Origin of the sequence: Actinopolymorpha rutila (assembly GCF_013407855.1) — a bacterium.
GTDB lineage: Bacteria > Actinomycetota > Actinomycetes > Propionibacteriales > Actinopolymorphaceae > Actinopolymorpha > Actinopolymorpha rutila.
Map to the genome: position 1 here is coordinate 2,061,621 of NZ_JACBZH010000001.1, position 229,240 is coordinate 2,290,860.

General features: G+C 71.9%; 205 protein-coding genes, 2 tRNA genes, 5 pseudogenes and 1 riboswitch (2 of these 213 only partly in view). Of the genes and pseudogenes, 149 read left to right on the plus strand and 63 right to left on the minus strand.

The features are described 5' to 3' along the window. The 4 genes from glgX to F4554_RS09275 form a co-directional block, all read right to left on the minus strand. Positions 1-390, minus strand: the beginning of a protein-coding gene (gene glgX, locus F4554_RS09260; protein ID WP_337795936.1) for a glycogen debranching protein GlgX. Its footprint begins 1,725 nt before the window's first position; the window shows 390 of its 2,115 coding nt (coding positions 1-390); its start codon is at positions 388-390; its stop codon lies beyond the left edge, outside the window. 111 nt (positions 391-501) lie between these two features. Continuing rightward, complete coding sequence (locus tag F4554_RS09265; protein WP_179787003.1) at positions 502-1,989, minus strand: GAF domain-containing protein; 1,488 nt, start codon at positions 1,987-1,989, stop codon at positions 502-504. A 34-nt stretch (positions 1,990-2,023) separates the two neighbouring features. Continuing rightward, a complete protein-coding gene (locus F4554_RS09270) occupies positions 2,024-3,583 on the minus strand; it encodes a GAF domain-containing protein (protein WP_179787004.1) in 1,560 nt (519 codons plus the stop codon). 35 nt (positions 3,584-3,618) lie between these two features. Continuing rightward, complete coding sequence (locus tag F4554_RS09275; RefSeq protein WP_179787005.1) at positions 3,619-4,887, minus strand: site-2 protease family protein; 1,269 nt, start codon at positions 4,885-4,887, stop codon at positions 3,619-3,621. A gap of 339 nt (positions 4,888-5,226) precedes the next feature. On the opposite strand from F4554_RS09275, the gene F4554_RS09280 reads away from it, so the two are divergent. The 3 genes from F4554_RS09280 to F4554_RS32030 are packed head-to-tail and all read left to right on the plus strand — an operon-like array spanning position 5,227 to position 7,633. Further along, positions 5,227-6,345, plus strand: coding sequence for a universal stress protein (locus tag F4554_RS09280; RefSeq protein WP_179787006.1), 1,119 nt, complete (start codon positions 5,227-5,229; stop codon positions 6,343-6,345). After that, positions 6,342-7,202 carry a universal stress protein gene (locus F4554_RS09285; protein ID WP_179787007.1) on the plus strand — a complete coding sequence of 287 codons (861 nt, stop codon included), beginning with the start codon at positions 6,342-6,344 and terminating at the stop codon, positions 7,200-7,202. Before F4554_RS09280 ends, F4554_RS09285 begins: the two co-directional genes overlap by 4 nt. Then, positions 7,199-7,633, plus strand: a complete 435-nt coding sequence (locus F4554_RS32030) for an OsmC family protein (RefSeq protein ID WP_179787008.1) — start codon at positions 7,199-7,201, stop codon at positions 7,631-7,633. The genes F4554_RS09285 and F4554_RS32030 overlap by 4 nt, the downstream gene beginning before the upstream one ends. A 32-nt stretch (positions 7,634-7,665) precedes the next feature. Here F4554_RS32030 and panB read toward each other — a convergent pair whose 3' ends face one another. The 3 genes from panB to panC are packed head-to-tail and all read right to left on the minus strand — an operon-like array spanning position 7,666 to position 10,732. Further along, positions 7,666-8,598 carry a 3-methyl-2-oxobutanoate hydroxymethyltransferase gene (gene panB / locus F4554_RS09295; RefSeq protein ID WP_179787009.1) on the minus strand — a complete coding sequence of 311 codons (933 nt, stop codon included), beginning with the start codon at positions 8,596-8,598 and terminating at the stop codon, positions 7,666-7,668. Next, positions 8,595-9,017, minus strand: coding sequence for an aspartate 1-decarboxylase (gene panD / locus F4554_RS09300; RefSeq protein ID WP_179787010.1), 423 nt, complete (start codon positions 9,015-9,017; stop codon positions 8,595-8,597). The genes panB and panD overlap by 4 nt, the downstream gene beginning before the upstream one ends. Positions 9,018-9,019: 2 nt before the next feature. After that, complete coding sequence (panC, locus tag F4554_RS09305; RefSeq protein WP_179787011.1) at positions 9,020-10,732, minus strand: pantoate--beta-alanine ligase; 1,713 nt, start codon at positions 10,730-10,732, stop codon at positions 9,020-9,022. A 400-nt stretch (positions 10,733-11,132) separates the two neighbouring features. On the opposite strand from panC, the gene F4554_RS09310 reads away from it, so the two are divergent. Continuing rightward, on the plus strand, positions 11,133-12,053 hold the full coding sequence (locus F4554_RS09310; protein WP_179787012.1) for an SMP-30/gluconolactonase/LRE family protein: 921 nt from the start codon (positions 11,133-11,135) through the stop codon (positions 12,051-12,053). A 149-nt stretch (positions 12,054-12,202) separates the two neighbouring features. Here F4554_RS09310 and F4554_RS09315 read toward each other — a convergent pair whose 3' ends face one another. From F4554_RS09315 to F4554_RS09325, 3 genes are all read right to left on the minus strand, one after another. Beyond that, positions 12,203-12,832, minus strand: coding sequence for an MBL fold metallo-hydrolase (locus F4554_RS09315; RefSeq protein WP_179787013.1), 630 nt, complete (start codon positions 12,830-12,832; stop codon positions 12,203-12,205). Further along, complete coding sequence (locus tag F4554_RS09320) at positions 12,829-13,914, minus strand: S-(hydroxymethyl)mycothiol dehydrogenase (protein ID WP_179787014.1); 1,086 nt, start codon at positions 13,912-13,914, stop codon at positions 12,829-12,831. Before F4554_RS09320 ends, F4554_RS09315 begins: the two co-directional genes overlap by 4 nt. 126 nt (positions 13,915-14,040) lie before the next feature. Then, positions 14,041-15,657, minus strand: a complete 1,617-nt coding sequence (locus F4554_RS09325) for an MFS transporter (protein WP_179787015.1) — start codon at positions 15,655-15,657, stop codon at positions 14,041-14,043. A 442-nt stretch (positions 15,658-16,099) separates the two neighbouring features. On the opposite strand from F4554_RS09325, the gene F4554_RS09330 reads away from it, so the two are divergent. The 4 genes from F4554_RS09330 to F4554_RS09345 all read left to right on the plus strand — a co-directional run bounded on the left by F4554_RS09330 (position 16,100) and on the right by F4554_RS09345 (position 19,453). Beyond that, on the plus strand, positions 16,100-16,882 hold the full coding sequence (locus tag F4554_RS09330; protein WP_337795937.1) for an enoyl-CoA hydratase/isomerase family protein: 783 nt from the start codon (positions 16,100-16,102) through the stop codon (positions 16,880-16,882). A gap of 55 nt (positions 16,883-16,937) precedes the next feature. Continuing rightward, positions 16,938-17,969: a class I SAM-dependent methyltransferase gene (locus F4554_RS09335; protein ID WP_179787016.1), complete on the plus strand. Its 1,032-nt coding sequence runs from the start codon at positions 16,938-16,940 to the stop codon at positions 17,967-17,969. 249 nt (positions 17,970-18,218) lie between these two features. Further along, positions 18,219-18,419, plus strand: a complete 201-nt coding sequence (locus F4554_RS09340) for a cold-shock protein (RefSeq protein ID WP_092656270.1) — start codon at positions 18,219-18,221, stop codon at positions 18,417-18,419. Between the two features lie 242 nt (positions 18,420-18,661). Next, a complete protein-coding gene (locus tag F4554_RS09345; RefSeq protein WP_337795938.1) occupies positions 18,662-19,453 on the plus strand; it encodes an acyltransferase in 792 nt (263 codons plus the stop codon). Here the strand turns inward: F4554_RS09345 and F4554_RS09350 are convergent. Further along, the gene (locus tag F4554_RS09350) at positions 19,429-19,914 is read right to left on the minus strand and encodes a BlaI/MecI/CopY family transcriptional regulator (protein WP_179787018.1); all 486 of its coding nucleotides are present in this window, start codon (positions 19,912-19,914) and stop codon (positions 19,429-19,431) included. The two genes, F4554_RS09345 and F4554_RS09350, sit on opposite strands and share 25 nt — an antisense overlap. A 563-nt stretch (positions 19,915-20,477) precedes the next feature. On the opposite strand from F4554_RS09350, the gene F4554_RS09355 reads away from it, so the two are divergent. The 3 genes from F4554_RS09355 (at position 20,478) to F4554_RS09365 (ending at position 23,408) form a co-directional block, all read left to right on the plus strand. After that, complete coding sequence (locus F4554_RS09355) at positions 20,478-21,425, plus strand: M23 family metallopeptidase (RefSeq protein WP_179787019.1); 948 nt, start codon at positions 20,478-20,480, stop codon at positions 21,423-21,425. 176 nt (positions 21,426-21,601) lie between these two features. Then, a complete protein-coding gene (locus F4554_RS09360; RefSeq protein WP_179787020.1) occupies positions 21,602-22,159 on the plus strand; it encodes a MarR family winged helix-turn-helix transcriptional regulator in 558 nt (185 codons plus the stop codon). Between the two features lie 43 nt (positions 22,160-22,202). Continuing rightward, entirely contained in the window at positions 22,203-23,408 is a 1,206-nt protein-coding gene (locus F4554_RS09365) for an MFS transporter (RefSeq protein ID WP_337795939.1), read from the plus strand. 38 nt (positions 23,409-23,446) lie between these two features. Here the strand turns inward: F4554_RS09365 and F4554_RS09370 are convergent, their stop codons facing one another. Then, positions 23,447-24,220, minus strand: coding sequence for a class I SAM-dependent methyltransferase (locus F4554_RS09370; protein WP_337795940.1), 774 nt, complete (start codon positions 24,218-24,220; stop codon positions 23,447-23,449). Between the two features lie 204 nt (positions 24,221-24,424). Between F4554_RS09370 and F4554_RS09375 the strand changes: the two genes are divergently transcribed. The 10 genes from F4554_RS09375 (at position 24,425) to F4554_RS09420 (ending at position 34,132) form a co-directional block, all read left to right on the plus strand. After that, positions 24,425-25,285 (plus strand): sugar phosphate isomerase/epimerase family protein, encoded by an 861-nt coding sequence (locus tag F4554_RS09375; RefSeq protein WP_179787021.1) that lies wholly within the window; start codon positions 24,425-24,427, stop codon positions 25,283-25,285. Between the two features lie 272 nt (positions 25,286-25,557). Continuing rightward, a complete protein-coding gene (locus F4554_RS09380) occupies positions 25,558-26,349 on the plus strand; it encodes an electron transfer flavoprotein subunit beta/FixA family protein (protein ID WP_179787022.1) in 792 nt (263 codons plus the stop codon). A 90-nt stretch (positions 26,350-26,439) separates the two neighbouring features. Continuing rightward, complete coding sequence (locus F4554_RS09385) at positions 26,440-27,402, plus strand: electron transfer flavoprotein subunit alpha/FixB family protein (protein WP_179787023.1); 963 nt, start codon at positions 26,440-26,442, stop codon at positions 27,400-27,402. A 104-nt stretch (positions 27,403-27,506) separates the two neighbouring features. Then, positions 27,507-27,603: riboswitch (TPP riboswitch) on the plus strand. Next, the gene (thiM, locus tag F4554_RS09390; RefSeq protein WP_179787024.1) at positions 27,596-28,405 is read left to right on the plus strand and encodes a hydroxyethylthiazole kinase; all 810 of its coding nucleotides are present in this window, start codon (positions 27,596-27,598) and stop codon (positions 28,403-28,405) included. It overlaps the preceding riboswitch by 8 nt. 2 nt (positions 28,406-28,407) lie before the next feature. Continuing rightward, positions 28,408-29,079, plus strand: a complete 672-nt coding sequence (gene thiE, locus F4554_RS09395) for a thiamine phosphate synthase (protein WP_179791403.1) — start codon at positions 28,408-28,410, stop codon at positions 29,077-29,079. Beyond that, entirely contained in the window at positions 29,076-29,924 is an 849-nt protein-coding gene (gene thiD, locus F4554_RS09400; RefSeq protein WP_179787025.1) for a bifunctional hydroxymethylpyrimidine kinase/phosphomethylpyrimidine kinase, read from the plus strand. Before thiE ends, thiD begins: the two co-directional genes overlap by 4 nt. Next, entirely contained in the window at positions 29,921-30,604 is a 684-nt protein-coding gene (locus F4554_RS09405) for a TenA family protein (protein WP_179787026.1), read from the plus strand. Before thiD ends, F4554_RS09405 begins: the two co-directional genes overlap by 4 nt. Positions 30,605-30,700: 96 nt before the next feature. Then, complete coding sequence (locus F4554_RS09410) at positions 30,701-31,918, plus strand: cysteine desulfurase family protein (protein WP_179787027.1); 1,218 nt, start codon at positions 30,701-30,703, stop codon at positions 31,916-31,918. Then, positions 31,918-33,003 (plus strand): tRNA 2-thiouridine(34) synthase MnmA, encoded by a 1,086-nt coding sequence (mnmA, locus tag F4554_RS09415; RefSeq protein WP_179787028.1) that lies wholly within the window; start codon positions 31,918-31,920, stop codon positions 33,001-33,003. The genes F4554_RS09410 and mnmA overlap by 1 nt, the downstream gene beginning before the upstream one ends. Before the next feature lie 46 nt (positions 33,004-33,049). Continuing rightward, positions 33,050-34,132, plus strand: a complete 1,083-nt coding sequence (locus tag F4554_RS09420) for a methionine synthase (protein ID WP_337795941.1) — start codon at positions 33,050-33,052, stop codon at positions 34,130-34,132. Between the two features lie 47 nt (positions 34,133-34,179). Here F4554_RS09420 and F4554_RS09425 read toward each other — a convergent pair whose 3' ends face one another. After that, positions 34,180-35,382 (minus strand): M20/M25/M40 family metallo-hydrolase, encoded by a 1,203-nt coding sequence (locus F4554_RS09425; protein ID WP_179787029.1) that lies wholly within the window; start codon positions 35,380-35,382, stop codon positions 34,180-34,182. 328 nt (positions 35,383-35,710) lie between these two features. On the opposite strand from F4554_RS09425, the gene F4554_RS09430 reads away from it, so the two are divergent. From F4554_RS09430 to ligA, 6 genes are all read left to right on the plus strand, one after another. Then, entirely contained in the window at positions 35,711-36,526 is an 816-nt protein-coding gene (locus F4554_RS09430) for a GNAT family N-acetyltransferase (RefSeq protein ID WP_179787030.1), read from the plus strand. Next, positions 36,523-37,203 carry a MurR/RpiR family transcriptional regulator gene (locus tag F4554_RS09435; protein WP_179787031.1) on the plus strand — a complete coding sequence of 227 codons (681 nt, stop codon included), beginning with the start codon at positions 36,523-36,525 and terminating at the stop codon, positions 37,201-37,203. The genes F4554_RS09430 and F4554_RS09435 overlap by 4 nt, the downstream gene beginning before the upstream one ends. Positions 37,204-37,205: 2 nt before the next feature. Beyond that, on the plus strand, positions 37,206-38,327 hold the full coding sequence (menC, locus tag F4554_RS09440; RefSeq protein ID WP_179787032.1) for an o-succinylbenzoate synthase: 1,122 nt from the start codon (positions 37,206-37,208) through the stop codon (positions 38,325-38,327). An 82-nt stretch (positions 38,328-38,409) separates the two neighbouring features. Then, on the plus strand, positions 38,410-39,969 hold the full coding sequence (locus tag F4554_RS09445) for a Na+/H+ antiporter NhaC family protein (protein ID WP_179787033.1): 1,560 nt from the start codon (positions 38,410-38,412) through the stop codon (positions 39,967-39,969). 120 nt (positions 39,970-40,089) lie between these two features. Beyond that, positions 40,090-41,661: an N-acyl-D-amino-acid deacylase family protein gene (locus F4554_RS09450; RefSeq protein WP_179787034.1), complete on the plus strand. Its 1,572-nt coding sequence runs from the start codon at positions 40,090-40,092 to the stop codon at positions 41,659-41,661. A 53-nt stretch (positions 41,662-41,714) separates the two neighbouring features. Further along, a complete protein-coding gene (gene ligA, locus F4554_RS09455; protein ID WP_179787035.1) occupies positions 41,715-43,832 on the plus strand; it encodes an NAD-dependent DNA ligase LigA in 2,118 nt (705 codons plus the stop codon). Positions 43,833-43,835: 3 nt separating this feature from the next. Here ligA and F4554_RS09460 read toward each other — a convergent pair whose 3' ends face one another. Then, positions 43,836-44,510, minus strand: coding sequence for an ACT domain-containing protein (locus F4554_RS09460; RefSeq protein ID WP_202889225.1), 675 nt, complete (start codon positions 44,508-44,510; stop codon positions 43,836-43,838). A gap of 320 nt (positions 44,511-44,830) precedes the next feature. On the opposite strand from F4554_RS09460, the gene gatC reads away from it, so the two are divergent. The 3 genes from gatC to gatB all read left to right on the plus strand — a co-directional run bounded on the left by gatC (position 44,831) and on the right by gatB (position 48,211). Continuing rightward, positions 44,831-45,148 carry an Asp-tRNA(Asn)/Glu-tRNA(Gln) amidotransferase subunit GatC gene (gene gatC / locus F4554_RS32035; RefSeq protein ID WP_179787036.1) on the plus strand — a complete coding sequence of 106 codons (318 nt, stop codon included), beginning with the start codon at positions 44,831-44,833 and terminating at the stop codon, positions 45,146-45,148. Further along, positions 45,148-46,647 (plus strand): Asp-tRNA(Asn)/Glu-tRNA(Gln) amidotransferase subunit GatA, encoded by a 1,500-nt coding sequence (gatA, locus tag F4554_RS09470; protein ID WP_179787037.1) that lies wholly within the window; start codon positions 45,148-45,150, stop codon positions 46,645-46,647. The genes gatC and gatA overlap by 1 nt, the downstream gene beginning before the upstream one ends. Positions 46,648-46,711: 64 nt before the next feature. Further along, a complete protein-coding gene (gene gatB, locus F4554_RS09475) occupies positions 46,712-48,211 on the plus strand; it encodes an Asp-tRNA(Asn)/Glu-tRNA(Gln) amidotransferase subunit GatB (RefSeq protein ID WP_179787038.1) in 1,500 nt (499 codons plus the stop codon). A gap of 69 nt (positions 48,212-48,280) precedes the next feature. Here the strand turns inward: gatB and F4554_RS09480 are convergent, their stop codons facing one another. Together F4554_RS09480 and F4554_RS09485 are read right to left on the minus strand one after the other, a co-directional pair. Then, positions 48,281-49,573, minus strand: coding sequence for a PQQ-dependent sugar dehydrogenase (locus F4554_RS09480; RefSeq protein ID WP_179787039.1), 1,293 nt, complete (start codon positions 49,571-49,573; stop codon positions 48,281-48,283). Continuing rightward, positions 49,570-50,748, minus strand: a complete 1,179-nt coding sequence (locus F4554_RS09485; RefSeq protein ID WP_179787040.1) for a PQQ-dependent sugar dehydrogenase — start codon at positions 50,746-50,748, stop codon at positions 49,570-49,572. Before F4554_RS09485 ends, F4554_RS09480 begins: the two co-directional genes overlap by 4 nt. Positions 50,749-50,858: 110 nt before the next feature. On the opposite strand from F4554_RS09485, the gene F4554_RS09490 reads away from it, so the two are divergent. The 10 genes and pseudogenes from F4554_RS09490 (at position 50,859) to F4554_RS09535 (ending at position 63,333) form a co-directional block, all read left to right on the plus strand. Continuing rightward, the gene (locus F4554_RS09490; protein WP_179787041.1) at positions 50,859-51,995 is read left to right on the plus strand and encodes a patatin-like phospholipase family protein; all 1,137 of its coding nucleotides are present in this window, start codon (positions 50,859-50,861) and stop codon (positions 51,993-51,995) included. Next, on the plus strand, positions 51,995-52,960 hold the full coding sequence (locus F4554_RS09495; protein WP_337795942.1) for a 2-hydroxyacid dehydrogenase: 966 nt from the start codon (positions 51,995-51,997) through the stop codon (positions 52,958-52,960). The genes F4554_RS09490 and F4554_RS09495 overlap by 1 nt, the downstream gene beginning before the upstream one ends. Before the next feature lies 1 nt (position 52,961). Next, positions 52,962-54,257, plus strand: coding sequence for a glycosyltransferase 87 family protein (locus F4554_RS09500; RefSeq protein WP_179787042.1), 1,296 nt, complete (start codon positions 52,962-52,964; stop codon positions 54,255-54,257). A gap of 145 nt (positions 54,258-54,402) precedes the next feature. Continuing rightward, positions 54,403-56,079 carry a dihydroxy-acid dehydratase gene (ilvD, locus tag F4554_RS09505; protein WP_179787043.1) on the plus strand — a complete coding sequence of 559 codons (1,677 nt, stop codon included), beginning with the start codon at positions 54,403-54,405 and terminating at the stop codon, positions 56,077-56,079. An 83-nt stretch (positions 56,080-56,162) separates the two neighbouring features. Beyond that, positions 56,163-56,762 (plus strand): pyridoxamine 5'-phosphate oxidase family protein, encoded by a 600-nt coding sequence (locus tag F4554_RS09510; RefSeq protein ID WP_179787044.1) that lies wholly within the window; start codon positions 56,163-56,165, stop codon positions 56,760-56,762. 284 nt (positions 56,763-57,046) lie between these two features. Then, positions 57,047-58,804: pseudogene (locus F4554_RS09515) on the plus strand (acetolactate synthase large subunit); the annotation flags it as partial. A gap of 86 nt (positions 58,805-58,890) precedes the next feature. Next, positions 58,891-59,427 (plus strand): acetolactate synthase small subunit, encoded by a 537-nt coding sequence (ilvN, locus tag F4554_RS09520; RefSeq protein ID WP_092656242.1) that lies wholly within the window; start codon positions 58,891-58,893, stop codon positions 59,425-59,427. 117 nt (positions 59,428-59,544) lie between these two features. Beyond that, positions 59,545-60,576 (plus strand): ketol-acid reductoisomerase, encoded by a 1,032-nt coding sequence (gene ilvC, locus F4554_RS09525; RefSeq protein WP_179787046.1) that lies wholly within the window; start codon positions 59,545-59,547, stop codon positions 60,574-60,576. Between the two features lie 426 nt (positions 60,577-61,002). Next, positions 61,003-62,631: a phosphoglycerate dehydrogenase gene (serA, locus tag F4554_RS09530; RefSeq protein WP_337795943.1), complete on the plus strand. Its 1,629-nt coding sequence runs from the start codon at positions 61,003-61,005 to the stop codon at positions 62,629-62,631. A gap of 198 nt (positions 62,632-62,829) precedes the next feature. Continuing rightward, on the plus strand, positions 62,830-63,333 hold the full coding sequence (locus tag F4554_RS09535; RefSeq protein ID WP_179787048.1) for a hypothetical protein: 504 nt from the start codon (positions 62,830-62,832) through the stop codon (positions 63,331-63,333). 80 nt (positions 63,334-63,413) lie between these two features. On the opposite strand, the gene F4554_RS09540 is transcribed toward F4554_RS09535, so the two are convergent. Further along, positions 63,414-64,415 carry an ArsR/SmtB family transcription factor gene (locus tag F4554_RS09540; RefSeq protein WP_179787049.1) on the minus strand — a complete coding sequence of 334 codons (1,002 nt, stop codon included), beginning with the start codon at positions 64,413-64,415 and terminating at the stop codon, positions 63,414-63,416. A gap of 241 nt (positions 64,416-64,656) precedes the next feature. On the opposite strand from F4554_RS09540, the gene F4554_RS09545 reads away from it, so the two are divergent. Continuing rightward, positions 64,657-64,806 (plus strand): hypothetical protein, encoded by a 150-nt coding sequence (locus F4554_RS09545; RefSeq protein WP_179787050.1) that lies wholly within the window; start codon positions 64,657-64,659, stop codon positions 64,804-64,806. Between the two features lie 118 nt (positions 64,807-64,924). On the opposite strand, the gene F4554_RS09550 is transcribed toward F4554_RS09545, so the two are convergent. Beyond that, on the minus strand, positions 64,925-65,491 hold the full coding sequence (locus F4554_RS09550; protein ID WP_179787051.1) for an O-methyltransferase: 567 nt from the start codon (positions 65,489-65,491) through the stop codon (positions 64,925-64,927). A gap of 147 nt (positions 65,492-65,638) precedes the next feature. Between F4554_RS09550 and F4554_RS09555 the strand changes: the two genes are divergently transcribed. From F4554_RS09555 to F4554_RS09575, 5 genes are all read left to right on the plus strand, one after another. Continuing rightward, positions 65,639-65,782, plus strand: coding sequence for a hypothetical protein (locus F4554_RS09555; RefSeq protein ID WP_179787052.1), 144 nt, complete (start codon positions 65,639-65,641; stop codon positions 65,780-65,782). A 107-nt stretch (positions 65,783-65,889) separates the two neighbouring features. Next, complete coding sequence (locus F4554_RS09560; RefSeq protein WP_179787053.1) at positions 65,890-66,945, plus strand: 3-isopropylmalate dehydrogenase; 1,056 nt, start codon at positions 65,890-65,892, stop codon at positions 66,943-66,945. Between the two features lie 190 nt (positions 66,946-67,135). Further along, entirely contained in the window at positions 67,136-68,224 is a 1,089-nt protein-coding gene (locus F4554_RS09565) for a branched-chain amino acid aminotransferase (protein ID WP_179787054.1), read from the plus strand. Between the two features lie 164 nt (positions 68,225-68,388). Then, positions 68,389-68,652, plus strand: a complete 264-nt coding sequence (locus tag F4554_RS09570; protein ID WP_179787055.1) for a DUF397 domain-containing protein — start codon at positions 68,389-68,391, stop codon at positions 68,650-68,652. 85 nt (positions 68,653-68,737) lie between these two features. After that, entirely contained in the window at positions 68,738-68,992 is a 255-nt protein-coding gene (locus F4554_RS09575) for a hypothetical protein (protein WP_179787056.1), read from the plus strand. Here the strand turns inward: F4554_RS09575 and F4554_RS09580 are convergent. Then, positions 68,977-70,233 carry an alpha/beta hydrolase gene (locus tag F4554_RS09580; RefSeq protein WP_179787057.1) on the minus strand — a complete coding sequence of 419 codons (1,257 nt, stop codon included), beginning with the start codon at positions 70,231-70,233 and terminating at the stop codon, positions 68,977-68,979. The genes F4554_RS09575 and F4554_RS09580 overlap by 16 nt on opposite strands. An 80-nt stretch (positions 70,234-70,313) precedes the next feature. Between F4554_RS09580 and F4554_RS09585 the strand changes: the two genes are divergently transcribed. Next, positions 70,314-71,342, plus strand: coding sequence for a helix-turn-helix domain-containing protein (locus F4554_RS09585; protein ID WP_179787058.1), 1,029 nt, complete (start codon positions 70,314-70,316; stop codon positions 71,340-71,342). A 205-nt stretch (positions 71,343-71,547) separates the two neighbouring features. Here the strand turns inward: F4554_RS09585 and F4554_RS09590 are convergent, their stop codons facing one another. Then, positions 71,548-73,323 carry an ABC-F family ATP-binding cassette domain-containing protein gene (locus tag F4554_RS09590; RefSeq protein WP_179787059.1) on the minus strand — a complete coding sequence of 592 codons (1,776 nt, stop codon included), beginning with the start codon at positions 73,321-73,323 and terminating at the stop codon, positions 71,548-71,550. 715 nt (positions 73,324-74,038) lie between these two features. Here F4554_RS09590 and cimA point away from each other — a divergent pair. Further along, a complete protein-coding gene (cimA, locus tag F4554_RS09595; protein ID WP_179787060.1) occupies positions 74,039-75,637 on the plus strand; it encodes a citramalate synthase in 1,599 nt (532 codons plus the stop codon). On the opposite strand, the gene F4554_RS09600 is transcribed toward cimA, so the two are convergent. Further along, positions 75,625-76,650 carry a 3-methyladenine DNA glycosylase gene (locus tag F4554_RS09600; RefSeq protein WP_337795944.1) on the minus strand — a complete coding sequence of 342 codons (1,026 nt, stop codon included), beginning with the start codon at positions 76,648-76,650 and terminating at the stop codon, positions 75,625-75,627. The two genes, cimA and F4554_RS09600, sit on opposite strands and share 13 nt — an antisense overlap. Positions 76,651-76,765: 115 nt before the next feature. Between F4554_RS09600 and F4554_RS09605 the strand changes: the two genes are divergently transcribed. Both F4554_RS09605 and gltX read left to right on the plus strand, forming a co-directional pair. After that, the gene (locus F4554_RS09605) at positions 76,766-77,545 is read left to right on the plus strand and encodes a fumarylacetoacetate hydrolase family protein (RefSeq protein WP_179787061.1); all 780 of its coding nucleotides are present in this window, start codon (positions 76,766-76,768) and stop codon (positions 77,543-77,545) included. Continuing rightward, complete coding sequence (gltX, locus tag F4554_RS09610; protein WP_179787062.1) at positions 77,538-79,043, plus strand: glutamate--tRNA ligase; 1,506 nt, start codon at positions 77,538-77,540, stop codon at positions 79,041-79,043. Before F4554_RS09605 ends, gltX begins: the two co-directional genes overlap by 8 nt. A 44-nt stretch (positions 79,044-79,087) precedes the next feature. On the opposite strand, the gene sigJ is transcribed toward gltX, so the two are convergent. Beyond that, positions 79,088-79,987 carry an RNA polymerase sigma factor SigJ gene (gene sigJ, locus F4554_RS09615; RefSeq protein WP_238341254.1) on the minus strand — a complete coding sequence of 300 codons (900 nt, stop codon included), beginning with the start codon at positions 79,985-79,987 and terminating at the stop codon, positions 79,088-79,090. Between the two features lie 202 nt (positions 79,988-80,189). Here sigJ and F4554_RS09620 point away from each other — a divergent pair, with 202 nt between their 5' ends. Then, positions 80,190-80,708 carry a carboxymuconolactone decarboxylase family protein gene (locus tag F4554_RS09620; RefSeq protein WP_179787064.1) on the plus strand — a complete coding sequence of 173 codons (519 nt, stop codon included), beginning with the start codon at positions 80,190-80,192 and terminating at the stop codon, positions 80,706-80,708. An 80-nt stretch (positions 80,709-80,788) separates the two neighbouring features. Here F4554_RS09620 and F4554_RS09625 read toward each other — a convergent pair whose 3' ends face one another. After that, positions 80,789-81,580 (minus strand): VC0807 family protein, encoded by a 792-nt coding sequence (locus F4554_RS09625; protein ID WP_179787065.1) that lies wholly within the window; start codon positions 81,578-81,580, stop codon positions 80,789-80,791. After that, positions 81,577-83,058, minus strand: a complete 1,482-nt coding sequence (locus F4554_RS09630; RefSeq protein ID WP_202889227.1) for a carotenoid oxygenase family protein — start codon at positions 83,056-83,058, stop codon at positions 81,577-81,579. The genes F4554_RS09625 and F4554_RS09630 overlap by 4 nt, the downstream gene beginning before the upstream one ends. 185 nt (positions 83,059-83,243) lie before the next feature. Here F4554_RS09630 and F4554_RS09635 point away from each other — a divergent pair, with 185 nt between their 5' ends. The 4 genes from F4554_RS09635 to F4554_RS09650 all read left to right on the plus strand — a co-directional run bounded on the left by F4554_RS09635 (position 83,244) and on the right by F4554_RS09650 (position 85,254). Further along, on the plus strand, positions 83,244-83,825 hold the full coding sequence (locus F4554_RS09635) for a PadR family transcriptional regulator (protein ID WP_179787066.1): 582 nt from the start codon (positions 83,244-83,246) through the stop codon (positions 83,823-83,825). A 127-nt stretch (positions 83,826-83,952) separates the two neighbouring features. Then, on the plus strand, positions 83,953-84,966 hold the full coding sequence (locus F4554_RS09640) for a VanW family protein (RefSeq protein ID WP_179787067.1): 1,014 nt from the start codon (positions 83,953-83,955) through the stop codon (positions 84,964-84,966). 95 nt (positions 84,967-85,061) lie between these two features. Then, a tRNA-Gln gene (locus F4554_RS09645) sits at positions 85,062-85,133 on the plus strand. Between the two features lie 48 nt (positions 85,134-85,181). Beyond that, positions 85,182-85,254, plus strand: a tRNA-Glu gene (locus F4554_RS09650). Positions 85,255-85,338: 84 nt separating this feature from the next. Here F4554_RS09650 and F4554_RS09655 read toward each other — a convergent pair. Beyond that, positions 85,339-86,058: an IclR family transcriptional regulator gene (locus F4554_RS09655; protein ID WP_092656227.1), complete on the minus strand. Its 720-nt coding sequence runs from the start codon at positions 86,056-86,058 to the stop codon at positions 85,339-85,341. 145 nt (positions 86,059-86,203) lie between these two features. Here F4554_RS09655 and leuC point away from each other — a divergent pair, with 145 nt between their 5' ends. From leuC to F4554_RS33980, 3 genes and pseudogenes are all read left to right on the plus strand, one after another. Then, on the plus strand, positions 86,204-87,616 hold the full coding sequence (gene leuC / locus F4554_RS09660) for a 3-isopropylmalate dehydratase large subunit (RefSeq protein ID WP_179787068.1): 1,413 nt from the start codon (positions 86,204-86,206) through the stop codon (positions 87,614-87,616). 15 nt (positions 87,617-87,631) lie between these two features. Next, on the plus strand, positions 87,632-88,243 hold the full coding sequence (gene leuD, locus F4554_RS09665; RefSeq protein ID WP_179787069.1) for a 3-isopropylmalate dehydratase small subunit: 612 nt from the start codon (positions 87,632-87,634) through the stop codon (positions 88,241-88,243). Between the two features lie 640 nt (positions 88,244-88,883). Next, positions 88,884-89,222, plus strand: a pseudogene (locus F4554_RS33980) (HU family DNA-binding protein); the annotation flags it as partial. A gap of 419 nt (positions 89,223-89,641) precedes the next feature. Here the strand turns inward: F4554_RS33980 and F4554_RS09675 are convergent. Both F4554_RS09675 and cofC read right to left on the minus strand, forming a co-directional pair. Continuing rightward, the gene (locus tag F4554_RS09675; protein WP_179787070.1) at positions 89,642-89,878 is read right to left on the minus strand and encodes a cold-shock protein; all 237 of its coding nucleotides are present in this window, start codon (positions 89,876-89,878) and stop codon (positions 89,642-89,644) included. 42 nt (positions 89,879-89,920) lie between these two features. Further along, positions 89,921-90,619, minus strand: a complete 699-nt coding sequence (gene cofC / locus F4554_RS09680) for a 2-phospho-L-lactate guanylyltransferase (protein WP_179787071.1) — start codon at positions 90,617-90,619, stop codon at positions 89,921-89,923. Positions 90,620-90,750: 131 nt separating this feature from the next. On the opposite strand from cofC, the gene F4554_RS09685 reads away from it, so the two are divergent. Further along, the gene (locus tag F4554_RS09685; protein ID WP_337795945.1) at positions 90,751-91,518 is read left to right on the plus strand and encodes a lysophospholipid acyltransferase family protein; all 768 of its coding nucleotides are present in this window, start codon (positions 90,751-90,753) and stop codon (positions 91,516-91,518) included. A 12-nt stretch (positions 91,519-91,530) separates the two neighbouring features. Beyond that, on the plus strand, positions 91,531-92,538 hold the full coding sequence (locus tag F4554_RS09690; RefSeq protein WP_179787072.1) for an NAD(P)H-dependent glycerol-3-phosphate dehydrogenase: 1,008 nt from the start codon (positions 91,531-91,533) through the stop codon (positions 92,536-92,538). A gap of 20 nt (positions 92,539-92,558) precedes the next feature. Here the strand turns inward: F4554_RS09690 and F4554_RS09695 are convergent, their stop codons facing one another. Further along, the gene (locus F4554_RS09695; RefSeq protein ID WP_179787073.1) at positions 92,559-93,797 is read right to left on the minus strand and encodes a trans-sulfuration enzyme family protein; all 1,239 of its coding nucleotides are present in this window, start codon (positions 93,795-93,797) and stop codon (positions 92,559-92,561) included. Positions 93,798-93,871: 74 nt separating this feature from the next. Here F4554_RS09695 and F4554_RS09700 point away from each other — a divergent pair, with 74 nt between their 5' ends. Continuing rightward, a complete protein-coding gene (locus F4554_RS09700; RefSeq protein WP_420360719.1) occupies positions 93,872-95,035 on the plus strand; it encodes a D-alanine--D-alanine ligase family protein in 1,164 nt (387 codons plus the stop codon). Positions 95,036-95,215: 180 nt separating this feature from the next. Here the strand turns inward: F4554_RS09700 and F4554_RS09705 are convergent, their stop codons facing one another. Both F4554_RS09705 and F4554_RS09710 read right to left on the minus strand, forming a co-directional pair. After that, positions 95,216-95,686 carry a DUF3515 domain-containing protein gene (locus tag F4554_RS09705; RefSeq protein ID WP_179787075.1) on the minus strand — a complete coding sequence of 157 codons (471 nt, stop codon included), beginning with the start codon at positions 95,684-95,686 and terminating at the stop codon, positions 95,216-95,218. Positions 95,687-95,694: 8 nt separating this feature from the next. Beyond that, complete coding sequence (locus tag F4554_RS09710; protein ID WP_179787076.1) at positions 95,695-95,928, minus strand: Lrp/AsnC ligand binding domain-containing protein; 234 nt, start codon at positions 95,926-95,928, stop codon at positions 95,695-95,697. 495 nt (positions 95,929-96,423) lie between these two features. Here F4554_RS09710 and F4554_RS09715 point away from each other — a divergent pair, with 495 nt between their 5' ends. Beyond that, positions 96,424-97,365, plus strand: a complete 942-nt coding sequence (locus F4554_RS09715; protein ID WP_238341778.1) for a thiamine-phosphate kinase — start codon at positions 96,424-96,426, stop codon at positions 97,363-97,365. Positions 97,366-97,508: 143 nt separating this feature from the next. On the opposite strand, the gene rpmB is transcribed toward F4554_RS09715, so the two are convergent. Beyond that, positions 97,509-97,694 carry a 50S ribosomal protein L28 gene (gene rpmB / locus F4554_RS09720; RefSeq protein WP_092656217.1) on the minus strand — a complete coding sequence of 62 codons (186 nt, stop codon included), beginning with the start codon at positions 97,692-97,694 and terminating at the stop codon, positions 97,509-97,511. 161 nt (positions 97,695-97,855) lie between these two features. Between rpmB and recG the strand changes: the two genes are divergently transcribed. The 12 genes from recG to F4554_RS09780 all read left to right on the plus strand — a co-directional run bounded on the left by recG (position 97,856) and on the right by F4554_RS09780 (position 110,771). After that, complete coding sequence (gene recG / locus F4554_RS09725) at positions 97,856-100,090, plus strand: ATP-dependent DNA helicase RecG (RefSeq protein ID WP_202889228.1); 2,235 nt, start codon at positions 97,856-97,858, stop codon at positions 100,088-100,090. A 97-nt stretch (positions 100,091-100,187) separates the two neighbouring features. Continuing rightward, the gene (gene rsmD, locus F4554_RS09730) at positions 100,188-100,778 is read left to right on the plus strand and encodes a 16S rRNA (guanine(966)-N(2))-methyltransferase RsmD (protein WP_179787078.1); all 591 of its coding nucleotides are present in this window, start codon (positions 100,188-100,190) and stop codon (positions 100,776-100,778) included. Positions 100,779-100,881: 103 nt separating this feature from the next. Next, positions 100,882-101,367, plus strand: coding sequence for a pantetheine-phosphate adenylyltransferase (gene coaD, locus F4554_RS09735; RefSeq protein WP_179787079.1), 486 nt, complete (start codon positions 100,882-100,884; stop codon positions 101,365-101,367). Positions 101,368-101,446: 79 nt separating this feature from the next. Continuing rightward, on the plus strand, positions 101,447-102,094 hold the full coding sequence (locus F4554_RS09740; protein WP_179787080.1) for a hypothetical protein: 648 nt from the start codon (positions 101,447-101,449) through the stop codon (positions 102,092-102,094). A gap of 240 nt (positions 102,095-102,334) precedes the next feature. Further along, positions 102,335-102,892 (plus strand): YceD family protein, encoded by a 558-nt coding sequence (locus F4554_RS09745; RefSeq protein WP_337796296.1) that lies wholly within the window; start codon positions 102,335-102,337, stop codon positions 102,890-102,892. A 4-nt stretch (positions 102,893-102,896) separates the two neighbouring features. After that, positions 102,897-103,088 (plus strand): 50S ribosomal protein L32, encoded by a 192-nt coding sequence (gene rpmF, locus F4554_RS09750; protein ID WP_179787082.1) that lies wholly within the window; start codon positions 102,897-102,899, stop codon positions 103,086-103,088. A gap of 16 nt (positions 103,089-103,104) precedes the next feature. Further along, on the plus strand, positions 103,105-103,893 hold the full coding sequence (gene rnc, locus F4554_RS09755; protein WP_179787083.1) for a ribonuclease III: 789 nt from the start codon (positions 103,105-103,107) through the stop codon (positions 103,891-103,893). Positions 103,894-103,908: 15 nt separating this feature from the next. Next, entirely contained in the window at positions 103,909-104,766 is an 858-nt protein-coding gene (gene mutM, locus F4554_RS09760; protein WP_179787084.1) for a bifunctional DNA-formamidopyrimidine glycosylase/DNA-(apurinic or apyrimidinic site) lyase, read from the plus strand. A 319-nt stretch (positions 104,767-105,085) separates the two neighbouring features. Next, positions 105,086-105,283, plus strand: a complete 198-nt coding sequence (locus F4554_RS09765; protein WP_179787085.1) for a hypothetical protein — start codon at positions 105,086-105,088, stop codon at positions 105,281-105,283. A 287-nt stretch (positions 105,284-105,570) separates the two neighbouring features. Next, positions 105,571-109,131 (plus strand): chromosome segregation protein SMC, encoded by a 3,561-nt coding sequence (gene smc, locus F4554_RS09770; protein WP_179787086.1) that lies wholly within the window; start codon positions 105,571-105,573, stop codon positions 109,129-109,131. A gap of 78 nt (positions 109,132-109,209) precedes the next feature. Beyond that, positions 109,210-110,280, plus strand: a complete 1,071-nt coding sequence (locus F4554_RS09775; RefSeq protein WP_179787087.1) for an ABC transporter substrate-binding protein — start codon at positions 109,210-109,212, stop codon at positions 110,278-110,280. A gap of 302 nt (positions 110,281-110,582) precedes the next feature. After that, positions 110,583-110,771 carry a hypothetical protein gene (locus F4554_RS09780; RefSeq protein ID WP_179787088.1) on the plus strand — a complete coding sequence of 63 codons (189 nt, stop codon included), beginning with the start codon at positions 110,583-110,585 and terminating at the stop codon, positions 110,769-110,771. 31 nt (positions 110,772-110,802) lie between these two features. On the opposite strand, the gene F4554_RS09785 is transcribed toward F4554_RS09780, so the two are convergent. Next, positions 110,803-111,735, minus strand: a complete 933-nt coding sequence (locus F4554_RS09785) for a M56 family metallopeptidase (RefSeq protein ID WP_179787089.1) — start codon at positions 111,733-111,735, stop codon at positions 110,803-110,805. Between the two features lie 2 nt (positions 111,736-111,737). Further along, the gene (locus tag F4554_RS09790; protein ID WP_179787090.1) at positions 111,738-112,136 is read right to left on the minus strand and encodes a BlaI/MecI/CopY family transcriptional regulator; all 399 of its coding nucleotides are present in this window, start codon (positions 112,134-112,136) and stop codon (positions 111,738-111,740) included. A 279-nt stretch (positions 112,137-112,415) separates the two neighbouring features. Here F4554_RS09790 and F4554_RS09795 point away from each other — a divergent pair, with 279 nt between their 5' ends. From F4554_RS09795 to cydC, 5 genes are all read left to right on the plus strand, one after another. After that, positions 112,416-113,510: an acyltransferase family protein gene (locus F4554_RS09795; protein ID WP_179787091.1), complete on the plus strand. Its 1,095-nt coding sequence runs from the start codon at positions 112,416-112,418 to the stop codon at positions 113,508-113,510. An 84-nt stretch (positions 113,511-113,594) separates the two neighbouring features. Beyond that, entirely contained in the window at positions 113,595-115,055 is a 1,461-nt protein-coding gene (locus tag F4554_RS09800) for a cytochrome ubiquinol oxidase subunit I (RefSeq protein WP_179787092.1), read from the plus strand. Positions 115,056-115,072: 17 nt separating this feature from the next. Further along, the gene (gene cydB, locus F4554_RS09805) at positions 115,073-116,059 is read left to right on the plus strand and encodes a cytochrome d ubiquinol oxidase subunit II (protein WP_179787093.1); all 987 of its coding nucleotides are present in this window, start codon (positions 115,073-115,075) and stop codon (positions 116,057-116,059) included. Continuing rightward, the gene (gene cydD, locus F4554_RS09810; protein ID WP_202889230.1) at positions 116,056-117,795 is read left to right on the plus strand and encodes a thiol reductant ABC exporter subunit CydD; all 1,740 of its coding nucleotides are present in this window, start codon (positions 116,056-116,058) and stop codon (positions 117,793-117,795) included. Before cydB ends, cydD begins: the two co-directional genes overlap by 4 nt. 14 nt (positions 117,796-117,809) lie before the next feature. Then, positions 117,810-119,546 carry a thiol reductant ABC exporter subunit CydC gene (gene cydC / locus F4554_RS09815; protein ID WP_179787094.1) on the plus strand — a complete coding sequence of 579 codons (1,737 nt, stop codon included), beginning with the start codon at positions 117,810-117,812 and terminating at the stop codon, positions 119,544-119,546. Here the strand turns inward: cydC and F4554_RS09820 are convergent. Beyond that, positions 119,506-120,456 carry a dihydrodipicolinate synthase family protein gene (locus tag F4554_RS09820; protein WP_179787095.1) on the minus strand — a complete coding sequence of 317 codons (951 nt, stop codon included), beginning with the start codon at positions 120,454-120,456 and terminating at the stop codon, positions 119,506-119,508. The two genes, cydC and F4554_RS09820, sit on opposite strands and share 41 nt — an antisense overlap. A 198-nt stretch (positions 120,457-120,654) precedes the next feature. On the opposite strand from F4554_RS09820, the gene F4554_RS09825 reads away from it, so the two are divergent. From F4554_RS09825 to F4554_RS09840, 4 genes are all read left to right on the plus strand, one after another. After that, complete coding sequence (locus F4554_RS09825; RefSeq protein WP_179787096.1) at positions 120,655-121,620, plus strand: LLM class F420-dependent oxidoreductase; 966 nt, start codon at positions 120,655-120,657, stop codon at positions 121,618-121,620. Between the two features lie 167 nt (positions 121,621-121,787). Continuing rightward, the gene (locus F4554_RS09830) at positions 121,788-122,357 is read left to right on the plus strand and encodes a methylated-DNA--[protein]-cysteine S-methyltransferase (protein ID WP_179787097.1); all 570 of its coding nucleotides are present in this window, start codon (positions 121,788-121,790) and stop codon (positions 122,355-122,357) included. A gap of 77 nt (positions 122,358-122,434) precedes the next feature. After that, a complete protein-coding gene (locus tag F4554_RS09835) occupies positions 122,435-123,283 on the plus strand; it encodes a TrmB family transcriptional regulator (RefSeq protein WP_179787098.1) in 849 nt (282 codons plus the stop codon). A 111-nt stretch (positions 123,284-123,394) separates the two neighbouring features. Further along, on the plus strand, positions 123,395-124,402 hold the full coding sequence (locus F4554_RS09840; protein WP_179787099.1) for an adenylosuccinate synthetase: 1,008 nt from the start codon (positions 123,395-123,397) through the stop codon (positions 124,400-124,402). A gap of 25 nt (positions 124,403-124,427) precedes the next feature. On the opposite strand, the gene F4554_RS09845 is transcribed toward F4554_RS09840, so the two are convergent. After that, the gene (locus F4554_RS09845) at positions 124,428-125,159 is read right to left on the minus strand and encodes an alpha/beta fold hydrolase (RefSeq protein WP_179787100.1); all 732 of its coding nucleotides are present in this window, start codon (positions 125,157-125,159) and stop codon (positions 124,428-124,430) included. A gap of 172 nt (positions 125,160-125,331) precedes the next feature. On the opposite strand from F4554_RS09845, the gene F4554_RS09850 reads away from it, so the two are divergent. Then, complete coding sequence (locus tag F4554_RS09850) at positions 125,332-127,203, plus strand: HNH endonuclease signature motif containing protein (protein ID WP_179787101.1); 1,872 nt, start codon at positions 125,332-125,334, stop codon at positions 127,201-127,203. 29 nt (positions 127,204-127,232) lie between these two features. Here the strand turns inward: F4554_RS09850 and F4554_RS09855 are convergent, their stop codons facing one another. From F4554_RS09855 to F4554_RS09865, 3 genes are read right to left on the minus strand one after another with little or no spacing between them, the layout of a single operon-like run. Then, positions 127,233-128,111 (minus strand): ABC transporter permease, encoded by an 879-nt coding sequence (locus F4554_RS09855; protein WP_179787102.1) that lies wholly within the window; start codon positions 128,109-128,111, stop codon positions 127,233-127,235. Beyond that, a complete protein-coding gene (locus F4554_RS09860) occupies positions 128,098-129,087 on the minus strand; it encodes an ABC transporter ATP-binding protein (RefSeq protein WP_337795946.1) in 990 nt (329 codons plus the stop codon). Before F4554_RS09860 ends, F4554_RS09855 begins: the two co-directional genes overlap by 14 nt. A 31-nt stretch (positions 129,088-129,118) precedes the next feature. Next, positions 129,119-130,333 carry a LolA family protein gene (locus F4554_RS09865; protein WP_179787103.1) on the minus strand — a complete coding sequence of 405 codons (1,215 nt, stop codon included), beginning with the start codon at positions 130,331-130,333 and terminating at the stop codon, positions 129,119-129,121. Positions 130,334-130,484: 151 nt separating this feature from the next. Between F4554_RS09865 and F4554_RS09870 the strand changes: the two genes are divergently transcribed. The 4 genes from F4554_RS09870 to F4554_RS09885 all read left to right on the plus strand — a co-directional run bounded on the left by F4554_RS09870 (position 130,485) and on the right by F4554_RS09885 (position 134,679). Further along, entirely contained in the window at positions 130,485-131,156 is a 672-nt protein-coding gene (locus F4554_RS09870) for a response regulator (protein ID WP_179787104.1), read from the plus strand. A gap of 4 nt (positions 131,157-131,160) precedes the next feature. Beyond that, positions 131,161-132,597 carry a sensor histidine kinase gene (locus F4554_RS09875; RefSeq protein ID WP_337795947.1) on the plus strand — a complete coding sequence of 479 codons (1,437 nt, stop codon included), beginning with the start codon at positions 131,161-131,163 and terminating at the stop codon, positions 132,595-132,597. An 81-nt stretch (positions 132,598-132,678) separates the two neighbouring features. After that, on the plus strand, positions 132,679-133,866 hold the full coding sequence (gene ftsY / locus F4554_RS09880) for a signal recognition particle-docking protein FtsY (RefSeq protein WP_179787105.1): 1,188 nt from the start codon (positions 132,679-132,681) through the stop codon (positions 133,864-133,866). A 30-nt stretch (positions 133,867-133,896) separates the two neighbouring features. Further along, positions 133,897-134,679, plus strand: coding sequence for a GNAT family N-acetyltransferase (locus F4554_RS09885; protein WP_179787106.1), 783 nt, complete (start codon positions 133,897-133,899; stop codon positions 134,677-134,679). Between the two features lie 20 nt (positions 134,680-134,699). Here the strand turns inward: F4554_RS09885 and F4554_RS09890 are convergent, their stop codons facing one another. Continuing rightward, positions 134,700-135,272, minus strand: coding sequence for a TetR/AcrR family transcriptional regulator (locus F4554_RS09890; RefSeq protein WP_179787107.1), 573 nt, complete (start codon positions 135,270-135,272; stop codon positions 134,700-134,702). Between the two features lie 63 nt (positions 135,273-135,335). Here F4554_RS09890 and F4554_RS09895 point away from each other — a divergent pair, with 63 nt between their 5' ends. From F4554_RS09895 to trxA, 8 genes are all read left to right on the plus strand, one after another. Continuing rightward, positions 135,336-136,307, plus strand: coding sequence for an SDR family NAD(P)-dependent oxidoreductase (locus tag F4554_RS09895; protein ID WP_179787108.1), 972 nt, complete (start codon positions 135,336-135,338; stop codon positions 136,305-136,307). Between the two features lie 450 nt (positions 136,308-136,757). After that, positions 136,758-137,132 carry a hypothetical protein gene (locus F4554_RS09900; protein WP_179787109.1) on the plus strand — a complete coding sequence of 125 codons (375 nt, stop codon included), beginning with the start codon at positions 136,758-136,760 and terminating at the stop codon, positions 137,130-137,132. Between the two features lie 122 nt (positions 137,133-137,254). Beyond that, positions 137,255-138,118 (plus strand): hypothetical protein, encoded by an 864-nt coding sequence (locus F4554_RS09905; protein WP_179787110.1) that lies wholly within the window; start codon positions 137,255-137,257, stop codon positions 138,116-138,118. 68 nt (positions 138,119-138,186) lie between these two features. Beyond that, on the plus strand, positions 138,187-139,545 hold the full coding sequence (locus F4554_RS09910; RefSeq protein WP_179787111.1) for an aspartate aminotransferase family protein: 1,359 nt from the start codon (positions 138,187-138,189) through the stop codon (positions 139,543-139,545). 101 nt (positions 139,546-139,646) lie between these two features. Next, positions 139,647-141,473, plus strand: coding sequence for an ABC transporter substrate-binding protein (locus tag F4554_RS09915; protein ID WP_202889231.1), 1,827 nt, complete (start codon positions 139,647-139,649; stop codon positions 141,471-141,473). After that, positions 141,470-143,116, plus strand: a complete 1,647-nt coding sequence (gene ggt, locus F4554_RS09920; RefSeq protein WP_179787112.1) for a gamma-glutamyltransferase — start codon at positions 141,470-141,472, stop codon at positions 143,114-143,116. The genes F4554_RS09915 and ggt overlap by 4 nt, the downstream gene beginning before the upstream one ends. Positions 143,117-143,221: 105 nt before the next feature. After that, positions 143,222-143,623: a MerR family transcriptional regulator gene (locus tag F4554_RS09925; protein WP_179787113.1), complete on the plus strand. Its 402-nt coding sequence runs from the start codon at positions 143,222-143,224 to the stop codon at positions 143,621-143,623. Continuing rightward, complete coding sequence (trxA, locus tag F4554_RS09930; protein WP_179787114.1) at positions 143,614-143,997, plus strand: thioredoxin; 384 nt, start codon at positions 143,614-143,616, stop codon at positions 143,995-143,997. Before F4554_RS09925 ends, trxA begins: the two co-directional genes overlap by 10 nt. Positions 143,998-144,011: 14 nt before the next feature. On the opposite strand, the gene F4554_RS09935 is transcribed toward trxA, so the two are convergent. The 3 genes from F4554_RS09935 to F4554_RS09945 all read right to left on the minus strand — a co-directional run bounded on the left by F4554_RS09935 (position 144,012) and on the right by F4554_RS09945 (position 146,393). After that, positions 144,012-144,731, minus strand: a complete 720-nt coding sequence (locus F4554_RS09935; RefSeq protein WP_179787115.1) for a GAF and ANTAR domain-containing protein — start codon at positions 144,729-144,731, stop codon at positions 144,012-144,014. Between the two features lie 73 nt (positions 144,732-144,804). Then, positions 144,805-145,548: a GAF and ANTAR domain-containing protein gene (locus F4554_RS09940; RefSeq protein WP_179787116.1), complete on the minus strand. Its 744-nt coding sequence runs from the start codon at positions 145,546-145,548 to the stop codon at positions 144,805-144,807. Positions 145,549-145,559: 11 nt separating this feature from the next. Further along, entirely contained in the window at positions 145,560-146,393 is an 834-nt protein-coding gene (locus F4554_RS09945; RefSeq protein ID WP_179787117.1) for a GAF and ANTAR domain-containing protein, read from the minus strand. 202 nt (positions 146,394-146,595) lie between these two features. On the opposite strand from F4554_RS09945, the gene pabB reads away from it, so the two are divergent. From pabB to F4554_RS10025, 16 genes and pseudogenes are all read left to right on the plus strand, one after another. After that, positions 146,596-148,005 (plus strand): aminodeoxychorismate synthase component I, encoded by a 1,410-nt coding sequence (pabB, locus tag F4554_RS09950; protein WP_179787118.1) that lies wholly within the window; start codon positions 146,596-146,598, stop codon positions 148,003-148,005. A 220-nt stretch (positions 148,006-148,225) separates the two neighbouring features. Further along, complete coding sequence (locus F4554_RS09955) at positions 148,226-149,698, plus strand: ammonium transporter (RefSeq protein ID WP_238341256.1); 1,473 nt, start codon at positions 148,226-148,228, stop codon at positions 149,696-149,698. Continuing rightward, on the plus strand, positions 149,695-150,033 hold the full coding sequence (locus tag F4554_RS09960; protein WP_092883188.1) for a P-II family nitrogen regulator: 339 nt from the start codon (positions 149,695-149,697) through the stop codon (positions 150,031-150,033). The genes F4554_RS09955 and F4554_RS09960 overlap by 4 nt, the downstream gene beginning before the upstream one ends. 6 nt (positions 150,034-150,039) lie before the next feature. Beyond that, positions 150,040-152,442 (plus strand): [protein-PII] uridylyltransferase, encoded by a 2,403-nt coding sequence (locus F4554_RS09965; RefSeq protein ID WP_179787119.1) that lies wholly within the window; start codon positions 150,040-150,042, stop codon positions 152,440-152,442. Between the two features lie 156 nt (positions 152,443-152,598). Next, positions 152,599-154,212 carry a signal recognition particle protein gene (gene ffh, locus F4554_RS09970; RefSeq protein WP_179787120.1) on the plus strand — a complete coding sequence of 538 codons (1,614 nt, stop codon included), beginning with the start codon at positions 152,599-152,601 and terminating at the stop codon, positions 154,210-154,212. Continuing rightward, positions 154,209-155,303 (plus strand): amidohydrolase family protein, encoded by a 1,095-nt coding sequence (locus F4554_RS09975; protein ID WP_179787121.1) that lies wholly within the window; start codon positions 154,209-154,211, stop codon positions 155,301-155,303. Before ffh ends, F4554_RS09975 begins: the two co-directional genes overlap by 4 nt. A gap of 245 nt (positions 155,304-155,548) precedes the next feature. Further along, a complete protein-coding gene (gene rpsP / locus F4554_RS09980) occupies positions 155,549-156,025 on the plus strand; it encodes a 30S ribosomal protein S16 (protein ID WP_179787122.1) in 477 nt (158 codons plus the stop codon). Positions 156,026-156,028: 3 nt separating this feature from the next. Next, complete coding sequence (locus F4554_RS09985) at positions 156,029-156,283, plus strand: RNA-binding protein (protein WP_092656180.1); 255 nt, start codon at positions 156,029-156,031, stop codon at positions 156,281-156,283. A 129-nt stretch (positions 156,284-156,412) separates the two neighbouring features. Next, complete coding sequence (rimM, locus tag F4554_RS09990) at positions 156,413-156,958, plus strand: ribosome maturation factor RimM (RefSeq protein WP_179787123.1); 546 nt, start codon at positions 156,413-156,415, stop codon at positions 156,956-156,958. Further along, complete coding sequence (trmD, locus tag F4554_RS09995) at positions 156,955-157,707, plus strand: tRNA (guanosine(37)-N1)-methyltransferase TrmD (protein ID WP_179787124.1); 753 nt, start codon at positions 156,955-156,957, stop codon at positions 157,705-157,707. The genes rimM and trmD overlap by 4 nt, the downstream gene beginning before the upstream one ends. A gap of 243 nt (positions 157,708-157,950) precedes the next feature. Then, positions 157,951-158,310 (plus strand): 50S ribosomal protein L19, encoded by a 360-nt coding sequence (gene rplS / locus F4554_RS10000; RefSeq protein ID WP_179787125.1) that lies wholly within the window; start codon positions 157,951-157,953, stop codon positions 158,308-158,310. Positions 158,311-158,333: 23 nt separating this feature from the next. Further along, positions 158,334-159,266, plus strand: a complete 933-nt coding sequence (lepB, locus tag F4554_RS10005) for a signal peptidase I (protein WP_337795948.1) — start codon at positions 158,334-158,336, stop codon at positions 159,264-159,266. A 15-nt stretch (positions 159,267-159,281) separates the two neighbouring features. Next, positions 159,282-159,930, plus strand: a pseudogene (locus F4554_RS10010) (ribonuclease HII); the annotation flags it as partial. Between the two features lie 235 nt (positions 159,931-160,165). Continuing rightward, positions 160,166-160,498: a DUF2469 domain-containing protein gene (locus F4554_RS10015; protein WP_092656175.1), complete on the plus strand. Its 333-nt coding sequence runs from the start codon at positions 160,166-160,168 to the stop codon at positions 160,496-160,498. Then, the gene (locus F4554_RS10020; RefSeq protein WP_337795949.1) at positions 160,495-161,070 is read left to right on the plus strand and encodes an LURP-one-related family protein; all 576 of its coding nucleotides are present in this window, start codon (positions 160,495-160,497) and stop codon (positions 161,068-161,070) included. The genes F4554_RS10015 and F4554_RS10020 overlap by 4 nt, the downstream gene beginning before the upstream one ends. Before the next feature lie 66 nt (positions 161,071-161,136). After that, positions 161,137-161,892: a ribonuclease activity regulator RraA gene (locus F4554_RS10025; protein WP_179787127.1), complete on the plus strand. Its 756-nt coding sequence runs from the start codon at positions 161,137-161,139 to the stop codon at positions 161,890-161,892. Between the two features lie 5 nt (positions 161,893-161,897). Here the strand turns inward: F4554_RS10025 and araD are convergent, their stop codons facing one another. Beyond that, a complete protein-coding gene (araD, locus tag F4554_RS10030; protein WP_179787128.1) occupies positions 161,898-163,622 on the minus strand; it encodes an L-arabinonate dehydratase in 1,725 nt (574 codons plus the stop codon). A gap of 74 nt (positions 163,623-163,696) precedes the next feature. Next, on the minus strand, positions 163,697-165,436 hold the full coding sequence (locus F4554_RS10035; RefSeq protein WP_179787129.1) for a thiamine pyrophosphate-dependent enzyme: 1,740 nt from the start codon (positions 165,434-165,436) through the stop codon (positions 163,697-163,699). Between the two features lie 172 nt (positions 165,437-165,608). On the opposite strand from F4554_RS10035, the gene F4554_RS10040 reads away from it, so the two are divergent. The 5 genes from F4554_RS10040 to F4554_RS10060 all read left to right on the plus strand — a co-directional run bounded on the left by F4554_RS10040 (position 165,609) and on the right by F4554_RS10060 (position 171,667). Then, positions 165,609-165,968 (plus strand): YraN family protein, encoded by a 360-nt coding sequence (locus F4554_RS10040; protein WP_179787130.1) that lies wholly within the window; start codon positions 165,609-165,611, stop codon positions 165,966-165,968. Further along, positions 165,965-167,620 carry a YifB family Mg chelatase-like AAA ATPase gene (locus F4554_RS10045; protein ID WP_179787131.1) on the plus strand — a complete coding sequence of 552 codons (1,656 nt, stop codon included), beginning with the start codon at positions 165,965-165,967 and terminating at the stop codon, positions 167,618-167,620. The genes F4554_RS10040 and F4554_RS10045 overlap by 4 nt, the downstream gene beginning before the upstream one ends. Then, positions 167,617-168,975, plus strand: a complete 1,359-nt coding sequence (gene dprA / locus F4554_RS10050) for a DNA-processing protein DprA (RefSeq protein WP_179787132.1) — start codon at positions 167,617-167,619, stop codon at positions 168,973-168,975. Before F4554_RS10045 ends, dprA begins: the two co-directional genes overlap by 4 nt. Before the next feature lie 278 nt (positions 168,976-169,253). Then, entirely contained in the window at positions 169,254-170,318 is a 1,065-nt protein-coding gene (locus F4554_RS10055; RefSeq protein ID WP_179787133.1) for a tyrosine-type recombinase/integrase, read from the plus strand. A gap of 137 nt (positions 170,319-170,455) precedes the next feature. Then, positions 170,456-171,667 carry an aminotransferase class V-fold PLP-dependent enzyme gene (locus F4554_RS10060; RefSeq protein WP_202889232.1) on the plus strand — a complete coding sequence of 404 codons (1,212 nt, stop codon included), beginning with the start codon at positions 170,456-170,458 and terminating at the stop codon, positions 171,665-171,667. A 22-nt stretch (positions 171,668-171,689) separates the two neighbouring features. Here F4554_RS10060 and F4554_RS10065 read toward each other — a convergent pair whose 3' ends face one another. Further along, entirely contained in the window at positions 171,690-172,841 is a 1,152-nt protein-coding gene (locus F4554_RS10065; RefSeq protein ID WP_179787134.1) for a M23 family metallopeptidase, read from the minus strand. 473 nt (positions 172,842-173,314) lie between these two features. Between F4554_RS10065 and rpsB the strand changes: the two genes are divergently transcribed. From rpsB to F4554_RS10095, 6 genes are all read left to right on the plus strand, one after another. Then, positions 173,315-174,331 (plus strand): 30S ribosomal protein S2, encoded by a 1,017-nt coding sequence (gene rpsB, locus F4554_RS10070; protein ID WP_179787135.1) that lies wholly within the window; start codon positions 173,315-173,317, stop codon positions 174,329-174,331. Positions 174,332-174,409: 78 nt separating this feature from the next. Next, positions 174,410-175,231, plus strand: coding sequence for a translation elongation factor Ts (gene tsf / locus F4554_RS10075; RefSeq protein WP_179787136.1), 822 nt, complete (start codon positions 174,410-174,412; stop codon positions 175,229-175,231). Between the two features lie 114 nt (positions 175,232-175,345). Beyond that, positions 175,346-176,095 (plus strand): UMP kinase, encoded by a 750-nt coding sequence (pyrH, locus tag F4554_RS10080; RefSeq protein WP_179787137.1) that lies wholly within the window; start codon positions 175,346-175,348, stop codon positions 176,093-176,095. 191 nt (positions 176,096-176,286) lie between these two features. Continuing rightward, positions 176,287-176,841: a ribosome recycling factor gene (gene frr / locus F4554_RS10085; RefSeq protein WP_337796297.1), complete on the plus strand. Its 555-nt coding sequence runs from the start codon at positions 176,287-176,289 to the stop codon at positions 176,839-176,841. A 40-nt stretch (positions 176,842-176,881) separates the two neighbouring features. Beyond that, positions 176,882-177,781, plus strand: coding sequence for a phosphatidate cytidylyltransferase (locus F4554_RS10090; RefSeq protein WP_179787138.1), 900 nt, complete (start codon positions 176,882-176,884; stop codon positions 177,779-177,781). Positions 177,782-177,792: 11 nt separating this feature from the next. Then, positions 177,793-178,374 (plus strand): histidine phosphatase family protein, encoded by a 582-nt coding sequence (locus F4554_RS10095; RefSeq protein ID WP_179787139.1) that lies wholly within the window; start codon positions 177,793-177,795, stop codon positions 178,372-178,374. Between the two features lie 51 nt (positions 178,375-178,425). On the opposite strand, the gene F4554_RS10100 is transcribed toward F4554_RS10095, so the two are convergent. From F4554_RS10100 to F4554_RS33530, 5 genes and pseudogenes are all read right to left on the minus strand, one after another. Beyond that, positions 178,426-180,234, minus strand: coding sequence for an ABC transporter ATP-binding protein (locus F4554_RS10100; RefSeq protein ID WP_238341257.1), 1,809 nt, complete (start codon positions 180,232-180,234; stop codon positions 178,426-178,428). 11 nt (positions 180,235-180,245) lie between these two features. Beyond that, positions 180,246-182,282, minus strand: a complete 2,037-nt coding sequence (locus tag F4554_RS10105) for an ABC transporter ATP-binding protein (RefSeq protein WP_337795950.1) — start codon at positions 182,280-182,282, stop codon at positions 180,246-180,248. A 354-nt stretch (positions 182,283-182,636) separates the two neighbouring features. After that, entirely contained in the window at positions 182,637-183,059 is a 423-nt protein-coding gene (locus tag F4554_RS10110) for a TIGR03668 family PPOX class F420-dependent oxidoreductase (protein ID WP_179787141.1), read from the minus strand. Between the two features lie 227 nt (positions 183,060-183,286). Next, positions 183,287-183,613 carry a hypothetical protein gene (locus F4554_RS33525; RefSeq protein ID WP_337796317.1) on the minus strand — a complete coding sequence of 109 codons (327 nt, stop codon included), beginning with the start codon at positions 183,611-183,613 and terminating at the stop codon, positions 183,287-183,289. Between the two features lie 50 nt (positions 183,614-183,663). Beyond that, a pseudogene (locus F4554_RS33530) lies at positions 183,664-184,023 on the minus strand (MMPL family transporter); the annotation flags it as partial. Here F4554_RS33530 and rlmN point away from each other — a divergent pair. The 4 genes from rlmN to F4554_RS10135 all read left to right on the plus strand — a co-directional run bounded on the left by rlmN (position 183,964) and on the right by F4554_RS10135 (position 186,427). Further along, positions 183,964-185,067, plus strand: a complete 1,104-nt coding sequence (gene rlmN, locus F4554_RS10120) for a dual-specificity RNA methyltransferase RlmN (RefSeq protein ID WP_179787142.1) — start codon at positions 183,964-183,966, stop codon at positions 185,065-185,067. The pseudogene F4554_RS33530 and the gene rlmN overlap by 60 nt on opposite strands. Before the next feature lie 81 nt (positions 185,068-185,148). Beyond that, the gene (locus F4554_RS10125) at positions 185,149-185,790 is read left to right on the plus strand and encodes a TetR/AcrR family transcriptional regulator (RefSeq protein ID WP_179787143.1); all 642 of its coding nucleotides are present in this window, start codon (positions 185,149-185,151) and stop codon (positions 185,788-185,790) included. Positions 185,791-185,801: 11 nt separating this feature from the next. Beyond that, positions 185,802-186,218: a protein kinase family protein gene (locus F4554_RS10130; protein WP_179787144.1), complete on the plus strand. Its 417-nt coding sequence runs from the start codon at positions 185,802-185,804 to the stop codon at positions 186,216-186,218. Then, positions 186,215-186,427: a hypothetical protein gene (locus F4554_RS10135; RefSeq protein ID WP_179787145.1), complete on the plus strand. Its 213-nt coding sequence runs from the start codon at positions 186,215-186,217 to the stop codon at positions 186,425-186,427. Before F4554_RS10130 ends, F4554_RS10135 begins: the two co-directional genes overlap by 4 nt. Before the next feature lie 56 nt (positions 186,428-186,483). On the opposite strand, the gene F4554_RS10140 is transcribed toward F4554_RS10135, so the two are convergent. From F4554_RS10140 to F4554_RS10155, 4 genes are all read right to left on the minus strand, one after another. After that, on the minus strand, positions 186,484-188,733 hold the full coding sequence (locus F4554_RS10140) for an outer membrane protein assembly factor BamB family protein (protein WP_179787146.1): 2,250 nt from the start codon (positions 188,731-188,733) through the stop codon (positions 186,484-186,486). A gap of 149 nt (positions 188,734-188,882) precedes the next feature. Continuing rightward, complete coding sequence (gene pdxA, locus F4554_RS10145) at positions 188,883-189,884, minus strand: 4-hydroxythreonine-4-phosphate dehydrogenase PdxA (RefSeq protein ID WP_179787147.1); 1,002 nt, start codon at positions 189,882-189,884, stop codon at positions 188,883-188,885. Beyond that, a complete protein-coding gene (locus F4554_RS10150) occupies positions 189,881-191,269 on the minus strand; it encodes a four-carbon acid sugar kinase family protein (RefSeq protein WP_179787148.1) in 1,389 nt (462 codons plus the stop codon). The genes pdxA and F4554_RS10150 overlap by 4 nt, the downstream gene beginning before the upstream one ends. Then, complete coding sequence (locus F4554_RS10155; RefSeq protein WP_179787149.1) at positions 191,259-191,816, minus strand: DUF6328 family protein; 558 nt, start codon at positions 191,814-191,816, stop codon at positions 191,259-191,261. The genes F4554_RS10150 and F4554_RS10155 overlap by 11 nt, the downstream gene beginning before the upstream one ends. A 213-nt stretch (positions 191,817-192,029) precedes the next feature. On the opposite strand from F4554_RS10155, the gene F4554_RS10160 reads away from it, so the two are divergent. From F4554_RS10160 to F4554_RS10170, 3 genes are all read left to right on the plus strand, one after another. Continuing rightward, positions 192,030-192,962 carry a C1 family peptidase gene (locus F4554_RS10160; RefSeq protein ID WP_179787150.1) on the plus strand — a complete coding sequence of 311 codons (933 nt, stop codon included), beginning with the start codon at positions 192,030-192,032 and terminating at the stop codon, positions 192,960-192,962. A 285-nt stretch (positions 192,963-193,247) separates the two neighbouring features. Beyond that, positions 193,248-194,117 carry a formyltetrahydrofolate deformylase gene (gene purU, locus F4554_RS10165; RefSeq protein WP_179787151.1) on the plus strand — a complete coding sequence of 290 codons (870 nt, stop codon included), beginning with the start codon at positions 193,248-193,250 and terminating at the stop codon, positions 194,115-194,117. Between the two features lie 91 nt (positions 194,118-194,208). Next, complete coding sequence (locus tag F4554_RS10170) at positions 194,209-195,066, plus strand: bifunctional methylenetetrahydrofolate dehydrogenase/methenyltetrahydrofolate cyclohydrolase (protein WP_179787152.1); 858 nt, start codon at positions 194,209-194,211, stop codon at positions 195,064-195,066. Positions 195,067-195,118: 52 nt separating this feature from the next. Here the strand turns inward: F4554_RS10170 and F4554_RS10175 are convergent, their stop codons facing one another. Continuing rightward, a complete protein-coding gene (locus F4554_RS10175; protein WP_179787153.1) occupies positions 195,119-196,045 on the minus strand; it encodes a TIGR03620 family F420-dependent LLM class oxidoreductase in 927 nt (308 codons plus the stop codon). 40 nt (positions 196,046-196,085) lie between these two features. After that, on the minus strand, positions 196,086-196,817 hold the full coding sequence (locus F4554_RS10180; RefSeq protein ID WP_179787154.1) for a TetR family transcriptional regulator: 732 nt from the start codon (positions 196,815-196,817) through the stop codon (positions 196,086-196,088). An 88-nt stretch (positions 196,818-196,905) separates the two neighbouring features. Between F4554_RS10180 and dxr the strand changes: the two genes are divergently transcribed. The 6 genes from dxr to F4554_RS10210 all read left to right on the plus strand — a co-directional run bounded on the left by dxr (position 196,906) and on the right by F4554_RS10210 (position 206,461). Then, complete coding sequence (gene dxr / locus F4554_RS10185; protein WP_202889233.1) at positions 196,906-198,144, plus strand: 1-deoxy-D-xylulose-5-phosphate reductoisomerase; 1,239 nt, start codon at positions 196,906-196,908, stop codon at positions 198,142-198,144. 40 nt (positions 198,145-198,184) lie between these two features. Beyond that, a complete protein-coding gene (locus F4554_RS10190; protein WP_179787155.1) occupies positions 198,185-199,474 on the plus strand; it encodes a M50 family metallopeptidase in 1,290 nt (429 codons plus the stop codon). Positions 199,475-199,621: 147 nt separating this feature from the next. Continuing rightward, the gene (gene ispG / locus F4554_RS10195; RefSeq protein WP_179791421.1) at positions 199,622-200,758 is read left to right on the plus strand and encodes a flavodoxin-dependent (E)-4-hydroxy-3-methylbut-2-enyl-diphosphate synthase; all 1,137 of its coding nucleotides are present in this window, start codon (positions 199,622-199,624) and stop codon (positions 200,756-200,758) included. Between the two features lie 90 nt (positions 200,759-200,848). After that, positions 200,849-201,694, plus strand: coding sequence for a GNAT family N-acetyltransferase (locus F4554_RS10200; RefSeq protein ID WP_179787156.1), 846 nt, complete (start codon positions 200,849-200,851; stop codon positions 201,692-201,694). Positions 201,695-201,759: 65 nt separating this feature from the next. Continuing rightward, positions 201,760-205,455 (plus strand): hydantoinase B/oxoprolinase family protein, encoded by a 3,696-nt coding sequence (locus F4554_RS10205; RefSeq protein ID WP_179787157.1) that lies wholly within the window; start codon positions 201,760-201,762, stop codon positions 205,453-205,455. Between the two features lie 73 nt (positions 205,456-205,528). Next, a complete protein-coding gene (locus tag F4554_RS10210; RefSeq protein WP_179787158.1) occupies positions 205,529-206,461 on the plus strand; it encodes a DUF389 domain-containing protein in 933 nt (310 codons plus the stop codon). Between the two features lie 182 nt (positions 206,462-206,643). On the opposite strand, the gene F4554_RS10215 is transcribed toward F4554_RS10210, so the two are convergent. Further along, on the minus strand, positions 206,644-208,227 hold the full coding sequence (locus tag F4554_RS10215; protein ID WP_179787159.1) for an HNH endonuclease signature motif containing protein: 1,584 nt from the start codon (positions 208,225-208,227) through the stop codon (positions 206,644-206,646). Further along, a complete protein-coding gene (locus F4554_RS10220) occupies positions 208,161-208,511 on the minus strand; it encodes a hypothetical protein (protein WP_179787160.1) in 351 nt (116 codons plus the stop codon). The genes F4554_RS10215 and F4554_RS10220 overlap by 67 nt, the downstream gene beginning before the upstream one ends. Before the next feature lie 356 nt (positions 208,512-208,867). On the opposite strand from F4554_RS10220, the gene F4554_RS10225 reads away from it, so the two are divergent. Then, positions 208,868-210,637, plus strand: a complete 1,770-nt coding sequence (locus tag F4554_RS10225; protein ID WP_179787161.1) for a proline--tRNA ligase — start codon at positions 208,868-208,870, stop codon at positions 210,635-210,637. A gap of 40 nt (positions 210,638-210,677) precedes the next feature. Here F4554_RS10225 and F4554_RS10230 read toward each other — a convergent pair whose 3' ends face one another. The 3 genes from F4554_RS10230 to F4554_RS10240 all read right to left on the minus strand — a co-directional run bounded on the left by F4554_RS10230 (position 210,678) and on the right by F4554_RS10240 (position 214,729). Further along, positions 210,678-211,490, minus strand: a complete 813-nt coding sequence (locus tag F4554_RS10230) for a helix-turn-helix transcriptional regulator (protein WP_179787162.1) — start codon at positions 211,488-211,490, stop codon at positions 210,678-210,680. A 70-nt stretch (positions 211,491-211,560) separates the two neighbouring features. Beyond that, the gene (locus tag F4554_RS10235) at positions 211,561-212,724 is read right to left on the minus strand and encodes a hypothetical protein (RefSeq protein ID WP_202889235.1); all 1,164 of its coding nucleotides are present in this window, start codon (positions 212,722-212,724) and stop codon (positions 211,561-211,563) included. 190 nt (positions 212,725-212,914) lie between these two features. Continuing rightward, positions 212,915-214,729, minus strand: a complete 1,815-nt coding sequence (locus F4554_RS10240) for a gamma-glutamyltransferase family protein (protein WP_179787163.1) — start codon at positions 214,727-214,729, stop codon at positions 212,915-212,917. Positions 214,730-214,967: 238 nt separating this feature from the next. Here F4554_RS10240 and F4554_RS10245 point away from each other — a divergent pair, with 238 nt between their 5' ends. Together F4554_RS10245 and F4554_RS10250 are read left to right on the plus strand one after the other, a co-directional pair. Next, complete coding sequence (locus tag F4554_RS10245; RefSeq protein WP_179787164.1) at positions 214,968-215,762, plus strand: HAD family hydrolase; 795 nt, start codon at positions 214,968-214,970, stop codon at positions 215,760-215,762. 116 nt (positions 215,763-215,878) lie between these two features. Further along, positions 215,879-217,819, plus strand: a complete 1,941-nt coding sequence (locus F4554_RS10250; RefSeq protein WP_179787165.1) for a GxGYxYP domain-containing protein — start codon at positions 215,879-215,881, stop codon at positions 217,817-217,819. Between the two features lie 27 nt (positions 217,820-217,846). Here the strand turns inward: F4554_RS10250 and F4554_RS10255 are convergent, their stop codons facing one another. Both F4554_RS10255 and F4554_RS10260 read right to left on the minus strand, forming a co-directional pair. Then, positions 217,847-218,347 carry a ferritin-like domain-containing protein gene (locus F4554_RS10255; RefSeq protein WP_179787166.1) on the minus strand — a complete coding sequence of 167 codons (501 nt, stop codon included), beginning with the start codon at positions 218,345-218,347 and terminating at the stop codon, positions 217,847-217,849. A gap of 58 nt (positions 218,348-218,405) precedes the next feature. Continuing rightward, a complete protein-coding gene (locus F4554_RS10260) occupies positions 218,406-219,023 on the minus strand; it encodes a ferritin-like domain-containing protein (protein WP_179787167.1) in 618 nt (205 codons plus the stop codon). A 363-nt stretch (positions 219,024-219,386) separates the two neighbouring features. Between F4554_RS10260 and rimP the strand changes: the two genes are divergently transcribed. From rimP to F4554_RS10310, 10 genes and pseudogenes are all read left to right on the plus strand, one after another. Next, complete coding sequence (gene rimP / locus F4554_RS10265) at positions 219,387-219,971, plus strand: ribosome maturation factor RimP (RefSeq protein ID WP_179787168.1); 585 nt, start codon at positions 219,387-219,389, stop codon at positions 219,969-219,971. Between the two features lie 4 nt (positions 219,972-219,975). Then, positions 219,976-221,049 carry a transcription termination factor NusA gene (gene nusA, locus F4554_RS10270; protein ID WP_238341258.1) on the plus strand — a complete coding sequence of 358 codons (1,074 nt, stop codon included), beginning with the start codon at positions 219,976-219,978 and terminating at the stop codon, positions 221,047-221,049. Positions 221,050-221,317: 268 nt separating this feature from the next. After that, on the plus strand, positions 221,318-221,677 hold the full coding sequence (locus tag F4554_RS32965) for a DUF448 domain-containing protein (RefSeq protein WP_179787169.1): 360 nt from the start codon (positions 221,318-221,320) through the stop codon (positions 221,675-221,677). 84 nt (positions 221,678-221,761) lie between these two features. After that, on the plus strand, positions 221,762-224,911 hold the full coding sequence (gene infB, locus F4554_RS10280) for a translation initiation factor IF-2 (RefSeq protein ID WP_179787170.1): 3,150 nt from the start codon (positions 221,762-221,764) through the stop codon (positions 224,909-224,911). 340 nt (positions 224,912-225,251) lie between these two features. After that, on the plus strand, positions 225,252-225,548 hold the full coding sequence (locus F4554_RS10285; RefSeq protein WP_179787171.1) for a DUF503 domain-containing protein: 297 nt from the start codon (positions 225,252-225,254) through the stop codon (positions 225,546-225,548). Between the two features lie 147 nt (positions 225,549-225,695). Continuing rightward, positions 225,696-226,106: pseudogene (gene rbfA / locus F4554_RS10290) on the plus strand (30S ribosome-binding factor RbfA); the annotation flags it as partial. Positions 226,107-226,251: 145 nt separating this feature from the next. After that, positions 226,252-227,163, plus strand: a complete 912-nt coding sequence (gene truB, locus F4554_RS10295; RefSeq protein ID WP_337795951.1) for a tRNA pseudouridine(55) synthase TruB — start codon at positions 226,252-226,254, stop codon at positions 227,161-227,163. Between the two features lie 219 nt (positions 227,164-227,382). Next, a complete protein-coding gene (locus F4554_RS10300) occupies positions 227,383-228,417 on the plus strand; it encodes a bifunctional riboflavin kinase/FAD synthetase (protein WP_179787174.1) in 1,035 nt (344 codons plus the stop codon). 116 nt (positions 228,418-228,533) lie between these two features. Further along, positions 228,534-228,803, plus strand: a complete 270-nt coding sequence (gene rpsO / locus F4554_RS10305; protein ID WP_179787175.1) for a 30S ribosomal protein S15 — start codon at positions 228,534-228,536, stop codon at positions 228,801-228,803. Positions 228,804-229,052: 249 nt separating this feature from the next. Next, positions 229,053-229,240 carry the 5' portion of a polyribonucleotide nucleotidyltransferase gene (locus F4554_RS10310; protein ID WP_179787176.1) on the plus strand. It continues 2,020 nt past the right edge of the window, so 188 of the gene's 2,208 nt are visible here — the first part of the coding sequence; its start codon is at positions 229,053-229,055; its stop codon lies off the right edge, out of view.

Here is a 229,240-nt window from a genome sequence, read left to right on the forward strand (position 1 = left end):
CCGGTCGTCGCGCACAGTGTCGTCGCCGCCGGCCACGTGGCCGAACACCGCCGCGTGGTCGTCGGCCTCACCGGTGATCGCCCGGGCGTACGGGTCGACGAGCAGCTTCGCGCCGTTGAACCGGTGACCGGTGTAGGGGTCCCACGGCCCGTGCACGCGGTAGCCGTACCGCTGCCCCGGGCGCAGGCCGGGAACCCGGCCCGACCACACCCCGAACAACAGGTCGGTGAGCGGAACCCGGCGCTCGGTGGCGTGGTCGTCGAACAGGCAGACCTCGACGCGTTCGGCCATCGGCGCCCAGAGGGCGAACGTCACGCCGGAGCCGTCATAGGTCGCCCCGCGCGGCGGGCCACCGTCGGGCCACCACTGGGTCTGGAATGGTGTGCTCACGCGCTCATCCTCGCCGGTCCGCCCGCCTGACGGGAACAGATCATCCAGACCGCCCCGCTCGGTGCCGTTCCGTGACTGTTCCGGTGTCGTTCGGTGCAGATTTGCTGCCGTTCAGGGCTGATCCCGCTCGCCGAGAGGGGCGCGCCAGTCGGCCGCGGTGTGCTCGTACGCCAGCCCGCCCGGCTGCTCGTCGACGGCGGAGTGGGTCACCCGCAGCCGTACCTCGTCGTGGGAGGCCCGCACCTCGACCTGCAGGCGGCTCGGCGGCCCCGCGTCCTCGATCCGGTCGAACGCGGCCCCCGCGGCCGCGAGGAGATCGGCTCGCACCGGTTGCGGAACGGACTCCAGCGGGCCGTGCACCACCAGCCGGGGAACGATGCCGAAGCGTTCGCGGGCCCGGTCGATCGCCGCCAGCAACTCCGCGTGCAGGGACTGGCCGCCGGTCGGGGGTTCGGTGAGCGCGAAGATGGCGCCGCGCACCTCGCGGGTGGCTGCGTCCAGGTCGCCGATCGCCCGCTCGACCCGGGTGCCGACCTCGGGGCGGTCCCGAAGGCTGGCGACCAGGTGCAGCTTCGCGCTGACGTCGAACAGCCGGCGGATCACCCGTTCGTGCAGGTCCGCGGCGATCCGGTCGCGGTCCTCCAGCACCCGCCGCTCGACGCGCTCCTCCTGTGCGCGCTGGTGCCGCAGCGCCAGCGCCGCCTGGTTGGCGAACATCTCCACCGGAGCGATGTCGGGGAGGGGCAGTCGTCCGGAACCGGATTCCCGCCGCCACCCGGCGAACAGCACGCCCAGCACCTCGCCGTCCGCGGTGAGCGGCGTCAGCATGCCCGGTCCGACGTTCGCCAGCGCCGCGTGCCAGGCGGGCGGCGGGTTGTAGCCCGGAACGGCACGGATGTCCTCGCTCACCACACTCTGCCCGGAGGCGACGACCTGGGCGGTCAACCCCCGCAGCGGTGCCCTGCCGCCCGCGGTCTCTGCGATCCCGCCGCCCTGTGCGGCCTCCAGAAGGACGGTGCCGGGGTTGGCCGGGTCCAGGAGCAGCAGCGCGCCGAAGTCGGCGCCGGACACCTGGCGCAGCCGGGTGATCAGCAGGTTCAGAGCATCTCGCCGGTCGATCTCGCCGAGGAGTTGGTAGGTGAGTTCGGCGGTGGAACGCAGCCACCGCTGGTGTCGGCGTTCGGTCTCGTACCGCTCGGCGTTGTGCAGCGCGGTCGCCGCCGCGGTGCTCAGGACGGTGACGGCTGCCTCGTCGTCGGCGGTGAAGGAGGTGTCCCGCCGGTCCAGGAGGTACAGCTCGCCGGTGGAGGTGCCGTCGTACGGCAGCGGCAGGGCGAGCAGCCCGGGCCGGAGTACGGGTTCGCCGGACTTGACCAGCTGTCCGCGGGCGGCGGTGAGTTCGGGCCCGGCGAGCAGGCGCGCCGCGTCGTCGGCGCCGACACCGTGCCGGAAGGTTCGTACCGCGTTGGGACCAGAGGGGAGCCGTACGATCGCGGTCCGGGCGCCGGCCAGCCGGGCGGCCGCGTCGGCCACCCGGGTCCCCACGGTCTCGACGTCGACCTCCGAACCGACGTCGACGATCGCCTCGACCAGGCGCACGAGGGCGCTCCGGTCCGCGTGCCGTGACCACCGGTCAACCAAGCCGCACCGCCCACTCGGTCACCTGCTCACCCGCAGCCGTCGCGGTGCTGAGCACAAGGCTGGTTGCCGGGCTGGAATCCGGGGTGGTCGCCGGGGTGTCGTGGGCGCCGGCGACGATCAACCGGAGCCGGCCCTCCTCGATGTCGAGCACAAGGTCGACCCGGCTCGGCGAGTCGTACTCCGCCGCGCGGTCCAGCGCCTGCCGCACGCGGGCGGCCAGCCCGCACTGGGTGGCCTCGGACAAGGCGTCCAGGGCACCGTGCACCTCCAGGCCCGGGACGAAACCGAACCGGTCCCGCGCTTCGGCCACCTCCGCCTGCAACCGCAGCCAGCACCGCGAGGCGACCGGGGCGGCTTCGGCAGGGTTGCGCAGGTCGCCGCTGACGCCGTGGATCCGGGTGATGGTCTCGGCCACCTCCCGCGCGGCCACGGCGAGCCGTTGGCGTACCTCCGAACGCCGGCTGTGCCCGGCCGCGACGCCCAGGTCCGAGGCGACCCGGTTCAGGCGGTGGGCGACCACGGTGTCGAGGTCCTGCGCGATCCGCTCCCGGTCGGCGAGCACCGAGAGTTCGGTACGGCTGGTCTGGGCGCGGGCCTGCCGCAGCGCCAGCGCCGCCTGGTGGGCGAACATCTCCACCAGCTGCACCTCCCGGGCGGCCAGATGGGCCACCGGAGACCCCCTGCGCCAGCCGGCGAACAGAACGCCCAGCACCTCGCCGTCGGTACGCAGCGGCAGCAGCATCCCCAGCCCGAGTTCGGCGAGCGCGGTCCGCCACTCCGGAGGTGGACCGTATCCGTACACCTTGTCCAGCTCGGAGCTGACCACGCTGCGCCGGGTGCGCACGACGCGGGCGGTGAGGCCGCGCAGCGGGGTACGGCGACCGCTCTGGTGCTCCAGCGACAGCCCGGTGACCGCGTGCAGGGTGCCGGTCTCCGGGTCGGCGGGGTCCAGCAGGAGCAGCGCGCTGTAGTCCGCGCCGGAGACCTCCCGCAGCCGGGCCGTGAGCGTGTCCAGGGCCTTTCCCCTGTCGACCTGGCCGAGCAGCAGCTCGGTGAGCTCGGCCACCGCGTACAGCCAGCGCTGCTGCCGGCGTTCGCGTTCGTGCAGGTCGGCCCGGTGCATCACCATCGCCGCCGCCGCGCCGTAGGCCGCCAGCAGATCCTCGTCGTCCCTGGTGAACTCGCCCCCTTCGGGATCGCCGACGAGAAGCTGGCCGGAATGGTGGTCACGCGGGCGCATGGGTACGCCCAGCAGGGCCGGGGTGCGCACCGGCCGACCGGACAGCGTGAGTTGCTCGACCAACCGGGCGAAGTCCGGGCGATCGGCGCGTTCTGCGTACTCGGCCCGGCTCAGGCCGTGCAGGAAGAGCTCGACCATGCCGTCCGGCGGGGTCGCCTGCCGCAGAACGGCATACCCGCCCCGGACGAGCTCGCTCGCCGACCGCAGGATCCGCTCGGCCGCCTGTTCGCCTTCGAGGTCGGTGCCGAGGGTGAGAAGAGAACTGACCAGGGAGCGCAGGCGCTCGCGCGGAGGGGAACCGTTCCCGACCACACCTCGATGGTAGGCCGGGTGGTGCGGGCGGGCGATCAACCGCCGGGCCGCTGCCCCGGTACGTACGGACTCGGGGTGCTCTGCCCCTCCTGGCCCGGTGGACGTGACCGGCCCGGTTGACCCGACTGGCCGGCCTGACTCGGTTCTTCGCCGGACGATCCGTCCCCGGCGCGGGGCAGGTGCCCGAGCCTGGCGAGTTCGACGGCGCGGTTCACGTCGTGGGTGTTCACGATGCCGACCACGTGGCCACCCTCGACGACCAGCAGCATCCCGCGGCCGGACAGCTGCCACGTGCCCGCCGGAAGTTCGGTCAGCAGGTCCTCGGGGCCGGCGGTCCCGTCCGGTCGCAGCGGCCGGCCGAGGTCGGCGAGCTTGGTGGTGCCCCGCGTCTGCTCGGGCACCCGGACGAGGTCGGTGAGGCTGAGCACGCGTACCGGCCGGCCCTCCATGTCCACGACGGGGAACGTCCGGTGGTGGTCGTGTTCGGCGACCCTCTCCAGGAACGTGTCCACGGTCCACCACGACGGGGCCGTCACCGGGGCGGGGCTCATCACGTCCCGCAGCCGCACACCGGTCAGGCGTCCCCGCAGTCCGGTCACCGACTCCTCCGACATCGCCGACATGACCAGGAACCAGCCGATCAGGGCCAGCCACAGGCCGCTGACCAGTTGGCCGGCCACGAGCTGGAACACGCCGAGCGCGATCAGCGCCATGCCGAGGAACCGGCCGGCCCGCGCCGCCGAGACCGCCGCCCGGTCCCGGTCACCGGACCGCTTCCACAGCCCGGCCTGGAGTAGCCGCCCACCGTCCAGCGGTGCGCCGGGCAGCAGGTTGAAGATGCCGAGCACCGCGTTCACGAACCCCAGCCAGGTCAGCACCTCCCGGAGCACGATCGGCAGCGAGAGCAGGGCGGCGCCCGCGGCCAGGCCGCCGAACGCCGCGCCGAGGACCAGACTGGTGGCCGGGCCCGCGCCCGCGACCAGGAAGGCGGCGCGGGGGGTGGGCGGGTTGGTGCCGAGTTCGGTGAACCCGCCGAGCAGCCACAGGGTGATCCGGTCGGCCGGCATGCCGTACCGCCGGGCGACGACGGCGTGCGCGAGTTCGTGCGCCAGCAGGGACGCGAGGAACGTGACCGCCGCGAGCACCCCGGCCACCCAGTCGACCGCCGCACTGGTCGTGGGTGCCTGCACCGGCAGGATGGCCACCGCCACGATCTCGGTGACCAGCAGCATCATCACCAGGACCGACCAGTGCACGCCGATCGAGATCCCGGCGACGCGGCCCAGCGTGAACGTCGGTTTCATGAGTCGGCCATGTGTCGTCGGCGGGCCGTCCGGTGACAGGCCCGCACCCCCGGTCCAAGCGTCCGCGCGCCGGTCCGGGTCCTACAGAGGATTAGGGCCCGTTCCCAGTGCTCGCGTGGGGCTCGGCGCGGGGTTCCTGCGTCCGAGCGCGGCCCGGTGGGTATGAACCCGGCGGCACGGACCTCTTGACCATGGCGGGTTCTCGCGTCCGCTCTCGCAACCGGCGAGGGCCAAGGACCCGCCTGAACAGGACCTTCGTCTCTACGTCGATCCGTAGGGGCCGGACGAGTCTGACGCCTGGGTCGCCACCAGGGGCGGGGACAGATCGGGGGACGTTCGATGACCGGTCGACAGCCGCGTCCCGCGCGGGCGGTCGTGGTGACGTTCGACGGGGTGGCGCTGGCCAGCCCCGCGTTGCACTGGGCCGCTCGCGAGGCCGTCCTCCGCCAGCTGCCACTGGTGGTGGTGCAGGCGTACGGCGAACGTCCCCGTACCGACCGGCGACCCGCCGACGGACCGGTGATGGGTGAACCCGGTCCGGACGACGGTCAGGGGGCCGTCGACAACGACGAGGGCGGGACGCCGACGAACCGGGAACGGGCCTGGCGCCTGGCCGACGCCGCGGTGGCGACGGCGGTGGCGGTGCAACCCACGCTCCAGGCGTACGCCTGGGCCGCCGCCGGCCCGCTGCCCGACGTACTCGGCCAGGCGGTCGCCGATCCCGCCCTCGTCGTCGTGGGCACCCGGGGACGGGGCGTCCTGCTCGCGTTCCTGCGCGGTGCGCACCGAGCCGGCCGGGAGGGACGGCCGGTGCCGCCGGTGGTCCTCGCCCGGCAGGACAGCAGGGCGGCCCAGTTGCTGCCGGCGGGGCCGTCCGGGCTGGGACTGTCGGAGCCGCCGGTCCTGTCCGGTCTGCCGGTGGGGGACGGGCACCTGCTGGACGGCCTGGACGGCCACGTGGTGGTCGGCGTGGACGGCGGTGCGTCGACGCGGGCCGTGGTCGGGTTCGGGTTCGACATCGCCGCCCGGCGCGATGCGCGGCTGCTCGCCGTGCCCGTGCCGCCGCGGGGTGACAAGTGGTGGACCCGCGGCGCCCTGGACACCCACGTGCACGGGGTGAGCGCGCCGGGCATGGATGCGGTCGAGGCGCTGCTGGCGCCGCACCGGTCGGCGTACCCCGGCGTGGAGGCCACGGTCGCGAACGGCGACGGCACGGTGGCCGGACCGCTGCGCATCGCCCGGCCACCCGACCTGCTGGTGGTCGGCAGCCGCGACGCGGGCGTCAGTGGGCTCCTCGGTTCCACCCTCGGCTGTACGGCGATCAACCGGGCCCGGTGCCCGGTCGCGCTGGTGCCCGTCCCGGCGGAGGAGCGAAGGGGCGGCCGGATCCGGGTGCCCCAGGCCCGCCGCCCGGCCCACCAGCCGCCGGCCCGTCCACGGGAGGAGGCGCTGCGATGACCGAGCGGAACCGGCGCCCGGTGGTGGTCGGCGTCGACGGCACGGCGGAGAGCCGGCTGGCCCTGCAGTGGGCCATCGACGAGGCCCGTAACCGGATGCTCCCGCTGCGCATCGTCGTCTCCCACGAGCTTCCCGCAACGATGCGTGGCATGGACGAACTCGGGACCGACGTCGAGAACGCCGACGTGAACGCGGCGGTGAGCATCGCCCGTGACCAGCTCGACCCGGACTCGGTGTCGAGAGCCGTATCCGACGAGCGGCCGGCACCGGCGATCCTCCGCCAGGCCGAGGACGCCGAACTGGTCGTGGTGGGTTCTCGGTCCCGGTCGGCGGTGGCCTCGGTGGTGCTCGGGTCGGTGAGCTCGGCGGTCGCCCACCACGCACGCTGCCCGGTGATCGTCGCCCGGGCGACGAAGGAGCATTCGCCGGCCGGTCCGCGGGTGATCGTGGGGGTGGACGGGTCGGAGTGCTCCGAACGCGCGGTCGCGTTCGCCTTCGAGGAGGCCGCCGGTCGCGGCCTGCCGCTGGTGGCCGTCCACTGCTGGCGGCTGGAGCATCCCGACGAGGCGCAGTGGGACGCGGACGCCTTCTCCCGCCGCCGCGACGAGCACATGCTGTGGCTCGCGGAGTCCCTCGCCGGCTTCGGGTCCAAGTTCCCCGACGTGCCGGTGACCACCAGCGTGCTGGAGGGGCGCCCGGCGGTGCTGCTGTCGGAGTCGTCCCGGGGCGCGGAGCTGGTCGTGGTGGGATCGCGTGGACGCGGCGGGCTGGAACGCATGCTGCTCGGTTCGGTGGCCGAGTCGCTGCTGCACCACGCGCACTGCTCGGTCGCGGTCGTACGGGCGGCCCACCGGTGACCAGGCACGAACCGGCACCGGTCGAGGTGCGCCCGCTGGAGGGTGACGCGTACGTCGTGGAGGTACGCGGGCACCAACTGCACGTCGACCAGCCGCGCGAGGACGGTGGGACCGACACCGCGCCGACCCCGGTGGAGCTGCTGGTCGGTGCGCTGGCCGCCTGCGTCGCCTACTTCGCCGGACGGTTCCTCACCCGGCACGGCGTCGGCACGGAGGGGCTGGCGGTCCGCGCGACGTTCACCATGGCGGCGGAGGGGCCGGCCCGGGTGGACTCGGTGCACGTGCGGATCGTGGTGCCGCCGGACCTGCCGCCCGAACGCGTACCCGCTCTGCGGGCGGTGCTCGGCACCTGCACCGTCAAGAACACCTTGACGCACGCGGTCGAGCTGGACCTGGAGATCGACGGCTTCCCGAGCCTCGCACCGGGCTGATCGCCGCCGGGAAGGGCAAAGCGTGCGAACGCTCAGACCGTCCGGTCCGCCAGAGTCTCCCTGAACGCCGCCAGCTCGTCGGGGGCGATGCCGTAGGTGTGCTCGGGTCCGGGGTACTTCCCGGTCCGCACCTCCTCGGCGTACGTCCCGACCGCGCGCACCATCTGCTCGTGCAGGTCGGCGTACCGCTTCACGAACCTCGCCGGTGTGCCGGCCGACATCCCCAGCAGGTCGTGGAACACCAGTACCTGCCCGTCGGTGGCGGGGCCGGCGCCGATGCCGATCACCGGGATGTGGAGGTACGGCATCAGCTGCTCGGTGACCGCCGCCGGGATCGCCTCCAGCACCAGGGCGAAGCAGCCCGCCTCCTGCAGGGCAAGGGCTTCCTCGGCGATGCGCGTGGCCCCCGCGGCGGTGCGGCCCTGGGCGCGGAAGCCGCCGAGCTGGCCGGCCGTCTGCGGGGTGAGCCCGACGTGACCCATCACGGGTACGCCGGCGGCGACGATCGCCCGGGCCCGGTCGGCGGAGGTGCCGCCGCGTTCCAGCTTCACCGCGTCCGCGCCGGCCTCCTTGACGAACCGCTGGGCGTTGCCGATCGCGTCCTCGTCGGAACGTTCGTACGACCCGAACGGCAGGTCGGCGACCAGCAGCGGCGTACGCAGACCCCGGCGGACCGCGGCCGCGAGCACCAGCATCTCGGTCATCCCGACCGGCAGCGTCGAGTCGTGCCCCAGCACGGTCATCGCGGCGGAGTCGCCGACCAGCACCACGTCGACGTCGGCGTCCTGCGCGACCCGGGCGGACGGGAAGTCGTACGCCGTCACCATCGTGATCGGCTGGCCCGTCGCCTTCAGCTGGGCGAGGGCGCCGACGGTGAGCCGCGCCCGTGTCGGACCGGCGCCGCCGGGGCCGTCGGGGCCGGAAGCGGGTGCGGAACCAGCGGTGGGCGCGGGCCGGGTGCTCACGGTCCGGTCCGTTCGAAGCCGGCCGCCGAGGCGAGCGGGGAGTCCATCAGCACGCCGGCGTCGGAGCCGACCAGGGCGATCGCGTTGCCGGCGTCCACGTGCACGACTGCGGGGTCGTGCGTGGCGAGCTCGGCGGCGTCGTAGGTCGCGAACGACGCCACGATCACCTTGTGGCCACGCTCCACGAGCAGTGCGGCCGCGCCGTTGACCTGCATGGAGCCCGAGCCCGGCGCGCCCTCCAGCACGTACGTGACGAAGCGCGCGCCGTTGTCGATGTCCCACACGTGCACCTGTTCGTTGGGCAGCAGGTCGGCGGCGCGCATGAGGTCGGTGTCGATGGTGATGCTGCCCACGTAGTCCACGTCGCAGGCGGTCACCGTGGCGCGGTGGATCTTGGACTTCAGCATGGTTCGCTGCATGGTCATGCTCCTTGGACGACTTGAACGACCTGGACGACGACGTTGTCGATCAGCCGGGCGCGGCCCACCCTGGCGGCGACCGCGATCAGGACGGGGCGGTCGCCGAACCGCTCCGCCACGGTGAGGTTCTCCGCGTCACGGGCCTCGAGGTACTCCGGTTCGATTCCGGCGTCGGCGAGTACCTTCCCGGCCGCGGCCAGCGCGTCCCGGATTGCCGACCCCTCGCCGGCGGTACGGGCGGTGTCGGCGGCGACGGTCAGGGCCTGGTTCAGGGCCCGGGCCCGGATGCGTTCCTCGGCGGTCAGGTAGACGTTGCGCGAACTCATCGCCAGGCCGTCCGGCTCGCGCACCGTGGGCAGGACCGCGATCTCCACGGGGAGTTCGAGGTCCCGCGCCATCGCCCGGACGACGATCGCCTGCTGGGCGTCCTTCTGGCCGAAGAACGCCACGTCGGGGCCGACGGCGTTGAGCAGCTTCGCCACCACGGTGGTGACGCCGCGGAAGTGGGCGGCACCCCGGCGTGCGGGGTCGCCGCAGAGCACGTTGGTGAGCTCGCCGCCGACCTCGACGGTGGTGGCGAACCCGGGCGGATAGACGTGGTCGGCGGCTGGTGCGTACACCAGGTCGACGCCCGCCGCGGCGGCCATGGCGAGGTCGGCCGCCTCGTCGCGCGGGTAGGCCGCGAGGTCCTCGTTCGGGCCGAACTGCGTGGGGTTGACGAACAGGCTCATCACCACGACGTCGCAGCGCTCCCTGGCGGCGCGCAGCAGACTGGCGTGCCCCTCGTGCAGGAAGCCCATGGTGGGTACGAGGCCGATCCGGGTGCCGGCCCGGCGGGCGGGTGCCAGCGCCGCCCGCAACTCCTCCCGGGTCCGGACGATCTTCGGGGTGGACACCGGCGTACCTCCTTGGTTCTTGTACGCGGCGACCGCGGCGACCGCCCGGGTGCGGTCGGCGAGCGCGGTGTAGGCCGGCAGTAGTTCGGGGGCGAGGCCGGCCAGCGCGGCCTGGTGGGCGCGCACGGTCTCCTCGTCACCCCGGGCGATGGGTCCGGTGAGCGCGGCCGGGCCCGCACCGGCCCAGTTCGCCGCGGTGCTCAGCAGCAACGGTGTGAGAGCCGCCCGGGCGTCCTTCACACCGGCGCGGGTGAGCAGGTCGGCCGCCGTCTCCGCCAGGGTCAGAACGAAGTTGGAGGCGAGCACGGCGCCCGCGTGGTAGGCGGCGCGGTGTTCCTCGGCCAGGTCGAACGGCACCATCCCGAGCCGGCGGGCGAGGGTGCGGGCGACCTCGGCCGCGGCCGGGCTGGACCCGGTGACCGCCGCCGGAACCCCGGCCAGGCTGGTCCCCGGTGCCGGGATGGTCTGCAGCGGGTGCAGCCGGAAAATCTGCGCTCCCCGGCGGGCGGCGGGCTCCAGCGCGTCCAGGCCGGTGGCACCGCTGACGTGGCCGACGTACGCGGGAAGGTCCGTCGCGGTGGCGACCTCGGCACAGACGGCGGAGATCGACTCGTCGGGGACGCACAGCAGGGTGATGTCGGAGCCACCGGCGGTGACGGCGGCGGTGCCCCGGGTGCCGACGCGGACGTCGAGCCCGGCGGCGCGGGCGGCGGGTGTGACAGAACCTCCGGTGCGGCCGGCGCCGATCACGGCGAGGCTGCGCAGCCCGGTCGACGCGCCGGTGTCCGGGGCGTCTCGGTTCCGTTCCAGTTCTCGCATCGGAGATACCAGACGGCTTTCGGTGTGGGGTGCGTGGTTGCGTACTTTGGTGCTTCTTGGACCTTCTTGGAACCTTCCACGTCCACGCCCGGGTCCCCCGGTGGAGCGGGTGTCCGGGTCGCGGCGCAGCAAAAGTATAGGTGCCCCCGGGGCCTGCCGAAGCCGGCCGAACCGGCGACCGAACCGACGGGCGGACCAATGGGCGGGCCTGCCGCGAACCGTGGCCGCGCGGCGACCGACGGCCAAGGTCGGCACCCTGGTGCCCGCCGGTCGCGCCGGCGGCGTCCGGGTCGCTACGTTCGCACCAGCGCATCCCTCGCCCGCGGGCGGGAGGTGAGGACCGCCGCGATCGGCACCTGCGCCGACGCGGCTGTGCGGACGAGGAGATCAGGAGGCTCGGATGGCCGGCGTGACCGAGAGGTTCGAGATCATCGACGAGCGGTTCTCGACCCTCGTCAAGACCAGCGCCCAGGTGGAGCAGCTGTACCAGGGCTGCCGCTGGGCGGAGGGGCCGGCGTACTTCCCGGCGGGCCGCTACCTCGTGTGGAGCGACATCCCCAACGACCGGATGCTGCGCTGGGACGAGACCACCGGGGCGGTGGGGGTGTTCCGGGAGCCGGCGGGGTTCACCAACGGCAACACGGTCGACCGGCAGGGGCGCCTGGTCACCTGCGAACACGGCAACCGGCGGGTCACCCGGACCGAGCACGACGGCTCGCTGACCGTGCTCACCGACAACTTCGGCGGGAAGCGCTACAACAGCCCGAACGACGTGGTGGTGAAGTCCGACGGGTCGGTGTGGTTCACCGATCCGGCGTACGGCATCGACAGCGACTACGAGGGCCACCAGGCCGACAGCGAGATCGGCGCCTGCCACGTCTACCGCTGGGACGCGACGACGGGGGAGGTGCGCATCGTCGCCGACGACTTCGTACGCCCCAACGGCCTCGCGTTCTCACCCGACGAGACCCGGCTGTACGTCTCCGACACCGGCTCGACGCACCACCGGGGCGGACCGCGGCACATGCGTGTCTTCGACGTCGCCGCCGACGGCACGCTGAGCGGCGGGAAGGAGTTCGCCACCTGTACGTCCGGGCTGTTCGACGGCTTCCGGCTGGACACCGCCGGCCGGATCTGGGCCAGTGCCGCCGACGGCGTGCACTGCTACCACCCCGACGGCACGCTGCTCGGGAAGATCCTGGTGCCGGAGACGGTGGCCAACGTGGAGTTCGGCGGCCCGCGCCGCAACCGGCTGTTCATCGCCGCCACCACGTCGTTGTACAGCGTGCTGCTGCCTGTCAACGGCGCGTTGCGCCGGTAGGAACCACCGGTACTGTCAACGCGGCCGGAACACCGTCAACCGTTCCTTGCGGCGAAGGCAGGATCCTGACCGCGCATCCATGAACGCCGATGCCGGCGACGGTGCGAACCGTCGCCGGCATCGGCGTTCGTACAGCCAGGAGTGGCCGGTCAGTGGCCGCGGCCGATCCACTCCTGCAGGTGCGGTCGCTCCGCGCCGACCGTGGTGGTGTCGCCGTGCCCGGTGTGCACCACCGTCTCCGGCGGCAGCGTCAGCAGCCGGTCCCGGATCGAGTCGATGATCGTGCCGAAGTCGGAGAACGAACGCCCGGTGGCGCCCGGCCCGCCGGCGAACAACGTGTCGCCGCTGAACACAGCGCCCAGGTCGGGCGCGGACAGGCAGACCCCTCCGGGTGAGTGACCCGGTGTGTGCACGGCGGTCAGCGTGACGTCGCCCACCGGGAACTCCTGCCCGTCGGCGAGATCGGCGTCCGGTGCGGCGTCGGGGTGTACGACGTCCCACAGCATCCGGTCCGCCGGGTGCAGCCAGACCGGCGCCTTCGTCGACTCGGCCAGGTCGCGGGCGGCGCCGATGTGGTCGTCGTGCCCGTGCGTGCACACGATCGCGGTGACCCGGCGATCGCCCACCGCGTCCCGGATCGGCCCGGCGTCGTGGGCGGGGTCGATCACCAGCACCTCGTTGTCGTCGCCCACCAGCCAGACGTTGTTGTCGACGTCCCAGGTGCCACCGTCCAGGCTGAACGTGCCGGAGGTGACCACCCTCTCGATCCGCGCGCTCACTTCATCACCACCACGGACCGCAGCACGTCACCGGCGTGCATCTTGGTGAACGCCTCCTCGACGTCACCGATGCCGATCTCCTCGGTGACGAAGGCCTCCAGCGGCAGCCGGCCCTGGCGGTAGAGGTCGATCAGCATCGGGAAGTCGCGCTCGGGCAGGCAGTCGCCGTACCACGACGACTTCAGCGATCCGCCTCGGGCGAAGAAGTCGATGAACGGGAGTTCGAGCTTCTGCTCCGGGGTGGGTACGCCGACCAGGACGACCGTACCGGCGAGGTCGCGGGCGTAGAAGGCCTGCTTGTACGTCTCGGGCAGGCCGATCGCCTCGATAGCGAGGTCGACGCCGAACCCGCCGGTCAGCTCCTGGATGCGCTCCACGGCGTTCTCGTTGCGGGCGTTCACCGTGTGGGTGGCGCCGAACTGCCGCGCCCACGCGAGCTTGCGGTCGTCCACGTCCACCGCGATCACGGTGGTCGCGCCGCCGAGGCTGGCGCCGGCGACCGCGGCGTCACCCACGCCGCCGCAGCCGAACACCGCAACCGAGTCGCCGCGCTGGACGTTGCCGGTGTTGAGGGCCGCACCCAGGCCGGCCATCACGCCGCAGCCGAGCAGGCCGGCGACCGTGGCCGGGGTGCCAGGGTCGACCTTCGTGCACTGGCCGGCCGCCACCAGCGTCTTCTCCGCGAACGCGCCGATGCCGAGGGCGGGGGAGAGCTCGGTGCCGTCTGCGAGCGTCATCTTCTGCTTGGCGTTGTGGGTGTCGAAGCAGTACCACGGCCGGCCACGCCTGCAGGCCCGGCACTTGCCGCACACCGCGCGCCAGTTGAGGATCACGAAGTCGCCGGGGGCCACGTCGTCGACGCCCTCACCGACCGACTCCACGACGCCGGCCGCCTCGTGCCCGAGGAGGTACGGATAGTCGTCGCCGATCCCGCCCTGCTTGTAGTGCAGGTCGGTGTGGCAGACGCCGCACGCCTGCACCTTGACCAGCGCCTCACCGGGTCCCGGGTCGGGCACGTGGATCGTCTCCACGCTGACCGGCTCGTTCTTGGCTCGGGCCACGACAGCCTGTACGTCCGGCATCGGCGTACTTCCCTTCGGATCGTTCGGTGGTTCGGTTGATTCGATCGGGTGGTTCGCTTCGCGGTTCGATCCTTCCAGGACGCGCGCCCGGTTGGGAACCCGGGCACGCGCCCTGTCGGCCGGGCCTCAGCGCCGGTGCCGGCCCCGCGCCGTTGCCTCGTGGGCTGCGTCGGAACCGGCGTCGGGTCCGCGCCCGCGCAGCGGGATCTCGCGTACGGCGAGAACCGCGAGGAACGCCAGCACCACCAACGGCACCGCCATCAGGTAGATCCGGTCCAGGCCGAGGGTGAAGCCCTCCCGTACGACCGACCGCAGCGGCTCCGACAGCCGGGCGATCTCCGCGGGCGTACCCAGGTGCGGTGCCAGGGAGCCTCCCGACGGCCGCACCCGCACACCGTGCTCGGCGAGGAGTTCGGGGATGGCGGAGGTGAGCCGGGAGCTGAGCACCGCGCCGAAGACCGCGACGCCGACCGCTCCGCCCATGGAACGGAAGAACGTCGAGGCGGAGGTGGCGATCCCGAGGTCGCGCCGCTCGGAGGTGTTCTGCACCGCGAGAATCAGCACCTGCATGGTGAAGCCCAGGCCGGCGCCGAAGATGAGCATGTAGCCGCAGACGGCGACCATCGGGGTGTCCACCCGCAGCGTGGCCAGCAGGGCGGTGCCGATGCCGACCAGGGCCAGGCCCACCAGTGGGAACACCTTCCAGCGTCCCCACTTCGTGATCGCCCGGCCGCTCAGCACAGACACCGACAGCATCCCGACGACCAGCGGGAACGTCAGCAGCCCGGACGCGGTGGGGCTCTGGCCCCGCACGACCTGGAGGTACTGCGGCAGGTAGATCATCGCGCCGAACATCGCGAAGCCGGTGAAGAACGCCGCGGTGCCGGTGAGGTTGAACGTCGGGTTGCGGAACAGCCGGGGCGGCAGGATGGGTTCGGCTGCCCGGCGTTCGACCAGTACGGCCGCGACCAGACCGCCGAGGGCGAGCGCGGCCAGCAGCAGCGACCAGCCCGACACCCAGCCGAACTCCTTGCCGCCGAGCGAGGCCAGCAGCAGCAGCGAGGTCACCGCACCTGTGATGACGGTGGCGCCGAGCCAGTCGATCCGGGTCTCGCGGTGTTCCCGCGGCAGGTTCAGGGTCTTCTGGAGTACGACCGAGGCGACCACGGCGATCGGAATGCCGACGTAGAAGCACCAGCGCCAGCCGGGCCCGTCGACGAGGAAACCGCCGATCAGCGGGCCCGCGACGGTGGCCACGCCGAACGACGCGCCGAGGTAGCCGGAGTAACGGCCCCGCTCGCGGGGGCTCACGATGTCGGCCATGATCGCCTGGGACAGCGCCATCAGGCCGCCGGCGCCGATGCCCTGCCCGGCCCGGGCGGCGATCATCTCGCCCATCGACTGGGACAGCCCGGCGAGCGCCGAGGTCACCACGAAGACGGCGATGGCGACCTGCATCAGCGGCTTGCGGCCGTACAGGTCGGAGATCTTGCCCCACAGCGGTGTGGAGACGGTGGTGGTGAGGAGGGTGGCGCTGGCCACCCACGCGAGCTGGTCCTGGCCGCCGAGGTCACCCACGATCGTGGGGAGGGCGGTGCCGACGACGGTGCCGGACAACGAGGAGACGAACAGGCACAGCAGCAGCGCCCAGACGATCTCGAGGATCTGCTTGTGGGTGAACGCCGGCGGGTTCGAGGTCGTCGCGGCGGTCGCCGCCGCTCCGGGCTGGGCCGCGCTGGACACGGCGGCCGGGCTGACCGCGCTGGGGGCGGCGGCCGGGACGGGCGAGGGAGAGGTGCTCGAGGGACTCGGCTCGCTCTCCGGGCTGGCGGTGGGGCTGGGTACCGCCCTGGCGGCCGGGCTGGTGGCTGCCCTGGGAGCCGGGGCGGTGGACTGACGGTTGGCGGAACGGCTGGTCGGATCCGTGACGCTGGTATGTGAGCCGGACGCGGACATCGCGGGGTGAGCACTCCGATTTCTGTGAGGGGTACGGTCGACTTTCACAGGATATGGTTGCTTTCTGCAACTGTGTTTCGAACGTTGGAATGTCCTGGCCCGCTGACCGTCATCGGCCGCGCCGGTGCTGCGGCCGCACGCCCTCGGAGAAACCCGGCATCCCGGCCGATGCGCGGCACCTCGTGCCCTAGGGTGGCGACGACTCCGAACGGCGTGAGGGGAGGCCCGCGTGGACACCTGGGTGCGGCTGGAGGTGGCGGACGGCGTCGGCACGATCCGGCTCGACCGGCCGCCGATGAACGCGCTGGACACCGCCATGCAGGAGCAGATCCGGGCGGCGGCGCGGGAGGCGACCGACCGGGACGACGTGGCCGCGGTGGTGCTCTACGGCGGTGAGCGGGTGTTCGCCGCGGGCGCGGACATCAAGGAGATGCTGGACATGTCCTACGCCGACATGGAGGTCCGGTCGCGCGGACTCACCTCGGCGTTCGACAGCGTGGCCCGCATCCCCAAGCCGGTGGTGGCCGCGATCACCGGGTATGCCCTCGGCGGCGGCTGCGAGCTGGCGCTGACCGCCGACCGGCGGGTCGGCGCCGCGACCGCTCGCCTGGGCCAGCCCGAGATCAAGCTCGGCGTGATTCCTGGTGCGGGCGGCACCCAGCGGCTGGCGAGGCTGGTCGGCCCGTCGGTGGCCAAGGACCTGATCTTCACCGGGCGCATGGTCGACGCCGCCGAGGCGCGCGCGGTCGGGCTGCTGGACGAGGTGGTCGAGGACGAGGCGCCGGACGCGGTCTACGCCGCGGCCCGGGCCTGGGCGGCACAGTTCGTCGGCGGGCCGGCGGTGGCCCTGCGGGCGGCCAAGTCCGCGATCGACCGGGGGCTCGACGTCGACCTCGGCACCGGCCTGGAGATCGAACGCCAGAGCTTCGCCGCGTTGTTCGCCACGCAGGACCGCACGATCGGAATGCGGGCGTTCGTGGACAAGCAGCCGCCCCGCTTCGAGGGATGCTGACCCCGGGTTGCCGCCGCCCCACCGCACCGCCGATCCACCGAGCGCAAGGAGCCCGATGTCTTCGCCCGTCGAGGAGTTCGCACCGAACCCGAACGCACCGAGCGCACCGGACGGGTCGTCGCCGGCCGACCCGGCACCGCACCCGGTGGCGAGCGCGGAGGAGGTGGAGGCGGCCTGGGGTGACCCCAAGCTCGCCAACGTGCTCTACCACGACTGGGAGGCGCAGAGCTACGACTCCAAGTGGTCCATCTCCTTCGACGACCGCTGCATCGCCTACGCCCGGGACCGGTTCGTGGCTGCCGCCGGAGCGGCCGGCTGGCCGTACGCGAAGTCGCTGGAAGTGGGCTGCGGCACCGGCTTCTTCAGCCTCAACCTCCGCCAGGCCGGCGTCGTCGACGAGGTGCACGTGACCGACCTGTCGCCGGGCATGGTGGAGGCCGCCCGGCAGAACGCCCGCCGGCTGGGGTTCGAGGCGCAGGGCCGGGTGGCCGACGCCGAACGACTGCCCTACCCCGACGAGACCTTCGACCTGGTCGTCGGGCACGCGGTCATCCACCACATCCCCGACGTCGAACTCGCGTTCGCGGAGATGCTGCGGGTGCTTCGCCCGGGCGGGCGGTTCGTGATCTGCGGCGAGCCGACGAGGTACGGCGACCTGGTGGCGCGCAAGCTCTCCCAGGCGACGTGGTGGCTGGCCACCCGGGCAACCCACACACCTCCGCTGCGCAGGCGGTGGGCCCGCTCGAAGGAGGAGCTGAACGAGTCCTCCCGAGCCGCGGCCCTGGAGTCGGTGGTCGACCTGCACACCTTCGACCCGGACGCGCTCGCCAGGACCGCCGAGCGCGCGGGCGCCGCGGACGTGCGGACCGTCACCGAGGAGCTGACCGCCGCGTGGTTCGGCTGGCCGGTCCGGACGTTCGAGTACGCCGTCAACCCTGACCGCCTCGGCTGGGGATGGGCCAACTTCGCCTACCGGAGCTGGCAGCGGCTGAGCGCGGTCGACCGGATGCTGAAGCCCCTGGTGCCCGCCGAGCTGTACTACAACGTCTCGATTACCGGAATCCGGCACCCTTCGCATCCCGCGTGACCGACACCGGAGGACAAAGCGGTCGAGGCGTGGTCAGACGAGCACGAAAGTGATACGTTCCTGCGCGGTCGTTCGTCGTTTCGACAAGACGCGCGGGAGCGTGTGCCGCAGGCCGTCCGAGCATTCGGTGGTCTGCGCACGTGGCTCTCGGCCCGCGGGATTCGACACGCGGGCAGTGCCCCGTGGCGACTCGGTGCTCGTGAGGTTCGAGTGCTGCACCAACGTCTCCGCGAGGGGAAACAGAGAAACATGGCGCAGGGAACCGTCAAGTGGTTCAACGCTGACAAGGGCTTCGGCTTCATCTCCGTCGACGGCGGTCAGGACGTGTTCGTCCACTTCTCCGCGATCGTCGCCGACGGCTACCGCTCCCTGGACGAGGACCAGCGCGTCGAGTTCGACGTCGTGCAGGGTCCGAAGGGCCCGCAGGCGGAGAACGTCCGCACGGTGTGACCCTTGTCCGGGTGTGGTCGCACACATCACGGTGAGAAACGCGTTGGCCCGCAGGCTCCCTGCGGGCCAACGTTGTGTTCGGTGGTGCGCCCGCAGGCTCCCTGCGGGCCAACGTTGTGTTCGGTGGTGCGCCCGCAGGCTCCCTGCGGGCCAACGTTGTGTTCGGTGGTGCGCCCGCAGGCTCCCTGCGGGCCAACGTTGTGTTCGGGGCAGCACCGTTGCATGCCCTAGGGTCTGGTGCCGTGGTACGTCGTTCCCGGGATCCGCGGCAGGCCCGCTTCCTCACTCTGGCCAGCCTGCGCTGGGTCGTCCGGCACCAGGCGTGGACGCCCTACCACCTCCTGCGCTACTGGCGCTTCTGGCTGTTCCGGTTGCGGAATCCGCACGTCGTCACCGAGGGGTTCGTCTTCCTCGGCCGACGCGTCGAGGTGCGCGCCCGGCGCGGCTACGGCCGGGTGGTGCTGGGCCGGTGGGTGCACCTGGGCGACGGCACCCGGCTACACGCGCACGAGGGCACGCTCCGGATCGGCGACAAGTGCGTGCTGGGCCGGGACGTGACCGTCAACTGCTACCTGGACGTGGAGATCGGCCGGTCCTGCCTGTTCGCCGACTGGGTCTACGTCTGCGACTTCGACCACGTGACCACCGACCTCGCCGTACCCATCAAGGACCAGGGGCTGGTCAAGTCACCGGTGCGGATCGGTCCGGACTGCTGGCTGGGCACGAAGGTCACCGTGGTCCGCGGTACGACGGTCGGCACCGGTGCGGTCCTGGCCGCGCACGCTGTGGTTCGCGGCGAGGTGCCCGACTTCGGCGTGGCGGCGGGGGTGCCGGCCCGGGTCGTGAAGAACCGCCGGGACGCCTATGCGGCGGACGCGGGCAGGCGGGCCTACCTCGAGGGTCTGGCCCGGGGCGCCGAGGAGGCCGCCGGCAAGGCCCGGGGAAGCGCGGCGCGGAACGATGCCGACGGCGGCGCCGAGGATGGCGCGGCGCGGGAAGCCCGGCCGGGTCAACCGGCGCGGGGCTCGTCCTGACCGACGGGTTCCGGTTCGGCGTGGCCTTCGGGCCGGGCTTCGAGCCGATCGTCGGACCGGTCGTGGAGCCGGTCCTCGGCGTGGTCGCCGTCGCCTGACCCCCGGCCGAGGGAGACGACACGGAGCGCGTCCCGGAGCGCGGCCTGCTGCTCGGGGTTCATCGCCTCGATGAAGTACACCAGAGCCGTGGCCGGTCCGGCGGCGGCCGACCAGGCGTCGTGCATGAGGGCGGCAGTGTAGGAGTCGCGGGACATCACCGGCGTGTAGACGTACGCCCGGCCGGCGGCCTCCCGGCGCAGCCAGCCCTTGCGGTACAGCTTGTCCAGCACTGTCATCACGGTGGTGTGCGCCAAGGTTCGCTCCGGCGCCAGCATCCGGCGGACATCGCGCACCTGGAGAGGTCGGTCGGCGGCCCACAGCTGGAACATCACCCGTTCCTCGAGCTCACCGAACGATCGCATCCGACCTCCCGTCGCGTCCGGGGCGAATCCCGGTCGGCACCTGGCCGATGTGAACTGCGTCACACGTCAAGGTCGGATTGCTATCGATCATCGTAGATGTCTCCGGCCGGCCCGTCGTGATTGCGTCAAACGAACAAATCGGCATTCTCGGCACTCTTCGTCGAAGGGATGACCTTTCCTGAAAGCTCACGTCAAAGCGGCTTTCCTGCCGTTGTGAAACCGCTCGGCGGCAGTCCGTGCCCATGAAGTCGCGACTATATCCGGGCGCTGTCTTCTTCACCACTACGACCTCGGATCGTAGCGAGCTGCCGAACGCAGGCTGGAAAGTGGCGAAGGTCCTCTGTTAGACCTGTCCCGGAGCCGATGACCTGGGGATTCGTGAAGAGTTCACCACTGGTCAGCTGCTTCGGTAAATGTCCGTAAAGACACCCAGTCCTTTCTCGGGGGGGCGGCAGTTTCGCCGCCACGCCTGGGTGACTCACGCCCGCACCAGGGCACGGTACGCACATTTCCGCGCACGTCCGCGCGGTGGTGAGAGCTGCCGTCGAACGAGCGAGGAAGCGTTGGATTCTTTCCTGAGACGCCTACGCGCCCTGTGGGGCATCCGCTGGCGCAACATTCCCTTGACAGCAGCGGCCGGAATTGTCGCTGTCGGCCTGGTCGCCGGCGGTCTCGCCCTGGCGTTCGGGCCGGGTTCGAAGCCGGAGAACGCGGCACTGACCACGGCCGCCGGTGAGCACAAGCCCACCTCCGGCGCGGTGGAACGCATCGACGCCGCGGCCGCGATCGCGAAGGACTCCGCCGCGAAGAAGGCGGCGCAGGAGAAGGCCGCGGCCGAGCAGGCCGAGCGCGCCCGGGTCGCCAAGCAGCGGGCCGCACGGTCCGAGCAGCGGCGCGCGGCGCTCGAGCAGGCCGCCGCCAAGAAGGCCGCCGAGAAGAAGGCTGCCGCCAAGAAGGCCGCGGCGGAGAAAGTCGCGGCGAAGCGGGCTGCCGCGAAGGCCGAAAGGGCCGCCGAGAAGCGAGCAGCCGAGAAGAAGGCCGCCGAGAAGAAGCTCGCGCTGAAGAAGGCCGCCGCGAAGAAGGCCGCGCTGGCCGCCAAGAAGGCGCGGGAGTGGGTGCTTCCGGTGGCGTCGTACCACCTCACCGGCCGGTTCGGGCAGAGCGGCAGCAACTGGGCGATGTTCCACCACGGACTCGACTTCGCCGCCGACACCGGTACCCCGATCCACGCGGTCGGAAATGGCGAGATCATCAGCGCCGGTTGGCAGAACGCCTACGGCAACGCGATCGAGATCCGGCACCCGGGCGGCACGGTCACGCTGTACGGCCACATGTCCCGGTTCGCGAAGACCGGCGGCAGCGTCAAGGCCGGCGACGTGATCGGCTACGTCGGCGCGACCGGGAACGTCACCGGACCGCACTGCCACCTCGAGGTCCGTCCGCACGGCGGCGGTCTCGACGACGCGGTGGACCCGCTTCCATGGCTGAAGAGCAAGGGCCTGAACCCCTGAGCGACGGGGCCACCCGAGACACCCCATAGCGACACCACCTCGGGCGTCGCGACCACGCACGCTGCCCCAGGACCGCCTCGGCGGACCTGGGGCAGCGTCGTGTCCGCCTCTGGAGCCGCCTGCAGGGCAGCCCCCGGTTTGATTACTTAGCAAAGCTAAGTTAGCCTGGCTAAGCAATGGCCGGACAGTACGAATCTCGCTCCGAAGCTCCCCTCGAATCCCGCACCGCCGTCGGTGCCGTCAGCGTCGTCGGCGTCGGGCCGCTCGCCCGGGAGCTTCGCCCCCTGGTGTACCGCCTGTACGACGTCGTCCGGCGGCACTCACCGGACCTCGGCGTCACCCTCACCCAGGGCTCGGTCCTCAGCGTCCTGGTCCACGACGGCCCCCAGACGATGAGCGCCCTCGCCGCCCGCGAAGGTGTCCGCCAGCCGTCGATGACCAACGTCGTGAGCCGGCTCGAACGCGCGGGCTACGTACGCCGCCGACCGGCCGAGCACGACCGGCGGATGGTGGTCGTGACCGCGACCGACAAGGCCCGTACCGACCTGGCCCGGGTCGTCGTGGCGCGCGAGGAGTTTCTCCGCAAGCGGCTGACCCGGCTCGGCCCCGGCGACCGGGAGGCGGTCGAGTCCGCGCTGCCCGCGCTGGCCCGGCTGGTCGCCGCCGACCCGATCCCCACCGGTTCGGTCTCCACCGACGCGGCGAACGCCGGCCCGGTGAGCGCCGACCAGTGAGACGTACCCCGACATCCGTTCCAGCGAAGGAAGGTTCGCTCCCGTGCCCCACCAGGTGAAGTTGCTCGATGCCGTCCGCGGCCAGCCGCGTTCGGTGTGGGTGGTCGCGTTCGCGGCGGTCATCGCGTTCATGGGAATCGGGCTCGTCGACCCGATCCTGCTCTCCATCGCGAAGGGCCTGAACGCCACTCCGAGCCAGGTCACACTGCTGTTCGCGTCGTACCTCGTCGTGCAGGTCCTCGCGATGCTCGTCACCGGCGTCTTCGCCGCGAGGTACGGCGGCAAGCGCACCATGCTCGCCGGGCTGGCACTGATCGTGGTGTTCGCCGGCATGTGTGCTCTGGCCGGCTCGATCGGTCAGCTCGTCGCGCTGCGGGCGTTCTGGGGACTCGGGAACGCGTTGTTCATCGCCACCGCGCTGTCCACCATCGTGGCCGCCGCCTCCGGCGGGCAGACGGCGGCGATCCTTCTCTACGAGGCGGCGCTCGGTCTCGGCATCTCCGCCGGGCCGCTGGTCGGCGCGCTGCTCGGCAGCATCTCCTGGCGCGGCCCGTTCCTCGGCACGTCCGTGCTGATGCTGGTCGCCCTGGTGCTCACCGCGACGATGCTCGTCCGGGACCGGCCGAGCACGCAGCGGGTCTCGGTGGCCGCGCCGTTCAGGGCGTTGCGGGACCGCCGGCTGTTGCTGGTGGCGCTGTCGGCGCTGCTCTACACGTACGCCTTCTTCACCGTGCTGGCCTGGACGCCGTTCGTCCTCGGGTACGGCGCGTTCGCGGTCGGCGGGATCTTCTTCGGCTGGGGCCTGATGGTCGCGGTCTGCGGCGTCGTCGTCGGCCCGCGGCTGGCCGCGAAGATCGGCGAGCGCAACGCGACCATGCTGGCGCTGGCGATGTACGGCCTGCTCATGCTGGCGTTCGTCTGGGGTTCGGTGCCGGTCGTCGTGGTGGCGACCATCGCCTCCGGTATCGCGTCCGGCTGCCTGAACACCTTCCTCACCGGGATGGCGATGTCGGTCTCGCAGGCGCCGCGCCCGATCGCCAGCGCGGGCTACAACTTCCTGCGCTGGATGGGTGGCGCGGCCGCGGCGATCCTGGTCGGCCACATCGCCGAGTGGGGAGGCTCCCAGCGGGCGCCGTTCGTCGTGGCGGCCGTGCTGTGCGCCGGTGCGGTGGGCCTGATGTACGCCGGTCGCGAGCCGAACCCGCACGAGGTGCCGGCCGAGGCCGTGGTGGTCGGCGAACAGGTCTGACAACCACAAGCTGACAGTGACAGGCGGCCTCGGCCTGCTCAGCCACGCACCCGTGCGTGCACGAGCAGGTCGAGGCTGTTGTCCAGATCGTCCGGGGACAACACGAAGTCGGCCGCCGTCAGGGACGTGACGAACGCCGCCAGGTCCGCCGGCCAGGCGGCCGGTTCGTCGGCCAGCTGCGCCTTCACCAGGTCGCCGTGCCGGCGTTCCCACTCCTCGATGCGCGGGCCGTGCCGCAGTCCGGTCATCGTGACCAGGTCGAGGTCCAGCCCGGGCCGGTCGACCAGCGCGCGGAGCTCGGGTGCGGTGAGCTCGTGGGCGTGGCAGATGTTGCCGGGCGGGAACGTCAGGTGGTTCGGGGTGGTCCAGGCCAGCATGCCGCCGGGTTCGGTCACCCGGGTGCACTCGGCGGCGAACGCGGGCTGGTTCCACAGGTGCTCGATCGTCTGCAGGCTGACCACCGCACCGAAGGAGTGGTCGGCGAACGGCAGCTGGACGAGGTTGCCGCGCACCACCCGAACGTCGTGGTACGCCGTGGCGGCATGTGCGGCGGTGGCCGCGTCGTAGTCGACGCCCACCACGGTCGCCGCGGCGCCCGTCGAGCACATCGAGTTGTACAGGCGTTGCGCGCCGTACCCCTCGCCGCAGCCGGCGTCCAGCACCCGCGGCGGCTGCGCGGTGCCGGTCGCCCTGGCCTGGTCGGCCAGCAGGCCGGTCGCCCAGTCGTAGCCCACGACGTGCCGGGCGAACCAGTAGGTCTCGTGCCAGATGCCGGGCATGGTGCGCTCACCGGTGAGGGGCAGGTCCGGCACGTTGGCTCCTCCGCTTGTCCGGGCGCTTGTCCGGGTCGGCTCCCGGGTGACCGTCAGGCTACTGGCGCTCTCCGGCGAAGCTGCGCCGGTCGGCGGGTCCTGTTTCGGCCCCGTGTGCGGAGCCCTCGGCTCCCGCCCGGAGGGTGTCCTCCAGCAGACTGGACGGCGAACGTGTACCCGGGACAAGACGGAGAGCCGGAACTCATGGCAGACCAGACCACCGACGGTTTCTATACCAACCTCAGCTGCGGCGCGCTCGGGATCAAGCCGGGCTTCGAGGCCGCCGTCGACCTCGCGATCGAGTTCGGCTTCGGCGCGCTCGAGCCGGACGTCGGCTACCTCACCTCCCAGCCGGCCGAGCAGGTCGAGGCTCTGCGGTCGCGGCTGGCCGAGCACGGCGTGAAGTGGGGGAACGCGGGCCTGCCGGTCGACCTGAACGCCGACGCCGCGACGTTCGCCTCCCAGGTGGCCGCGCTGAGTGACCACGCCGTCCGGCTGACGTCGTACGGTGTCGACCGGGTGGGCACCTGGATCCGGCCGATGAGCAACTCGCTGACCTACCGGCGCAACTTCCGCCGGCACGCGGAGCGGATCGCGCTCGTCGACGAGATCCTGGCCGCCGCGGGCGTGCGGTTCGGGCTGGAGTACGTCGGACCGAAGTCGTTCTGGAGCACCGAGCTGTACCCCTTCGTGCACACGCTGGCCGAGGCGCGCGAGCTCATCGACGCGGTGGGCAGCCCCAACGTGGGCCTCATCCTGGACACCTTCCACTGGTACACCTCCGGTGAGTCCGCGGCCGACATCGCCGAACTGTCGGCGGAGGAGGTGGTGGCCGTAGACCTCAACGACGCGCCCACCGGCCTGGAACGCGACCAGCAGCAGGATGGTCAGCGCACGCTGCCCGGCGCGACCGGCGTGATCGACGTGGCCGGCTTCGTCGAGGCGCTCCGCAAGATCGGGTACGTCGGCCCGGTCAAGGTCGAGCCGTTCAACGCCGAGCTGCGGGCGATGCCCGCCCGCGACGTGGTGGCCAAGACCGCCGAGTCGCTGAACGCCGTTCTGTAGGACAGCCACACAGGCACCCGCCGGGCCCCGGGGGAGTCCGCGAGGACTACCCCGGGCGCACCCTCGGCTCCACGGGGAGCCTGCCCGCACCCCCGACCACCGGTGCTTGCTCGCGAAGCTACTCACGGGTAACCTCGCGCCAGTCGGGTCGGTCCCGTCTACGGTTGGGGGCGGACCCCCTGGCCGGTGAACCCTGGCGGGTGGGCCGTCGAGGGCGCCGGGTCCGACCGACGCGGCGAGCCAAGGACGCGAGTGAGGAGCCGGACGCGAGCATGAACATCGTGGTGTGTGTGAAGTACGTCCCGGACGCGACCGCGGAACGCGGCTTCGACCCGGGCGACCGGACCGTCGACCGGTCCGGCGTGCCCGGCCTGTTGTCGGAGCTGGACGAGTACGCCGTCGAGGCCGCCCTCAAGCTCGCCGACGCCGGCGACGCCGAGGTGACCGTCCTCACCGTCGGTCCCGCCGACGCCGCCGACGCGCTGAAGAAGAGCCTGCAGATGGGCGCGGGCAAGGCCGTCCACGTGCTCGACGACGCCATTCACGGCTCGGACTCGGTGGGCACGTCGCTGGTGCTGGCCGAGGCGGTCCGCAAGCTGGGCGGCGAGCAGCCGGTCGACCTCGTGCTGTGCGGGATGGCGTCCACCGACGGCAGCATGTCGGTGGTCCCGGCCATGCTCGCCGAGCGCCTGGACCTGCCGCAGGTCACCTTCGCCAGCGAGCTCGAGGTCGGCGACGGCACGGTGCGGATCCGCCGCGACGGCGAGGCCGCCACCGAGACGGTCGAGGCCGCCCTGCCCGCCGTGGTCTCGGTCACCGACCAGGCCAACGAGCCCCGCTACCCCTCGTTCAAGGGAATCATGGCGGCGAAGAAGAAGCCGGTGCAGACCTGGAGCCTCACCGACCTCGGCGTCGACGCCGGTGCGGTCGGACTGGCCGCCGCGTGGACCGCGGTCGACTCGTTCGAGGCGCGCCCGCCCCGGCAGAAGGGCACGGTCGTCACCGACGAGGGCGACGGCGGGCAGCGGCTCGTCGCCTACCTCGCCGAGCAGCGGTTCGTCTAGGCCTCAGAGACGCGCAGAGACCTGCCAACTTCGACCACCGATCCGGGTACGGGCGACCGACCGCGGGCGACTGCAAGGAAGCGTGCCGAAATGAGCGAGATCCTGGTTCTCGTCGACCACGTCGACGGAGTCGTACGCAAGACCACCACCGAACTGCTGACCATCGCGCGGGGGCTCGGCGAACCCTCCGCGGTGTTCGTCGGCCCCGGCTACGAGCAGGCCAAGGACACCCTGGCGACGTACGGCGCCCAGAAGGTCTACCTGCTGGAGCAGCCGGAGCTGACCGACCACCTCGTCGCGCCCAAGGCGGAGGCGCTGGCCCAGATCGCCGAGCGGAGCACACCGGCCGCGATCATGCTGACCTCCGGCGCCGAGGGCAAGGAGATCGCCGGCCGGCTGGCGATCAAGCTCGGCTCCGGCGTCCTCACCGACGTCGTGGACGTCGAGCCCGCCGACGGCACGGTCGTGGCCACCCAGGCGGTGTTCGCCGGCAACTACACCGTCCGGTCCCGGGTCACCCACGGCACGCCGATCCTGACGGTCAAGCCCAACTCCGCGACGCCCGAGCCCGCCCCGGCACAGCCGGTGGAGGAGAAGACCGACGTCACGGTGTCGGACCGGGCCCGCGCCGCGCGGGTGGTGGAGCGTTCGCCGCGCACCCAGACCGGGCGCCCGGAGCTGACCGAGGCGGCGATCGTCGTGTCCGGTGGCCGCGGGGTCGGCTCGGCGGACAACTTCGCCGTCGTCGAAGGGCTCGCGGACGCGCTCGGCGGCGCGGTCGGCGCGTCCCGCGCGGCGGTGGACGCCGGGTGGTATCCCCACGCGTACCAGGTCGGCCAGACGGGCAAGACCGTCTCGCCGCAGCTGTATCTCGCCGCCGGAATCTCCGGCGCGATCCAGCACCGGGCAGGCATGCAGACCTCGAGGACGATCGCGGTGGTCAACAAGGACCCTGAGGCGCCGATCTTCGAGATGGCCGACTTCGGGGTCGTCGGCGACCTGCACGCGGTGCTGCCGCAGGCGACCGAGGAGATCAACCGCCGCAAGGGCTGAACGCCGAGAGAGGTACGGCAGTGCCTTGTGACGAACGCCGGCCCACGCGGGCAGACCGCGCGGGCCGGCGTTCGCATGCGGCACGTCCAGCCGGTACGGTCGGACGCAGTGACGCGGGGTGTCCCGGAGCCGGGACTGAGATCACACCCGTCGAACCTGATCCAGATCATGCTGGCGAAGGGACTGTCGCACGATGGTCACGACCACGTCCGTCACCGCGGACGCCGTAGCCGAGGTACGAGAGAACCTCCGCGACCAGGCGCCGCTGGTGCACTGCCTCACCAATCTCGTCGTCGCCAACTTCACCGCCAACGCGCTGCTCGCGGCGGGTGCGTCCCCGGCGATGACCGACACCCCGGAGGACGCGCGGGTCCTCGCCGCCGGTGCCGGTGCGGTGCTGGTCAACCTCGGTACGGTCACCCACGCCTCGGCCGAGGGAATGCGGGCGTCGGTGACGTCGGCGGCCCGGGCCGGTCGTCCGTGGGTGCTCGACCCCGTGGCCGCCGGACCGCTGCCGTGGCGTACGGCCCTGGCCGGTGACCTGCTCGCGCTCGCGCCGCCGGCAGTCGTACGGGGAAACGCCTCGGAGGTGCTCGCCCTGACCGGCGGCACCGGTGGCCGAGGCGTGGAGTCCACCGCCGACCCGGAGCAGGCGTGGCCGGCCGCGAGGTCGCTGGCCGGGACGTACGCCCTGACGGTGGCGGTGAGCGGACCGGTCGACCTGCTCACCGACGGCGAACGCACCGTACGGGTCGCCAACGGCCATCCGCTGATGACCCGGGTCACGGGGGTCGGCTGCGTGCTCGGCGCGCTCACCGCCGGCTGCCTCGCGGTGACCGAGGACGCGCTGCTGGCCGCGACCGCGGCGACCGTCCTGCTCACCCTCGCCGGGGAGGCGGCGGCCGCGCGGGCGCCGCTGCCCGGGGCGTTCGCGACCGCGCTGCTGGACGAGCTGGACGCCACCGACGCCGACCGCATCCGTACCGGCGCAAGGCTGGGTTGACGATGGTGCGGGACAACCCGGACCGGGCGTCCGGCCGCTCGCTGGACCTCTCGCTCTACCTCGTCACCGACACCGCGCTGTGCGGGCCGCAGGGGGTGGCCGCGACGGTGCGGGACGCGGTGGCCGGCGGGGTGAGCGCCGTCCAGCTCCGCGACCCGGGCGCGACCACCCGGGACCTGCTCCGGACCGGAGCGGAGGTACGCGAGGTGCTCGCCGGCACCGGCGTACCCCTGTTCGTCAACGACCGTGCCGACGTCGCGCACGCGCTGGGCGCGGACGGCGTGCACCTGGGCCAGTCCGACCTGCCGCCCGAGCACGCGCGCGACCTGCTCGGGCCGGACGTGTGGCTCGGCCTGTCCGCGCACACCTCCGGCCAGACCGACCGGGCGCTCGCCCTGCCACCGGGGACGGTGGACTACCTCGGAGTCGGCCCGGTCTTCGCCCAGGCGACCAAGCCGGACGCGGCGTCCCCGCTCGGGCTGGACTTCCTCGCCGAACTCGTCGCCACCGCCGCCGCGGGTGGCCTGCCCGGCGTGGCGATCGGCGGCATCGGCCCGGACAACGCCGCCGCCGTACGCGCCACCGGCGTGGCCGGGATCGCGGTGGTCAGCGCCGTCTGCGGCCGGCCCGATCCGGCCGCGGCCGCCCGAGCCCTGCGTACGGAGGTTCGATGACCAGTCACCTTCCCGGCCCCGTGCCCGGCCCCGTGCCCGTCGCCCTGACCATCGCCACCAGCGATCCCTCCGGCGGGGCGGGCGTCCAGGCCGACCTGAAGACGTTCTCGGCACTCGGCGCCTACGGCACCGCGGTCCTGGTGGCGCTGACCGCGCAGAACACCCGCGGCGTCACGGGTATCCACGTCATCCCGGCGGCGTTCATCGCCGGGCAGGTGGACACCCTCGTCGCCGACGTACGCGTGGACGCGGTGAAGATCGGCATGCTCGCCGACGCCACCGTCGTGCACACCGTCGCCGAGGCACTGCGCCGGCACCGGCACCGGCTGCCGTCGGTGGTGCTCGACCCGGTGATGGTCGCCTCCAGCGGGGACCGGCTGCTCACCGAGGACGCGGTCGCGCTGGTGCGGACCGAACTGCTCCCGCTGGCCGACCTGGTGACCCCGAACCTCCCCGAGGCGGCCGCACTGCTGGACACCTCGCCGGCGCGGACGCCTGCCGAGGTCGAACGCCAGGCCGCCGACCTGCTCGCGCTCGGCGTGCCCCGGGTGCTGCTGAAGGGCGGGCACGGCGACGACCCGGACGAGTCCGCCGACCTGTACGCCGACGCCGACGGCGCCGAGTGGCTGCGGGCACCGCGGATCCACACCCGGCACACCCACGGCACCGGCTGCACGCTCTCCTCGGCGATCGCCGCGCTGCGACCCCAGCGGCCGGACTGGCGTACCGCCGTCGGCGACGCCAAGGACTACCTCACCGGCGCGCTGGCCGCGGCCGACTCCCTCGACGTCGGCGGGGGACACGGGCCGGTGCACCACTTCCACGCCTGGTGGGGATCGCGATGACGGTGGGGATCACGGCGACGGGATCGACGGGATTCTGCACGGACGCCTGGGCGGCCACCGCGACCACCCGGGCCGCGATCGACGCGCTGCCGTTCGTGGTGACCCTCGGCGACGGCAGCCTGGACCACGGCCGGTTCGCGTACTACCTCGCCCAGGACACCTTCTACCTCGACGACTACGCCCGGGCGCTCGCGGCCGCCGCGGTGAAGGCGCCGAACGGCGCGGACCTCGCGTTCTTCGCGAAGTCCGCGCACACCGCGATCGAGGTCGAACAGGAGCTGCACCGCACGCACGTCCAGGACCTGGCGGGGTACCAGCGGTCGCCGACCTGTGTCGGCTACACGTCGTACCTCCTCGGTGTAGCGCACACCCGCGGCTACGCCGAGCTCGTCGCCGCCCTGCTGCCGTGCTTCTGGATCTATCAGGACGTGGGTACGCGGCTGCTGGCCGCGGCCGGCGACCTCACCGGCCATCCGTACGGCGACTGGATCGGCACCTACGCCGACGAGGAGTTCGCCCGGTCCACCGTGCGGGTGTGCCGGATCGCGGACCGGGTGGCCGACGGCGCCGACCCGGCCACGCTGGAACGCATGCACGAGGCGTTCGCGCGGGCGACGGCGTGGGAGTGGATGTTCTGGGACGCGGCGTGGCGGCAGGAGGGGTGGCCGGCGCAGGGCTGACCGGCGGCCGGGGCCGGTGGCTGGGGTGGCCGGTGGCCTGGGGCCGACCGGCGGGTGGGGCGGCTGTCGGTGGCGGTCATTACGCTGAAGCCTGAGATGACGGCACCACGCACTTACCTCGATCACGCCGCGACCACCCCGATGCTTCCGGAGGCGGTGGCGGCGATGACCGCTCAGCTCTCCCGGCTGGGCAACGCGTCGTCCCTGCACGCCTCCGGACGGGCCGCCCGGCGGCTGGTGGAGGAGTCCCGGGAGTCGGTGGCCGCGGCACTGCGGGCCCGGCCGTCGGAGATCGTCTTCACCGGCGGCGGCACCGAGGCGGACAACCTCGCCGTCAAGGGCCTGTTCTGGGCGCGCCGGGCCGCCGACCCACGCCGTCGCCGGGTGCTGGCGAGCGCCGTGGAGCACCACGCGGTGCTCGACTCGGTCCGCTGGCTGGGTTCGTTCGCCGGGGCCGAGGTCGAGTGGCTGCCGGTCGACGAGTACGGCCGGGTCGACGTCGCCGCCCTGCGCGCGAGCGTCGAGGCCGACCCCGAGTCGGTGGCGCTGGTCACCGTGATGTGGGCCAACAACGAGGTGGGCACCGTCCAGCCGATCGCCGAGGTCGCCGAGCTGGCCCGGCGCCACGACATCCCCGTGCACTCCGACGCCGTGCAGGCGGTCGGCCAGCTCCCGGTCGACTTCGCGGCCTCCGGACTCGACGCGATGACGGTGAGCGGGCACAAGCTGGGCGGCCCGGTCGGCGTGGGCGCGCTGGTGGTTCGGCGGCAGGCCGACCTGGTGCCGTTGCTGCACGGCGGGGGACAGGAACGCGACATCCGCTCCGGCACCCTCGACGTGGCCGCGATCGCGGCGTTCGCCGTCGCCGTCGAGGCCGCCGCGGCCGGGCGTGAGCGGCTCGCCGTCCGGCTGGGAGAGCTGCGGGCCGAGCTGGTCGACCGGATCATCGCCGCGGTGCCCGACGCCGAGCTCAACGGCGACCCCGGCATCGCTCACCCCGACCCGGGTGGCCGGCTTCCGGGCAACGCACACTTCTCCTTCCCCGGCTGCGAGGGCGACTCGCTGTTGCTGCTGCTCGACGCGCGCGGCATCGAGTGCTCCACCGGCTCGGCGTGCTCGGCGGGTGTGGCCGAGCCGAGCCACGTGCTGCTGGCGATGGGCCGCGACGAGGAACGCGCCCGCGGGTCGCTGCGGTTCAGCCTGGGGCACACCTCCACCCGCGCCGACGTCGACGCGCTCGGTGCGGCGATCGGCCCGGTGGTGGAGCGCGCCCGCAGCGCGGGTCTGGTCAACGTGAGCGGAGGCAGGAACTGATGCGGGTGCTGGCGGCGATGTCCGGCGGAGTCGACTCCGCGGTGGCGGCCGCGCGGGCGGTGGACGCCGGCCACGAGGTCACCGGTGTGCACCTCGCGCTGTCGCGCAACCCGTCGTCCTACCGCACCGGCGCGCGCGGCTGCTGCACGCTGGAGGACGCCCGCGACGCCCGCCGGGCTGCCGACGTGCTCGGCATCCCGTTCTACGTCTGGGATCTCGCCGAGCGGTTCCACGCCGACGTGGTGACCGACTTCGTGGAGGAGTACGCGGCCGGCCGCACGCCCAACCCCTGCCTGCGCTGCAACGAGAAGATCAAGTTCGCCGCGGTGCTCGACCGGGCGCTGGCCCTCGGCTTCGACGCCGTCTGCACCGGCCACTACGCCCAGCTCGAGGACGGCCCCGGCGGGCGTGAGCTGCACCGGTCGGTCGACCCCGGCAAGGACCAGTCGTACGTCCTCGGCGTCCTCACCGCGGAGCAGCTGGCGCACGCCTACTTCCCGCTCGGCGGGTCGCCGAAGTCGGCGGTGCGGGCCGAGGCCGCCGAGCGCGGGCTCGCGGTCGCCGACAAGCCCGACAGCCACGACATCTGCTTCGTCGCCGACGGCGACACCGCGGGCTTCCTGGCCCGCGAGCTCGGCGAGCAGCCCGGACAGGTGGTCGACGAGGACGGCACCGTGCTGGCCGAACACGACGCGGCGTACTCCTTCACCGTCGGGCAGCGCCGCGGGCTGCGACTGGGCCGGCCGGCCGCCGACGGCAAGCCCCGCTACGTCCTGTCGATCGAACCCGTCAGCCGCACGGTGACTGTCGGCCCCCGCGACCGGCTGACGGTCGCCCACCTCGAGGGCACCCAGCCGCGCTGGTGCGGACCCGCGCCCACCGGTCCGGTGGAGTGCCGGGCGCAGATCCGCGCGCACGGCGAGACGCTGCCCGCGCGGGCGTGGGTCGAGGACGACGTGCTCCGGGTCGAGCTCGCCGAGCCGGCCACCGGCGTGGCACCCGGGCAGGCGGTCGTGCTCTATGACGGCACCCGGGTGATCGGGTCGGCCACCATCGCCAACACTGTCGCCGCCGCCGCGCACTGAGGTCGCCGCCGACCCGCATCCGAAGGACAGACCCTAGGCTTTGCCCGTGCCGATCCCCATCGAGATGCCCTGGCGCCCGGGAGCCGCGACCGGCGTCGGTTCGCTGCCGTACGACCACCCGCTGGAGGCCACCCGGGTCGTGCTGGGTGAGCTGCCCGACCTGCCGCACCTGCCTGAGCTGCCCGGCCGGGGCCCCGGTGCGGACATGATCGGCCGGACGTGCGCTCTGCTGGTCGAACTCGGCGTCGACCTGCAGCCGGCCGGCTGGCGACTGGTCGCCGGAGAGGGGCTCGACCAGCGCCGCGCCCGGTCGACACTCGCCCGGGACCTGGACGCGCTGGAGGAGCTGACGCAGGGCTACACCGGTCCGCTGAAGGTCCAGTTCACCGGGCCGATCACGCTCGCCGCCGCGGTCGAACGCCCGCGCGGTGGCCGGGTGGTGGGCGACAGCGGTGCCCGGCGCGACCTCGCGCAGTCACTGGCCGAGGGCCTGACGGTCCACCTGCGCGACCTGCGTCGCCGGGTGCCTGGTGCGTCGCTCGTGGTGCAACTCGACGAACCCTCGATGCCCGCGGTCCTGCGCGGATCGGTGCCGACGGCCTCCGGGTTCTCCCGCTACCGCCCGGTCGAGGAGTACGAGGTGACCGATCTGCTGGGCGGGGTGATCGGGTCGATCGTGGCCGCCGACGCGGTGCCGGTCGTGCACAGCTGCGCGGCCGGAACGCCGTTCCCGCTGCTGGTACGCGCCGGGGCCCGCGGTCTGTCGTTCGACCTGAAGAAGCTCGGCCAGGCCGACGCGGACCCGCTGTCGGAGGCGGTCGAGGGCGGGGTGGCGTTGTTCGCCGGTGCCGTGCCCGCGCTGCGGCCCGAACGCCCGGCTCCCTCCGCGCCGGGCGCCGCGCCTGCCGCCGACGGTGCCGTGCCCCGCCCCACGGGCCCGCCGGGACCCACCGACGTGGACGTGACCCGGACGGTCCAGGCATTCTGGCGGCGGCTGGGGTTCGCCGCGGACGAGGTCGCCCGCGGGGTCGTGGTCACGCCCGCGTGCGGGCTCGCCGGCGCCGACCCGGCATGGGCACGTACGGCGATGAGGCTGGCCCGGGAGGCGGCCGCGCACCTGGCGAGCTAGGACAGGTCTGGACCCGTCGGGACCTGGGCGTCCGGTACGCCGGTACGTCAGGGCCTCGGGGTGAGCGGGGAGGCGAGCACGGAGGCGATCAGCGCCGCGCGCTCCACCAGCGACTCGGCCACGATCTCCTCGTGCACCGCGTGCGCTCCGCGTCCGCGCGGGCCGAACCCGTCCAGCGCCGGCACCCCGGCCGCGCCGGCGAAGTTGGTGTCGGCCGCGCCGAGCGCGTGTGACCCCCGGACCTGTTGCCCGACCCGTTCACCGGCCGCGACCACGGCGGCGAACAGGTCCTCGTTGCCGGCGCCGGCCCAGGCCGGGCGGCTGGTGAGAATCCGGGCCTGCACCCCGGCGTTCTCGCGGACGGGTTCGAGCCGGGTCAGCTGGTCCAGCACCCGGCGTTCGACCTCGGCGTCCCCGAACCGGAACCCGAGCTCGGCGCCGGCCTTCCCGGCGGTCACGTTGGTGCGGCTGCCGCCGTGCACGGTGCCGACGTTGTAGAGCACGTGCTCCTCGGCGGCCGCGACGCCCCGCAGCCGGACCAGCTGGTCGACGAGCTCGTCGATGGCGGACACTCCGCGGGTGCGGTCCAGGGCCGCGTGCGCCTCCACGCCGGTGACCTCCAGGCGTACCCGCGTACTCCCGTGCCGGCCGGTCTTCAGCCCGCCCTTGGGGTGCGGCGGCTCCAGCCCGAGGGCGGCGGCCGCACCGGTGAGCTCGCGTTCGACCAGCGCCCGGCCGGTGGGCGTACCGATCTCCTCGTCCGCGGTGACCACCAGCCGCACCGGCTGGGCCGGCGGGACGTCGCAGTCGCGCAGCACCGCGATCGCCGTCTCGAACGCGACCAGGCCCCCCTTCATGTCGAACACACCCGGGCCGCGGATCAGCGTTCCGTCGTCGACGTAGGGCATCTGCTCGGCGAGCCGGCCCACCGGCCAGACCGTGTCGTGGTGGCCGAGCACCACGACGTGCGGGCGCTCGGCCTTGCTGCCCGCTGTCCCGTCGGTGCCGGCCGCGTCGCCGTCCGCGTCGCCTGCTGGCCAGGTGGCCAGCAGGTGGTCGCCGGTGTCGCAGGGGACCGCGGTCACGGTGGCGCCGAGCTCTGCGTAGTGGCCGCCGAGCACCTCACCGAGGCGGTTCAGCGCGTCCGCGTCTCCGGTGGGCGTCTCGTGGTGGACGTACGCGGAGAGCCGCTCCCGCATCCGCGGCTCGAGCTCGCGGGCACGGCGCACGAGCCGTTCGAGGGAATCCATGCACCGCAGGATATGACTCGTATCTTCGTCCGTCCGTCACCGACCCGCAGGTGAGGTGAGCCCCCCGACCTCGGTCACGACCTTGTACAGGGCATGGATTCCAGGGGAGGGCATTGACCCAGGTACCGTACCCCTGCTAAACATCTCGCGGTTATCTGTCGCGTATCTTCGGTCCCGTGGTGGTCGCCTCGCCAGTGTCGGCGGGCGTCCCAAACCACGTCCGACAGATCTACGCATCGTGTGACGCCCGGCTCGGCCGGTCGTCGTCTTCGCTGGGGGTGCCATGCAGGCCATACGGCCCACGCAGCCCGTGCAGCCTGGGCGGCCTGTGCCGACAGGCCCGGACCTCACCGTCACCGCCCGGCCGCTGCGCACCCAGGGCGAACGCGAGGACGCTGTGGGCCTGTACCGCCAGGTGTTCGGCCTCGGCTCCGGCGACCCGGCGATGACCCCGAAGCTCCTGGTCGCGCTGCAGCGCAACGGCGGCTCCGCGCTCGGCGCGTTCGACCCGTCCGGACGCCTGGTGGGGTTCACCTACGGTTTCGTCGGTACGCAGGACGGCGCGACCTACCACTACTCCCAGGCGGCCGTGGTCGACGCGGCCGCGCAGGGCAGGGGCGTCGGCCGGGTGCTCAAGCGGGCCCAGGCCGCGGAGGCCTCGCGGGCCGGCGTCCGGGCGATGCGCTGGGCGTACGACCCGATGCTCTCCCGCAACGCGCACTTCAACCTCGACGTCCTCGGCGCCCATGGCCGGTGGTTCGTCCGGGACTACTACGGCCTCACCGACGCCGCCGGTCGCAGCGACCGGGTGATCGTGGAGTGGCGTACCGACTCCGAGGTGTCCGATGCGACCCGCAAGGTGGCCGGCCCGGCCGAGCAGTTCGGTGACGACCTCGACCTGGAGTGGGGAACGATCCGTACGGTCCCGTCCGGCGCCGGCGCCGGCGACGGTCGGCTGCTGGCCGTCCCGGCCCGATGGGGCGCGCGCGACGGGCTGGATCCTGCCCTGGCCGGGGACGTCCGCGACCGGGTCGCCGACGCGCTGGAGGGCGCCCTGGACGCGGGGTACGTCCTCACCTCGTGCCGCCGGGTCACCCCGGACACCGCGGTCTACCTGCTCGCTCACGCGGGGGACGTTCGATGAGCGCAGAGCCGAGCAGTCCTGATCCGGGCAGTCCTGATCAGGGCGGCCCCGACCCGAGCAGTCCCGACCAGCGGTACGGCGCCCGGCTGCGCCGGCGTTCGTCGTCCTCGATCCTGCTCGACCGGCTGCTCGACCACGAGACCGCCAACCTGGCCGAGACCGCCCGGCGAATCCGCGTGGACGGCACCCTGGAGCAGGCCGCCGCCCGGATCGTCGCCGCCCGCCGCAGGTTCGTGATCGGCGGCTCGAAGTCGTCCGCGTACGCCGCCCTGCTGGCCATCGACCTGTCCGCCAGCCTGGCCAACGTCACCCTCGTCGACGGCATCGCCGCCCGTCCCGTGGACGTCCTGTGCGACGTACGTTCCGACGACGTGCTGGTGGCCTTCTCCTTCCGCCGCTACACGCGCCAGACCATCGCGGTGGCCCGGGAGTTCGCCGCCGCCGGGGGCACGGTGGTGGGTATCACCGACGACCCGGACAGTTCACTGGCCCGGATGGCGGAGGTGGCCGTGGTGGTGGGCACCCGCAGCGCGTCGTACGTCGACTCACCGACCGCGGTCGCGGCGGTGACCCACATCCTCGCCACGCTCACCGCGGCCAGCGCCAAGGGAGCCCGGCGGCGCCTGCGCCGGCGCGAGGAGGTCACCCGCGACCTCGAACTCTACGAAGGGGCCTGAGCATGCAGATCTCCGCCGCCGAGCTCTTCGCCGCCCGGCTGCCGCTGGTGCACGAGTTCGAGACCAGCTCGCACCGCAAGGCCTACCTGGAGCACATCCTGGTCCGGGTGACCGACGTCGACGGTGCGGTGGGCTGGGGCGAGATCGCCTCGCCGTCCGGGCCGTACTACTGCGCGGAGACCGTGCAGAGCTGCTGGCACGTCGCCGAGCAGCACCTGCTGCCGGCCGTGGTCGGCGCCGACTGGTCCCACCCGGGAGATGTGCCCGCGCTGTGGTCGAAGGTACGCGGGAACGAGTTCGCCAAGGCCGGGGTGGACATGGCGTGCTGGGACCTGTGGTCCACCGCGACCGGCGTGCCGCTGGCCGGTGCGCTCGGCGGCTCCCGGGACCGCGTGGTGGCCGGGGTGAGCCTCGGCATCGAGCCGACGCCCGCGGACCTGGTCGCGCAGGTGGCCCGCCAGGTCGAGGCGGGATACCCGCGGGTGAAGCTGAAGATCGCACCGGGATGGGACGTCGAGCCCGTCCGCGCCGTGCGTGCGGCGTTCCCCGACCTGGACCTGCACGTCGACGCCAACGGCGCCTACACCGAGGACCCGGACCACCTGGCCGCGCTGCGCGGGCTGGACGGATTCGGCCTCACGATGGTCGAGCAGCCGTTCGCTCCGCGCGACCTGCTCGCGCACGCCCGGCTGCGCCGCGTCCTGCGTACCCCCGTCTGCCTGGACGAGTCGGTCGCCGACCTGCACGACCTGCGCACCGCGCTCGCCCTGGAAGCGGTCGCGATCCTCAACATCAAGGTGTCCCGCATGGGCGGGCTGACCGCCGCGGTCGCGGCACACGACCTCGCCCGCGAACACGACGTCCCGGTGTGGTGCGGCGGCATGCACGAGTTCGGGATCGGCCGTGCGGCCAACGTCGCGCTGTCCAGCCTGCCCGGCTTCACCCTGCCCTCCGACGTGTCCGCGTCGGACAAGTACTACGCCCGTGACGTCGTGCGCCCGCCGATCACCGCCGACCACGGTCTGGTCGACGTGCCGTGGAAGCAGGTGGGCAGCGGGCATCGGGTCGACGAGGAGTTCGTACGGGAGATCTCCTCGCGCACGGCTCGCGTGTCCGCGGACTGACTCCCGCGCACGACCCCCGACCAGGGCCCTACGGCCCTCGCGTACCAACCGGGAAAGCTCAGCTCCACCGAGAAGGAGTGCCATGTCCCAGTCCCGACCTGGCCCGTCGGCGCGGTCCGCCGAGCCGGACCAACCCGCCGAGGTCGACCAACCCGCCGAGACCGACCAGCCCGCCGAGGCTCAACGCGGCTCGAGCGACGCCGCCACCAAGCCGGGCGGCGAGGCAGCGGAGTCCAACGCGTACGCGGTGGGGCTGCCACCGATACGCCGCCGGATCTGCACCGTGATCGCGCTCGCCGGCCTGCTGGCCTCGCTGGTCATCGGCCAGGTGGTGCAGGCGCCGACGTTGTGGGGCCTGCTCCCGATCCTGCTGTACGCCGCGCTGTGCCTGCTCGGCCTGGACATCGTGGTCGCCACCGTCGTCGCCGTACTCTCCGGCATCCTGATCGCGGCCCGGCCACCGACGGAGGTGGGCGAACTCCTCGGCACCTCCCTCGGCGACCTGGTGACGATGATCGGCCTGATCATCGTGCTGGGGGCCGGGGTCGGTGAGGTTCTGCGCGTCACCGGGGTGGCCGACACCATCGTCAGCGCGATCATGCGCACGGTCGGCGAACGCAGCCGGCACGCGGTGACCTTCGGCGTGATGTTCGCCTGCCTGGTCCTGGTCGCGAGCCTGGGCACTCTCGCCGGTGCGCTGGCCATCGCCGCGCCGATCCTGATCCCCATCACGGCCCGGATGGGTTTCACCCGCTCGGCCACCGCGTCGATGATGTTCGTCGGCGGGTGCGCGGGTCTCGCCCTGGCGCCGTTCGCCGGCTCCAACGTCGCCATCCTCACCGCGGCGAACGTCGACTACCTCACCTACCTGCGGGTGGGTGCCGGGCCGCTGGCCGTCCTGTCGATCGCGCTGGCCATGCTGATCGTGCCGTGGATGCAGCGACGTACGGCGGCCCGCGGCAACGACTTCTACACCGCGGAGGAGGCCTCGGACGACGTTGCGGGCACCGACCGCAACCCGAAGGCCGGCCGGGCCACCGCGGCGTTCCTCGTCCTGCTGGTCGCGAGCGTGGTCTACGCCACGGTGACCAACGCGGGTACGACGTTCCCGCTGCTGGCCCTGCCGTTGCTCGGCATCGTCACCGGCTTCGCCGGCGGGCTGTCCAGCGTCGAGATCGCGGGCAGGATGTACCGCGGCGGCGCCCGGCTGCTCAGCATCTTCATCCTGTTCTGGTTGCTGGCCGCGTTGTTCGGGATCATCGACCAGTGGCTGAAGCCGTACGACGTCATCCTGGACACGTTCGGCTCCCAGCTGTCCCACCTCGGTGCGTTCCCGTTCGCGGTGGCTATCGGGCTGCTCGGCTGGGTGGGCGTCCCGGGGGCGACGGCGGCCCAGGTCGTCCTGCTGGACAAGGTGTTCGGCGGGCTGGGCGCGACCCTCGGGGTGTCGGCGAGCGCCTGGGTCATCGTGTTGCTGTGGGCGTCCAAGGGCGACACGTACGGACCGTTCCCGAACGCCAACATGATCGGCGCCATGGGCCTGGCCCGCTCGCAGAACCTCCGCAACGTGCTGTTGACAGGCTGGCTGGTGATGATCCCGGCCTGTGTGATGTACGCGATCCTGCTCGCGCTCATGACCTGAGCAACCTCGCGTGGACGCTCGGACCTCCCGGTCTGAGCTGTCCGCCCCGAGCTGTCCGACCCGAGCTGCCCGACTCGGACCCGACCAGACCCGACCCGACCGCGATCCGGAGGTCAGCAGATGTACGACGTGGTACTCGCCGGCGGAACCGTCCTCGACGGGACCGGTGCGCCCGGCGTCGTGGCGGACGTGGCGGTCGAGAACGGACGGATCGCCTTCGTGGGCGAGGTTTCCAGGACGCGGGCGAGGCGCCACCTCGACGTGACCGGCGCGGTGGTCTGCCCGGGCTTCGTGGACCTGCACTCCCACGCGGACTTCACCGTGTTCGGCGCCCCGGGCGCGCTCACCCAGATCGCCCAGGGCGTCACCACCCTGGTCACCGGCAACTGCGGCTTCTCGCCGTTCCCGGTGGTGCCCGAGCACGAGGACGAGCTGCGTGCGCACGCCGGTTTCCTGGACGCGGACCTGCCGTGGGACTGGTCGGGGGCGGGGGAGTACGCCGAGGCCGTGGAGCGCCTTCCGCTCGGTGTCAACCTCGCCTTGCAGGTAGGGCATGGCGCCGTCCGCATCGGCGCGATGGGCGTGGCCGACCGGGCACCCACGCCCGCCGAGCTGGACCGGATGCGGGCGCTGGTGTCGGCGGCGGTGGACGACGGTGTGGTGGGACTGTCCAGCGGGCTGATCTACGCCCCCGCTTCGTACGCACGGGCGGAGGAGCTGGCCGCGGTGGCCGAGCCGGTGGCCGCCGCGGGGCGGGTCTACTCCACCCACATCCGCGACGAGGGCGACGGGCTGGACGCCGCGGTGAAGGAGGCGCTGGAGGTCGGCCGGCGTACCGGCGTACGCGTGCAGGTCTCGCACCTGAAGGCCGTCGGCCCGGCGAACTGGGGCCGGGTGGGCAGGGTCCTGGAAACCCTCGCCCGGGCCCGGCGCGAGGGCGTGGACGCGCACGGCGACCAGTACCCCTACGCCGCGTCGAGCACCACGCTCACCGCCCGGCTACCAGGCTGGGCGATGGACGGCGGGGTGGCGGCGCTGCGCGAGCGGCTGGAGCGCGCGGAGGACCGCGACCGGCTGGTCGCCGACCTCACCGCACGGACGGGAACGACCTTCCTGCCCGAGCGGATCGTGTTGTCCGACACCCCGGACGGCCCGTACCGCGCACACCTCGGCAGCGACCTCGCCACCATCGCCCGGGTGGTCGGCCGGACGCCGGCGGAGACCGCCGTCGACCTGCTGCGGCGCCAGCGCGGGGTGGCCTCGATCATCAGCCACGGGATGGCCGAGGACGACGTGCGCACGATCCTCGCCGACCCGACCGTCGCGGTCGCCAGCGACGGCTGGATTCTCGACTGCCCGGGCGTCGGCACAACGCACCCGCGCAGCTTCGGGACCTTCGCGCGGGTGCTCGGCCACTACGTGCGGGAGGGTGTGCTCGACCTGCCGACCGCCGTGGCGAAGATGACCTCGCTGCCGGCCGCCCGGCTGGGCCGGCGCGACCGCGGCGTGGTGCGGCCCGGCGCGGTCGCCGACCTCGCGGTGTTCGACCCCGCGGAGGTGGCCGATCCCTCCTCCTACGACGCACCGTGGCAGCTCGCGCGCGGAGTGTCGTACACCCTCGTGGCCGGTACGCCGGTGTGGGAGAACGGCGCCGCGACCGGTGCCGCGCCCGGCCGGGTGGTGCGCGGCTGACCGACCCGATTGTCGGTGCGAGATTGTCGGTGGGCGGCGGTAGCGTTCGGGCTATGGCGAAGAGCGCGTCGAAGTCGGCGAAGACCAAGGTCGCGGGCGTCCCCACCGAGGCGCTGGAGCGGCACTCGGTGCTGTCCCAGGAGATCGAGGAGCACAACTACCGCTACTACGTGCTCGACCGGCCGACCGCCTCCGACGCGGAGTACGACTCGCTCATGCGGGAGCTGAAGGAGCTCGAGGAGGCCCATCCGGAGCTGCGCACTCCGGAGTCGCCGACGCAGCGGGTCAGCGGCACCTGGTCGACCGAGTTCGAGCCCGTCGAGCACCTCGAACGCCTGCTGTCGCTGGACAACGCGTTCGTGCTGGAGGAGCTGCGGGCCTGGGCCGCGCGGGTCGAGCGCGAGATCGGCACCGAGGCCGAATACCTCTGCGAGCTGAAGATCGACGGCCTCGCCATCGACCTGGTCTACGAGCGGGGCCGGCTGGTGCGGGCGGCCACCCGCGGCGACGGCCGGGTCGGGGAGGACGTCACGCTCAACGTCCGCACCATCGACGGCATACCGCACCGGCTGGCCAAGGCCGACGCACCCACACCCGAGGTGCTCGAGGTGCGCGGCGAGGTCTACTTCCGGGTGCGCGACTTCGAGGAGCTCAACGCCGCGCTGGTGGAGGCGGGCAAGCCGCCGTTCGCCAACCCGCGCAACTCCGCGGCCGGATCGCTGCGCCAGAAGGACCCCCGGGTTACCGCGCGCCGCCGGCTGCACTTCACCGCCCACGGAATCGGCCGTGCCCAGGGCTGGCAGCCGCAGCGGCTGTCGGAGGCCTACGCCACCCTCGCCGCCTGGGGCGTCCCGGTCAGCGACCACGTGGGAGTCCGCCGCACCCTGGAGGAGGTGGACGCCTACGCCCGCGACTACGGCGAGCGCCGGCACTCCCTCGACCACGAGATCGACGGCGTGGTGGTGAAGGTCGACCAGATCTCGCTGCAGCGCCAGCTCGGCTCCACCTCGCGCGCGCCGCGGTGGGCGATCGCGTTCAAGTTCCCGCCGGAGGAGGTCAACGCCAAGCTGATCGACATCCGGGTCAACGTCGGCCGCACCGGCCGGGTCACCCCCTACGGCGTGATGGAGCCGACGAAGGTCGCCGGGTCGACGGTGGAGTACGCCACGCTGCACAACGGTTCGGAGGTACGCCGCAAGGGCGTCCTGATCGGGGACACCGTGGTGCTGCGCAAGGCCGGCGACGTGATCCCGGAGATCGTCGGCCCGGTCGCCGACCTGCGCGACGGCTCCGAGCGGGAGTTCGAGATGCCCGTCCGGTGCCCGGAGTGCGGCACCGAGCTGCGGCCGGAGAAGGAGAGCGACGCCGACCTGCGCTGCCCCAACACCAGACACTGCCCGGCCCAGCTGCGGGAGCGGCTGTTCCATCTGGGCGGCCGGGGCGCGTTCGACATCGAGGTGCTCGGCTACCAGTCCGGCACCGCGTTGCTGGACGGCGGCCTGATCGCCGACGAGGGTGACCTGTTCGCGCTGACCGCGGAGCAGTTGAAGGGCGCGGACTTCTTCACCACCAAGGCCGGCGCGCTGTCGGCCAACGCCAAGCGGCTGCTGGACAACCTGGAGGCGGCCCGCACCCGGCCGCTGTGGCGGGTGCTGGTCGCCCTGTCCATCCGGCACGTCGGTCCCACCGCCGCGCAGGCCCTGGCCCGCACGTTCGGCGACCTCGACCGGATCGCGGCCGCCGACGAGGAGGAGCTGGCCGCCGTCGAGGGCGTGGGGCCGACCATCGCCGCGTCGGTGGTCGAGTGGTTCTCCGTCGACTGGCACCGCGAGATCGTGGAGAAGTGGCGGGCGGCCGGCGTGCGGTTCCGGGAAGAGATCGTCGACCAGGGCCCGCGTCCGCTGGACGGTGTGACGGTCGTGGTCACCGGCAGCCTGGACGGCTACTCCCGCGACGAGGCCTCCGAGGCGATCCAGGCCCAGGGCGGCAAGGCGTCCGGTTCGGTGTCGAAGAAGACCGGCTTCGTGGTGGCCGGTGACAACCCCGGCTCGAAGTTCGACAAGGCCCGCGACCTCGGCGTGCCGATCCTCGACGAGGAGGGCTTCCGGGTGCTGCTGGCCGAGGGGCCGGACGCCGCGCGGGAGCGAGCCCTGCCCGCCCAGGAGGAATGACGGTCAGGCCTGCGAGAGCGCCTGCCGAACGGTCTGGGTGAGCGCGGCCAGGTGGGCCAGCCGGGCGAGCTCGGAGTCGAGGATCTCCGGCCCGCCGGACCGACCGATCACCAGCGCCCGGTTGGCGTTGCCCATCGGCGTGGCCGCCGCGGTGATGTGCCGCCACCCTCGGTTGTCCCAGTCGGCGGGCACCGCCAGCCGCAGGGGACGTTCCAGCGGCAGCCAGGGCGCCTCGTCGCCGGGCAGGTCGGGTGCGGCCGGGGTGGACTCCTCCACCACCGCCTGCCCGGAGTTTCCGTCCCGGCACACCAGGAACGCCCAGTCGGCGCGGAACACCACCGGGGCGTGCCGGACGAGTACCCGCTCGGCCTCGGCCGGCTGCTCGGTCATCGACTCGACCACCTCGAGGTCGTGGCGCAGCGTTCCGCCGGCGGCGTACCGGGACAACCAGATCACCCGGACGCCAGGCACAGACAGGCAGGCCGACACCAGGGAGTCGGCCCGGCCGCCGAGGGGAAGCTCCATCACGAAGTCGTCGATCGCGGTGCCGTCGGCGCCCCGGGACACCACGTCCACGGCGACGATGTCGGCGCCGACCTTGCCCAGGGCCGAGGCGACTTCGCCGAGGCCGCCGGGCTGGTCGGGGAGCGCGATGCGCAGCAGGTACACGCTGCTCATTGTGGCGCGATCGACGCCTTCGCGCGGTTGCGCGGACGTAACCGATCGACCTGGCGCGACCAGACCCGGCCAAGCCGGGACCATCCCTCCCGACCCGGCCACGCCCGCGTCGTGCTCTCTTCATTGTCGCGCCGTGATCGCGCCGCGGTCCGGACCGCGGCGGGTTCGGCTCGCGGCGGTCGCGGGCGCTGCCGCGTAGGCTCCTAGGATTGCCCTACGGCCGACGTCTGCCGCCCTCCGGCGGCGGCCGTACCCCACCAGCCAGAGGCACTCCGCGACCCGCCGGAGTGCTCCACGAACGAGGTAAAGGAAGCACTCCAGTGCCTGCGATCACCCGCGAGGAGGTCGCGCACCTAGCGCGCCTCGCTCGGATCGAGCTGACCGACGACGAACTCGACCACTACGCCGGCCAGCTGGGCGTCATCCTCGAGTCGGTCGCCCAGGTCGGCGAGGTGGCCGCCCAGGACATTCCGCCCACTTCCCACCCGGTGCCGCTCACCAACGTCTTCCGCGCCGACGAGGTGCGCCCGGGGCTGACGGCCGAGGAGGCGCTGGCCGGCGCCCCCGTCGTCGACGGTGAGCCCGCGGTCGAGGAGAGCCGCTTCCGCGTTCCCCGCATTCTCGGTGAGGAGGCCTGATGAGCGACAGCGACCTGACCAGGCTCACCGCCGCCCGCCTCGCCGGGCTGATCAGCACCGGCGAGGCCTCCGCGGTGGAGGTCACGCAGGCACACCTGGACCGGATCGGCAAGGTCGACGACCGGATCCACGCTTTCCTCCACCTCGACACAGAGGGCGCGCTCGGCGCCGCCCGTCAGGTGGACGACCGGCGCGCGGCCGGCGACACGCTCGGCCCGCTGGCCGGTGTCCCGCTCGCGCTCAAGGACGTCCTCACCATGAAGGACGTGCCGACCACCTGCGGCTCGCGGATCCTGCAGGGCTGGCGGCCGCCGTACGACTCGACCGTCGTCCGACGGCTGCGCGAGGCCGGCGTGGTCGTCCTGGGCAAGACCAACATGGACGAGTTCGCGATGGGCTCCTCCACGGAGAACTCCGCCTTCGGGCCGACCCGCAACCCGTGGGACACCGACCGGATTCCCGGCGGTTCCGGCGGCGGTTCGTCGGCCTCGCTGGCGGCGTTCGAGGCGCCGCTGGCGATCGGCACCGACACCGGCGGTTCGATCCGCCAGCCCGGCTCGGTGACCGGCACGGTCGGGGTGAAGCCCACCTACGGCGGGGTGTCCCGCTACGGCCTGGTGGCGTTCTCCTCCAGCCTGGACCAGGCCGGCCCGTGTGCCCGGACGGTGCTCGACGCCGCGCTGCTGCACAGTGTGATCGCCGGCCACGACCCGCTGGACTCCACCTCGATCGACCGTCCCGTCCCGCCGGTGGTGGACGCCGCCCGCAACCCCGACGTGCGCGGACTGCGGGTCGGCGTGGTGAAGGAGCTCGGCGGCGCCGGCTTCCAGCCCGGGGTGGAGCAGCGCTTCCGCGAGGCGGTCGACCTGCTCTCCGACCTGGGGGCCGAGGTGGTGGAGGTGTCCTGCCCGCACTTCACCTACGGCCTGGCCGCCTACTACCTCATCGCGCCGAGCGAGGCGTCCAGCAACCTCGCCCGCTTCGACGGGATGCGGTACGGCCTGCGCGCCGGCGACGACGGCCGGCACAGCGCCGAGGAGGTGATGGCGCTGACCCGCGAGGCGGGGTTCGGCGACGAGGTCAAGCGGCGCATCATGATCGGCACGTACGCCCTGTCCAGCGGTTACTACGACGCCTACTACGGCCAGGCGCAGAAGGTGCGCACGCTCATCACCCGCGACTTCGAGCGGGCGTACGAGCAGGTCGACGTGCTGGTGTCGCCGACCACGCCCACGACGGCGTTCCGGATCGGCGAGCGGGTGGACGACCCACTGGCGATGTACGCCGCCGACCTGTGCACCATCCCCGCTAACCTGGCCGGCAACGCCGCCGCGTCCTTCCCGGCCGGCCGCTCGCCCGAGGACGGGCTGCCGGTGGGGCTGCACGTGATGGCGCCGGCGATGGCCGACGACCGGCTCTACCGCGTGGGCGCCGCCGTGGAGCAGGAGTTCGAGCGTCGCTGGGGTCACCCGCTGCTGGCGGAGGTGCCGGAGCTGTGAGACCAGCCACCCAACCAACGCCGGCCACGCACGCAACGCCCGCAGGCGAGGAGAACGACGCATCATGACCGTCACCACCGACCTGATGTCCTACGACGAGGCTCTGGAGCTCTTCGACCCGGTGATGGGTCTGGAGGTGCACGTCGAGCTGAACACCGCCACCAAGATGTTCTGCGGGTGCCCGACGGAGTTCGGTGCGGCCCCCAACACCCAGGTGTGCCCGGTCTGCCTCGGCCTGCCGGGCTCGCTGCCGGCGGTGAACGGCCGTGCGGTCGAGTCGGCGATCCGGATCGGGCTGGCCCTGGGCTGCGACATCGCGCCGTGGTGCCGGTTCGCGCGGAAGAACTACTTCTACCCGGACATGCCGAAGGACTTCCAGACCAGTCAGTACGACGAGCCGATCGCCGTCAACGGCGTGGTCGAGGTGGAGGTCGAGGGCCAGACCTTCCGGGTGGAGATCGAGCGCGCCCACATGGAGGAGGACACCGGCAAGTCCTCCCACGTCGGGGTCAGCGGCCGCATCCAGGGCGCCGACTACTCCATCGTCGACTACAACCGCGCCGGCATCCCCCTGATCGAGATCGTCACCAAGCCGATCGAGGGCGCCGGCCGGCTGGCACCGCAGGTGGCCCGGGCCTACGTCGCGCAGCTGCGGGACCTGCTCCGGGCGCTCGGCGTGTCCGACGTGCGGATGGAGCAGGGGTCGCTGCGCTGCGACGCGAACATCTCCCTGCGCCGGCAGGGCGAGACCGCGTACGGCCTGCGTACCGAGACCAAGAACGTCAACTCGCTGCGGTCGGTCGAACGCGCCCTGACGTACGAGATCTGCCGGCAGGCCGCGATCCTCGCCGACGGCGGCAAGGTCACCCAGGAGACCCGGCACTGGCACGAGGACACCGGCGTCACCACGTCCGGTAGGTCCAAGGAGGAGGCGGAGGACTACCGATACTTCCCCGAGCCCGACCTGGTGCCGATCGCCCCCTCCGCGGAGTGGGTGGAGGAGCTGAGGGCGACCCTGCCGGAGCCGCCGAGCCGGCACCGGCGCCGGCTGTTCGAGGCGTGGGGCTTCACCGAGATGGAGTTCCGCGACGTCCTCGGCGCGGGTGCGCTGCTCCTGGTCGAGGCGACGGTGGAGGCCGGCACCACGCCGGCGGCGGCCCGCAAGTGGTGGCTGGGCGAGCTGGCCCGACGGGCCAAGGACACCGAGGTCGAACTCGAGGCGCTACCCATCACGCCCGCTCAGGTCGCGGGAGTGCAGGCCCTGGTCGACGCCGGCACCGTCAACGACAAGTTGGCACGGGAGGTCATCGACGGCGTACTCGCCGGCGAGGGCACCCCGGAGGAGGTCGTCGAGAAGCGTGGGCTCGCGGTCGTCAGCGACGACTCCGCGCTCGGCGCGGCGGTCGACCGGGCGATCGAGGCCAACCCCGGCGTCGCGGACAAGATCCGTGGCGGGAAGGTGGCCGCGGCCGGTGCGCTGATCGGCGCGGTGATGAAGGAGATGCGCGGACAGGCCGACGCGGGCCGCGTCCGCGAGCTGATCCTGCAGCGCCTCGGGCAGTGACCGCAGGCGCGGCGACCGTCGGGCGGTGACCCGGACCCGGGCCTATGCGCAAGGTGCGGTTGACGCGGGCTACCGGGTCAACCGCACCCGCAGGATCCGGTCGTCGCCCGGTCGCGGGGAGACCCGGCCGTCGGTGTTGTTCGTGAGCAGCCACAGCGATCCGTCCGGTGCCCGGGCGACGTGCCGCAGCCGTCCGTACGTACCGACGAAGAACGCCTTCGACGGTCCCGTCACGCGGCCGCCGGCGACCGGCACCCGCCACAGGCGTTCACCGCGCAGCGAGGCCAGCCACATCGACCCGTCGGCGTAGGCGAGCCCGGACGGTGAGGCGTCGTCGGTGGGCCACTGCGCCAGTGGGTCGACGTACCCGCGCCCCGCACCGCCGCGCCCCTCCAGCACCGGCCAGCCGTAGTTGCCGCCGGCCCGGATCCGGTTCAGCTCGTCCGCCGCCTTGTCGCCGAACTCGCTCGCCCACAGCCTGCCCTGCGGGTCGAAGACCAGACCCTCGACGTTGCGGTGACCGTAGGTCCACACCGCGGTGCCGAACGGGTTGCCCGGCGCGGGTTTCCCGCTCGCGGTGAGGCGGAGGATCTTGCCGCCGAGCGAGGAGCGGTTCTGCGCCCGGGCGCGCTGTTCGCCGTCACCGGTGGGTACGTAGAGGTAGCCGTCCGGCCCGAACCGCAGCCGCCCGCCGTTGTGGTGCTGCGGCCCGCGCGGGATCCCGGTGAAGACCGCCTTCGGCGCGCCGAGCCGGGAGCCGTCGTAGGTCATGCGTACGACCCGGTTGTCGGTACGAGTGGTGATGTACGCGTACAGCAGACGGTCCCGGGAGTAGTGCGGCGACAGGGCCAGGCCGAGCAGTCCACCCTCGCCCTCGTGCACGACGCCGGGCACCCGGCCGACGGTGCCGACCCGCCCGCCCGGGGTCACCCGGTCGATGCGCGCGGTGTCGCGTTCGGACAGCAGGGCGGACCCGTCGGGCAGGAACGCGAGGTCCCACGGTGTGGTGAGCCCCTTCGCGATGGTGCCGGCGACGACGGGACGGGCGGGACCGGCAGGGCGCGCGGCCGGCGCCTTCCGGGATGCGGTGGGCCGCGGAGTGGGCCGCCGGGTGGGCGCGGGCGAGGTGGCCCGGGCGGACGGCTTTGGTGACCTCGTGGTGGCCGACGGCGTGGGGCCGGCCGTGCTCGGCGTCGGCCGGGCGCTCTTCGTCGGTGTGGCCCGACGGTCCGGCCCGGCGGCGCCGTCGGAGTTACCGGAGCCGGTGAGCCCACAGGCGGTGGCCGTGCACAGCGCCACGGTCACCAGGACCGCACGCAGGACCACACGCGGGGCCGGGTGCGGGGTTCGGGAGTTGGTCATGGAAGCCTCAATCGCAGGACCCGGTCGTCGCCGGGCTCGGGTGCTCCCCGTCCGTCGGTGTTGCTGGTGCTCAGCCACAGGCTGCCGTCCGGCGCGACCGCGACGGTGCGCAGTCGGCCGTAGGTGCCGGTGAAGTATGCCTGCGGTTCGCCGGCCCGGCGGCCGTCCCGTACCGGGATCCGCCACAGCCGGCGCCCGCGCAGGCCGGCCATCCACAGCGCGCCGTCGGCGTAGGCGAGACCGGACGGCGAGGCGTCGCTGGTCGGCCACTGCGCCACCGGGTCAAGCGACCTGCGGTCCTGCGAGATCCCCTCCGCCTGCGGCCAGCCGTAGTTGCCGCCTCTGCGGATGAGGTTGAGCTCGTCCCAGGTGTCCTGGCCGAACTCGCCGGCCCACAACCGGCCGTCGGGGTCGAACGCGAGGCCCTGGACGTTTCGGTGCCCGTAGCTCCACACCGGCGAGCCCCCGAACGGGTTGCCGGGCGCGGGTTTGCCGTCCGGGGTCAGCCGGAGGATCTTGCCGCCCAGGGAGCGCCGGTCCTGGGCGTTGTCGCCGTCGGTGGCGTCACCGGTCCCGACGTACAACATGCCGTCCGGTCCGAACACCATCCGCCCGCCGTTGTGCACGCCCGCCGAAGGGATGCCGGTCAGGAGCACCTCCGGGCTGCCGAGCCGCCCGTCGGCGTACCGCATCCGCACGATCCGGTTGTCCTTCGCGGTGGTGAGGTACGCGTAGACGTACGGCTGGTCCTGAAACGTCGAGGCCACCGCGAGCCCGAGCAGCCCGCCCTCGCCGCCGGCCTGGACACCGGGCACCCGGCCCACCTCGGCGGGCCGGCCACTCCCGGGGGTGTCGGCCCCGGAGCTCCCCGCGGGGATCCGGCGTACCCGGCCGGAGTCGCGTTCGGCGACCAGAGCGCTGCGGTCGGGCAGGAACGCGAGCCCCCACGGCGCGGCCAGCCCGGTGGCGACGACCCCGGTCACCCGCGGCCGGTGCGCGGCGTCCCCGGTCGAGCCGGTGCCCGTGGGCGACGGCCGGGTGTCGTCCTCGCCCGGTCCGGACGAGGGCGAACAGCCGACGGCGCCGGCGACCAGCGCGGCGGCGACGGTACCGGTGACAGCCCTGCCGACCGACCTGCCGACCGGCCGGGCGAGCAGTAGCCTGGCGCGACGCATGGGCCCAGTCTGCACGGCGACCGGCGCGGCCACCCACCGCGCCATCGGACGGCGTTGCGCTCGGCCACGAACCAGTCGCTCAGGGTCGCAGGATCGGACTACCTTCAGGTATGAGCACCACGCGAAAGAGTCCGGGCGCGGAAGGCCGCGCCGGGCGGACGGGAAAGCGGACGGAGAAGGCCGCCGGGACACTTCCCGCGGACCTCGTCCTGGAAGGCGGCGGCGTCAAGGGGATCGGGCTGGTCGGCGCGGTCGGGACGTTCGCCAAGAGCGGGTACGACTTCCGGCGGATCGCCGGGACGTCGGCCGGCGCCCTCGTCGGTGCGGTCCTCGCCGGCCTGCAGGTGGCCGGTGAGCCGCTGGACCGGCTGGAGGAGATCGCCCGCACCCTCGACTACCGGAAGTTCCGCGACCGGGGCCGCGTCGGCGGTGTCGTGGGCGGAGTCGCCGACCGGGTGGGCCTCGGGCTCCTGGTCGACGGGATGTCGCTGGCGGTGGAGTCCGGCCTGTTCGAGGGGAAGTATCTCCACGACTGGATCGCCGGCGTCCTGGCGGACCTCGGCGTGAGGACGTTCGGCGATCTGCGGCTGCCGCCCGACCCCGGCAGCGACCTGCCGACCGGCCACCGCTACCGCCTGGTCGTGCTGGCCAGCGACGTGTCCCGGCAATGTGCGGCCCGGCTGCCGTGGGACTACCCGGAGTACGGCCTCGACCCCGACGAGCAGTCGGTCGCCGATGCCGTCCGGGCCTCCGCGTCCATCCCGTACTTCTTCGAGCCCTACACGCTGCGGGCCGGCCGGGCGAACGCGGCCAGGGCGGCGGTCGCCGGCAGGGGCGCCGGGGCGGGCGACGCCACGCTGGTCGACGGCGGCCTGCTGTGGAACTTCCCGATCACCATCTTCGACCGCACCGACGGCAGACCGCCCCGGTGGCCGACATTCGGCGTCCGTCTTTCCACCCAGCCCGGACCTGTGGCACGCTCCCATCCGGTACGCGGGCCGGTCGCGCTGACCGCCGCGCTGGTCGAGACGTTGCTGCAGGCGCACAACGTCGAGCTCGCCCAGCAGCCGTGCAGCCTGATCCGGACGACGTTCGTGGACTCCTCGGCGGTGTCCGCGGTCGACTTCGACGTCACCGCCGAACAACAGGACGCGCTGCTGGCCGAGGGGTCACAGGCGGCCCGGGAGTTCCTGCGCACGTGGGACTTCGACCAGTACGTCACGAAGTGCCGAGGAGGACCTCAGTAGTGGGAGCAGCAGCGAGCGGGACGGGCGAGCCGGGCGGTCCCGGCGAGACGGGCACCGCGCGGCGGGTGTGGCTGCCGGAGCCGCCGGAGGTGTACGACGACCTGCCCGCCGGGCTGGCGATCGACGTGTACGACGGGCTGGCCGAGCCGCCGGACACGATCGGTGACGTGGCGTTCTACGTTCCGCCGTACATGGGCGCGCCGCACACCGTCGAGATCATCGCCGACATGCCCAGGCTGGAGGTCGTACAGACCCTCACCGCCGGCGTGGAGAACGTCCGCCCGTTCGTCGGCCCCGACGTCACGTTGTGCAACGCCCGCGGCGTGCACGACGCGAGCACCGCCGAACTCGGCGTCGGGCTGATCATCGCCTCGCTGCGCGGATTCCCCGACTTCGTGCGTGCCCAGGACGAGCATCGCTGGGCCGCCGGCCGGCGGCCGGCCCTGGCAGACCGGCGGGTGCTCCTCGTGGGGTACGGCGCGATCGGCCGGGCGCTCGAACGCCGACTGGAGCCGTTCGAGTGCGAGATCGTCAGGGTCAGCCGTACGCCGGCGGAGGGTGTGGCCGGCATGGACCGGCTGCCGGAGCTCCTGCCCACCGCCGACGTGGTGGTGCTGCTGGTCCCGCTGACCGAGCAGACGCACGGCCTGGTGGACGCGAAGTTCCTGTCCCAGCTCGGTGACGGCGCCCTCGTGGTCAACCTCGCCCGCGGCCCGGTCGTCGACACCGACGCCCTGCTGGCCGAGCTGACCGCCCGTCGGCTGCGGGCGGCGCTGGACGTGACCGACCCCGAGCCGCTACCGGCCGGCCACCCGCTGTGGGACGCGCCCGGGCTGCTGCTGAGCCCGCACGTGGGCGGCAACACCTCCGCGTTCGTCCCGCGCGGGCGGCGGCTGGTGAGCGCCCAGCTTCGCCGGTACGCCGCGGGGGAGCCGCTGGTCAACACCGTCGCCGGAGCGTACTGACGTGGCGACCAGTACCAACAGCACGGACAGCAGGGGCGAGACGACCGGGACCGTCGAGGCGACCGGGACGCCCCGCGCGGGCATCGCGGGCGTCGTCGCCCGGGTCGCGCTGCCGATCGTCGCACTGCTCGCGATGCTGCCCTTCGCACAGTCGTACGGTGAGTTCTGGCCCTGGCAGCCGAACACCGTCGACCTGGACGTGTACATCTACACGGGCCACGTCGTGCTCGGCGGCGGGGACATCCTCACCGCCCGTACGCCGGACACCGCGCTCGCGTTCATCTACCCGCCGGTCGCGGCGCTGCTCAGCGTTCCGCTGGTGTTCGTACCGCAGACGCTCCTGCAGCTGGTCTGGACGGTCCTGAACGGTCTCGCGCTGCTGTTCGTCCTGCACCGGGCGGGCCTGCGCGGCTGGCGGCTGTCGCTGCTGGCCACGGCCTTTGCGCTGGTGGTGGAGCCGGTGCGCGCCACCGTCAGCTTCGGCCAGATCAACGTGTTCCTGATGGCGCTGGTGGTCGCCGACCTGGTGCCCGGGCGCCGATGGCTGCCGCGGCTCGGCCGGGCCGGCGGACGGTTGCTGCCCACTGGCGTACTCACCGGCGTCTCGGCGGCGATCAAGGTCACGCCCGCGTTGTTCGTGGTGATGCTGCTGTTCGTCAGGCGGTGGAAGGAGGCGCGCACCGTCGTCGTCACCGCCGCGGTGATCACCGTCGCCACCGCCGTGGTGATGCCGCGGGAGACCATTGGGTTCGCGAAGCTGCTGCTGTCCGGCGACACCCGCACCGGGCCCGCGCACTTCCTGATGAACCAGTCGATGCTGGGTGTCGTCGTCCGGCTCTTCGGTTACGGCGGCTGGCAGCACTACGCCGGACTCGCGCTCGGAGCGGCGGCGGGCATCGCCGGTGCGTACGTCGCGTCGGTGTGGTGGCGGCGTGGCGAGCCGATGCTGGCGGTCTCGCTCTGCGGCCTGGCCACCCTGCTCGCGTCCCCGCTGTCGTGGACGCACCACTACGTCTGGGTGGTGCCGCTCGGCGCCACGGTGCTGGTCGGCTCGCACCTGCCGCGTTCGCTGCGCTGGACCGGTGCGGTGTTCGTGGTGTGGGTGGCGGCCGCGATCTTCAAGTACGTCCTGCCGTGGGGCGGCGACGTCGAACTCTCCTACGCGCCGTGGCAACAACTGCTCAGCGTGCTCGGCCCGGTGCTCGGGCTGGCCGTGCTCGCGGTGGCGTACGCGACCGGCCGGCAGGTCACCCGCGAGCCCGACCGTCGGCCCCTCGCGGACGCCGCCGTAAAGTGAGGGTGCGGTGACCCCGCCCCCCATACCGCGGCCCGGGTGCACGTTCCCGCGATTTGCTGCGCATCCGCAGCCGACCGCTCGGCGTACCGGCGCCACGCCCCAGCAAGCCCCACCACCGCCACGGTGAACGAGGAGCCCAACGCACATGAGTAGCGACATCAAGCCGCGCAGCCGGGAGGTCACCGACGGACTGGAGCGGGCCGCCGCCCGCGGCATGCTCCGCGCGGTCGGGATGGGCGACGAGGACTGGGAGAAGCCCCAGATCGGCGTCGCCTCGTCGTGGAACGAGATCACCCCCTGCAACCTCTCCCTCGACCGGCTGGCCAAGGCCGCCAAGGACGGCGTGCACGCCGCCGGCGGTTACCCGATGGAGTTCGGCACCATCTCGGTGTCCGACGGCATCTCGATGGGCCACGTCGGCATGCACTTCTCCCTGGTGTCCCGGGAGATCATCGCCGACTCGGTGGAGACGGTCATGGAGGCCGAACGCCTGGACGGCTCGGTGCTGCTGGCCGGCTGCGACAAGAGCCTGCCCGGCATGCTGATGGCCGCCGCCCGGCTCGACCTCGCGTCGGTGTTCGTCTACGCCGGCTCGATCCTGCCCGGCAAGGTCGACGGCCGCGACGTCACCATCATCGACGCGTTCGAGGCGGTCGGCGCGTGCGCGCGCGGGCTGATCCCGCGCGAGGAGGTCGACCGGATCGAGAAGGCGATCTGCCCCGGCGAGGGCGCCTGCGGCGGCATGTACACCGCCAACACGATGGCCAGCGCGGCCGAGGCGCTCGGCATGGCACTGCCCGGGTCGGCGGCCCCGCCGGCGGTCGACCGTCGCCGTGACGGCATCGCCCGGCGTTCCGGCGAAGCCGTGGTGGAGATGCTGCGCCGCGGCCTTACCGCCCGCCAGATCCTCAGCAAGGAGGCGTTCGAGAACGCCATCGCGGTGGTGATGGCGCTCGGCGGCTCCACGAACGCCGTACTCCACCTGCTCGCCATCGCCCGCGAGGCCGAGGTCGACCTCACCCTCGACGACTTCAACCGGATCGGCGACCAGGTGCCGCACCTCGGCGACCTCAAGCCGTTCGGCCGGTACGTCATGAGCGACGTCGACCGGGTGGGCGGGATCCCGGTGGTGATGCGCGCGCTGCTCGACGCCGGTCTGCTGCACGGTGAGCCGATGACGGTGACCGGCAAGACCGTGGCGGAGAACCTCGCCGACATCGACCCGCCCGACCTGGACGGCACGATCATCCGCGCGATCAAGGACCCGATCCACCGCACCGGCGGCCTGACGATCCTGCGCGGCTCGCTGGCCGAGGACGGCGCCGTGGTCAAGAGCGCGGGCCTGGAGGCCGCGGTGTTCGAGGGCCCGGCCCGGGTCTTCGAACGCGAGCGCGGTGCCCTGGACGCCCTCGAGGACGGCACCATCCAGGCCGGCGACGTGGTCGTCATCCGGTACGAAGGACCCAAGGGCGGACCGGGGATGCGGGAGATGCTCGCCATCACCGGCGCGATCAAGGGCGCGGGCCTGGGCAAGGACGTCCTGCTGCTCACCGACGGCCGGTTCTCCGGCGGGACGACCGGCCTGTGCGTCGGCCACGTCGCGCCCGAGGCGGTCGACGGCGGCCCGATCGCGCTGATCCGCGACGGCGACGTGGTCCGGCTGGACATGACCAACCGGACGCTCGACCTGCTCGTCGACGCCGACGAGCTCGAGCGCCGTCGCGGCGACTGGACGCCGCTGCCGCCGACGTACACCCGCGGTGTGCTCGGCAAGTACGCCCGGCTGGTGACGTCCGCGGCGCACGGCGCCGTGTGCGGCTGACGACTCCACGACTGGGCGGCGGTACGACCGGCTTCACGCACGACCGGCCTCACGGCACGACCGACGGCGAAGGGGGAACACCGATGGGCAAGGTGCACGAGCGCATCGACGGGCGGCTGCGGCAGTTCGTCGAGGCACAACGGGTGTTCTTCGTCGCCACGGCGCCGAGCGGGTCCGACGGGCACGTGAACGTCTCGCCGAAGGGCATCGGCGGGACGTTCGCGGTGCTCGACGAGCACACCGTCGCCTACCTCGACATCACCGCGAGCGGGGCGGAGACGATCGCCCACCTGCGGCAGAACGGCCGGATCACGCTGATGTTCTGCGCGTTCGAGGGGCCCCCGAACGTCGTCCGGCTGCACGGGCGGGGCCGGGTGGTGTCGATGTACGACGAGGAGTTCGCCGGGCTGGCCGCGCTGTTCACCGAGCGGCGCGGCGCCCGGGCGGTGATCGTCGTGGACGTCACCCGGATCTCCGACTCCTGTGGCTACGGCGTACCCCTGATGGACTACGTGGGGGAGCGGGACCTGCTGCCCCAGCACATGGGCCGCAAGGGCGAGGAGGGGCTGCGCGACTACCGCCGGCAGAAGAACCAGCGCAGCGTGGACGGCCTGCCCGCGTTCGATGACGACGCCATGTGGACGGATCGTCCGCATGGCGAGACTGCCAAGGGTTTGGCTTGACGTGAAGGCGGCCGGTCGGAAAACCTGCATGGGTGCGTCCGCAGATTCTCGTACTCCACTCGCGCGCCGGCTGACCGCTCTCGAAGCTCCCAGCCAGCGCGCTCCCCTCGTTGCCCACACGGGCCGAGGGGTTTTTGTTTCCCAGGGGACTCTTCTGACGGCGCACACCACCACGACGACGACACCCGCAGCACCGGCAGGACCCGCAACACCAGCACCACCCGCACAGGCAGCACCGGCAGGAACGCCGGCGGTTCCAGCAGCGGGACACCCGGCACGACAGCGAGAGGACGCTCATGAGTGAGCAGATGACGGGGGCGCAGAGCCTGATCAGATCGCTGGAGGAAGCCGGCGTCGACACGGTATTCGGCATCCCCGGCGGGGCGATCCTCCCCGCGTACGACCCGCTCCTGGACTCCCGCAAGATCCGGCACGTGCTGGTCCGCCACGAGCAGGGCGCCGGCCACGCCGCCGAGGGCTACGCCCTGGCCACCGGCAAGGTCGGCGTGTGCATGGCGACTTCCGGGCCGGGCGCCACCAACCTCGTCACCCCGATCGCCGACGCCTACATGGACTCCGTGCCGATGGTCGCGGTCACCGGCCAGGTCGCCGCCAGCTCGATCGGGACCGACGCCTTCCAGGAAGCCGACATCCAGGGCATCACGCTCCCGATCACCAAGCACAACTACCTCGTCACCGACCCGGCGGAGATCCCGCGCACGATCGCCGAGGCGTTCCACATCGCCTCCACCGGCCGCCCCGGCCCGGTCCTGGTCGACGTGTCCAAGGACGCGATGCAGGCGATGACCACGTTCGAGTGGCCGGCAGGTGTCGACCTGCCCGGCTACCGCCCGGTGAGCCGCCCGCACGCCAAGCAGGTCCGCGAGGCGGCCCGGCTGATCAGCGAGGCCCGGCGCCCGGTGCTCTACGTCGGCGGCGGGGTGCTGCGTGCCCGGGCCGCGCGGGAGCTGCGGGTGCTCGCGGAGATGACCGGGATCCCGGTGGTCACCACGCTGATGGCCCGCGGCGCGTTCCCCGACAACCACCAGCTGCACCTCGGCATGCCCGGGATGCACGGCACCGTCGCGGCGGTCGGCGCGCTGCAGAAGGCAGACCTGCTGATCAGCCTGGGCGCGAGGTTCGACGACCGGGTGACCGGGAAGCTGGACACGTTCGCGCCGCGGGCGAAGATCGTGCACGCCGACATCGACCCGGCCGAGATCTCCAAGAACCGCACCGCCGACGTGCCGATCGTCGGTGACTGCCGGGAGGTCATCGCCGACCTGGTGGTCGCGCTGCAGGCCGAGCACGCCGCGGGCCGCACGGGCGACTACACCGGCTGGTGGCGGCTGCTGGAGGAGTGGCGTTCCCGCTACCCGCTGGGCTACGACAAGCCCGACGACGGCTCGCTGTCGCCGCAGCAGGTGATCGAGCGGATCGGCCAGGTCGCGGGGCCGGAGGCGATCTACGTCCCGGGTGTGGGCCAGCACCAGATGTGGACCGCGCAGTTCGTCTCGTACGAGAATCCCGGCACGTTCCTCAGCTCCGGCGGACTCGGCACGATGGGCTTCTCGGTGCCGGCCGCGATGGGCGCCAAGGCGGGCCGGCCCGACGCCACCGTCTGGGCGATCGACGGCGACGGCTGCTTCCAGATGACCAACCAGGAGCTGGCCACCTGCGCGCTGGACAACATCCCGATCAAGGTCGCGGTGATCAACAACTCCAGCCTCGGCATGGTCCGGCAGTGGCAGACCCTCTTCTACGAGGGCCGCTACTCCAACACCGACCTGCACTCCAGCCGGATCCCCGACTTCGCCAAGCTTGCCGAGGCGTACGGCTGTGTGGGGCTGCGCTGCGACAAGGCCGAGGACATCGACGACGTGCTGGCCAAGGCGATGGCGATCAACGACGTCCCGGTGGTGATCGACTTCGTGGTCCACCGCGACGCCATGGTGTGGCCGATGGTGGCGGCCGGCACCAGCAACGACGACATCAAGATCGCGCGCGACCTGGCGCCGGTCTGGGAGAACGACGACCTCTGAGACTCCGCAGCGTCGCCGACCCAAAGGACCCAGGCGTCCCTCAGTCGTCGTAGCCGGCGCCCCTCGAAAGGACAAGGACGAGGCACATGTCCCGACACACCCTCTCCGTGCTGGTCGAGAACAAACCCAGTGTCCTGGCTCGCATAGCCGGACTCTTCTCCCGGCGCGGGTTCAACATCGACTCCCTCGCGGTCGGCCCGACCGAGCACCCGGAGATCTCCCGGATGACGATCGTGGTCAACGTCGAGGAGCTCCCGCTGGAGCAGGTGACCAAGCAGCTCAACAAGCTGGTCAACGTCATCAAGATCGTCGAGCTCGAACCCTCCACCTCGGTCCAGCGCGAGCTGCTGCTGGTCAAGGTGAAGGCCGACGGTCAGGCCCGGGGCAGCGTGCTGGAGACGGTCCAGCTGTTCCGGGCGAAGGTGGTCGACGTCGGGACCGATACCGTGACGATCGAGGCGACCGGCAGCCCGGACAAGCTCGACGCGATGCTGCGGGTCCTCGAGCCGTACGGCATCCGCGAGCTGGTGCAGTCGGGCATGGTCGCCGTCGGGCGCGGCGGCCGTTCCATCACAGACCGGACGCTTCGTTCCCTGGACCGGGTGGGCGAGCGGAGCGCCTGAGGGCAGGGCGTGGGCGGACTCCCGCGAGGAGCCGGACCGCGCGTTCAGCCACCGAAACACACCGGGGCCGTACCCGTCGTACGACCCGCACACAATGAATTGGTCAAAGGAGAAGTTGTGGCAGAGCTGTTCTACGACGACGATGCCGATCTCGCGGTCATCCAGGGTCGTACCGTCGCCGTTCTCGGATACGGCAGTCAGGGCCACGCCCACGCGCTGTCGCTGCGGGACTCTGGTGTCGACGTCCGCGTCGGCCTGCCCGAGGGCTCGAAGAGCCGTGCCAAGGCCGAGGCGGAGGGCCTTCGGGTCCTCACGCCGGCGGAGGCGGTGGAGGAGTCCAACCTGATCGTCATCCTGGCGCCGGACCCGGTGCAGCGGAAGCTGTACGCCGAGGCGGTCGAGCCCAACCTCGCCGACGGCGACGCGTTGTTCTTCGGCCACGGGTTCAACATCCGGTTCGGCTACATCAAGCCGCCGGCCGGGGTGGACGTGGCGATGGTCGCACCGAAGGGCCCCGGTCACCTGGTGCGCCGCGAGTACACCGAGGGGCGCGGTGTCCCGGTGCTCGTCGCGGTCGAGCAGGACGCCACCGGCGGGGCCTGGCCGCTCACCCTGGCGTACGCGAAGGCCATCGGCGGACTGCGCGCCGGCGGCATCAAGACGACGTTCACCGAGGAGACCGAGACCGACCTGTTCGGCGAGCAGGCCGTGCTGTGCGGCGGTGCCTCGGCGCTGATCCAGGCGGGCTTCGAGACGCTCATCGAGGCCGGCTACCAGCCCGAGGTCGCCTACTTCGAGTGCCTGCACGAGCTGAAGCTGATCGTCGACCTGATGTACGAGGGCGGAATCGCCAAGCAGCGTTGGTCGATCTCCGACACCGCCGAGTACGGCGACTACGTGTCCGGCCCGCGGATCATCGACGAGTCGGTGAAGGCCCGGATGCGCGACGTCCTCGCCGACATCAAGGACGGCACGTTCGCGCAGCGCTTCATCGACGACCAGGATGCCGGTGGCCCGGAGTTCAAGAAGTTCCGCGAGCAGTCGGAGAAGCACCCGATCGAGACCGTCGGCCGTGACCTGCGCAAGCTGATGGCCTGGGTGAAGAGCCACGACGACGACTACGTCGAGGGCACGGCCTCCCGCAGCTGACGTTTCGCGGCGGCAGTACCGCGATTCCGCACGAGGTGGGAAGACCTGTGGGGCCCATAGCACCCACAGCTCTTCCCACCTCGTCGCTTCCGCGGGAGGGTACGCCGGTGACCAGCGAATCCGCCCTCGCCGAGGCGGCGGCCCAGGACCGGTGAGGGTGAGGGTTCAGCCATCCCCGACCGGACCCGGCGCCGGGACTGCGCCGGGCGGCCGGCCCTGGCTATCCTGACCGCAAGTGCCGGGCCCAACGTCGTGCTCCGGGGACCGCCCCTCGCCCTCGCGACGTGCTGGAGGCCTGCAGCCGTGATTCCCCCCATTTCGGCAGGATCCGCCACCCCAGCGGCAACATCCGCCACCGCAGCAACACCTGTCACCGCAGCAACACCCGTCACCGCAGCAACACCCGTCACCGCGGCCATGCCCGCCGTGTCCGCGACCTCGGCGACGTCAGCCACGTCTGCCACCGCGCGCAGGCCGGTCGTCCTCATCGCGGAGGAACTCTCCGACGCCACCCTGGACGTCCTCGGCGACGACTTCGAGATCCGGCACTGCGACGGTGCCGACCGATCCGTCCTCCTGCCCGCGCTCGCCGACGTCGACGCGCTTCTCGTTCGCAGCGCCACCAAGGTCGACGCGGAGGCGCTGGCCGCCGCCCCCCGGCTGAAGGTCGTCGCCCGTGCCGGCGTCGGTCTGGACAACGTGGACGTCCGGGCCGCCACCCAGGCCGGCGTCATGGTGGTCAACGCGCCGCAGTCCAACATCATCTCCGCTGCCGAGCACGCGATCGCGCTGCTGCTCGCGGTTGCCCGGCACGTTCCGGCGGCCGACGCGTCGCTGCGCGCGGGGGAGTGGAAGCGGAGCAGGTTCGGCGGAGTCGAGCTGTACGACAAGACGCTCGGCGTACTCGGCCTGGGCCGGATCGGCGTCCTCGTCGCGCAGCGGCTGGCGGCGTTCGGGATGAAGGTGGTGGCGTACGACCCCTACGTTCAGCCCGGCCGGGCTGCCCAGATGGGCGTCCGGCTGGCTCCGCTGGAAGAGTTGCTCGAGGTCGCCGACGCGATCACCGTCCACCTGCCCAAGACCGCGGAGACGCTCGGGCTGGTCGGCGAGGCCCAGCTGGCCACGATGAAGCCGGGTGCGCTGATCGTCAATGCCGCCCGCGGCGGGATCATCGACGAGCACGCGTTGTACGTCGCGTTGAAGGAGGGCCGGCTGGGCGGCGCCGGCATCGACGTGTTCACCACCGAGCCGTGCACCGACTCACCGCTCCTGGAGCTGCCCAACGTCGTGGCGACTCCACACCTCGGCGCGAGCACCGCGGAGGCGCAGGAGAAGGCCGGTGTCGCGGTGGCCCGTTCGGTCCGGCTGGCGCTGGCCGGTGAGCTCGTACCCGACGCGGTCAACGTGCAGGGCGGCGTGATCGCCGAGGACGTCCGGCCCGGCATCCCGCTGGCGGAGAAGCTCGGCCGCATCTTCACCGCACTGGCCGGCGAGGTCGCTGTCCAGATGGACGTGGAGGTACGCGGCGAGATCACCGACCACGACGTCAAGGTGCTCGAACTCGCTGCTCTCAAAGGGGTTTTCGCCTCTGTCGTGGAGGAGCAGGTCTCCTACGTCAACGTCCCCTTGCTCGCGGCCGAGCGCGGTCTGGAGGTACGCCTGCGCACCGACCCCGAGAGCCCCGACTTCCGCAACCTCGTCACGTTGAGGGGCACGCTCGCCGACGGCCGGCAGGTGTCGGTCGGCGGCACCCTAGTCGGCCCGCGGCACATCGAGCGGCTGGTCGAGGTGGAGGGGTTCGACATCGAGATCGAGCTCACCTCGCACATGGCGGTGCTGCGGTACGTCGACCGGCCCGGCGTGGTCGGCGTCGTCGGCCGGATCCTCGGCGCGGCCGGGGTCAACATCGCCGGCATGCAGGTGAGCCGGGACCGCCGTGGTGGACAGGCGCTGGCCGCGATGACGGTCGACTCGACCATCCCGCAAGCTGCCCTTGACGAGATCGCCCGGGAGATCAGCGCCGAGGGCGTTCGCGCCATCGACCTGGACGACTGACCCACGCGGTCCGGCGTCCTTCGTAGCAACGAGAAGAGTTCCAGCAGCGACGGCCGACGCACCGATCGATCCACGGTCGGTGCGTCGGTTTGCGTTGTCGTCGAATCCGTTTCCGAGGTGGTGTTCTGCCACCAATGATGAGTTCCGGCAGAACGAAACCCCAACGGGCCAAGGGCCCGGAAACGGAGACAGCTGCAGATGCGCATGCCACGAAGGATCGCGGGACTCATCGCGGGGGCGAGTCTGGCGGCCGGAGCCGTGCTGGCCATGGGAGCACCGGCCCAGGCGTACTCCCCGAACCCGAGCACCACGGCGCACTACCGGAACACGACCTACTGCCCCTGCTCGATCCCCGACGTCATCGACGGCACGTACTTCAAGTACGACCCTGGGGGCCGTGCGATCAAGATCGACATCTGGAATCCCAGCCACACCCGCTACCTCGGCAAGCTGGAGTTCCACCCGTACGGCGAGCAGGTGTGGCTGTACGACAACGCGAAGGACGGCGACAGCTTCTACTACCAGGTTCGCTACCGGCTCCCAGGGCAACCCGAATACAACGGCCCTATTCTCGGGGGACTGCCCGGGGGTACGCACACCGTGAAGTCCTACCCGCTGCCTGAGGGGCAGGCCTTGACGATCTTCCTGTACGACGACGCTGCGGGTCACGACTACATCGGCAACTGGTCCGGGATCGCCTGATCAGGGTCACGCGTCCAGCAGCACGACAGCGGCGGGTCGGCAACAGCCGGCCCGCCGCAGTCCTGTCCGGCTGTCCTACGTCAAAAGGCCTTGTACGGAACGCCGTTCAGCATCGCGTCGCCCAGCGGAGTACGCCGGTGCAGCATCTCCCGCTGCTGTCGTTGCGACGTGAGCAGGCCCGCCTCGCGCAGCACGGTCGCGTGCCGGCTGGCGCTCGCCGGGGCCAGGTGCAGCTCGACCGCGATCCGGCCGGTCGACATGGGTACGTCGAGAAGGTCCAGTACCTGCGCGCGGGTGTGCCCGAGCAGCTGAGCCAGGGCGTCGAGAGTGCCGGAAGGGTCGATCGGGCGGTCCAGCCAGCCAGGAGCCGGCCGCAGCGGATGCACGAGCACCGGCGGCAGGTCCGGGTCGGCCAGGGTCACCGGCCGGCGGGCACAGAAGAACGACGGGACGAGGCTCAGCGGGCGGCCGTTCAGGGCCAGCTCCTGGTCGACGGGGTACGCACACTCCAGCGCATCCTCGCGCCAGGCCAGCTCGTTCTGGTAGGTCTCCAGCAGACCCACGGCACCGCCGGTGAGCGCCGCCTCGGAACGGCTCGGGCGGTCGGCCGCCACCGCGGCGCGGATCGCGTGCAGGTACGGCGCGACCGCGACGTCGTAGTAGCGCCGCAGTGACTCGCCCAGCCAGCGCAGGGCCGCCGGCTCCCCCTGGGCGAGCCGGCGGATCACAGGCGGCACGGGGCGCTGGGGAGCAAGCCGCGCGAGTTCCTGTCCCAGTCGACCTCTCGGCGTCGAGAGCACCGCGTCGAGCCCGTCGTCCAGGCTCGCGCAGCCGTTCTCCGGCGTGAGGAAGTCCGGGAAGTACTCCGCGTGCGGGCAGACGAGCATCAGCGCGCTCGTGGTGCACGCGAGGCCGCTGCGGGCCAGTGCGGTGCGCACCCGGCGGCGCCACGGGTCGAAGGTCAGTGCGGCGTGCCGGTTCTGCAACAGCTGCAGGCTCAGCACGGTCTCCCACAGCGGATGGACGTCGCCCGCCACCCGGAGCCGGTTGAGATCCTGCGTGGTGAACTCGATGCGGAGCATCTATCCCCCGATGTACTCCCGCTCACGTCGCCCGAACTCCGGGTGGTTCGTCCCTGAACACCCTTATCGGGAGAGTACGCGCGCGCCGCCGGCCGGTCGGCTGATTTTCGCGGCGCCTGTGGATATCCGGTGAAGATCGGAAACCGAGGTCCGGACAGACGCAGCGGTCAGGACCGGCCGCGGCGCCTGGCCTCCGACGTGTCGGCGTGGCGCTGCGACCGGTCCGGGTCCGCGCGCCGCCATGGTCAAGTCGCTCCGGAACTACCTCAAGGACGTACGCGCCGCGCCGCGCGAACAGCTCTCGCTCTCCGGCTACTGGGCGTACGGCAGGACCGAGAACCGGTTCCAGGCCGAGAAGCGCGAACCCGTCGGGCGGATCTCCCTGGACTAGTGGAACGTGCGGGGCGCGGCGACGTCGCGGTCAGTTCCTGTTCCAGGCCGAGAAGCGCGAACCCGTCGGGCGGATCTCCCTGGACTAGTGGAACGTGCGGGGCGCGGCGACGTCGCGGTCAGTTCCTGGTCGCGATCAGCACGCTGGCGTCGACGGCCACCATCACCTCGACGGTGGTGAAGCGCGGGTCGGTGAGCCACTGCTGCCGGGTGGTGTCGACCCGTCCCTGGTACATTGGCGGCCAGGTGGCGCAGGGCGTGAAGTCGTCGAGCACGACCAGGCCGCCGGGCTCGACGAGTTCGGCCGCCAGATCGGGGCCGGCCCGCTTGGCCTCGCGTACGTCGAGGAACAGCAGAGTGAACGGCGCCCGTGCCGCGAGTTCCTTCCAGTCGGCCTCCAGGACGTCGACCGCCTCGTCGCCGGCGAACATCTCCCGGACCGCCTCGACCAGGCCGGAGTCGTGCTCGGCGGTGACGAGCCGGGAGCCGGCGCGCATCCCGCTGCGCAGCCAGGCCGAGCCGACGCCGCAGCCGGTGCCCGACTCGGCGAGTGTGCCCTCGCGCGAGGCGGCCAGCGAGGCGAGCAGCCAGCCGGTCTCGTTGCGACAGGAGGACACGAAGCCGCGCCGGCGGGAGAGCTGGTGGGCGCGGGTGACCACCTCGGGGATCAGGGGCGGAGCACTCATGCGGCCAGAGTTTGGCACAAGGTCCGACCGGATCTCGTAATCCGAGACAACAGGCCGTCTGGCGAGACAACTACTAGGGCGCCCTACTATTGTCGGCCAGGTGATGTGGGTATACGTCCTTTGTTGTCCAGAAGGGAGATTCACCCCATGACCGAGGCTCAGCAGCTGGCCTACCGCGCCCTGCAGGAAGCCATGGACCGCCGCGACAACGGCGGCCGGAGCGAGGTGGAGTCGCCGGAGTCGTTCGCGACCGACCGGCGCGACGCCGACGCGCACGTACCCGTCCGGTAGCTCGGTACCCCTCGGCGCGATCTTCCGCGTTTCCAGCACCCAAGACGACCGTCCGCATCCCAAGACCCGCGTGTCGAGATGTGGACACGACGAAGTACGGTGAGCCCATGGCGCAGAGCATTCGTCTCGCGGTGATCCCCGGCGACTACATCGGCCCCGAGGTCACCGAGGAGGCGCTGAAGGTCCTGTCGGCGGTCTGCCCGGCGTACGACATCAAGGTCGACCCGACGCACTACGACCTCGGCGCACAGCGTTACCTCGCCACCGGCGAGGTGCTCCCCGACACCGTGCTGGCCGAGCTTCGCGAGCACGACGCGATCCTGCTCGGCGCGGTCGGCGGCCGTCCCGGGGACCCCAACCTCCCGGCGGGCATCCTCGAGCGCGGCCTGTTGCTCAGGCTGCGGTTCGAGCTCGACCACTACGTCAACCTCCGACCGTCGCGCAGCTTCCCGGGCGTGCCGACGCCGCTCGCCTCCGACGCCCCGATCGACTTCGTGGTCGTTCGCGAGGGCACCGAGGGGCTGTACGTCGGCAACGGCGGTGTGGTCCGCAAGGGCACGCCGCAGGAGCTGGCCACCGAGGTCAGCGTCAACACCGCCTTCGGAGTCGAACGCGTGGTGCGCGACGCGTTCGTCCGGGCACAGGGCCGGCGGGGCAGGCTGACCCTCGTGCACAAGACCAACGTCCTGGTGCACGCCGGCGGCGTCTGGTCGCGGATCGTGGCCGAGGTGGCGCCGGAGTTCCCCGACGTGACCGTCGACTATCTCCACGTGGACGCGGCGACCATTTTCCTGGTGACCGAGCCGGAGCGGTTCGACGTGATCGTCACCGACAACCTCTTCGGCGACATCATCACCGACCTGGCCGCCGCCGTCACCGGTGGAATCGGCCTGGCCGCCAGCGGCAACGTCAACCCCGACCGCACCGCCCCGTCGATGTTCGAGCCGGTGCACGGCTCCGCGCCGTCGATCGCCGGACAGGGCAAGGCCGACCCGACGGCGGCGATCCTGTCCGCCGCGCTGCTGCTGGACCATGTCGGCGAGCAGGCCGCGGCCCGCCGCGTCGAGGATGCTGTCACCACCGACATCGCCGCCCGGGTGGACGCACCCGCCCGCACGACCAGCCAGATCGGCGACGACATCGCCGAGCGAGTATCGAACTAGGGCTCCGACGCGTTCTCCGCCTCGGAGCCAGCCGCCGCCCGCGATCCGCGTGGGCGGCGGTTCTCGTTTGCGTTCCGGTTGTCCTTTCGCCGGTTTTCGTACGTCATCTCCCTCCCTCGCGTGGGCGCCGGAGGGCCGCTGAGAGGATCATGCCTCCGCGGGTCGAGCAATGATTGGGTACGGTGCAGCCATGACCGCAAGCCTCGAGTTCCGCCAGCAGCTCTCCGACTCCCCGGTGCCCTCCGCGCGCCGGGAGGAGATCCTCGCCGCACCGGGGTTCGGCAAACATTTCTCCGACCACATGGTCACGGTCACGTGGACTCCTGAGCAGGGATGGCACGACGCGGTGGTCAAGCCATACGGCCCGATCGCGCTCGACCCCGCCACGGCGGTTCTCCACTACGCGCAGGAGATCTTCGAGGGACTCAAGGCCTACCGTCACGCCGACGGCTCGGTGTGGACGTTCCGGCCGGGTGCCAACGCGGCCCGGTTCCAGCGTTCGGCCGCCCGGATGGCGCTGCCGCAACTCCCGGTCGACGACTTCGTGGCCGCGCTCGACACCCTCGTCACGGTGGACGAGGCGTGGGTGCCCAGCGGCGGCGAGACGAGCCTGTACCTCCGCCCGTTCATGTTCGCCTCCGAGGTCTTCCTCGGGGTGCGGCCGGCCCAGCAGGTGAGCTTCGTGGTGATCGCGTCCCCGGCCGGGGCGTACTTCTCCCAGGGAGTGAAGCCGGTCTCGATCTGGCTGTCGGAGGACTACACCCGGGCGGCCATCGGTGGCACCGGCGCGGCCAAGTGCGGCGGCAACTACGCCGCCAGCCTGATCGCGCAGCAGGAGGCGATCGCGAACGGCTGCGACCAGGTGGCGTTCCTGGACGCGGTCGACCGCCGCTGGGTGGAGGAGCTCGGCGGGATGAACCTCTACTTCGTGTACGACGACGGGCAGATCGTCACCCCCGAGCTGGGCACGATTCTGGAGGGCATCACCCGCGAGGCGATCATCACCCTGGCCACCGAGGCCGGGCACAAGGTCGAGGAGCGCCGGATCGGCATCGACGAGTGGCGCGAGGGCGCGGCCTCCGGGCGGATCACCGAGGTCTTCGCCTGCGGCACCGCCGCCGTGCTCACCCCGGTCGGAACGCTGCGCTCGCGCGAGGGTGAGCTGGTGATGGGTGACGGCGGCGCCGGCCCGGTCACCACCCGGATCCGTCAGCAGCTGCTGGACATCCAGTACGGCCGGACCGAGGACACCTACGACTGGCTGCACCGGGTCTGCTGACCGGTCCTTCGTACGCCTACTCAGCGAGTACGACTTAGAACTCTGTGTACATGCGGGCGGCTGGGGGAGTACCTTGGCTGCTGCGCAGCGGGATCGCGGCGGCGCCCGGTCTTCCTCCGGCGTCCCGCGCGGGCCGATCCTCACACAGGGAGTACGCACCACACATGACCGAACGACCGACCCACGACAGCGCCGGCGTCAACCATCCACTCAAGGGGACCTTCGATCTGGAGCGGGCCGAGTGGCGGTCCTCCGTCGGCGGCAGTGACATCGAGGTCGCCTTCGTGGACGAACTCATCGGCATGCGCAACGCCCAGGACCCCGACGGCCCGGTGCTCGTGTTCACCGAGGACGAGTGGGAGGCGTTCCTGGCCGGGGCCAAGGACGGCGAGTTCGATCCGGCGGAACTGGAGCTACCGCTGACCTGAGCGCGGACCGGCGGGGCCGGCCGAGATCCTTTGCGTACAACGGGATTCGGCCGGTCCGCCCGGACCTGCCAAGGTGCGGTGAACCATGATCATGTACGACCTGATGCTCAACGACCTCGCCCATGCCCGGATCGCGGACCTGCACCGCGCCGCCAGGGCCCGGCAGTTGGCCCGGCTCGCCCGCAAGCCCCGGCCCCGCGACCCGTACCGCACTCCTGTCCGCATCCCACGACAACGTGGACAGGCGCGGCAGCCCACCGCGCACCGGCCCGCTCCGGGCCGGCGACGCGCCGTGCGTCTGCTGTCGTTCCTTCGGATGCGCCGCTACGCGCCCAGGTGACGGGCGAAGAACTCCCGTACGCCGGTTCGTACGATCGGCACTGCCCTGGCCGGCTCGATCCCGCCGACCAGGGCAGTGCGCGCGTCCGCGGTCATCAGCCCGGCCGCCTGCAGTTGCGGTGCGAACGCGGCGAAGTCGGTGAACGCCCAGTGCGCGGCGTCGCGTAGCTCCCGCCGCCGGGTCCACCCACCCGGGTGCGCGAGCATTGCCTGCCAGGAACGCTCCATCCCCGCCCGGTCGGGGAAACCGTCGGTTCCCCACAGGAGCAAGGGCCGGTTGACGCCGTACTCCGCGACCGGGAAGAACGGTCCCGGCTCGCCGGGCGGCTCGCCCGGATGGTCCAGGTAGCCCTCCAGGTCGATCGCCGCGTTGACCCTTCGGTCGTCGTACGTCGTCTGTGCCGCCGTGGTACCGCCCGCCGAATGTCCGTACACACCGATCCGGCGCGGATCGACCGTGCGGGCAAGTCCCGTCGGAAGCGCTCGCCCGGCGGCGTCCGGGTTGCCGCCCTCGGCCAGAACCTCCATCTGGTCGAGCACGTACCGCAGGTCCGCGATCCGGGTGCCGATCATGGTGTCGAAGGTCGCGGGGTTCGAACGCGGGTCCTCCCGGAACGCCGTGGTGCGGACCACGTCGGCCCGGTACTCGGTCGTACCGGGGAACTCCACCACCAGCGCGTCGCCGGGATGGTCGACGGTCACCACCACGAAGCCGTGGCTGGCGAGGTCCTGGGCAAGTCCGGCCCCGAATCCGCGTGGGTCACCGCCGCCCGGGCTGTAGAGCAGCACCGGACTGCGGGCGGGCGACGCCGGCGCGCCCTGGTGGGCATGCGTCATCGTCGCCGCCCAATCCACTCCGGCGGGTGGCAACCCCGGATGCTGGTAAGGAGCCAGCGCGCCGAACACCGCGGCCGTGGCCGCGCCCAGCTGCGGCGCGGGCGGATGGCGTCGGACGCTGCGGGCGGGATAGAAGACCGTCGCCATGAGTTCGCGCACCGGGATGGTGTCGTCCCACGGGTCGCACCGGGAACGGTCGACGAGATACCAGGTGGTCAGCCCGACCGGGTGCGGTCCGGTCGGTGCCGGCAGCCGCAGCCGTACGTCTGCCGAGGCGGTGCGCGCCGCCGCGACGTCGATGCCGGACGAGACCAGCAAGGCACCGAGGACGGCCGAGACGGTGACGGCTCGCCGGGTGGGGTGAGCGGGTCCGGGACCATCGGAATACGCGTGTACGTGGGACATGCCTCGCATGGTGTCCCGCGCCCGGAACGGCGACCATGGTTTCGACCTGGCCCTAAAGGCTCGCGAGACCGGGGGACCTGATGATCCGAATCCGCCTCACCGCCGACGACCTGGCCGGGGTCCGGTTCGCGCCCCGCCCGGCGCCGTTGCAGGAGCTGAACACCGCGTTCCTGATGATGGGGCGGCCCGACGACGGGTTGCTGTTCGGTGCCTGGCGACGGCGGTTGGCGCGGTCCCTGCCCGCGACCGTGCGGCCGCTCGCCGACCTGGTACCGGCCGGGGTGGCGCCGGGTTTCCTGGACGTGTTCGACGACTCGTTGTCGGCCGCGCTGGACCGTCCGCGGGCGTGGCGGCGAGACCTCGTCCGCGCAGAGCTGGAGCGCGTGTACGCATGTGCCCCGGCGACGACGCCTGTGCCGGTGTGGATTCGCGCGCTGCACCGGGGGGACGCGGACGCGTGGCGAGTGCTGCGCCGCGGCCAGCGCGCGGCGTTCGAGGTTGCAGTCCGGCCCGTGTGGGGTGTGGTGCAGGACCTACACCAGGCGGAGTTCACCAGGTACGCGGTGACCGCCGCCGAGTTCGGAATCGGCGCCGCACTTGGTGGGCTGGTTGCAGGTGCGCGGCTGCTGGGCCAGGTGTGGGAACTCGACGCTCCGGTCGAGCAACAGGTTGACGTGGCCGGCCGCGGCCTGGTCCTGGCGCCGACGTTCCACTGGACCGGACACCCGCTGGTCTGCGACCTGCCGGCGCTGCCGGACCTGCCGGTCGTCGTCACCTATCCGGCCGGCCCGGGGACGCCGCTTCCGGCGGACGGTGTGGGACGCGCCGGTCGCCCGGGTGATCCCCGCGCCGGGCTGGCCGGGGTGCTCGGCCGGACCCGCTTCGAGTTGCTGCTTCTGCTCGCCGACGAGCACACGACCAGCGACCTCGCCCGGCTGGTCGGGGTCAGCAACGCCACCGCGTCCGCCCACACCGCGGCGCTGCGTGGCGCCGGGCTGATCACCACCGTGCGAGCGGGACGGTCGGTTCTCCACCGGCGCTCCGCCCTCGGCGACCTGCTGGTCCGCGGCTCCGGTCACCAGGAGTGTGAAGAGGTACGGGGCCTATAGGCCTCGCGCGTCTTCACACTCCGGGCCGGGTGGGCCAGGTCTGACGGAAGCGTGAAGGGCTGCGGTTGTCCCAGCCCCCATCAGTTTTCACACTTCTGCTTGCCGCCCAGCCAGTCAGCCGGCGGGTCGTAGCAGCGGCTGCCGCGCGACGGGATTCTTCCGCGGAAGAACCCTCGGCGACTCGGTTCGGTTGAGGTGGGAAGACTTACGGGGCTTGTTCCGAGGTCACCTGCCAGTACGCCGGACCGTCCGCCTGCCGGTGCAACCGCCAGCGCTGGGTGGGCCGGAAGCTCTCGGCGAAGCGTTCGTCGTGGCTGACCGCGAGCACCGTTCCGCCGTAGCCGGCGAGAGCCTCGTCCAGCACGTCCAGTGACTCGAAGTCCAGGTAGTTCGTCGGCTCGTCCAGAAACAGCAGGTCCGAACCTCCGTTGACCAGACAGGCCAGCAGCAACCGGCGGATCTCGCCGGCCGACATCGTGCCCAGCGGACGGCGGATCTGGTCGGCGTCGAAGAGATAGGAGTCCAGCAGGCGCTCGGCGTCCTCCTCGTAGATCGGCACCTGCCTGCGCAGGTAGTCCAGCGCGGGCACTGTCAACGGCAGGTTGTCATGCACCTGTGGTAGGACGCCGGGGGCACGGGAGAGCCGCACCGCGCCGTGGGCCGGGGTGAGCGTACCGCTGAGCGTCGAGAGCAAGGTGGACTTGCCGGTGCCGTTCTCCCCGGAGACGAGCACGCGCTCGCCACCTCGTACGGCTGCGGAGAACGCCCGCCACAGTGGCCCGTTTCCGCGGTCGGCGACCAGGTCGTCGACGGCCACTTCCACCTGGTCCGGTGACGCCTGACCCGAAAGCTCCAGCACCAGCGGCGGGCGTTCCTCCGGCCGCTCCAGCCAGCGCGCCGAGGTCATCTCCCGTGCCAACCTGCGCTGGCGCGCCTTCGCCTTGCGGGCCACCTTCTTGGCGTAGCGGCGGGCCTTGTCGTTGTGAGTGCCGAGTTCGGTACGCAAGGCCTGGTTGGCGGTGCGTTCGATGTCCTGCGCCAGCCGGCGGCGGAACTTCTCCTGCGCCTCCAGGTCGGCGAGCAACCGGGCCCGGCGCCTGCGTTTCTCCTCGCGGTAGGCGGTGTACCCGCCGACGTAGAACTCCGCCCGGTCGGTGAGCAGGTCGAGTTCGACGATCCGGTGCACCAGGCCGTCGAGGAACGCCCGGTCGTGGGTGACGACGACGACCACCCCGCGGTAGCCGCTGAGGTACTCGGTCAGCCAGGCGAGGCCGGTGGCGTCGAGGTGGTTGGTGGGCTCGTCCAACAGCAGGATGCCGGGTTCCTCCAGTAGCAGCCGGGCGAGCAGGACGCGGGCCTGTTCGCCGCCGCTGACGTCACCCAGGCGCCGGTCCAGGTCGAGGTCGGCGACACCCAGCCGATGGCGTACCTCGTCAGCCCGGGCCTGCGCCTGCCAGCCACCCAGGAGGGCGAACCTGTCCTGCGCTTCTGCGTACTCCGCGAGCACGTCCTCGTCGGCATCCCCGGCACCCCCGGCATCGGTGTCGCCGCCGGCACCCGCGGCGCCGGCAGACATCGCCGCTTCCAGCACCCCCATCCGGGCCGCGAGTTCGGCGATCTCACCGAGGCCGGCGTCCAGGAACGCCCCGATCGTCGTGGTGGTGTCGGCGATCTGGGCATCGAGATAGCCGACCCGGTCCTGGGGGCCGTACCGTACCGACCCGCGGTCGGCATGGTCGCGGCCGGCGAGGATGCGGAGCAAGGTGGACTTGCCGGCGCCGTTCTGGCCCACCAGGCCGATGCGTTCGCCCGCGTGGGCGACCAGGCTCACGTCGGCGAACAACGGCTCACCGTCGTACGTCTTCGTCAGACCGGAGGCCGTGAGGACGGGCGCGCCGGACGCGGAGGGGCTCGCGGTGGTCGCGCCGGCGGGCGCGACAGAAGGTACGGAACAAACAGAAGAAGCAGTGGAAGCAGGCATGGGATCCCGGGAACTCGAAGGGAGCCGCGGGTGGATCACCACGCGGCACAGGAATCGATGAGTTCCGCTCAGCTGCCCACGAAACAGACCATAGCCAACGCCCGGCGTTCGGCTCAACCGGTATCCACTCCGCACTCGCGCCGTCGGCGTGACCGTGGCCGGCCGATGTCGGGAGGGCGCAGCCATCCCCAGCCGCCTGCCGTCGTTGCCCGGCGGGCTGAAGGGTGGAGACCTCGGGTGGCCAGAAACCCCGTACCGCTTCACACTTCGGCAAGGAGGGGCTCGCCTTTGGCGAAGTGTGAAGATCCACGGTGGCCATGGGCCCCGTAGGTCTTCACGCTTGACCGCTGGAGCGCCGGAGGGATTCTTCCGCGGAAGAACCGGGACCAGACGGGCATCCGGGGTGTGGTGCGAACACACCCCGGGCCTGGACCGGTGACTCTCCGACGGCCCGGAACCGGCCGGGAACGGTGGGTCACGTGACCGGACGTACGTCGGTGTGCCACACTGGCCCACATGGTCGCCTCGTACACCGTGATCATTACCTAGGCGCGCCGGACACCACCCCGTCCCGCGCGCAGACCTCTCGCACCCCGCGAGAGGTTTTTTGTTTGTCTGCTCCGGTCCCACCCCTCGACCGAGGCCGCAGGCACACTGACCCCCACCCGAACCCGCAACCAGACTTCGATTTCCGGTTCGCAAGGAGCGTCCCCCGATGAGCGACTTCCACGTGTACGACACGACGTTGCGCGACGGGGCCCAGCAAGAGGGCCTCAGCCTGTCGGTCGAGGACAAGCTGGCGATTGCCCGCCACCTCGACGAGCTCGGGGTCGGCTACATCGAGGGCGGGTGGCCCGGCGCCAACCCGAAGGACACGGAGTTCTTCCGCCGGGCGGGGGAGGAGCTCCGGCTCGGCCGGGCCACGCTCGCGGCGTTCGGCGCCACCCGCCGCGCCGGGGTGAAGGCCGCCGACGACCCGCTGGTCCGCGCGCTGCGCGACTCCGGCGCCGGCGTGGTCACGTTGGTGGCCAAGAGCCATGACCGGCACGTCGAGCACGCGCTGCGCACCACGCTGGCGGAGAACCTCGCGATGGTCCGCGACACCGTGGGGTTCCTGCGCGCCGGCGGTCAGCGCGTCTTCCTGGACGCCGAACACTTCTTCGACGGCTACCGTGACAACCCGGCGTACGCGCTGGAGGTGGTGCGGGTGGCCGCCGAGGCGGGCGCGGACGTCGTGGCGCTGTGCGACACCAACGGCGGCATGCTGCCCGACCAGGTGGGTGAGGTGGTGACGAACGTGCTCGCCGGCACCGGTGCGCGGGTGGGCATCCACTGCCACAACGACGCGGGCTGTGCGGTGGCCAACACCATCGCCGCGGTCGACGCCGGCGCCACCCACGTGCAGGGAACGCTCAACGGCTACGGCGAACGCACCGGCAACGCCGACCTGGTGACCATCGTGGCCAACCTCCAGCTCAAGCGGGGCATGAGTCTGGTGCCCACGGACGCGTTGCGGGAGGCGACCCGGATCTCCCACGCGGTCGCCGAGCTCACCAACATCCCGCCGTACTCCCGTCAGCCCTACGTCGGCGCGTCCGCCTTTGCGCACAAGGCGGGGCTGCACGCCAGCGCGATCAAGGTGGACCCGAACCTCTACCAGCACGCCGATCCCGCCGACGTCGGCAACGACATGCGGCTGCTGGTGTCGGACATGGCCGGCCGGGCGAGCATCGAGCTGAAGGGCCGCGAGCTGGGTTACGACCTCGCCGGTGACCGTGAGCTGGTGACCCGGATCACCGACCGGGTGAAGGAGATGGAGGCGCGCGGCTACACGTTCGAGGCGGCCGACGCGTCGTTCGAGCTGTTGTTGATGGAGGAGGTCGAGGGAGTACGCCCGACGTTCTTCGAGGTGGAGTCCTGGCGGGTGCTGACCGACTCCCGGCCGGGTGAGGAGGCGCTGTCGGAGGCGACGGTCAAGCTGCGCGCCGGCGGCGAACGCACGATCGTCACCGGTGAGGGCAACGGTCCGGTCAACGCGCTGGACGCCGCTCTGCGCGGGGCGATCGGGCAGGCGCACCCGGTGGTGGACAAGCTCGACCTGATCGACTACCGCGTGCGCATCCTCGACACCGGTCACGGGACCGACGCGGTGATCAGAGTTCTGATCCAGCTGTCCGACGGTGAGGAGTCGTGGGAGACCGTCGGGGTCGGGCACAACATCATCGAGGCGTCGTGGGAGGCGCTGGTGGACGGTGTGACGTACGCCCTGGTGCGGGCCGGGGTCGAGCCGACCTCCGCGGCTCAGCAGGCCTGACCCGGGTCCGGACCGGCGAGCGCGAGCAGGCCGTCGCACGCGCGGACCAGGTCGTCGCGCAGCACCCCGGCGCGTTCGGCGAAGCCTCGCTGGGCGGCGGCGTACTCCGACCGTCCCTCCGGGGTCTCGATCGGGACCGGCCGGTAGCCCAGCGCGGACAGGTCGTACGGCGAGGCCCGCATGTCCAGCTCACGGATCTCCCGGGCGAGCTCGAAACAGTCCGCGACCAGCTCCGAACGCACGTGCGGGGACAGCTTGTACGCCCACTTGTAGAGGTCCATGTTGGCGTGCAGGCACCCGGGCTGTTCGAGGTCACGCTGGGTCTCGCGGTCCGGGCGCAGGGTGTTGCGGGGCCGCGCCGGTCCGGTGAAGAAGCGGTACGCGTCGAAGTGCGAGCAGCGGATCCGGTGCGACTCCACCAGTTGGTCGGTGCCCTCGGCACCCAGGCGCAGCGGCCACGTGGAGTGCCGGACCTGCTCCTGGGACAGCCGGTAGACCATGGCCCACTCGTGCAGGCCGAAGCAGCCGAGGAACGCCGGCCGCGCACGGGTCGCGGCGAGGAGATCCCGGATCCAGCGAATCGTGTCCACCCGGGCCGCGAGCGTGGCCGGGTCGACCACCATGCCCGCGGGTACGGCGATGTAGTCGCGGTTGTCGCCGTACGCCGACGCCGCCCGGGCCGCGTCGCCGGCCAGCACCACGCCGGCACCGGGATGCCAGCGGCGCAGCCGGGCCGGGCGGTGGGAGTAGTAGGTGAACAGGAAGTCCTCGACCGGATGAGCGCGGCGTTCCCCTCGCCGGTGCAGGTGGGGCCCCAGCCAGGCGTCCACCCGGAGAACGTGGGCGTCGCGGCGCGCCTGCCATACCTGCTCGCAGAGCACCTCGGTGGCCGGGACCGACTCGGCGACCGACCCGGCGGCCGACCCGGTGACCGAGCCGGTGACCGACTCGGCGACCGACCCGGTGACGGACCTCGAGGAGCCGCCTGGACGGGTGGGACCGGGTGCGCTCACGGGAGCCACCGTACCCGCGGCCAACCCGGGCCCGACCCACGCCGACCCGCGCCTACCGGCCGCGCCCGGTAGGCTGCGCACGCCGGTAGGTTCGACAGATGGAGGCCAGAGCCCCTTGCGCATCGCCCGCTTTAGTGCCGGCGACGACCCCAGATACGCCGCGGTCGAAGGTGAACCGGGCGCGGAGGTCCTCGCCGTCCTCGACGGAGATCCGCTCTACCGCCAGGTGCAGTTGACCGGCGAACGCCTGCCGCTCGCCGACGTGCGACTGCTCGCCCCGGTCATCCCCCGCAGCAAGGTGATCGGCATCGGCCGCAACTACGCCGAGCACGCCGCCGAGCTGGGCAACGAGGTGCCGGAGGAGCCGCTGGTCTTCCTCAAGCCGAACACCTCGGTGATCGGCCCCGGCGACGGCATCGTCCACCCACCGCAGACCAGCGACCTGCATTACGAAGGCGAGCTGGCCGCGGTGATCGGCCGGATCTGCCGGCACGTGCCGGTCGAACGCGCTGCCGAGGTCGTCTTCGGCTACACCATCGGCAACGACGTCACCGCCCGCGACCTGCAGCGGTCGGACAAGCAGTGGGCGCGGGCCAAGGGGTTCGACACGTTCTGCCCGCTCGGCCCGTGGATCGACACCAGCCTGGACGTGTCCGACCTCGCGGTGACCACGACCGTCGGCGGGGAGGTACGCCAGTCCGGGCGTACGTCCCAGATGATCCACGACGTCGCCTCGCTGATCTCCTACGTCAGCAGCTTCATGACGCTGCTGCCGGGCGACGTCATCCTCACCGGTACGCCCGCGGGTGTCGGCCCGATGCGGGTGGGTGAGGAGGTGTCGGTGACCGTGGAAGGCCTCGGCACCCTCACCAACCGGGTGATCGGGCATGGCTAGGGAGGGTTCAAGTAGGGGCTCGACCCCTACCCGAACCAGGTTCGCGCCCTCACCGAGCGGTGACCTCCACGTCGGCAACGTCCGAACCGCGTTGTACTCCTGGGCCTGGGCGCGCCACTGTGGCGGCAGCTTCGTGGTCCGGATCGAGGACACCGACCGGTCCCGGGTGTCACCGGAGGCGGTGAGCGGGGCGATCGACGCGCTGCGCTGGCTGGGCCTGGACTGGGACGAGGGACCCGACGTCGGCGGGGAGTTCGGGCCGTACCGCCAGAGCGAGCGGCTGTCGCTGTACCGCGAGTGGGTCGACAAGTTCCTCGCCGACGGTACGGCGTACCACTGCTACTGCTCGCAGGAGGAACTCGACGGCGAGCGGGACGAGCAACGCACCCAGGGGTTGCCCTCGGGATACGCCGGGCACTGCCGCGAACTCACCACCGCACAGGTCACCGCGTACCGCCGGGAGGGCAGGCGGCCGCTGGTCCGCTTCCGGATGCCGGAAGGCGCCACGGTCGTACGCGACACCATCCGCGGCGAGATCGTCTTCGACCACGCGAACGTGCCCGACTTCGTGGTGCAGCGCTCCGACGGGTATCCGCTCTACAACCTCGCGGTGTCGGTGGACGACGCCATGATGAGGATCACCCACATCGTCCGCGGCGACGACCTGCTGGCCTCCACGCCTCGCCAGATCGCCATCCACGCGGCGATGGGGGTGGCCGAGGCCGACCTGCCCGTCTACACGCACACCCCGGACATCCTGGCCGCGGACGGTCTGCCGCTGTCGTCGTGGCGCCAGGCGGCGGGCATCTCGTGGTACCGCGACCACGGCTACCTCCCGGAGGCGGTGGTCAACTACCTCGCGCTGCTGGGCTGGTCGCCGGGCGGTGACCGGGAGGAGCTGACGCTGGATGCGCTGGTGGAGTCGTTCGACCTCGAACGCGTGGGCGCGACGGCCGGCCGGCTCGACCCACGCAAGCTGGACGCCATCAACGGCGACAAGATCCGCGCCCTCCCGCCGGATGAACTCGTCGGGCGGACCATGCCGTTCCTCGCCCGGGCCGGTCTGGTGAGCGAGCCGCCGACACCGGAGCAGGCTCGTACGGTCGCGGCCGCCGCCCCGCTGATCCAGGAGCGCCTCGTCCACCTCACCGAGGCGGCCGACCTGCTGGCGTTTCTGCTGGTGCCCGAGTACGCCTTCGACGTCGACCCGGAGGCGGCCGCCCGGATCCTCACCGAGGACGCCAAGGCGGTGCTGGAGGCCGCCGAGGCGGCGTTGCGGGCGTTGCCGGACTGGACCGACGAGTCGATCGAACGCGCGTTGCGGCGCACTCTCGTCGACGAACTCGGCCGCCGGCCCAAGCGGGCGTTCGGGCCGGTGCGCGTGGCGGTGACGGGGAACAGAGTGTCGCCCCCGCTGTTCGAGTCGCTGACCCTGCTGGGCCGCGCACGCACGCTGGCCAGGATCCGCCGTGCGCTCGACCATCACGTTGGCGTCTGACGAGCGGGACCGGCCCGTCGTACGGACGTGCTGGTCGGCGGTCGTCACAGCGAAGGTTCGTGGCCGGGATGGCCCGCCGTCCACTGCCGGAGCTTCTCGGGGTTGCGTACGGCCCACACATGTGTGATCCGGTCGCCCGCGATGTCGAACGCGTACACGGTCACGACGACGCCGTCGTGCTCGGCGACCAGGCCGGGCTGACCGTTGACGGTACGCTCCAGGATCGTCAGATCGGTCAGCCTGCCGGCGAGATCGACGAGGCCACGCGCGATCTGGACGGCGCCTTCGACCGGGCGGCGGGCGGTGGTGGCGAGGCCGCCGCCGTCACCGGTCGCCGTGACATCGGGGTCGAGGAGGCCGATGAGGGCGCCGATGTCCTTGGCTTCCCAGGCCTGCCTGAAGTTCCTGACGATGGCGGCCTGCCGGGCAATCGGGGTCGCGGGTGCCCGCGACGTGCGGATGCGCCGGCGGGCCGATGACGCCAGTTGGCGACAGGCCGTCGGTGTGCGGCCGACGATGTCGGCGACTTCGGCGAAGGGATAGCCGAAGACGTCGTGGAGAACGAAGGCGACGCGTTCGGCCGGGGTCATCGATTCGAGTACGACGAGGAAGGCCATGCTGATCGACTCGTCGAGGGTGACACGGTCGGCTGGGTCGCTGGTGGTGCCCGTTCGACCGCCTGACCACTCCGCCGGTTCGGGAAGGGGCTCGGGGATCCAGTCCCCGACGTACTGCTCCCGTCGGGCTCGTGCCGAGCCGAGCACGTTGAGGCAGATGCGTCCGGCGACCTTGGTCAGCCATGCGCCGGGGGATTCGATGGCTTGCCGCTGCTGTGCGGGCAGGGCGTACCAGCGGACGTAGGTTTCCTGCACGGCGTCCTCGGCTTCGGCGAGTGAGCCGAGGAGCCGGTAGGCGAGGTTGATCAGCCGACGCTGCTCGCTCATGATCGCCATCGGGCTCGGGTCGGGTCGGCCGTCTCCCGGTTCGGATGGGGTGGTCATGGTGTCACCGGCTCCCTCGGTCGCGTGTCCTCACCGGTTCGACAAGGCAGCGCCCCCGAACGTGACGTAGGTGCCTCGCTCACATATCGAGCGGCTGTGTTGTCGGGCTCGTAGACACCATTCAGCGCAGGAAGGACACCTCGCCATGTCCACGTCAAGCACGATCGACGCGACGACGGAGCAGGACGGCATCCAGTCGCGTCTGCCCAACCTCATCCATCTCTTCCCCGAGATGGCAAAACTCTCCGGAGCCGTGCGTAACGCCGTCCGGAACGGCCCGGTTCCGCAGGCCACCATCGGCCTGATGCTGCTCCGCGCCGCGCAGGTCGTCGGCTCCACCTACCACGCCGTCTCCTTGACCGACAACCTCCGCAAAGCCGGGGAAACCGAGAAGCGCATCACCGCTGTGGCGACCTGGCAGGGCGCCCCCTACTTCACCGAGGCCGAACGGGTCGCACTGGAACTCGTGGAGGCCGTCCTCGCCCCGAATCCGTTCGGGGAACGCGTCTGCGACGAAGTGTTCGCCAGGGCGTCCGCGCTCTACGACGAAGAGGCGCTGTGGACGCTCACCATGGCGATGGGCCACTTCTGTTTGTTCGTCCCGGTCGCTCTCATCGGCAAGCCGATCCCCGGTCGGCCCATCGGGAAGAACTACAGCGAGTAGGTGGCGGACGTACGAGTGTGTCCGGTTGCCGTCCATGCGCGGCCCTCGGACGCACTCGTACGTTGCTCGAAGCAGATGACCTACGCATTGGCGCTCTGCGCGACTTCGCCGCCGGTGGCGGTGGCCGCCGGGCGGGGTTGCGCGGTCAGGCCCGCCGCACGCCGGGCCCTTACCCGCTTGATGTACCACATGTTCCAGGTGAGCAGGACGGCGAAGCCCGCGATCCCCAGCACCGACGACAGTCCGGCCATCACGTCGACCGGAAGCAGGTAGACGAGGATCACCCGCAGGGTCGCCTCCACCAGCAGGCCGACACCCCAGCCCGCCGACAGAACGACGAACGTACGCCGGAAACCGGGGGAGGAGTGCCACATGTCCTCCCAGCCGGCCCGGGCGGCCTCGGTGCGCGCCGAGAACCTGCGGGCGGCGTAGAAGATCAGCGGCCGGCCGACGAAACAACTGCCCAGAAAGGCCAGCCCGGCCGCGCCGGTGCCGAAGGACTCCTTCGCCAGCAGGAAGCGTTCGTCGCCGGTGACGAACGACATGACCAGGCCGAAACCGAAGATCGCCACCATGAACGCCGCGAACGCGTCGAACGTGCGCGCCCTGATCGCGACGTAGGCCACCCGGATGCCGGCGACCAGGGTGCCGGCGAGCAGCGAGGCGTACGGACTGGCGCCGAGGGCCCGGCAGGCGTAGTAGGCGGCGATCGAGGGAACGACGTCCCACACCATTCCCAGCAGGATCTCGCGGAACGGCGGTCGTCCACCGGGCTGCGCGGCGAGGGCATCGGCCTCGGAGGTGTGCTCGGTGCGGTCGGTGCGGTCGGTGCGCTGGCTGCTGTCGCTGCTGCTGTGGTCAGGCGCGGTCATGCGCGGAGGCCCTTCTCGTCGGTCCGGTCGGTGTCGCTGGTGTTGCTGCTTTCGTCAGCGTGGTCGGGGATCCAGCTTCCGTGGAAGCCCCCGGGAACCCGCCTGGGCAGGTGGACCGCGGCGACCGGCGGACCGGTCACGTCGGAGGCGTCGAGCACCAGCAGGTCCGAGCCGCGCCCTGCCCTGTCGGTGACGACCGTGAGCAGCCAGCCGTCGTCCTCCCGGCGTGCGCCCTCGGCGGGAACGAAGATCGCCTCGCCGGGCACGATATCCGGGCCGAGGTCGTGGTGTTGCCTGTTTCCGGACTCCACGTCGTACTTCACGATCGCGCCGGTCCCCGGACGTCCGGTGTGCGAGCCGTCCTCGTCGGCGCCGACGGTGTAGAGGTAGCGGTTGTCCAGCCCGGTGCGGGTCTCGTCGTGGGTGGGAAACTCCACCCCGAAGTCGTCCAGCGGCTGCTCGCTCACCGAGCCGCTTCGAGGGTCGAGAACCCAACGATACAAGGCGCTCACGCCGGTCTCGGCGGCCGCGCTCGCCAGTCCGGCGGTGCCGCCCCCGATCTCGGTCCACACGGAGTCCCACGCGGTGCGGCTGTAGCGAACGACGTCCAGCACGATCCGCCCGTCGGCCTTCTCGTGGGCGTTGCCGACGTGGAACACGTAGCAGGGCTCGACGTCGAACCACCGCACCCCGCCGGTGCCGTCGCGGCGCATCACGCCGAGCCGGGCGCCGTAGTCGTCGTCCCACTGGAACGGCATGCCCCGGCCGGCCATCGCCAGGTCGAAGGTGATCGGCAGGTCCAGCCAGACGACGTGGTTCGCGGTGATCGCGAAGTCGTGCATCATCGTCGGCCCGGGGACGTCGATCGCAACGCTGTCGCGAAGTTGCCCGTCCGCGGACATCCGGTGGTAGGTGACGTACGGCCGGCGGGTCACGCTGTAGCCGAAGAAGAACAGCTCACCGGTCACCGGGTCCGCCTTGGGGTGCGCGGTCATCGCGGTGGTCAGCCGGCCGCCGAAGTCGCACGGGCCGAGCGTGTCCAGGTCGGGCGTCACCTCGTACGGCAGGCCGCTCTCGCACAGGGCGAGCAGCCGCCCGCCGTGCTCGATGACGTGGGTGTTGGCGTGGGTCGCCGCGAGGTCACGGGTGCCGTCGGAGCCGTAGGGCTTCGCGCCCTCCAGCAGCCGGGTGCGCACCCAGCGGTTGCGGTACCACTCCGCACGACCGTCGCGGATGCGGACGCCGTGCAGCATGCCGGAGCCGGCGAACCAGTGCGGCGACTGCTCGCCCGGCAGGGGGTTGGGGCCGTTGCGGAGATACCGGCCGGACAGCTCCGGAGGTAGGTTGCCGGTCACCGGCAGGTCGGCCGCGGTGATCTCGTCCTGCACCGGCGCGAGGTGGCCCAGCATGTGCGCGGGCTGCGGTTCGGACCGGTCGGCCGCGATCTCGGATGCGTTCGTGGAGCGGAGCGCTGACATGTCGTTCCCCCGTGAGGTGTCAGGTGGCGTGCGGCGAGCTATCAGAACTATGACCAGCCAGACTCGACATGTCAATGTCAACATGTCATTTCTGACGGTAGGCTCGGCGGCGCGAGGGGAAGGACGGAACCCCGAGACGCCGAGACGACCGGCCCGTGGCCGGACAGGCCCGAGGAGATCGCCAGATGTCGCTGAAGTACGCCCTGCTCGGACTGCTCGCCGAACGACCCGACAGTGGGTACGCACTGACCCAGCGGTTCGAGCAGTCGCTGCAGAAGTACGCCTGGCACGCCAACCACAGCCAGATCTATCCCGAGCTCGCGAAGCTCGCGGCCGACAACCTGGCCACCGTGGTCGAGGAGGGTGCCCGCGGCCGGCGTACTTACGCGATCACCGACGCCGGCCGGGAGGCACTGCGCGAGTGGCTGCTCACGTCCGGCGCCGGACCACGGCGGGTCCGCAACGAGGCCGTCCTGCGGACGTTCCTGCTGTCCACGCTCGAGCCCGACGACGCGGCGCAACTCCTGCGCAGGTACGTCGACCGGGCCGCGCAGGACCTGGCCGAACTCCGCGCCGTGGTGGCCGACCTGGACGCGGCCGAGGAGGCCGGCGAACCCCAGCGGTTCGGCCGGTTCGCAGCGGAGTTCGGCCTGCGTCAGTACGCCGCGTTCCACGACTGGGCGCGGTGGGCACTGGCACGGGTGGAGTCCGCCGCCCCTCGGCAGCAGAGTCGGGAGCAGGGCCGGGAGCAGGACCTTCAGGAGTAGGCCGCGTCCGGGTCGAGAACTTCGTCGTCATGAGGATTTGCCTGCGCATGGTGTTCGAAAAGCCCGTAAACGGTGCATGATCTGCGCACACACGACGACCAGCCGTGCTTGACGGGGGAAAACACTGATGGCGTACGCACCTGAGCAGGTCCAGCCCGACCGGCCCCAGCTCGCCGACCAACCAGGGCCGAACTCCGGTCCCGAGCAGGCCGCCGGTCCAGGGGAGGTCGGGCCGCTGTCGCCGGAGGAGCAGGCGTTGCTGCGTTCCCTGGTCGAGGACGGCTGGGAGCTTCCGGCGGCGTTGACCGGACGTCGCCGCCGGGTCGCGCAGGTGGCGCCCGCGCTGTATCCGCTCGCGGTCGCCGCGCACCGCGCCCGCCGGCGGGTGCGCTGGCATACCTCCGGCACGCGCTGGGCGCACGAACGCGCCGCCGAGCCACTGCCGGTACGCGTGAAGCGGCACAACTCGTTGTTGCTGCGGCAGTTGGGCGAGAGCGAGATGTGGCTGCAGCACAACAAGGTCGCCAACCTCCGGTTGGCGGCGCCACGGGTGTCGGGGCTGCTGATCGGGCCGGGGGAGACGCTGTCGTTCTGCCGTACGGTCGGCAGGGCGACCAGGCGGCGCGGCTACGTCGACGGGATGCTGTTGTCCAACGGCAAGGCGCGGGCCGGGCTCGGCGGCGGGATCTGCCAGCTCGCGAACCTCCTGCACTGGATGTTCCTGCACAGCCCGCTGACCGTCGTCGAACGCTCCGCGCACGGCTGGGACCCGTTCCCCGACAACGGCCGGGTGATCCCCTGGGGCACCGGCTGCGCGGTCTTCTACAACTACGTCGACCTGCAGGTACGCAACGACACCGACGCGACGTTCCAGGTGCTGGCGGGGGTCGGCGACCGCTACCTCGAGGGCGAGCTGCGCGCCGACCGGGAGCTTCCGTACTCCTACTCGGTGTACGCCCACGACGAGCAGTTCCTGACCCTCGGCGGCCGGCACTTCCGGCGCAACGAGATCTGGCGGTCGGTGATCGACCGGCGTACCGGCAACCGCGTACGCGAGGAACGCCTCAAGCGGAACTTCGCGCTCGCGACCTACGTGCCAAAGGGATCCGAGGAGGGACAGGCCGGGGCGAAGCGTGGGTGACCCGGTCGCTTTGGGATCCGCGACCGGTCTCCGGTATTGTGCTTCGCGGCTCACCACCCCGGCGCTTTCGCCGGCTCGGGGAGAGAGCCGTCCCATGGGGTATGGGGTAATTGGCAGCCCGACTGGTTCTGGTCCAGTTAGTCTAGGTTCGAGTCCTAGTACCCCAGCGAGTGAGCTGGTAAGGCTCTTGCTAGAGTTCAGCTCGCTTCGTCAGGGGCCCCGTTGTGTAGCGGCCTAGCACGCCGCCCTCTCAAGGCGGTAGCGCCGGTTCGAATCCGGTCGGGGCTACAACGAGAGAAGGCCCCCTTCCCGGCGTGGGAAGGGGGCCTTCGCCGTTCCTGGCCCGGTGTCGCGGGCGTCCCGCCGGCGCGGTCACTCAGCCGCGCGCCTCAAGGCCTCCGAGAGGCGTTCCGCAGCCGCCATCACCGCGGGGGCGTGCATCCGGCCGGGCTGACGGGAAAGGCGCTCCAGCGGGCCGGAAACCGACACGGCCGCGACCACCTTGCCCGAGGGCGAACGGATCCCCGACGACACCGACGCGACGCCGGTCTCTCGTTCTCCCACGCTCTGTGCCCAGCCCCGGCGGCGGACGGCGGCCAGTGTGGCGGCGGTGAACTTCGCGCCCTGCAGGCCGCGGTGCATCCGCTCCGGTTCCTCCCAGGCCAGCAGGATCTGTGCCGCCGAGCCGGCCTGCATGGTCAGCTGGGTGCCCACCGGGATGCTGTCGCGCAGCCCCGTCGGCCGGTCGGCCGCGGCGACGCAGACGCGCCCCTCGCCCTGCCGGCGGAACAACTGTGCGGACTCCCCGGTGATGTCGCGGAGCCGCGCCAGGACGGGCCCGGCGGCCGCCAGCAGGCGGTCCTCGCCGGCGGCCGCGGCGAGTTCGCCGAGCCGTGGGCCGAGGATGAACCGGCCCTGCATGTCCCGGGCGACCAGCCGGTGGTGCTCCAGGGCGACCGCCAGGCGGTGCGCGGTGGGCCTGGCCAGCCCGGTGACCTGGACGAGGCCGGCCAGGGTCGCGGGACCGGCTTCCAGGGCCCCGAGTACGAGCGCCGCCTTGTCAAGTACGCCGACTCCGCTAGAGTTGTCCATGACTCGATATTGCAGTCTCGAATTCCGAGACGCAAGTCCAGGGGTCCAAAATGGCCGTCGCTCCGGCCCGGTGACCGAGGAGACGGACCGCGGAGTGTCCGCGACATCACTTCACGAGAGCATTCACACACCAGGAGGCACCAGCATGGGGACCACCCTTGCGGAGAAGTTGTGGGAGGAGCACGTCGTACGTCGTGGCGAGGGTGAGCCCGACCTCCTCTACATCGACCTCCACCTGGTCCACGAGGTCACCAGCCCGCAGGCGTTCGACGGGCTGCGCCTCGCGGGCCGGCCGGTCCGGCGTCCCGACCTCACGATCGCCACCGAGGACCACAACGTACCCACCGTCGACGTCGACCAGCCGATCGCCGACCCGGTTTCGCGTACACAGGTGGAGACGCTGCGGCGCAACTGCGAGGAGTTCGGCATCCGGCTGCACCCGCTCGGCGACGCCGACCAGGGCATCGTGCACGTCGTCGGCCCCCAGTTGGGGCTCACCCAGCCCGGCACCACGGTGGTGTGCGGCGACTCGCACACCTCGACCCACGGCGCGTTCGGCGCGCTGGCGTTCGGGATCGGCACCAGCGAGGTCGAGCACGTGCTCGCCACCCAGACGCTGCCGCAGAGCCGGCCGAAGACGATGGCGGTCACCGTCGACGGACAGCTGCCCGATGGAGTCACGCCCAAGGACCTCGTGCTCGCGCTGATCGCTAAGGTCGGCACCGGCGGCGGCCAGGGCCACGTCGTGGAGTACCGCGGCGAGGCGTTCCGCACGATGTCGATGGAAGGCCGGATGACGGTCTGCAACATGTCCATCGAGTGGGGCGCCAAGGCCGGCCTGGTGGCTCCCGACGAGACCACCTTCGCCTACCTGGAAGGGCGCCCGCACGCACCGCAGGGCGCCGACTGGGACGCCGCAGTGGCGCACTGGCAGACGTTGCGTACCGACGACGACGCGGTCTTCGACCGCGAGGTGACCCTGGACGCCGCGTCCATCACGCCGTTCGTGACCTGGGGCACCAACCCCGGCCAGGGCGTCCCGCTGGGCGCGAGCGTCCCGCACCCCACCGACTTCGACGACCCCGACGCACGGGGTTCGGCCGAGCGCGCCCTGGAGTACATGGGCCTGCAGGCCGGCACGCCGATGCGCGACATCGCCGTGGACACGGTGTTCCTCGGCTCGTGCACCAACGGCCGGATCGAGGACCTGCGCGCGGCCGCGGCCGTGGTGCGCGGACGCTCGGTGGCCAAGGGCGTACGCATGTTGGTGGTTCCGGGCTCGGGCCGGGTTCGCCTGCAGGCCGAGGGCGAGGGCCTGGACGTGATCTTCAAGGAGGCCGGGGCCGAGTGGCGCGGCGCCGGATGCTCGATGTGTCTCGGTATGAACCCCGACCAGCTGACGCCGGGGGAGCGCAGCGCCTCGACCTCCAACCGCAACTTCGAAGGCAGGCAGGGCAAGGGCGGTCGTACGCACCTCGTGTCTCCGCTGGTGGCCGCCGCGACCGCGGTGGCCGGCCACCTCGCCGCACCCGCCGACCTGCCGTCCGTCACCGCCTGAACCCGGGAGCACACCATGGACAAGTTCACCTTGCACAGCGGCAAGGCGCTGCCCCTGCGCCGGGCCAACGTGGACACCGACCAGATCATCCCCGCCGTCTACCTCAAGCGGGTCACCCGCACCGGCTTCGGCGACGGGCTGTTCGCTGCCTGGCGTGGCGATCCCGACTTTGTACTCAACCGGCCCGAACACCAGGGCGCCTCGATCCTGGTCGCCGGACCCGACTTCGGCACCGGATCCTCGCGTGAGCACGCTGTCTGGGCACTGCAGGACGCGGGCTTCCAGGTCGTCCTCTCCTCCCGCTTCGGTGACATCTTCCGTGGCAACTCGGGCAAGGCCGGCCTGCTGGCGGCCCTGGTGGACCAGAAGGTGATCGAACGCCTGTGGGCGTTGCTGGAGGAGGCGCCGGAGACCAAGGTGTCGGTCGACCTGGAGCACCGGCTGGTGCTCGCGGGTTCGGGTCCGGACGCGATCCGGGAGACCTTCGACATCGACGACTACACCCGCTGGCGGTTGCTGGAGGGCCTGGACGACATCGGCCTCACCCTCTCGCACGCCACCGAGATCGACACCTACGAAGCCGGTCGGCCCACCTACAAGCCGACCACGCTGCCGGTGCGTACGTGACGGCGAACCCCCATCCGGGGGTGTGAAACAGGCCCGGACGGCGGTGCCGGAACCCGTCTGGGAACGCTTCCAGCCCGGTGCGGAGGCCAGCGAGACTGGCTCCGCACCGGGCTTCTTCGTGCAGTCGTGCGCGACATGCCGGGTGCGACACGCCGAAGTGACGTAAGTCATTGCTGACTTTTTTTCAGATTTTCCCGACGTTCCGGCCGACCGCCGTGAACCGGCACCGGTGCCCTTGCACGGTGGGGATCCCTGGCCCCGCGAGCCGGTTGATGATCTTGCCGGCCGGAGCCGCGACCCGGGCGACGACGGCCGTCGAGGTGGCGCTCCGGCCGGCCCGGCCTCCGGCCGGCGTCCTGCCGCCGGCACTCGGTGAGTACGCCAGATCCCAACTAAGCAAGGGGTTTTCGGTACGTCTTCGGTTGCGACGCTCGCACCGGCCGATGCCCCGGCCACCGGGCCGGGATGCCGTCGCGGGGCCGGGCGAGGGTCCGCGAACGAGGCCGCATCCCCAACCAGAGCAGGGGAGCGGCGGCCCGCCGGGACGGTGCCCAACTCCTCCGGACGGTGCGTCCGGACAGGCCTGAAGTGCGTGCGAACGGGGCAGAATCCCCGTCGACGTTGAGAACCGGTGGCGACGATGCTTGGGGAACGGCGCTACATTCCTCAACGTGCGCATGAACCGAGCGCAGGCACGTATCAATCCCGTTCACGGAGGGAAACAGTGAACAAGTCCCAGCTGGTCGAGGTGCTCGCTTCGCGCTTCGACGACAACAAGAAGGATGCGCAGCACGCGCTCGAGTCCGTGATCGACACGATCACTCGTGCTGTTGCGTCCGGAGAAAAGGTGGCGATCACCGGCTTCGGCGCGTTCGAGAAGATCGACCGCCCGGCCCGGATGGTCCGCAACCCCCGCACGGGCGAGCGTAAGCGCGCCAAGAAGACGTCGGTGCCGAAGTTCCGCGCAGGTGCGGAGCTGAAGGCCGTCGTCTCCGGCGCCAAGAAGCTGCCGAAGCTCGCCGCGGCGAAGAAGACCACGACGACCGGTCGCGCCGCCACGAAGACCGCCGCCACGAAGACCGCGGCGACCAAGACCGCAGCGAGCAAGGTCGCCGCCACCAAGGCGCCGGCCAAGAAGGCCGCGGCGAAGAAGACCACGACGACCGGTCGCGCCGCCACCAAGGCCACGACCGCCAAGAAGACCGCGGCCAAGAAGGCCACGGGCACGGCGGCCAAGAAGGCCACGGCCACGAAGAAGGCCACCACCAAGCGGACCCCGGCAAAGCGCACCGCCAAGCGCTGACCGGCGTTCCACCGGTCATAGACCGGGATGCACGCAGACAAAGCGAAGGGCCGAGCCCCGTGGGGACTCGGCCCTTCGCTTGCGTCCGCCCATGATCAGGTACGGCTGTCAGTACTGCTGCGCCAGTGCGGCAGCGTGTAGATGTGCAGAGAGCGCACCCTGGTCGCGGGCTCGTCCGGGGTCGTCAACTCCACCTGGACTCGCTGCCCGATCCGAAGATGGCGAAGACCGCCGGGAAGGGCGGTCGCGTCGTACGGCAACTCGACGCCGTCGTCGGCCAGCACCGTGCCCGCGCGAGTGCCGGGGTCGAAGGTTCGCACCGTCGCCTGCATGAGTCGCAGCCTAGTCCTCGCCGCGTCCCGATCCTGCGTACGTCAGGAGGTTCCGGTCTCCGCCACCGGATCGCCGCGCCGCGCCATCGCCGCCAGCGCTGCCCGGGTCCGCGGCCCGACGCCCAGATCCCTGGCCTGGTGGAGATCCGCGCCGGTGTCGACGTCGCGGCGTACGGACGTGATCGGCACCGGCGTCAGCTCGACCGCTCCGGCGTCCAGGTGTGCCCGGCGGGACGGTCCGCCGAACCTCGGCGCGAAGTCCACGCCCGGCGCAGCGCAGTACAGCGTCGTGCCCACACCCGCGGCGTCCGGGACGAACGACGTCGGCCACGCCGACGCGGCGTCGAGCGCCGTCGTCAGCTCGTTCGGCCGCAGGGCAGGAAGATCGGCCAGCATGGCCGCCACGGCTCCGTCGGGACGGCGCGAGCGGGACAGCCGGGCACCGTGCAGCAGTGCGGCGTTCAGTCCGGCGGCGGGTTCGTCCGTGACGGCGACCGCACCCAGCCGGGCCAGAACGTCGGCGAACTCCGGATCGGGAGTGATCGCCAGCAGTTCGACCACGCGTGGGGACGCGAGCGCCGCGGTGATGGTGTCGATCGCCATCGCCCGGGCGAGGTCGGCGCGATGGCCACCGGCGAACGGTGCGAGCCGGGACTTTCCGACGGCCGCGGGTTTCACGGGCACCACCAGGCTCCAGCCGATGGAACCGGCCGGTGCCACGGGACGTTCATGCGTTGACATCGCCCCGATCCTCTCAGCCTCGGGCAAGCGACCTCCGACCCACCGGTCGACACCGGTTGCCACGTACTTCACACTTTGGCGAGCGGCACGGCCATCGCGACGGCCGGCGTCAGCTCAGCTACCTCACGTTGGTGAGGATCGACGAGGAGGACAGCGTGCCCCTGCCCCGCACCGGTCGGGCCTACGACATCGCCGTCGGCGCCATTCGGCCCGCCATGGTGGCCTTCACCAGGCGTGACTGGCGAGGTGGTGAGCACGTTCCACGCGAGGGCGGCTTCATCGCGGTCACCAACCATCTGTCCTACTTCGACCCGATCGCGCTCGGGCACTTCCTGCACGAACAGGGGCGCGCGGTTCGCTTCCTGGCCAAGGCAAGCCTGTTCGACGTTCCGGTGCTGGGCAGGTTCCTGCGCTCGGCGGGACAGATCCCGGTGCACCGGGAGAAGCGCACCGCGGGCGACGCGCTCAAGGAAGCCTGCCAGGCGGTCGATCGGGGCGAGTGCGTCGTCGTCTACCCCGAGGGAACGATCACCCGCGACCCCGACCTGTGGCCGATGATCGGCAAGACGGGTGCGGTGCGGATCGCCTTGCGTACTGGATGTGAGATCGTTCCCATCGCCCAGTGGGGAGCGCAGGACGTGTTGCTGCCGTACGCCAAGGTGCCTCGGTTGCTGCCCCGCAAGACGATGCGGATGCAGGCCGGACCGGCGTTCGACCTGTCCGCCTACCGCGACGTCCCGTTCACGCCCACGCTGTTGAAGAAGGCGACGAACGAACTCATGGACGTGCTCACCCGGATGGTGGCGGGTCTGCGGCACGAAGCCCCGCCGGCGGTGCGGTTCGATCCGGGCAAGACTGGCCTGCCCAGCATCGGCAACCCCTACAAGCGGCGTATCTAGGACGTGCTCGGCATGACCAGGGCCGCGGTTCTCGGCGCCGGTTCCTGGGGCACGGCGTTCGCGTTGGTGCTCGCCGACGCGGGCGCGACCGTCGGCCTGTGGGCCCGGCGGCGGGCGCTCGCGGAGACGATGACGACCCTGCGGGAGAACCCCGACTACCTGCCGGGGATTCGGTTGCCCGCGGCGGTGAGCCCGACCGCGGAGGTCGAAGCGGCGCTGGCCGGAACGCACTACGTGTTCCTCGCCGTACCCGCACAGGAGTTGCGGTCGCACCTCACCCGGTGGGCGCCGCTCGTCCCCGCCGACGCTGTGCTGGTCAGTCTCGCCAAGGGTGTCGAACTCCACTCCGGTAAGCGGATGAGCGAGGTGATCGGCGAGGCCGCCGGGATCGGGCCGGAGCGGGTCGCCGTCGTCACCGGCCCCAACCTCGCCCGTGAGGTGGCCGAACGACAGCCGGCGGCGAGCGTCGTCGCGTCCGTGGACGCCGACGTGGTGAGGCGCCTGCAACGGGCGTGCCACTCGCCGGCGTTCCGGCCGTACACCAACACCGACGTGGTGGGGTGCGAACTCGCGGGTGCGGCGAAGAACGTCATCGCGCTCGCGGTGGGGGTCGCGGTGGGGCTGGGATTCGGCGACAACACCCGGGCGTCGCTCATCACCCGCGGACTGGCCGAGGTCACCAGGCTCGGTGTGGCGCTGGGCGCGGACCCACACACGTTCGCGGGGCTGGCCGGGCTGGGCGACGTGGTGGCCACCTGCTCGTCCCCGCTGTCGCGCAACCGTCAGCTCGGCACGGCCCTGGGGGAGGGGCGTACGGTCGCCGAGGCCCGTGCGGGCAGCCGTCAGGTCGCCGAGGGCGTACGCACCTGCGCGGCGATCCTGGAGCTCGCCGGCCGGCACCGGGTGGACATGCCGGTCGCCCAGCACGTGACCCAGGTCGTACGCGGCGAGCTGTCACCCTCGGAACTGATCGCCAGTCTGGTCAGTCGCAGCGCGAAGCCCGAGCGCCACGGCTGGTGATTCCCGGCGTCGGGCCGGCCTCAGCCGGCGTCGGCGTCGGGACCGACTGCCGACAGGGCCCCGGACAGGTCGGCCCACAGGTCCTCGACGTCCTCCACGCCGACACTGAGCCGCACCAGGTTGTCGGGAATCGTGGCGCTCTCACCCGACCACCGGCGCCGGCGCTCCAGCGTCGACTCGACCCCGCCGAGGCTGGTCGCCCGCACCCACAGCCTGGTCGCCGTCGTGAGGGCCTCGGCGGCCCCGGCGCCGCCGCGTACCTCCACGGCCACGATCGCGCCGTACGCGGTCATCTGGGCGGTCGCACGGGTGTACCCGGGATCGTCGCGCAGTCCGGGGTACCGCACCCGCTCCACGGCCGGGTGCTGGGCCAGCCGGTGCGCGAGGACGGCGGCGTTGGCGCAGGCGCGCTCGACCCGCAGGGGCAGGGTGCGCAGGCCCCGCAGTGCCAGCCAGGTCTCGAACGCACCCGGTGTCGCGCCGAGCTTCCGGCGCCGGGAGTCCAGCAGGTCGTGCAGCTCCTTGCCGCGTTCGGTCGGGGCGGTCACCAGCGCACCGAGTACGAGGTCGCTGTGGCCGGCGAGGTACTTCGTCGCGGAGTGGAGTACGACGTCCGCGCCGTACTCCAGCGGGCGCTGCAGCATCGGCGTCGCGAACGTGTTGTCGACCACCACCGCCGCACCGGCCTCCCGCGCGCCCGCACACAGGGCAGGCAGGTCGGCGACCTCCAGGGCGGGGTTGGTGGGTGACTCCAGGATCACCAGGTCGGCGCCGGGCAGCAGGGCCAGCGTGCCCTCGGTGTCGGCGACGTCGACCAGCGGCGCCGCGCTCAGCCGGCCGGACTCCACCAGATCGGCCAGCTGCCCGAGGGTGCCGAGGTAGGCGTGCCGGGGCGCGACCACGATGCCGCCGACCGGAACCAGGTCGAGCACCGTGGCCACCGCCGCCAGGCCCGAGGGGAACGCCAGTGCCCGGCCGCCCTCCAGGGCGCCCAGCACCTCCTCGAACGCCGACCAGGTGGGGTTGGCGTACCGGCCGTACTCCAGGTCCCCGCCGGCGACGTAGGTGGAGGCGAGCACCAGCGGTGGGTTCAGCGGCTGGTCCGGGTCGTGCGGGGGCCGGCCGGCGGTGACCGCCACCGTGTCCAGCCCGAGCGCGGGGGGCTGATCAGGCGACGGTGCCAGCGACTGGGCGGGCGAAGTGGACTGCGACTGAGCCGGAGGCTGCTCCGGCGCGGCGTGCTCCTCGAAGTCGGACATACGCCGATTCTTCCCGAGTCCTGCCCGGGCTGACCGGTCAGCGGCCGATGTCGGCGACCGGTAGGGTCAGCCCGGTGAGCGAGTACGAGCGGGGCCCGCAGTCGGGTGGAGACCCGTCCGCGCGGGCCGGACGCAAGCCCCGGGTGGCCGTCGTCTTCGGTGGCCGCAGCTCCGAGCATGCCGTGTCGTGCGCGACCGCCGGCAGCGTGTTGCAGGCGCTGGACCGGGAGCGCTACGACGTCATCCCCGTCGGCATCAGCGTCGACGGCCGCTGGGTGCTGGAGAAGGACGATCCGGAGCGGCTCGCGATCGGGGCGGGCAAGCTTCCGGAGGTCGACGAGAAGGGCACCGCGGTGGTGCTCGCCAACGACCGCGGCGGTGAGCTGGTCTCGCTCGACCCGGCCACGGTGCCCGGCACCCTCGGCGAGGTCGACGTCGTCTTTCCCCTGCTGCACGGGCCGTTCGGTGAGGACGGCACGCTCCAGGGCCTGCTGGAGATGGCCGACGTCCGCTACGTCGGCGCCGGCGTGCTGGCCAGCGCGGTCGCCATGGACAAGCACTTCGCCAAGCTCGTCTTCTCCGGTCAGGGCTTCCCGGTGGTGCCCTACACCCTGCTGAAGCCGGGTGCGTGGGAGGCCGACCGGTCCGCGTGCGAGGAGGCGGTCGCGTCCCTCGGCTACCCCGTCTTCGTCAAACCCACCCGCGGTGGCTCGAGCATCGGCATCACCAAGGTGAGTCGGCCGCAGGACCTCGGCGAGGCGGTGGAGAAGGCCGCAGCGCACGATCCCAAGGTGCTCGTGGAGGCCTCGGTCGAGGGTGCCCGGGAGATCGAGTGCGGCGTGCTGGAGAGCCTCGACGGCGGGCCGCCGCGGGCCAGCGCGGTCGCGGAGATCCGGTACGGCACGGAGTACGAGTTCTACGACTTCGAGGCGAAGTACCTCGACGACGAGCGGCACGTCGACCTGGCGCTGCCGGCGCCCCTGGACGAGAAGGCCACGCGGCAGGTGCAGGACGTCGCGGTGCGGGCGTTCGAGGCGCTGGGCGCCGAGGGACTGGCCCGGGTCGACTTCTTCCTCCGCAACGACGGCACGCTGCTGCTGAACGAGATCAACACGATGCCGGGGTTCACGCCGTACTCCATGTTCCCGCGGATGTGGGCCGCCAGCGGAGTCGACTACGCCGCCCTGTGCGACCACCTGATCCAGCTCGCGCTGCGCAGGCCGACCGGCCTGCGCTGACCCCGACCGCCGACCCGACGGCTCGCGATGGACCCGGTTTCGCCCGGGACGTACGCAACGCCTCGGGCGGGCTGTGGACGAGGGGTCCCCTGACGCACGGCCACCGCGTCGGGGGACCCCTGCGGTGCGTTCGGGGGAGCAGGCTCGCGACGTTCCCCGGGGTATGCGCCGGGCGCCTGGTCAGACGCAGGGCGTACGGACGGGGACGGCCTTCCGGACGGCCGCGGCGACGTCCACCAGCGCGTTCGACGGCGGTTGGTACGCCGACGGCACCGACACCTCGACGTAGGCGTCCCGGCCGACGGTGGTGAAGATGTACCCGCGGGTGGCGCGTTCGGAGAACCACCCCACACCGTCGATCATCAGGCACTCCGAGGATGCCCGCAGCTTCGCCGGCCGGTCCACGCCGCAGCGCAGCAGGATGGGCGGGTCGCCCCACGCCGCGGCGTAGGGGGTGGACGGCTGCACCACCCGTGCCGACCCGTCGAGCACCTTCGTGGGCAGTGCGGACGAAAGCGCTTGGCAGACCGCGGCGGCGGCACCGGTCGGGTGTGGCGGCTCGACGCGCACGGTCGGCTCGCCGCAGCCCGCCGCGAGCAGACCGAGCGCGACGGACGTGGCGAGCGCGACGAACGCGGCGAGCGGTCGCAACGACCGGATCAGATGTGGACCACCGGGCAGGTGAGGGTTCGGGTGATGCCGCTGATTCCCTGCACCTGGGCGACGACGAGCCGGCCGAGCTCGTCGACGTTGTGGGCCTCGGCCCGGACGATCACGTCATAGGGACCGGTGACGTCCTCCGCGAGGGTGACGCCGGTGATGTGCGAGATCTCCTCGGCGACCTCGGCCGCCCTGCCGACCTCGGTCTGGATGAGGATGTAGGCCTGAACCATCGATACGTCCTCTCGGGCTGGAGGGCCTCACCTCGCGGTCGTTCGCACGATCGTCTCGGTGGTGATGCTCCAAGGTCGGTCAAGTGAGTGAGCACGGTATCGCGAGCCGGCCCCTTCGCGCGCCCCCACCCTGCCGGCCGCAGGCCCGTGATCCTCGCCGCGACGCGGCCCGGTCGGCAAACCTGAGGGATGTTTCAGACGCTACCCCGAACGGGGCCGTCGACAAGGGCGCCCGGCGAGGTGCCCGACGGGACCCGGCAGGTGCCCAGGAGGGCCCGAAAGGTGCCCAGTGAAAGGGCTCTGTGGTGCACCGTGCCGGTTCCCGCCGGGGCGGGACACGGCACGATGAGGGCTGACATCAACGACGCGAGGTCAGGAGCGGCGCAGGTGACGCAGATCAGGGGAACTCAGGCGGGCTCTGGACGGCCGGCCGGCGGTGCCGAGGGCGCCGGCGGCACCGTGGCGGAGTTGGGGGAGTTCGGGCTCATCGCGGCGATGAGCGCACGTCTCCCGACCGGCCCGGACGTCCTGCTCGGTCCAGGCGACGACGCGGCGGTGATCTCGGCGCCGGACAGCCGCGTGGTCGCCACCACCGACATGCTGGTCGAGGGACGCCACTTCCGCCGCGACTGGTCGCCGGCGTACGACGTGGGCCGCAAGGCGGCGGCGCAGAATCTCGCCGACGTCGCGGCTATGGGCGCGGTCCCCACCGCGTTGCTGGTGAGCTTCGGAGCGCCGCCGGACCTGCCGGCGCAGTGGGCGCTGGAGTTCACCGAAGGGCTACGGGACGAGACCGCGGAGGCGGGGGCGTCGGTGGCCGGCGGCGACGTGGTGGCGTCGGGGCCGATCGTCGTCTCGATCACCGCGCTCGGCACTCTGCGGGGACGGCCGGCGGTGACCCGGTCCGGCGCCCGGCCAGGCGACGTGGTCGCCGTGTGCGGGCGGCTCGGCTGGTCCGCGGCGGGGCTCACCGTCCTGGGCCGGGGCTTCCGGTCCCCGCGGGTGGTCGTGGAGGCGCACCGCCGGCCAGAACCTCCGTACGACGCGGGCCCGGAGGCGGCCGAACTGGGGGCGAGCGCCCTGATCGACGTGAGCGACGGGCTGCTCGCCGACCTCGGGCACGTGGCCCGGGCGAGCGGGGTACGCATCGACGTGGACACCGGCACCTTGGATGTCGCCGACCCGCTGCGCGCCGTGGCGGCGGCGATCAATGCCGACCCGCTGCGGTTCGTGCTCACCGGCGGCGAGGACCATGCGCTGGCCGCGACGTTCGGGCCGGACGTCGAACTCCCCGAGCGGTGGCGGGTCGTCGGGCGGGTGCTCGCGGCGAAGGAGCATGGCCAGACCGGGGGTGAGCCCCACGCAGGCGCTGAGCCGGCGGTGACGGTGGACGGCGAGGAGTACGAAGGCCCGGCCGGGCACGACCACTTCCGCTGAGCCGGGGCCCGCGGGCACGGGCTGACACGCCACGTGGCCGGCCACCCCCGAGAGGGTGACCGGCCACGAGGGTCAGTCGATCTTCGTTCGATTCAGGTTTGTGGTACGGCGTTCGGCGCGGCCCCACGCGGGTGGGGACCGGGTCAGCGAGTGACCTTGCCCGCCTTCAGGCAGGAAGTGCAGACATTGACCCGCTTCGGGGTGCCGTGGACGGTCGCACGAACCCGCTGGATGTTGGGGTCGAAGCGTCGACGGGTGCGCCGCTTCGAGTGCGACACGTTGTTGCCGAAGCCGGGCCCCTTGCCACAAACGTCGCAGACGGCAGCCACCGGAGACTCTCCCGAGCAAGATGAGGATATGGACCGCTGCCCAGCGCACGCCAAGCGCACGGGGCAACCGGTCGAGAGTATCCGACGTCCACACGAAAGCGCCAACCGGCCCGGCGGGGGTGCTGCCCGCTAGCCTCGACGGCAACGACCGTGGAGGTGTGATGGCAAAGCTCCTGCGGCTTCCCGCGGAGGCCGATCTGGGCATGCCGTTGTCGGGGTTCGCGAAGGCCGAGCTGCTCAAGGCGATGCGCGATCGGCTGGAGCTGGTGACCCTCGGCGACCTGCTGCGACATTACCCCCGGCGCTACGTCCAGCGTGGCGAGCTCACCGACATCCGCTCCCTCAGGGTCGGTGAGGAAGTCACCGTGCAGGCGGAGATCAAGTCGGTCAAGACCCGGGCGATGCGCAACCGCCGGGGAAACCTCCTCGAGGTCGTGGTGACCGACGGCCACGGCGAGCTGAAGCTGACGTTCTTCAACCAGAAGTGGCGGGCCAACCAGCTGCAGCAGGGCATGCGCGGGCTCTTCGCCGGCAAGATCGACTCCTACCGCGACACCAAGCAGCTCACCCACCCGCACTTCGTGCTGTTCGGCCGGCGGGACGACGCCGACGCCGACTCGATCGTCGAGGAGTTCGCCGGTGCGCTGATGCCCATCTACCCCTCCACCGCGAAGGCCGCGACCTGGAGCATCGCCCGGGTCGTGCGCACGGTGCTGGACGCCTTGGGCGAGGTGCCCGACCCGATTCCCGCGCCGGTACGGCAGCGCCGGGGCCTGCTCGGGCTGCGGGAGGCGTTCGAGGCCGTGCACCGGCCCGAGTCCTTCGCCGACGTCCAGGCCGCCCGCGAGCGATTCCGGTTCGAGGAGGCGTTCGTCCTGCAGACCGAGCTGGCCCGCCGCCGGTCGGCCGCCCGCGAGCTGGCCGCGCGTCCCCGGGTCGCCGGCGAGGGCGGCCTGCTCGCCGCGTTCGAGGCCAGGCTGCCGTTCGCGCTCACCGACGGCCAGCGCTCGGTGGGTGACGACATCGCGGCCGACCTGGCCCGCGACCACCCGATGCAGCGGCTCCTGCAGGGCGAGGTGGGCAGCGGCAAGACGGTCTGCGCGCTGCGGGCGATGCTCACCGTGGTCGACGCCGGTGGCCAGGCGGCGCTGCTCGCGCCCACCGAGGTGCTCGCCCAGCAGCACTACCGTTCGATCACCGCCCTGCTCGGCCCGCTCGCCGAGCGCGGCTTCATCGGAGGCGCCGAGGACGGCACCCGGGTGGCGCTGCTGACCGGCGGGCAGGGCATCGCGGCCCGGCGCAAGGCGCTCCTCGAGTCCGCCTCCGGCGAGGCGGGTCTGGTCGTGGGCACCCACGCCCTGCTGGAGGACAAGGTGCAGTTCGCCGACCTCGGGCTGGTGGTGGTCGACGAGCAGCACCGGTTCGGCGTCGAGCAGCGGGCCGCGCTCACCGGCAAGGCCGGCGGCGTCCCTCCACACGTGCTGGTGATGACGGCCACCCCGATCCCGCGCACGGTCGCCATGACCGTGTTCGGCGACCTGGAGGTCTCCACCCTCAGCGAGCTGCCGAGCGGACGTGCGCCGATCCAGACCAACGTCGTTCCGCTGGCGGAGAAGCCCGACTGGATCGACCACGTGTGGCGCCGGGTGCGCCAGGAGGTCGACGCCGGACGGCAGGTGTACGTCGTCTGCCCGCGGATCGGCGACGACGGCGACGACAAGCCCGGCGGCGAGGACGCCGACACCTCCGACCTCCCGGCCGACGTCGAGGCAGAGGGCTCGCGGGAGATGACGGCGGTGGTCGCACTCGCCGCCGAGTTGGCCGACGAGCCGCTCGCCGGGTTGCGGGTCGACCTGCTGCACGGCCGGCTGGCCTCCGACGCCAAGGACGCGGTGATGCTCAGGTTCGCCGCGGGCGAGATCGACGTCCTCGTCGCGACCACGGTGATCGAGGTCGGTGTCGACGTACCCAACGCCTCCACGATGGTGGTGATGGACGCCGACTGGTTCGGGGTGTCCCAGCTGCACCAGTTGCGGGGCCGGGTCGGCCGCGGCGGCCATCCCGGGTTGTGCCTGCTGGTGACCGGTGCCGCCGAGGGGTCACCGGCACGGGCCCGGATGGACGCGGTGGCCTCGACAACCGACGGGTTCGAGCTCAGCCGGATCGACCTCGAACACCGCCGGGAGGGTGACGTCCTCGGCGCCGACCAGTCCGGGCGCCGGTCGAGCCTGCGGATGCTCGCGGTGATCCGGGACGAGAAGGTGATCGCCCAGGCCCGCACGGACGCCGCGGAGGTGGTCGGCGCCGACCCCGGCCTGCGCGGTGAGCCCGCGCTGGCGGTGGCGGTGGCGGCGCTGTACGACGACGACCGGGCCGACTACCTCGAGAAGACCTGAGCCCCGCGCCTGACGACCCGGCCTCACCGGACGGCCCGGCTCCCCGGGTGGCGGCCTGATCCCGGCGCCCCGCCCCGCGTGCGAGAGGATGGCGGCGATGAGCCGCATCGTCGCAGGAGAGGCCCGCGGGCGCCGGCTGAGCGTGCCCGACGGGAAGGACACCCGGCCGACCTCGGACCGCGTACGCGAGTCGCTGTTCGCCTCGCTCAGCTCCGAGCTGGGCTCACTGGAGGGCCTGCGGTTCCTCGACCTGTACGCCGGCAGCGGCGCCGTCGGGATCGAGGCGCTCTCGCGCGGTGCGTCCGCCGTCGTGCTGGTCGAGGTGGCCCGCCGGGCCGTCGGGGTGATCCGGGACAACCTCCGCACGGTGGGCCTGCCCGGCGGCAACCTGCTGGCCGGCCGGGTCGAGCGCGTCGTCGGCGGCCCGCCACCGCAGCCGGGCGGCTTCGACGTGGTCTACGTCGACCCGCCGTACTCCCTGCCCGACGCCTCCGTGGCCGCCGTCCTGCGCGGCCTCGCCGGCAACGGCTGGCTGGCCCCTGACGCGGTGGTCGTGGTCGAGCGGTCCGCGCGGTCGGCGGAGTTCCCGTGGCCTCCCGGCTTCACCGCCGACCGCATGCGGAAGTACGGCGACACGGCTCTTTGGTACGGTCACGCCGCGGGTGGGGAGGGCACCATCGAGGGGTAACACCCCTCACCGATGGTGACCGGCGCGCGGTCGACAGGACAGCGCAGCAGGGACTCGCAGCAGGGCAGTACGACAGGACCGCAACAGGGCAGGGGAGGCGCCAGTGCACCGCGCGGTGTGTCCGGGGTCGTTCGATCCGGTGACCAACGGTCACCTGGACATCATCGTGCGCGCGGCTCGGCTCTTCGACGACCTGGTGGTCGCGGTCGGTGCCAACCCGCGCAAGGCGGGGCTGTTCAGCGTGGACGAGCGGGTCGAGCTGATCCGTGAGGTCACCAAGGACCTCGCCGAGGTACGCGTCGCGACGTTCGACGGGCTGCTGGTCGACTTCTGCCGCGAGCACGGCATCCAGGCGATCGTGAAGGGGCTGCGGGCGGTCGGCGACTTCGACTACGAGCTGCAGATGGCGCAGATGAACCTTCGCCTCACCGGTGTCGAGACCGTCTTCGTACCGACCAGCCCCGAGTACTCTTTCCTGTCGTCGAGTCTGGTCAAGGAGGTCGCGACGTACGGTGGCGACGTCTCGGGTCTGGTGCCCGAGCACGTCCTGAGCCGGCTCACCGCACGGCTCGATGACACCCCGGCCTAACCGGCCCGGCCGGCCCGGGGACGACGTCGTGACAACCTCGGCCGACTCGGCAAGGGGCCGCATTCGGAAAGGACAGATCGTGGACGTGCAGCACAAGCTCGACGAGCTCCGCCGGATGGTGCAGAGCGCCCGGTCGGTGCCGCTGTCCGCGTCGTGCCTGGTCAACCGGACCGAGTTGCTCGCCGGGTTCGACGAGGCGCAGCGGATGTTGCCGCAGGAGTTCGAGACGGCTCGCAAGGTGGCCGCCGATCGGGACGCGGTCGTCGCCGGAGGGCGGGCCGAGGCCGACCGGCTGGTCGAGGAGGCCCGCCGCCAGCGCGCCGAGCTCGTCGAACGCACAGACATCCATCGCGAGGCCCGCACCGCCGCCGACGAGCTCACCTCCAAGGCTCAGGAGGAGGCCGACGGGCTGCGCCGTGAGGTCGACGACTACGTGGACGGCAAGCTGGCGGGCTTCGAGATCGCCCTGCAGAAGACGCTGACCTCGGTGTCCCGCGGCCGGGAGGAGCTGCGCAGCCGCGGCCCGAACGCCGGCCGGGGCGGCGGCCCGAAGTCGCCGGCGGAGGTCGACGAGTACGTCGAGACCAAGCTCGGGAAGTTCGAGGAGTCCCTGCGCAGGACCCTGGACTCGGTGACCCGCGGCAGGGAACGCCTGCGCGACCGCAGCAGCCTGGACGACACCTTCGCCGGCGGCGACCCGGACGGACCGCCCCTGCCCGGAGAGTGACCCGGCGGCTGACCCGCCGGTTTCGGGTGGTGGGTCCGCATGTGCCCGGGTTCGCCCGGGTCGGCGTCCGGTGTCCCGTACGCTCCACGAACGGACACGGGGAGCGAGCGACCGGGCCGCGTTGAGTGCACCGCAGCCCCTCGGGTACTCTCGATAGCCGGTCTCGATCGAGGCCGAATCCAGCCCTGCGACACAGAAAGCAAGGACGCCTTGAGCACCGTCGACCCTCAGGCGCCGCTCGTGTTCGACACTCGCGAGCTCGGCCGCCGCCCGGGGGCACAACGTAAGCTCCGGCGTTCGGTGCCCGCACCGGCTGGACTCGGCATCGACGTCCTCGGCGTTCCCGAAGGCACCGACATCGAGCTCGCTCTGCGGCTGGAGTCGGTGATGGAGGGGGTGCTCGCGTCAGGCACGGCGCGGGTGCTGCTGACCGGTGAGTGCGTGCGCTGCCTGGAGCCGCTCGAGCAACCGCTCGACGTCGACTTCCAGGAGTTGTACGCCTTCCCGGAGAGCGAGATCGAGGACGACGAGGCCAGTCGGCTCGAGGGCGACCTGCTCGACCTCGAGCCGGTGGTGCGTGACGCGGTTGTGCTCGCGTTGCCGTACCAACCGGTGTGCAGTGACGACTGCCCGGGGCTGTGTCCGCAGTGCGGCGCGCGCCTGGCAGACGACCCTGACCACCAGCACGAGGCGGCGATCGACCCTCGATGGGCGGCGTTGGCCACGATCGTGCCGGACGACCAGAACGACACGGACGAGGTCGCGGGTTCGCCCCGACGGCCCGATGTAAAGGAGTAGTGGCGTGGCCGTTCCCAAGCGGAGGGTTTCGCGGAGCAACACCCGCAGCCGGCGGGCGCAGTGGAAGGCGTCGGCCCCGCAGCTGGTCATCTGTGCCAACCCCGCGTGCCGGTCCTCGCACCTGCCGCACCGTGCGTGCCCGCAGTGTGGCCAGTACGGTCCTCGCGCCGGGCGCCGCCAGGTTCTCGACGTCTGAGTTTCGGTCTGAGTCAGTGGATCGCCTCGGGGGGACAGTGGCGTACGCCGAGCTGAACGCCAAGCTCGGGCTGGTGCTTGACGACGCGTTGCTCGAACGCGCGCTGACACACCGGTCGTACGCCTACGAAAACGGCGGCCTGCCGACCAACGAGCGCCTGGAGTTCCTGGGCGACGCGGTGCTCGGCCTGGTGATCACCGACGCGTTGTTCCGCACGCATCCCGACCTGTCCGAGGGGCAGCTCGCGAAGCTGCGGGCGGCGGTGGTCAACATGCGGGCGCTCGCCGACGTCGCCCGGCGACTGGACCTGGGCAAGTACCTCCGTCTCGGCCGCGGTGAGGAGACCACCGGCGGCCGGGACAAGTCGTCGATCCTCGGCGACGCGGTCGAGGCGGTCATCGGTGCGGTCTACCTCGCCGGCGGGTTCCCGCTGTCGCAGGAGTTCGTGCACCGGTTGTTCGACCCGCTGCTGGAGGCGTCGGCCCGGCTGGGCGCGGGTCTGGACTGGAAGACCAGCCTGCAGGAGCTCACGGCACGTGCCTCGCTGGGCGTGCCGGAGTACGTCGTGGAGGAGCGCGGCCCCGACCACGAGAAGGTGTTCACCGCCCACGTCGTTGTCGGTGGCACCGACCACGGCGTCGGCACCGGCCGCAGCAAGAAGGAAGCCGAGCAGCAGGCCGCCGAGGCGGCCTGGACGGCGATCCGCACCATGCTGGGCGAGAGCACCGACGGCTCGGCCGGCCAGCAGGTCGGTGGTTCCGCCGACCGGTCCACCGGCGGTGCCGCGGGTGCGGCCCCGGCCTGAGCGAGGGGACCGGGCATGCCGGAGTTGCCCGAGGTCGAGGTCGTCCGTGCGGGCATCGAGAAGCTGGTCGTCGGGCATGCAATCGCCACGGTCGTGGTCGGTCATCCCCGCCCGGTCCGCCGCCACCTGGCCGGCCCGCAGGACTTCGCCGACCAGTTGGCCGGGCACCGCGTCGTGGGAGCCCGGCGGCGCGGAAAGTATCTGTGGTTGCCGCTGGACAGCGGTGACGCCCTTCTCGCCCATCTGGGGATGAGCGGCCAGTTCGTCGTCGTACCCACCGAACACCCCGACGAACCCCATCTGCGGGTCCGGTTCACGTTCACCGACCAGCCGACCTGGGAGCTGCGGTTCGTCGACCAGCGGATGTTCGGTGGCCTGTCGATCAGTCCCGGCGGCGCCGAACTGCCGGCCGAGATCGCGCACATCGCCCGGGACCCGATCGATCCCGCGTTCGACGACGACGAGTTCGTGGCCGCGCTGCGCCGCCGTCGTACCGGTGTCAAGCGCGCCTTGCTCGACCAGCGGCTGATTTCCGGGGTGGGCAACATCTACGCCGACGAGGCGTTGTGGCGGGCCCGGCTGCACTACGCCCGGGCCACCGACACGTTGCGGCGGACCGAGGCGCGGACGCTGTTGACAGAGGTCCGCAACGTGATGAACGCCGCTCTGGCCGCCGGCGGAACGTCGTTCGACAGTCTGTACATCAACGTCAACGGCGAAAGTGGTTACTTCGCGCGTTCGCTTTCGGTGTACGGCAGGGAAGACGAGCCGTGTGAACGTTGCGGAAACGCCGTGCGGCGGGATCCCTTCATGAATCGGTCATCGTTCACCTGCCCGAGGTGTCAGCCTCGTCCGCGTCGCGGTCGATGGTGACTTCTACCACGTTGGCAAACGTTTTCGACGTACGTCGGACAACTACGCACGGCGAGCTGAACGGACGTTTTCCCTTGTGTACAAGGGATCTGAGTCGTTCCGAATATCGAGGTGTCGCTTCGTCCATCTCGCGTTCCGGTGGCGATATTGCCGGACAAGTGGGGAGTGCGATCACTTGACTACGGTGGGTCGTGGTGCGGTCACCTTGACGGCATGGCGCTGTGGTGAGACTCTAGAAACACCGCCGCACTCCCTGCCCCACATGAGTGCTGCGATGTAGCGACCAAAACCTCAGGTCACTCAGCGTGGAGGACCCCCTATGGCGAAAGCGCTCCTCGGCCACGTCGGTGGCCCCGACCCCCGTCTGGTCTCCGAGGTGCGACGTCTGCAAAAGCGAGTATCGGAGCTGGAGGCGCATGTGACGCGTCTTCAGGCAGAAAACGACTCCCTCTCCGCAGTGGTGCACGAAGACCAACTGCTCACCATCGACGCCCGGCACGAGCCCGCGTTGACCTGAGGGAGATCCGGTCTCACTGAGTGGACCAGCCTCGAAAGACCGAGATGGAACGGGACGCCTCATCTGAGGCGTCCCGTTTTGTTGTGCCCGGAACGTTTCGGAGGGCGTTTTCCCCGCCGCGTCGCGAGCGGCTCCGGCGCTCACCCCCGGTATCGTCGGGCACAGGTCCGCACCGGCCCGCGTAGGGTCGTGCCCCCGCACCCGGACCAGTGCCCAGACCACGCCCAGGCCGGCGCCCCGGACCATCGAGTCCCGGCCGGCCCCGGAAGCACCGAGGAGAGCGCGCGTTGTACCTCAAGAGCCTGACGCTCCGTGGGTTCAAGTCGTTCGCGTCCTCGACGACCCTGCACTTCGAGCCGGGCATCACCTGTGTGGTCGGCCCGAACGGCTCGGGCAAGAGCAACGTCGTCGACGCGATCGCCTGGGTGATGGGTGAGCAGGGGGTCAAGAGCCTGCGCGGCGGCAAGATGGAGGACGTCATCTTCGCCGGCACGTCCGGGCGGGCCCCGCTGGGCCGGGCCGAGGTGATCCTCACCATCGACAACAGCGACGGCGCCCTGCCGATCGACTACGCCGAGGTCACCATCAGCCGGATGATGTTCCGCAACGGTGGCTCGGAGTACAGCATCAACGGCCGTACGTCCCGGCTCCTCGACGTCCAGGAACTCCTCTCCGACTCCGGTATCGGCCGGGAGATGCACGTCATCGTCGGACAGGGCCGGCTCGACTCCATCCTGCACGCGACCCCGGAGGACCGGCGCGGCTTCGTGGAGGAGGCGGCGGGTGTCCTCAAGCACCGCAAGCGCAAGGAGAAGGCGCTCCGCAAGCTGGACTCCACCGAGGGAAACCTCACCCGCCTGCAGGACCTCCTGACCGAGATCCGGCGTGCGCTGCGGCCGCTGGGCAAGCAGGCCGAGGCCGCCCGCAAGGCGGCGGTGATCCAGGCCGACGCCCGCGACGCCCGGTTGCGGCTGCTCGCCGACGATCTCGTCCAGCTCACCACCACGCTGGCCCAGGAGGTGGCCGACGAGTCCGCCGTCCGCGAGCGCCGCGCCGTCGTGGAGCGCGAACTGAGTGTCGTCCAGGCGCAGGAGACCGAGCTGGAGGAGAGCCTGCGGGCCGACGCGCCGCGGGTGGCCCGGGCACAGGAGACGTGGTACCGCCTGTCCAGCCTCAAGGAGCGGCTGGGCGGCACCGCCGGACTGGCCGTCGAGCGCAGCCGCCATCTCGCCGAGGCGCGGGAGGAGGAACGCCCCGGCCGCGACCCCGACCAGCTGGACGAGGAGGCGCGCCGGGTGCGGGCCGAGGAGGAGGCGATCGCCGCCGAGACCGAGTCCCACCGCGAGGCGCTGGACCAGGCGGTCGGGCACCGGCAGGCCTCCGAGCGCGCGCTGGCGGAGGAGGAACGCCGGATCGCCGCGCTGTCCCGCGCCGCCGCCGACCGGCGCGAGGGGCTGGCCCGGCTCACCGGCCAGGTCAACTCCGTGCGCAGCCGGCTGGAGGCCCGCGAGGCCGAGGTGGAGCGCCTCACCGCCGCCCGGGCCGAGGCGAGCGACCGCGCGGAGCAGGCGCAGGAGGAGTTCGTCGCGGTGGAGAGCCAGGTGGCGAGCCTGGACGCCGGCGAACGCGGCCTGGACGCGCAGTACGAGTCCGCCCAGGGCGCCCTGGAGGCGCTCGAGGAACAGCTGGTGACGCTGCGCCAGGACCAGGAGGAGGCCGAACGCGAGCGCGCCGCGCTGGCCGCCCGCAAGGAGGCACTGGAGCTGGGGCTGGCCCGCAAGGACGGCGCCGCCGAGCTGCTCGCCGCCACCGAACGCGTGTCCGGCCAGCTCGGCTCGGTCGCCGCCCTGCTGTCGGTGGAGCCGGGCTACGAGGCGGCCGTCGCCGGCGCGCTGGGCCGGGCCGCCGACGCGGTGGCGGTGGAGTCGGTCGACTCGGCCGTGGCCGCGCTGCACCACCTGCGTACCGAGGACCTTGGCCGGGCGGGGCTGCTGGTCGGCGGTGCCGGCCCGGGCGCCGAGGGTGCTCCGTCGGACTGGCCCGCGCTGCCTCCGGGCGCCCGCTACGCCGTCGACGTGGCCAGCGCCCCGGCCGAGGTACTGCCCGCGCTGGTCCGGCTGCTGGCCAGGGTCGCCGTGGTCGACGACCTCGCCGCCGCCCGGGCGCTGGTCACCGACCAGCCGGACGTGATGGCCGTGACCCGCGAGGGCGACCTGCTGGGCGCACACACCGCGTACGGCGGTTCGGCCGCCCAGCCCAGCCTGCTGGAGGTCCAGGCCGCCGTCGACGACGCCGCCGAGCGGTTGCGCGAGGCGAGCACCCGGGCCGAACGCCTGCGCGCCGAACGCGCCGAGGCGGAGGAGCGCCGCAAGGCCGCCGCGGCCGGTGCGGAGCAGGCGCTCAACCGGCTGCACGAGTCCGACGCCGAGCTCGCCGCCGTCGCCGAACGCCTGGGCCAGCTGGGCTCGGCGGCACGGTCGGCGCAGGCGGAGGCCGAGCGCCTCGGCACCGCCATCGAGGAGGCCCGGCAGGCGGTCGTCCGCGACCAGAGCGGCCTGGGCGAGCTGCAGGAGCGGCTGTCCACCGCCGAGGACAGCCCCGACGAGGAGCCGTCCACCGACGAGCGCGACCGGCTCGCCGAGGTGTGCCGCGACGGCCGCCAGCGCGAGATGGAGGCCCGGCTCGGGCTGCGTACCGCCGAGGAACGCGGCCGGGCGATGTCCGGCCGGGCCGACTCCCTGGAGCGGGCGGCCCGCGAGGAGCGCGCGGCCCGCGAACGCGCCCGGGTACGCCGGGAACGCCGCGCCCGTGAGGCGGAGGTCGCCGCCGCCGTCCTTTCCGCCGTACGCCAGGTCCTCGCCCGCCTGGACGGCTCGCTGGCCGCGGCCGGGCGGGAGCGGCAGGAGGCCGAACAGGCCCGCACCGCCCGCGAGGCGCAGATCAACACCGTCCGGCAGAAGGTCCGCGCCCTGGCCGGTGAGCTGGACGAGCTGACCGACTCGGTGCACCGCGACGAGATGGCCCGGGCCGAGCAGCGGATGCGGATCGAGCAGCTGGAGACCCGCGCCGTGGAGGAGCTGGGCGTCGACCCGGAGACGCTCGCCCGCGAGTACGGCCCGGAGGTTCCCGTACCACCGTCCCAGCCCGCGCCGGGTGAGGAGGCGGAGGGCGAGCCGCGGCCCTACGACCGGGCCGAGCAGACCAAGCGGCTCAAGGCAGCCGAGCGTCAGCTGAACCTGCTGGGGAAGGTCAACCCGCTCGCCCTGGAGGAGTTCGCGGCGATGGAGGAGCGCCACACGTTCCTGTCCCGCCAGCTGGAGGATCTCCGCGCCACCCGCAAGGACCTGATGGAGATCGTCCGGGAGGTCGACGAGCGGGTCGAGCAGGTGTTCACCGCCGCCTACCGCGACGTGGAGAAGCAGTTCGAGCAGGTGTTCGACCGGCTCTTCCCGGGCGGTGACGGGCGGCTCGTCCTGACCAACCCCGACGACATGCTCACCACCGGCATCGAGGTCGAGGCCCGCCCGCCGGGCAAGAAGGTCAAGCGCCTCTCGCTGCTGTCCGGTGGCGAACGCTCGCTGGTCGCGGTGGCGTTCCTGGTCGCCTTGTTCAAGGCCCGGCCCAGCCCGTTCTACCTCCTCGACGAGGTGGAGGCGGCGCTGGACGACACCAACCTCGGCCGGCTGCTGGAGATCTACGAGGAGCTGCGGGAGAACAGCCAGCTGCTCGTCGTCACCCACCAGAAGCGCACGATGGAGGTCGCGGACGCGCTGTACGGCGTGTCGATGCGCGGCGACGGCGTGTCGGCGGTGATCAGCCAGCGGATCCGCGAGGCGGAGTCCGCCTAGGATCCGCTCGGGACATGCCGGGGCCCGCGGTGGGTAAGCGTCCGGAGGACGCCCCACCACCGAGAGAGGCGAACCGCGGTGTCCGTACGACGTGTGTGCGCTCTCGTGGTCTGCGTGCTCCTCGCCGCCGGACTGGTGGCCTGCTCCGGCGGAGGTTCGCCGGCCCAGAGCGCCTCGCCGTCCGCGAGCGCCTCGGCGTCCCCGAGCACTTCCATCTCCCCGAGCGCATCCGTGACCGCCTCGGCGAGCCCGGCTTCCGCGGCCGCGCGTGCCCGGGCTGCTCTGCCGAAACCGGTGACCGTCACCGACGTGAACGGTGCGGTGCGGCTGCGGGCGCCGGCCCGCCGGGTGGTGGCGCTGGACTGGACGTACGTCGAGGACCTGCTGGCCGTCGGGGTCCGGCCGGTCGGCGTGGCGGACAAGGCCGGCTACGCGGCCTGGGTCGGCGGCGGTCCCCGGCTGGACCGCACCACCGCCGAGGTCGGGCCGCGCCAGCAGCCTGATCCGACGGTGGTGCGCGCCCTGCGGCCCGACCTCATCCTCGTCGGCAAGGACGAGACCAACGCGCTTGTGGCGCAGATGCGCCGGATCGCGCCGGTGCTGGTGTTCGACCCGTACCGCCCCGACATGTCCGCCTGGACGGAGATGCGGACGACGTTCGCCGCGGTGGCCCGGGCGGTCGACCGTACCGACCTGGCCGCCTGGGTGCTGCGCGGGCTGGACGACGCGATCGCGCGGGATCGGTCGAAGCTGGCCGCCGCGGGTGCGGCGAACCTGCCGGTGGCGCTCGCCCAGGGCTACTCCCTGGAGGGCGTACCGACGATCCGGATGTTCGGGCGGACCTCGCTGGCCGGGGACCTGCTGGGCAGGCTCGGCCTGCAGAACGCCTGGCGGGGCGAACCGGACCAGTACGGCCTGTCCACCGTCGGCCCCGCGGACCTCGGGCAGGTGTCCGCGGCGGACTTCCTCTACCTGGCCGACCGCCAGAACGACATCTTCACCGGCGCCATGGCCGACGGGCCGGACTGGCAGGGGCTCGCGTTCGTTGCCGAGAAGAGGGTGCACCGGCTCGGCGAGAGGACGTGGTTCTTCGGCGGGCCACTGTCAACCCGAGCTTGCGCCGACGCGCTCGCACGCGCCCTGACCTGACGTTCCTGACGTTCCTGACCTGGCCAGGCTCGACCTGAGCTGACCTGACCTGACCGGCGGAACTCGTTCGAGGCTTTGGTTCCGTACGGCGACGAACGCGTGTGCCGACGGTGGTCTGATCCCGGATGCCGGGTTTCCCCTTCTCTGACAGGGATCCGGCGCCCGCACGAGTGGTGCAAGCCGGGCAGACGACCCGATTCGCCAAGCGGGCAAGGGATCTCGCGAGAATTCCGTCGTACCTCCAGCAGATTTCCGTCGGGCGGAAGCGTTTTCGTCGGACCGGCGGAGGGGACTCTCACAATGTGATTGCTCTCATCGGCTCGCTGCTGGCGATCACGACGCTCGCGCTGGTGGTCATGGCGCTCGTCGCGGTCTTTGCCCGCACCCCGAGCACACCCACGCCCGAAGAGGACACCAACGACTACCAGGACGGTCATCTGCTCCATCCGGACCGCCCCGGCCTGAACGGGCAGTACGAGGACGCGGCCTGACATACCGCGCCGGCCAGGACAGACCCTGACCTCAGGCCAGGTGTTCGACCAACCGCGCGAGCCACGGCACGGCCAGGGTGAGCGTGGGCACCACCACCAGCGCGGCCGCCGCGAGGTAGGTGGCGGTCGCGAGGGCCCGGTGGGGTTCGCCGGGCTGTGCCAGCCGGCGTACCCGGGCGAGGGTTCCGGTGCCACCGGCGGCCAGCCCGCCGGCCGGTGCGGCCGGGGTGGACGCCAGCGTCACCAGGGCGCGGGCGACCGGGGGAGCCCCGACCCGGCGCCGGGCGGCGTCGTCGGCGAGCATCTCCACCAGCAGGTGTGCGCGTTCGAACGCCGTGCGGCTGCGTACCCAGCGCGGGAACGCCTGCCGCAGCGCGGTGAACGCCTCGAGCACCAGGTCGTGGCGAGCTCGCAGATGCGCGCGTTCGTGCGCGAGGACAGCGTCCAGCTCCTCGGGGGCGAGCTGGTCCAGTGCGCCGGAGGACACCACGACGCGGGAGCACCGCATCCCCGGCAGGCAGTATGCGAACGGCCTGCTCTCGGCGAGCACCCGGATGCCGAGTTCCTCACCTTGCAGGCGGGCGGAGTCCGGCCGCGCGGGGTGCAGCCGCTCGCCGGGTGTTCCCACCAGGTCGACCACCATCCGGTGGCGGCGGCGCCGGGCACGGGTGTGGACCGCGACCAGCAGGCTCGCCCACGCCAGCCGGACCGCGACCACGACGGTGAGCAGGGTGACCGCGAGTTGGAGGGTGGTCTGCGCCGCTCCCTGGCCTGGCCGCAGCAGGACGTCGGTGCCCAGGCTCAGGCCGGCGCCGAGAGCGGCGAGTACGGCGGCCAGCGCCAGCGCCTGCCACAGCACCAGCGCGGCGCGGGGGACCAGTGAAGGCCACGTGGCGCGGCCGAGGAGTTCGGGCACCGGCCAGGTGAGAAGCAGCGCCAGCGCACCGAGGACGACCGGCGTCATGGTCAGCTCCGGGGAGTCCGTCGGCGGGGCCGGGCGGCGGTCGCGTCCACCTCGGCGAGGGCCTCGCGCAGGGCGGCCGCCTCCTCCGGGGACGCCTGGTCGACGAACCGGACGAGAGCGGCGGCCCGGGTCGCCCCGCTGGCCCCGTCGAGCGCCTCGCGCATCAGGTCGGCGACCAGCTGGTCCTGGCCCGCGGCCGCCTGGTAGCGATAGGCGCGGCCGTCGCGCACCCGGATTACGACACCCTTCTTCGCCAGCCGGTCCAGGACCGTCATCACCGTGGTGTAGGCCAGGTCACGTTCGACCGCGAGCGCCTCGTGGACCTCGCGCACTGTGACCGGCTCCGTAGCTGACCAGACGTGTTCCATGACCTCGCGTTCGAGGTTTCCCAACCGCGCCATGTCGCGATTCTACGACGCTGTGTCGTACTCGGTCGGTGTCGGTGGGTGCGGGGTGCTGTGGCTTCGATCACGCGGTAGGCGTTCGGCAGGCTGCCGAACCCGTCATCGGCCCGTCATCGGCCCGTCGTCGGTTTGGCCGCCGCCGGGCCGGTAGGTATCGTCCCGCCGGTGGTGACATCTGCCGCTGAGCCCGGAACCCCCTCGTCCGACCCGGTGAGGCCGTCCTTCGACGGTGACGCCCGGCACAATGGCGCGAGGGACGGTGCCGCCTCGGACGCCGTGACCACGGAGAGTGCCGCCACCGAGACCACCGAGACCACCGGGCCCGAGGTCACCGGGCGGGTGGCGAAGACCCGCGACCCGTTCTTCGACAACGCGAAGTACATCGCCATCGTGCTGGTGGTCGCCGGTCACGCGATGGAGGCGCTGCGTGACGTGCCGTCGGGCCGGGCGCTCTACCTCTTCCTGTACATGTTCCACATGCCGGTGTTCATCATCGTGTCCGGCTACTTCTCCCGGCGGTTCCCGTACTCGAAGAACAAGGCCCGCAAGCTCGTCACGCAGTTGCTGGCGCCGTACGTCCTCTTCCAGATCGTGTACATGGCGCTGAGCCGGTTCGTGGGCGGGCATGATGTCAACCCGACCTTGCTCGACCCGTACTTCCTGGTGTGGTTCCTGCTCGCGTTGTTCGCCTGGCGGCTGTCGACGCCGGTCTGGCTGCGGATCCGCTGGCCGCTGGCGGTGGCGGTGCTGATCTCGCTGGCTGCCGGGCTGCAGGAGCTTCCGGGCGTACTGGAAACCGGCCGGATCCTCAGCCTGCTGCCGTTCTTCGTGCTGGGGATGATGCTGAAACCGGAGCATTTCGGCTACCTGCGGCGGCGTTGGGTGCGGATCCTGGCCGTACCGGTGCTGGCCGGCGGCCTGGTGGTGGCCTACTGGGCGCAGACCCGGATGAGCGTGGAGTGGGTCTTCTGGCGGCGCAGCAACGAGTACCTCGGGGTGGACAACCTCACCGGTACGGCCATGCGGGTCGGGATGCTGGTGAGCGCGACGGTCCTGTCCGCCGCGTTCCTCGCGCTGGTGCCCACGAGGAAGACGTGGTTCACCGCGCTGGGCGCGATCACGCTGTACATCTATCTCCTGCACGGCGTGCCGGTGAAGGTGGCCGACTATCTCGGGTGGTACGACCACCCCGCGCTGCACACCAATGTCGGCGTACTGGTCGCCGCGGCGGCCGGCGTGGTGCTCGCCGGGCTGCTGTCCCTTCCGCCGGTGCGCGCCGCGACCCGGTGGGCGGTCGAGCCGAAGCTGGCCTGGGCGTTCCGTCCCGTCCCCGCGACCTCCGGCAGGGCCTCGGGTAGGGGCCCCGGGTAGGGCACGACACTTCGCGCGACCACGCCGGCCCGGTGTGAGCAAGGTTACGACGCTCTGTCGTACTACAAGAAGTAGTATTCAGGCATGGGTGCAGTCGACCTCGCGCGGTGGCAGTTCGGCATCACCACCGTCTACCACTTCCTCTTCGTTCCGCTGTCGATCGGGCTGTCGGCGATCGTGGCCGGCCTGCAGACGGCGTGGTTCGTCACGAGAGCGCGGCGCTACCTCACGTTGACGAAGTTCTTCGGCAAGATCTTCATCATCAACTTCGCGGTCGGCATCGTGACCGGGCTGATCCAGGAGTTCCAGTTCGGGATGAACTGGAGTGCCTACTCGCGGTTCGTCGGCGACATCTTCGGCGTACCGCTGGCCATCGAGGGACTGCTCGCCTTCTTCCTGGAGTCGACGTTCCTCGGCCTGTGGGTGTTCGGCTGGGACCGGCTGCCGCGGGTGGTGCATCTCGGCTGCATCTGGCTGGTCGCCATCGGCACCCAGATCTCGGCGTACGTCATCCTGAGCGTCAACGCCTGGATGCAGCATCCCGTCGGCTACCGGATCGACCCGGCGACCGGACGGGCAGAGCTCACCGACTTCACCGCCCTGCTGACGAACCCGGTCGCGATCGAGGCCGGTCTGCACACCGCGGCCGCGTGCCTGCTCACCGGCGGCGCACTGGTCGCCGGTGTGGCGTTCTGGCACCTGGCCCGCTCGCACGCGACCGAGGCCGCCAGGGTGGCGTTTCGCACCGCGGCCAAGGTGGGGTCGGGCGTGGTGGTCGTCGCGGCCCTGGGCGTGGTCGTCACCGGCGACCTGATGATGAAGCTGATGACCCAGCTGCAGCCGATGAAGGTGGCCGCGGCCGAGGGGCTGTTCGACACCGAGCAGCCCGCGGGGTTCTCGCTGCTGACCCTGGGAACGGCGGACGGGCGGCGGGAGCTGTGGAGCTTCCGGTTTCCCGATCTGCTGTCGTTCCTGGCCACCGGTAGCTTCACCGGCAAGGTGGAGGGCGTCAACCAGCTGCAGGAGAAGGCGGTCGCGGCGTTCGGGCCCGGCGACTACGTGCCGAACGTGCCGGTGACCTACTGGAGCTTCCGGCTGATGATCGGCTTCGGTCTGCTCGCGGCGTTTCTCGCCCTGGTCGGGCTGCTGGTGCTGCGCAAGCCGGGGTTGCTCGCCAACCGCTGGGTGCCCCGGGTCGCGCTGACAGTGCCGTTCCTGCCGCTGCTGGCCAACAGCTTCGGCTGGCTGTTCACCGAGGGCGGCCGTCAACCGTGGCTTGCGTACGGGCTGTTCCAGACCGCGGACGGGGCCTCGCCGGGAACCGCCGCCTGGCAGGTGGCAGTGTCGCTGGCCGCCTTCACCGTCGTGTACGGCGTGCTCGCGGTGGTGGAACTCGGCCTGTTGCGCCGGGTCGCCCGGCAGGTGCCCGACCTGCCGCCCGACGACGGTGACGACGCGGAGCCCGCACCGCCCGGACGTGACCCCGGCGACCGGGCCGACCGGGACGCCGACGGGGCAGACCGCCCGATCACCTTCGCCTACTGACGAAAGGGAGAGCAACGATGGACCTGCCGACGCTGTGGTTCGGGTTGATCGTCTTCTTCTGGACGCTCTACTTCGTCCTGGAGGGCTTCGACTTCGGAGTCGGTGTGCTCGCCCGCGTGCTCGGCCGCGACGATGCCGAGCGCAGCAGGCTGCTGTCCACCATCGCGCCGGTCTGGGACGGCAACGAGGTGTGGCTGGTGGTGGCCGGCGGCGCGATGTTCGCGGCGTTCCCGGGGTGGTACGCGACCCTGACGAGCGTCTACTACCTCCCGCTGGTGGCGATCCTGGTCGCGCTGATCCTGCGTGGTGTCGCGCTGGAGTTTCGCGGCAAGCACGACGGCGACCGGTGGCGCCGCCGGTGCGACCTGGGTGTCGCGGTCGGCTCGGCCCTGCCGCCGTTGGCGTGGGGCGTCGCGCTGGCCGGCGCGGCCCGCGGCCTGCCACTGGACGGGCGCGGCGTACTCGTCGGCGGCTTCGGCGCGCTGCTGCATCCGTACGCCCTGCTGGGTGGGTGCGCGTTGCTCGCGCTGTGCCTGCTGCATGGTGCGGCGTTCCTGCGGCTGCGTACGACCGGCGAACTGCGTGCCCGTGCGAGCCGGGCGCTCGCGGTGGCGAGTGTTCCGGCCGTACTGCTCGGCGGCGGATTCTGGCTGTGGACCGCGCTGCGAGCGAGTCCCGCCGGCGGGCTGTCCGGGTGGGTCGACCTGGTTGGCGCGGTGGCGGGTCTGGGCGTGGTTGCCGGGGTCCTGTTGCGCCACGACGGCTGGGCGTTCGCCGGCACCACGGCAGCGGTCGGTGCCACGGTGGTGGCGGTCTTCTGCTCGGCGTTCCCGACGCTGATGCCGTCCACCCTCGGCCGGGCGCACGACCTGACGGTGCTCACCGAGGCCTCACCGGCGTACGGGCTACGCATCCTCACCATCGCCGGGCTGGTGATCCTGCCGGCCGTACTCGCCTACCAGGGTTGGTCGTACTGGGTCTTCCGCAAGCGGGTGGCCGGATGAGCGCGGCGTCGACGGTGCGGCCGCTCGACCCGCGGCTTCTGCGGTACGCCCGGGCGAGTGCGGTGTACGTCGGGCTGACCGCCGGGTTCGGTGCGGTGACCGCCGGCCTGGTGATCGCCCAGGCCACCTTGCTGGCCGACGTGATCAGCGGGGTGTTCGACGGTGCTTCCGGTGGGCGTGCAGGAGCGGGGGAGACGACGGGGTACGGATGGGCGCTTGCCCTGCTGGGGCTGGTCGTCACGGCCCGCGCCGGGCTCGCCTGGGGACAGGAGGTGGCCGCCCAGCGGTCGTCGGCCGCTGTCAAGGCGTCCTTGCGTCAGCGGATCACCGAGCATGTCGCCGAGCTCGGCCCGTCCTGGCTGGGCACCGAGCGCCGGGCCGCACTGACCACGCTGGTGACGTCCGGCCTGGACGCGCTGGACGGCTACTTCGCGCGTTACCTGCCGCAACTCGTCCTTGCCACCATCGTCCCGGCCGCCGTCGTGGTGTGCCTGTTCACCGCCGACCCGCTGTCCGCGGTGATCGTGGCGCTCACGCTGCCGCTGATCCCGGTCTTCATGGTCCTGGTGGGGCTGGCCACCCGAGCTCAGACCAGGCGACGGTGGCGGGCGCTGGCGGTGCTGGCGCACCACTTCGCCGACGTCGTCGCGGGCCTGCCCACGCTGAAGCTCTTCGGCCGGGCGAAGGCGCAGGCACGGGCGTTGCGCGAGGTGTCCGACGAGCACCGGCGGGAGTCGCTGGCCACCCTGCGGATCGCGTTCCTGTCCGCACTCGTCCTCGAACTCCTGGCCACCCTGTCGGTGGCGCTGGTCGCGGTCGGGATCGGGCTGCGGCTGGTCGAGGGTGAGCTGGACCTGCGGACCGCCGTGCTGGTTCTGGTGCTGGCGCCGGAGGCCTATCTCCCGTTGCGGATGGTGGGTACGCACTTCCACGCCAGTGCCGACGGGCTCGCCGCGGCGGAGGAGGCGTTCCGGGTGCTGGAGACGCCGCTGCCCGATCGCCCGGCGTCCGAGTCCTCGATCGACCCGGGCAAGGTCCGGTTGACGGTACGCGACCTCGAGGTCCGCTATCCGGACCGTGACGCGCCGGCCCTTGCAGGGTTGACGATGACCGTACAGCCGGGGGAGACGGTGGCGGTCACCGGGCCGAGCGGTGCGGGCAAGTCCACCTTGCTGGCCGGCCTGCTCGGCTTCGTGACCCCGGCGTCCGGGCAGCTGCTCGCCGGTGGGTGCGACCTGGACCGCGTCGACCCGGTGGCCTGGCGGGCAGGCGTCGCCTGGGTACCCCAACGCCCTTACCTGCTGGCCGGCACGGTGGCCGGCAACGTCCGGCTCGGCGACCCGGAAGCCGACCGCAGCCAGGTCACGGCCGCCCTGGCCCGAGCCGGTGCCGCTGACCTGGACCCCGACCGGCCGGTGGGCGAACGCGGTGCGGGTCTGTCCGCCGGGCAGGTTCGCCGGGTCGCGCTCGCCCGCGCGCTGGCCCGGGTGGAGCGGCGGCTGGCGACCGGCCGTGGCTGCCTGTTGTTGCTGGACGAACCCACCGCCGGGCTGGATCCCGGAACCGAGGAGCAGGTGCGGGCCGAACTCGCCCGGCTGCGGACGTGCGGCGTCACCACGGTGGTGGTCACGCACCGGCCGACGCTCCTCCCACTTGCCGACCGGGTCGTGGAGGTACCTCTGCGACCGACCCCCACCTCGCGGCCCGGTCGCCCCTTCGCCGGAGCGCTCGCATGACCAGGACAGCTCGCATGACCGAGGGCCTCCGCGTGGCCAGGAGTTCTCGCCGGACCGGGGCTCGGCTCGTCCTCGCCGCGGCGGCGGGTGTCGCGGCGGCGGCCAGCGCCGTCGCCCTGCTGGCCACGTCGGCGTGGCTGATCTCCCGGGCAGCCCAGCATCCGCCGGTGCTGGTGCTGATGGTCGCGATCGTTGCCGTGCGCGCGTTCGGGCTCGGCCGGGGAGTTCTGCGCTACGTCGAACGACTCCTCGCGCACGACTCGGCGTACCGGCTGCTGGGTGCCGTCCGCGCCGACGCCTACCGCCGGCTGGAGCGGCTGGCTCCCGGCGGGCTGGCGGCGTTCCGCTCCGGTGACCTGCTCGCCCGGCTGGTCGCCGACGTGGACGCGGTGCTGGACGTGATCCTGCGGGTGGCTCTGCCGGTGACGGCGGCCGGAATCACCGGGGCCGCCACGGCGGTGTTCCTCGGTCTGGTCCTTCCGGTTGCCGGGATGGCGACCGCGGGGGGCGTGGGACTGGCCCTGGTCGTGGTGCCGTGGCTGGTGGCCCGGTCCGGCCGGGCGGCCGAGCGTGCGGTCGCTCCCGAGCGCGGCCGGCTGGCCACCGCCACCACCGAACTCCTCGACGGGGCGCCGGACCTGCTGGCCTACGGCGCGACCGGCCCGGTACTGGACAACGTGCGTGCCAGTAGCGAACGGCTTCGGCGGGCCGAGCGCAGGTCGGCCTGGAGCGCCGGGCTCGGCTCGGCCGGGCTGGTGCTGGCGGTCGGAGCGGCCTGCTTGGTGGGGCTCGCCGCGGGGATAGCCGCGGTCGTCAGCGGCCGGCTGGACCCGGTGCTGCTGGCCGTGGTGGCGTTGGTCCCGCTGGCGCTGGCGGACGTGTTCGCCCCGATCCCGGCGGCGGCCCTCGGTGCGGCGCGAGCACGTCCGGCGCTGGCCCGGCTGGCACAGCTGCGGTCGGCGCCGGAGCCGGTGGCCGAACCCGACCGGCCGCTGCCCCTGCCGCCCGGTCCGCACCACCTGCGGGTGGACGACCTCGCGGTGCGCTGGTCGCCGGACGCGCCGTGGGTGTTCACCGGTGTCAACCTGGACCTGCCACCGGGCCGGCGGATCGCGGTGGTCGGGCCGAGCGGATGCGGCAAGAGCACGCTCGCCCAGGCGCTGGTGCGGTTCGTCGAGCCGGGCCGGGGCCGGATCAGCCTGGACGACGTGGACGTACGCCGGTTTGCCACCGACGACGTGCGTACGGTGGTCAGCCTGTGCGCCCAGGACGCGCACATCTTCGACACCACCCTGGCCGAGAACGTCCGGCTGGCCAGGCCCGGTGCCGACGACGCCGACGTACGCCAGGCCCTGGAGCGGGCCCGGCTGCTGGATCGGCTGGAATCGTTCCCAGCCGGCATCCACACCCGGGTCGGCGAACACGGCGAACGCTTGTCCGGCGGAGAACGCCAGCGGCTGGCGCTGGCCCGGTGCCTGCTGGCCGGTACGCCGGTGGTCGTGTTCGACGAGCCCACCGAGCACCTCGCGGAGCCGGACGCCACCGCACTCACCCGCGACCTGCTCACCGCCGCCGGTGACCGCACGGTCGTCCTCGTCACCCACCGCGCGGTCCCCGCCGACCTGGTGGACGAGGTGCTGGACCTGCGCACCCACAGCGCATCCGGCGCGTTTCGCCTTGCTGGGGAGGCAGCAGCTTCGACGCCGGCCGTCAGCTCGGGTTCCGGGTCGCGGACCCTCGCCGTTCGGTGAGCTGCCGGATGTGCTCGTACTCCCGCGCGGACGGCGGGTCGACGCCGACCCGCACCGGCCCGGCCGGCAACCCCAGCAGGTCCAGCGCGGCCTTCAGGCTCGCCACGCCACCGGACAGCGCGTGCACCACCGTGTCAACCTCGGCTTGCGCGCGCTTCTCGGCCGCGTCGTCGCCTGCCCGCACCGCGGCCGCCAGGTCCAGGAACGGTGCGGGGAAGGCCGTGGAGACACCCGAGACGACGCCCGTACCACCGACGCGGTGGACCCGGGCCAGGTCGATGTCCGCGCCGGAGTAGACCGCGAACTCCGCGGGCAAAGCCGCGCGGTAGGCGGCCACCGCGTCCACCGGCTGTCCGCTGACCTTCACCCCGGCCAGACCTGGGATCGTTGCCAGCTCGGCCAGGAGTTCCACGTCCACGCGGGTGTTGGTGAGGCTTTCGAAGAGGTACGCGTACACCGGCGCCCCGCCGGCCGCGTCGGCCACGGCACGGAAGTGGTCGAGCACCACCTGCCGGCTGGCCGGGTGGTAGTAGGGGGTGAGCGCGGCGAGTCTGCGCGCACCGAGGCCGACCGTCGCCCGGGTGAGCGCCACGGCCTGGTAGGTCGTCGCCGCCCCGACATGGGCGTAGACGTCATCGGTGTTCGGCCAGACCTCCAGCGCGGCCTCGACGACGGCCAGGCGTTCGGCGTCGGACAACGCGACGAACTCGCCGTTCGTACCGGCGACCAGCACCCCGTCCACGCCGTAGGACGCGACGCGGGCCAGCAGGGTGCGAACTCCGGCGAGGTCGAGCGACCGGTCGGGACCGAACGGTGTCGGCGCCGCGATGATCACCTGAAGTTCGGGCTGCGAGTCGGGCTGCGAGTCGGGCTGCGAGTCGGGCTGCGTGTCGGGCTGAGAGTTGGGCAAGGGGTGTCCGTTCCGTCGTCGTCGGGTCATCCTGCGTGGTCGTGCGCACTGGTCCGGTGACCGAGCCGGGTGGCCTCGCGTCCGATACCGGTCGTGCCCCGCTGCCTGGCCACACTGACGTCACCGATCGTTCGTCGGCTGTCGGTAGGGTCCCAAGCGAGGTGTCCGGTAAGCGGACACGACGAAGGGACAGTTCGCATGACCATGCGTTTCGGTGTGTTCGTACCCCAAGGCTGGCGGATGGACCTGACCGAGATCTCCGATCCGGTCGAACAGTACGAAGCGATGACCGCCGTCGCCAAGGCCGCCGACGCGGGACCATGGGACTCGATCTGGGTCTACGACCACTTCCACACGGTGCCCGAGCCCACGCAGAACACCACGTTCGAGTGCTGGACGATCACCTCGACGCTGGTGCGCGACACCCAGCGGGTCAACGTGGGCCAGATGGTCGGCTGCAACGGCTACCGCCACCCGGCGCTGTACGCCAAGATCGCCTCCACGGTCGACGTCGCGAGCCACGGCCGCCTCTACGCCGGCATCGGCGCGGGGTGGTACGAGCACGAGTGGAAGGCATACGGCTACGAGTGGCCGGAGCTGCGGGACCGGATGGGTGCGTTCCGTGAGGCCACCGAACTCATCTACAAGATGTGGACCGAGGACGCGCCGGTCTTCAACGGCAAGTACTACTCCATCGACAAGCCGTACAACGAGCCGAAGGGCGCGCGCAAGCCGCACCCGTCGTTCTGGATCGGCGGCGGCGGCGAGAAGGTCACGCTGAAGCTGGTCGCGAAGTACGGCGACGCGGCCAACATCGGTGGCGGTGACCCCGAGGCGTTCAAGCACAAGGCGTCGGTGCTCAAGGCGCACTGCGACAAGCTCGGCCGCGACTACGACTCGATCATCAAGTCGACCAGCCTGAACGTGTTCCCGATCGAGGCCGGCGCCGACCCCGAGAAGGCGACCGCGAAGGCCCGTGGCCGGATGAGCTACGAGCAGTTCGCCGACGCCAACGTCGTGGGCACCGCCGACGAGATCGCCGCGAAGGTCGAGGCGCTGGTCGAGGCCGGTTCGGACTACCTCATCACCTACATCCCTGGTGTGGCCTACGACCACGAGCCGCTGCAGCGGTTCGCCGACGAGGTCATCCCGCGCTTCAGCTGAGGCAGCGCACGGCGATCCACCGTGATCCGCCGTCATCGCTCGGGCCCGCTTCCTCCCACCGTGGAGGAGGCGGGCCCGTTCGCGTCGCGGCGTTCGTCAGGGCACCGGCTCACCACGATGTCGGATTCCCGCCAGGATCTGATCGGGGGAAAGGTTAGGTTGACGGCATGAGCACTTCCACCACTGCCACGCCGACCGCGGCGAGCGCGACGACCACCGCGGCCACGGCCCGGCCCGCGACGCCGGAAGCAGACCGGCGCACCCACACGGTCGTCGACAGCCCGGTCGGGCCGCTCACGCTGGTCGCCACCGAGGGTGTGCTCGCCGGCCTCTACATGACCGACCAGCGGCACCGTCCCGGCCAGGAGACGTTCGGCGTCCCGGACCCGGACGGGTTCGAGGAGGTCACCGCGCAGCTGGAGGCGTACTTCGCCGGGCGGCTTCGTGAGTTCGACGTACCGCTCGCGCCGGTGGGCACGGAGTTCCAGCAGGAGGTGTGGGCCGGGCTGCGGGCCATTCCGTACGGCGAGACAAGAGGCTACGGCGAACTCGCCCGCGAGATCGGCCGGCCGGCCGCGTCCAGAGCCGTCGGCCTGGCCAACGGCCGCAACCCGATCGGCATCATCGTGCCCTGCCACCGGGTCGTGGGCGCGTCCGGGAGCCTCACCGGCTACGGCGGCGGACTGGAACGCAAGCAGTTCCTGCTGGATCTCGAACGTCGGGTCCGCGCCGCCTGAGCCCGTCGCGGAGCCGAGCCGATGAAGGAGGCGTAGTAGTTGCGATAACTACTACGCCTCCTCTAGGCTCAGGGCACGTGATCGACGAACTGGTGCGGGTGGGCTTCTCCTCGCAGGAGGCCCGGGTCTACGTCGCGGCGCTGCGGCAGCCGTCGGCGACCGGCTACGAGCTCGCCAAACTCGCCGGGCTGCAGCGCGCGAACGTCTACCAGGTGCTGGCCTCGCTGTCCGAACGCGGCGTCGTGGAGCAGGTCGGCGACGGACCCGCGCGGTTCCTCGCCCAGCCACCGGCCCAGGTGCTCGGGCGGATCAAGCACGAGACCGCCCGGCGGTGCGACGCGCTGGTCGCCGACCTGGCCGCGCTGTCCGGTCCGGCGCAGCCCACCGCGTTCTGGAGCCTGAAGGGCCGGGAGTCGGTGATCGAGCGCGCGGGTGCCCTGGTCGCCGACGCCCGCGACCGGGTCGCGGTGTGCCTGTGGGCCGACGACCTGGACTGGTTGGGCGAGCCGCTGCGCGCGGCTGCGCGGTCGGGCTGTCACGTGGTCGTCAACGTCTTCGGTGACGTGCCGGTGGACTTCGGCGAGGTCTATCGCCACGAGCCGCCCGCCAAGACCGTCGGCGGTCACCTCCTCACCCTCGCCGTGGACTCGACCACGGCCCTCATCGCGTCCCTGGACGAGCCCGCCGCGGCAGTGCACACCGAGCATCCCGCACTGCTGCGGGTGGTGGAGAAGCTCATTCGGGACGAGGCCTACCTCGCCGCCATCTACGACCAGCTCCGGCCGCAACTGGAGGAGACGTTCGGTCCGCACCTGGTCGACCTGCGGTCGAAGCTGCTCCCGGCCGAGCAGGCCAGCGCCCTGCTGTCGGTGGTCGGTTTCGGCGCGGACGCTCCTGTCGTGGAGGAGCTGCTCCCGCCGCAGTAGTGCGAGACCACCCGCTCCGGGTGGTGAGAACGTCAGTGCCTGCACGGCTCGAAGAACCTTGCTGTGCAAGGAAACCGTGTGCTTCGAACGTCTTGTAAAGGATGGGTTGACATGGGTGCGGTCGTCATCGTGGACGCGTTGTGGGGAGACTCCGGCAAGGGCAAGGTGTGTGCGCACCTCGCCGTCCGTGACAAGGCGCCGTTGGCAGTACGTGCGGGTGTCGGCACCAACGCCGGTGCGAGCGTGACACTGGACGACGGCACGCTCGTTCGCGCGCGGCAGCTTCCGACCGGGTGGATCAACCCGGGTACGACCGTGGCGGTGGGGTCCGGCGTCCTCGTCGACCCGGCCGTGCTGGCAGGGGAGGTGGCGAGGTTCGGCCTCGCCGGTCGCGTACTCGTGGACGGGCGCTGCGCGCTGATCGAGCCAGGGCACGTCGAGGCCGAACGTGCCGACGCGCACCTGGCCGCGACGGTCGGCTCGACCTGCACCGGCAACGGCGCCGCCCGGGCGGACTTCGTGCTCCGCCGGGCCCGGCAGGCACGCGACGAGCCGGCCCTCGCGCCGTACGTCACCGACGTCGCCCGGCACGTGAACGACGTGGCCCGCGACGGCCTGGTCCTCGTGGAGGGATCGCAGGGAGCCCTGCTGTCGTTGGCGTTCAGTGACGAGTACCCCTACACCACCTCCGGCAACTGCACCGCCGCCGCGGCGATGGACGACGTCGGCATGAACTGGCGGCTGGTGCAGGACGTGCTGATGGTGGTCAAGGCACTGCCGACCAGGGTCGGTGAGGGGCCGCTGCCGTACGAGCTCCCCGAGGAGGAGGTGCTGCGGCGCGGCATCGCGGAGTACGGCGTGGTCACCGGGCGGCCGCGGCGCAAGGCCGGCCGGCTGGACCGGGACCTCCTCGGCTACGCCGCGATGCTCAACGGGCCCACGCAGATCGCGTTGACGTTCTGCGACCACGTGGACCCGGCGATGCGCGGCTCCCGCGACGCCGCGGCGATCACCGCACCGGTCCGGGAGTTGATCGAGCAGGTCGAACACGACACCGGCGCTCCGGTCGTGCTGCTGGACACCGGCCCGGGCCTGAGCGACATGATCGACCTCCGCTAGAGGCCTCGGCTGCGGCCGCGGCTTGTCAGGTCAACCCGAGCTTGACGAGATATTCGCGGAGGACGGCACCGAGCTCGTCCGGATGGGTGTACCACAGGTCGTGCGGCGCGCCGGGCACGATCCGCAGCCGGGCGTCCGGCAATGCGGCGACGAGCTGCTCCACCGGCCACACCGGTCGTACGTCCGTTTCTCCATGCACCGCGCGGAACGGGACCCGGAGGTTCGCGACATCACGCCACAGGTCACGGCGGCGCACGTACCGCTTGTAGTCGGCGTTGGCGACGGAGTTGCACTCCGGGTTCCAGGTGTAGGTGCCGTGCGGTACCTCCCGATCGGCGCCGGCGTCACGACCGGCGTCGTAGGCGGCATGCCATGACCGGTCGTTCTGCAGGCCGGCGCCCGCGATGTAGAGAACAGCGGAGGTCCGCTCGGAATGCGCCAGCGCATACGCCAGTGCCAGGAAGGCGCCGTGGGAATGGCCCCCAACGATCCAGCGCTGGATCCCGAGCAGGCGCCGCAGAGCCTCCAGATCGCTCAGCGTCGTGGCCAGGTCGTAGTTGCCGTCGTGCGTGGACCGGCCGCACCCGCGCGGCTCGACCCGGTAGGTGGTGACCAGCGCGTCGACCTGTCGCGCGACAGGTGCGAGGTAGTCGCTGCAGCCGCCACCACCGGGTAACAGCAGCAGTGGAGGTCCCGAACCCGTCTTGGTCAGCCCGAACTCGATGCCGCCGACCCGCCGTGTCCCGTCCTCGGCCATGGTGGCGAGGCTAACCGGCCCGCTCAGCGGGTGACGTCGCGGCCGGCGAACCTCGCCCAGCCCGGGGCAGTCGTTCTATCACCGGGCGGCTGTTAAGAACTACCTCGATTCGCCTTGTGAGTAAGGGGTTTCCCGCGAGCAGCAGTGGATCTTGTTCGGTAGAATCGAACGCATGAGCGATGGCGGTGAGTGTTTCGGCGACCACCTGGGTGAGGAGCCTGATGGTCGTCGGGTGCTGCCTGCCGGGTTCGCTGATCTGCCGGGCGGGCCGGAGTTGGCGGCCGCGGTGGCTTCGGTTGATCTGGCCGCGTGTAACGGGTGGGAGCTGGAGGAGCTGATCAGGGCCCAGCGGCGGTTGATCTGCTGGTTGGATGCTGAGTGTCTGGCGGCGGTGAACGAGCTGACCTACGCCGAGCCCGGCATGCGTGATGAGCCGGCCGAACGGACCGTGACGCCGGACCCGATGACCCCGGAGGTGTTGGAGCCGCTGCTGGGGTGGACCGGCTACCGGGCGCACCAGTACGTCTATCTGGCCGCCACCCTGCCCCGCCTGCCGCGGGTACGTGAGGCGTTGGTGTCGGGCCAGTTGGAGCTCAACGAGGTCCGCACCATCGTGGACCGGATCACCGACGCCAAACCCGACCTGTGGGGCGGCATCGAGGACGCCATCTTCCCCAAGGTCCTCGACCTGCGCGGAGGGCTGCTGCGGGCGAAAGTCGAGGCAGAGGTCCTCAAGGCCGACCCCGAAGCCGCCGCCAAACGCCACCGCGCCGCGCGGACGGGTCGGAACGTGGCGATGTGGCCCGCCGTCGACGGAGTCGCCGACCTCGCCATCCGCGGACTGTCAGCCGATCAGGCTGCTGAGGCGTACGGTTACGTCGACGCCATCGCCCGTGCGGTGAAGTCCACCGGCGACTCCCGCACTCTCAGCCAACTCCGTGCGGATGTGGCCGCCGCCCTGCTCACCGGCACCGCCGACATCACTGACTGCTCCGCCCCCAGGCAAGCCGACCGGACACCCGGCAAGACCGAGCAGGTCGAGACCGACCAGGTCGAGACCGACCAGGTCGAGACCGACGAGAGACAGTCTTGGCCGGATGACTCCGGGCAGTGTGACGTGGAAGGCAGCGCGCCGCAGGGAGAGGGTGAGTCCGAGCGGGGTCACTGTGCCGTTCACCGGTACCCAGACCACGACCTGCACAGTGCCGACTGTGACTGCGCCGACTGCGCTCCCGCTGGGACCGGAAACGTTACGCCCCACTACACCCCCTGCCACTGCTCCACCGCGCACGACACCGCAGCCCACGACGCCGCCGAGCGCACCGCTGCGGGTCAGATCCCGCAGCAGAACCGGCGACCCGACGAGCCGACCGACCCACCACCCGATGAGGTGACCGACCCATCAGCGGGCGGGACAACAACACCGCCGCAAGCTTCGCAGCCCTGGTCTTCCTCGCAGCCGAGCTGGGGTGGGATACGAACGCGCGCGAAGATCCAGCTGAACGTTCCGCTGACCACCCTGATGGGACTGTCCACCCAGCCCGGTGAACTCGGCGGGTTCGGACCCGTCATCACCGAGGTCGCCGAACGCCTGGTCGCGAACAACCTCACCAACCCCGAAGCCCGATTCACCGTGGGTGTCACCCACCCGGTCACCGGACGGCTATTACACCTGCATCCCATCCCGGCCAGGTTCCTGCGCGGGCTGCAGGCAGAACTCGTCCATGCCCGCGACCAGCGCTGCGTGTGGACCACCTGCCGCAGACCCGCAGCAACCTGCCACCTCGACCACAACACCGAACACCACGACGGCGGGGAAACCGCCGTGGACAACATCGCCCCACTGTGCCCCCGGCACCACAAAGCCAAAACCGACCGCGACTGGAAACTCCAACAGACCGGCCCCGGCGAACACACCCTCACCGACCCCTACGGCCGGCACCACCGAAGCGGAGCACCATCCCTCACCGACCCAGCACCACCCGAACCGGCACCCGCCACCGCCGGCACCAAGACGGCCGACGACGACCTGCCGCCGTTCTGAGAACCTGCTGGTTCAGAACGCCTGCAGCCCTAGCTGGTGACGTCGCGGCCGGCGAACCTCGCCCACGCCGCGGCGAGGAAAACCGCTATGTAGGCAAGGGAAAGCCAAAGCCCCGGTGTCACCGACTCGATGGCGATCGGCGAGCGCAGCAGGTCGCCGAACCCGGTCCAGTAGTGGGTGAGGAGGTACGGGTGCAGCCAGTCCAGCTGCGGGATGACGTCCAGGATGTGACTGATGAGGCTGAGGATCACGGTGGCGATGGTGGCCCCGATGGGTTGTTCGGTCAGCGTGGACACGAACAATCCGATCGCGCCCAGCGTGGACAGGCAGACCGCGATGTAGCCACAGACCAGCAGCAGCCGGCCGAGCCCCTCGGCGAAGCCGACCTGGACGCCGGACAGCAACAGCATCGGCCCGCCGCCGAACAGGATCAGCCCGGCGACCGCGCCCACCACCGCGACCAGCACCGTGCAGGCGAACGCGAACACCACGATCCCGGCGTACTTCACCGCCAGCAGCCTGGTGCGTTCGACCGGCACGGCGAGCAGGCCGCGCAACGTGCCCAGGTTGGCCTCGCCGGCCACCGCGTCGCCGGCGATCGCCGACACCGCGAGCGGAAGGAACAACGGGAGTTCGACGGTGAGTGCGGCGAGCGCCACGAACAGGCCGTTGGAGGTGATGCCGGCGAAGAAGTTCGGGCCGTCCTCACCACCGCCGCCGCCGGAGGACGGCGAGGACAGCTTCACCGAGATGGCGATGATGAGGGGTACGGCGGCGAGCACCGCCATCCCCACCCAGTTGCGCCGCCGGCCGAACAGCAGGGTCAGCTCCGACCAGAAGAACCGCGGGCTCACCCGGCGGTGCGGGCGGGCACTCGCCCGGCCGACGATCGGCTCAGCCGCTGACATCGAAGCCCTCCCCGGTCAGTGACACGAACACGTCCTCCAGCCCTGGTTTCTCCACCCCGAACGCGCGTACAGGCACGCCGTCCTCGACCAGCACCGGCACGATCTTCTCCGGCGGCACGTCACCGATCAGCGCGCTGACCTTCGACCCGGCCACCGCGAGCCCTGTCAACCCGAACCTGCGCAGCGTTCCTTCGGCGAGGTCGGGTCGTTCGGTCTCCACCTGGACCCGGGCCTGTGCGCTCGACCGCACCTGTGCCAGCGGCGCCTGTGCCAGCAGCTTTCCGACGTGCATGACGCCCACGTGCGAACAGATCTGCTCGACCTCCGACAACAGGTGCGTGGACAGCATGACGGTCGCGCCGTCGCGGGCGAGGTCGGTGACGAGGTTGCGCACCTCGCGGGTGCCCTGCGGGTCCAGGCCGTTGGTGGGTTCGTCGAGGATCAGCAGGTCGCGTGGCTGCAGGAGTACGGCGGCCAGCCCCAGCCGCTGCCGCATGCCGAGGGAGTAGGCGCGGTAGCGCTTGCGGGCGGCCGCGAGCAACCCCACCCGGTCCAGCGCGGCGTCCACCCGTCGCCGTGCGGTCGCCGGGTCCGCCGTACGGTCGGCCGCGTCCAGCCGGTGCAGGTTGGCGCGTCCGGACAGGTAGGGATGGAACGCCGGACCCTCCACCAGCGCGCCGATCCTGGGCAGGGCCTGCGCGGACTCCCGGGGAATCGCCCGGCCGAGGAGTTCGTGCCGGCCGGCGGTCGGGCGGACCAGGCCGAGCAGCATCCGGATCGTGGTCGTCTTGCCCGAGCCGTTCGGCCCGAGAAAGCCGTAGACGGCGCCGGTCGGCACGGTCAGGTCGAGGTCGTCGACCGCGACCTGACCGGAGTGGAACCTCTTACGCAGACCGTACGTACGGATCGCCGGCGTGTCCTCGTGGTGCCCGCCCGTCTGGTCGGCGGGCACCACGGCGGACGCGGACTCGCTCACTGTGCCCCGTCCTCGCTCACTCCGTCCTCGCTCACTTCGTCGACCCGGCGACGGCGTACAGCCGGTCCGGCGACACCGCGCCCGCCAGCACCCGTCCGTCGTCGGTGACCAGCACGGAGAACAGCGAGCCCCTCAGGACGCGTCCGCTGCCCCAGCTGCCGCTGACCTTCGGCAGGGCGTTCAGCATCTGGCCGAGCTCACCGAACTGGCCACCGGGCTGGTCACCCTGCCTGCCCTTGCCAGGCGCGGCCGCCGGCCCGGACGGCATCGTGGCCACGACCACGCTGGTCCAGCCCTTGCCGACCACCCGCGGCTCCTCCGCCGGCTTCGCACCCTTGGTCGCGTCCTGCCCCGAGCGGTCCGCGGAGAGCCGGCGGTGCAGGTCGGCGTGGCCGTCGGGGTCGGCGCCGGATCCCTTGCCGGGGCCCTTCCCGGATCCCTCGGTCACCTTCGTCCCCGGCGGCGGGGTGAACCGGAACTGGTCGGCACCGGGCCGGGTGAAGCTGATCGAGGTGAACCCCACCTGGAACGCCGGCTCGCTCGCTCCCTTGGCGAACACCTGCACCTGCAGCGGGATGTGCCGGGCACCGTCGATCGCCAGCCGGACCTGGCCGACCAGGGAGGAGGTGTCGCGCGGGGTGAGGATCAGCAGGTACGCCGACCGGCCGGCGACCTTGGCGGAGCCGTCGGTGGTGACCTTCGTGGTCGGGTCGAGCGCCTTCAGCGCCTGGTCGGCGGCTTCCTGCGGCGTCTTCGGCAGGTCGGCGGGCAGCTTCGACGCGTCCGGAGCGGCGTGCTTCGCCTTCGCCGGCAGCGTGCGGTGGGTCGCCGAGCGGTCCTGGCTGGACCAGAGCCACAGGTCGGAGCCGTTGCGTACGACATCGGACTCGCCCAGCGTGCCGAGCAGCGCCAGGCGTACCCGCTGCGGACCGTCGTACCACACTCGCAGGGTGTGGCTGCCGCTGACGAGTGAGCTGAGGTCGGAGCTGCCGCTTCCGCCGTCCAGGGCGGGAAGTTTGGGAAGTCCGAGGTCGGACTGCTGGGAGACGGTGCCGGAGAACGGCACGGGGTCGGCCTTCTGCAGGTCGACCAGCAGTTGGGCGGCGGTCCGCGACGGCAGGGCGCCGGCCGCGTCGGCCCGCAGCATGGTGCCTGCGGTGCCGGCGGTGAGCACCAGCGCCAGGACGGCCACCGGAGCCAGCCAGCGCAGGGCGGGGCGGGACGTGAACAAGCCGGGGCTCCTCAAGAGAACTCCTCAGGAGTGAAGGGACGTCGACCCCCATCCTGCGTGGTGCCGCCTGTGAGCACGCTGAGAAGGTCCCTCCCGCGAGCGATTCCGTGCGGCGGGAGTCCCGCCTGCTCGCCCGGGCGGCACGGCGCGTGTCACGCTGGTGCGCGTGCGACTGCTGCTCGTCGAGGACGAACCCCGGCTCGGCCGCGCCCTGGTGCGCGGCCTGTCCGCCGAGGGTTTCGTGGTGGACCTGGCCACCGACGGCCGCGACGGGCTGGACCGGGCGCTGCACGGCGGGTACGACGCGGTGGTGCTGGACGTGATGCTGCCCGCCATGTCCGGTTACGACGTCGTACGCGCGCTGCGGGCCGAGCAGCACTGGGTGCCGGTGCTGATGCTGTCGGCGAAGGACGGAGAGTACGACCAGGCGGACGGGCTGGACGCCGGCGCCGACGACTACCTCACCAAGCCGTTCTCGTACGTCGTGCTGGTGGCCAGGCTGCGCGCCCTGCTCCGCCGTGGCGCCCCCGAACGCCCGACGGTGCTGGTCGCCGGTGACCTCACCCTCGACCCGGCCAGCCGGCGGGTGACCCGGGCGGGTGCGGAGATCACCCTGACCGCCCGGGAGTTCGCGTTGCTGGAGTACCTCATCCGCAGACCCGGTGACGTGGTGACCAAGATCGAGCTGCTCGACCACGTGTGGGACGCCACCGAGGACACCGACCCGAACGTCGTCGAGGTGTACGTCGGCTACCTGCGCCGCAAGATCGGCCGGTCGGCACTGGAGACGGTGCGCGGGGCCGGCTACCGGCTGGTCGCCGACGTGACCGTGAGGTGAGCTGGTGGACGCGAGCGGGCTGACCGGCCGGTGGCACCGGCTGACCCTGCGCGGCCGGCTGATCCTGATCGGCTCGGTCGGGGTGGCCGCCGGGCTCGCCCTGGGCGGGCTGATCCTGGTCCGGACGCTGGAGTTCACGCTGCAGCGCAACCTGGACGAGGGCGCGGTCGGCACGGCCCGCGACGTCGCCGCGCTCGCGCACGCCGGGCGGTTGTCCGACCCGATTCCGGTCGGCGGCGGAGAGTCGTTCGTACAGGTGGTCGACGGGCGCGGCCGGGTGAGCGCGGCGTCGGCGGGCACCGACCGGCTGGTGCCGATGCTCGAACCCCGCGAGCTGGCGTCGGCGCGTGGCGGAGCCCGGGTCACCGTCGCCGGAGAACAGCTGGGGATCACCGGCGCGGTCCGGGTGGTCGGCGAGCCGCTGCCGGGCGGGCGGACGGTGCTGGTGGCGGTGTCCGAACGCGGGATGGCCGAGTCGATCGGCGTCGTCAAGGGGACCTTGCTGGTGGCGTTCCCGATCCTGGTCGGGCTGCTGGCCGCGGTCGCCTGGCGGGTGGTCGGCTGGACGCTTGCGCCGGTGGAGACGCTGCGCCGGGGTGCGGCGGAGATCACGGGGACGAGTTCGGCGCGGCGGCTGCCGGTGCCGGCGGGCAACGACGAGGTGCACCGGCTCGCGGTGACGCTGAACGACATGCTCGAGCGGCTGGAGTCGACCCGAGGGCGGCAGCGAGCGTTTGTCGCCGACGCCGCGCACGAGCTCCGCAGCCCTCTGGCCAGCATGCGTACCCAGCTGGAGGTCGCGGTCTGGCTGGACGCGACCACGCTGGCGGGCGGCCCGGCGACCGCATCGGAGGCCGGCCCGGGCGGCGGCCAGCCGCCGGTCGACCTGCTCACCGACCTGCTCACCGACGTGAACCGGCTGGCCGACCTGACCAACGACCTGCTGCTGCTGGCCCGTGCCGACGAGGGTGCCCTGCCCCGGCCGGCCGAGCGGGTGGACGTGGCCGCGCTGGCCAAGGAGCTGGCGGGCAGGTACGCCGTCGCGCGGGTCCCGGTTCACGTGGACGCGCCCGAGGTCCGGTGGGTGTGCGGTACGCCGGGCGCGCTGCGGCAGCTGATCGGCAACCTCGCCGACAACGCCGTCCGGCACGCCACCACCCGGGTGCTGGTCGCGGTGGAGGACCCGGGCGAGGGCGACGGGGAGGGCGTGCTGATCACCGTCACCGACGACGGGCCGGGGATCGCGCCCGCGGACCGGGAGCGGGTGTTCGACCGGTTCACCCGGCTGGACGACGCCCGTGCCCGCGACGACGGCGGCAGCGGGCTGGGCCTGGCGATCGTGCGGGAGCTGGCCCGCCTCCACGGCGGCACGGTGACGCTGGCCGACGCGGGTCCCGGCGTACGGGCGGAGGTACGCCTGCCCGCCGCGGACCGGCCCTGACCAGCGCCGTTCGGCGGGTGACCGGCCGTGACCGCCCCGGGCGTGGGCGGTTCCCGGCCCGGTCTGGGAGGATGAACGATCGTGGAGTACGTCGTCGCAGCCATCGTCATCGCAGTCATCGCCCTCGGCGCCGCCGGAACGTTCCTCCTCACCCGGGGCCGCCGCCGTGAGCTGCCGCCGCAGGCGGACCGGGGCACCGGCACCATCTCGCCGCCGGCAGAGAAGGAGTCCGAGGCGGAGGGCCCGGTCACCACCGCCGAACGCCCGAGCGGCACCGGCGCCCCCGTACCGCCCACCGAGGAACTCGATCTCGTCGAGCCGCCCGCGCCCACCGTGGAGCGGCCCGAACCCGTCCAGGGCCGCCTGGTCCGGCTTCGTTCCCGGCTGGCGCGTTCGCAGAGCACGCTCGGCAAGGGTCTGCTGGCGATGCTGTCCCGGGACCGGATCGACGAGGACACCTGGGAGGAGATCGAGGACTCCCTGCTGTCCGCCGACGTCGGCGTGGGCCCGACCCAGGAGCTGGTCGAGCGGCTGCGCACCAGGGTGCGGGTCGAGGGTGTCGCCAGCCCGGACCAGGCGCGGGAGATCCTCAGGTCGGAGTTGCTGCACCTCGTCGGCACCGATCTGGACCGCTCGGTGCACGCCGACCGTACGGCCACCAACCCCGCCGTGGTGCTCGTCGTCGGCGTCAACGGCACCGGCAAGACGACCACCTGCGGCAAGCTCGCGCGGGTCCTCGTCGCCGAGGACAAGGACGTCATTCTGGGCGCGGCCGACACCTTCCGCGCCGCCGCGGTCGCCCAGCTGGCCACCTGGGGTGAGCGGGTGGGCGTACCCACCGTGCGCGGCCCGGAGGGCGGCGACCCGGCCAGTGTGGCGTTCGACGCGGTGAAGGCCGGCGTCGAGCAGGAGTCCGACGTGGTGATCGTCGACACCGCCGGCCGGCTGCACACCAAGACCGGCCTGATGGACGAGCTCGGCAAGGTCAAGCGGGTGATCGAGAAGCAGGCTCCGGTGAGCGAGGTGCTGCTGGTCATCGACGCCACCACCGGGCAGAACGGCCTCACCCAGGCCCGGGTGTTCGCCGAGGTGGTCGACGTCACCGGCATCGTGCTCACCAAGCTGGACAGCACCGCCAAGGGCGGCATCATCATCGCCGTGCAGCGCGAGCTCGGCGTACCCGTCAAGCTCGTCGGCCTCGGCGAGGGCGCCGACGACCTCGCGCCGTTCGCTCCGGAGGAGTTCGTCGACGCGCTGCTCGCGGACTGAGTTCGGGCGATCCTCGGCGATGGCTCTGCGATGACGGCCGGCGAGCCGACCCGGCCGGACCTGCCGGTGAACGCACGGCTGTGGGCGGCGCACGCCGACGCCTGGCAGGCGATGGGCCGGATCCGGGTGGGCGGTGGCGGCGGCGCCGCGCTGCTGCCGGGCTGTTCGGTGATGGCCTCCGGTCTGCCGTACCCGCAGTGGAACAACGGCGACGTGACCGACCCGGCGCTCTTCGACCTCGAGCAGGTACGCGCGTGGTACGCCCCCCGCGGCGTGCCGTGGGGAGTGCGGGTCCCGGCAGGCACGCCCTGGCCGTACGGGCGGTGGTTGTTCCGGAAGCGGTGCATGGCGCTGACGCCGTCGGCGTACGTACGAACCGCGGCAAGGCCGCCGGGCCTCGTCAACACCCCGGCCGGGCCCGGCGAGGCGGAGCTGTTCGCCACGGTCGACGCGGCCGCGTTCGGCGACCCGGTGGAGCCGAACCTCGCCTGGGTACGCCCGCAACTCGGCGCGAACGGCTTCCGGTCCGTGCTGGCCCGGCTCGGCGGTGAGCCCGTCGGCGTGGCCACCGGCATCCGCACCAGCGGCCCCGGTGGGGAGAGCGTCGGCGTCTTCGGCGTGGGCGTCCAGCCGCGGGCCCGGCGGCGCGGCATCGGCGCCGCGCTCACCGCGGACATCCTGGACTGGGGTTTCGGCGGCGGCGCGACGCTCGCCCACCTGAACCCCGAGACCGAGGAGGCCGCCCGTCTCTACCCGCGGCTGGGCTTCACCGAGGTCGCCGGCCTGGACGTCTACGTCGGCCTCGACGGCTGACGGTGCAGCGACCGCCCTGCTCAGCGGACCAGCAGCTCGATGGCCACCTTCAGTCGTTCGAGGAAGAACTCCCGTGACGGCGCCTGGTGCTTGAGGCCGATCGATGCGCTGATCATCGTCTGGGCGATCGGGAGCGCCGCCTTCCGACCTGTCTGCGCGGCGATCGCAGCGCAGACCAGCTGCTCGAACCGCCGTGGCGCGGTCTCGACCACCTCGCCCAGCAGGTCGGGGTTGGCCTCGATGACCTCCGTGACGTCGCGGGTCAACGGGCCGACGTAGCGGCCCGCCCACTGGTCGAACGCGTCGACGAGACGCTCCGGCAGGGGACGTCCGGTGTCTGCCAGGACGTGTTCGACCGCCGAGAGGTCGCGCTCCAGGGCCTGGGTGACCGCGGCGCGGAACAGGGCCTCCTTCGAGGCGAAGAGGAAGTAGAGCCCCGGTCGGGAGATTCGCGCCGCCCGCGCCACCTCGTCCATCGAGGTCTTCCGGTAACCGAATCGCGCGAACGTGGTCAGGGCGGCGTCCAGGACCGCGGTCCGCCGGTCGCCATCGCCGACTGTCGAGGACTGGCGGCCGCCATCGGAGCTCGTCATGGACCGAGGATACGAAGGACCCTCGAACTATACAACTCGGGTCTACTGTGTATAGTCCGAGCCGTGGCCGAATCAGCGCTCATCTCCACCCCCTTCACCGCCGCCAGCACAGCGGACGACGTACTGCGAGGCGTTGACCTGACCGGGGTCCGCGCCGTCGTCACGGGAGGCTCCTCCGGGATCGGGGTCGAGACCGCTCGCGCGCTGGCCGCTGCCGGGGCGGAGGTGACCCTCGCCGTCCGGAACTCGACCGCGGGCGACGCTGTCGCCGAGGCAATCGCAGGGTCCGCCGGGGGAATCCGGCCCCGGGTCGCTCGGCTCGACCTCGCCGACGCGACGTCCATCGTACGGTTCGTCGACGCATGGCACGGCCCGCTACACCTGCTGATCAACAACGCCGGCGTGGTCACCGGCGGCCTCGAGCGAACCGGCGAGAACTGGGAGCTGCAGTTCGCGACCAACCATCTCGGCCACTTCGCGCTCGCCACCGGTCTGCACGGCGCGCTGGCCCTGGGAGCGTCGGACCGGGACGGAGCTCGGATCGTCGCGGTGAGCTCGACCGCGCACATGCGTTCGGGCATCGACTTCCACGACCTGCACTTCGAGCGCCGCGGCTATGACCCGCAGATCGCCTACGCCCAGTCGAAGACGGCGAACTCGCTGTTCGCCGTCGAGGCCACCCGGCTGTGGGCACCGGACGGGATCGTCGCCAATGCCGTGAACCCCGGTGGCGTCGCCACGGGACTGCAACGGAACTTCACCCCGCAACAGAAGCAGTCGCTGGACGCGGCCGAGGCCGCCGGCGTCTTCACGTACAAGACGGTCGAGCAGGGGGCCGCGACCAGCATCGTCGCGGCCGTCCACCCGGCCTTCGCGCACACCGGTGGCCACTACCTCGACGACGCGCAGGAGGCCTACACCGTGCCGAACGGCGCCGACCTCGCGCGGCATCCCCATGGGGTCAAGGAATGGGCGCTCGATCCCGCCATCGCCGAGCGCCTCTGGGAAGTCTCGGCCAATCTGGTGCGTGCCTAGGGCGAGTTTCGAAGGGGGACGCCTGGCTCGTGCCGACCGGGTCGCGTCCAGATGTACTAGTGCACATTCATGCCGACGCAGCCCGCACTAGTGCTTAATTGCGGTCGGCCAAATCCGCACTAGTACTCATGCGCATCCGACTTCGACGCACTAGTACTCACGCCTGTCAATACTGTGGCGGTCTGTCCGCCACGGGATGGAAAAGGGATACTTCAAAGATGTTGGCGTCGCCGACCATGCGTACGAAGGAATTTCCCACCCGCCGGACCTACGATCCTCTCGCTGACTCTCGGTCAGAGGGGCAGTGCACGAAAACGGGGGAGGTGTGTGCGGCATTTGGCACTGTCCTGCAGTCATTCCGCATAGGCCGAATCAAGAGAGGCAACGAAATTGCGAACTCTGATTGCAAAGTCAGGTCTGCGTCGGCGGCTTGCAATGCTGGCCGGCCTCATGGCCATCATCACCGGCGGCACTGTCCTCGCAGCCGTACCGGCATCGGCAGCCCCCTACTGCGCTTCGGGGTACCACTGCGTGTTCTTCACGTACCTCACGGGTCCGAAGCATTCGTACTTCAACAGCGACCCGAACTTCACCAACGACTACTTCACCAACGGTGCGGTCGTGAACGACAACGTCTGGGCCGCCAGCAACTCCAGCAACAGTGGCTACGAAAGCCACTACTACCGCAACATCAACTACAAACACCTTCCTGTTCTGCGTGAACCCAGGGAGCTACGTCAGTGCACTGCCCAGTGCCTTGAAGGACCAGGCCAGTTCCCTGCGGCTTCGGGGGACGACCTCCATCCATTGCTACTGACCGGGTAGTGCGGGTGGGTCCGGCGACCTCGGCGTCGCCGGGCCCACGCCCAACGGGGGAGCTGGAATTGTCTTCACGTAATGTGCAGTCAACCGTGAAACCGCGGCGTGTTGGTGTGGTCCGTATAGTCGTGGCGGCGCTCGTTCTCATATCCGGTGCCGCGGCCTGGATTCTCGCCGGCCATTCCCAGGAATCGAAGCCGGTCGCCTCCCGGTCGGCGGCCTCGCCGGCCGCCGCGGCCGAGTTGAGTGAACGGCTGCCGATCTCCGGGCTCCTCTACACCTGGACCGGCTCCGACGAACGAATCGCACGAGCACAGCAACACCTCATCACCGCGTGCATGAAGAAACAGGGCTTCGACTACGAGTCCGCCCCGATTCCGAAGGCTGCCGACGTCGCCGACGCGCGCCCGACTCCCTTCGGGCTGGAGTCCCTCGACCCGCCCGGCCCGGACAGCGACCAGACCCTGCCGCCGGAACCACACGAGAGTGCCGCGTACGTCCACGCCCTCTTCGGCGATCCCGGCAAGCGGATCTCGGCGACGGGGAAGTTCCTCAAGGTGACCCGGCCGGCGACCGGCTGCCAAGCCGATGCGGAGAAGCGGCTGCTCGGGGACGGACGCCTGCGGTGGCTGCAACTGCGGCTCCAGGTCGGCGACGGCGAGAAGGAGTCCCGGCAGCGGCTGGAGAAGGATGCCGCGTTCCGCGCGGCGAACCAGCGCTGGCAGCAGTGCATGCGTCAGGCCGGAATCAAGGTGAACGATCCGCTGCAGCTCCTGCAAGGTCTGCCCGCCGACACCGACGTCCGTACGAACCCGGCCACCCGGGCCGACGTGCACTGCAAGGCGGACACCGGCTACCTGGCCACCGCCTACACCAGGCTCGCCGCGGCGCAGCGTGCGTGGCTGGCCCGAAGCCCCAGGGTGCTCACGGACTGGAAGACACTGGCGCGGCGGCAGGACGCAGCTGCCCGCACGGTGCTGGGGAAGGCCTAGCCTGGGTCGGAGGCGACTCGCCTGTCCCGCACGGGTGAGGCGAGCACACCGACGCAGGAGGAGTGGCGATGACCAGCACCGACCGGGCCACCGAGCGAGGCGGCGACCGGGCCACCGCCCGGGACACCGACGGCGGCGACCTGCTCGCCCGGCACCGCGCCGTGCTGCCGAACTGGCAGGCGCTCTACTACGACGACCCGCTGGAGATCGTCAGCGGGCAGGGGCGCCGGCTCACCGGCGGTGACGGCCGGACCTACCTCGACTTCTTCGCCGGGATCCTGAGCAACTCCCTCGGCTACGGCGTACCCGAGATCACCGAGGCCGTCCGCCGCCAGCTCGACACCGGCGTGGTGCACACGTCCACCGCCTACCTCGGCCGGGCTCAGGTGGAGTACGCCGAACGGGTCGCGGAGCTGTCCGGGATCCCCGACGCGAAGGTGTTCTTCGTCAACTCCGGCACGGAGGCCAACGAGGCAGCACTGCTGCTCACCACCCACGCGCGGCGCAGCAACCAGGTGCTGGCGCTGCGCAACTCCTACCACGGCCGGGCGTTCGCCACGGTGGCGATCACCGGCAACCGCAGCTGGGGCACGAGCTCGCTGTCCCCGGTCCACGTGAGCTACGTGCACGGCGGCTACCGCTACCGCAGCCCGTTCCGGCACCTGTCCGACGCCGACTACATCGAGGCGTGCGTGGACGACCTGCGCGACGTCATCCTGACCACCACGGCGGGCGACGTGGCGTGCATGATCACCGAGCCGATCCAGGGCGTGGGCGGGTTCGCCACCCCACCGGACGGGCTGTACGGCGCGATGAAGCAGGTACTGGACGAGTACGGCATCCACTTCGTCACCGACGAGGTCCAGACCGGCTGGGGCCGGACCGGCGAGCACTTCTGGGGCTACCAGGCACACGGCGTGGTGCCCGACGTGCTGACGTTCGCCAAGGGTGCCGCGGGTGGGCTGGCGATCGGCGGCGTGGTCGCCCGTGCGGAGCTGATGGACGGGCTGAACGCGAGCTCGCTGTCCACGTTCGGCGGCAACCCGCTGACGATGGCCGCCGCGAACGCCACCCTGGACTACCTGCTGGCCCACGACCTGCAGGCCAACGCCGCCAAGCTCGGCGCGAAGCTGATGTCGGGACTGCGGGCCCTCGCCGACGGTACGAACATCGTCGGTGACGTGCGCGGCAAGGGACTGATGATCGGCCTGGAGCTGGTCGAGCCGGGCACCGACACGCCCAGCCCGCGGGCTGCGGGGATGGTGCTGGCGGAGTGCCGGCGCGGCGGGCTGCTGGTCGGCAAGGGCGGCCTGCACGGAAACGTGATCCGGATCGGGCCGCCGCTCACCCTCACCGAGGACGAGGCCGAGGAGGGACTCGCGATCGCCTCCGACGCGATCGGCCGGGTGTACGAAGCGCTGGTCTGACGTAACACCACGGTCATCCGATTCCGGTAACTCCTGTCCTATCGAGGACTGCGGGCCACGCGACGCTTTCCCGGTCGGCGTGCCACCTCGACAATCGGCAGATGTCCTCACCCTCCGCACACCTTCCTCGCCCGACCCGGCGACTGACCCGACGGGACGTCCTGGCGGCGATGGGTGCCGGCGCGGGTGCCTGGGCACTGGCCGGGTGCCGGCAGGGCGGCGAGCCCGGCGCGGCCGGCGCCCCCACGGAGTTCCACGGCGGCACGGCGTACCAGGTTCCGCCCAAGGGCCACTTCAACCTGATGGACGGCGTGACCGACGCCATCCTCGGTGACCACTTCTACCTCGACCTGATCCTCGCGCCGGGCGCGATGTACCGGTGGAAGGAGCAGAAGTGGGAACCGATGCTGCTGGAGAAATGGCACGTCGACGAGGCGGCCCGGACCTTCACCTGCACGCTCCGGTCCGGGCTGAAGTGGAGTGACGGCACACCGATCACCAGCAAGGACGCCCTGACCACCTTCTGGTGCCTGCGGATCATGCGGAACTCGTTGTGGGACTACCTGGACGACGTCCAGGCACCCGACGACCGGACCTTCGTACTCACCATGAAGAAGCCGTCCACGGTCGTCGAGCGGTACGTCCTGCGCCAGCACCTGCACGCGGACGCCACCTATGGTCCGTGGGCACGCCGTGCGCAGCGCCTCTTCGGGTCCGGCAAGAATCTGGACACCCCCGAGGGCAAGAAGCTGAACGAGGAGTTCCAGGCCTTCCGGCCGAAACGCGCCGTCGTCTCCGGGCCGTTCGACTACGAGTACGACACCATCACCAACGCCCAGCTGACGTTGGTGAAGAACCCCAAGGGTTACGCCGCGGACAAGGTCGCCTTCGACAGGGTGATCGTCTTCAACGGCGAGACGCCCACGATCACCCCGCTCGTGCTCGCGAAGCGGTTGGACTACGCCACCCACGGCTTCCCGGTCGCCACCGAGAGACAGCTGGTCAAGAAGGGCGTCCGGATCATCCGGCCGCCGGTCTACTCCGGTCCGGCGCTGCTGTTCAACCTGGCCCGGCTGCGGGAGTTCGCCGACCCGGCCGCCCGGCAGGCGCTCGCGCACGCGATCGACCGGGACCTCAACGGCAAGGTGTCGTTGGCAAGCTCGGGCCGGGGCGTGCGCTACCTGGCCGGATTCTCCGACAACCTCGTACCCGAGTGGATGTCGGAGGCCGACCGCGGCCGGCTGGACCCCTACGAGTTCGACCAGGACAAGGCGGCCGGTCTGCTGACCGGCGCCGGCTGGCGCCGTCAGGGCAAGCAGTGGTTGACGCCGCAGGGACGGCCAGCGGAGTACGAGATCACCTTCCCGGCGGAGTACGCCGACTGGTCGGCGTCCGGGCAGGACGCCGCCCGCCAGCTGTCGCGGTTCGGCATCAAGGTCACCCCGCGCGGGGTCACCGAGTCCCAGCAGCCGATCGACGTGGACAAGGGCAACTTCTCCCTGGCCATCCAGTCGTGGGGCACCTCGGCGCACCCACACCCGCACTTCGCGTTCGTGCAGGACCTGTTCATCCACAACATTCCGATGGCCGCGAACCAGGGCGGCCGGGGGATGGGGTTCGCGTTGCGCCAGCGTACGAAGGTGCGCGGCCAGGTGGACCTGCAGCGGCTGGTGATCCAGGCGGGTGAGGGCCTGGACGAGGCGGCACAACGGGCCACCGTCACCACCCTCGGCCTGGTGTTCAACGAGCTGTTGCCGATGATCCCGTTGTTCGAGAGGTACGGTAACAACCCTGCGCTGGAAGGGGTTCGGGTGACCGCCTGGCCACCCGACAGCGACCCGCTGCTGCAGAACTCGCCGTATGCCGACAACTTCACGATCATGTTGCTGTACGCCGGACGCCTCCGGCCCGCGAAGGGAGCACGATGAGCACGGTGAGCAAGGACTCCGGCTGGCCCCGACGCCGGATCGCCCCGGTGTCCGCCGAGGGCGGGATGGTGGCCTCGGCTCACCCACTGGTGACCAGCACCGGACTGCGGGTCCTCGCCGACGGCGGCAACGCCGTGGACGCGGCGGTGGCCTCGGCCCTGGTGGCCGCGGTGGTGATGCCGGAGATGTGCGGGCTGGGCGGAGACCTGTTCGCGCTGGTGCACGACCCGGAGGCGACCGGCCCGGGCGGCACCGTGACGTCCTTCCAGGGCAGCGGAATCTCACCCCGCGCGGCGAGCCTCGCGTCGATGCGGGAGGCCGGCGACGGCGTTCATCTGCCGGGCCGCGGCCCGCTGTCGGTGACGGTACCGGGCGCGGTGCACGGCTGGTTCACGTTGCTCGAACGCCACGGCACCCGGACGTTCGCCGACCTCGCCGGGCCCGCGATCGGCTACGCCCACGGCCATCCGGTCTCGCCGGTGCTGGTGGGTTTCATCACGAAGTTCGCGGACCTGCTGGCCGCGGCGCCGTCCTCGGCGCGGGTCTTCCTCCCCGGCGGAAGGCCACCCGTACCCGGCAGCGTGCTCGCGCAAGCCGACCTTGCGCGCACCCTGGAACTGGTCGCCGCCGGCGGCCCGGAGGTCTTCTACCAGGGCGAGATCGCCGAGCGGATCGGCGCGTTCATGGCGCAGGCCGGCGGTGCGCTGTCCGCGGCGGACTTCAAGGACCACCACACCGACGTGTCGGCTCCGCTGTCCACGACGTACCGCGGACATCGGGTGTTCCAGACCTGCCTGCCCAGCCAGGGCCTGGTGATGCTGGAGGCGCTGAACATCGCCGAACGCTTCGACCTCGCCGGCCTCGGTGCCGCCTCACCTGAACGCACCCACCTGCTGGTCGAGGCGACCAAGCTGGCGTTCGCCGACCGCTACGCCCACTGCTGCGGCGACGCGGCGTTCGGCCCCTCGCCGGTGGAGCGGCTGCTGTCGAAGGACTGGGCAGAGGAGCGGGCGAGCCTGATCGGGCGGCAGGCCCGGCACGACGTGCCCGCCGGCGCGTTCGACCCGGGCCACACCACCTACCTGTGCGTCACCGACCGCGACGGCATGATGGTGTCGTTGATCCAGTCCGTGGCCGCCAACTTCGGCAGCGGCCTGGTGGCCGGCGACACCGGCGTCGTGCTGAACAACCGCTGCCAGGCGTTCTCCCTGGACGAGGCCTCGCCCAACGTCTTCGCGCCTGGCAAGAAGCCCATGCACACGCTCAACTGCTACCTGATCGCCGACCCGCAGGGACGCATGAGCGTCGTCGGTGGCACGCCGGGCGGTGACCGCCAGCCGCAGTGGAACCTCCAGGTGATCACCGGGCTGCTCGACCACGGCCTGGACCCGCAGCAGACGGTCGAGCAGCCGCTGTGGATCAGCTCGCCGTCGGCGGGTGAGGACGGCAGGTTCACGCTGACACTGGAGGGCAGGGTCGGTTCGGAGTACGCCGCGGCGCTGGCCGAGCGCGGGCACGACGTGTCGGTGGGCGGCGACTGGAGCGCGGAGAGCGGCGCCCAGGTGATCGCCCGCGACCCGGTGACGGGGGTGCTCACCGGCGGCAGCGACCCGCGTACCGAAGGATCCGCGCTGGGCCTGTGATCCCGCCGGGCTGAGTGCCGGGCGGAGCCGCCGACGGAAATCGCCGGGTGTGTGCTGGCGTTGACGCCGACGTCAAGGTTTAGCGTCGGGGATCGAGGAGGCCAGATGCGCATCGGAGAGCTTGCCGAACGAACCGGCACGACCACGCGGGCGTTGCGTTACTACGAGTCGCAGGGGCTGCTTGCCGCCCGGCGTACGTCGAACGGCTACCGCGACTACGGTGACACCGACCGGCGGATCGTCGAGGAGATCCGTTCCCTGCTGGCGATCGGGTTCTCGCTGGAGGAGACCCGGCCGTTCGTGGAGTGCCTGCGGTCCGGGCACGAGGCCGGTGACGTGTGCCCCAACTCCGTGCAGGTCTACCGCGCCAAGCTCGCCGAGATCGACGACTGTCTCACCCGGCTGGGTGCGGTGCGCGACCAGATCCAGGCACAGCTCGCGACCGCGCTGCAGCGTACGGCCTCCGACCTGACCGACCCCACCGTTGGAGACCCGACATGCTGCTGAACGACAACCCCTCCCGTACGTCTCGTACGTCTCGCACGGCCGGCGCGGAACTCGAGGCGGTCACCGACGCGACCTTCGCCGACCGGGTACTCGGCAGCGACCTGCCGGTGTTGGTGGAGTTCTGGGCCCCGTGGTGCGGGCCGTGCCGGATGCTCGGCCCGGTGCTGGAGCAGATCGCGGGGGAGCACGCCGACCGCCTCCGGGTGGTCAAGATCAACCACGACGAGAACCCGCAGACCGGCATGGCCACCCGGGTGATGGCCGTACCGACGATGCAGGTCTACCGAGACGGCGAGCTGGTGAAGTCGCTGGTCGGTGCCCGTTCGAAGGCGCGGCTGCTCAGCGAGCTGGAGGACGTGCTGTCGCCCGCCTGAGAGGGGGCCCGGCCTCAGGTGTCGAGGGTCAGGCGCAGGCGGCGTTCCACGACCTGCTCGGCGACGTCGTTGAGGTGTTCGCCGTGTTCGTAGGCGTAGGCACGCAGCAGGTCGATGGCCTGCTCGTTGGGGATGTCGAGCTGGCCGGAGACCATCCCGATCGCGAGGTGGACCTGGTCGTGCCGTAGTTGGGACAGCTCGTAGAGGTCGGGCATCCCCTCGGTCTGCTGCTGGCGGAGTTGGTAGTTGAACAGCACGATCGCCACCGCGTCAGCGACCAGAAGTGCCTCGACGACCTCCAGCAACGGCCCGTGACGGGTGCGATGGAAGTCCAGCACGCCCATGCTGTGCATGCCGATCCGCAGAGGGAGGGCGAAGATCGCGCGCACTCCCATGGCTGCGATCTCGCGGGTGAACATCGGCCAGCGGACAGTCGCCTCCGCGGTCTGCAGGTCGGGCACCAGGACCGGTTGGTTGTCGACGAACGCGGACACGCACGGACCCTCGCCCAGCCGGTACTGCAGTTCCTCGATCCCTGCTCCTACCTCGTTGCTTGCGCCCAGCAGAGTGCGGCCCCCGGCGATGTCGAGGTTCATCAGGGACACTCCGACGCCGTCGACCGGCAGGGTCTCCACGACCGCGTCACAGATGCGCCGGGGCAGCTCGGCGACCCGGGCGACGTCGGCCACGATCGCGGCCAGCTCGTCAATGAGTCGCAGGCGGTCCAGTGGCATGTGTCACCTGCTTCGTCATCTGCCTCGATTGTCGGGTGAGCCTGCCCTTGGGTGCCGGGCCCCGCGCCGTGCGTCATCCGGGTGGGTCGGCCTCGGCGACGGCGATCCGCCCCTCGACGAGGGCGGTGGCCAGATCGGTGAGACGCCGGCCGGATTCCCGTGCCCGCCGGCGCAACACCGCGTACGCCTCGGAGATGTCGTAGCCGCCCGCCTGGGCGACCATTCCCGTCGCCTGTTCGATGATCACGCGTTGGTTGAGCACCGCCAGCCGCTGCTCGACCGGCAGCTCCGGACGACGCAGGGTGCGCTCGTGCACGATGGCGATCGTCGCCAGGTCGGCCAGCGCCTGGCCGACTCGGCTCTCGTAGTGGGACAGCGGCACGGGTTGTTCGCTGAGCAGGTTCAGTGCCCCGATCAGGTCATGGTGCAGCCGCATGGGCATGGCCGCGATTCCCCGGAAACCGGCGGCCGTGGCCCGGCGGGCGAACTCCGGCCATCGGCTCGCGCCAGGTCCGCTCAGATCGAGGGTGTTCATCGGCTCGCCGGTGCGGTAGCACTCCAGACAGGGACCGTTGTTGGTCTGCAGTTGCAGCAGTTCCAGAAGGTGCATCTGCTCGCTGGAGGAGGCGATGATGCCCAGGGCCCCCCACTGGTCGGCCAGCATCACCCCGGCCGCCTGCACCGGCAGGAGATCTACGCATATCGCCGTCACCCGGCTGAGCAGTTCGATCGGGTCGTAGTCGTTGACCAGTGACTCGGTGAGGTCCGCGAACTCCACCGGGAAGGCACTTTCGTCGCGCGTGGGTATGGTCGTCATGTTGATCACCGTCAGGCCAGGTCGGTGTCGTGGCCGTTGTGGCCGTCGTCGTCGTTGCCGTCGTCGTTGCCGCGGTCGTTGCCGCGCCCGTTGTCGCGGTCGGTTTGCTCGTGGCCGGTCGGGCGGTCCGTGGGGCCGGTGTTGGGCTCGAGCGTCAGCCTGCGTGCCACCACGTCGCGAGCCACGTCGATCAGGGGCCGATCCTGGGCGAAGGCGTGTGCTCGCAGCCGCGCCAGCGCCGTCGCCACCGGGACGCCCAACTGGACGGCGACCATCCCCGTGGCCTGGTGCACCTCCGCCCGGGCCAGCCCACCGCCGATCAGGTCCTCCAGAAGCTCCGGAGGGGCCTGCCGCCCGCTGACGGCGGGATTGAGCACCGCCCAGGTCGCCGCGTCCGCGGCCCGCAGAGCCATCGTCACCTCTTCCCGGGACAACGGCCCGTGCTCCAGGCGATACAGGTCCAGAATGCCCAGCCTGGCGCCGCCGATCCGCATCGGCAGCGCGTACAGCGCCCGTGCACTGGTGGCGCGAGCGCCGTCGGCGAACCCCGGCCAGCGGGTGTCGGCGGTGTCGGCGATGTCCGACACCAGCACGGGGTGGCCGAGCGTGTGGGCATCCAGGCAGGGCCCCTCGGCGAGGTTGAACTGCAGCTCGTCCAGGCGCGTGGCGATCTCGTCGGTCGCACAGATCGGCTCCTGCCGATCCGGATCGCTGATCAACGTCACCGCCGCGCCGTCGGCCAGCGACGAGGCCACCACGGCCTCGCAGATCCGCAGTGGCGCCTGCGGCCCACCGCTCGCCACGAGCCTGCTGAGCTCGTGGGCCAAACCTTCGTACTTGGCCATCCTCTTCCCCCGACGACTCGCCGAGAGCATCGCCGGTTCACATCGGTCCGACAGAAACTCTACGACGACTCCGGCAGGGCAAACAGGGCAACAGGGCCTTACCGAACGGGCAGAGGGCCTGCGGTGGGAGCAAGGGACGTGCTCGGCACCTGTCCAGCCCGGGTTGACAGTGGCCGGGCGTCGGCGCTCTACGCTGAGCCGGGTGACGAGGTGGGTGCTGCGCTGCCGGGAGCTAGCGGCCATGGTGGACGCCGAGCAGGCGTTCCGGGCCCTCTTCGGCGCCAGCCGCCGGGCGTACTGGCTGGACAGCTCCATGGTCGGCGGCCCCGCGAGGTACTCCGTACTCGGTGAATGTGCCGGCCCGTACGCCGACGTACTCACCGAACGCGTCCGGTCGCAGTCGGACTCGGTGGACTCGGTGGACTCGGTCTACGACCGGCTCGAAGGCCGGCTCGCCGCCCGACGGGTCGACGTACCTCCGGGCCTGCCCGCCGAACTCGCCTGCGGCTACGTCGGCTACTTCGGCTACGAGTTGAGGGCGCACGACGGCGCGCCCTCACCGCACCGGTCCGAGCTGCCGGACGCGTACTGGCTGGCGGCGACTCGATACCTGGCCCTCGACCAGGTGGCCGGACGCGCCTGGGTTGTCGAGCTCGGCACCGCGGACACGCCCACCTCCTGGCTGGACGCCGCGGCCGCCACCCTCGCGGACCTGCCCCCGAACGTCCCGCACAGCGACTGCCCGACCCCTGAGCCGGAGCCGGAGCCCGATCCCTGGCTGGCCCGCCCACGCGAGACCTACCTGCGCGACGTACGCCACTGCCTGGACCGGTTGCGGGCCGGCGACAGCTACGAGGTCTGCCTCACCAACACCGTGGAGGTGCCCTTCGCGGGTGGGGCGATCGAGGCGTTCGAGGCGTACTGCCGGCTGCGCCGCCGCAACCCCGCGCCGTACGCCGCCTATCTCCGCCTGGACGACCTGCACGTCCTGTCCGCGTCGCCGGAACGCTTCCTGCGGGTGGACGCGCGGGGGTACGCCGAGTCCCGGCCGATCAAGGGCACCGCACCCCGCGGCGACGATCCGGCGGCCGACGACCTCGTCCGCAAGGAGCTGTCGTCGAGCACCAAGGCGCAGGCGGAGAACCTGATGATCGTGGACCTCGTCCGCAACGACCTGGGCCGGGTGTGCGAGCCGGGAAGCATCAGCGTGCCGGAGTTCTGCTCGGTGGAGTCCTACGCCACCGTCCACCAGCTCGTCTCCACGGTGCGGGGCCGGCTGCGGGCCGACGTGACCGCGGTGCGCGCCGCCCGGGCCTGTTTCCCGCCCGGCTCGATGACCGGTGCGCCGAAGCTGTCCACGATGCGCATCCTCGACCGGCTGGAGACCCGGGCGCGCGGCATCTACTCCGGCGCGCTCGGCCACTTCGGGCTGGCGGGCACGGCCGACCTGAGCGTGGTGATCCGGACCGCCGTGATCCACCGCGGACGGCTCACCGTCGGGGCGGGCGGGGCGATCGTGCTGGACTCGGACCCGGCGGACGAATGGGACGAGATGCTGGTGAAGGCCGCCGTTCCGCTGCGCGCACTGGTCGTACCCCCTTGTGACGAGTGAGCGGATCCGTCCCCGCGTTCACACGGATTTCACACTCGCGCCCGGCTCCGTCATCTGGCCGCAACATCGCACTCCCGCCGCCGAAACACGCCCCGGCAAGTCTTGCCGCATCCTCGTGAGCTCACGCAGTGGGCGGCGCCGTCGCCGCCCGCCGGCCCCGGTCGGCCGAGCTCCCGAAGCCCCCCAGCTCAAGCTTCGGACCTCCACAGGAGGAGACGCGATGCCCCAGCTCAGTGCCGGCGACACCGCCTGGGTGTTGGCCAGTGCCGCACTTGTACTACTGATGACACCCGGACTGGCGCTGTTCTACGGCGGCATGGTCCGGGCCAAGGGCGTGCTCAACATGCTCATGATGAACTTCGCCGCGATCGGCGTCGTGAGCATTCTCTGGGTGCTCTACGGCTACTCGCTGGCGTTCTCCAAGGACGTCGGCGGGGGACTGATCGGCGGGCTCGGCGACTTCGGACTCGAAGGCCTGATCGGCGAGAAGTCCTTGTCCGGCACGATTCCGACGACGGTGTTCGTCGCGTTCCAGGCGATGTTCGCCATCATCACGGTGGCGCTGATCTCGGGTGCGATCGCCGACCGTACGAAGTTCAGCGCGTGGATCGTGTTCATCGTCGCGTGGGCGACCATCGTCTACTTCCCGGTCGCGCACTGGGTCTTCTTCTTCGACGACGGCAACGGCGGCTGGATCGCCGACAAGCTCAAGGCGCTCGACTTCGCCGGCGGCACCGCAGTCCACATCAACGCCGGCGCGGCCGGTCTCGCACTGGCACTCGTACTCGGTCGCCGGGTCGGCTGGCGCAGGGACCCGATGCGGCCGCACAACCTTCCGCTGGTCCTGCTGGGGGCGGGCCTGCTGTGGTTCGGGTGGTTCGGCTTCAACGCGGGTTCGGCCCTGTCGGCCAACGGCACCGCCGGTGTGGCGTTCATCAACACCCAGGTCGCGACGGCGGCCGCCCTGCTCGCCTGGATCCTGGTGGAGAAGATCCGGGACGGCAAGGCCACCACTCTCGGCGCGGCGTCCGGCGCGGTCGCCGGCCTGGTGGCGATCACCCCGGCGTGCGCGTCGGTCACCCCGCTGGGCGCGATCCTGGTCGGCCTGGCCGCGGGTGTGCTGTGTGCGCTGGCCGTCGGGCTGAAGACGAAGTTCGGTTTCGACGACTCCCTGGACGTGGTGGGTGTCCACCTCGTCGGCGGCCTGGCGGGCACGCTGATCATCGGCTTCATCGCCTCCGCGGCGGCGCCGGCCGGGGTGAACGGCCTGTTCTACGGGGGCGGGTTCGACCAGCTGTGGCGCCAGACGGTCGCCGCAGTGGCGGTCCTCGGGTACTCCTTCGTGCTGACGTACGTGATCGGCAAGGTCATCGACAAGACGATGGGCTTCCGGATCAGTGAGGATGACGAGGTGAGCGGCATCGACCTCACCGAGCACGCGGAGACCGCGTACGACTTCAGCACCATCGGTGGCGGTTCGCGCACCCACGGGCTCGCCCGGAGCACGGCGATCCGGACCGAACCCGGCGCGCACGGCGTCGCCTCGCGCGAGCCGGTTTCGGAGTCGGCGTCGGCTTCCGAGACCGCACCGGAGGCGACCTCCGAGCCGGCCACGGAGGAGCCGGGTCAGGGTCCTGAGGACGGGCCGGCGGACGCGCCGGCGGAGCAGAAGGAAGGGAGCTGGACCCGATGAAGCTGGTGACCGCCGTCATCAAGCCACACCGGTTGGACGAGGTACGCGCAGCGCTGGAGACGTTCGGGGTCTCCGGCATGACGGTCACCGAGGCGAGCGGTTACGGCCGCCAGAAGGGACACACCGAGGTCTACCGGGGCGCGGAGTACGAAGTGGACCTGGTGCCCAAGGTCCGGGTCGAGATCGTGGTCGACGACGCCGACGTGGACGACATCGTGGACGTCGTGGCCAAGAGCGCACACACCGGCAAGATCGGGGACGGCAAGGTGTGGGTCGTCCCGGTGGAGACCGTGGTGCGGGTACGAACGGGCGAACACGGGCCGGAGGCGCTGTAGCCGGCCATGCCCCTCACGCCCGCGTCCTCGCTGGCGCCATCGGCCCGCGAGCGGCTGACCCAGGTCGGCCGCTCGCGGGCCGAGCGCACCCGGGCGGCCGACGAGCGGCTGCGGTCACTGCTCGCCGACGCCTTCGCCGACCTCGGCACCCCGCCCACCGCCGGCGGGGTGTCGGTCGTCGCCCTCGGCGGCTACGGCCGGGAGGAGCTCTCCGCCGCCAGTGACCTCGACGTCCTCCTGCTGTACGACGACCGCTGTCCCGACGTCGCCGCGGTGGCCGAACGCCTGTGGTACCCGCTGTGGGACGACCGGGTCGCCCTCGACCACAGCGTGCGCACCATCGCCGAGACCTCCGAGGCGGCCGCCGGCGACCTGCGCACCGCCCTGTCCCTGCTGGACGCCCGGCACGTGGCCGGCGACGCGGCGCTGACAATCCAGCTGCGGACCACGTTGCTCGCCGGGTGGCGGCGGACGGCGCCGCGCCGGCTTCCGGAGCTGGAGCGAAGCTGCCGCGACCGCGCCGCCCGGGTCGGGGAGATCGCCGCCCTGCTGGAGCCGGATCTGAAGGAGGCGCGCGGCGGCCTGCGCGACGGCGTCGTCATGCGGGCACTGGCCGCCACCTGGCTGGTCGACGTACCGCAGGCGAACATCGCCCGGCTGCGCACGGGCCTGCTCGACGTACGCGACGTACTCCACGAGGTCTCCGGCAGACGGCCCACCGACCGGCTGCGTGCGGACCTGCAGGCCGAGGTGGCGGCCGGGTGCGGCCTGCCGGACCGGGACGCGCTGCTTCGGTACGTGTACCACCTGGGCCGCACGATGAGCCACACCGCCGACATCGCCTGGCGTCGCGCCGGCCGCGCCCTCGCCGGACGATCGGTACGGCGCGGCAGCCGTACCCGCCCACGTCCCGGTCCGGCCCTCACTCCGCTGGCGCCCGGTGTGGCCGCCGTCGACGGCGAGGTCGTGCTGGCACCCGAGGCACGTCTGGGCACCGACCCGCTGCTGCCGCTGCGGGCGGCCTACGCGGCGGCCGACCACGGGCTACTGCTGGCGCCGCACACCGCCGACCGGCTGGGGAGCACCCCCGGCACGCTGCCGACGCCGTGGCCCGCGGAGGCGCGCCGGTTGTTCACCGCGCTGCTCGGCGCCGGTTCGGACCTGCTCACCGTGTGGGAGACCTGCGACCAGGCCGGGCTGGTGGGCGACCTGGTGCCGGAGTGGGACCGGGTGCGGTGCGCGCCGCAGTACTCCCCGGTGCACCGGCACACCGTCGACCGCCACCTGCTCGACACCTGCGTGGAGGCGTCCCGGCTGGTGCGCCGGGTTTACCGGCCGGACCTGCTGCTGGTCGGCGCGCTGCTGCACGACCTCGGCAAGGGCGAGCGCGGCGGCCGCGACGAGGGCACCGGCCGCCCGACACGCGACCACAGCGTGACCGGAGCCGAGATCGCCGCCCGGCTGGCGCCGCGGTGGGGGTTCGACCAGGCCGACACCGCGACCCTCGTGCTGCTGGTCCGCCACCACCTGCTGCTCGCCGACACCGCCACCCGCCGCGACCTCGACGACCCGACCACGATCCGCCAGGTCGCCGCCGTGGTCGCGGATGCGGACACCCTCGACCTGCTGGCCGCCCTGACCGAGGCGGACGCACGTGCCACCGGATCGGCGGCGTGGACGCAGTGGCGGGCGGCGCTCGTCGGCCGGCTCGTCGGTCACGTACGCCGCCACCTCGAACGCGGCCAGGTACCCGCGCCGGGTCCGCTCGCCCAGTGGCAGCGGGCGCTCGCCCGGAAACAGGTGCCCGGCGTCGTGGTCGAGCCGCCCGAGGTCGACGGGGAGCCGTTCCGGATCACCGTCGTCGCGCCCGGCCGGGTGGGGTCGCTGGCCACCGTCGCGGGCGTACTCGCGCTGGCCCGGCTGTCGGTGCGTTCGGCGTCCGTCCACACCGAGATCCACGCCGAGGGCGACGTGGGGGTGTCGATCTGGACGGTCGCGGGGGAGCCGCCCGACCCGGCGGTGCTGCGCGAACGCCTGGACGCCGCGCTGTCCGGCCGCGACCGGGTGGCCCCGCGGGTGGCCCGGATGGACGCCTCGCACGCCGCGCACGCCGCGCGCACGGCCCCGGGTGCCACCGCCCCGGCCGACGTGCGGGTCGAGCCCGGCGCGTCGGCCGCCGCCACGGTGCTGGAGGTACGCGCCCACGACCGGCCCGGGTTGTTCCACCAGATCTGCGCGGCGGTGGCCGCCACCGGCTGCTCGGTCCGGTCGGCGCACGTGAGCACCTGGGCGGACAACGCGGTGGACGTCTTCTACCTGACCCGGCCCCAGGGCGGGCCGCTGGACGAGGGCGTGGCGGCGAAGGTGGCCGAGTCGGTACGCACGGCGCTGGATACGGGGGCTGGGTGACAGGTGCACGACACGGTGACACAGTGGGGACGACCCACCGAAACCGGGTGAGCCGGGCCAGATCGACGCCAAACCTCCGGCGCCGCCGACCGCGGCCCACCGGACGGCTACCCTGGCCAGGACCCCACCACGTCTAACGAGGACCAGACTGCCACCGTGTTCGCCACCCTTCAGGATCGCCTCGAGGCGACGTTCAAGCGGCTCCGCGGCAAGGGCCGGCTCACCGACGACGACATCGACACCAGCGCGCGGGAGATCCGGATCGCCCTGCTGGAGGCCGACGTCGCGCTGCCGGTCGTGCGTGCCTTCATCGCGCAGCTCAAGGAGCGGGCGCGGGGATCCGCGGTCCACCAGGCCCTCAACCCGGCCGAGCAGGTCATCAAGATCGTCAACGAGGAGCTCATCGAGATCCTCGGCGGCGACACCCGCCGGCTGCGGTTCGCCAAGAACCCGCCGACCGTCATCATGCTGGCCGGTCTGCAGGGCGCTGGTAAGACCACGCTGGCCGGCAAGCTCGGTCTCTGGCTGAAGGGTCAGGGCCACCAGCCGTTGCTGGTCGCTGCCGACCTGCAACGTCCCAACGCCGTCGAGCAGCTGCAGGTCGTCGGCCAGCGGGCCGGGGTCGCGGTGTTCGCACCCGAGCCCGGCAGCGGCGTGGGCGACCCGGTCGACGTCGCGCGGCGCAGCATCGAGCACGCCCGCAGCAAGCTCTACGACGTGGTGATCGTGGACACCGCGGGCCGGCTCGGCATCGACGCGGAGATGATGCAGCAGGCCGCCGACATCCGCGACGCGGTGTCGCCCGACGAGATCCTGTTCGTCGTCGACGCGATGATCGGCCAGGACGCCGTCACCACGGCCGAGTCGTTCCGCGACGGTGTGGGCTTCGACGGCGTGGTGCTGTCCAAGCTCGACGGCGACGCCCGCGGTGGCGCGGCCCTCTCGGTCCGGCACGTGACCGGCCGGCCGGTGATGTTCGCCTCCAACGGCGAGAAGCTCGACGAGTTCGACGTCTTCCACCCCGACCGGATGGCCTCCCGCATCCTCGGGATGGGTGACGTACTCACCCTCATCGAGACCGCCGAGAAGGCCTTCGACGAGGAGCAGGCAGCCCGGGTCGCGGACAAGCTCAAGACCGAGCGCGGCTTCACCCTCGAGGACTTCCTCGCCCAGATGCAGGCCGTCCGCAAGATGGGCTCGCTGTCGAAGATCCTCGGCATGCTTCCCGGCCTCGGCGACGTCCGTAACCAGGTCGAACAGATCGACGACCGGGAACTGGACCGGATCGAGGCGATCATCCGTTCGATGACGCCGGCCGAGCGGGACGACCCCAAGCTGATCAACGGCTCCCGGCGGCTGCGGATCTCCAACGGTTCGGGCACCACGGTCTCCGACGTCAACCTGCTGGTGGAGCGGTTCCTCGAGGCCCGCAAGATGATGAGCCAGCTCAGCCAGGGCAAGGGCGTCCCGGGGATGCCCAACATCCCGGGCATGGGCGGCGCCATGGGTGGCGGCAGCCGCAAGGGCAAGAAGGGCAAGAAGGGCAAGGCCAACCAGCGCGCCGGCGGACGCTCCGGCAACCCGGCCAAGCGGGCGCGGCAGGCCGCCGCCGACGCGGTGGCCGCGAGCGAGCAGGGCGAGGAGCAGGGCGGGATCCCGGCCGCGTTCGGCGGCAACGGCCTGCCCGACCTCAACTCTCCGACCGACGTCCCGGAGGGCTTCGAGCTACCGAAGGAGCTGCGCGACCTGTTGCCGAAAGACGGCAAGTGACCGCCACAGGTCGTGAGGGTGCGCTGCGGGTACGCGGTGTCGTCCTGCCTGAGGGCGAGCACCGCGACCTGTACGTCGTCGGCGGCCGGATCAGCCACACGCCGGTGCCGGACGCCGACCTGATCGGCGAGGGCTACGTCGTACCCGGGCTGGTCGACGCCCACTGCCACGTCGGCCTGGACGCCGACGGCGCCGTGCCGCGGCCGGTGCAGGAGCAGCAGGCGGTCGCCGACCGCGACGCCGGCACGCTGCTGATCCGGGACGCCGGCAGCGCAGCCGACACCCGCTGGATCGACGACCGCGACGACCTGCCCCGCATCATCCGGGCCGGGCGGCACATCGCCCGCACAAAGCGCTACATCCGCAACTACGGCGCCGAGATCGAGCCGCTGGAACTCGTCGACACCGTGGCCGAGCAGGCCGCGCGCGGCGACGGCTGGGTCAAGCTCGTCGGCGACTGGATCGACCGGGGCGTGGGCGACCTCTCGCCCTGCTGGCCCGGCGACGCGCTGGCCGCCGGGATCGCGAAGGCGCACGAACTCGGAGCCCGGGTGACCGCGCACGTGTTCGGCGAGGACGCGCTGCCCGACCTGCTCGCCGCCGGGATCGACTGCCTCGAACACGGCACCGGGCTGACCGACGACCTCATCGGCGAGATGGCACGGCGCCAGGTGGCGCTGGTGCCGACCCGGCGGCAGATCGACAACTTCCCGGAGTACGCCGCCCAGGGCGAGGCGAGGTTCCCGGCGTACGCCCGGCACATGCGCGACCTGCACGCCCGGGTCGACGGCACGCTGCGGGCCGCCTACGAGGCCGGGGTGCCGATCTACGCCGGCACCGACGCGGGTGGCGTACTCCCGCACGGACTGGTGGCGACCGAGATCCGGATGCTCGCCGAGTGCGCCGGCATGTCGCCGTATGACGCACTGGCGGCGGGCTCGTGGCAGGCCCGGGAGTGGCTCGGCCGGCCGGCTCGGCTGGAGGAGGGCGCTCCCGCCGACTTCGTGGTGTACGCCGACGACCCGGTGGCCGACCTGAGCACGCTGGCCGCTCCCGTCCGGGTGGTCCTGCGCGGCCGGGTGGTGGCATAGGGGCTCCGAGGTACGGAAACGTCCGGTTCGCCCCCGTTCGCGCCGTCGCGATCCCTCGTAGTTCCGCCCGGTGCACCCGTGTGGGCCACGCACTCCGTCCCGTCTGGCACAATGGTCGGCCGAGTCCGTCTGTCGCGTAGCCCTCTCACCTCCGCGGCCGGCCGGCTCCCTTCGAGAGGTCGGTTCCGCACCCCACGCGGCGCCGCCCGATCACCCTTTCGTCCACACAGGGAGACTCCACACTCGTGGCCGTCAAGATCAGGCTGAAGCGCATGGGCAAGATCCGTGCGCCCTACTACCGCATCGTCGTGGCCGACTCGCGTGTCAAGCGCGACGGAAAGACGATCGAGCAGATCGGCAAGTACCACCCCAAGAGCGACCCCAGCTTCATCGAGGTCGACTCCGAGCGTGCACAGCACTGGTTGTCCGTGGGGGCGCAGCCGTCCGAGCCGGTCCTCGCGATCCTGAAGCGCACCGGCGACTGGCAGAAGTTCAAGGGCGAGCCCGCCCCGGAGCCGCTGAAGATGCCGGCGCCCAAGGCCGACAAGCGCGTGCTGTTCGACGACGCGTTGCGCGACGCGCACTCCGAGCCGCAGGGCGAGGCCGTCAGCAAGAAGTCCGCGGCCCGCAAGCCCAAGGCCGAGGACAAGCCCGCCGACCAGGCCGAGGCCACCGGCGAGTCCGCCGGCACCGAGGCCGCGCAGGGCGAGAGCGAGGCCTGATCCATGCTGGTCGAGGCGCTGGAGCACGTCGTCCGCGGCATTGTCGCTCACCCCGATGACGTCCGGGTGAGCACGCGGGAGCTTCGGCGCGGTCGCACGTTCGAGGTCCGCGTTCATCCGGAGGACTTCGGCCGGGTGATCGGACGCCGCGGCCGCACCGCGCAGGCCATCCGCACGGTGGTCGGCGCTCTCGACAAGGGCCGCAGCCCGCGCATCGACTTCGTAGAGGTCGGCGCGCGCGGCGGCCGCGGCCGCTGACCAGACAGCAACGCGTGGGGCCGGCAGCGTCCCGTTCGGTTCGGCCGAACGCGGCGCCGCCGGCCCTTCGTACGTCCTGACCGCTCGCGTCCGCGTCCCGCTCTTCCCGCCCCCTCGGAGGCTGTCCTGATGGAGTTGCTCGTCGGCCGGATCGGCCGTGCCCACGGGCTCCGTGGCGAGGTCGCCGTGACCGTGCGCACCGACGCGCCGGAGGAGCGGTTCGTGCCCGGCGCGTCCTTCGCCACCGGCAGCGGACAGCTTCGGATCGACGCGGTGCGCTGGAGCAGCGGCCGGCTGCTGGTCTGCTTCGACGGCGTACGCGACCGGACCGCCGCCGAGCGCCTCCGCGGGACCGACCTGGTGGCCGAGGTGCCCGAGGACGAACGACCCGAGGACCCCGACGAGTTCTACGACCACCAGTTGGTCGGGCTCGCCGCCGTGACCGTCGCCGGGGAGGCCGTGGGGGAGGTGACCGAGGTCGTGCACCTGCCGATGCAGGATCTGCTCGCCGTACGCACGCCGGACGGGGGCGAGGTGCTCGTGCCGTTCGTCGCCGCGATCGTGCCGGAGGTCGACCTCGAGCACGGGCGGCTGATCGTCGACCCGCCGCCGGGACTCCTCGGGGACGTCAAGGACGACGCCGTGCCCGACGAGGGGCCGGAGGGTCCCCGGTGAGGCTGGACGTCGTCTCGATCTTCCCCGACTACCTCGCCCCGCTGCGGCTGTCGCTGGTGGGCAAGGCGGTCGACAGCGGAATCCTCGACCTGCGTGTACACGACCTGCGCGACTGGACGCACGACCGCCACCGCACCGTCGACGACACTCCCTACGGCGGCGGCGCCGGCATGGTGATGCGGCCCGAGCCGTGGGGTGAGGCGCTGGACACCCTGGCGCCGCCCGGCGGTGCCCAGCCGCGGTTCGTCGTACCCACCCCGGCCGGCAGGCCGTTCACCCAGGACCTCGCCGCCGAACTCGCCGCCGAGCCGTGGCTGGTGTTCGGCTGCGGGCGGTACGAGGGGATCGACCAGCGGGTCGTGGAGTACGCCGGCAGCCGGATGCGGGTCGATGAGGTCTCTCTCGGCGACTACGTTCTCGCCGGCGGTGAGGTGGCGGTCCTGGTGATCGTCGAGGCGGTCGCCCGGCTGCTGCCGGGGGTGCTCGGCAACCCCGAGTCGCTCACCGAGGAGTCCCACAGCGCGGGGCTGCTGGAGTACCCCGTCTACACCAAGCCGGCGACCTGGCGTGAGCGGGAGGTCCCGCCCGTGCTGCTGTCCGGCCATCACGGCCAGATCGCCCGCTGGCGCCGGGACGAGGCGCTGCGACGCACGGCGCGGCGCCGCCCCGACCTGCTGCACCGGCTGCCCGCGGAGGAGCTCGACGCCCAGGACCGGCGCGTCCTCGCCGAGGGAGACGAGTCGGGCTGAACCTCGGCCGACGCCCGGCCGACACAGACCCGGACCGTCACAAGCCGGGCGAACCGGCTCCGGCTTTCCGGGTCGCCGTGGGTGTTCCCAGCTCGGTATGCCACACTTGGCCGCTGGCTGCCCACTGCGGGTCCAGCCGACAAGCGTTCCTGCCACAGGGGGAGCGCCGGGCACTCGCCCGATCGCGTCACCACGTACAGACCATCTACCGATGGTGACCTGTTGGCACCACGAGGAGAAGACATGAGTTCGCTCGATGCCGTCGACGCCGCGTCCCTGCGCTCCGACGTTCCCGAGTTCCAGGCCGGCGACACGCTGAAGGTGCACGTCAAGGTCGTCGAAGGTAACCGGACCCGGGTCCAGGTCTTCCAGGGCGTCTGCCTCAAGCGCGTCGGTGCCGGGCTCAAGGAGACCTTCACCGTCCGCAAGGTGAGCTTCGGCGTCGGGGTGGAGCGCACGTTCCCCCTGCACACCCCGATCATCGAGAAGATCGAGGTCGCCACCCGCGGCGACGTGCGGCGCGCGAAGCTGTACTACGTGCGTGGCCTGCGCGGCAAGGCCGCGAAGATCAAGGAGAAGCGCGAGTCCACCGCTGCTCACTGAGCCTCGCCGACTAGGCTCGACGGGTGGATGAACGGGAGATCGCTGCCGGCCGTGAGCCGGCGACCGGGAGGGCGTCGACTGTGGGGTCCAACGACGGGTCGGAGACGAGTGACGCCCGGCGTAACCGCGGCAAGGAGCGCTCCTTCTGGCGCGAGCTTCCCGTCCTCGTCGTCCTGGCGCTCGGGCTCGCGCTGCTGATCAAGACCTTCCTGGTCCAGGCGTTCTACATCCCGTCGGAGTCGATGGAGAACACCCTCGTCCCCGGCGACCGGGTGCTCGTCAACAAGCTGTCGTACCGCCTGGGCGAGATCCAGCGCGGCGACGTGATCGTGTTCAACGGCGCCGACTCCTGGGAGAGCGAGGTCGACCTCGCTCCGCCCAGCGGGTCGGTGCAGAAGTTGCTGCACAAGATGGGCGAGCTGTTCGGCTTCTCCACCGTCGGTGAGAAGGACTTCATCAAGCGGGTGATCGGCCTGCCCGGCGACCACGTGGTCTGCTGCGACAAGCAGAACCGCGTGGTGGTCAACGGCAAGCCGATCGCCGAGAGCGGCTATCTCCACCCGGGCGACCCGCCCTCGGCGAGCGCGTTCGACATCCGGGTGCCGGCCGACCGGCTGTGGGTGATGGGCGACCACCGGTCCGCCTCCGCCGACTCCCGTTCCCACCTGGGTGACCCCGGTGGCGGCACCATCCCGATCGACCACGTGGTCGGCCGCGCGTTCGTGATCGTGTGGCCGCTGGACCGGGTCGACCTGCTCACCCGGCCCGGTGCCTACGGCGACGCCGGCCTGGCCGGTGGGCCCCGTGCACCGGCCGCGTCGACCGTGTCGGCCGCGCCGCTCGGTTCCCCGTTGACCGACGCCGTGCCCGTCCTGGCCGGGGCAGGTGTCGTGTTCCCGCTCGCCGGTCTGCGGCGCGGGCTGCTGCGACGCCGCCGGTCCCGGGCGGGCCGCTGACCGGGAGGTCAGGTCATGCCAGCCGTACGCCGAGTGGTGGTCCGGCGGGACTCGGGCCTCTACGCGTACGAACGCGCCCTGGTCCGTGGCGGGCTAGCCCCGGTGGCGGGCGTCGACGAGGCCGGGCGGGGTGCGTGTGCCGGCCCGCTGGTCTCCGCCGCGGTGATCCTTCCGGAGGGAAGTCGCGGTGAGGTACGCGGGCTCGCCGACTCCAAGCTGCTGACCGCCGCGGCGCGTGAGCGCTGCTACGCCGAGATCGTCCGGCGGGCGGTCGCCTGGTCCGTGGTGGTCGTACCCCCCGCCGAATGCGATCGGCTCGGCATGCACCGGGTCAACATCGAGGCGCTGCGCCGTGCGTTGTTCGCGCTGGACACCCGGCCGGCCTACGTCCTCACCGACGGCTTCCCGGTCGACGGGCTCGGCGCCCCCGGCCTCGCGGTGTGGAAGGGCGACCGGGTCATCGCCTGCATCGCCGCCGCCTCGGTGATCGCGAAGGTCACCCGTGACCGGCTGATGTGCGAGTTGTCCGAGCGCTATCCCGCGTACGACTTCGCCACCCACAAGGGGTACTGCACCGCCGACCACCAGGCGGCGCTCGACCAGCACGGACCGTGTCCGGAACACCGGCTGCGCTACATCAACGTCATGCGCGCCGCGGGTGTCGACCGCACCGGATCGGTGCCGGCCTCGGCGGACGAGCCGGAAGCACGGGACGAAACGGACGGATCGGCCCCGGCCGGGTCCGTGCCGGGCAGGTCCAGCGTCATGGGCCAGAATGGTTCCGGGACGGTGGCCCCCGTCCCGGACGGCGACCGCCCGGCCGACGACCAACCGACCGACAGCGAGGACCTGGTGAGCGTGACCACGGGGAACCGAGCTCGGGGAGGGGAGCGCGCGCGATGAGCGCCGAAGACCTCGAGAAGTACGAAACCGAGATGGAGCTCCAGCTCTACCGCGAATACCGCGACGTCGTCGGAATCTTCAAGTACGTCGTCGAGACCGACCGCCGGTTCTACCTCGCCAACCATGTCGACCTGAAGGTCCGCAGCGAGGGCGGGGAGACCTACTTCGAGGTCACCATGTCCGACGCCTGGGTGTGGGACATGTACCGACCTGCCCGGTTCGTGAAGAACGTCAAGGTGGTGACGTTCAAGGACGTCAACGTCGAGGAGCTGGCCAAGAGCGACTTCGACGTACCCAAGGACGACGGCCCCTTCGGAGGCGGCCGGTGACCGACCCGAGCGGTTTCCTGGCCAGGTTCGGCACCAACCAGCACTTCGAGATACGCCAGCAGCTGCGGTTCACCGTCAACCGCTACGAGATCTGGACCGACGACGTCATGGTCGCAGTGGCCCAGCAGAAGCGGATGGCGTTCCGGGAGCAGGTGACGCTGTACGCCGACGACGCGATGGAGACACCGCTGTTCGGCTTCAAGGCCCGCTCGGTCGTCGACCTCGGTGCCACCTACGAGGTGACCACCGCCGACGGCTCGCCCGTGGGGTCGTTCCGCAAGGACTTCCGCCGGTCGCTGCTCCGCTCGACCTGGCACCTGTCCCAGCCGGGCGTGGGAGAGTGCGTCGGACGCGAACGCAGCCAGCTGTTCGCGATCCTGCGCCGGGTGCAGGACTCCCTGCCGTTGCCGTACCACTTCGACTTCGCCACCGAGGACGGCCGGCCGGTGATGTCGGTCGAGCGCCGGTTCGGGCTGCGCGACCGTTACGACGTGACCGTGCGCGACCCCGCACTCGACCGGCGGCTGGCGTGCGCGATGGCGGTCGCCCTGGACGCGCTGCAGGCCCGCTGAGAAAGGCCGGGGCCCGACCGGCTTTCGGTTCGGGGCGCTGGCCGGCCAACCGAGAGGGAGCCCGAGATGACCGACGTTCGTGAGTCCCGGTCCACCGACTCCGAACCACTGGCGCCGGAGACGGTCGCCGCGCTGCGGCAGGTGTCGACCGCGACGCTGACCACCCAGCTGATGGCCCGCGGCCTGCGCAACACGTTCCTCGTCGGCCTGCGACCCCTGAACCCGCAGGCGGCGCGGATGGTCGGCACCGCGTTCACGCTGCGCTACATCCCGGCCCGCGAGGACCTCGACGTGCTCGGCGTCTTCGCCGACCCCGAGCACCCGCAGCGTAAGGCGGTGGAGTCGGTCGGACCCGGTCAGGTGTTGGTGATGGACTGCCGGGGCCAGGGCCGGGCGGCGTCCCTGGGCGGCATCCTCGGCACCCGGCTGTTGCGCCGCGGCGCGGCGGGTGTGGTGACCGACGGCGCGGTCCGCGACTCGCCGACGTTCGCCACCCTGGGACTGCCGGCGTACTCCGCCGGGGTGTCGGCCACCACCAACCTCGTCCAGCACCACGCCGTCGACCTGCAGGTGCCGATCGGGTGCGCGGAGGTGCCGGTGTATCCGGGCGACGTGCTGGTCGGCGACGGCGAGGGCGTGGTGTGCGTCCCGCGCGAGCTGGCCGCGGAGGTGGCTCGCGACGCGGTCGCGCAGGAGCACCTGGAGGAGTTCGTCCAGGCGGAGATCGAGGCAGGGGCGGCGCTGCCCGGGGTCTACCCGCCCAACGAGCAGACCCGGGAGCGTTACCGCGCCTGGGCGAAGGACAACCCGCCCCAGCTCTGATCCCGTCAGTGGGCCTCCGGCGCGGCCACCTTCCCCTCGCGGGCGAGGAAGTCGAAGTCGCAGCCCTCCTCGGCCTGGGTGATGTGGGAGAGGTAGAGCGCGCCGTAGCCTCGCCCGTACGCTGGCTCCGGTGGCGTCCACGCGGCCCGGCGTTCGGCGAGTTCGGTGTCGGACACGTCCAGGCTCAGCCGGCGTTCGGCGACGTCGAGGGTCACCAGGTCACCGTCGCGGACCAGCGCGAGCGGTCCGCCGACGTGCGACTCGGGTGAGACGTGCAGAACGCAGGCGCCGTAGCTCGTGCCGCTCATCCGGGCGTCGGAGATCCGCAGCATGTCCCGCACGCCCTCCTTGAGCAGCCGGTCGGGGATCGGCAGCATGCCGTACTCCGGCATCCCCGGCCCGCCGTGCGGGCCCGCGCCGCGCAGCACCAGCACCGTGTCCGGAGTGATCGGCAGGGACTCGTCGTTGATCCGGCGCTGCAGGTCCTGGTAGCTGTCGAAGACCACCGCGGGCCCGGTGTGCCGGTGGAAGCGCGGGTCGGCCGCCGCGTGCTTGACCACCGCGCCGGCCGGGGCGAGGTTGCCGCGCAGCACGGCGAGGCCGCCCTCGGGCCACACCGGCTTGTCCAGCGGGCGGATCACGTCCGCGTCGTACACCTCGGCGTCGGCCAGCACCTCGGCCTGCGTCCGGCCGGTCACGTTGATCCGGTCCAGGTGCAGCAGGTCGCGAAGTTGGGCGAGCAGGCCGCGCAGTCCGCCGGCGTAGTAGAAGTCCTCCATGAGGTAGGCGCCGGTCGGGCGGATGTTGGCCAGCACGGGAACCCGGCGGGAGAGGTCGTCGAAGTCGTCCAGCGTCAACTCGGCCCTGCTCCGGCCGGCCATCGCGATCAGGTGGATGACGGCATTGGTGGAGCCGCCGAGCGCGAGCACCGTGGTCACCGCGTCCAGGTAGGCGCGCCGGTCGAGGATCTGGGACGGCCGGCGGTCGTTCCACACCATGTCCACCGCGAGCCGGCCACTGGCCGCGGCCATCCGGGCGTGCGCCGAGTCGGCCGCCGGAATCGACGCCGCACCCGGCAACGTCATGCCGAGCGCCTCCGCCGCCGAGGTCATCGTGGACGCCGTACCCATCGTCATGCAGTGACCGGGTGAGCGCGCGATGCCGTCCTCGAGCTCGCTCCACTCCTGGTCGCCGATCACGCCGGCCCGCTTGTCCGCCCAGTACTTCCACACGTCGCTGCCGCTGCCCAGGACGGTTCCGCGCCAGTTGCCGCGCAGCATCGGCCCGGCCGGGACGAACACTGAGGGCACGTCCATGCTCACCGCGCCCATCAGCAACGCCGGGGTGGTCTTGTCGCAGCCGCCGAGCAGGACCGCACCGTCGATGGGGTACGACCGCAGCAGTTCCTCGGTCTCCATGGCGAGCAGGTTGCGGTAGAGCATCGTGCTCGGCTTCTGGAACGGCTCCGACAACGACATCGCCGGAAGCTCGACGGGGTAGCCGCCGGCCTGCCACACGCCGCGCTTGACCTCCTCGGCCCGCTGGCGCAGGTGGGTGTGGCAGGGGTTGATCTCGCTCCAGGTGTTGATCACCCCGATGACCGGCTTGCCCAGGTGCTCCTCGGCGCTGATGCCCATCTGACGGGTGCGGGAACGGTGGCCGAAGGCGCGCACGCCGGGGTCGCCGTACCACGCGTGGCTGCGCAGGTCCTCGGGGCGAAGGCGGGTCACGATGTCTCCCTTTCTGCGGCGGGTTTCTGCGGGGGTTTCTTTCGGTGCTGTCCTGCGGTCGTTTCGGTGGGGGTCTACGAGGGGTGCCGGGCAGGGGCGAGCAGGCCGGAGAGCCGCCGGCCGGGCGCGATGACGTCTGGGTCGGTACGTACGTCCACCACGCAGGGCCGGCCGCAGCGCAGGGCCTCGGCCAGGACGGTCTCCACGCGCGCCGGGTCGTCGAGGACGAAGCCCTCCGCGCCCAGGCCGCGGGCCCAGGTGGCGAGGTCGAGGCGGCCGATGTCCACGCCGGCGAGCCGTCCGTGCGAGGTCGCCTGGTGCATTGCGATGGTGCCGTACATGCCGTTCTGGAACGCCAGGACGACGATCGGCGCGGCGCACCGCACCGCCGTCTCGATCTCCTGCCCGGTCATCAGGACGCCGCCGTCCCCGACCAGCGCGACGACGGTGTTCCGGGGCCGGTGCAGCTTGGCCGCGACGGCAGCCGGGACGGCGTAGCCCATCGCGCCGTTGCAGGGCGCCAGCAGTCGGTGGGTGGTGCGGAACCCCCAGTGCCGGTGGAAGAACGCGGAGAAGTTGCCGGCGTCGTTGGTGAGGATCACGTCGTCGGGCACGAGCCGCCGCAGCGTGGTGACCACCTCGGCCGGGTGCACGGTGCCGGGCCGGGTGGCCTCGCCGGTCGGGCGGGCGTACCCGACGGCGGCGGCGTGGTGGCGTTCCCACATCGCGGCTCGTGTGCTCCGTGGCCTTTCCCGGCTTCGCGGACCGTGGGGACCGTGGGGACCGGACGGAGTCGCGCCGGTGGCGCGGCGGACGAGGGAGGCCAGGACGTCGCGGGGGTCCCCGTCCAGGACGGTGGTGACGCCGGGGTGCCTGGGCCTGGGCAGGCCGGTACCCACCAGGACCAGATGCTGGTGGGGCAGGGGGTACCGGAGGTCCTGCGCGGTGATCGCGTCCAGCCGGGTGCCCAGGACCACCACCAGGTCGGCGTCCTCCAGCGCCTGGCGAACCTCCTCGGGTACGCCGAGACCGAGGTGCCCGAGGAAGTGCGGGTGGTCCTCGTCGAAGCAGTCCTGCCGCCGGAACGCCGAGTAGACCCCGAAGTCGGCGACCTCGCAGGCGGCCCGCAGGGTCTCCCGGCCCACCCGGTCGCCTGGACCGCAGATCGCCACCGGCCGGCGCGCCGACGACAACAGGCCGGCGAGGTGTTCGGCGAGATGGTCCGCCGACCGGCGGGCTGCCTCGTCGGGGGAGCCGGCCGCGCCGTCGCGCTGGTCGTGGCCGCTGGCGAGCGGCGCCGCGCCGTCGTACACCGTGGTCCAGAAGTCCGCCGGCACGGCGAGCGCCACCGGCCCCGGGCGCGGCCCGGTCGCCGCTCGGTGGGCCTCGGCCAGTAGCGAGGGCACCTCCTCGGCGGTGCGTGCCTCCCGCGCCCAACCGGTGAGCGGGGCGTACATGGCGGCCAGGTCGACTTCCTGGAACCCCTCCCGTCCCAGCTCGCCGGACTCCACCTGACCGAGGATCGCGATCAGCGGTGTCTGGTCCTGCCGCGCGGTGTGTACGCCGATGGCGAGGTTGGCCGCACCGGGGCCGCGGCTGGCCAGGGCGAGCGCCGGCCGCCCGGTCAGCTTGGCCTCCGCCTCCGCCATGAACGCCGCCCCGGCCTCGTGCCGGGTGGAGACCAGGCGTACGCCCGGCTCGGCCTCCCAGGCGTCGAGCAGGGGGAGAAAGGACTCTCCCGGAACCGTGTACGCGGTGCGGACGCCGGCCTCGACAAGCTGCCGGACGGCTGTCCCGGCGACGGTCTGAGCCATGTGCTCCTCCCTCCTGCGCGGACTCCCGTCATATCAGCCGGTTCCCACAACACCCGCGTGGCGACCGGTTTCTGTCCACAGTCGGTACGCCGGCGCCCTTGTCCACAGCCCGCATCGCCGCCCCGAAACCCGCCCGCCCGCCCGGCCAGAGTGGTCGCGGAGGTGAGCACCGATGCGAGTGAAAGACCTGGTCGGACGCCACGGTGAGGAGCTGGCGGCCCGGCATCTGCAAGACGCCGGGTTCGTCGTCCTGGTCCGCAACTGGCGCTGCGACATCGGCGAGATCGACATCGTCGCGCGGGACGGGCAGACCCTGGTCGTGTGTGAGGTCAAGACGAGGTCCGGCGTGATGTTCGGGACCCCGCTGGAGGCGGTGACGCCCGAGAAGGCCGCGCGGCTGCGCCGGCTGGCCGCACGGTTCCTGGCCGACCACGACCTTCGGCCGCGCGCGGTCCGGATCGACGTCGTCGGCGTACTCCGCCGCGGGTCCGCCCCCGCCCACATCGAGCACGTACGCGGGATCGACGGATGACGCTCGCCCGAGCCCGATCCGTGTCCCTGTCCGGAGTCGAGGGCCACGTCGTCGACGTGGAGGCCCACATCGGCAACGGCCTGCCCGGGTTCAGCCTGGTGGGCCTGCCCGACGCCGCGCTGGCCGAGGCGCGTTCGCGGGTACGGGCCGCCGTCGCCAACTCCGGGCAGGGCTGGCCGCAGCGCAAGCTCACGGTGGCGCTGTCGCCGGCCACGCTGCCCAAGGCCGGCGCCCACTTCGACCTGGCCATCGCGATGGCGGTGCTGGGTGCGGCCCAGGCCGTTTCGCAGGACCGGCTCGACGACGTGGTGCTGCTCGGCGAGCTCGGGCTCGACGGCCGCCTCAAGCCCATCCGGGGCACCCTGCCCTCCGTGCTCGCCGCGGCAACGGCGGGCCGGACCCGGTTCGTCGTTCCCGAGCCCAACGTCGACGAGGCCAGGCTGGTGGCCGAAGTGGAGGTCTTCGGTGTGCGGTCACTGCGGCAGACGCTGGCTTTGCTGTGCGGGGACGAGCTGCCCGACGAGCCGCCCTATCCCGCCGAGGACGATCCCGCGGCCGCCGAGCACAGCGTGCTGCCGCGTTCGGACCGGCTGGCCGGCCTCGACCTCGGCGAGGTGCTCGGGCAGGCCGGCGCCCGGAAGGCGGTCGAGGTGGCCGCCGCCGGTGGTCACCATCTCGCGATGTCGGGTCCCCCGGGCGCCGGCAAGACGATGCTGGCCGAACGGATGCCCGCGTTGCTCCCCGACCTCGACCAGCGAGAGGCGCTGGAGGTGACCGCCATCCACTCCGTCGCAGGGTTGTTGCCCTCACACGCTCCGCTGGTGGTGCGGCCGCCGTTCTGCGATCCCCACCACTCCGCCTCACTGCCGGCGATCGTCGGTGGAGGTGCCCGGATGGCCCGGCCGGGTGCGGTGTCGCTGGCACACCGGGGAGTGCTCTTTCTGGACGAGGCTCCCGAATTCAGGCCCACGGTGCTCGACGCGCTGCGTCAGCCGCTCGAGCACGGCGAGGTGGTCATCGCCAGGGCGGCCGGCACGGCCCGGTTCCCCGCTCGCTTCCAACTGGTGATCGCGTCCAACCCGTGCCCGTGCGGACGTGCCTACGGCAAGGGCCTCTACTGCACCTGCACTCCGCAGGCCAGGAGCCGCTACCAGCATCGGCTGTCCGGTCCGATCAAGGACCGGATCGACATCATGCAACTCGTCGAGCCGGTCGCCCGGGCGGAGATGGTCGCCGACCAGAGCCTGGTCGAGCCCAGTGCCGTCGTCGCGGAGCGGGTGCGAGCGGCCCGCCAGCGCCAGACGCAGCGCTTCGCGGACGCTCCGTGGACGCTGAACGCCCATGTGCCCGGCTACGAGCTGCGGCGGCGCTGGCCACCCGAGCCAGACGCGTTGCCCGCCGTGGAGAGTCAGCTCAGCTCCGGCTGGATCACCGCCCGCGGCGCCGACCGGGTACTCCGCCTGGCCTGGACCCTCGCGGACCTGGCCGGGCGCGACCGCCCCGGACGGCAGGACGTGTTCGCGGCGCTGACGCTGAGGCTGGGCAGGGAGCCTTTCCGCCGGGACACCGGACGGCGCGGCGTCGCCCGTCGCACCAACCTCATCCGTGGTGGCGGGGAGACCCAACCCGAGTCGACGGAGCCGGTGACATGACGCACCCAGCAGGTGATGTACCCGGCCAGCCCGGCCAACCCTGCCAACTCGGTCTGGACGGCGTAGGTGAACCGGGTTCCGCGGGTTCCGCCGCATCTTCAGGCTCTCTGGGCTCTCCTGGCTCTCCTGGCTCTCCTGGTTCGCCGGACTCTCTGGGCGCGGTCGACCTCTCGGCGCGGGAGGGGAGCGGTGAGGTCTCCCTGGCCGAACGCCGGGCCCGGGCCGCGCTGACTCGCCTCGGCGAACCCGGCGACCTGACCCTGGCTCGCTTCGTCGCCGAGCACGGCGCCGAGGTCGCCTACGACGCCATCCGCACGAGCCGGTTCCCGGGCCGCAGGCTCGCCGACTACCAGTCCCGGCTGGCGACCTTCGACCCTGACCGCGACCTGGAGACCGCTGCCGCCGTCGGCGCCCGGCTGGTCTGCCCCGGCGATGCCGAGTGGCCGCCGTCGCTCGACGTCCTGGACGTGGCCGGCACCATCGACGGACGTGGTGGTCCGCCGCTGGCGCTGTGGGTGCGCGGGGGTGTGGACCTGCGTGTCGTGACCGCACGGTCCTGCGCGTTCGTGGGGGCCCGGGCGGCCACCGAGTACGGCCTGTACGTCGCGGCCGAGCTCGCCTCCGGTGCCGCCGACCACGACGTGACGATCGTGTCCGGCGGTGCGTTCGGGATTGACGCGGCCGCCCACCGAGGCGCGCTCGCCGCGGGTGGCTGCACGGTCGCCGTCCTCGCCTCCGGGGTGGACGTCCCCTATCCCCGGGCGCACGAGCAACTCCTGGGCTGGATCGCCGACGCCGGACTGGTGATCAGCGAGGTACCGCCCGGGTCGACACCGCGTCGTCCGCGCTTCCTCATCCGCAACCGCCTGATCGCCGCACTGACCCTCGGCACCGTCGTGGTGGAGGCGGCGCTGCGCAGCGGCGCCCTCAACACCGCGAGCTGGGCCGAGCGTTGCCACCGGGAGGTGATGGGCGTGCCGGGGCCGGTCACCTCCGTGGCCTCCGCAGGGGTGCACCGGCTGGTCCGCGACGGCGGTGCCGTCCTGGTGACCGACGCCGAGGAGGTGGTGGAACAGGTCGGGCGGCTGGGCGTGGACCTCGCCCCACCGAAGACCGGGGTCAGCCGCTCACGAGACGGCCTGGACCCACGGGCGCGCCAGGTGCTGGAGGCGGTTCCGGTTCTGCGGGCGGGTGGGGTCGCGTCCATCGCCCGGTCGGCAGGGGTGGCCGCCGACGAGGTGCTCGCCGCGCTCGGGGAGTTGTTCCTGCTCGGGTTCGTCGAACGCCAGGGGACAGGCTGGCGGCTGTCGGCCCGAGAGCGCGACACCCGCCGACACCAGTCGAGCGGACCATGAGTCGCGGGGACCACCCTCGGAAGTGCCCTCGCCTCACCCCTCCCGGCGGCCCGCTCCGGAACCCATCCAGACCGCCCCGGAACCTCGTCGGGCCGACCCCGGGAATCCGTCCGGCCGGCCCCGCGTACGGACGCCGGGGAACCCGTCCTGCCGACCCCCTGGGGGAACCGTCCGGTCGGCCCCGGAAACCGTCCAGACCACCCCGGAAAGCGTCCGGGCCGGTCACCCGAGCCCACCTTCTCGGCCGGTCGCTCACCCGTGGGGACGCCGGATGCGGCATGGTCGTAGGTGTGAACACCGCCGAACCCGCCCCCGGTCGGCCCGGCCCCGAGTGGGCCGAGCCCGTACTCGCTGCCTTCGCCCGCCACCTCCGGGCCGAGCGTGACCTGTCCGAGCACTCGGTTCGTGCGTACCTCGGGGACATCCGGAGCCTGTTCGACCACGTGCAGGCCGTTCGGGGCGACACCGATGACGCGGACGGGGACGCCTGCTCCGCGGGGGCGGCTGACGGTGACGGAGCTGGAGGCGCGGACGAGGGACACGCCGGTGGGGACGTTGAGGCCGCGGCCGGCCCGCTCGGCCTGATCGACATACATCTCCTTCGCGACTGGCTGGCCGGGATCCAGGCCGGCGGGCGAGCACGAACCACCCTCGCCCGCCGCGCGGCGGCGGCCCGGACCTTCACGGCCTGGGCGCACCGCACAGGAGTCCTGGCCGAAGATCCCGGGCTGCTGCTCGGCTCGCCCAAACCACACCGCACGCTGCCTGGTGTGCTCCGCCAGGACGAGGCCGGTCAACTGCTGCGGGTCGCCGCTGTCGCCAGCGACGACGGGTCACCCGTCGGGGGGCGCGACCGTGCCGTTCTCGAACTCCTGTACGCGACCGGTGTCCGCGTCGGCGAACTCGTCGCCCTGGACGTGGACGACATAGATCAGAGCCGTCGGCTGGTACGAGTGCTCGGCAAGGGGCGCAAGGAACGCTCGGTGCCCTTCGGGGTCCCGGCGGCCGAGGCGCTGGACGACTACCTGCGTACGGCCCGCGGCAAGCTGTGCACCGACCGGAGCGGGCCCGCCCTGTTCCTCGGGGTACGCGGCGGGCGGCTCGACCAGCGCACGGTCCGCCGGCTGGTACACGCCCGGCTCGCCGACGTTCCGGACGCACCCGACCTCGCTCCACACGGCCTGCGCCACTCGGTTGCGACTCACCTGCTCGAAGGCGGTGCCGACCTGCGTACCGTGCAGGAGTTTCTCGGGCACGCCTCGATGGCGACCACGCAGATCTACACCCATGTCTCCGCGGAACGGCTGCGCAAGGTGTACCAGCAGGCACATCCGCGCGCCTGAGGGCCGAACGCCCGCGCGTATCCGGGGTCCGTTCTGCGGCTGCCTTCCGACCCTGGTCCGCAGGACAGCCCCTGGGCCGGAGGCAACCGAGCGTGGGACGTACGCCCAGCGTGGTGAGCGTGGCACAATCGCCCGTCGTGAGCTGTGACGTGACGGCGATGACCGATGAGGGGCCGACGGCGAAGTCAGACTCGGCAGGCTCGCCCGGCTGGGCGAACGCCCGGTCGGCATGGGACCTCGATCCCGACCGCGCGCACCTCAACCACGGGTCCTTCGGCGCCGTCCCGCGGCTGGTTCGAGCCGCCCAGGCCCGCTGGCGCGACCTGTCGGACGCGAACCCGATGAACTACTACCGCGAGGTACGCATCCCCGCCGTCCAGCACGCCCGGGAGCGCGCGGCCGCGTTCCTCGGTGCCGCACCGGACTCCCTGGGGCTAGTCGGCAACGCGACCGCGGGGGTCAGCACGGTGCTGGCGTCGTTCCCGCTGCGGCCGGACGACGAGGTGGTCCTGACCGACCACAGCTACGGAGCGGTGACCCTCGCCGCCCACCGCTGGGCACGCTCGGCGGGGGCACGGGTAGTGACCGCCCAGATCGACCTGCTCGCCTCCGACGAGGAGGTGACCAGCGCGGTCCTGGGCGCCATCACCAGCCGGACGCGCCTGCTGATCATCGACCACATCACCTCCCAGACCGCCCGGCTGTTTCCGGTCGCGGCTGTCGCCGCCGCGGCGAGGGAACGAGGCGTGGCGACTCTGGTAGACGGCGCGCACGTACCGGGGATGCTGCCGGTCCAGGTCGAAGCACTCGGGGCCGACTTCTGGGTGGGCAACTTCCACAAGTGGGCGTTCGCTCCGCGCGGGGTCGCCGGCCTGTGGATCGCCCGGCCGTGGCGCGACCGGATCCGCCCGCTGGTCGCGTCCTGGAACGAGGCATACGAGTTCCCGGCGGCGTTCGACCAGCAGGGAACCGCCGACGACACCGCCTGGCTCGCCGTTCCGGACGCTCTCGACTTCTTCGCCGCCTGGGATCCGGAGCGGTTGCGCGACCACAACAACGCGCTCGCGGCGTACGGACAGCAGGTGGTGGGCGGCGCCCTCGGCGTCGGGCCGCGGGAGGCTGGAGGCGCGGCCGAGCTGTCCATGCGGATCATTCCCCTGCCGGCGGGAGTCGCCTCCGACGAGGAGGGTGCGCGCGCACTGTCCGTCCGGATCGCGCAGGACCTGCGCATCGAGGTGGCGGTCACCTGCTGGCGTGGCCGCGGCTTCGTGCGCGTCTCGGCCCAGGCGTACAACGCGGCCGAGGAGTACGAGCGACTCGCGACCGGCCTCGCCCAGATCCTGGGCTGAGTGCGCGCCTGAACCTGGCTGGTCAGGCGGCACGCCCGGACCGGCGGCGCATCGAGGCGAGGTCCACGACCGGCGCCGGACGCCGCCGTCGGAGCCGGGGCAACCGGCGCGCCGACCCCCACGCCGGGGTGGGCGGCGGAGCGGGCGGCAGTGGCGGCTGGCTCACCGGGGTGCCGCTGCGACGGACCAGCAGGCCCGCCGCGACCGCACCGGCGAGAGCACCCGCCGCGGGAGCCATGACAGTGGTGAGCAGGGTGGGGATCTCGGTAGCCAAAGCCTCGAGCCGGCGGCCCCGCCCGCCTGAGTCGCCGGCATCCGGGGGCGGTGAGGCGAGCGAAGACAGCGCAATCGGCAGCCCCGCTGGAGGGTGTTCCGCCACCAGGGAGGACTCGGCCCACTGAGCGGACTCGGCCGGTGTGGAGGGCACGGCCGGTCGGGAGGCCTCTGCCGGCTGGGCCGGCTCACCCGGCTGAGCTGATCCATCCGGTCGAGAGGGCACGGTCGGCGAGGTCGCCGCCGGGTCGGCCGGCGCCGGCGCAGGTGGCGGGAGGGTGAACGGGGTCCACCGCGCGGGCGTCAGCATCACTTCGGTGGGCCGGTGCACGTCGAGGGGGAGCAGACGCGGCGGTCCGGTGCCGAGCAGGGACAGCGGGTCGAGGTAGTCGTCGCCGCGGAGCAACCCCCAGTGCAGGCACGTTCGCGGCGCGCAGTGGCCGCCTGCTGTGCGCAGCAGGCCCAGCTCGTCACCGGCGTCGACGTGAGCGCCGACCGGGATCTTGGGGGTAACCGGCTGATAGGTCGTACGGAGGTCTCCATGCCGGACGGTGACCACGCCGCGTCCGGCAAGGAGTCCCGCGTAGGTGACCACTCCCGCACCCGCCGCTCGGACCGGCTGGCCGTCGGAGCCGAGCAGGTCGACACCACGGTGGCCACGGCCCCACCGGGCATCGGGCGGATCGAAGCGATGGGCGACCTCCGGGCGCGGTGACAGCGGCCACACCCAACGTGACGGCGCCGCGACGGAAGCCACCGCAGGCGCGGGCGCTGACGACGGCGCTGCATACGCGGCTGCCGCGTCCGCCAGCAGGACCACGAGCGCGAGGACGGCCACGATCGACAAGGCAGTGCCACGTGGGACCGCCGGACGTGCGGAACAGGAGTGGGAGGGAGTCATGGGCTGATCGTTTCGAGCGGCGGCGGGGCCTGCCTGGAGGGAGGCGGCCGCTGTGGACGGCGCAGCCGGTCAGGGTGCTGTGGACGGAAATCAGCCGCCGGGACGCGGGGCCGGGACCAAGTGCGGCGATCGAGTACACTTCACCGGGCAATCCGTCTACCCGCCGTCTCGGAGTACGCCACCGCGTAGTCCGGGTCGGGGCTCGGGCCTGCCGGTCCGGGACGGGTTGTCGGCACAGCAAGCACGGCGAAGCACCACAATTCGATATCAGCGATACCACCGATATCAGAGCAACACATTACGCACGCCCGCTCTCCAAGTCGTTCCGACGACGCGGGCACACCTCTCGGTCCCTGCGGGCATGAAGCCAGGCGGGGCTTGGGTGTGCGCGGGCGTCAGGGGCACGACCAACCGGGTCGAGGCCACCGAACCGAGAGCGCGCTCCCACGGAGCGCAGAGGAGGACATGCGGCCATGGCCGTCGTCACGATGAGGCAGCTGCTCGAGAGCGGCGTTCACTTCGGACACCAGACCCGGCGCTGGAACCCGAAGATGAAGCGCTACATCTTCACCGAGCGCAACGGCATCTACATCATCGACCTGCAGCAGTCGCTGTCGTACATCGACCGTGCCTACCAGTACGTCAAGGACACCGTGGCCCACGGCGGCTCGGTGCTCTTCGTGGGTACGAAGAAGCAGGCCCAGGAGGCCATCGCCGAGCAGGCGACGCGGGTCGGGATGCCCTACGTCAACCAGCGCTGGCTGGGCGGCATGCTCACCAACTTCCAGACCGTCTACAAGCGGCTGCAGCGCCTCAAGGAGCTGGAGGAGCTCGACTTCGACGACGTGGCCGGCTCGGGCATGACCAAGAAGGAGCTCCTGCAGCTTCGTCGCGAGCGGGACAAGCTCGACCGCACGCTCGGCGGTATCCGCCGGATGCAGCGGCTGCCCAGCGCCGTGTGGATCGTCGACACCAAAAAGGAGCACCTCGCCGTCGACGAGGCCAAGAAGCTCGGCATCCCGGTCATCGCGATCCTGGACACCAACTGCGACCCGGACGAGGTCGACTTCCCGATTCCGGGCAACGACGACGCGATCCGTTCGGTCTCGCTGCTCACCCGGATCATCTCCGACGCGGTCGCCGACGGCCTGATGGCCCGTGCCGGTGGCGGCGAGGAGCCGCAGGCAGGCGCCGAGCTCGGCGCCGAGGAGCCGCTGCCCGAGTGGGAGCGGGAGCTGCTGGCACGCTCTGAGGCCGAGGCCGGTGGCGGGGCCGAGAAGGCGGCGAACGGCGAGCACGCCGTGGCGAGCACCGAGGCTGCGACCCCCGAGGCTGCTACCTCCGAGGCCGCCAGCACCGAGGCCGCTACCTCCGAGGCCGCCAGCACCGAGGCCGCTACCTCCGAGGCTGCGAGCACCGAGCAGGCCGCTCCGGCGCAGGCCGCGGCCCCCGCCGACGCTCCGGCCGGCGAGTCCGACGGCAACGCCTGAGCTCCTGGGCAGCGCGAGCTGCCTCGAGTTCCAGGCATTCCACTGACGCCCACTGAGCAAGAGAGCGATCCACTTCAGATGAGCACCATCACAGCAGCCGACGTGAAGCGGCTCCGGGAAGCCACCGGGGCCGGGATGATGGACTGCAAGAACGCCCTCCAGGAAGCCGACGCCGACTTCGAGCGCGCCGTCGAGATCCTGCGGGTCAAGGGCGCGGCCAAGGCGGCCAAGCGTGGAGCCGAGCGCACCGCCGCCAACGGCATCGTCGTCGCCAAGGACGGTGCCCTGGTCGAGCTCAACTGCGAGACCGACTTCGTGGCCAAGAACGAGCAGTTCCAGGCGCTCGGCGCCGAGCTCGCCGCTGCCGCCGCCGGCGCGAAGGTCGACTCCGCACCGGCGCTGGCCGCGGCGACGCTTCCCGACGGCAAGACCGCCGGCGAGGCGGTCGACGCGCTCGCGGCGGTGATCGGTGAGAAGCTCGCGATCGGCCGCGTGGCGGTCTTCGACGGGCCGACCGCCGTCTACCTCCACCGGCGCGCCACCGACCTGCCCCCGCAGGTCGGCGTCCTCGTCGCCTACGAAGGTGCCGACGAGGAGGCTGCGAAGAGCGCGGCGATGCAGATCGCCGCGATGCGCCCGCAGTACGCCTCCCGCGACGACGTACCCGCCGAGGTCGTCGAGAGCGAGCGGCGGATTGCCGAGGAGACCGCCCGCTCCGAGGGCAAGCCCGAGCAGGCGCTCCCGCGCATCGTCGAGGGCCGGGTCAACGGCTTCTTCAAGGACGCGGTTCTGGTCGAGCAGCCCTCCGTCCACGACCAGCACAAGACGGTCGGCCAGGTCCTCAGCGACGCCGGTGTGACCGTGAAGCGCTTCGTGCGCTTCGAGGTCGGCCAGTCCTGAGCTGCCCAGCCCGCCGGCGGAGGGAGCAGTCCGCACTCCGCCGGCGCGACTGACATCAACTCTCAGCTGGACAGGAGGCGGGATCGTGAAGGCCGTACCAGAGGGAACACGCCGATGACGGCCGCGGCGATCCCGCCCTCCGCCCCACAGGAGCGCCCCTACGACCGCGTACTCCTTAAGTTGTCCGGTGAGGTCTTCGGCGGCGGGCGGCTCGGAGTCGACCCGAACGTCGTGGCGAGCATCGCCAAACAGCTCACCAACGTCGTACGCAGCGGCGTTCAGGTGGCGGTCGTGGTGGGCGGTGGCAACTTCTTCCGCGGCGCCGAGCTTCAGCAGGGCGGCATGGACCGGGCCCGCGCCGACTACATGGGCATGCTGGGCACGGTCATGAACTGCCTGGCGCTCCAGGACTTCCTGGAGAAGGAGCACGTCGACACCCGCGTGCAGACGGCGATCACCATGGGGCAGATCGCCGAGCCCTACATCCCCCGGCGGGCGATCCGCCACATGGAGAAGGGCCGGGTCGTCATCTTCGGCGCCGGATCCGGCATGCCGTACTTCTCCACCGACACGGTGGCCGCACAGCGTGCACTCGAGGTCGGTGCCGAGGTGCTGCTGAAGGCCACCTCCGTCGACGGCGTCTACGACGCCGACCCCAAGCAGGTGCCCGAGGCGACGAAGTTCGAGCAGATCAGCTTCGGCGAGTGCCTGCGCAGGCGGCTGCGGGTCGCGGACGCGACCGCGTTCAGCCTGTGCATGGAGCACCGGTTGCCGATCATCGTCTTCAACCTGCTCGAGGACGGCAACATCGCTCGGGTCGTTCGGGGTGAGAGGATCGGAACGCTCGTCTCGGCCGACTCCTGACGGAGCCGCTCGGGTCGCAGTGAGCGAAGTGGTCGGCCTCGCGGCCCGTGCGCGGTTCCGTCCACGAAGCGAACGACGTGCCGAACGCGACACCTGACGCACAAAGCACTCGTGTACGCCAAACCCCTGCCGGAGCGCCCCCGGGGCCGGAGGCCGGGCAACCGAGGACGAAGGAGACCGCGACCGTGACCATCGACCAGACTCTCCGCGACGCGGAACAGAAGATGGGCAAGGCCGTTGACTTTGCCAAAGACGAGTTCGCCGCGATTCGGACCGGTCGCGCACACCCGGCCATGTTCGCGAAGATCCAGGCGGAGTACTACGGCACGCCCACGCCGATCCAGCAGCTTGCCTCCTTCCAGATCCCGGAGGCCCGGCTCGTCGTGATCTCTCCGTACGACAAGAACGCCATGTCCGCGATCGAGAAGTCGATCCGCGACTCCGACCTCGGCGTCAACCCCGCCAACGACGGCAGCGTGATCCGGATCTCGCTGCCGGAGCTGACCCAGGAACGCCGCAAGGAGTACGTCAAGCTCGCCCGGCAGAAGGCGGAGGAGGCGCGGGTCTCGGTCCGCAGCGTCCGCCGGCACGCGAAGGAGACGCTGGACCGCCTGTCGCGAGACGGCGAGGCTGGCGAGGACGACGTGGCTCGCGCGGAGAAGCACCTCGACTCGCTGACGCGCAAGTACGTCGAGCAGGTCGACGGTGTCCTCAAGCACAAGGAAGAAGAGATCCTCGAGGTCTAGGCGTGGCTCCGCAACCGCACGACCTGCGAGGAAGCTGCCGGTGCAGGAAATCGTGACCCAACCCTCTTCCGGCGGCGACCCGTCCCGCGCCGACTCCGGGCAGGACGTCGCTCCGGCGCGTCCGCGTCCCCGACCGGGCCGCAACCTGGTGGCGGCGATCGGCGTCGGGCTGCTGCTGGGCGTGGTGGTGCTCGCCTCGCTGTTCATCGTCAAGGCCGTGTTCGTCGGCTTCGTGGTGGTCTCCGTCTGCGTCGCCGTGATCGAACTCTCCCGTGCTCTCCAGCCCGCCGGCGTTCGGCTTCCCCTGATACCACTCCTGGCCGGGGTGGTCGGAATGCTGGTCGGTGCCTACGTCGGGCAGACCCCGGCGCTCGTAGGCGCATTCGGGCTGACCGCGCTCGCGCTCTGTATGGGCCGGCTGGCCGGCGGGCGTGACGGCTTCGTCCGCGACGTGACCGCCGGTGTCTTCGTCGCGATGTACGTCCCGTTCCTTGCCGGCTTCGCGATGCTGATGCTCCGGCCGGAGGACGGCCCGCTCCGGGTCGTCGTCTTCGTCGCCGTCACCGTCGCCAGCGACGTCGGCGGCTACACCGCGGGCGTACTCTTCGGCCGCCATCCGCTGGCTCCCTCGATCAGTCCGGCAAAGACCTACGAAGGGCTGGCCGGCTCGGCCGTCTTCTGTCTGGCCATCGGTGTCGCCGCCGTGATGGTTCTGCTGGGCGGCTCATGGTGGGCAGGGCTGATCCTGGGAGCGGCCGCGACGATCACCGCGACATTGGGCGACCTGGTGGAGTCGATGCTGAAGCGGGACGTGGGCATCAAGGACATGGGCAGCCTGCTGCCCGGGCACGGCGGGGTGATGGACCGCCTCGACTCGCTGCTGCCGACCGCGTTGGTGAGCTGGCTGGTGCTGAGCCTGCTGGTGCCGGTGGTGAACTGACCGTGGCCCAGATGATCCACCTTGTACGCCACGGCCGGTCCGCGCCGGACGAGACCCGTCCGGCGGAGGAGTGGGCGTTGCATCCCGACGCCGCTGCCGGGCTGACAGCGCTGCGCGACTCCGGAAAGCTTCCGGTGGGAGCGCGGTGGTTCTCCTCCCCGGAGCCGAAGGCACGGGCCACCGCCCGGGCGCTGACCGGCACCGCCGTCGGCTTCGTCGACGGCCTGCGGGAGATGACCCGGCCCGCACAGCCGTGGCTCGGTGCGTCGGCATGGTCGGCGCTGGTCCGGCGGTGCATGACCGAGCCGGAAGTGCCGGCGGCGCCCGGGTGGGAAGCCGCCGTCGCCACCGCCGACCGGGTGGTGGGTGCCGTCCGGCGGATCGCCGACAGTTGCCCGGACGACGACGTGGTGCTCGTCGGTCATGGCACGGCCTGGACGCTGGTGGTCGCTGCCCTGACGCGGTGTGCGCCCGACCTGCAGGCGTGGGAGCGGCTGCGGATGCCGGACCACTGCGCTCTCCGGGTCGACGGCGAGGTCGCCGAGATCGTTTCGCCGTGGGGAGCCGGCGAATCCGTGCCGGACCCTTACTGACCCCCGCACCCTTACTGCCCCCTCGCGTCCTGACCGGGCGCGTCCCGCGGTTCAGGTGCCGACGGGTACGAACCCGGTGCCCGGCCGGTAGTTGGGCGACTGGTGGCGGAAGTAGGTGTTGTAGACCTCGCAGTACTGACCGCCCCGCCGCATCAGCGACAGGTGGTCACCTTCCTCGACGATCCCGCCGTCACGGAGCACCACGATCCGGTCGGCGTGCTGGATCGTGGACAGCCGGTGGGCGATCACGATCGACGTACGTCCTTCGAGCACGACGTCGAGGCCTTCCTGGATCTGCGCCTCGGTCAGCGGGTCGACGCTCGCGGTCGCCTCGTCGAGGATGACGATGGCCGGATCCTGGATGAGCAGCCGGGCCAGGGCGACGAGTTGCCGTTGCCCCATGGACAGCGCCTGCCCGTGTTCGCCGACCTCGGTGGCCAGCCCCTCCGGCAGCGCCGCCAGCCAGTCGCCGTTGCCGATGTGCCGCGCCGCCTGGCGGACCTCCTCGTCGCCCGCCTCTGGGCGGGGGTAGCGGATGTTGTCGGCCACGGTGCCGGCGAACAGGAACGGCACCTGCGGGACGACTCCGAGCTGACGGCGGTAGTCGTGCAGGTCGAGCGTCCGGATGTCGCGGCCGTCGAGGTAGATGTGACCGCCCTGGAACTCGTAGAAGCGGGTGATCAGCTTGCCGAGCGTGGACTTGCCCGCGCCGGTGTGCCCGACGAGTGCGATCATCTCTCCGGCCCGGATGTGCAGTGAGAAGTGGTCGAGCACCGGCTGGGTGGGCACGTAGCCGAACGTCACGTCGGCGAACTCGATCTCCCCGCTGAGCCGGCCCACCGGCCCGGGGTTGGTCTGCAGCACCCGCGGGGTGGCGTCGATCAGGGCGAAGACGCGTTCGGCGGCGGCCAGGCCCTGCTGGAACTGCGACCAGAACGACGCGATGCTGGTCAGCGGGAACCAGAACAGTGCGACGGCCTGCAGGAAGAGGTACCAGTCACCGGCCGACACCCTGCCGTCGAGCACGCTGTGGCCGCCGACGTGCACGAGCATGGCCGTGCCGAGCCCGGCGACCAGGAACAGCAGCGGGAAGATCGCCCCGAAGACCATCCCCTGCCGTAGGGTCACGCGGTAGTTCTGGTCGTTGATCGGCCTGAACTCGTCGTAGATGGTTTGTTCCTGGCGGAAGTTCTTGGCGACCGCGATGCCGCCCATCGTCTCCTGGACATTGGAGTTGACCCGGGCCAGGGACCGCTGGGCCTTGCGCGTGGTGTCGCGGGCGAGCCGCCGGAAGGCGAGCGCGAGCGCGATGACCACTGGGGTGAGCGCGAGGGTGAGCAACGCGAGGCCGACGTCACGGGCGAACAGCAGTCCGGTGATGACGCCGACCAGCAGCAGCTGGCTGAGGAGGTTCATCGTCAGGGTCACGACGTTGGCGAAGTCGTCGGTGTCGGAGGTGACCCGGCTGACGATCTTGCCGGAGGGGTTCTCGTCGTAGAAGGACAGGTCGCGCTTGAGCGTCGCGGCGAACGCGTCCTCCCGCAGCTGCAGCACCACGTCACCGACCACCCGGGCGCTGAACGCCTGGCGGACGAAGTTGGTGACCCAGGCGAAGACCCCGGAGAGCAGGATGAGCCCCACGAGGACCGCGATGAAGTTGGCGGAGTCGTCCTTGACCACCCGGTCCAGCCCCCAGCTGATCACCAGCGGAAGCACCGCCTGCAGCAGCGAGGTCAGGACCAGCATCGCCGCGACCATCGACATGGCCGGCAGCTTGGGGCGGAAGTAGCCGAGGATGCGTCCGACGAGGTCGCGGTCGGAGTAGGTGCGGTCGTAGTCCTCGGCCGATAGGCCGTCCATCAGGAAGCCCATTACAGTTCCTCGCCGTCGTGAACCGGGCCGGCCGGGTGCCGGTGCCCACCGGAACGCGCGGGGTCGTCGCTCTGCCCGGGGTGGTGGGGGTGGTGACCGTCGGCCGACACCGTCGCCGGGTGGTCGTACGCTCGCGCGCCGGCACCAACGCGCTCGCCGGCGGGCTGGAGGATCCCGTCCTGCTCGGCCTCGCCGGACGCGAACGGCTCGTCGGGCTCGAGGATCCCGTCGGCCCCGACCTCCGCGGGCACCGCCTCGGGGTGGGCCACCTCGTCGTAGTGGGCGAAGATCCGGCGGTACAGCCCGCACCGCTGGAGGAGCTCGTCGTGGGTCCCCTGGTCGACGAGGGCGCCGCGCTGGATCAGTAGCACCTTGTCGGCCCAGCGGATCTGGGACAGCCGGTGGGTGATCAGCAGGGTGGTTCGGCCCTGCAGGATCCGCCGGATCGCCTGCTGGATCTCGTCTTCGGTGGCGCTGTCGATGGCACTGGTGGAGTCGTCCAGGATGAGGACGGCCGGGTCGGTGAGCAGGGCCCGGGCGATGGCCAGCCGCTGACGCTGCCCGCCGGACAGAGTGACGCCGCGCTCGCCGATCACCGTGTCGTAGCCGTCCTCGAGGTCCTCGATGAACGAGTGGGCCTGGGCGTCCTTGGCCGCCCGTACCACGTCGTCGCGGTGCGCGCGCTGGCCGAGGCTGAACGCGATGTTCTCTGCGATGGGCCGGGAGAACAGCACGATGTCCTGCTCGATTGTGGAGATCTGGGACCGGAGGGAGTCGAGGTTCCAGTCGCGCAGGTCCACCCCGTCGATCAGCACCCGGCCCTGGTCCGCGTCGTAGATCCGGTTGACCAGCTTGGTGAGGGTGCTCTTGCCCGAGCCGGTCTCGCCGACGATCGCCACCGTCTGGCCGGGCTCGGCGCGGAAGCTGAGGTCGCGTACGACCGGCTCACCGCCGTAGCCGAAGGAGACGTTCTCGAAGACGATCTCGCCACGCATGGCGCCCTGGTGACCGGCGGTGTTCTGGTCGAGCTCGGTCTCCTCCTGGATCAGGGTGAGGATGCGCCGCGCGCTGACGATGCCGATCTGGACCAGGGAGAACGAGAAGATGGAGATGCCGGTCGGGAACCCGAGCAGGCCCATCAGGCCGAGGTAGGCGACCAGGTCGCCCAGCGACAGGTCACCCGCGCGGTAGAGCACCAGCCCGTGCAGGAGCGCGCCGCCGGTGGCGACCGCGAGCAGCAGCGTCGGGAGATAACGCGCCTGGATCATGCCCTGCTTGACGAAGGAGTCGCGGTAGCTGCGGGCGTTGGTCTCGAACCGCCGGCGTTCCTGCTCCTCCTGCGCGGTGACCTTGACCACCTCGATGCCGCGCACGGCCTCGCTCAGGCCGGCGTTGAGGTTTCCGAACTGGTCGCGCATCGCGGTGGAGACAGGGTTGAGCCGGCGCATGTAGTGCCGGATCGCGAAGTAGAACGACACCGCGAACAGGACCGGCGCCAGCAGCAGCCGGGGGTCGATGAACGCGATGAAGACGATCGGGACGAGTCCCTGCAGCATCGAGTCGACGATCAGGTCGAAGCCGGGGGAGATCATCGTGCTGAGCTGGCGGACGTCGTTGGCGGCGCGGGCCATCAGGTCGCCGACCCGCTGCCGGTTGTGGAACGTCTGGCTCTTGCCGAGCAGGCTGGTGTAGAGCTCCTCGCGCGCGTCGCGCTCCATCCGCTTGGCGAGCACCTCGGTGCACAGCCGGGCGATCAGGTCGAAGACGCCGCGCAGGAGAACGATGCCCACCAGGGCGACCACGATGCCGGCGAGTTTGCCCCGCCCCTCGTTGCCGCCGGTCACCACCGCGTCGAACGCCGAACCGGTCAGCCCCGGGATCGCGGAGTTGAGCACCACCATGACCAGCGAGCCGCCCAGGAACCCGGCGGCGTAGCGGCGGTGCCGCAGCGGATGGGACAGGATCCAGCGAACCGGACCGCGTAGGTCGGACCGTCGCTGGTCGGCAACGGTGAACTCCGATCTGGGCGTGGCCACGAGCTTCCTCCGACGAACCAACGGGGTGGGGGGTCGCACGATCGTGTCCGGTGCCGGCTCCGCGCGTGAGACCAGGACTTTCTAGCACGAAACCTGGCCCGTCCGCCAAGGGGATTCTCGGAGGAAATCGGGTTGTCGGTGGCCGCTGGTAAGGTGCGCGACACGAATTCTGTGCCCGCCGGAAACACGAATTTCGGGGCCGACGGAAATCAGCCCCGAATGTGCTCCGGAATTCCCGCGGTTACGCTCGAACTCCGCCGGTGTGAGGTGAACTCCGAAGGCCGGAAGGGTGCCCCGAGCAGCGCTGTGAGCAGTCCTGTGGGGAGGACCTCGCGATCGGCCGCGGCGGCCGGCTCATTCGGCGTACGCCCAACCCGACCAGCGCTCGACATGCACCCTGATCACCGGACCGGCCGGTGGTATGGCGGCGTACTGCGCGTATTTCCCGCTCAGCAACCGGACCGGCTCGGCGCGTTCGGCGGCTTCGGTCACCACCTCGGCCCGGCCCTCCGCCCGCGCCCACCACAGCCGGGTCCAGTCGCCGTCGTCGTAGTGGTCGGCGAGCAACGACACCCGCGGATTCTCCGTCACCAGGCGAAGCCGGTGCAGGCGCGGCGTCGTCTTCGGCTTGTGGTCGACGGCGGTGAGGATCAGGTCGCCAGCCACGGCGAACGTCACCACCACCACGTGGGGCCGGCTGTCCGCGTCCACCATGGCCAGCGCCGCGGTGCGGCTCCCCGCGAATCGCCGCCGCGCCTCCTCGCCGGTCAGCCGCATCGGCGCCGCCCCCTCCCGCGGTAGCTCCCTCGCCGGAGCGTATCCCGCCCGGTCGGGCGTCGCGGGGGACCGCGCCGCGCCGATCCGTCCTGATCCGGCGTCGACCGGAAATCGGTTCGGAACTCCGTACCGACGTACGAAATGCGGCCCGGTCGAGGCGAGCCGGCCGAGATCCGTGAATTTCATTGCCGCCGGCGCTGGTTCAGGTCCACGAATTCCTGCCGAATTCAGGCTGAATTCGCGGCCCCGCCGAATTCTCTTGGTTTTCGCCGAGTGAACCCGGTCGAATACCTCGCCGAGGAATTCCCGCCTGCCCTACGCCGCTGTCCCTCAGGCCGGTGCCCTTCAGGCCCGGTGCGCTTCGCGATGGCCGACCTCGGGACGGCCGGGCCACCAGGCAGCAGGGCGTAGTTCGTACCGGCACCGAACACCAGCACCGACAGGATGCCCCCGGTGGACGCGTCGACCTGCACGTCGGCGATGGGCGCGAGCATCTTGACCAGCACGGTCGCCAGCCGGTCGCCGGCGCCGACCACCAGCAGCGGACCAGCCACAGCACCGGGCTTCGGTAGGTGACCAGCAGCAGGAGCGCCACCACGGCGGCGGTCACCAGCAGCAACCTGGTGTCGGCGCCGTCGAACACCTTGGCCAGGTCGGCTGTGAACGCGGGCGCGCCGGTCACCTGTGCGCGCAGGGGATCGGTCAGGTTCCCCGACGCGGCGGCGCGGATGTCGGTGATCTTCGCCGCCGTCTTCGCCGTGCCGAGCTCGGTCGAGAGGGGTACGGCGACGGTGGCGAGCGCCCCCTTGGGCTCGTAGCGGGGCTGTGCCGGCCGTCCGCAGTGAACGGCCGGAGGAGCGAGTGAACGGCCCGGTTGGCGTGCTGTGTGACACTGGGAGCCGTCATGGCTGCTCCTGTTGATCTCGTCTTCGCCCCGCCGCGCCGCGGCCGGCCGCCCCGCCACCTCGCCGATCTCACCCCGGCCGAACGCCGGGAGGCTCTGGTCGAGCTCGGCGAGCCGGCATACCGCGCGCGCCAGCTGTCCACCCACTACTTCGGCCGGTTCGTCGACTCCGCCGAGGAGATGACCGACCTGCCGCTGGGCAGCCGCGAACGCATCGGCGCCGGCCTGCTGCCGGAGCTGCTGACTCCCGTACGCACGCTGACCTGCGACGGCGGGGCGACGGTCAAGACCGTGTGGCGGCTGTTCGACGGCGCGCTGGTGGAGAGCGTCCTGATGCGCTACCCCGGCCGGGTCACCATGTGCGTGTCCAGCCAGGCCGGATGCGGGATGGCCTGCCCGTTCTGCGCCACCGGCCAGGCGGGCCTGACCCGCAACCTCTCTGCCGCCGAGATCGTGGGTCAGGTCGTAGCGGGCGCGCGGCTGCTCGCCGGCGGTGCCGTGGCCGGCGGGCCGGGCCGGGTCTCCAACGTCGTGTTCATGGGCATGGGCGAGCCGCTGGCCAACTACAAGACGGTGATCTCCGCCGTACGCCGCCTCACCGACGCTGTCCCGGACGGCCTCGGGATGTCGCAGCGCGGCGTCACCGTCTCCACGGTCGGGCTGGTCCCGCGGATCCGGCAGCTCACCGAGGAGGGGCTGGCGGTGACGCTGGCCCTGTCGCTGCACGCGCCCGACGACGAGCTGCGCGACGAGCTCGTGCCGGTCAACACCCGGTGGAAGGTCGGCGAGGTGCTGGACGCCGCGTGGGAGTACGCCGACCGCACCAAGCGCCGGGTCTCGATCGAGTACGCCCTGATCAAGGACGTCAACGACCAGGCGTTCCGCGCCGACCTGCTGGGCCGGCTGCTGTCCGGACATCTGGTGCACGTCAACCTCATCCCGCTCAACCCGACGCCCGGTTCGAAGTGGACGGCCTCCCGGCCCGAGGACGAGCGGGAGTTCGTGCGCCGGCTGGAGGCGCACGGCGTCCCCGTCACGGTCCGCGACACCCGCGGGCAGGAGATCGACGGCGCCTGCGGGCAGCTGGCGGCGAAGGAGTCCTGACGCCCCTGCGTCGCGCCGGCCGGCGCCCCCGGGTGAAGGATTACAGCGAGTGTAGGAATACAGCTGAGGTAGCGTGTCCGCATGTCGGACGGCACCGGACTGCGGGAGCGCAAGAAGCGGCGGACCCGCCGGACGCTGGTCGAGACCGCGATCAGGTTGTTCGACGAGCAGGGGTACGACCAGACCACCGTCGCGGCCGTCGCCGCAGCCGCCGACGTCTCCACGAAGACGTTCTTCAACTACTTTCCGAGCAAGGAAGCCGTCCTGTTCGCCGACACCGGCGAGCGGATCGACCTCGCCGTCCGGCTCATCACCGACCACGGGGAGCAGGAGGAGGTCGGGGACCTGCTCGCCCGGGTCGCCGAAGGGGTGCTGACCCTGATGGGCGCCGCCGACGGTTCCGGTGACCCGGCCGACGAGGCGCACGCCGAGCTGATCTACACCGTGCGCGCGCGTCTGGTGATGTCGGTACCTGCCCTGCAGGCCCGGGCGCTGCACGTGATCTTCGACGCCCAGCGGCAGCTGACCGACGCCCTGTGCCAGGCGTACCCCGACCGGCTCGACCGGGTGAGCGCGGCGGCCTTCGTGGGCGCGCTCACGGGTGGGGCGCAGGCGGCCGCGCTGACCGCCATCGCCCGCGGCGAACCGCTGGCGGAGGTCCGGGCGGCCGCTCGGCGCGGTGTCGACGTCGCGCTTGTCGGCATTCGTACGGCCGCGGGGTAACGTCTGCGTTCATGCCCGATGATCATCGAGAATCCTCGGCAGTCGCCGAAACGCCATCGCCGGCGGATCCGGACCTGGCACCCGTACGCCGGCTCGATCCCGCTCACCTCGTCGCCCTGGTCAACGACCACACCGACGCCCGGCTGACCCTGCTCGGCCCGGCACCCGGTGGGGAGGTCGGCGCCGCGTACGTCCGCTGGCCCGACGGCCGGGACGGAGTGCTCACCATCGGTCCCTCGAGCAACGCCGACGGGGTCCGCGCCACCGCGGAGATCCTGACGGCGGCGCGGGCGCGGGGCCTGCCCGTCCCGGCGTACCACCTCGTGGCGGAGGTGCCGGACGCGGTGGCGATCGTTCAGGAACGGCTGCCGGGTTCGCCGTCGACTGGGACGGCCTCGGGCGGGGCGACCGGAGGTTCGGATTGGTGACGTTGCGGTTCGACGTCGCGGCGCGAAAGGGTGACCCGGACACCGCGCGCTGGCTGGACGACGTGATCGACCGGACCATCGAGCCGGAGACCCTGCGCGTCTACTGGGCTGCGATGAGCCTGCGGATGGTCGACTGGATGATCCGGCACTACTCCGCCGCCGAGGTCGACCTCATGCTCGACTTGGCTCGCACCCGCATCGACGACTAGAGCCTGCCCTGCGCCGGGGAGGAACGATCCCGGCCCGGCTGACGTCGTCCCACTGCTCAAGGCAGCTCGATGCCGCGCAGTGTGCCGTCCTGGTCGCCGGTGACGAGCAGGCCGTCCACCAGCACGGGCGTGCTGAACGTGTTGGCCGGACCGAGCTGGCGGCGGTGCCGCACGGTCCCGTCGGTCAGGTCGACACAGGCCAGCAACCCGGTCACCGCGACGTTCCACATCAGGTCGCCCACCACGACCGGGCCGGAGTTCAGCGCCCGGGCACCGATCTCGGCCTTCCACGTGGCGGCCCCGGTCGCAGGGTCGACCAGCTGCACCCGCCCCCACTCGTCGATCAGCACCACGCCCCGCTCGGTCACCGGCGAGGGGGAGTAGATGTAACTGCCCGGCACGCTCCACCGGCGTTGCCCCGACGCGCCGTCGAGCGCGGCGGCGGACGACACGGTGGACACCAGGACGCCGCCGCCGGGCAGCAGCTCGATCGTGTCGTCCCAGGGCCCGTAGAGGAGCCGGCCGTAGGAGTCCTGACGGGTGGTGGCGTCGTAGGACCACGCCTGGGCACCGGTCGCGGCGTCGAAGGCGTACGCGCGTCCGTCCCCGCCGCCGACGTAGACCCGGTCGCCGTCGCAGGCCGCACGGCCGGCGAAGAAGCCGTGCAGGTCGGCCTTCCACCGCCGCTCACCGGTCTCGGCGTGCACGGCGTACAGCGTCGTGCCGGCGGAGAAGACCACGGTCGCCACCTCGTCCACCGACGTCACCAGAGGTGAGCTGAGCACCGGGTCGGGAACACCGAACCGCCAGCGCACGCTGCCGTCCGCCGCGTCGAGGGCGTACAGGTGGTGGTCGGCGGAGGGAACGAGGACGGTCGCGCCGTCCGCGGTGAACGCCGGGCCGCGGTGGACCGGGCCGAGAGTCGCCCGCCAGGCCACCTCGCGGCCGGCGCGGGTGGGGCGGAACACCTCGACCACGCCGCTGGTGGTCGCGGCCACGACGAGCCCGTCGTGTGCGGCCAGAGCGCCCTGGATGCTGCCGGGCAGCCGCGCCTGCCACCGGTCGTGGGGCGCGGTACCGTCGGCGGCGACGGTGAACGGTCGGGTCGCGTCGTAGCGGGCGCCGCCGGCACCGAGCACCCGCACCTGCAGCCGGTGCGTGCCCGCCGCGAGCGCGGCCACGTCGACCGAGCCGGACCAGCCGCGGCTCGTGCGGGTCAGGTCGGCCCAGGTGCCGGCCGAGCCGCCACCGAAGATCTGCTGCGGATAGACCTGCGCCTGGGTGCCCGTGGAGCCGGTGGAGGGCACCCGGACGTCGACCCGCACCCGGCCGCCGGAGGGCGCGCCGACGTCGATGCGTACCGGCCGGAGCTGCCGGGTGGTGCGGTCCTCCTCCAGCGGGATCGTGGTGAGGTCACGCCGGGTCTCGGTGCCGTCGGCGGCGACCGCGACGGCTGCGACCCGCAGCACGCTGTGCCCGGCCTCGGCCACCCGGTCGACCCAGTAGTAGAAGGCGCCGTTCTTCACCGCGTTGGCCGCGACCTGGGTCAGGCCGTTGGTGCGTACGACCTGCTCGCGGTGGATGTGCCCGGCGAAGATCGCCCGCACCGGCAGGTCGGCCACCGTCTCGAAGAACGCGTCCTGGTCGTTGACGTAGTAGTGCTCCCCGCCCATCGGGTAGTGCAGGAAGAGCACGCTCGGCCGGGCCGCGGACAGGTCGTCGGCGAGCCAGCGCAGGCCGTCCCGGCCGAAGTGGCCCGGCTCCTGCAGCAGCTGCGTCGGGTCCAGGCCCACGACGTGCAGCCCGGCCACGTCGAAGGAGTACGGCGCCGGGCCGAACAACCGGTGGTAGAGCTCGCGGCCGTGGACATCCCAGCGCACCTCGTGGTTGCCGGGCACGTGGTGGAGCCGGTCGCGCAGCCCCGCCGGGATCGTGGACAGGTAGGCCTCGAACTCGTCGTCGGCGCCGTAGTCGGTGATGTCGCCGCAGTTGAGGACGAACGTCGGATTCGCCGCCTCGACGGAGGCGAAGGTGCGGCGCAGGGTGTCCAGCCCCGCGGGCGCGTCGACGTTGGCATGAGTGTCGGTGAGGACCGCGAACGACAGCGGCGCGTTGGCCCCGCCCGCGGCACCCGCGGGCGAAGCCGCGGGGCCGGTCACCCCCGCGCCAGGTGCCGCCGCCCAGGCGGTGCCGGAGCCGCCCACCCCGCCCCACGCCGCGACGCCGCCGAGTGCGCCGGCCAGGGAGAGGAACCCTCGCCGGCCGAGCGGGGATGAGGGCACATCCGGGTCAGGGCGAGGCGACATCGGGGCGTCCTTCCGGCCGGGGATGATCTTCGCCGGAACGCTAGCGGCAACCGCCGACAACGCGCGCGGGTTCGCCGGTGAACACCGGTGAACAGACCTCATCCGGCCGGTGACCGGACGGGCCGCCCCCTGGGACGGCCGAACGGCCCTCAGGCCGCGTGGCGTTCGGGCGCGAGTTCGGCGGCCTGCCGCAGCGCCTCCAGCATGCTGCGCTCGTCCGCGTCGCCGGTGCCGGCGATGTCGAACGCAGTACCGTGGTCGACCGAGGTCCGCACCACCGGGAGCCCGACGGTGATGTTGACCCCGGCGTCCAGGCCGAGCACCTTGACCGGGCAGTGCCCCTGGTCGTGGTACATCGCGACCACCAGGTCGAAGTCGCCGCGTACGGCCCGGAAGAACACCGTGTCGGCGGGCAGCGGACCGCGGGCGTCGATGCCGTCGGCCCGTGCGGCGGCGATGCCCGGGGCGACCTTCGTCTCCTCCTCGCCGTTGCCGAACAGGCCGTTCTCGCCCGCGTGCGGGTTGATGCCGCAGACGGCGATCCGCGGCGCGTCGATCCCCGACCGGACCAGCGTCTCGTGACCGCGCCGGATCGTGCGCTCGACCAGGCCGGGCTCGATGCGTTCCACCGCGTCCACCAGCCCGATGTGGGTGGTGCAGTGCACCACGCGCAGCTTCGGTGCGCTCAGCATCATCGACACCTCGGGCGTGCCGGTCAGCGCGGCCAGGATCTCGGTGTGCCCGGGGTAGCGGTGCCCGGCGGCGTGCAGCGCCTCCTTGTTCAGCGGCGCGGTGCAGATGGCGTCCACGTCACCGGCCGTGGCCAGCGCGACCGCCCGCTCGATGTAGCGGAACGCCGCGTCCCCGGCGACCTCGGACAGCTTGCCGAACTCCAGGTCGGCCGGGATCAGCCCGAGGTCGATGCAGTCGACCGTGCCGGCGGTGTACGCCGCGTCGGCGGGGGAGTCGACCTCGCGTACGTCCAGGCCGGTGCCGGTGAGCTCGACCGCGCGCCGCAGCCGGCCGGCGTCCCCGACGACGACCGGACGGAGGAGGTCGTACGTCTCGCTGTGGGCGAGGGCCTTGACTACCACCTCGGGGCCGATGCCCGCGGCGTCTCCCATGGTGATCGCGATGACAGGACGGTTCATCGTTCTCCTTCGGCGGATGGCGAGTGGGCGGACGAGGAACTGGACGAGGAACTGAACGAGGACAGGCCCGCGCCGGCGGCGGAGGCGGTGAAGGAGGCGAGCCGGGCCCGGGCGCGCCGCAACGTGTCGGCGTCCCCGAACGCGCCGGCCTTGGTGACGACCGGGATCCGCAGGGGTCCGGTCGTCACCGACAGGGGTACGCCGGGCTCGACCTCCGCGCACAGGCGCAGGCCGGGCACACCCCAGGCCCGCAGCAGACCGGTGGCGGTGTCCCCGCCGGTGAGGACGAGCCCGGCCACCAGGTCGGCTAGCGGCCTGGTGAGTTCCCCGAGCCGGGCTGTCAGCCGGTGGTCGTCCGGGCCGCCCGCGCCGAGTTCGCCGGAAAGGGTGAGTACGACGTCGGTGCCTGCCCGCAGGTGGCGCCGGATCGCGGTGAGGGTCACGTCGACGTGGTGGTCGAGGGTGGCGACCGGCACCTCCACGTGGCCGGCCCCGTCGGCCAGCAGGTGGCGGACCTGTTCGCGGGCGGAGGCGTGCACGCTGCCCACGGCGACCAGGACGGGACCAGCGGCCGCGGGGACGCTCTTCCCGTCCGCGGCCGGCTCGGGATCGGTTGTCAACCCTGCCTTGCCCGTCGCTGTCAAGCCGGCCTTGTCAGCCGGCTCGGAGTCGTCGGTGAGCCCCAGGACGTGGGGGAGTACGTGGGCGAGGCCGGCAGAGCCCACCCACACCACGGGTCGGGACAGCGCGGCGGCAGCGCCGGCGATCGCGGCCAGGTCGGCGTCGGTCTCGGCGTCGCACAGCAGCGCACGGACGCCGGGTCGCAGCGAACGTACGAACGCCGCCCGCGGGTCGGCACTTCGTACGGCCGTCAGGTCGACCCGCGCAGGGCCGACGCCGGCCTGGTCGAGCCGGGCCGCGAGGTCGCCGCGTTCGGCGGGGACGCCGTGCACCCGCTGGACGCCGCCGACCGTGCTGCGCCCCGCGGCCGGGAACGCCGGCGCGACCACCGCCACCGCGTCGGGATGCCAGGCCCGCAACGCGGCTCCGACCTCGGCTCCGAGATGACCACGGGCCATCGAGTCGACCTTCTGGTAGAGGACGTGTGTCCCGGCGCCGCGAAGCGCCTCGACCACCAGCCCCGTCGTGGTCGCGGCCTGCTCGGCGGTCGCCCGGCGCGTACCGGCGTCGACGGCGAGCACGTCGGTGTGGCCATGGGTGGGAACGGTCACGCCGTCGGCGAGGAGCTCCTCGGCCCAGGTCACGGTGGTGCCCAACCGGGCGCGCAGGAAGCCGGCGCCGGTGTCGGCCGCGCCGGTGAGGTCGTCGGCGACGACGGCCACCCGGAGCTCAGGAGTCGGCTCAGGAGTCGGCTCAGGAGTCATGGCCCGCGTCCCCGTGCTCCCGCTCGCGCCGCTCCCGTAGCTCGCGCAACTCCCGGTCCAGGGTCGCCAGCCGCCTGGTCGGAAGGACGTACCACGCCACCGCGAACACCAGCAGCACGAACGCCGTCGGCGCCAGCGCGACGGGCAGGCCGAACACGAAGTCCATCACCAACAGCACGGCGCCGTCGATGGCGAGGAGCAGCACGAGCATGCCCGCCCGCGCGAACCGGTTGGACACCCGCACGATCTCCGGTTTGAGGCCCTTCGCGAACAGTGCGCGGTGGTAGGCGACCGGGCCCATCAGCAACGCGGTCGCCAGGCAGCACAGCAACAACGTGACGACGTAGGTGATCCGGCCGAACGTCGAGGTCTCGCCGAACCTCGGCTGCACCGCGAGGATCAGCAGGAAACCGAAAAGGATCTGCACACCGGTCTGCAGGACCCGCAGCTCACCGAGGATCTCGGCGAAGTTCCGGTCGGCCCGCTGGACCCGGGTCTCACCGGGCCGCAGGGGTCTGTGCGGCCCGGTCCCTCCGGAACTGTCCATGCCCGCATCATGCCCGGGACCGCGTTCGGCCCGCAGCACCGGGCAGCACCGGGTAACACTCGGCCAGCACTCACCGGCACCGCCAGCACACACACGGACCGTCGGCGTAATCACCGGTCGGACCGCGGACGACATAGGTCGGGCCCGACCTGGGAAAACACCAGGAGTAACGCACCACCGAAGCATCACCAGGCAGACCCAGGAGACACCGCCATGGAGACAATCGTCCTGCCCGGCCGGACCCGGCCGGTCGGCACGGGCTGGCTGCCCGACCGCCCCGACGTCCGCGACCTCACCAGCCGGTCCACGCCGGTGGTGGACAAGCTGAAGAACTCCTCCTCGGCCAGCCTGCGCGGGCTGGCGGACAGGATGACGACCGCAGGGGGTGGCCGGGCCACCAACAAGCTCCCGGCCACCGCCGACCTGCGGCAGTGGTGCTCGTCGGTGGAGGACCAGGGCGAGCTCGGTTCGTGCACGGCCAACGCCGCCTGCGGGATCATGGAGTACTACCAGCGCCGGGCCAGCGGGAAGTACATCGACCTGTCCCGGCTGTTCCTGTACAAGGTCACCCGCGACTTCCTCGGGGTGAAGGGGGACACCGGCGCCTACCTGCGTTCGGTGATGGGAGCGCTGGCGGCCTTCGGCTCACCGCCGGAGAAGTACTGGCCCTACGACGTGCAGAAGTTCGACGAGGACCCGCCCGCGTTCGCGTTCGCCTTCGCGCAGAACTACCAGGCGCTGCAGTACTTCCGGCTCGACCCCGCCGGCACGAACGGCGAGGACACCCTCGCGGAGGTACGCAGCCACCTCGCCGCCGGCATCCCGGCGATGTTCGGCTTCACCGTCTACGAGTCGATCCAGAAGCCGGCCAAACCCGGAGAGATTCCGTTCCCGAGCTCCAAGGAGAACGTCCTCGGCGGCCACGCCATCGCCGCGGTCGGGTACGACGACAAGCGCAAGGTGACCAACCCGGGGGACAACACCACGCAGACCGGCGCGTTCCTCATCCGCAACTCGTGGGGTGAGACCTGGGGCGACGGCGGCTACGGCTGGCTGCCGTACGAGTACGTCCGGCGCGAGCTCGCCACCGACTGGTGGTCGATGACCCAGGCGGAGATGTTCGACACCACCGCCTTCGACGAGTAGGCGCCTTCGCGCGAGAACGAATCCGCCCGGGGGAGCCGGCCGCGAAGCCGGCCCGGCGGGTGCGCCGGCGTGTTCGGTCGGGCCGAGGTCATCGGGCGCACGTTAGACCCGTTCGGCCGGAAAATCCCCGTTCGTCCACAGCTCCGGTGCGGATCAGGCACGTTTCGGTCCCTCGTCGCCGGGCGCGGCGACGAGGGCTCCGACCGGGGCTCCGACCGGGCCTCCGACCGGCAGTCTGACGGGGTCGGGCCGTGCCGGAGGCCGGCGCCCGGGACAATCGAACCCATGAGCAACGCCAGCGCAGGGCCGGAGTACGTCCTCACCCTCTCGTGTGCGGACCGGCTCGGCATCGTGCACGCCGTGGCCGGGTTCCTGGCCGAGCGTGGCTGCAACATCGTCGACAGCCAGCAGTTCAGCGATCGGCTGGACGGCGGCTTCTTCATGCGGGTGCACGTCCAGGCGGAGTCCGCGCAGACGACGCTGGACGACCTGCAGGTCGGCTTCGCCCCGATCGGTGCCACCTTCGGGATGGACTGGCAACTGCGCGACCTCGGTGCCCGCCAGCGGCTGCTGGTGCTGGTGTCCAAGCAGGACCACTGCCTCAACGACCTGTTGTACCGCTGCCGGGTCGGTGCGATCCCGGCCGACATCGCGGCCGTGGTGTCCAACCACCCCGACGTGGGCCCGATGGTGGAGAAGACCGGGCTGCCGTTCCACCACCTGCCGGTGACGGCGGACACCAAGCAGGCGCAGGAGCAGGCGATCCTCGACCTGGTGTCCGCGCTGCGGGTCGACCTGGTGGTGCTGGCCCGCTACATGCAGGTGCTGTCCCACGACCTCTGCGAGAAACTGGTCGGCCGGGCGATCAACATCCACCACTCGTTCCTGCCGAGCTTCAAGGGCGCGCGGCCCTACCACCAGGCGTACGAACGCGGCGTGAAGCTGATCGGCGCCACCGCGCACTACGTCACCGAGGTGCTGGACGAGGGGCCGATCATCGAGCAGGAGGTGGCCCGGGTCGACCACACGCTGACCCCGGCCAAGCTCGCAGCGGTGGGCCGCGACCTGGAGAGCCTCGCCCTGGCCCGGGCGGTCACCTGGCACCTGGAGCACCGGGTGATCCTGAACGGCATGCGGACGGTCATCTTCCGGTGAGCCCCGCCTGTCGCCGGCCGGTCACGACCTAGTAGGAACGACGTACGGGAGTACGTAGAACTCCACGGACAGGCCCCGAACGAGGAGAGCGATGAGCAGCGCACGGATCCTGGACGGCAAGGCGACGGCAGCGGCGATCCGCGCCGAGCTGACCGAACGCGTGGCCCGGCTGCGCGCGCAGGGTGTCGTACCCGGGCTGGGCACGGTGATCGTCGGCGACGACCCCGGCAGCCACGCGTACGTCCGCGGCAAGCACCGCGACTGCGCGCAGGTCGGCATCGAGAGCATCCAGGTCGAGCTGCCCGCCGACGCCGGCCAGGAGGAGGTCGAGGCGGAGGTACGCCGGCTGAACGCCGACCCGGCCTGTACGGGGTTCATCGTCCAGCTGCCGCTGCCGAAGGGGCTGGACGCCAACCGCGTGCTCGCCCTGATGGACCCGGGCAAGGACGCCGACGGACTGCACCCGGCCAACCTCGGCTGGCTGGTGCACGGAGAACCCGCCCCGCTGCCGTGCACGCCGCGCGGCATCGTCGAGCTCCTTCGCCGCCACGACGTGGAGCTGGCCGGTGCGGAGGTCTGCGTGATCGGCCGCGGCATCACGGTCGGCCGTCCGCTCGGGCTGATCCTCACCCGGCGCTCGGAGAACGCCACCGTGACCCTGTGCCACACCCGTACCAAGGACCTCGCCGCGCACGTGCGCGGCGCCGACATCGTGGTGGCGGCGGCCGGGGTGCCAGGGCTGATCCGGGCCGACATGGTGCGGCCCGGCGCGGTGGTGCTCGACGTCGGCATCACCCGGACCGACGCCGGCCTGGTCGGCGACGTCGACCCGGGCGTGCGCGAGGTGGCCGGGTGGCTGGCGCCGATGCCGGGCGGGGTGGGCCCGATGACGCGGGCGATGCTGCTGACCAACGTGGTGGAAGCAGCCGAGGCCGCCGCCTCCCGATGACCTGCGCGACAGGCGGTCGGAGCGGGACGCGGCCGAACCGCCCGGCTCGACCTCAGCCGAGCAGGGCCGGCGCGAGCTCGCGCAGCTGGTCGATTCCGAGCCCGCGTTCGGGCGCGATCGACTGGAGCAGCACGTGGTCGGCCCCGGCATCGAGGTGCTGCCGCACCCTTGCGCGTACGGCGTCGACGTCGCCCCACGCGACGATCGCGTCGACCAGCCGGTCGCTCCCGCCGTTCTCGAGGTCCTCGTCGGTGAAGCCGAGCGTGCGCAGGTTGTTCGTGTAGTTGGGCAGCCTGAGGTAGTTGGCCGTGTGCTCGCGGGCCAGCGCCCGCGCCCGGTCCGGGTCGGTGTCGACCACGACCGCCTGCTCGGGGATCAGCAGTGGGCCGGCGCCCAGCACCTCACGGGCGCGGGCGGTGTGCTCGGGCGGGACGAAGTAGGGGTGCGCGCCCTGCGTACGGTCGCGTGCGAGCTCCAGCATCTTCTGCCGCAGCGCGGCCAGCACCACCGGCGGGTCGTCCGAGGGACGCGTCCCCTCGTAGGGGGCCCCGCCCTCCAGTTGGTCGAGGTAGCCGCGCATCTTGGCCAGCGGGCGTTCGTACTCTCCGCCCCTCGCCTCGACGGCCGGCAGGTGGCTCACGCCGAGGCCGAGGACGAAGCGGCCGGGGAACGACTCCGAGAGCGTCAGCGCCGCGGCCCGGGTGGCGGTCGCGTCGCGGGCCCAGACGTTGGCGATGCCGGTGCCCATCGGAATCCGCGCGGTCGCCGCCAGCAGGACCGCGAGGTTGGCGAACGGCTCCTTCGCCACCGGGACCTCCGAGACCCACAGGGAGCCGTAGCCGAGCTCCTCGATCTCGGCGGCCGCCTCGCGGGCCGCGGCCGCGGAGGCCCAGTTCAGGGCGCCGCTCCAGACGCCGACGGAGCCGAGCCGCTCCTTCCAGGTGTCGGGCCGGGGCGCGTTGCCGGAGAGGGGTGCCATGGGAGGTGACCTTTCGTCGGTAGGTGGACTTCTCGGTGCGTCAGTCGGTGCGTCGATCCGTGCGTCTGGTCGCCGGGTCGGTATACCCGGAGTTCGGTGTCGGAACGACCGTCGTCGGCTCGGTCGGCTCGGTCGGCTCGGTCGGCACGGCGAGGGTGGCGAAGGCGACCTCCGCGACGCCGACCAGCGCGCCGGTGCCGCCCGTCGTACGCCCGAGCTGCCACATGCCCTCGACCACCACGAAGAGGTAGCGCGCCAGCACCTCCGTCGAGTCCGCTGCGGTGAGCTCGCCCGCCGCCCGTGCCTCGTCCAGCGCCCGCGCGACCCGGGCCGTCATCCGCCGCTGGTACGCCTCGATCTCCCGGGCCACCTCGTGGTCCCCGGGCAGCAGTTCGAGCGTGGTGTTGGCGACCAGGCAGCCGCGCCCGTCGCGTTGCCCGGCGGCGCGTTCGGCGTGGTCGCGCAGGAACGTCCGTACGCCTGCCAGCGGAGAGGGCGCGGCGGTGATCGTGGCGTCGAGCGCGGCCAGACTGTGCTCGGCGTGCCGGCGCAGCGCCGCGAGGAACAGGCTGTGCTTGTCTCCGAACGCGGCGTACAGGCTGCCCCGGTGGAGCCCGGTGGCGGTGGTGAGGTCGGTCAGCGACGTCGCGTGGTAGCCCCGGGCGAGGAACGCCTCGACGGCCGCGTCCAGGGCGGCGCCCGGGTCGAAGCAGCGCGGCCGGCCGGGCGGTCTGGTCCGGGTGCGCGTGGGGGCCGGGGCGATGTCCGACACGGGGAGGAGTATATGACCGATCGGTCAAAAACCCACCGAGACGCGACCGTACGCCACCCGCCCACTCCGATAGGGGACACTGGTGCTCATGCGTGAGGTGGTGCTCCTCGGCTCGACCGGTTCGATCGGAACCCAGGCGATCGACGTCGTACGCCGCAATCCGGACAGGTTCCGCGTCGTCGGCCTCGCCGCCGGCGGTGGGCAGGTCGACCTGCTCGCCCGGCAGGCACTCGACCTCGGGGTCGACGTGGTGGCGGTGGCCCGCTCGACCGTCGTCCAGGACCTCCAGCTGGCGTTCTACGCCGAGGCCCAGCGGCAGGGCTACTCCCGCGGCGAGTTCAGCGTGCCGAAGATCCTCGCCGGCCCGGACGCGGCCGCCGAGATCGCCACCTGGCCCTGCGACACCGTTCTGAACGGCATGACCGGCTCGGTCGGCCTGGCGCCCACGCTCGCCGCGCTGAACGCCGGCCGCACACTGGCGCTGGCCAACAAGGAGTCGCTGATCGCGGGCGGCCCCCTCGTGCGGGCGGCCGCGAAGCCCGGCCAGATCGTCCCCGTCGACTCCGAGCACACCGCGCTGGCGCAGTGCCTGCGGTCCGGCAGCCGAGCCGAGGTGCGCAAGCTGGTGGTCACCGCGAGCGGCGGGCCGTTCCGCGGCCGGAGCCGCGCCTCCCTGGCCGACGTCACGCTCGAGCAGGCGCTGGCCCACCCCACCTGGAACATGGGCCCGGTGGTCACGATCAACTCCGCCACCCTGGTCAACAAGGGGCTGGAGGTGATCGAGGCTCACGAGCTCTTCGACATCCCGTACGCCGACATCGAGGTGGTGGTCCACCCGCAGTCGGTCGTGCACTCGATGGTGGAGTTCGCCGACGGGTCCACGATCGCCCAGGCCAGCCCGCCCGACATGCGGCTGCCGATCGCACTGGCGCTCGGCTGGCCGGACCGCGTGCCCGACGCCGCGCCCGCCTGCGACTGGACCCGGGCGGCGACCTGGCAGTTCGAGCCGCTGGACGACGAGGCGTTCCCCTCGGTGCGCCTCGCCCGGGAGGCGGGGGAGCGGGGCGGTCTCGCGCCGGCCGTCTACAACGCCGCCAACGAGGAGTGCGTCGCGGCGTTCACGGCGGGTCGGCTGCCGTTCCTCGGCATCGTGGACACCGTGGCCGCGATCGTCGGGGAGTACGCTCACCAGGCGGGCCCCGGAGCCGGCGGGAACCCCCGTACGCTCCCGGAGGTTCTGGAGGCGGAGACCTGGGCACGTGCCCGCGCCGCAGAACTCATCGAGGGCCACGCCGCATCGCCTGACCGGGAGGGCTCCTCCGCATGAACCTGGGATGGACCTGTGACGGACCTGACATGGGACTGACATGGACCTGATCGCGATCATCGGCGCCGTCGTCTTCTTCCTCGGCGTGCTCGCCTCGGTCGCCCTGCACGAGATCGGCCACTTCGCGCCGGCGAAGCTGTTCGACGTCCGCGTCACCCAGTACATGGTCGGGTTCGGCCGCACGGTGTGGTCGCGCCAACGCGGTGAGACGGAGTACGGCCTGAAGCTCATCCCGTTCGGCGGGTTCGTCCGGATGATCGGGATGTTCCCGCCGGCCCGCGACGGGAGGATGCGCAAGGCCAGCACCGGGCCGTTCCAGACCTTGATCGAGGAGGCCCGCAACTCATCGGCGGAGGAGACGCCGCCCGGTGAGGAGCACCGCCTCTTCTACACCAAGAAGTGGTGGCAGAAGCTGATCATCATGAGCGGCGGCCCGCTCATGAACATCATCCTGGCCGTGCTGCTGTTCGGGATCGTGCTGATGGGCTTCGGCACCGACGTGCCCAAGCCGACCGTCAGCGCCGTACCCGACTGCGTGGTCCCCGCCGCCGACGGCGCCCGCAAGTGCACCGCGAAGGACCCGCTGTCGCCGGCGAAGAAGGCCGGGCTGCGGCCGGGCGACGAGATCGTGGCCTTCAACGGCACTCCGGTCGACTCGTGGGACAAGGCGTCCACGCTGATCCGCGACGCGGGCGCCGGACCGGTCACCATCGCGGTGAAGCGGGACGGCGTGCGCCGCACCCTGCACGCCACGCTGATCGCGGCCGACCGCCCCGACCCCAACAACCCCGCGCAGCTGGAACGCGTCGGCTTCCTCGGGGTCAGCCCGACCGTGGTCCGTGAACGCCAGGGACCAGGCGCGGTGATCGGGGAGATGGGCCGGCTCACCGCGGCGACCGCGCAGGCCATGGTGCACATCCCCGAACGCATGGTCGGGGTGGCCAAGGCGGCGTTCGGTGAGAAGCGGGCGATGGACAGCCCGATGAGCGTGATCGGCGCCAGCCGCGTCGCGGGCGAGATCGCCTCCGCGTCCCAGGTGTCGGTCGCCGACCGGATCGCCACGTTCCTGCAGTGGCTGGGCGCGCTGAACCTCTTCGTCGCGTTGTTCAACCTCGTGCCGCTGCTGCCCATGGACGGCGGGCACATCGCGGGCGCGTTGTACGAAGCGCTGCGGCGCGCCGTGGCCCGGCTGCGGCGGCGGCCCGACCCCGGCTACGTCGACGTCGCGCGGGCCCTGCCGGTGGCGTACGCGGTGGCGAGCGTGCTCATCGTGATGGGCGTCCTCCTGTTGTACGCCGACATCGTCAATCCGGTACGGATATCGAACTGAGGTGCCGTACCCCGTGACCCACCAAGCGACCCGAGACGTCACCGGACACGTGATCCGGGCGGCCAACCGGGTAATGATCCGGACGTACGCGCGCGAAGCCGTGCGACGAGCAGCGAAGGACATCTCGTGACCAGCATCGACCTCGGCATGCCCGCAGGACCCCCGCCCGTTCTCGCCGAACGCCGCAAGACCCGGCAGATCCGGGTCGGCAAGGTGCTCGTCGGTGGCGACGCGCCGGTCTCGGTGCAGTCGATGACGACGACGCCGACCACCGACATCAACGCGACGCTGCAGCAGATCGCGGAGCTGACGGCGACCGGGTGCGACATCGTCCGGGTCGCGGTACCGAGCCAGGACGACGCCGACGCGCTGCCGGCGATCGCCGCGAAGTCGCAGATCCCGGTGATCGCCGACATCCACTTCCAGCCGAAGTACGTCTTCGCCGCGATCGAGGCCGGTTGCGCCGCGGTGCGCGTCAACCCCGGCAACATCCGCAAGTTCGACGACCAGGTGAAGGAGATCGCCCGCACCGCCGCGGACGCGGGCGTGTCCATCCGGATCGGCGTCAACGCCGGGTCGCTGGACCCCAGGCTGCTGGAAAAGTACGGCAAGCCCAGCCCGGAGGCGCTGGTCGAGTCGGCGCTGTGGGAGGCCGGCCTGTTCGAGGAGCACGGCTTCCACGACTTCAAGATCTCGGTGAAGCACCACGACCCGGTGGTGATGGTGCGGGCGTACGAGCTCCTGTCGGAGCAGTGCGACTACCCCCTGCACCTCGGGGTGACCGAGGCCGGCCCGGCGTTCCAGGGCACGATCAAGTCCTCGGTGGCGTTCGGCGCCCTGCTGTCGAAGGGGATCGGCGACACGATCCGGGTGTCCCTGTCCGCCCCGCCGGCGGAGGAGGTCAAGGTCGGCATCAAGATCCTCGAGTCGCTGAACCTCCGCCCGCGCAAGCTGGAGATCGTGTCCTGCCCCTCGTGCGGGCGCGCGCAGGTCGACGTCTACAAGCTCGCCGACGAGGTGACCGCGGGCCTGGAGGGCATGGAGGTGCCGCTGCGCGTCGCCGTGATGGGCTGCGTGGTGAACGGCCCGGGCGAGGCGCGCGAGGCCGACCTCGGCGTGGCGTCCGGCAACGGCAAGGGCCAGATCTTCGTCAGGGGCGAGGTCGTGCGCACCGTGCCCGAGAGCGAGATCGTGGAGACCCTCATCGACGAGGCAATGCGCATCGGTGAGGAGCTGAAGGACGCCGGAGTAGCATCCGGGGCACCCGAGGTCGAGGTGCGCTAGGCCAGGGACGAGGATCGTCGGAGACCGGTCGGTGTTCTGCACCAGAGTTCCTTTCGGGGCCGGTCGGTGACGATCGCGAGGAGGCGGGGGATGCTCGACACCACCGAGCGGGTCCGGCTCCTGCGCACGTCCGATCTGCGCGCTGTCCGCCGGCTGCTGGACACCGACCCGGTGACCAACGTGTTCATCGACGCCCGGGTGCGCGCCGCCGGCAGCGACCTGCGCCGGATGGGCGGGCAGCTGTGGGGTTACGGCGAGGGCAGCCGGCTCACGTCGCTGTGCTTCGCCGGCGCCAACCTCGTACCCGTCGCCGCCACGCCGACCGCCGTCGCGGCGTTCGCCGAGCTGGCTCTGCGGTACGGCCGCAACTGCTCGTCGGTGTGGGGTCCGCGCGACGCGGTGGCGCCGCTGTGGGACGCGCTCGCACCGACCTGGGGACCGGCCCGAGGGGTGCGGGGCGAGCAGCCGTTCCTCACCACCCGCGACCAGCCGGCGGTGCCCGCCGACCCGGCCGTGCGCCGGGTCCGCATCGACGAGCTCGACGCGCTCTACCGTGCCAGCGTGGCGTTCTTCCGCGAGGAGCTCGGGGTCAGCCCGGAGGAGCGCGACGGCGGGGCCTACTACCGCGCGCGGGTCGCGGAGCTGATCGCCCGGGGCCACGCGTTCGCGCGGTTCGAGAACGGCGAGGTCGTCTTCAAGGCCGAGATCGGGGTGGCCACGCCGCGGGCGTTCCAGATCCAGGGTGTGTGGGTGCGGCCGGACCGGCGCGGCGAGGGACTGTCCGCGCCCGGGGTGGCGGCGGTGACCGCCGCCGGGCTGCGCGACGTGGCGCCGGTGGCTACGTTGTACGTCAACGACTTCAACCACGCGGCACGGCGCACCTACGCACGCGTCGGCTTCACCCACGCCGACACGTTCATGACCGTGTTGTTCTAGGGGTCGTCCTGTTTCTGGGCCGTCCTGTTCGGAGGACCGTCCTCCACGAAGCGGTAGGGAGCGGCTTGGCACGCGGGACCTGGCAGTTCTGGATCGACCGGGGCGGCACGTTCACCGACGTGGTGGCCCGCACGCCCACCGGTGCGCTGGTGACCCACAAGCTGCTCTCGGACAGTCCCGCGCACTACGCCGACGCCGCGGTGGCCGGCATCCGGGCGCTGCTGGACCGGGCCGGCGAGGATGTGACCGGCGAGGATCAGACCGGCGAGGCTGCCGGTGCGAGGCCGATCGCCGAGGCGATCGAGGCGGTACGCATGGGCACCACCGTGGCCACCAACGCCCTGCTCGAACGCCGCGGCGAGCGGACCGCGCTTGTGATTACCGAGGGTTTCGCCGACGCGCTGCGGATCGGCTACCAGAACCGCCCGCGCATCTTCGACCGGCACATCGTGCTGCCGGACATGCTGTTCGAGCGGGTCGTCGAGGTCGCCGAGCGGGTCACCGCCGACGGCACCGTCCTGCGTCAACCCGACCTTGACACGCTCGAGGAGAAGCTGCGCGAGGTGTACGCCGACGGCATCCGCGCGGTCGCGGTGGTCTGCCTGCACAGCTACCTCCACCCCGCGCACGAGCACCAGGTCGGCGCGCTGGCCGAGCGGATCGGCTTCCCGCAGGTCTCCCTGTCCAGCGAGGCCAGCCCGCTGATGCGGGTGGTGCCGCGCGGTGACACCACGGTGGTCGACGCCTACCTCTCGCCGGTGCTGCGGCGCTACGTCGAGCACGTGGCCGACGAGCTCTCTGGCGTACGCCTGATGTTCATGCAGTCCAACGGCGGGCTGGCCGAGGCGGGGCACTTCCGCGGCAAGGACGCCATCCTGTCCGGACCGGCGGGTGGGATCGTCGGCATGGTGCGGATGTCGCGGCTGGCCGGGTTCGACAAGGTGATCGGCTTCGACATGGGCGGGACGTCCACCGACGTGTCGCACTACGCCGGTGAGTACGAGCGCGTCTTCGACACCCAGGTGGCGGGGGTGCGGCTGCGCGCGCCAATGCTCGACATCAACACCGTCGCGGCCGGTGGCGGGTCGGTCCTGCACTTCGACGGCAGCCGCTACCGCGTCGGTCCCGACTCCGCGGGCGCCGACCCCGGTCCGGCCTGCTACCGCGGCGGCGGCCCACTGACCGTCACCGACGCCAACGTGATGCTCGGCCGGGTGCAGCCGGCGTACTTCCCGCACGTCTTCGGGCCGGGCGCCGACCAGCCGCTGGACGTCGAGGTGGTGCGGACCGGGTTCGCCGACCTGGCCGGGCAGATCGCCGCCGCGACCGGCGACGACCGGACACCGGAGCAGGTCGCCGCCGGGTTCGTGGCGATCGCGGTCGCCAACATGGCCAACGCGGTGAAGAAGATCTCGGTGCAGAAGGGGCACGACGTCACCGAGTACGCCCTCACCACGTTCGGCGGCGCGGGCGGGCAGCACGCCTGCGCGGTCGCCGACGCGCTCGGCATCCGCACGGTGCTGGTGCCGCCGATGGCCGGCGTACTCTCCGCGCTCGGTATCGGCCTGGCCGACACCACCACGATGCGCGAGCAGTCGGTCGAGTGCGGGCTGGACGCCGACGGACTCGAGCGGGTCGAGGCGGTGGCCGACGACCTCGCCCGCACCGCCCGCGATGAACTCCTCGCCGAGGAGGTGCCGGCCGACCGCATCGAGGTGGTCCGCCGGGGGCACCTGCGCTACGACGGGACCGACACCGCGGTGCCGGTGACGCTCGCCGAGCCGGCCGACCCCGCGGCGATGGTGGCGGAGTTCGAGGCGGCCTACCGGCGTACGTACTCCTTCCTGATGGACCGCCCGCTGGTGGTGGAGGCGGTGTCGGTCGAGGCGGTCGGCGCCACTGTCCCGCCCGACCTGGACGCCCTGGCACCGGGCGACCCGGCCGACCACTCCGACGGGGAAACCGCTACCGAAGCCGAGGACCCGACCGTACGGATGTACGCCGGTGACGGCTGGCATGACGTACCCCTCCTGCGCCGCGACCGGCTCGCCGCCGGCACCACCGTCACCGGACCGGCGATCGTCGCCGAGGCCAACGCCACCACGGTGGTCGAGCCCGGCTGGGCGGCGACCGTCACCGCGACCGGCCACCTGCGGATCGAACGCGTCAGCGCCCGCGCCGACGTGGAGAACGTCGGGACCGAGGTCGACCCGGTGCTGCTGGAGATCTTCAACAACCTCTTCATGTCGATCGCGGAGCAGATGGGCGCAAGGCTGTCCTCGACCGCGCAGTCGGTGAACATCAAGGAGCGGCTGGACTTCTCCTGCGCGTTGTTCGACCCCGACGGCAACCTCATCGCCAACGCACCGCACATGCCGGTGCACCTGGGCTCGATGGGCGCCAGCGTGCAGGAGGTGATCCGCCGGCGCGGGGACGCGATGAAGCGCGGTGACGTCTACGCGGTCAACGATCCCTACCACGGCGGCACCCACCTGCCGGACGTGACCGTGGTGACGCCGGTGTACGACCAGACGGGGGAGAACGTTCTGTTCTTCGTCGCATCCCGCGGCCACCACGCCGAGATCGGTGGCCTCACCCCCGGCTCGATGCCGGCCACCAGCCGCTCGGTCGAGGAGGAGGGGGTGCTGTTCGACAACTGGCTGCTGGTGGAGAACGCCCGGCTGCGCGAGGACGAGACGCGGCGGCTGCTCACCGAGGCGCCGTACCCGTCCCGCAACCCCGACACCAACCTCGCTGACCTGCGCGCCCAGATCGCCGCCAGCGAGAAGGGTGTGGAGGAGGTCGGCAAGATGATCGACCACTTCGGGCTGGACGTCGTACAGGCGTACATGCGGCACGTGCAGGACAACGCCGAGGAGGCGGTCCGCCGGGTCGTCGCCACCCTGGAGGGCGGTTCGTACAGCTACGAACTGGACTCCGGCGCCCGGATCGAGGTGCGGATCGACGTGGACCGCTCGGCGCGTACCGCCACCATCGACTTCACCGGCACCTCGGCCCAGCTCGACACCAACTTCAACGCGCCGGCGTCGGTGGCGACCGCGGCGGTGCTGTACGTCTTCCGCACCTTGGTCGACGACGACATCCCACTCAACGACGGGTGCCTGCGGCCGCTGCGCATCGTCGTACCCGAGGGCTGCATGCTCGCGCCGAGGTTCCCGGCGGCCGTCGTCGCCGGCAATGTGGAGACCTCCCAGGCGGTGACCGGTGCGCTGTACGCCGCGCTCGGCGTGCAGGCGGAGGGCTCGGGGACGATGAACAACGTGACGTTCGGGAACGAGCGGCACCAGTACTACGAGACGGTTGCGTCCGGGTCCGGTGCGGGTGAGGGCTTCGACGGTGCGGCCGTGGTGCAGACGCACATGACGAACTCCCGGCTGACCGATCCCGAGGTGCTGGAGTGGCGGCTGCCGGTGCTGCTGGAGAGCTTCACGATCCGGCGGGGGAGCGGCGGTGCCGGGCGATGGCGCGGTGGTGACGGGGCGGTGCGCCGGCTGCGGTTCCTGGAGCCGGCGACGGTGAGCACGCTGTCGGGCCACCGCAGGGTTCCGCCGTACGGCATGGCCGGTGGCGAACCCGGCGCGCTCGGGCACAACTGGGTCGAACGCGCCGGCGGCGGCGTCGTGGAGTTGGCCGGCGCCGACTCGGCCGAGGTGGGTCCGGGCGACGTCCTGGTCGTGGAGACACCGGGCGGCGGGGGATACGGGCCGGTTGGTCCGCAAGGTCCGCCTGATCCGTCCTGATCCGTCTGGCCGGTTGGCTCCGCCTGATCGGCCGGGCCCGAGCACGGTGGGTGCACGACCTACCATGTCCGGCGTGCTGCATCTGCGGGTGACCTCGCCGTCGGAGCGGACCGAGAAGGTCGTCGCGCTCCTGGAAGAATGCGTGGGCGTCGCCAACCTCGCGGTGGTGCCGGGCGCGTCGATCCGGCCGCCGGGCGATCTGGTGTACGCGGACATCGCCCGGGAGTCCGTCGAAGGGGTGCTGGGTGCTCTGCGCGACCTCGGCCTGGACGTCGACGGGACGATCGCGATGGAGGTCGTCGACACCGCGATCTCCGACGCCGCCGAACGCGCCGAGCGCGCCGCGCCGGGCGAGGGTGCGGACGCGGTCATCTGGGAGGAGGTCGTACGCCGAACCTCCGACGACGCCGCGCTGTCGTGGACGTTCCTGTCGTTCCTCTTCCTCGCCACCGCTCTCGCCGCGATCGCGGTCGTACTCGACTCCTCGATCCTGGTGATCGGCGCAATGGTGGTGGGACCGGAGTTCGTCGCGCTGGCCGCGATCGCGGTCGGAATCGTGCACCAACGGGTGGGTCTGCTGCGCCGGGGACTGTTCACCCTCGGCGTCGGCTTCGCCGCGGCGATCGCGGGCACCACGGTGCTGTGCCTGCTCGCGCGGGCCGCGGGGTGGATCACCATCGCGCAGATCGACCGGCCCAGGCCGTTGACCGGGTTCATCTGGACCCCGGACAAGTGGTCGTTCGTGGTGGCGTTCATCGCGGGGATCGCCGGTGTGCTGTCCCTCACCGCGTCGAAGTCCGGAACGCTCGTCGGCGTGTTCATCTCGGTCACGACCGTGCCAGCGGCCGGCAACTTCGCCGCGGCGCTGGCGCTCGGTGACCTCGCCGAACTCGCCGGCTCGGCGGCCCAGCTCGGCATCAACATGGCCGCCATCGTGCTGGCCGGTGTGGCGACCCTGACGCTGCAGAAGGCGCTGGGCAGACCGGGGCAGCAGATCCGGATCTGAGTCGTACGCTCAGCCGTAGATCTCGCCGATGGCCATCCAGATGAGGTTCTCGATGATGATCTTCGCGATCTGCCGGAAGATCGGGATCTCCAGCCGCGAACCGCCGAAGGTCACCGCAGCGGTCGCGCGTTCGCCTCAGGACAGGGCATTGCCTGGCGTGCACCTCGCCGCCCGCTTGGCCTTCACGGCCGGCGTACTTTCTGGTGCGGGTCCACCCACTCGGGCGGGATGTACTCGGGGTGGCCGTGGCTGCCCATGCGTACCTGCCAGCCTTTGTGGTGGACGAACGTGTGGTGGGTTTTGCAGAGCAGCACGCCGTTGGCGAGGTCTGTCGGGCCGAAGTGGTCCCAGGCGGTCATGTGGTGGGCGACGCAGCGTCGTTCGGGTACTTGGCAGTCGGGGAAGTGGCAGTGGCTTCCGTCGCGGATGGCGAGGGCTCGGCGTTGGGGTTCGGTGAAGAACCGGTCGGCCTCTCCGATGTCGAGGATTTCACCGTTGCCGCCGAGGACGACGGGGATGATGTTGGCGTCGCAGGCCATTCGGCGGATGGTGGCGACTGAGAGCGGTTCGCCGCGCAGTCCGAGGATCCGGGCCGACCCGCCACCGCCACACGTCTGACAGCCGTCGTGGGGGTCGATGTGGTTGGGGGCAGCCTCCGGCCCCGCCGCACCCTCCTCCGGTTCGGAGTCAGTGTCGGCGTCGTCTTCCGGCCCGAGGCCCCAGTCCTCGGGTTCGGCGTCTACCTCCGGATCTGTTTCACCTGTTGGGTCCGATCCGGTGGCGGTGTTCGGTTGTCGGTGTTGGCCGGGTTCCCGGGGTTCGGGTAACCGCTCCGCGACCCCACCCGGATCGAGTGGGTCGGGTAGTCGATTCTCCTCGACGGGTTGAGCATTTCGGCCACTCGTCCTACTACCGCCGTGAGCCTCGTCGGGGTCGGTGACACCGCCAGTGCCGGCTTCGCGCTCGGTGTCGTCGGTGCTGTTGCGGCGGGCGGGCTGCTTGGGCTTGGTGCCCGTGGCACCTGTGGTGTCGTTGTTGTTGCCAGTGTTCGTGTTCTGCTGTCGGGCTTTGCGTTTGGTGTTCTGGCGTTTGGCGTCGGGGGTTTGGCAGGTGCAGGGCGTGGGGCGGACGGGGTTGAGGTCGTCGATGGTGCCGTACCCGAGGCCGGTCAGTAGCTGGTCGACTCCAACAGTGACGGTGACGCAGTCCCTGCCCCGGCCGCGGTTGGGGGATGCCTGCTGTTGCGCCCACTGGGCGAGGAGTTCGGCGAAGGCGTCACCTCGGCGTTGGTCGAGGGGGCGTTCGTCGGGGTCGGGGCGGGTGTCGGAGGCGGTCAGCGCCTCGATGATCTTGCGGAGGGTTTCCATCTCCAGCACCGGCAGTTTGATCACCACGGTTTCCGACCCCGGGATGCCGTTGGGCAGGTAGCGCAGGGACCGTTTGCGTTCGGCTGCGCGTTCGGCGTCGCCGAGTTCCTTGCCGAGGCGGCGTTCCCACTCTTCGGGTGCGAGGTACTGCAGCAACGCCCGCCCCAGCAGGCGTACGTCGTCGGGGTTACGTCGCTTGGACCAGGTGATCAGGTATTCCTCGGCCTTCAGGCGTTGTTCGGGTCCGATCCAGGTGGGCAGGTCCTTGACCGCGAACGCGATCACCTGCGCGTGCTTGAACGACAGTTCACCCCGCGCCAGGGCGGCGGCGGTCAAGGTGACCGTACGGTCCAGGTCCCGGGCCAGGCCGACGGTGGCGGAGGCCTCGGTCTTCGACATCCGCTGCGCGCTGCGCAACCACCCGCCGCGGTCGCCGCACCCGTGGTCTTGCCGATGTCGCCGGCTTCGGCCTGACGGACCCAGGCCAGGGTGAGCGCGTCGGTCCGTGCCTTCTCCGCCTCCAGTTCACCGATCAGCTCACCGAGCTCACCCACCTCCACACAGGTGGTCGGCGTCGACAAAGCCTCGTTCACTCCGGCGCGGATTGTGGCCAGCGCAGCCCTCAACCGGGCGGCGGCGCCACTGCCACCGGTGCCGGGAAGGTCCTGCGTGGTCGAATGCATGTTCGAAGTCTAGAGGCGACGACCGACACGAAGATCGTTGTCCACAAGGAGACCCGAGGCACAACCCGATACGCCACCTGTGGACAAAAACCTGGCGCCACCACTCCGGTGGCAGGCGGCGCCCGTTCAGGTGCTCTGGTCGCTGAACTCCGCACCCGACGGCTCGGTCGGCCGGGTTGCCAGTGACCGGCGAGCCCAGATGTACGGCGCGGAGTCTCGGCAGGCCGGGCACTCGCCGCCGCCTCCCGGCGCAGCGTGCCCCGGGCCGCACACGGGCCCGGGCGCGCCCAGCCGGTATTCTCGCCTCGGTCCCGGCGGTGATGACGCCGCCGTCCCTTCCTCGGAGGAGATTCCCCGTGATTCTGCGGATGTCGACTTTGTTCCTGCGCACGCTGCGCGAGGACCCGGCCGACGCGGAGGTGCCGAGCCACCGGCTGCTCGTGCGCGCGGGCTACATCCGCCGGGTCGCACCGGGCATCTACTCGTGGCTGCCGCTGGGCTGGCGCACCTACCTCAACGTCGAGCGGATCGTCCGGGAGGAGATGGACGCGGCGGGATTCCAGGAGGTCCACTTCCCGGCCCTGCTGCCGCGTGAGCCCTACGAACGCACCGGCCGATGGACCGACTACGGCGACGACATCTTCCGGCTCAAGGACCGCAAGGGCAACGACTTCCTCCTCGGCCCCACCCACGAGGAGATGTTCACCCTTCTGGTGAAGGACCTCTTCTCCTCCTACAAGGACCTCCCGCTGTCGATCTACCAGATCCAGTGGAAGTACCGCGACGAGCCGCGGCCGCGAGCGGGCATTCTGCGGGGCCGGGAGTTCTCGATGAAGGACTCCTACTCCTTCGACGTCGACGACGCCGGGCTGGAACGCTCCTACCACCGGCACCGTGAGGCCTACGTCCGTACGTTCGACCGGCTCGGGCTCGACCACGTGATCGTCAAGGCTATGGCCGGGGCGATGGGTGGCTCGCTCAGCGAGGAGTTCCTGACTCCGACCGAGGTGGGCGAGGACACCTACGTCCGTTGCACCTCCTGCGACTATGCGAGCAACACCGAGGCGGTGGAGGTGCCGGCCACCGAGCCGGTGCCGCACGCCGGCCTGCCCGCCGCGCACGTGGAGGACACCCCGGACACCCCGACCATCGAGTCGCTGGTCGCCCTGCTGAACGACCGGGAGAAGCTCCGCCGCGACGACCGCGCCTGGCAGGCGTCCGACACGTTGAAGAACGTCGTCGTGAAGGTCGTCCACCCCGGCGGTGACAGCGAACTCCTCGCCGTCGGCGTTCCCGGCGACCGCGAGGTGGACCTGAAACGCCTGGAGGGCCAGGTCTACCCGGCCACCGTCCAGGCGGCGACCGACGAGGACTTCGCGGCCCGGCCCGAGCTGGTGCGCGGCTACATCGGACCCGACGCGCTGGGGGCGGACAAGCCGGCCAGGGTCCGCTACCTCGTCGACCCGCGGGTCGCCTCGGGCACCCGCTGGGTGACGGGCGCCAACGAACCCGGCAGGCACGTGGTGGATCTCGTCGCCGACCGCGACTTCAGCGCCGACGGCACCATTCACGCCGCCGAGGTACGCGACGGCGACCCGTGCCCGCGCTGCGGCAGTGCGCTGGCCTCGGCCAAGGGCATGGAGATGGGGCACGTCTTCGCGCTGGGCCGCAAGTTCGCGCAGGCGCTCGGTCTCACGGTGCTGGACGAGAACGGCAAGCAGGTCGTGGTGACGATGGGGTCGTACGGCATCGGCGTGAGCCGCGCGGTCGCCGCGATCGCGGAGAAGAACCACGACGCCAAGGGGCTGATCTGGCCCCGCGAGATCAGTCCGGCCGACGTACACGTCATCGCCACCGGCAAGAACGACGCGCCGTTCGAGACCGCCGAGCAGCTCGCCGCCGAGCTGGACGCCCGGGGCATCCGGGTGCTGCTGGACGACCGGCGCGGGGCGAGCCCGGGGGAGAAGTTCAACGACGCCGACCTGCTGGGCATCCCCACGATCGTGACCTGCGGCCGGCGGATCGTGGACGGCAAGGTCGAGATCAAGGACCGGCGTACGAGCGAGCGCATCGACCTGCCGATCGCCGAGGTCGTCGACCACCTCGTGGAGGTCTGCGCTTCCTGACCTGCCACCGGGGCGAAGTGCCGAACGACGTGCCGACGGGTCAGCAGAGTGGTACGTGGTTGCGGGTGGTCGCCGAGCGCGGCCGGTACGCCGAGGGCACCAGGCCGGTGAAGGCCCGGAACTCCTTGACGAAGTGGGCCTGGTCGAAGTAGCCGGTCCGGTGGGCGATGTCGGCCCAGTCGACCGGCCGGTCGTGCGGGATCGCCGCCAGCGCCCGCTGGAAACGGCGTACCCGGGCGAAACGCTTCGGTGTCAACCCCACGTTGTCAGTGAACCGCCGGGTGAACGCCCTGCCGGTGAGCCCACAGCGTTCGGCCACCTGTGCGACCGGTCTGCCCCGGTGGAGTTCGCCGACCGCGAACTCCAGCCCCGGGTCGGCCCGCAGGGGACGGACCGCCCGGCTCACCAGGGCTGTCTCCACCACGTCCAGCTTCGCCCGCGGCGTGGGTGCCGCGGCCAGGCGTTCGCGGAGGTCGGCGCCAGCATGCCCGCCCCAGAGCGCGTCGAGGTCGACCAGTCGTTCACTTGTCCGATCGGCCGGGCCGGCGAAGAACGCGGCCGCGCCACCCGGCCGGAACGCCACCCAGACGGTCTCCCGCTGGTCGGCGGTGTCGATCACCCGGGCGCCCGACTGAGGGCCGGACAGGGCGGCGCCGCCGACGAACTCCGCCGCCTTCGGGTCGCCGGCCCCGTCGTACACCCGGAACCTGTCCTCGGCCAGGTTGACCAGCAGCTGCGGAACACCGGTCGGCAACGCGCGCTCGCGGCCGTCGCCCGCAACCCCTTCGGCGTATCCGAGGTGACGGACGAACGGCGCGAGCGCCGCGCCGGGCGCCCGGCTGACGTACTGCATGCACCGACCCTAGATCCAACCCATGGAGTACGTCAGGTCGGCGGTTCAGTACGTCAGGAGGGCGACCCGCTCAGCCTGCCTGGAGCTTCTCCAGCCGTTCGTCGTACCGCCAGGCGGGGCGCGTCCCGGTCAGGTGGACGCCGCCGATCCAGCGGTCCACGCCGTTGAGCTCGGTGTGGTCGGCCCGGCCGGCGAGCACGTCCCGTCCCACCGGGGTGAGCGCTACCCGGTGTTCGGCGTACGGTCCGTCGGCTGTGGTGCCCGGATCCACCGCAAGCAGCGGTTGACGGGCACCGGCGAGCTCGGCGATGCGGTCGAAGCAGGAGGTGTCGCCGAGGTACGGCCGGCGTTCGCGGCGCTGCACCTCCGCGAAGACCCTGCCCGCCGTGCCCGCGCCGCTCTCGACGGCGAGGAGGATCCTTCGCTCGGTCAGGGACAGCCCGTCCGAGCGTGCGGGGTACTCCTGCGCCAACCGGCCGAACGCCTCGGCGAGGTGACGCAGGATGGGGGAGGCGGACCGCGCGATCTCGGCCAGCGCGGCGGGGTCGGGGGCGGTGAAGGCCGCCCAGGCGGCCACCGCGAGGTCGAACGCCTCGGCGGTCAGCGGGAGCTCGTCCGATCGCAGCCGCAGCAGGTCCTCCGGCGCCAGCTCGCCCAGGCCGCCGAAGTGCGCGACACCGGGGAACTCTCCGGCCGACACCAGCGACACCGACTCCGGCGGGACCCCGGCCCGGTGCAGTTGGTCGATCACCTGCACCACCTGCAGTTGGTCGTACAGATCCGCCTCGAACCACAGCACCACCCGGCCGTCGCGGTGGGCGGCCAGGGTCGCGTCACGGGCGTCGAAGTCGGCGCGCACCGAGGCCGGATCGCCCCAGCCGCCGGCGATGAAGTCCGCGCGTACGGCACGCAGCTCGGCGTCGGTGAGCCCGCCGGGCACCGGGCCGTCGTGCAGGACGTCCCGCCAGGGCAGGATCGGCTCGGTGAGCCCGGCCGCCCGCATCACCTCCGCGGCGCAGTCGCCGTTGGTGACGTGCAGGACGCCGGCGGTGTGGTCGTTCCCGGTCAAGGTTGCGGTCTCGGTGGCGGTCTCGGTGGTGGTCTCGGTTGTGATCTCCGTCGTGGTCCCGTCGGCGGTGCGGTCGGCCAGCTGGGCGCGGGCGGCGGCGTATCGCTCACCCGTCCTGGTCATCCGCGCGCGGACACGGCGCTTGAACGCGGCATCTCGGGTCATGTCGACCTGTCCCTTCGTGCCGTGCCGGCGCCCCCCAGCGGAGCCGAGCACGACAGCGGTGACAGGCGATCATGCCCGCTGCCGAGGTCGGTTCCCCTTTGCCTCCCTGGCAGATCCCGCTGGGGTGGATCGCGGAGGTTGGGCGCGGCAGGGCGCCGGGCCCAACCCTAGGCCACGCTCCGGACAGCTGTCACCGGCCGACGGCGTAGTTCTGCATCCCGCGCGGGTTGGCCCCGGCCGACAGGACGCCGGTCCGCGGGTCGCGGGCGACCGCGCACAGCCGGCCGAGGCTCCATGGACCCGAACGCGTGACGACGTGGCCACGGCGTTCCAGCGCACCGATCGCCTCCTCGCCGAGCCGGTCCTCGACCACCAGGCCATGCGGCTCCATGGTCCGCGGGTAGAAGGAACCGGGGAAGCTCGTCGTGTGCCACGCCGGCGCGTCGATCGCCTGCTGGAGGTCCTGTCCGGCGCCCAGATGCCGCAGAACGAACAGCAGCTGCCACTGGTCCTGCTGGTCGCCGCCGGGGGAGCCGCAGGCGAGCACCGGACGGCCGTCGGCGAGCACCAGCGTCGGCGAGAGTGTCGTACGGGGACGTCGCCCCGGCACGAGCGAGGAGGACAGCCCCTCCTCCAGCCAGAACATCTGCGCCCGGCTGCCCAGACAGAACCCGAGCGAGGGGATGGTCGGCGAGCTCTGCAGCCATCCGCCGCTCGGCGTGGCCGAGATCATGTTGCCCCAGCGGTCGACGACGTCCACATGACAGGTGTCGCCGCGGGTACGGCCGCTGAGGTCGACGGTGGGCTCGCCGGTGTCGCCGGCTCCGCGTCCGCCGCTCGGCGCCGTCCGGTCCGGGTCGGCGTGCGCCGCCGGCAGCCTCGGCGTACGTCCATCCGGCGAGCCCGGGCGCAGGTCACCGGACGCCCGGTCGCCCACCAGGGCGGCGCGTTCGGCGGCGTACTCCTTGGACAGCAGGGCCGGCAACGGGGAGTCGGGCAGGTCGCCGTACCACGCCTCGCGGTCTGCCAGGGCGAGCTTGAGCACCTCGGCCGTCAGGTGGACGCCGAGTTCGCCGCTGCCGTCTCTGCCGTCCCTGCCATCGATGTCGGCCGAGGCGTCCAGCGCGTCCAGTAGGGCCAGCGACTGCAGCAGGACCGGACCCTGACCCCACGCCCGGGTCTTTGCAACCGTCAGGCCGTTCCACTCCAGGGTGGCGGGTTCCTCCCAGGACGCCGACCAGGAGGCGAGGTCGTCGCCGGTGAGCAGGCCGGGGTGGTCGGCACCGCTGGAGTCGCGGTGCGGCTGCCGGGAGAACGTGGCGACCTCCTCGGCGACGAACCCCTCCCGCCAGGCCCTCCGGGCGCCCTCGATCTGGGCCTCCCGGCCGGTGCCCGCGGCCTCGCCCTCGGCGGCCAGCCGTTCAAGGGTGTCGGCGTACGCCGGGTTGGCGAACATCGCGTTCGGCGTCGGCGGCTTCCCGTCACGCAGCCACAGTGCCGCCGAGGTGGGCCAGTGTTCGGCGAACAACCGCTCGACCGTGGCGATCGTCGTCACCGCGCCGGACACCAGCGGATGGCCCGCGCGGGCGTACCCGATCGCGGGCTCGAGCACGTCGCGCAGCGGCCAGGTGCCGTGGTCGCGCAGCAGGAGCAGCCAGGCGTCCACCGCTCCGGGGACCGTCGCCGCCAGCGGCCCGGAGCCGGGCACCAGGTCCAGGCCGAGGTCGCGGAAGTGCGCGATGGTGGCGCCCGCCGGGGCCGGTCCCTGCCCGTTCAGCACCCTGGGCGCGGGGTCGTCGGCGGTGGCCACCACGGCGGGAACCTCACCGCCGGGGCCGTTCAGGTGCGGCTCGACCACGTGCAGGACGAAGCCGGCGCAGGCGGCCGCGTCGAAGGCGTTGCCGCCGCGTTCGAGCACGCTCATGGCACTCTGCGACGCCAGCCAGTGCGTGGACGCGACCATGCCGAAGGTGCCCCGGAGGGTCGGGCGGGTGGTGAACGTCATGAACCGTCCTCGTCGTCGAAGGAGGTAGCCGGTCGGCGGTCCCGGACACGGCGGCGGCGACGTGTCGGGCGACCGGTGGTGCGCCCGACCCTAACGTGTGGACGCCTTCCGCAGGCCGCGATGCCGGTCCCGGCACCCGCCGATCGTCGTCCGGCCCGGGAGTACGGGCAGGGGAGTACGGGCAGGGGAGTACGGGCGGGCGGCGCCGGTTGTCGGTGCCCGCTGGCACCATCCCGGCATGACAGCAGCGACGACACCGGCGACGGCGACGACAGTGAGTGCGGTGATCTTCGACTGGGGCGGCACTCTCACGCCCTGGCACACGGTCGACCTGCACGACCAGTGGCGGCACTACGCGCGGGCCTACGACCCGACCCACGGCGACGAGGTGTCGGCGGCGCTGCGGGCGGCCGAGGACGAGGCCTGGCGGCGGTCCCGGGAGGAGCATCGCGCGACCGCGTTCGACGCGATCGTCCGCGCGGGAGGGCTGGAGCCGTCGGGGCCCGCACACCAGCGCGGGGTCGAGGCCTATCGCGCGTGGTGGGAGCCGCACACCCTCTCCGATCCGGACGCCGCGCCGCTGTTCCGGGCGCTGCACGAGCGGGGGATCCGGGTCGGCGTGTTGTCCAACACCGTCTGGCCGCGCGACGACCACGAGCTGGTCTTCGCCCGCGACGGCGTGCTCGACCTCATCGACGGTGCCGTCTACACCAGCGAGATCGCGCACACCAAGCCACATCCGGAGGCGTTCCGCGCCGCCATGGCCGCCGTCGGCGTCGACCGGCCCGAGCACTGCGTCTTCGTCGGCGACCGGCTCTTCGACGACATCCACGGCGCGCGCTCGGTGGGGATGCGAGCTGTCCACGTGCCGCACAGCGAGATCCCCGACGTCCAGCGTGGGCACACCGACGGTGAGCCGGACGCGGTGGTCCAGCGACTGGCCGACATCCTCCCGCTCGTGGACGGCTGGCGATCCGGCTCGGCTACCGCCGGTGAGCGGACCCGGCCAGCCGTTACCGGTCGCGACGGTTGAACCCCTTCGTCCGGTAGCGATGCCATTGCGGTCAGCGCACGCCTCGGGCCGATGCCCAGGGCCAGGGCTCAGAAGGACGTCAGCCGACGCCGATGACCGTCGTACGGGGAGGACCCATGCCCGAGATCGACCGCCGCAGTTTCGTCGGAGGGCTGGGCGGCCTGGCTGCCGGCGCCTCGGTGCTGGCCACCGCGCGCCCGGCGCCCGCCGTTGCGGCCACCGAGCCGGTGTTCCACTACGACCTGACCCACCTGTACGCCCTCGACCTGGCCGATCCGGCACAGGCCGCCCGGGCGCACGACGAACTCCACTTCGTGGCCACCTTGCAGGGCATCGTCAACCGCGACTTTCCCCGGCTCTACGTTCATTTCGTCGATCACAGCGAGTTCGGCACCAAGGACATCGATGACTACTGGCTCACCGTGCTGCGCCGGGACGAAGGTCTGCTCGCCGACCGGCCGCTTCGCCGCCTCGACAGCCTCGACGATCTGGTGAGGACCTTCCGACGCGCGCTCCGCGGTGCCGTGGTGTGGGACCCGAACGTGCCGGCCACGTCCAACGTCGCGTCGACGGTGGCGGGCGCCCGCGACCTGGTGGCCGTTCGGTACGACCCCTCGCCGGACTCGCTGCACACCCGGTACGTCGGGACCCGCGCCACGGCCGACGGACCACTGCGGTTGCCGTCGGTCGTACGACTGGTGCGCGACGACGGGAGCCCGCTGTTCACCGGCCGGGGGCAGATTGCCGGCACGCGGCGTCAGTCGACCGGCAGCGCCAAGTGCGACGCGTACATCTGGGCGGTCGAGCACTACCTCCGCTCCGGGCGTTCCACACCTGACCTCGGCTACTACCTCGACGGCTACTGGCTACGCCGGCCTCAGGGCAAGCTGCAGCAGGCCCTGCTCACCAACCATGACTACCTCGTCAGCCGGCGCGGGTTCTTCTTCGACCTGCTGCCCTGGGACGACGAGGCTCCTGTCGACGATCCGCACCAGCCCGTGGGCACCGACCAGGCCACGTTGGAGGAGATCCTGCGGGTGGCCTACGAGCGGGCGCGGGGAGCGATGGTTCCGGTGCACGGGTTCGTCCCGTGGGGCTACAAGTACACGACGGTCGACCCGGCCGGCGGGCACCACGAACCCGTGGCCACCGAGTGGCGCTTCGTGCAGGTCGCGTCCGCCTACAACGCCTACCTCGACGCCGACGCGGAGAACCTCGACGCGATGGCCAACGCCTCGGTGTTCCGGCACGCGCCGCTGCGGGCGGCGTACCCGCAACGTCCACGCCCGACCACTGCCGACCTGCGTGCCCGGGGCTTCGTCGACGCTTCGGGTGCGGTGGTCCCGCGCCGCTACGTGATGTTCTACGTCGGCGACTACGACTCGGCCGCCTGGCTGTATCAGGTGATGCCCTACATCTGGGACGACGCCGCCCGCGGCGAGGTCCCGCTCAACTGGGCGTTCAACCCCAACCTCGCCGAGAGAATGCCGGTGGCGCTGGACCTCGCCCGGCGGACGGCGACCTCGGCCGACACGTTCGTGGCCGGGGACAGCGGCGCCGGTTACGTCAACCCCGGCATGCTGGCCGCGCCGCGCGAGTTCTCCGGCCTGCCGTCGGGTGTCGCCGCGTGGAGGCGGCACTGCCGGCCCCGCTACACCCGCTGGGACCTCACCGTCACCGGCTTCGTGATCGACGGCTACGCGCCGGGCATGGACGCCGGGACCAGGGCGGCGTACGCCGACTTCTCACCCGACGGGTTCGCCGCGCAGAAGATCGAACCCATGGGACTGGTCGGCACCACTCCCTTCGTCCGGATGGGTCCCGACCTGCCGCGCGCCGACGCGGCCACCGCAGCCCGGGCACTGCGGGACGCGCTCGACGGCGACCTGTCCGGCCCACCCGCGGCGCCCCGGTTCCTCAGCGTGCGCACCATCCTGGAAAGCCCCTCGTGGCACCGGGACGTGGTGGACACGGTGCACGCGCAGGCGCCGGGGGCGGCGGTGGAGTTCGTGGACGCGCACACGTTCTACGCGCTGGTTCGGCAACACCTCGGCTGAGCAGGCGGCGACCGTGCCGGGAGTCGGCTACCGCCGGCTCCCGGCGCCGGAGACGCGGCGGGACGCCGACGGTGACGCCGGATCCGTGGGCGTGGGCGTCGCACCGGGCGGGTGGGCGACACCGGGGAAGGCCTTCGGATCGGCGCCCCAGTCCAGCCGCCGGCGGGCGCAGTCGACGAGCAGGTCGGCGCCCATGGTGCGCACGCTCGAACTCGTCGCGGCGGCGACCAGGTCGGCGAACACCCCGGCGCATCCGTCCTCGAGGTACAACGCGAGCCGCCGGGCGCTGGTGCCGCCGGTCACCTGGAACGGCAGCCGGTAGCCCGCGTCGCCGGCGACCGGTGTCGCGTGACGTGCGCGCAGCTGCGCTCGCAGACGTTCCCGCAGTTCGCGGTACAACTCGATCGTGCGCTCGCCGCGGCTCCGGTCGTCCAAACCCAACTGGGGCGTCAGCACGCCGTACCCCCAGATCGCTGCGTGCACTCCGGCCAGTGCTTCCTGCAGACCGGCGATCTCGCGGTCACTCATCGGTCAGCCTCCCCCGAGGCGGCATCGAACATCCAGGTCGAACATCCAGGCCCGACATCTAGGAGGTCTCCGCGCCGAGCGTCAGCACGTGCGTGGACTCGCAGGCACCGATCGACGCCAGGATCCGGGCGTGTTCGGGATCGCGCGCCACCCGGACGTTGGTCCGGCGGGCGGCGGTGGCGGCCTTCTCCAGCCCGAGCAGGGCGGCGACCGAGTCTCCGCCCGCGTCGGGAACGACCGGGGTGGTCGGCCCGGGACTCGCGGTCCGGTCGGGCGTGGGGGAGGGACTGGCCGTCGACCTGCCGGCACGTCGGGTCAGCGCGGTGAGCGCGGCGAGGTGCTCCTCGTGCCGCCGGACGTACTCCGACAGCTGCCTGCGCAGGTCGGGGTGCTTGGCCACGGTCGCGGCGTAGGCGGTCAGCAAAGCCCGCTCCTCGGTCAGCGCCGAGGTGAGCACCGGAAGGTCCGGGTCGGGCGTCGGTGTGGGTGTCGCGGCCGAGCCGCGCCCGGACGTTCCGGGACCGTCGTCGCGGCCGGTGGTGCAGGCGGCGAGGAAGCTCCCGGTCAGGCCGAGGACACCGGCGCCCAGCGTCGTGCGCAGCACTCCACGCCGGGTCGGCGGCACCTCGTCGGACGCCGGGGACACCGGGGACGAAGCGTTGGTGGGCGCGTTCACCAGCGTGACGTTACCGGAGCGAATTCGGGCATCGGCACGTTACGTCCCCCTTCTTCGTCCTGGGGAATTTCGGCCCGCCGGAGCCCGTCGCCGAGGAGATCGAACGGGGTCCCGGCGCGGGCGTGGCGCCGTTTGAAGGGCAATTCCGCGGCCGGGTACGCTGACCACGCCGAGGCCGGGTCGAGGTGACCGAAGGGCACCACGGTCGGCCCTCGGTTCGCACCAGTTCGCACCAGCTTCGCACCGTCAGCGAGGCGGCCGGGCCGGCACCCAGGTGGTCGCGACGGCGCCGCTCTCCGCGGCACCCGACACCCGGCCGGCGCCGCGCCCGCCTCGTCCGCACAACTAGAGAGGGAGGCACCCGTGGCTAGCGGCTCTGCTGCTCGTGACCAGGTGGCCGACCTTCTCGCGCCGGTGCTCGCCCAGTCCGGACTCGACCTGGAGTCCGTCGACCTCACCCCTGCCGGCCGCCGTACCGTCCTGCGCATCGTGGTGGACGCGGACGGCGGCGTCACACTCGACCAGCTGGCCGACACCTCGCGCACCGTCGCGAAGCTGCTCGACGCCGGCGACGTGATGGGCGCGGGTTCCTACACCCTCGAGGTGACCTCCAGGGGCGTCGACCGGCCCCTCACCGAGCCCCGCCACTGGCGGCGCAACGTCGGCCGGCTGGTCAAGGTGGTGCATGCCGACGGCAGCCAGCTGCTCGGACGGGTCACCGCTGCCGACGAGCAGAGCGCGGAGCTGGACGTCGACGGGACCCCCCACCAGGTCGACTACGCCCGGGTGGCCAAGGCGCGGGTGCAGGTCGAGTTCGCCAAGATGGCCCCGGCCGACGAGGGCGAGCCCGGTGAGGAACTCGACGACACCGACACCACCGACCAGCCGGACGACGGCGACAACCACAGCACGTACGACACGTACGACGACACGGACAAGGAGGGATAGGCCCATGGACATCGACATGGCGGTCCTGCGCGCTCTGGAGCGTGAGAAGGACGTCCCTCTGGAGGCCGTCTGCGAGGCGATCGAGCAGGCCCTGCTGATCGCCTACCAGCGGACCGAGGGAGCCCAGACGCACGCCCGGGTCGAACTCGACCGCAAGAGCGGGCACGTGACGGTCTACGCCACCGAGCTCGACGAGGAGGGCAAGCCGGCGCGGGAGTGGGACGACACCCCGACCGGCTTCGGCCGGATCGCCACCACCACGGCGAAACAGGTCATCCTGCAGCGGCTGCGCGACGCCGAGGAAGACCACATGTTCGGCGAGTTCGTCGGCAAGGAAGGCGACATCATCTCCGGCGTGATCCAGCAGGGGAAGGACCCCCGGCTGGTCTACGTCAACCTCGGCCGGGTGGAAGGCGTGCTGCCGCCCCAGGAGCAGGTGCCGGGTGAGCGTTACAGCCACGGCGACCGGATCAAGTGCTTCGTGGTGGCCGTCCGCAAGGGCTTCCGCGGCCCGCAGATCACCCTGTCGCGCACCCACCCCAACCTCGTACGGAAGCTGTTCGCGCTGGAGGTCCCCGAGATCGCCGACGGCACCGTCGAGATCAGCGGGATCGCCCGCGAGGCCGGTCACCGCACCAAGGTCGCGGTGCACTCGCGCAACCCGTCGGTCAACGCCAAGGGCGCGTGTATCGGGCCGGTGGGTTCGCGCGTACGCAACGTCATGAACGAGCTGCACGGCGAGAAGATCGACATCGTCGACTGGTCGGAGGACCCGGCGGAGTACGTCAAGCAGGCCCTGTCCCCGGCGCGGGTGCGCAGCGTCGAGGTCGTCGACGCCGCGGCCCGGTCGGCGCGGGTGGTCGTACCCGACTACCAGCTCAGCCTCGCCATCGGCCGCGAGGGCCAGAACGCCCGGCTCGCGGCCAGGCTGACCGGCTGGCGGATCGACATCCGGTCCGACACCGCCGAGGCCGAGCCGGCACCGGCCACCCCCGCCACGGACGAGGAGTCCGGTGAGTCGCCGAACCCGGCCGGGGCGGGCGCGGCCGGTGACCAGCAGGCCGGCGACCACCAGTAGGTAGGCTCTGACGGAACGCCGGTCGGCACCCGACCGACCGGCGGCCGGCACGGGGCGGCATCCGGACGACACCGGGCCGACCTGGCACCAGACCGGTCCGACCCTGCCTGACCAGGCGAATTCGCCTGATCCGGCCGGAATCGGACCCTTCTCGGATCCGGATGAAGAGATCCAGCGCCCGCCGAGTCCGGCGGTCTGGGTACACTCTCACGAGGTGGGTCGTACAGGTCGGGAACCAAACACACGTCCGCACGCGGTGCGCACGTGTGTGGGTTGTCGGCAACGTACGGCAAAGTCTGACCTGCTCCGGGTCGTCCTCGCACGTGACGAGACCGCCACACGGTTGGTCGCGGACGTCACCGGCCATGCGCCGGGGCGTGGGGCGCATCTGCATCCCACGAGAGAATGCCTCGGACTCGCCGAACGCCGACGAGCTTTCGCGCGCGCCCTGCGTGCGCGGGCCCCGATCGACGTCGGTCCGCTCCGACGCCACGTCGAGCAGCAGGATCCAGTCGACACCGGCCAGGCGGATGCCACCGATCTGGCCAGCAACGCACCGAACACCGGCGACGCCCAGCGCGACCAGGGGCGCCGCCCAGGCAAAGAAAGTGGGTCGAGCGGCTCATGAGCACTCGATGAGAACCGAGCAATGAGCACGCCTAGTTACTAGCGGCCTGGACCCACAAGGGGCCCGGGCCGGCAAAGGAGAGCAGTGGCAAAGGTCCGGGTCTACGAACTCGCCAAGGAGTTCGGCATCGAAAGCAAGGCCGTCATGGCCAGGCTTCAGGAGCTGGGTGAATTCGTTCGCTCCGCTTCGTCAACCGTCGAGGCACCCGTCGTCCGCAAACTCAAGGAGTCCTTCGCGACCGAAGCCGGCGGCAAGGCCGGCGGACGGGGATCGGCGCGCAAGTCCGCGAGCAAGCAGGCCGCACCGGCGTCCCCGGCGCAGGCCGCATCGGGCGCTTCGGCCCCGACGGCACCCAAACCAACTCCGGTCCCCGGCGCGAAGCCCGCGCCGCCGCGGCCGGCTCCGGCGAAGCCTTCCCCCGCGCCCGCCGAGGTGGTTCGCGAGGCCGCACCGGAGGTGACCGAGCGCCCGGCGGCCACGGCTCAGCCGAGCGCCCCGGCGCCCCAGGTGCCCGAGCGGTCGGCGCCCGAGCGGTCGGCGCCCGAGCGGTCGGCGCCCCAGCCGCAGGGACCCCGTCCGGGTCCGCGGCCGGACGGCGGCCGTCCTACAGACCGTCCGGACGGACGTCCTACAGACCGTCGGGAACGCTCCGACCGTCCCGAACGCCCCGAACGTTCGGACCGTCCGGGTTCGTCCAGCGCCAGGCCGGCTCCTCCCGGGCAGCGCCCCACGCGCCAGTCCGGACCAGGTGGTCCCGGTGGTCCCGGTGGCCGCGGAGGTCAGGGCGGCGACTCCCGGCAGCGTCCGTCCGGCCCGCGTCAGGGCGGCGGGGCTCCGCGTCCGGGCAACAACCCCTTCACCTCCACCCAGGGCATGCGCGGTCCGCGTTCGGACCGGCCCGGCCAGGGTGGTCCGCGTCGTGAGGGCGACGGCTCCGGCCAGCAGGGCGGCGGCGTCCCCGGCGTCCCGCGGCCCAACCCGGCGACGATGCCGACCCGGCCGGAGCGCTCCGGCGACCGTCCGGGTGGCCCGCGTCCGAACCCCGGCATGATGCCGTCGCGTCCGGCCGCGCGTTCGGGTGGTCCCGGTGGCCGCACCGGTGGTCCTGGTGGCCGCGCGGGTGGTCCTGGTGGCCGCACGGGTGGTCCTGGTGGCCGCACCGGTGGCCCCGGAGGTCCCGGTGGCCGTACCGGCGCACCCGGTCGTGGCGGCGCCGGTCGTCCCGGTGGCGGTGGCGCCGGTGCACCCGCCGGTGGCCCGCCGCGCGGTGGCTTCGGCGGCCGTCCCGGTGGGGCGCGCGGTCGTGGCGGTACGGCCGGTGCCTTCGGGCGCCCGGGCGGACCGGTGCGCCGTGGCCGCAAGTCGAAGCGGCAGAAGCGCCAGGAGCTCGACAACATGCAGGCGCCGTCCGTCGGCGGTGTGCGCGTTCCCCGTGGTGGCGGTCAGGTCGTCCGGCTGCCGCGAGGCGCCAGCCTCACCGACTTCGCCGAGCGGATCGGTGCGGACGCGGCGTCGCTGGTCCAGGTGATGTTCCACCTGGGCGAGATGGTGACCGCCACGCAGTCGGTCAGCGACGAGACGCTGCAGCTGCTGGGCGCCGAGCTCGAGTACGACATCCAGGTGGTCTCGCCCGAGGACGAGGACCGCGAGCTGCTGGAGTCGTTCTCCATCGAGTTCGGTGAGGACGAGGGCGAGGACACCGAGCTGATCGCCCGGCCGCCGGTCGTTTCGGTGATGGGTCACGTCGACCACGGAAAGACCAAGCTGCTGGACGCGATCCGCAACGCCGACGTCGTGGCCGGCGAGGCGGGTGGCATCACCCAGCACATCGGTGCCTACCAGGTCGCCACCGAGGTGGACGGACAGGATCGCAAGATCACGTTCATCGACACCCCGGGCCACGAGGCGTTCACCGCCATGCGTGCCCGTGGTGCGCAGTCGACCGACATCGCGGTGCTCGTGGTGGCGGCCGACGACGGCGTGATGCCGCAGACCGTCGAGGCGCTCAACCACGCCAAGGCGGCCAACCTGCCGATCGTGGTGGCGGTCAACAAGATCGACGTGCCCGACGCCGACCCGGCCAAGGTGCGCGGTCAGCTCACCGAGTACGGCCTGGTCCCCGAGGAGTACGGCGGCGACACGATGTTCGTCGACATCTCCGCGCGGGCCCGGACCAACCTCGACGGGCTGCTCGAGGCGATCGTGCTCACCGCCGACGCCTCGCTGGACCTGCGGGCCAACCCCCACCAGGACGCTCAGGGTCTCGCGATCGAGGCGCACCTGGACAAGGGCCGCGGTCCGGTGGTGACCGTGCTGGTGCAGCGCGGCACGCTCCGGGTCGGCGACTCGATCATCGCGGGTCCGGCGTACGGCCGGGTGCGCGCGATGCTCGACGAGAACGGCAATCCGGTCGAGGAGGCTCCGCCCGCGCGTCCGGTGCTCGTACTCGGTCTGTCGGCCGTGCCGCGCGCCGGTGACACCTTCATGGTGGTCGCCGACGACCGGATGGCCCGGCAGATCGCGGAGAAGCGCGAGGCGCGCGAGCGCAACGCGTCGTTCGCCCAGCGCACCAAGCGGGTCAGCCTCGACGACCTGTCGAAGCTGCTCGAGGAGCGCCAGTCCCTCAACCTCGTCATCAAGGGCGACGTGTCCGGGTCGGTCGAGGCCCTGGAGGACGCGCTCGCCAAGATCGACGTGGGCGACGAGGTCGACCTTCGCATCCTGCACCGCGGTGTGGGTGCGGTCACCGAGAACGACGTCAACCTCGCGACGATCGACAACGCGATCATCATCGGCTTCAACGTCCGGGCACAGGGCCGGTCGGTGGAGCGGTTGGCAGATCGCGAAGGCGTGGAGATCCGGTTCTACTCGGTGATCTACCAGGCCATCGACGAGGTGGAGGCGGCCCTGAAGGGCATGCTGAAGCCGGAGTACGAAGAGGCGCGACTCGGCACCGCGGAGGTCCGGGACGTGTTCCGTTCCAGCAAGTTCGGCACCATCGCCGGCTGTCTGGTCACCAGCGGGACCATCCGCCGCAACTCCAAGGCGCGGCTGCTCCGCGACGGCGCGGTCGTCGTGGAAAGCAGCGACATCGCGTCCCTGCGCCGGTTCAAGGACGACGCCACCGAGGTCCGCGAGGGTTACGAGTGCGGCCTCACCCTGCACAACTACAACGACGTGCGGGTCGGTGACGTGGTCGAGACGTACGAGATGCGGGAGAAGCCGCGCGGCTGACCCCGATCCGGTCGGCCGGCCTGGCACTCACAGGTCGGCCGGCAGGTCGGGACCGACCGTTGACGAAGCCCCGGAGCGACTACGGAGGGGACCGCACAGCACGCCTGTGCAGGTCCTCGCCGGAGAGCTTCGGGGCTTCGTTTCGGCTCGGGTGACCCGGTCGCGACCGGGCCCGTACGTGAGTGGTTGGCTGTGTGCTGCGGGTCGGGTGCCGCGGGTCGGGTGCCGCCGGGCGAGCCCACCGGTGCGACCCGGACCGGCACAGCCGGCAGCTGCCGTCGGCACCGTCGGCACCGTCGGCACCGTCGATGTCGTACCTGCCGGAGGATGAGGCGAGCCGATGTTCACCGGGACGCTGTGCGCCGACCTGCGGCTCGGCGACGTGCGGTCGCTGAAGGAGAAGCGCTCGGTGGTCCGGCCGATCGTGGCGGAGATCGCGCGCCGCCATGCCGTGTCCGTCGCCGAGACAGGGCACCATGACCTCTACCGTCGGGCGGAGATCGGTGTTGCCGTGGTGAGTGGTGAGAGCGTCCGCTGCCGCGACGTCCTGGACGCGGTGGAGCGGATGCTCGCCGAGCGCCCGGAGGTGGAGTTGCTGCAGGTACGCCGGCAGTTGTTCTCCGAGGACGACGAGTAGCAGCGAGCAGGAGCGAGCAGGACCGAACGGGACGCGGTGGGACCGATCGGGTGGGATCGAGTGGGACCGAAGTGAGCCGGCACGAAGCACGCGAACCCGGACCGATGGGGAAGACCACGGCCGAGTCGCCCGCCGGCCGAGGAGAGGATGGCGATGAACCAGACACGGGTGAACCAGCTCGCGGACCGGATCCAGGTGATCGTCGCGGAGATGCTGGAGCGCCGGGTGAAGGACCCCAGGCTCGGCTTCGTGACGGTCACCGAGGCCCGCCTGACCGGTGACCTGCGCGACGCCACCGTGTTCTACACCGTGCTCGGCGGCGACCAGGACCACACCGGCACCGCGGTGGCGCTGGAGAGCGCGAAGGGACTGATCCGCTCCGAGGTCGGCCGCCGGCTCGGGCTTCGGCACACGCCGAGCCTGACCTTCGTCGCTGATGCCGTACCCGAGAACGCCAAGCACATCGAGGACCTGCTGCGCCGCGCCCGTGACTCCGACGCGGAGGTGGCCCGCCGGGCCGCGCAGGCGAGTCCGGCCGGCGAGGCCGATCCGTACCGCGTGCCACGCACCGACGAGGACCTCGACGACATGGACCTCGACGACATGGACGCGGATGACGTGGTCGACGCCGGCGAGGCGGCCGAGCGCGACGCCGGCGTCGGAGACGACCGGTCCGGCCGGGGCGGTCGCGGCGGGAGCTGACGTGACCCCTGACGTGCCCTCTGACAGGTCCCGGCCCGGCGTGCCCCGAAGCGGCATCGTCGTCGTGGACAAGCCCGCCGGCTGGACCTCCCACGACGTCGTGGGCAAGGTCCGCCGACTGGCGCACACCCGGCGGGTCGGCCACGCCGGCACCCTCGACCCGATGGCGACCGGCGTGCTCGTCCTCGGCATCGAACGCGCCACCCGGCTGCTCGGCTACCTCACCCTCACCGAGAAGGCCTACGACGCGACGATCCGGCTCGGGGTGTCCACCCGTACCGACGACGCCGAGGGAGAGGTCACCGCCCAGACGTCCGCCCGGGACGTACGCAGGGAGGACGTCGAGGCGGGGATCGCCGCCCTGACCGGTGAGATCTCTCAGGTGCCCTCCGCGGTGTCGGCGGTGAAGGTGGCCGGCGAACGCGCCTACCGCAAGGTGCACAAGGGCGAGGACGTCGAGCTGGCACCGCGCCAGGTGGTGGTGCGCAGGTTCGAGGTGACCGACGTCCGGCCGGCGGGCGAGGTCGTGGACGTCGACGTGGTGGTCGAGTGTTCCAGCGGGACCTACGTCCGGGCGCTGGCCCGTGACCTGGGCGCCGGGCTGGGCGTCGGCGGCCACCTGACCGCGCTGCGGCGTACCCGCGTCGGCCCGTACGGCCTGGAGCAGGCCCGCACGATCGACCAGCTCGAGGGCGACTTCGAAGTGGTGCCGATCGCCGACGTGGCGGCACGGACGTTCGCCAGGTTCGACGTGGACGAGCACACGGCGCGGCTGGTCTCCTTCGGGCAGAAGCTGCCCGGCGTGCGGGTGGGCGGCGGCCCGGTGGGCGTCTTCGGCCCGGACGGTGCGTTCCTCGCGCTGTACGAGGATGTCGAGGAAGGTGCCCGGCCGGTCGCGGTGTTCGCGAGCTGACCGGCGGTGCCCGGGACGGCCTCGACGGTCCGGTCGGTCCGGGCGGGTCCGAAGCGTCTCGGGTCACCGGATCCCGGTTGGCGGATGCCGGGACCGGACCGAGGGTCCGCGGGTGACCGTCTGGCACCCTTTGAGGCAGGCTCCCTTCGCGGGCTGTGCGGTCGGTGGCAGGTATCAGGTCGGTGGCAGGTATCAGGACGGAAGGGCGACGAGGACACGATGCAGCGCTGGACAGACCTGACCGGGGCGGACCCGCTGTTCGGGCCGACGGTCGTCACGATCGGCGTCTTCGACGGCGTGCACCGCGGTCACCAGCGGGTGCTCGCCCGCACCCGTGAGCTGGCCCGCGAGCACGGTGCCCGCTCTGTCGTGGTGACGTTCGACCCGCATCCGGCCTCGGTGGTCCGCCCGGAGGCAGTACCTCCGCTGCTGGCGACGGTGGAGCGCCGGCTGGAGCTGTTCGAGGCGTACGGCATGGACGGAGTGGTCGTCGTACCGTTCGACAAGGAACGTTCCCGCGAGCCGGCCGAGGATTTCGTCCGGGAACTCGTCCGGGCGCTGCGCCCGGTGGCCGTGGTGGTCGGCGACGACTTCCGCTTCGGTCACAAGGCGGCCGGCAACGTCGACCTGCTCCGCACCCTGGGCGGGCAGCTCGGGTTCGCCGTCGAGGGCCTCACCCGCGCGGTGAAGGTCCCCTCGACCGCCGACCCGGCTCCGGCCGGTGCCGCGCCCACGGACGCCGGGACCGCCGACGTACCCGTGGACGCTGTGTCCTCCACCGCGGTCCGTGACCGGCTCGCCGCCGGTGACGTGGCCGGCGCCCGGGCCCTGCTCGGGCACACCTTCCGGGTGGACGGCGTGGTCGTCGAGGGCGCCCACCGTGGCCGCGAGCTGGGGTTCCCCACCGCCAACGTGCCGGCGTCGACCGCCCTGGCGCTGCCTGCCGACGGTGTGTACGCCGGGTGGCTGCGGGTCGCCGACGTGGACGGGCCCGGCCCTCAGGTCCTGCCGGCGGCGATCTCGGTGGGGACCAACCCGCAGTTCGGGCACGAGCCGCGCCGGGTCGAGTCGTATGTCCTGGATCGCGATGATCTGGACCTGTACGGCCGGCCGATCGCGGTGGAGTTCGTCGACCGGGTGCGCGGGCAGGAGACCTACGACTCGGTGGACGCCCTGGTCACCCAGATTCGTGCCGACGTGGAGCACGTGCGCCGTGTCCTCGCCGCCGACCGGGGCGTCGGCGGCCCCGGCTGACCGGAGGCCGACCCTCGGGCTGGTAGCCTGACGACTGCCGTACGCCGGCCGCGGACAAAGAGTGCCCAGGTGAACCCGCCCTGGCGCGCCGCGCAACGGATCCCGAAAGGAGCCTCGTGTCGCTAGACGCTGCGACCAAGAAGCAGATCATCTCCGAGTACGCGACCAAGGAGGGCGACACCGGTTCGCCCGAGGTCCAGGTGGCGCTGCTCACGCATCGGATCACTCACCTGACCGAGCACCAGAAGGCCCACAAGCACGACCACCACAGCCGTCGCGGTCTGCTGCTCCTCGTGGGTCAGCGCCGCCGGCTGCTCAACTACGTCATGAAGGAAGACATCCAGCGCTACCGCTCGCTGATCGAGCGGCTCGGCCTGCGCCGATAGCTGGAAAATCTCCGGGAGCGGTCGCCTGCGTGGCACCGCTCCCGGTACACAACAAGGACCGGAGCGGTCCCCGCGTGAGGCGGTAGACAGGCCGCCGGTCCTCGGTAGTGGCTTCCGGGAGTCCCCCGGGCGAGATCACCCAACGAGATCACCCGAGACGTACCCGAGAGCCTCGATCGAAGACCGGCACATCCTGCACCCACGTACCCCGCGGCAGATCGCTCCCCGATGTCATGAGGAGGGCGCCCTGTGGAGGGTCCCGGAATTCACACCGCCGAAGCCGTCATCGACAACGGCCGCTTCGGCACCCGCACGGTCCGGTTCGAGACCGGACGCCTGGCACGCCAGGCCAATGGGGCCGTCGTCGCCTATCTCGACGAGGACACCATGGTGTTGTCGACCACGACGGCCGGCAAGCACCCGAAGGAACAGTTCGA

What these genes read in the sequence shown, in the direction of transcription:
- F4554_RS09275 (WP_179787005.1), bottom strand. Translation starts at nt 4,887, where the DNA reads ATGAAACCGACGTTCACGCTGGGCCGCGTCGCCGGGATCTCGATCGGC.
- F4554_RS09280 (WP_179787006.1), top strand. Translation starts at nt 5,227, where the DNA reads ATGACCGGTCGACAGCCGCGTCCCGCGCGGGCGGTCGTGGTGACGTTC.
- F4554_RS09285 (WP_179787007.1), top strand. Translation starts at nt 6,342, where the DNA reads ATGACCGAGCGGAACCGGCGCCCGGTGGTGGTCGGCGTCGACGGCACG.
- panD (WP_179787010.1), bottom strand. Translation starts at nt 9,017, where the DNA reads ATGCAGCGAACCATGCTGAAGTCCAAGATCCACCGCGCCACGGTGACC.
- panC (WP_179787011.1), bottom strand. Translation starts at nt 10,732, where the DNA reads ATGCGAGAACTGGAACGGAACCGAGACGCCCCGGACACCGGCGCGTCG.
- F4554_RS09310 (WP_179787012.1), top strand. Translation starts at nt 11,133, where the DNA reads ATGGCCGGCGTGACCGAGAGGTTCGAGATCATCGACGAGCGGTTCTCG.
- F4554_RS09320 (WP_179787014.1), bottom strand. Translation starts at nt 13,914, where the DNA reads ATGCCGGACGTACAGGCTGTCGTGGCCCGAGCCAAGAACGAGCCGGTC.
- F4554_RS09335 (WP_179787016.1), top strand. Translation starts at nt 16,938, where the DNA reads ATGTCTTCGCCCGTCGAGGAGTTCGCACCGAACCCGAACGCACCGAGC.
- F4554_RS09340 (WP_092656270.1), top strand. Translation starts at nt 18,219, where the DNA reads ATGGCGCAGGGAACCGTCAAGTGGTTCAACGCTGACAAGGGCTTCGGC.
- F4554_RS09350 (WP_179787018.1), bottom strand. Translation starts at nt 19,914, where the DNA reads ATGCGATCGTTCGGTGAGCTCGAGGAACGGGTGATGTTCCAGCTGTGG.
- F4554_RS09360 (WP_179787020.1), top strand. Translation starts at nt 21,602, where the DNA reads ATGGCCGGACAGTACGAATCTCGCTCCGAAGCTCCCCTCGAATCCCGC.
- F4554_RS09375 (WP_179787021.1), top strand. Translation starts at nt 24,425, where the DNA reads ATGGCAGACCAGACCACCGACGGTTTCTATACCAACCTCAGCTGCGGC.
- F4554_RS09380 (WP_179787022.1), top strand. Translation starts at nt 25,558, where the DNA reads ATGAACATCGTGGTGTGTGTGAAGTACGTCCCGGACGCGACCGCGGAA.
- F4554_RS09385 (WP_179787023.1), top strand. Translation starts at nt 26,440, where the DNA reads ATGAGCGAGATCCTGGTTCTCGTCGACCACGTCGACGGAGTCGTACGC.
- thiM (WP_179787024.1), top strand. Translation starts at nt 27,596, where the DNA reads ATGGTCACGACCACGTCCGTCACCGCGGACGCCGTAGCCGAGGTACGA.
- thiE (WP_179791403.1), top strand. Translation starts at nt 28,408, where the DNA reads ATGGTGCGGGACAACCCGGACCGGGCGTCCGGCCGCTCGCTGGACCTC.
- thiD (WP_179787025.1), top strand. Translation starts at nt 29,076, where the DNA reads ATGACCAGTCACCTTCCCGGCCCCGTGCCCGGCCCCGTGCCCGTCGCC.
- F4554_RS09405 (WP_179787026.1), top strand. Translation starts at nt 29,921, where the DNA reads ATGACGGTGGGGATCACGGCGACGGGATCGACGGGATTCTGCACGGAC.
- F4554_RS09410 (WP_179787027.1), top strand. Translation starts at nt 30,701, where the DNA reads ATGACGGCACCACGCACTTACCTCGATCACGCCGCGACCACCCCGATG.
- mnmA (WP_179787028.1), top strand. Translation starts at nt 31,918, where the DNA reads ATGCGGGTGCTGGCGGCGATGTCCGGCGGAGTCGACTCCGCGGTGGCG.
- F4554_RS09425 (WP_179787029.1), bottom strand. Translation starts at nt 35,382, where the DNA reads ATGGATTCCCTCGAACGGCTCGTGCGCCGTGCCCGCGAGCTCGAGCCG.
- F4554_RS09435 (WP_179787031.1), top strand. Translation starts at nt 36,523, where the DNA reads ATGAGCGCAGAGCCGAGCAGTCCTGATCCGGGCAGTCCTGATCAGGGC.
- menC (WP_179787032.1), top strand. Translation starts at nt 37,206, where the DNA reads ATGCAGATCTCCGCCGCCGAGCTCTTCGCCGCCCGGCTGCCGCTGGTG.
- F4554_RS09445 (WP_179787033.1), top strand. Translation starts at nt 38,410, where the DNA reads ATGTCCCAGTCCCGACCTGGCCCGTCGGCGCGGTCCGCCGAGCCGGAC.
- F4554_RS09450 (WP_179787034.1), top strand. Translation starts at nt 40,090, where the DNA reads ATGTACGACGTGGTACTCGCCGGCGGAACCGTCCTCGACGGGACCGGT.
- ligA (WP_179787035.1), top strand. Translation starts at nt 41,715, where the DNA reads ATGGCGAAGAGCGCGTCGAAGTCGGCGAAGACCAAGGTCGCGGGCGTC.
- F4554_RS09460 (WP_202889225.1), bottom strand. Translation starts at nt 44,510, where the DNA reads ATGAGCAGCGTGTACCTGCTGCGCATCGCGCTCCCCGACCAGCCCGGC.
- gatA (WP_179787037.1), top strand. Translation starts at nt 45,148, where the DNA reads ATGAGCGACAGCGACCTGACCAGGCTCACCGCCGCCCGCCTCGCCGGG.
- gatB (WP_179787038.1), top strand. Translation starts at nt 46,712, where the DNA reads ATGACCGTCACCACCGACCTGATGTCCTACGACGAGGCTCTGGAGCTC.
- F4554_RS09480 (WP_179787039.1), bottom strand. Translation starts at nt 49,573, where the DNA reads ATGACCAACTCCCGAACCCCGCACCCGGCCCCGCGTGTGGTCCTGCGT.
- F4554_RS09485 (WP_179787040.1), bottom strand. Translation starts at nt 50,748, where the DNA reads ATGCGTCGCGCCAGGCTACTGCTCGCCCGGCCGGTCGGCAGGTCGGTC.
- F4554_RS09490 (WP_179787041.1), top strand. Translation starts at nt 50,859, where the DNA reads ATGAGCACCACGCGAAAGAGTCCGGGCGCGGAAGGCCGCGCCGGGCGG.
- ilvD (WP_179787043.1), top strand. Translation starts at nt 54,403, where the DNA reads ATGAGTAGCGACATCAAGCCGCGCAGCCGGGAGGTCACCGACGGACTG.
- F4554_RS09510 (WP_179787044.1), top strand. Translation starts at nt 56,163, where the DNA reads ATGGGCAAGGTGCACGAGCGCATCGACGGGCGGCTGCGGCAGTTCGTC.
- ilvN (WP_092656242.1), top strand. Translation starts at nt 58,891, where the DNA reads ATGTCCCGACACACCCTCTCCGTGCTGGTCGAGAACAAACCCAGTGTC.
- F4554_RS09535 (WP_179787048.1), top strand. Translation starts at nt 62,830, where the DNA reads ATGCGCATGCCACGAAGGATCGCGGGACTCATCGCGGGGGCGAGTCTG.
- F4554_RS09540 (WP_179787049.1), bottom strand. Translation starts at nt 64,415, where the DNA reads ATGCTCCGCATCGAGTTCACCACGCAGGATCTCAACCGGCTCCGGGTG.
- F4554_RS09545 (WP_179787050.1), top strand. Translation starts at nt 64,657, where the DNA reads ATGGTCAAGTCGCTCCGGAACTACCTCAAGGACGTACGCGCCGCGCCG.
- F4554_RS09550 (WP_179787051.1), bottom strand. Translation starts at nt 65,491, where the DNA reads ATGAGTGCTCCGCCCCTGATCCCCGAGGTGGTCACCCGCGCCCACCAG.
- F4554_RS09555 (WP_179787052.1), top strand. Translation starts at nt 65,639, where the DNA reads ATGACCGAGGCTCAGCAGCTGGCCTACCGCGCCCTGCAGGAAGCCATG.
- F4554_RS09560 (WP_179787053.1), top strand. Translation starts at nt 65,890, where the DNA reads ATGGCGCAGAGCATTCGTCTCGCGGTGATCCCCGGCGACTACATCGGC.
- F4554_RS09565 (WP_179787054.1), top strand. Translation starts at nt 67,136, where the DNA reads ATGACCGCAAGCCTCGAGTTCCGCCAGCAGCTCTCCGACTCCCCGGTG.
- F4554_RS09570 (WP_179787055.1), top strand. Translation starts at nt 68,389, where the DNA reads ATGACCGAACGACCGACCCACGACAGCGCCGGCGTCAACCATCCACTC.
- F4554_RS09575 (WP_179787056.1), top strand. Translation starts at nt 68,738, where the DNA reads ATGATCATGTACGACCTGATGCTCAACGACCTCGCCCATGCCCGGATC.
- F4554_RS09580 (WP_179787057.1), bottom strand. Translation starts at nt 70,233, where the DNA reads ATGTCCCACGTACACGCGTATTCCGATGGTCCCGGACCCGCTCACCCC.
- F4554_RS09585 (WP_179787058.1), top strand. Translation starts at nt 70,314, where the DNA reads ATGATCCGAATCCGCCTCACCGCCGACGACCTGGCCGGGGTCCGGTTC.
- F4554_RS09590 (WP_179787059.1), bottom strand. Translation starts at nt 73,323, where the DNA reads ATGCCTGCTTCCACTGCTTCTTCTGTTTGTTCCGTACCTTCTGTCGCG.
- cimA (WP_179787060.1), top strand. Translation starts at nt 74,039, where the DNA reads ATGAGCGACTTCCACGTGTACGACACGACGTTGCGCGACGGGGCCCAG.
- gltX (WP_179787062.1), top strand. Translation starts at nt 77,538, where the DNA reads ATGGCTAGGGAGGGTTCAAGTAGGGGCTCGACCCCTACCCGAACCAGG.
- sigJ (WP_238341254.1), bottom strand. Translation starts at nt 79,987, where the DNA reads ATGAGCGAGCAGCGTCGGCTGATCAACCTCGCCTACCGGCTCCTCGGC.
- F4554_RS09620 (WP_179787064.1), top strand. Translation starts at nt 80,190, where the DNA reads ATGTCCACGTCAAGCACGATCGACGCGACGACGGAGCAGGACGGCATC.
- F4554_RS09625 (WP_179787065.1), bottom strand. Translation starts at nt 81,580, where the DNA reads ATGACCGCGCCTGACCACAGCAGCAGCGACAGCAGCCAGCGCACCGAC.
- F4554_RS09630 (WP_202889227.1), bottom strand. Translation starts at nt 83,058, where the DNA reads ATGTCAGCGCTCCGCTCCACGAACGCATCCGAGATCGCGGCCGACCGG.
- F4554_RS09635 (WP_179787066.1), top strand. Translation starts at nt 83,244, where the DNA reads ATGTCGCTGAAGTACGCCCTGCTCGGACTGCTCGCCGAACGACCCGAC.
- F4554_RS09640 (WP_179787067.1), top strand. Translation starts at nt 83,953, where the DNA reads ATGGCGTACGCACCTGAGCAGGTCCAGCCCGACCGGCCCCAGCTCGCC.
- F4554_RS09655 (WP_092656227.1), bottom strand. Translation starts at nt 86,058, where the DNA reads ATGGACAACTCTAGCGGAGTCGGCGTACTTGACAAGGCGGCGCTCGTA.
- leuC (WP_179787068.1), top strand. Translation starts at nt 86,204, where the DNA reads ATGGGGACCACCCTTGCGGAGAAGTTGTGGGAGGAGCACGTCGTACGT.
- leuD (WP_179787069.1), top strand. Translation starts at nt 87,632, where the DNA reads ATGGACAAGTTCACCTTGCACAGCGGCAAGGCGCTGCCCCTGCGCCGG.
- F4554_RS09675 (WP_179787070.1), bottom strand. Translation starts at nt 89,878, where the DNA reads ATGCAGGCGACGGTGCGAACCTTCGACCCCGGCACTCGCGCGGGCACG.
- cofC (WP_179787071.1), bottom strand. Translation starts at nt 90,619, where the DNA reads ATGTCAACGCATGAACGTCCCGTGGCACCGGCCGGTTCCATCGGCTGG.
- F4554_RS09690 (WP_179787072.1), top strand. Translation starts at nt 91,531, where the DNA reads ATGACCAGGGCCGCGGTTCTCGGCGCCGGTTCCTGGGGCACGGCGTTC.
- F4554_RS09695 (WP_179787073.1), bottom strand. Translation starts at nt 93,797, where the DNA reads ATGTCCGACTTCGAGGAGCACGCCGCGCCGGAGCAGCCTCCGGCTCAG.
- F4554_RS09710 (WP_179787076.1), bottom strand. Translation starts at nt 95,928, where the DNA reads ATGGTTCAGGCCTACATCCTCATCCAGACCGAGGTCGGCAGGGCGGCC.
- F4554_RS09715 (WP_238341778.1), top strand. Translation starts at nt 96,424, where the DNA reads ATGAGCGCACGTCTCCCGACCGGCCCGGACGTCCTGCTCGGTCCAGGC.
- recG (WP_202889228.1), top strand. Translation starts at nt 97,856, where the DNA reads ATGGCAAAGCTCCTGCGGCTTCCCGCGGAGGCCGATCTGGGCATGCCG.
- rsmD (WP_179787078.1), top strand. Translation starts at nt 100,188, where the DNA reads ATGAGCCGCATCGTCGCAGGAGAGGCCCGCGGGCGCCGGCTGAGCGTG.
- mutM (WP_179787084.1), top strand. Translation starts at nt 103,909, where the DNA reads ATGCCGGAGTTGCCCGAGGTCGAGGTCGTCCGTGCGGGCATCGAGAAG.
- F4554_RS09765 (WP_179787085.1), top strand. Translation starts at nt 105,086, where the DNA reads ATGGCGAAAGCGCTCCTCGGCCACGTCGGTGGCCCCGACCCCCGTCTG.
- F4554_RS09785 (WP_179787089.1), bottom strand. Translation starts at nt 111,735, where the DNA reads ATGACGCCGGTCGTCCTCGGTGCGCTGGCGCTGCTTCTCACCTGGCCG.
- F4554_RS09790 (WP_179787090.1), bottom strand. Translation starts at nt 112,136, where the DNA reads ATGGCGCGGTTGGGAAACCTCGAACGCGAGGTCATGGAACACGTCTGG.
- F4554_RS09800 (WP_179787092.1), top strand. Translation starts at nt 113,595, where the DNA reads ATGGGTGCAGTCGACCTCGCGCGGTGGCAGTTCGGCATCACCACCGTC.
- cydB (WP_179787093.1), top strand. Translation starts at nt 115,073, where the DNA reads ATGGACCTGCCGACGCTGTGGTTCGGGTTGATCGTCTTCTTCTGGACG.
- cydD (WP_202889230.1), top strand. Translation starts at nt 116,056, where the DNA reads ATGAGCGCGGCGTCGACGGTGCGGCCGCTCGACCCGCGGCTTCTGCGG.
- cydC (WP_179787094.1), top strand. Translation starts at nt 117,810, where the DNA reads ATGACCGAGGGCCTCCGCGTGGCCAGGAGTTCTCGCCGGACCGGGGCT.
- F4554_RS09825 (WP_179787096.1), top strand. Translation starts at nt 120,655, where the DNA reads ATGACCATGCGTTTCGGTGTGTTCGTACCCCAAGGCTGGCGGATGGAC.
- F4554_RS09830 (WP_179787097.1), top strand. Translation starts at nt 121,788, where the DNA reads ATGAGCACTTCCACCACTGCCACGCCGACCGCGGCGAGCGCGACGACC.
- F4554_RS09840 (WP_179787099.1), top strand. Translation starts at nt 123,395, where the DNA reads ATGGGTGCGGTCGTCATCGTGGACGCGTTGTGGGGAGACTCCGGCAAG.
- F4554_RS09845 (WP_179787100.1), bottom strand. Translation starts at nt 125,159, where the DNA reads ATGGCCGAGGACGGGACACGGCGGGTCGGCGGCATCGAGTTCGGGCTG.
- F4554_RS09850 (WP_179787101.1), top strand. Translation starts at nt 125,332, where the DNA reads ATGAGCGATGGCGGTGAGTGTTTCGGCGACCACCTGGGTGAGGAGCCT.
- F4554_RS09855 (WP_179787102.1), bottom strand. Translation starts at nt 128,111, where the DNA reads ATGTCAGCGGCTGAGCCGATCGTCGGCCGGGCGAGTGCCCGCCCGCAC.
- F4554_RS09885 (WP_179787106.1), top strand. Translation starts at nt 133,897, where the DNA reads ATGACGGCCGGCGAGCCGACCCGGCCGGACCTGCCGGTGAACGCACGG.
- F4554_RS09890 (WP_179787107.1), bottom strand. Translation starts at nt 135,272, where the DNA reads ATGACGAGCTCCGATGGCGGCCGCCAGTCCTCGACAGTCGGCGATGGC.
- F4554_RS09900 (WP_179787109.1), top strand. Translation starts at nt 136,758, where the DNA reads ATGGCCATCATCACCGGCGGCACTGTCCTCGCAGCCGTACCGGCATCG.
- F4554_RS09910 (WP_179787111.1), top strand. Translation starts at nt 138,187, where the DNA reads ATGACCAGCACCGACCGGGCCACCGAGCGAGGCGGCGACCGGGCCACC.
- F4554_RS09915 (WP_202889231.1), top strand. Translation starts at nt 139,647, where the DNA reads ATGTCCTCACCCTCCGCACACCTTCCTCGCCCGACCCGGCGACTGACC.
- ggt (WP_179787112.1), top strand. Translation starts at nt 141,470, where the DNA reads ATGAGCACGGTGAGCAAGGACTCCGGCTGGCCCCGACGCCGGATCGCC.
- F4554_RS09925 (WP_179787113.1), top strand. Translation starts at nt 143,222, where the DNA reads ATGCGCATCGGAGAGCTTGCCGAACGAACCGGCACGACCACGCGGGCG.
- trxA (WP_179787114.1), top strand. Translation starts at nt 143,614, where the DNA reads ATGCTGCTGAACGACAACCCCTCCCGTACGTCTCGTACGTCTCGCACG.
- F4554_RS09935 (WP_179787115.1), bottom strand. Translation starts at nt 144,731, where the DNA reads ATGCCACTGGACCGCCTGCGACTCATTGACGAGCTGGCCGCGATCGTG.
- F4554_RS09940 (WP_179787116.1), bottom strand. Translation starts at nt 145,548, where the DNA reads ATGACGACCATACCCACGCGCGACGAAAGTGCCTTCCCGGTGGAGTTC.
- F4554_RS09945 (WP_179787117.1), bottom strand. Translation starts at nt 146,393, where the DNA reads ATGGCCAAGTACGAAGGTTTGGCCCACGAGCTCAGCAGGCTCGTGGCG.
- F4554_RS09955 (WP_238341256.1), top strand. Translation starts at nt 148,226, where the DNA reads ATGCCCCAGCTCAGTGCCGGCGACACCGCCTGGGTGTTGGCCAGTGCC.
- F4554_RS09960 (WP_092883188.1), top strand. Translation starts at nt 149,695, where the DNA reads ATGAAGCTGGTGACCGCCGTCATCAAGCCACACCGGTTGGACGAGGTA.
- F4554_RS09965 (WP_179787119.1), top strand. Translation starts at nt 150,040, where the DNA reads ATGCCCCTCACGCCCGCGTCCTCGCTGGCGCCATCGGCCCGCGAGCGG.
- F4554_RS09985 (WP_092656180.1), top strand. Translation starts at nt 156,029, where the DNA reads ATGCTGGTCGAGGCGCTGGAGCACGTCGTCCGCGGCATTGTCGCTCAC.
- rimM (WP_179787123.1), top strand. Translation starts at nt 156,413, where the DNA reads ATGGAGTTGCTCGTCGGCCGGATCGGCCGTGCCCACGGGCTCCGTGGC.
- rplS (WP_179787125.1), top strand. Translation starts at nt 157,951, where the DNA reads ATGAGTTCGCTCGATGCCGTCGACGCCGCGTCCCTGCGCTCCGACGTT.
- F4554_RS10015 (WP_092656175.1), top strand. Translation starts at nt 160,166, where the DNA reads ATGAGCGCCGAAGACCTCGAGAAGTACGAAACCGAGATGGAGCTCCAG.
- F4554_RS10025 (WP_179787127.1), top strand. Translation starts at nt 161,137, where the DNA reads ATGACCGACGTTCGTGAGTCCCGGTCCACCGACTCCGAACCACTGGCG.
- F4554_RS10035 (WP_179787129.1), bottom strand. Translation starts at nt 165,436, where the DNA reads ATGGCTCAGACCGTCGCCGGGACAGCCGTCCGGCAGCTTGTCGAGGCC.
- F4554_RS10040 (WP_179787130.1), top strand. Translation starts at nt 165,609, where the DNA reads ATGCGAGTGAAAGACCTGGTCGGACGCCACGGTGAGGAGCTGGCGGCC.
- F4554_RS10045 (WP_179787131.1), top strand. Translation starts at nt 165,965, where the DNA reads ATGACGCTCGCCCGAGCCCGATCCGTGTCCCTGTCCGGAGTCGAGGGC.
- dprA (WP_179787132.1), top strand. Translation starts at nt 167,617, where the DNA reads ATGACGCACCCAGCAGGTGATGTACCCGGCCAGCCCGGCCAACCCTGC.
- F4554_RS10055 (WP_179787133.1), top strand. Translation starts at nt 169,254, where the DNA reads ATGGTCGTAGGTGTGAACACCGCCGAACCCGCCCCCGGTCGGCCCGGC.
- F4554_RS10065 (WP_179787134.1), bottom strand. Translation starts at nt 172,841, where the DNA reads ATGACTCCCTCCCACTCCTGTTCCGCACGTCCGGCGGTCCCACGTGGC.
- rpsB (WP_179787135.1), top strand. Translation starts at nt 173,315, where the DNA reads ATGGCCGTCGTCACGATGAGGCAGCTGCTCGAGAGCGGCGTTCACTTC.
- tsf (WP_179787136.1), top strand. Translation starts at nt 174,410, where the DNA reads ATGAGCACCATCACAGCAGCCGACGTGAAGCGGCTCCGGGAAGCCACC.
- pyrH (WP_179787137.1), top strand. Translation starts at nt 175,346, where the DNA reads ATGACGGCCGCGGCGATCCCGCCCTCCGCCCCACAGGAGCGCCCCTAC.
- F4554_RS10095 (WP_179787139.1), top strand. Translation starts at nt 177,793, where the DNA reads ATGATCCACCTTGTACGCCACGGCCGGTCCGCGCCGGACGAGACCCGT.
- F4554_RS10100 (WP_238341257.1), bottom strand. Translation starts at nt 180,234, where the DNA reads ATGGACGGCCTATCGGCCGAGGACTACGACCGCACCTACTCCGACCGC.
- F4554_RS10110 (WP_179787141.1), bottom strand. Translation starts at nt 183,059, where the DNA reads ATGCGGCTGACCGGCGAGGAGGCGCGGCGGCGATTCGCGGGGAGCCGC.
- rlmN (WP_179787142.1), top strand. Translation starts at nt 183,964, where the DNA reads ATGGCTGCTCCTGTTGATCTCGTCTTCGCCCCGCCGCGCCGCGGCCGG.
- F4554_RS10125 (WP_179787143.1), top strand. Translation starts at nt 185,149, where the DNA reads ATGTCGGACGGCACCGGACTGCGGGAGCGCAAGAAGCGGCGGACCCGC.
- F4554_RS10130 (WP_179787144.1), top strand. Translation starts at nt 185,802, where the DNA reads ATGCCCGATGATCATCGAGAATCCTCGGCAGTCGCCGAAACGCCATCG.
- F4554_RS10140 (WP_179787146.1), bottom strand. Translation starts at nt 188,733, where the DNA reads ATGTCGCCTCGCCCTGACCCGGATGTGCCCTCATCCCCGCTCGGCCGG.
- pdxA (WP_179787147.1), bottom strand. Translation starts at nt 189,884, where the DNA reads ATGAACCGTCCTGTCATCGCGATCACCATGGGAGACGCCGCGGGCATC.
- F4554_RS10150 (WP_179787148.1), bottom strand. Translation starts at nt 191,269, where the DNA reads ATGACTCCTGAGCCGACTCCTGAGCCGACTCCTGAGCTCCGGGTGGCC.
- F4554_RS10155 (WP_179787149.1), bottom strand. Translation starts at nt 191,816, where the DNA reads ATGGACAGTTCCGGAGGGACCGGGCCGCACAGACCCCTGCGGCCCGGT.
- F4554_RS10160 (WP_179787150.1), top strand. Translation starts at nt 192,030, where the DNA reads ATGGAGACAATCGTCCTGCCCGGCCGGACCCGGCCGGTCGGCACGGGC.
- purU (WP_179787151.1), top strand. Translation starts at nt 193,248, where the DNA reads ATGAGCAACGCCAGCGCAGGGCCGGAGTACGTCCTCACCCTCTCGTGT.
- F4554_RS10170 (WP_179787152.1), top strand. Translation starts at nt 194,209, where the DNA reads ATGAGCAGCGCACGGATCCTGGACGGCAAGGCGACGGCAGCGGCGATC.
- F4554_RS10175 (WP_179787153.1), bottom strand. Translation starts at nt 196,045, where the DNA reads ATGGCACCCCTCTCCGGCAACGCGCCCCGGCCCGACACCTGGAAGGAG.
- dxr (WP_202889233.1), top strand. Translation starts at nt 196,906, where the DNA reads ATGCGTGAGGTGGTGCTCCTCGGCTCGACCGGTTCGATCGGAACCCAG.
- F4554_RS10190 (WP_179787155.1), top strand. Translation starts at nt 198,185, where the DNA reads ATGGACCTGATCGCGATCATCGGCGCCGTCGTCTTCTTCCTCGGCGTG.
- ispG (WP_179791421.1), top strand. Translation starts at nt 199,622, where the DNA reads ATGCCCGCAGGACCCCCGCCCGTTCTCGCCGAACGCCGCAAGACCCGG.
- F4554_RS10200 (WP_179787156.1), top strand. Translation starts at nt 200,849, where the DNA reads ATGCTCGACACCACCGAGCGGGTCCGGCTCCTGCGCACGTCCGATCTG.
- F4554_RS10215 (WP_179787159.1), bottom strand. Translation starts at nt 208,227, where the DNA reads ATGTCGAAGACCGAGGCCTCCGCCACCGTCGGCCTGGCCCGGGACCTG.
- F4554_RS10220 (WP_179787160.1), bottom strand. Translation starts at nt 208,511, where the DNA reads ATGCATTCGACCACGCAGGACCTTCCCGGCACCGGTGGCAGTGGCGCC.
- F4554_RS10230 (WP_179787162.1), bottom strand. Translation starts at nt 211,490, where the DNA reads ATGCAGTACGTCAGCCGGGCGCCCGGCGCGGCGCTCGCGCCGTTCGTC.
- F4554_RS10235 (WP_202889235.1), bottom strand. Translation starts at nt 212,724, where the DNA reads ATGACCCGAGATGCCGCGTTCAAGCGCCGTGTCCGCGCGCGGATGACC.
- F4554_RS10240 (WP_179787163.1), bottom strand. Translation starts at nt 214,729, where the DNA reads ATGACGTTCACCACCCGCCCGACCCTCCGGGGCACCTTCGGCATGGTC.
- F4554_RS10245 (WP_179787164.1), top strand. Translation starts at nt 214,968, where the DNA reads ATGACAGCAGCGACGACACCGGCGACGGCGACGACAGTGAGTGCGGTG.
- F4554_RS10250 (WP_179787165.1), top strand. Translation starts at nt 215,879, where the DNA reads ATGCCCGAGATCGACCGCCGCAGTTTCGTCGGAGGGCTGGGCGGCCTG.
- F4554_RS10255 (WP_179787166.1), bottom strand. Translation starts at nt 218,347, where the DNA reads ATGAGTGACCGCGAGATCGCCGGTCTGCAGGAAGCACTGGCCGGAGTG.
- nusA (WP_238341258.1), top strand. Translation starts at nt 219,976, where the DNA reads ATGGACATCGACATGGCGGTCCTGCGCGCTCTGGAGCGTGAGAAGGAC.
- F4554_RS10285 (WP_179787171.1), top strand. Translation starts at nt 225,252, where the DNA reads ATGTTCACCGGGACGCTGTGCGCCGACCTGCGGCTCGGCGACGTGCGG.
- F4554_RS10300 (WP_179787174.1), top strand. Translation starts at nt 227,383, where the DNA reads ATGCAGCGCTGGACAGACCTGACCGGGGCGGACCCGCTGTTCGGGCCG.